This is a genomic window from Paenibacillus sp. R14(2021), assembly GCF_019431355.1.
In the GTDB taxonomy this organism is placed as follows: domain Bacteria; phylum Bacillota; class Bacilli; order Paenibacillales; family Paenibacillaceae; genus Paenibacillus_Z.
In genome coordinates this window covers 1610488-1841173 of record NZ_CP080269.1, presented here as the reverse complement: position 1 = coordinate 1841173, position 230686 = coordinate 1610488, and the positions used below count along the sequence as shown (strand labels likewise).

The window sequence follows — 230686 nt, the reverse complement described above, 5'->3', positions numbered from 1 at the left end:
AGCGGGATTTCCAGCTGTACAATCAATGAATCGGCCCCGGCAATGGTCTCCGAATGCCGGTCAATCATCTCAGGCGTACAGCGTCCGTTAGCGCCAGGGACGATGACGATACAGTTGTCGCCGGCGGTATGAAGAATGGCCGCCGTTCCGGTGGAAGCGTCAGGCAGCACGTCGATGGTTTCCGTGCCGACGCCAAAATGGCGCATCCGCTCCATGATTTGCTGCCCGAATCCGTCGCCGCCTACGGCACCGATCATCTGCACGGCTGCCCCGAGTCTAGCGCAGCCCACGGCTTGATTCGCGCCTTTGCCGCCGGAGATGTAGTGGATGTCATCCCCTTGCAGCGTTTCTCCCATGCGCGGCAATCGAGGCATGGTAAGAACAAGATCCATATTTAAACTGCCGGCTGCAACGATGTTCGGCTTCTTCGTCAATGCAATCATCCTTTTCCATATGTAGTGGTTAGCGTAAACACAACAAAAAAAGCTTGAGCAGCGCTCAAGCTTACGAGTTATCGCGTAATTGTCATTCCCCGAAAGGCATCAAAATGGTCGGGACGACACGATTTGAACATGCGACCCCCTGGTCCCAAACCAGGTGCTCTACCAAGCTGAGCTACGTCCCGAGAAAGAAATGGTGCCGGCGAGAGGATTCGAACCCCCGACCTACTGATTACAAGTCAGTTGCTCTACCAACTGAGCTACACCGGCATGTGTTCTGAACACAAGAAGTATCTTATCACAACCTTCAAAACCGACGCAAGTCCTTTTTTATTTTTTTCTTGCATGCGGGAACGGGGTTCGGTGCAATGCTAGTGCATTAACGTGAGATTGCGGTATTACTTATCCTTGGCTGGCTCGAATTAGAGCTCTCCCAGCGTAAATTGCGCTGCGCGTCGACCGTAAAGCCGAATTTGGCATAGAAGTGGAGCAGCCTATCGCGGTGCTCCTTATTCTCCGTCAGCTGCATGCTTCCTTCGATCCTGTCAACGCCGCAATCCACGGCTCGCTGGATCAACTGCATCATCATGATGGAGCCGTAGCCGCGGTTTATTTTGTCGCCGAGGATACGAATGTATTGAAGCTGCCATACCTTCTCCGCTTGCGCGGCGTTTTCCGAGACGAACATGCTGAGGTCATTGACATGGCGTTTCGTTGCAATTCCGCAGGCATAGACGATCCGGGCATGGAGATCGCAGCGGCCAACAGGGGAATAGAGAATTAATGCGTCGCCCGACATGGACGCCTTTACGCTGTGCACCACGCAATGATCACGCTGGATAAGCTCGATTTGGGCTGCTATCATGGCTGCTTCCATGGCTGCTGAACCTCCTTTAATCGTAAAGGACATCCGTATGTTCAGCTTATTACGTCCAGCAGGGTTCCATGCCAACAGTGCCGATCAAAAACAAATCCGCCGTTTCCCGCATAGTGAGAGCTTTTTTTGTTGTGCGCGAATCGTGCTTGGTGCATGCGTTGCCGCAGGTATTTGAATACTTCATCGATAACGCCGCAGCCAGCAGACCGTGGGACTTTCTTGGTTCGCCTGCATGTGGTAAATTAAGGGTAGCCTTTTTTTGAAACGTAAAATAATGGCGTGCCGTATAAGGTAACATGAACGCTGACGAACAGCACAATTTCGAGGAGGAAATGAATTATGTCTGTATTTAAACGCCTGCGCGACCTTACAATGTCGAATGTGTATTCCATGATTGAGAAAGCCGAAGATCCGATCAAATTGACTGACCAATACATTCGCGACATGCAGGATGATCTCGAGGATGCCGAGAAAGCGGTAGCGGCTCAAATCGCGATCGAGAAACGCTTCAAGCAGCTGTACGAGGAACAGGATGCGCTCGTAGTGAAGCGCAACGAACAAGCGCATACGGCAGCTTCACTGCAAAACATGGATTTGGCAAAACGCGCGCTGGAAGAGAAGAAAGCCGCCGAGCAGAAGCGCGACGAATACAAAGTCAGCTACGATTCCAACAAAGCATCTGCTGATAATCTCCGCGCGAAGCTGAGCGAGATGCGCGACCAGCTGACGGAAATGAAAAACAAACGAGAAACGCTCGTTGCCCGTTATAAAGCGGCAAAAGCGCAAGCGGATATCAATAAATCGATGGCGGGCTTCAGCTCCGATTCGGCTACTTCCGGCTTGAAACGCATGGAAGAGAAAATGCTGCAGATGGAAGCGCAGGCGGAAGCCAGCAACGAAATGAACAGCAAGGCCAAATCGCTTGACGACGAGTTCGAATCGCTCGGCAAGAACAAAGCCGTCGACGACGAGCTTGCGGCTCTTATGAAACAATACGAGAAAAAAGAATAATCTCGTAGTATACTACGATTATCTGCGAGCAGCCAGCAACTGGAAAGAACGTCCCGCATGCGGACGTTTTTTCTTTGCAATCTGCGCCGCGGCAATTTAGATGATGGAGGCTTCCTCGAATGACGTTAAACGAAATGCTCGGAATACTGGTATGGACCGGTGCAGGTGCGGTGCTGCTGATCGTCCTGATGGCCATCGATTCCTTCTTTACCCGGTACAAGGATTTGGAAGAAATCAAGAAAGGCAACGTGGCGGTGACGAGCCGCTTCGTCATGAAGCTGATGGCGCAGGCATATATTTTGTCGCAGTCGATATCGACCTCGAACCACCTTGGCGAAGCGCTGCTGGTATCGGTTATTTCGTTCGTCATTTTGCTGCTTATTGAAAGCATTATCGAAGCCGTGCTTCGTTCTACGGCAGGGCTCGATCTCAGCGAAGGCACGAAGGACGGGAAGATCGCGCACGCGCTGTTCGCGGGTTCGCTGCATCTTGCGGGCGCGCTGATTATCGGTGCTTGTCTGTAAACTTGAACGGTAGGAGCTGATGGCATGGGCATATTCTCTAGAATCAAAAATATTATGGCGAAACCAGAGCCGCCGAAAGTGGAAAAAAGCATCATGACGATTGGTCCCGGCGATGTCTGCGAAGTGTCGCTCGTCACCTATCAGGTCGTCGGACGGCTGCAGAACCGCAACCGCAACATCATCGTGCTGACGCTCCAGGACGGCTCGGCGATTCGATATTTGACGATCGAGGAACGCGAACGAACGATTTATGCGCTGTACGAAGCCATCGACGGCCGTTTGGACTCCGTGGAAGAGGTGCCGACAGAGCTTGAATTGGACGACCGTGTCTACCACATGGAAGAGCAATACTCCGGATTAGCGGTTGTAGCGGGCAAGACGCCGTTTGTTCAAGGCGGGGAACAGTATGTATGGCAGTATCAATCCGATGATCAGAAGCTGCTGCGGATTGAATGGCAGGATGGACGATTCATGCTGTACGAGGGCGATGATGTTCTTCCGGCCGATGTTCGCGTTCTCCGCGGAAATTAGGAGAGGATGACAAGTATGCGTAGCAAAGGCTCTTATTTACTTAAACTCCTGCTGGTCTTCACACTTGTCCTTCCTCTGCTCGCGGCATGCGGCATCACGCAGAAGATCGAGGAGAAATACCCGCTGGAATCGGTGAGCGGCAGCGGATCGAGTACGTCATATGTGTACCGCGCTGCTGAAGTCAGCGTTCCGGAAGTCGCCAAGGCATTGGTCGACATGTCGAAGCCGGAGCAGATATCGCCCGAGAAGCCGGACCATATGTTCCTCGTCTATTCCGACCGGGTCATCCATGTGCAGCAGGATAAGGACAAACCCGCAGATACGCTGATTGAAGTGGATTCCAAGGAGTATGTTCGCAGCAATTACAGCTCCAGCTTCCTCCAAGGCTATCTGCTTGCGAGCCTGCTGAACGATCTGTTCGATCATGGCCGCTACGGCAAAGGCTCTTACCGCGGCTATGACGACCGGCAGACGTACAAGCCAAGCGGCGGCAGCTATCATGCGCCGACGGCGCAGGAGAAGAAAGCAATTCCGCCAATGACGGTCAACCGGACGGGTTCGATCTTCAAACGATCGAAGAATGCGGATTCCGGAAAAGTCGGCGAAGGCGGCATCTTCAACAAATCGCCTTCCAGAGGAACGATAACGAGAGACTCGGACAGCGGTAAGAAATCAGGAAGCTGGCTTACGCCGCGGAAATCCAGCAGGCCGAAGACAAGAGTCGGCTTCGGCAGGGTTTCAAGGCGGCGATAGCCTCGCTGCAAGAGGACGACAAGCAACGAGAACGGCCGAGGGCGGCGCTAGAGCGCCCCTTCTGCCGTTCTTTTGTCTGTGTACGGCGAGACCGCTCTTTCGGTCATCGCCCTCGTTGCGTTATGATGGAAAGGGCTTTATGGATTCCGTTTATAATAGAAGAAAGGGAGAACAAGGAATGAAACGTTGGCTGTCGCCGCTGAATACAGTCGTATTCACGCAATTTTTAAGCGCATTTGCGGACAATTTGAATTTTTTCTTAATCGTGGGCATGGTGAAGCGCCAAGGCGTGGACAACCCGGATATCGCGGTGAACTACATCCAAATCGCTTTCCTGGCTGCTTATGTTGTTTTGGCTCCGATCGTAGGCGCATTTGCGGATAAGAAGGCAAAGTCGAACGTGCTGCTGCTCGGCAATGCGCTGAAAGCCGTCGGGATTGCACTCTTATTGTTTGGGCTGCCGCCGGCGCTTTGTTATGTGTTTGTCGGCATCGGAGCAGTTGTCTATTCGCCTGGCAAATACGGCATTCTGACCGAGCTGACGACCACGGAGGACGAGCTGCTGCGGGCGAACGCGAAGGTGGAGGGATCTACCATATTAGCGATTTTGCTGGGGACGGTTGCGGGAGGCTTCTTGGCAGAAAACTCGGATTTGCCGGCCATTCTTGCCTGTCTAGGCGTCTATTTTCTCTCTTTGTTGATGACGTTACTCATTCCAGCGCGGGCAGGCAACCATACGCTGCGCTACGGCGCGGAAGCCATGCAGTTTCTGCGTGATGTCAGCTTGCTGTTCCGCAATCCGAGAGCGAGATTCTCGCTGATCGGCACAGGATCCTTCTGGCTGACGGCCGCCGTGCTGAGAATTGCGCTAATCGCATGGCTGCCGCTGAATCTCGGCATTGAGGATACGGATCAGCAGTCCATGATGATCGGCATTACCGCGATCGGCGTCGTATGCAGCGCGTTTCTGACCCCGCGACTGGTCCCGGCTGGCAAGCTGCACCGCGCCTTTTATTACGGTCTGTTCATGGTGGCGTCGGTCATGGTCGCTTCCTTTACTTATGTGCTTTGGCTGACGGTGATTCTGCTGTTCCTAATTGGCGTGTTCGGCGGTATATTCGTCATTCCGCTAAACACGATGCTGCAGGAGGAAGGCAAGCACTCCATCGGCTCGGGGAAAACAATCGCCGTTCAAAATTTCAGTGAAAATATATTAACGGTAAGCGGCCTGCTCATTTATTTGACGCTGAGTCAAATGAACGTGTCCGTCAACGGTTCTGTCATTGGAATCGGCCTTGTGCTGCTGGTGTTTATCTTGTTTCTAGCGACGCAGCTGCCCGGCATTACGGGGACAGGCCGGCGCAATCGCAGTGCCGGGCGCAAGCAGGCGTCCTAGGAAAGCAACAATTATTATAGAAGGAACACGTTTGCATGAGTGCCCCGAGAAGGAAATCCATGCGGGAAAAGCCTCATTATAAGGAAGGGATGAGAAGACGGAGCCAGCATTTGCCTAGATGTTGAGACTGCAGGGGCGACCCGTACATTGCCTTTTCGTAAACGGATTATAAAATTTCACTAAATATTCGCTCATGAAGCCTCTCATTTTTGTCGCGGCTGCGGCAGGATGAAAGGCTTTTTTGCGACTTTACGAAAATTATAGCCAAGTAGTGTTTCGTAACGGTACCGGAACGGGTAAGTGATTGCCGAATCTCAAACTGAGAGCGAGTGACGATCGGAGACGACGTCAAAATCGGCCCCCGCACGAGCATCCTGGACAGTACATATCATCCATTGGATCCGGCGAGATGGATCAGGAAGCAGCCCCCTAGGTTTGGAAGAAAAAGCCGATTCTCGTTTGCGCGGGAACCGGCTTTTTTTCTCTCATAAATCTCATTGTACTCCCTATTTGTTACACGAAAGGAATAGAAGATACCGCTTTCAGAGTAGAGACTGGTTCGTTGAGGTAAATATGGAATAATTTTAAATTACAATATAAGGGTTAAATGCGTACTGATTCCAAAATAAGTGTCCAAATTGTGAATGGAACGATTTGCTGGGATCCACCGCCCACTTTTAAAGCCGCTTCCTGCTCCCACTAAATCGGGATTCGGCATGGGTAATGAGGCCTGCGGTCGTGACACACGCTGTTGCACCCAAAAAATGCATAAATGAAACGCTTTCAAACCTTACAAATATCTTTCAAATCCAGCACTGCAGCAATTTTTGGCTTCGAGTTCGCGAAAGGATCATTTCTATGAAAAAAAGAGATAAGTCGACAGATTCCACTTGAGCGAATTGAGTCCAAGGTCACTGTTAAAGCGATGATGGACAAGGAATAAATTCAGTACTCCTGTAGTATGTCCATGTTAATTTCAACAAGGTATGTTGGGAGTATAAAGCCTTGTCCAATTTTGAGGATATATGGCGAAAACATTAAGGCTTTCTCATTCTTTCCGCAGAGCGACGGATCATTTCTGGCAAGGACGAGGTCACTGGTGTGCTGATACTTCAACTGGCATTTGTGTTCAATGAGCGGCAAGAAAGGTGATGATAGCGATGGCAATTCAGATCGAATCAAAACGGCTTGTTATTGAGGAGCGTAACCGGATCGCCGAGGAGCTTCATGATCGCGTATCCCAGCATTTGTTCGGTATCATTTACGCCATCCACTCGATGAAATACGGCTGGAGGGATTTGACCGAGGAGCAGAAGCTGGAGCAGATGAAGGAAATCCAGGAAGCGGCTTCGACGGCCTCATGCGAGCTGCGGGCCACGATCAACAACCTCAGTACATCCATGAGCGGCAGCGAATCCTGGACCGGGATCGTTAAATCGCATTTGGCCAATCAAGCCAAGCTCAATGGCATTAGGATCGATTTTCATGCCTCCAAGTCCTGCAGTCTCTTGTCCATTAACCATCAGAAAGCCTTGTATCGAACCATACTGGAAGGCGTTGGAAACGCGATTCGCCATGGAGCGAGCAGCTGCGTGAGCGTCGAATTGACCATGAAGCAAGGTGCCGTTAAGCTCTCGATCGAGGACAACGGGTCCGGTTTTGACGTTCGTTCCAAGATGAAAAAGACCAATTCGGGCTTCGGGCTTTGCAATATGCATGCGTTAGCCGTCTCGCTTGGAGGCACTTTTGATATCGAAAGCAAGGAAGGAAGCGGTACACGGATCATTCTATGGCTGCCGCAGGCCGACGTTGAAGGCGCTAACGAAGGAACTGCTCAAAATACGAAAAGCGGGTGATAAGCATGAAGGTCGTTATTGTGGACGATCATCCATTGGTCCGTAAGGGGTTAATTGCCGTCCTTGCAAGCGAAGAAGAAATCGAAATCGTCGGGGAATCGGAAGCGGTAGAAGATGCGAAACGCTTGATCGAGAAGACGGAGCCTGATATGGTGATCGTCGATATTAGGCTCGGAGACCGTTCCGGCTTTGAATTGGTGGAAAACTTCAGTCATCTCGCCTGCCGTTTCATCATGCTCACGTCGTCGGCGGCGGAATTCGACGTTCGCAGAGCCGAGGAGAGCGGTGCCTTCGGGTACGTTCTGAAGGATTCGATGCCCGAGGAGCTGCTGCTTGCCATCAAAATGGTAGACCGCGGCCGTAAATACTTCGACCAGGGTCTGATGGAAGTATTGATCCGGAAGGAAGCGGACGATCCGCTCGAGAAGCTGACGCCGAAGGAGAGGGAAGTGTTGATTTCGCTCGGCGAAGGATTATCGAACGGGGCCATGGCAAAGAAGCTGATGATCAGCGAGTTCACGGTCAAGAAGCATGTCAGCCGCATCTTTCAGAAATTAAATCTGAACGATCGTACTCAGGCTGCCCTATATGCACAGTCGCGGGGTATGACGGCTTATTCGCCGCCCGAGGATCGAGGGGAAGAGAGATTAGACGCAACTGGTACGAAAGTGTAACAAACCTCAGCTCGAAAGTAGTAGTCGGATATACGACCGGAGTAGAAATAAAATCATCCTGCCGTGTAATAGTCTTGTAAGGCTTGGTCGCTATAGAATTAAGGTGAGGCAAGAAAGCGGCCGGTTTTCGAAAAGAGAATACGAGTCCGAAAGCGGAAAATATGGCAATCGAACCGTCAATATAAGTCTGAATATTCAGAAAAAAATATTTTGTTCAGCTTTAACGTGAACGAAATCGGTATCGGAGGAAACAGCTTGGAATTGCTACGCTACTGGAGTGTTATCCGAAAAAGGCTATGGATGATTGCGCTCATCACTGTTGTCAGCTGCACGGCTATCGGCTTCTACTCGGCCCATTTCCTGCAATCGCAATATGAGGCCTCCGCCGAACTGATCGTCAACAATCAGCAAGCGGATCCGGCAAAGACGGTCACGAGCATCGATGTCGGTTCCATCAGCTCCAGCACCCTGCTCATCAAAACGTATAAGGAAATCATCCGAACCCCTCGCATTATGACGAAAGTCGCGACTCAATATCCGGACTTGCACGCAACCGCCGAAGAGCTTATTGCCAAAGTCAGCGTGAGCTCGGTCAATGAAACCCAGGTGATGTCCATATCCGCCAGAGACGGTTCATACAAGCGGGCGGCCAATATGGCGAATGCCGTTTCGAAAGTATTTCAGCAGGAAATCAAGACGTTGATGAAACTGGACAACGTGTCCGTGCTGAACTGGGCCGACACGACGAAGCACGGGGTGGCGGTATCGCCTCATCCGACGACGAACGTCGTCGTCGCGTTCATCCTCTCGACGATGGTCGGAGTCGGAATCGCGTTCGTGCTCGATCAGCTGAACAACACGGTCAAGAGCGAAGAGGAGATCCGGGAGCTGCTCGGGGTTCCCGCGCTTGCGGCCATTCCCAAGGTGAAGCGGCGCGATTTGGCCAACAAGGGCACGCAGCCGAAGATGACGAGTATGGGAGGTGGGGGAACCAATGTCACGCTCGATTCTTAAAAGGAATCTTATTGCCGAGACGCACCCAACTTCGACGGTCTCGGAAGCGTATCGCAGCCTGCGGGCCAATCTTGAATTCTCGAACCGGGGTGAGGCCGTAAAATCGATCGCGTTCACTTCCGCCTTGCCCGGCGAAGGAAAAAGCACGATCGCTGCCAATATAGCGGTCGCTTACGCCCAGGCGAACAGGCGGGTATTGGTTATCGACGCGAATCTGCGGAAGCCCGCCCAGCATGAATTATTCGGCCTCTCCAACGTACAAGGGTTAAGCACGGCGTTAACGAAGCCAGGCGAGCTAAGCGATGTGATTCAGCGGACGAGCATCGGCAATCTCAAGGTGATTACGGCCGGTCCCGTCCCCTCGAATCCATCCGAGCTTCTAGAATCGATTCCGATGACGAATTTATTGGAATCGGCGAAGGGGAGCTTCGACATCGTCATTATCGATACGCCTTCGATCATGTCCGTCTCGGACGGGCTGGTCGTGGCAAGCAAGAGCGACGGCGTCGTTCTGGTCATGCAAGCGGGAAAAGTGAAAAACCAAATCGCGTTACAAGCAAAGGCTTCGCTCGAATACGGCAATGCAAAGCTTATCGGCGCTGTATTAAACAACGTCAACCGCTAAGCTCTGACGTCCTATCCTGCTGGTTATTAGGAAATGTCTCCTGCTCCTCTATCACCGGAGGCACTCGGTCATGCTGTGGGTCAGCCGACCTTAGACGTTCATCGTCAAGGGTATGACGTGAGGATGGGTTGAATGCCCGCTGCTCCATGATTTATCTAAAAATACGAGCTATGTTTACTCGTTAAGGAGAAAACATAGCTCGTATTTTTAGCATCATGATCAAACAGACAAACAGATCAAAACGGATAGGGTGAGAATCAGATGAAAAAAGTGAGAAAAGCGATTATCCCAGCGGCTGGACTCGGTACACGATTTCTGCCCGCGACCAAAGCAATGCCGAAAGAAATGCTTCCGATCCTGGATAAACCTACGATTCAGTACATTGTGGAAGAAGCGATCGCTTCCGGCATCGAGGACATTATCGTCGTTACGGGCAAAGGGAAACGAGCCATTGAGGATCACTTTGACATTGCCTTCGAGCTCGAGCAGTCGTTGGCGGAGAAAGGGAAGCTTGAACTTCTGAAGAAGGTCCAGCAGTCCTCGAACGTTGAACTCCACTATATCCGTCAGAAAGAACCAAAAGGACTGGGACATGCCGTATGGTGCGCGCGGAATTTTATCGGCGACGAACCGTTCGCGGTGCTGCTCGGCGACGACATCGTTCAGTCCGACATGCCTTGCACCAGGCAGCTGATCGAGCAATACGAGCAAACGGGTAAATCGGTCATCGGCGTTCAGACCGTCGGCTCCGGACAGACGGATCGCTACGGCATCGTGGATCCGCTCGAGAAATTCGAACGCCTGTACAAAGTCAACCGTTTCGTGGAGAAGCCCCCTAAAGGGCAGGAGCCGTCGAATCTGGCGATTATGGGCCGCTACGTGCTGACCCCGGAGATTTTCGATTATTTGGGCCAACACGAGACCGGTTCGGGCGGCGAAATTCAGCTGACCGACGCGATTCAAAAATTGAACGAGGATCAAGGCGTCTATGCCTACGATTTCGAAGGCATTCGCTACGATGTCGGCGAGAAGCTAGGCTTCATCATGACGACGGTCGAATTCGCGCTGCGCAACAGCGAGCTCCGCTATACCCTCATGGAAGAGCTGGAGGGAATACTTGAACGCGAGAAAGTGAGTGAGAACAATGGCTCAACGGTATGAACGGGATGCGGTGATGGAGATTTCGGACTACAATTCGATCCGTAACGCGCTGGCGAAGGACGGCGATCTGGTTTCCTATACCGTTGTCAAGCGGTTGATCGATATTACGGGCGCTTTGCTTGGGCTCCTGTTCTTTCTGCCGCTGTTCATGCTCGTCGCGTTCCTCATCAAGCTGGAAGATCCGAAAGGCTCGGTATTCTTCTACCAGGTCAGAATCGGCAAGGGCGAGAAGCCGTTTCGCATGTTCAAGTTCCGCTCCATGGTTTCGAATGCCGAGGAGAAGCTGAAGGATCTGCTCGCCCAGAACGAAATTCAGGGCGCGATGTTCAAGATGAAGGATGATCCCCGCATCACGAAAGTGGGCAAATTCATCCGGAAAACGAGCATCGACGAGCTGCCGCAGCTGATCAATGTGCTGATCGGCGACATGTCGCTGGTCGGTCCGAGACCGCCGCTGCGCAGGGAAGTCGCGGAGTATACGGAGTACGACAAGCTGCGGTTGACCGTTACGTCGGGCTGCACCGGCCTATGGCAGGTAAGCGGGCGCAATAACCTCAGCTTTGAGCAAATGGTCGAGCTGGATTTGAAGTATATCCAAAATAGAAGCATTGCGGGGGATCTAAAGATCATTTTCAAAACCTTCAAGCTCCTTATCGGGGCGAAGGATGCTTTTTAACGGATGGGACGGGGATTGCGATGAAGAAAATCATGTTTATTACGAACCGGCTACCCTTTCCGAATACGGACGGCCGGAAAAATATGCTGCTGCAGTACATCCGTCAAATGAAGGAGATTTATCCCGATAGCGAGCTCGTCAACTTATCCTTCGTGGACGACGCCAAGTACCTGAAGGACCGACCGGACGAGATCGACCGGCTCGTATGCCTCGAGCTGCCGGGATTGATCGAGAAGCTGTACAATATCGCGGTGTATTCGCTGCTTTTACGGAAATGGCCGCTCCAGGTAGCCGTCTATTACTCCAGGAAGACGCACCGGAAAGTCAAAGAGGCGGTCAAGGCCGAGAAGCCGGAATTCATTTTGTACGATATGGTCCGGGTAGCGGAATACTTGTCGGACGAGAAAGGCAGCAAGGTGCTGAGCTACGACGATCTGCTGTCGCTGCGCTACCGGCGTCAGCTCGAATGGTTCCAATACATTCCGTCGATCTTCGGCGGCTTCACCGGCAAGCTGCCCGGCGGCATGAAGCGGCTCGCGGATCTGAAGTTCATCCAGAAATGGCTGATCAACTTCGAAAGCAGACTACTCGACAAGTACGAGCGAGGCGTAGCCAAGCAGTTTCATCATCTCGTTTTCACGTCGCCCGTCGAGGCGGAGAGCTTTCAGAAGCTCACAAGTCACGAATCGTGTTACGGCATTCCGATGAAATTCGAACCGGATCAGGCCAGAGGCAAAGGACCGCGCCGCTACGATCGTAACAAGCTGGTCTTCGTCGGGAAGATGGATATCCCACATAACAGCTCCGCCGTCGCCTACTTCTGCGAGCGGGTATGGCCGAGCATCAAACGGCTGGCGCCGGAGACGACGTTCTACATCGTCGGGAAGAATCCGACTCCCGCCGTGCTTCGGCTGCAAGAGATGTACCCGGGGGTCGTCGTAACCGGGGAAGTGGACAACGTGAAGCGGGTCGTAGGCGATTCGGCGCTGATGATCGCGCCGATGCTGTTCGGGACGGGCATCAAAACGAAGATCGTCGAGGCGATGTCGTGGGGCGTACCGGTCGTAACCAATCAGATTGGCATCGAAGGGATCGACGCGAACCATGGAGAGGACTTGTTCGTCTGCGATTCGGATGAGGAAATCGTTCGGAACGTGCTGCTATTGCTGAATAACGACGAGTTGAACGATAAAGTCTCGCGCAATTCGGTCCGTTACGTGGCGAGCCATTTCAGCAGCTCCGCAACGCTCAAAAACATGGAGCTGATTCTATCCTAGCGCCGTTTATCGCGAGCCCAGCCAAAGCATCCATGGTTCGCAACCTCATTATTGGGCTGTTTCTTTTCTCGATCGCGGTCCTCTCTTATGATAGCTTGCCGTATTTCCACTTCTCGGTCTATCGTCCGCTTTCGATGTTTTCGATGTTCGCTTCCTCGTTTTTGCTGTTGTTTACAGGCTACCGGTTCAAAACCGGCGATTATTTTCTACTAGCCTTCGCGATGTACAGCATCGGGCATTCCTTGGTCGTATCCATTGGCTACGAGGATGTGGGCAGCAGCTTCAAGCACGTGATTACGGTGCTTTTCGGGATATCTATGTACCGAACGTCGGTTTATATTGCACAGCAGACGAAGGAAGATCCCGCCTTGATCGGCTGGATCGCGAAAAGCGTGTTGGTCGCCTTCGTTCTGCCGATCGCGGCCGGCTTTATACAATTGCTGGACGCGCTGTTCGTCCACAGCGGATTTTCCGGAGCCTTCACCGGGTTGTTCTCGGAGAAGGTATACCGCGGAAGGATTCAGATGCTTTCGGGGGAGCCGTCATGGGCCGCCATCCATATGCTGAGCGGCGGGCTGCTGATGCTGTTCCTTCACAAACGGGGCTACCGCTGGCAATTGCAGCTCTTGATCGGTACCGCGGTGCTCATGGTGCTGTCGTTCTCGGCCTACGCCTATAGCGTTCTGCTGACCGCGCTGCTCATCTACGTACTCATCACGAAGAAGAACCGCGGGAAAATGATGCTCCTGCTCGGCGTATGCGTCGCCGTCGTCGCGATCGGCGTTCCGTTCCTGCTTGAAGCGCTGCATGTCAGCGGCTATTTCACGGATCGCTTTCAATTTAATTTCAGCCATATGGTCAAAGCGGACAATTCGTTTTTCATCCGCGTCTTTTTCCCGGCTATCGGGTTCCTCGAATTCGCCCAACACCCGATATTCGGCGTCGGAGGCGGCTTCTATTACAGGGACTTTGCAGGGCTCCTGCTCAAGCATTTCAGCGATGGGCTGGTATTCACGGAAGTATCCGATCTCGTATTCAACCGTCCGGAAATGGCGACATCGCGGAACTTGCTGGCAAAGGTATTCGCCGAGGAAGGAATGGTCGGCGCTATTCTGCTTATCGGATTCATGGCCTCGGTCTTGCGAAGCGCCGGCGCGAATCCGTACGCGAAATTCGCTTTTGCGCTGTGCGTTTCGCTCGTCATGAATTTCGATTCCTATTCCTTCGTGAACTTTTGGCTGTTAATCGGGTTCATCCGCGGCGGTTTCTTTGATGTGGTGCCGGCCGTGCGGGAGGTTGGAATGGAGATTCAGAGCATGAAGGGAATGAAACGGATCGCATGAAAATCGTTATCGTAAACAGTCTTTATACGCCGCATATTATTGGCGGCGCTGAAATTTCAACGCAGATCTTGGCGGAAACGCTCACCGCGGCAGCCGAAGTCCATGTACTGACGGTCGGTCCGCAGAACCGCGCGGCCGGCATCGAGTGCGAGATGATCAACGGAGTGACCGTGCACCGGCTGCCGTACAACAATCTGTACTGGATCGGCGAGGGGAAGGATGCCGGGACGCTGAAGAAAACGGGCCGCAGACTCATTGATCTGTACAATCCCGCGCAGATTCGGACCGTTCGCAAGCTTCTCGACCGGATCGATCCGGATTTGATACATACCCAAAATTTATCCGGGTTCGGCGCTGCGATCTGGACGGCGGCGAAAGCGAGCGTGCCGATCGTGCATACGCTTCGGGACTATTCGCTCCTCTCGCCGGTCAGCTCGCCGATCGCGAACCCGATGCTGTCGCGCATGTACCAATGGAGTTCACTTGGCGTCAGTAAGAGGGTATCGGCGGTCGTCGGGATCTCCTCGCATATCCTGAACCGCCATACGAGCGTCGGGTTGTTCCCGAGCGCGGCCAGGCTGGTCATTCCGAACGTCGTGGACGGCGATATCGTCGGCGCGCCGAAGGAATTCGACCGCAAGCCGCTTCGCATCGGCTATTTCGGAAGAATTGAGCCCGAGAAAGGCGTCCGCGAGCTAGTCGAAGCGGTACGCTCCCTCCCTCGCGAGATGGTGGAGCAAGTCGTCGTCTGCGGAGAAGGGGGCATGCGGCAAAAGCTGGTGGAGCTTTGCGGCAAGGACGACCGCTTCCAGTTTACCGGCAAGGTCACGCCGAAGGAAGCGCGGAGCTTCATGGCGAAGGCCGACGTCACGTTTGTTCCTTCCATCTGGGAGGAGCCGTTCGGCCGGGTCATCATCGAATCGTATCAAGTCGGCACGCCGGTCTACGCATCGGCCGTCGGAGGCATACCGGACGCCGTATGGAACCCGGCCGACTTCTTGTTCAAGCCGGGGAGCGCGGACGCGATCAAGGAGAAAATAACGGCGTTCCACGGCTTGCCCGGCGAAGAGAAGAGGCGCATCCAAGCGCAGTGCCTGAAGCATTGCAGCGGGTTTACGAAGGGATCGCTGCTGGATAAGCACCTCGATCTCTATGCGAGCATCACGAAATCGGGCAGCCCCGCATACGCCTTAGCCGCCGTGAACGGGAGGTCGTGAAGATGGGCAATCCGACCGTATACATGTGGCCCAAGCAGAGCCCCCATAACAAATACAGCGAGCTGTTGACACGGTCGATCGAGCGGAACGGACTGCGGGTCGAGCATTACGACCAGAAGGCGGCCCTTAAGCCCCGAAGGGGTGACATCGTGCATCTGCACTGGCCGAGCAATTCCTATACGGCGTCCGCCTTTCCGCTGACGATCGTGAAATCGCTGTTCTTCGCCCTGTTGCTGCTGTTTTACAGAACGAGGGGCGTTCGGCTGTTCTGGACGGTACACAACGTCTGGCCGCATGACGGCAAGACGCGCTGGGACCTGTTGATGCGGAAATATATCTTGACCGTCTGCCACCAGGCCTTCGTCCTGAGCGAATCGGTCAAGGGGGAGGTCGCCGCCACGTTCGGCGTGCCGGCAAGCAAGCTCGTGGTTACGCCGCACGGCCATTATGTGGATGCCTACGCCCGCAAGGGCACGGATATCCGCAAGCGCTTCGGCATCGCCCCGGACCGATTCCTGTTCCTTTTCATCGGCCGGATCAACCCGTACAAAGGGGTCGATAAGCTCGTCGAAGCGTTCTCGTCCCTGGGGCACGACGGCTGCGAGCTGCTCATCGCGGGTCAGGTCGATGCGGGGTATAGCCTCGATTTCGTCGAGCGGACGGGCGACGGCAGGATCCGGATCTATCCGCAGTTTGTGGACGACCACGAGCTTGCCGATTTCCTGGAAGCGGCGAACGTGATCGTGCTTCCTTACAAACAAATCACGACTTCCGGGAGCGCGATTCTCGCGCTGTCCCACAAGAAGCCGGTCGTTGCGCCAAGGCTGGGCGCGCTCGGCGAATACGTATCCGACGGCTGCGGTATCTTGTACGATCCGGAAGATCCGAACGGCTTGCGCAATGCACTCCGCGCGTCCATGGACATGGACGCGAAGGAAACAGAGATGCACATCACGGCAAAGCTCCGGGAATTGGATTGGGGCCGGATAGCCGGCAGAATGATCCAGGTCTATACCGGTACGAAGAGGTACGAGGTGAACGCATGAAAGCAAGCATAGCGATTTGTACGCATAACCGGGCGGCGGATTTGAAAGAAGCGCTCGTCAGCTTGATGAAGCAAAACTGCAGCGATTCCTACGAGGTGATCGTGGTCGACAACCGGTCCACCGATCATACCCGGGCGGTCGTGGAAGAGTTCCAGATGATGGTCGATATCCCGATCGTCTACATTTACGAAGAGCGGCTCGGCCTCTCCGTCGCGCGGAACCGTGCGATTCGCGAAGCCGCCGGCGAATACGTGCTGTTCCTGGACGACGATGCGGTCGCGTCGGAAGAATGGATCCGCGGCATCGTCGCCTTGTTCGACCGCGATCCGCGCATCGGCTGCGTCGGCGGCAAGATCGAGCCGGCGTGGGAGGGAAGCGCCCCGCAGTGGCTGCCCCAGGAGAACCGGACGCTGTACACGATTCTCGACTACGCGGACGAAATCGTGCAAATGCAAAAGCCGGACCTGCCGTTCGGCGCCAACGTGTCCTTCCGCAAGTCGGTCTTCGATACGATGGAACCGTTCCGGGAGGATCTCGGCCGGGTCGGCAGCAATTTGCTTTCCAGTGAGGAGTCCGAGCTCATTGGGCGGATCCGTACCCGCTATTCGGTTTATTACACGCCTTACGCTTCGGTGCTGCACAAGATTCCCCGTAGCCGGATGAGCCGGAAGTGGCTGCTGCGGCGCATCCATTGGCAGGGCGTCAGCAGCGCGGTGTCTTCGAAGAAGAAGGCGGGCATCTTACTGAAGTCGCTCGTGAAGATGCCGTTGTTCGCGCTGCTCATGGTCGTGTTCGCTTACGATAAACGGAAAATTTTCCGCAACGTCAGCAAAATCTGGTATAGCAACGGCGAGCTTCGCGGCGTGCTGAAGATGTACGAATGAAGAGAATCTACGGTCTAAGGAAGTCGAGCGCATGATGAAGCTGCATGACATCAAGAAGAAGCTAACCGGGCGCGGAGCCTTCCAGGCCATCCTGCATACCAGCGCCGCCAATCTGTTAATCATGGTCCTGAGCACGCTGACCTCCATCGTGACGGCGCGCATGTTCGGGGTTGTGGGAAAGGGCGAACTTTCGGCGATTCTGTTCTGGCCGACCTTGCTGTCGGGTCTCGTCAGCTTCGGGCTTCCGACCTCCCTCATTTTCAATATGAGGACGAATGCGGGCCATGCGACCGAATACGTCCGGGCTGGATTTCTGTTCCAAATTCCCGTCAGTTTGATCGTCGGGATCGTCACTTGGATCTATCTCCCCTTGTGGCTTGGGCAATATTCGGACGCCGTTGTCGAGGTCGCCAGGTGGTATACCGTGATGACGCTGCCGATGCTGCTTGCCGTCAATTTGCTCGCGGCGCTGACGCAGAGCATGGATAAGTTCAGCCTGTACAACGGCCTGCGGCTGTACGTTCCGCTGAGCAACCTGGCCGGCTTGCTGGTCCTTTGGGGAATCGGCAAATTGACGATCTCCTACGCGTCGTTCGCGTATTGCGCGACCAGCCTGATGGTCATCGTCTGGACGCTGTACAAACTGCGCCGCGAATTGAGCTTCAACTGGATCAAGCGTATGGACGGTCTGGTGTACAAGGCGCTGTTCGGTTACGGCGGTAGGGTGTTCGGCGTCGAGCTGCTCGGCACGTTGTACGGGCAGTGTGACAAATTGATCATCCTATCGCTGCTGCGGCCGAAGGATTTCGGGCTGTACACGGTCGTCTATGCGCTGTCCCGCGTGTTCAACGTCGTGCAAATGGCGATCTCGAACGTGATTTTCCCGAAGGTAACGGGCATGGACAAGGACAAAATTATCGCGACGGTCGGCAGGGCGTTCCGGCTCTCGTTCCTGCTGATGACCGCTGCGGTCATTCCGGGCATGATCATCGGCCGGTTCCTCCTGGGCCTCCTGTTCGGCGCGCAGTTCCTGGAAGCCGGCAACGCGTTCTACCTGCTCTCCCTCGAATGCATTCTCGGCGGGGGGTCGTGGATTCTCGCCTCGTCCTTCAACGCCATGGGCCGTCCCGGACTCGTGGTCATCCGGCAGGCCGTCGCGCTTTCGATCACGGTCGGATTGTTCTTCGTCTTCACGCCGCTGTACGGGCTGAACGGTATCGCGTTTGCCCTGCTGCTCGGCGCAGTCATTCGGATCGTCATTACGATCGCGGCCATGCGGGTGATCTTCAAGGTAAGAATCGCCGACATTCTGTTCGACAAAGACGACTTCCGCTTTCTGTTCAAGCGGTTAACGCGCAGTATGCCATCTTAGCGAACGAAAGGAAACGATGTGAATAACATGCTTGCAGCCGAAAGGCCCGGAATGAATAAACGAAAGCGACGCTTCAGGGATTATGCAAAGTACGGCTACCGTATTCTGCTCGGCCTGCTGTTCAGGCGCAAGGTCGACCAATGCGGAAAGCTGCTGCGCGTCGCCGGCGGCGTGACGGTCTCGAAGGCCAAGCATGCCAAGCTGATTATCGGCGACAACGTGCTGCTGTTTCGGAATACCGGCTTTTACCTCGATTCCAATGAAGCGGTCATCGAAATCGGCGACCATACCTTCATTAATCGAAGAACCGAGATTATCTGCAAAAAACACGTGAAAATCGGGAGCCACTGCGCCATTTCATGGGACGTCGCCATCATGGACACCGACACGCACCGCATCGAAGGGATGACGGAAACGAAGCCGACCATTATCGGCGACCATGTGTGGATTGGCAGCAAGGCGATTATCCTGAAAGGCGTAACGATCGGCAAAGGCGCCGTCATAGCGGCCGGATCGGTCGTTTCGAAGGACGTGCCCGCCTACGCGCTTGTCGCCGGGGTCCCGGCAAAGCCGATCAAAGAGAACGTAAGCTGGCAAATTTGACGGGCCCGTTCCCGGAAGAGAGAAGAAACGCCCACAGGAGAAGGAGACGGATTGATGGAAACCGCACAGTTCGCTCATCCGATGGATGAGCTCAAAAACCGGCTTCGGCACATTTTGAACGTGATCCCGCCCCATTCCAAAATTTATTACATCGATTATCCGGTGCACGGCAACGGCGGGGATCTGCTCATCATGAAAGGAACCGAAGTGTTTTTCAAGGATCATCGCATCCACGTTCAGGCACGTTACAGTGTATTGGATTTTCCGGACGGCCTGGCCATTCCGAAGGACCATATCATCGTGCTGCATGGCGGCGGCAACTTCGGCGACTTGTATCCGGCGCATCAGAAGCTGCGCGAGAAGATCGTGGCCGAATATCCCGGACATCGCGTGGTGATCCTGCCGCAGACGATCTTCTACAAGAACGAGAGCGAGTTCGACCGGACGGCGGCGGTGTTCAACCGGCATTCGGACCTGCACCTCTACGTCCGCGACACGCTGTCGCAGGAAATGGCAAACGTCAGGTTCACGACGTGCAACGTCTATCTGTCTCCGGACATGGCGCACCAGCTCTGGCCGATTCACAGCAAGAACATGCCAGGCAAGGAGCTCCTCTGCTTCCTCCGGACCGACATCGAGAAGACGGCGGAGCAGGAGCGGCTGGAAGCCTCCGGCCAAGGCGATTACTTGGACTGGGCGACGCTCTTCAACGGCGTCGAGCATAAGTCGATCCGCGTGTTTAACAAAATGCTGCAAAAGGGCAGCGGCAAGCTCCCCCTAAGCAAGTTCTGGGGGAAATACACCGACTATCTCGTGAACAAGGCGGTCAGCCGGTTCAGCAACTATAAGACGGTACAGACGTCAAGGCTTCACGGCCATATTCTTTCCTGCCTCATGGACAAGCCGAACATTCTAATGGACAACTCTTACGGCAAGAACGCCAGCTACTACCGTACCTGGACCGGAGGCATAACGTCAGCGACATTGATGGCGGATCCGATAGGCAAATAGAATGGAGGAATCGTATGAAAATCGTACTTCTATCGGGCGGCTCGGGCAAAAGGTTATGGCCGCTGTCGAACGACTCCCGTTCCAAACAGTTTCTGAAAATCCTTAAGAACGGCGACGGAAAGCTGGAGTCCATGATTCAACGGGTTTGGGGGCAGCTGGGTGAAGCCGATTTGCAAAATCATGCCTATGTGGCCACCAGCAAACCGCAGGTCGAAATGATCTACAGCCAGCTGGGCAGCGACATCAACCTGATCGTCGAACCGGAGCGAAGGGATACGTTCCCCGCCATCGCGCTCGCGGCCACGTACCTGTATTCGATCGAAAGCGTGAATTTGAACGAAACGATCGTCGTCATGCCTGTCGATCCGTACGTCGAGAACTCGTTCTTCCAATCGCTAAAGCGGCTGGAGCACGTGCTGGATCATTCCGATGCCGACCTCGCGCTCATGGGCGTGAAGCCGACATATCCGTCGGAGAAGTACGGTTACATCATTCCGAAGGAGGAAGCCGGAGCCGATCGGCCTTTCGTCGACGTGCACAGCTTCCGCGAGAAGCCCGTCAAGGAAGAAGCGGAAGCGATGATCCGCCAATCCGCGCTATGGAACTGCGGCGTGTTCGCGTTCAAGCTTGATTTCCTCATCACGATCCTGATCGCGAACGAGCTGCCGATACAGTACGAGGAAATGCTGAAGCGGTACGACAAACTACCTAAAATCAGCTTCGATTACGAAGTGGTGGAACGGGCGAACCGCGTCGCGGCCGTCCAATACGACGGGCCATGGAAGGATTTGGGCACGTGGAACACGCTGACCGAGGAAATCGAAACCCCCGTGATCGGCAAAGGCATCATCACGGAAGGCTCGCTGAATACGCATGTCATCAACGAGCTGGACGTTCCGATCACGCTGATGGGCCTGTCCGACGTCATCGTAGCGGCGAGCCCCGACGGTATTCTGGTCGCGGACAAAGCGGCGAGCCCGCAGATCAAGGAAGTCATGAAGCATTCGGATCAGCGTCCGATGTATGAGGAGCGGCGATGGGGCCGGTATCGCGTGCTGGATTACATCCGCTACCCGGACGGCCGGGAAGTGCTTACGAAACGGATCTTCATCGCAGGCGGCAAAAACCTGAGCTACCAGTACCACAGCCTGCGCGACGAGGTCTGGACGGTCGTCTCCGGCAGCGGGGACATGATCCTGAACGAGTACCGCTTCTCCGTCAAGGAAGGCGACGTCATTTCGATTCCGAAGGATAACAAGCACAGTCTGCGGGCGGAAACGGACATCGAGATCATCGAGGTCCAAACCGGGTCGCAGCTCATCGAAGAGGATATCGTCCGGCTCGAGCTGGATTGGAGCGAAATCGTTCAACTTTGCCGCGTTTAGAGAATAAGGCTTACCGCGTTTTCGGATGACGCAAAGCTTATGCTTACGATGCTGCATTTTGCAAACAAAACGCCAAGCTTATGCTTACGATGCCGCGTTTTGCAAACAAACGCCAAGCTTATGCCTACGATGCCGCATTTTGCAAACAAAACGCTTTAGGAGCTGAAGAAAATGAATATCACAGTCATCGGCACCGGTTATGTCGGGCTCGTGTCGGGAATCTGCTACGCGGAGCTCGGCCATCGGGTCGTCTGCGTCGACAAGGACCGGGCGAAAGTCGAAACCTTGCAGAACGGGGGCATTCCGATTTACGAGCCCGGCCTGCAGGAGCTCTCGGTTAAGAATTCGGCTGCCGGAAGGCTGAGCTACACGGTCGACCTGCGCGAAGCGGTCGAGCAGTCGGAGATCGTCATCATCGCGGTCGGCACGCCTTCGCTCCCGAACGGCGAAGCGAACCTGGCCTATATCGACCAGGCGGCCATCGAAATCGCGCAGGCGATGAACGGCTATAAAATCATCGCCGTGAAAAGCACCGTGCCCGTCGGCACGAACGAACGCGTGGGCAATCTGATCCGAAGCCGGACGAGCGAGCGGTTCGACAGCATTTCGCTTCCGGAGTTTCTGCGGGAAGGCTCCGCCGTGCAGGATACGATGCATCCCGACCGGATCGTGATCGGCGCCGATTCCGAGAGCGCCGCCGATATCATCGTGCAGCTGCACCGGAAGCTGACGGAGCACATCGTCGTGACGGACATCCGGAGCGCGGAGATGCTGAAATACGCATCCAACGCGTTCCTGGCGACGAAAATCTCGTTCATCAACGAAATCGCGAACATTTGCGAGAAGGTCGGCGCCGACGTGACCCGCGTCGCTGAAGGTATGGGTTACGACAAACGGATCGGCCATGCGTTTCTGAAAGCGGGGATCGGTTACGGCGGGTCCTGCTTCCCGAAAGATACGCGGGCGTTGATCCAAATCGCGGGCCACGTCGATTACGAGTTCAAGCTGCTGCGTGCGGTCGTCGAAGTGAACCAGGATCAGCGGATGAGCGTCATCCGGAAGCTGGAAACGATTTTCGACGAGGAACTGCAGGGGAAGACGATCGCCGTCTGGGGACTGGCCTTCAAGCCGAATACTGACGACGTCCGGGAATCGCCGGCGTTGGAAATCATCCAATATTTGATCCGGAGCGGCGCGCATGTGAAAGCGTACGATCCGATCGCGATGCGAAACTTCCGGAGCATGTACGGGGACAACGGCGTGATGTGGTGCGACGATGCCTTGGAAGCCGCGACCGGCGCGGACGCGTTGTGCCTGCTGACGGAATGGGACGAATTCGTGCATGCGGACCTTAAACTGCTGCAATCGATTCTGAGAAAGCCGATTCTGATCGACGGACGGAACGTATTCAAGGAACGCGATTTGGCGGAAACATCCTTCATCTATTATTCCATCGGCCGTCCACGTCTGAACCAGGAAGTCAAGGAGGAAGTGTCAGCCTTGGTCGACTAGAAGGCAAAAAGGAGAACAAAAGTGAAAAAGAAATTGGTGTGCTTGGCGGCACTCGGCATCTGCGCCGTTTTGGTTCCGGCGCCCGTGCTTGGAGACGCCGTTCCGCCCGCCTACGAAATCGAAGTCGATTCGCTCGTTAATTGGAACCAGGTGTATCGGCATTCCGATTCGCTCAAGTTGCAAAATCTTTCGGGCGATAAGCTCGATCCGACGCGCGTGAAGCCAAGCGGCGTTTCTGGGGAATACATGGTCTACCGGACGCAGGAAAAAAGCTTCCTCCGCTCGTTTTCGATTTACGCTTATTCTGCTTCGGGGCAGCAGCACAGCCATCCGACCCTATCGATCTCAAGGGACGGCAAGACGTACAAGGAGATCACGCCGGATATTCACGAGAGCGGCGAGAATACCCTCGAATACGAGTCGAGGGGCTTTCCGGGAGACACAAGATATTTGAAAATCACCTTCCAGGGCGGGGGAGCGAACCCATCCCCGTCGATCGGGAAGGTTGTGCTGAACGGACCTGCGATCGTAGACGCGAGCGTTCCTTCGGGGACGGTGCCTTACGGCCGCATGATCATGCTGAACCGGGGCGAAGCGGGCGAAACGGTCTATTACACGACCGACGGCAGCGATCCGCGAAGCTCGCTGACCCGAAAGCATTACAGCACTCCGATTCCGGTGCTCGGCAAGCTGACGCTGAAGACCACTGCCGTCAACCATTCGGGAACGGGCAAGTCGGCGGCCAGCCAGGTGTCGACCTACCAGTATGAGACGGCTTCCTCGGACGCCGCGCCAACCGGACTAATCGACAACCTAGACAGCTTTAAGCTAAGCGACGGCCGTTCCAACCTGTACATCGCGAAGAACGACCCCGGATTTTTCAACAACGACGGAAGCCGGGCGACGCGCACCTCGAGCGGGTCGGGTTATATCGTATACCGGACGGAGTACGATATCCATTCCTTCACGGTTTACAGCAGCTTCTTCACGGGCGTTGCGATCGAGAACCAGCGGTTCTTCGCTTCGGCAGACGGCAAGCAGTATACCGAAATTGCCGCGCGGGCGGATACCACTGGTTATTCGCAAAGCGATTGGCAAGCGTATTCCTACGAGGCTTTGGCTCTGCCCGCCCACACGCGGTATTTGAAAATCATGCTGGCCGGGGCGGCGAATTCCTGGTCGCCGCAAATGTCCAAGGTCGTCATCAATCAGAACACGGCTTCCGTCAAGCTGTCTTCGTCGAAGACCGGCGCTGCGGCCAAAGCCGAGCTATCGACCGAAACGCTTGGGGCGCGCATCTATTACCGGTTAAACAAGGGACCTGATTTCCTCCCGTACACTGCGCCTCTGGAGCTGACCGGCTATAACGTCTTGGAGGCGTATGCGGTCAAGGACGGTTTGGTCCCGAGCCCGATCCGCAACTTCTCGCTCAACGCCGGCAGCGAAATCGAAGTCGACAAATATGGCCAGATGAAGAAAGCGAGCTTCACCGAGAAGGTGTCGAGCGACAAGCAATTGGCCGATGACGCAAGTAAGGACGAAGCGTATTACGACAGCCTCAAGACGCCCTCCGACCGCGACGGTTACGGCGGACTCGCCGGCAGCGCGTCGACATACGGCCTGAAGGAAAGCGGATATTTCGCGATTCAGCAGATGGACGGCCGCAAAGTCATGACGACGCCGAACGGGGACCTGTATTTCAGCTTGGCGGTAAACGGCGTGACGGCCAACGAAACGTATACGATGGTGAAGGGACGGGAGCTTAAGTTCGAATCCGTTCCGCCGTACGAGGGCGAATACAAGCGCGCGTACATCGGGAAGGACAACTACTCCTTCTATATGGCTAACGTCTACCGCAAGACCGGCGTCTTTCCCACCGAGCATTCCGTCTATTCGGCAGCGGTCTCCCGGCTGCAAAAATGGGGCTTTAACGGCGTAGGCAACTATTCGACCGAGAAATACGGCGAAGAAGGCAAAATGCCTTATGTGCGAATGCTCCCGCTGAACCGCATGGGCTGGGCAAAGCTGGACGGCATCTCGATCTTCGACATCTTCGCGCCGAACGCCGAAGCGAAGATCGACGCCACGTTCCAGAAGGCGCTGACGCCGCATAAGGACGACCGGATGCTGATCGGGTACTTCATCGACAACGAATACGATTTTCATAAGTTCTATTCCAACGTGCCGAAGCTGAAGGCGAGCTCGGCCGCCATCAAAGGGAAGCTGGTAGAGCGGATGCTCGACAAGTATGAAACCATCGCCGCGTTCAACGCCGCTTGGGGCACGAAGTTCGAGTCGTTCGACGACTTGGGGGAGGCCGATATGCCGGTCAAAACGTCGGCATCCTGGCGCGACATGGACGACTTCTACGCGTACTACCTGGATACGTTCTTCGGGACCGTTTCGCGCATCTACCGCAAATACGATCCCAATCATTTGCTGCTCGGCGACCGGTGGATCACGACGACCTTCCACAACAAGAAATTCCGGGATCCGCTTGCCGAGACGGAAGGCAAATACGTGGACGTCATCAGCATCAACTATTACAGCTACAAGATCGAGACGGATCTCCTGCAGGATGTCTACGAAAAGTCGGGCGGCAAACCGATCCTGCTCAGCGAATTCGGCTACGGCACCGGCGAGCAGGGGCTGAAGCCGCTGCTTCCGAATTCGGCGTCGAATCAATTCCAGCGAGGGATGCGTTACCGGAATTACGTGGAAGGCGTCGCCACACTGCCTTACATCGTGGGCGCGCACCTGTTCAATTACGTCGATCAAGCCGGGCTCGGCAGGTACTGGCAGGGCGAATGGGGCGAGCATTATAACTCCGGGCTCGTCAATGTCGCGGACCGGCCTTATAAGGATTACTTGAAGGGCATCAAGGATACGAACGACGATATTTACAAGCTGGTGCTCAAGGAACGGCCTAAATTCTACTACGATTTCAACAAAGGGTGAACTGCTTTGGTCGATTCGAACGGCAACAATCTTGCCTTCCTGCTCTGCACGCCCAGAAGCGGAAGCTCCTTGGCTACGGTGATGCTGCAAAATCACAGCAAGATGTTCGCCACGCAGGAAATGTGGTTTCTGATGAGTCTCTACGATCTCCGGTCGCCGCAGCGCAGGGCATACGGCGGAACCGGCATTCTCAGCCAGTTTTATAACGGCATCCTGCCGCAGGAAACCTTCGAGGACGCGAGCCGCGCGTTCGCGCTTCAGGCGTACAACGGCTTGCTGCAGAGCAGCGCAGGAGCGGAGCTGGTCATCGACAAGTCGCCCCGATATTATTATTTGCTTGAATTCCTGGATGCGCTGTTTCCGCAATCCAAACGGATCTGGCTCATCCGGAATCCGTTCGCGGTCCTCGCCTCGAACAAGAAAGTGAACAAGCAGAGGGGCGCGGGCTTCGATCTCGCGGGAAGCCTCCGCCATCCGGATTTCGACATGAAAATCGCGGACCTGACCGTCGGGCTGTTCCGGTATTACCATTACTTTGCCGGAGACAACCCGTACGCGCATCGGCTGCATTACGAGAAACTGGTGGCGGAACCGAGGACGCAATTAACCGAGGTTTGCCGGTTTCTCGGCACCGCGTACGAAGAGGGCATGGAAACGTACGGCAATTACATGAATTCCGCCAAGTCCGACTTGTACTTCAGCATGGGCGTAGGCGACCCGTTCGTGGCGAACCATAAGGAGCCCAATCAGGAATCCGTCCATATCTGGAAAGACGTGCTGGACAAGCGCGAGATCGAGCTGTACGGCCGTACGCTCGGGGCGCGGATATTCCGCGAGCTCGGCTATGCCGGGGAGTTGGAGGAAGCCGAGAAGCTGACGGGCGTGCGTTTCGAGCATGAGCCTGACACGGAGCTGATCGCGCTGCGGACCAAACAATTGGCCGAGGCGACCGGCTGCAGATGGGAAGAAGGCTACACGCTGAAATCCGCAGCTGATCCGGGAAGAGGCAGCGCGCCGGCGGAGACGGCCGAAGCGTCTAACGGGCGGCACGCGGAGACGCTTCGGCTGCAGATGACTGCGCGCGCGCTCGAGAAACGCCTGGAGCTCGGCGCCATGGAGCAGCAGCGGCTGAAAGCGCAGCTTGACGCCACGAGCCGAAAGATCAACCGTTTGAAGTCGCTCGTTCCCTTCGGCAGCAGGCTATCGTCCTTGGCATCGGCCTACTTGACCGGCGGCGGGGGGAAGAAATGAGCGCCATCGCGGGTTTGCTCCGGTTCGATGGGCAGCCTGCCGGGTCCGTGGAAGGAGGCGGCATGATGGACGCGATGGAACGCTATGACGCGGACGACGTCCGGACATGGTCAGACGGCCCCGTGTTTCTCGGCTGCCGTTCCAAATGGATCACGCCCGAATCCGTGCACGAACGGCTGCCCTATTACGATCCGGAGCATCGGCTCGCGATCGCTTCGGACGCGATGCTCGACAACCGCGGGGAATTGTTCGACCTGCTGCAGGTTCGGTCCGCCCGCCGCGCCGGCATGACCGACAGCGAGCTCATTCTGCTTGCGTACCGGAAATGGGGGCGCGGTGTGCCAGAACACCTGATCGGCGATTTCGCCTTCGTCATCTGGGACGAAGCGAAGCGGAAGCTCTTCGGCGCAAGGGACCTGTTCGGCCATCGGTGCCTGTATTATCATCGCGACGCCCGGCGGTTCTCCTTCGGCACGACGATGGCGCCCCTGTTCGCGCTGCCTGGCGTGGCGAAGGAGCTGAACGAATCCTGGCTCGCGGAATTCATGGCGATCCCGGAAATGTACGAGTCGACGGACGCCGGCGCCACGCCGTACCGGAACATTCACCAAGTGCCGCCGGCTCACGCGATCGCCGTCTCGGACGGCCAAGTATCGCTCTTCGGCTACGGCTCGCTCGAGCCGAAGGAGATGCTGCGGCTGAAGTCGGACGGCGAGTACGAGGAGGCGTTCCGGGACGTGTTCGGAGAAGCGGTGAAGTCGCGGCTTCGGACGCACCGCCAGGTGGCGGCGACGTTGAGCGGAGGCCTCGACTCGGGAGCCGTAGCCAGCTTCGCGGCCCGCACGCTGCGGGAAGAAGGGAAGACGCTGCACACGTACAGCTACGTCCCGACCGGCGATTTTACCGATTGGACACCCGCGAGCGCGACCGCCGACGAGACCCGGTTCATGAAAGCAACAGCCCGTTATGCGGGAAACATCTCGGATCGGTACATGGACTTCGCGGGCATCAGCCCGATGTCCCAGGTGGACGAGTGGCTGGACATCCTCGAGACGCCGTATAAGTTTTTCGAGAATTCGTTCTGGCTGAAGGGCATGCACGAGCAGGCCGGTCGGCAGGGTGCGGGCGTCCTGCTCACCGGAGCGCGGGGGAACTTCACAGTCTCGTGGGGACCGGCCGTCTACTATTATGCGCTGCTGCTCCGAAAGATGAAATGGCTGCAGTTTATGCGAGAGTTCCGGCAATACAGGGCCAACAAAGGAATTGCAGGCTCAAGGCTGCTGTCCATCATCTGCAAAGAAGCGTTCCCCGTCCTTACGAAGCGGTCGAGCGCGGCCGCGGACAACGCGCCGGACATTCCGACGATGTTGATCCATCCCGATTTTGCCAAGCGGACCGAGGTGTTCGCTAAGCTTCGGGACAGCCGGATCGGCACGAACGGCACCCTGATCCACGATCCGCTGGAGATCCGGAAGGAGAAGCTGCAAAGCTTGGCGGTCGCGAACAAGAACGGCGCCTCGGCGACGAAACTGTCCCTGCGCTACGGCGTATGGGAACGCGATCCGACCTGCGACCCCAGGGTCGTCCGATTCTGCTTCTCGGTACCGGTGGAGCAATATGTGAAGGGCGGCCTCGACCGAGCGCTGATCCGCAGGGCGACAAAGCATTATCTGCCCGACGAGGTCCGGCTGAACCAACGCGTGCGGGGCATTCAGGGGGCCGATTGGGTACACCGCGTCATCCCGGCCTGGAAATCGCTCGAGTGCGAGCTGCTGCAGCTTTGCGCGGACCCCGTCGCGGGACATTATCTCCATGTCGGACGGATCAAGGAAGCCGTGGCGCAGCTCGGCAGGGAACCGCGTCCGGAGCATGCATTCCGGCCGGAGATGCGGATGCTGATGCGGAGCCTGATCATCTACCGGTTCCTGAAGCGGACACTATGATACGTAAATTACTGAAGGGAGGTGAAAACCACATGACAAACCAAGTGAAAAAGGAATGGGCGGTTCCGACTCTGGAATCCCTTGAAGTAAGTGAAACGATGTATGGCAAAGGCAACACGACGATCGACTTCGTTACGACGGACGATATGGACATATACAACCCAAGCTAGTTCTTCTCCTTACTTAATTCCTATCAAGTGTCCTTATATGATCGATAAGGATCATATAAGGACACTTCTTCATTTTGGCGAAAGGAGTGAACGGCATGATTTCTGCGGTACGGCAAACGGTGTATCAAGCATTCGGTCTCAGGATTTCGAGCGAAATTCCGCTGCCCGAGCTGCCTTTATCCGCCGGCGGCGAAGATCGCGCAGGCGCGGATGTCGTCATTGCGACTCGCGTCACGGACCGGTTGGGAGACGAGCTGGAAGCCGTCGGCAGCAATTTCGCGCGCATCGGGAACCGGTTTCTGTTTCTGATCCCGGAAACGGCTTTCTACTGCATCGAAGATGGACAACGCATTACGGTATCGCCTCTAGCGGGAGCGGATCCGGAGAAAGTGCGCGTTTACCTGCTCGGCACCTGCATGGGAGCGCTGCTGATGCTCCGGGGCGTGCTGCCGCTGCATGGAAGCGCGGTCGAGATCGACGGCAAGGCGTATGCCTTCGTTGGCGATTCGGGAGCCGGAAAATCGACGCTCGCGGCGGCTTTCGTCGGCGAGGGGTACCGGCTGGTAAGCGACGACGTCATTGCTGCTTCCTGGGCGGACGGCGGCGGACTGCCCATCGTTTCGCCAGCCTATCCGCAGCAGAAGCTGTGGCGGGAAAGCATTGAGCAGCTTGGCCTAAGCAAGGAGAACGGGAGCTATCGCACGATTTACCGGGAAACGGCGAAATTCGCCGTGCCGGCGACAGAGGGGTTTTGCGATGGACCTGTTCCGCTGGCGGGCGTCTTCGAGCTGGCGAGGCCGCAGGGGGAGGCGACCATCGTCAGACCTTTGCCGAATCTCGAACGGCTGCGCGTCATGCTGCTTCATACGTACCGGAATCGGCTGATTCATCGGCTGGGACTGGAGAAGTGGCATTTCAAGGCGGCGGCGGGCATCGCCGAACAAGCGAAGATCTACCAATTAAGCAGGCCGCAGGCAGGCTTCACGGCCCATCGGCTAGTATCCGAAATCATTCAAACCATCAGAGAAGGAGAGAAAGACAGATGACGAATTTATCCCTAGTGGAACAAACGGTCGTACAATCGACAGGCAGCGTTGTCAGCGATATGAGCGGAGAGAAGGTCATGTTCGTCGTAAGCTCGGGCAAATATTACAATCTTGGCGCGATCGGAGGCAGGGTGTGGGAGCTGATCGCTTCGCCGATTCCTGTCAAACAACTGGTCGACGCGCTTATGGCCGAATACGACGTCGAGCTCTCGGCTTGCGAGAAACAGGTGGAGGCGTTTCTGAAGAACCTGCATGCGGAAGCGTTGATCGAGGTCCGGAAAGGTGAAGCGTAACCTAGCCAAATTTCTGTCGCTACCCACTGAAAAAAAACGGATTATGCTGGAAGCGCTCGCTTATTTGGCCCTGGCACGCGTCATGAAAGCGCTGCCGTTCTCCAGGATCGCGCCTTCTCTTGGGGGACGCGCGCTGGAAACGCCGCTGGTTCACGATCCGTCGGACGAGACGGCGATCCGCCGCGTCGCGCAGGCGGTCCGGGTCATGAGCCGCCACACGGTTTGGGAAAGCCAGTGCCTGGTGAGGGCGATCGCCGCCAAAAAAATGCTGGAACGGCGGAGGATCGAGAGCACGCTTTATTTGGGAACGGCGAGGAACGGCGAAGGGAAGATGATCGCACACGCTTGGCTTCGAAGCGGGCCCTTCTACGTGACCGGAGCCGAGGAAATGCGGATGTTCACGACGGTAGCCGCATTCGGATCGAACAAACGCGCGGAGAGGATGGAAGGTGCCTGAATATGGATCACGATTACACGCTTGATATAAGCGCTTTTCCGGAGGAATTAAACATCATGCTGGCGTTCTTGCGGTCGGATGCCGATTTACAAGCGGATCAATCGGTTATGCCATCGCTGCCGCACATCGATTGGAATCAATTTCTGGAGCTTGTCCAGCATCACCGGGTTTATCCGCAGCTGTACGCCCGGATGAAATCCAGCCAATTGATTCCTGCCGATGTTCTGCAAGCCCTTCATCGCGATTTCACGCAAAATACGTTTCAAATGCTGCGATTGAGCGGTGAAATGGAACGGGTTTGCGTATCCCTTCAGGAGAACGGGATATCGCCGTTAGTCTTGAAAGGGCCGGTGCTCGCCAAGGATTTGTACGGCGATCTCTCGCTCCGCACATCCAAGGATCTCGACATTCTCATTCCGATGGAGAGCGTGGAAGCCGCCGAGAAACAGCTGCTGGGCCTTGGCTACCAGAGCGACGGCCATGGTCCGCGCCTCTTCAATTGGAAGTGGAAGATGCATCATATTTCCTTTACGCACCCGCAGACGGGAATCCAGGTGGAGATCCATTGGCGGCTCAATTCCGACATGGGCAAGGAGCCGCCATTCGATGATCTCTGGAGCCGGAGAAGGCGCAGCCCGCTTTCCAAGCGGGACATCTATCTGCTGGGGAGCGAGGACCTTTTCATGTACCTCGTCTCGCACGGCGCCCGTCACGGCTGGTTTCGGCTGCGCTGGCTGGCGGACATCGACAGGATGGCGCGCCGAAGCCTGGATTGGGGCGCCCTCATTTCGCTCATGCGCCGCTACCAATGCCTGCAGCTGGGCGGGCAGGCGCTCACGCTGGCCGCCGGCTTGTTCCGGACGCCGATTCCGCCTGATGCAGGGCCGATGCTCTCGGGCGCCCATCGGCGGGAACTGGCGGAACGTTCGCTTTATTTCATCCGGGACATCGTCTCGTTCTCTCCGGGCGACAAGGAGCTGGACAGGATGTACAAACGCTACTTGTTCGCCTTGAAGACGAAGCGGCAAAAATCGGTCTACATGTTCAGTCAGCTGTACCCCAGCTTCAGGGATACGGAGGCGCTCCCACTCCCGAAATCGCTGCATTTTCTATATTTCCCTTTACGGCCGTTCGTCTGGATCTGGCGGCAGATGAAGCAGGAAGCGTGAGGCGAGCGGTGCCTGAAAAGCTCGGACGACCCCCTGAAAATTAAATGAATATTCGAATAATTTATGAAGGAATGCAAGGTCTTGGCTGCCGGACCGAATATCCGGACTCCGCGATAGCGAGATCAGCACCATAGGAGGAAATCATGAGCGCAATTGCCGGCATTCTATGCTACGACGATGAATCCGTATCGACTAAGGACGGCGCGAAGCTGATGCAAGCCTTGCAGCGGTACCCGGCCGACGACGCGCAAACCTGGCATGGCGGGTCGGTCTTTCTGGGCTGCCACGCCCAATGGATTACGCCGGAATCGGTTCATGAGCGTTTGCCTTACTATGACGGTCACAGCCGGCTGGCCATTACCGCGGACGCGATCATCGACAACCGGGCGGAATTGTTCGACCGGCTGCAGATCGATTACGGCCGGCGGAAAGGGATGACGGACAGCGAGCTGATTGCCGCTGCCTATCTGAAGTGGGGCAGGGAAGCCCCCCGTTTCTTGATCGGGGACTACGCCTTCGTCATTTGGGACGAGCAGAAGCGGCTCCTGTTCGGCGCCCGCGATTTATTGGGCAACCGGACGCTGTATTATCAGCGGCAGGAACGGCGTTTCGCCTTTTGTACGGTGATCAATCCGTTGTTCGAGCTGTCCGGCGCCAAGAAGGCGGTGAACGAGTCCTGGTTTGCGGAGTTTCTCGCGATTCCCATCATTCTGGATTCCGTCGAAGTGAACGCCACCGTGTATCGCGATATTGAGCAGCTCCCTCCCGCGCACTGGCTTGCGGTGGAAGACGGGAAGCTGACGCTTGGGCAGTACGATAAGATCGAAGCGCCCCGGGAGTCGCTGCGGCTGAAGTCGAACGGTGAATACGAGGAAGCGTTTCGCGACGTGTTTCGGGAAGCCGTCTCATCGAAGCTCCGGACGTTCCGCCGGGTCGGCGCGAGCTTGAGCGGCGGATTGGACTCCGGCGCGGTCATCGGCTTCGCCGCGGACCCGCTGCGCAAGGAAGGGAAAACCTTACATACATACAGTTACGTGCCATCGAACGATTTCGTGGATTGGACGCCGAGAAGGATGGTGGCCGACGAAAGTCCATACATTCAAGCTACCGTCCGGCATGTCGGGAATATCGCGCACAACGGTCTGGATTTTGGAGACCGGGACTCGTTCGGGGAGATCGACGATTTGATCGGCCTCCTGGAAGCACCCTATAAGTTCTTCGAGAACTCGTTCTGGATCAAAGGTATTCTTGAACGGGCGCAGCAGGACGGCGTTTCCGTGCTGCTGACGGGCGCGCGCGGGAATTACAGCATTTCCTGGGGACCGGCGATGGACTATTACGCCCAGCTGCTAAGGAAGCTGCGTTGGTTCCGTTTCTACCGCGAGCTCAAGCACTATGGGCGGCGCATGAATATCGGCCGTTCGCGGTTGCTGCCCATTCTCGGCAAACAAGCCTTTCCCTTTGCGGCTAGATCCGTTAACGCTACAGGCTCGGCGGGCGAAACGCCGCAGGTCATCCATCCGGATTTCGCGGCAAGAACAGGCGTGTTCGAGAAGCTGAAACGGCATGACGTCGGCTTGGACGGCTGCGTCTTCGACGAGTTCGAGGCCAGGGACTATCAGTTCGGAAATTTGGCGACCTCGAACCACCAAGGGACGTCCGTCACCAAGTTTTCCTTGCGCTACGGCGTGTGGGAACGGGATCCGACCGCCGATCCGCGGGTGGTCCGCTTCTGCCTGTCCGTGCCGATCGAGCAGTACGTCCAGAACGGCATGGACCGCTCGCTCGTCCGCAGGGCGACCGCCTCGTATTTGCCGGACGACGTGCGGCTGAATCAGCGCGTCCGCGGCGTCCAAGGGGCGGATTGGATCCACCGCATGCTGCCCGCATGGCGCTATTTTACCGAGGAGCTGCGGAAGCTATGCCGCGACCCCGTCGCCGCGCATTATTTGAACGTGGATCAGATCAAGGCTTCGCTCGAGAAAATCGGCCCGGCCCCCAAGCCGGAATTCGCTTACGACGCGGATGCCAGGCTCTTGATGCGGGCTCTGATCGCCTGGCGGTTCTTGCGGCAATTGGCGTGAGAAGCCGCACCTGAAAGGAGGTGAACAACAATGGAAAAGCAAACTCTGAAAGCTTGGCAACAGCCGATGCTGGAAGTACTCGACGTCAACGAGACGATGGGCGGACCGAACGGGGTAATCCCGGACAAGAACGGTAAAGGCGGCCATAACAATCATCCCCACGAATCGTAAATGCCTGCATTAAACGACGGAACGACGGCCCTTATGCGGAATCTTGCGTATAAGGGCCGTTTCATCATTTGTATCGACTCTTACTTGAAGAAAAGGTGAGCAAAATGAACCCTAACCCTGCTGCGTCGCGAACGGTTTATAAGGCATTCGGGCTGACGATTGCAAGCGAAATCGTCATGCCGGAGCTGCTCCGGGAGTCCGAACAAACCGGCGAGGCGGATGTATATATCGAGTTGGAAGACTTGTCTCACGCGTGGAACGAGCGAAGCGGCAGCGACGACCATTATGCGTTCGGCGACGGCGAATTCATGCTGAACATCGAAGGCGCGGGCATCTACCGCGTGCGCGGAGGAAGCCGGATCAGCGTTTCGCCTGCGGCCGGAGCCGAAGCGACCACCGTTCGGTTGTACCTGCTCGGCACCTGCATGGGCGCCCTGCTGTTTCAGCGCCAGCTGCTGCCGCTGCATGGAAGCGCCGTCGTCATCGGCGGCAAAGCCTATGCATTCGTGGGCGATTCCGGCGCGGGCAAATCGACGCTGGCCGCCGCTTTTTTGAAGCTCGGCTACCCGCTTCTGACCGACGACGTCATTGCCGTCACGCTCTCCCGCGACCGCGTCCCCTTCGTCATTCCCGCCTACCCGCAGCAAAAGCTGTGGCAGGAAAGCATCGATAAGCTCGGCATGCAATCCGGCCGCTATCTTCCACTGTACCAGACCAAATTCGCGATACCCGTGGCGTCCCAGTTCTGCAAGGAGCCCGTTCCGCTTGCCGGCATCTTCGAACTCGTGAAATCGGACGGGGAGGAAACGGAAATTCGTCGTCTGCGGGGATTGGAGCGGCTGCCGACCGTGCGTTACCATACCTACCGGCAATTTCTGATTTCCGATCTGGGCTTGGACCATCGGCATTTCTCGACCTCCGTATCGCTCGTCGAGCGCATCGGCATGTACCAATTGCGCAGGCCGGCCGCGGGATTTACCGTTGACGAGCTGGTCAACCGCATTCTGGCCGCGGTGGATGAAGGCGCGAAGATTTCGCACGGATAAGGAGAGATCGAAGTGAAGCATCTGCTGAGATACATCAACAAACTGCGCGAATATGCCGGGATCAAGCTCTATGTCAATCTGATCGGCATGACGGTCATCAGCTTCCTAGAGGGCATCGGGATCTTCCTGCTCATTCCCGCGCTTGGCCTGATTGGCATCTTCCACATGGACACGGGCGGCATCCCGTTCGTGTCCGGATTGGTCGAACCGCTGAAGGCAATTCCAGAAGGGGCGCGTCTCGCCGTGCTGCTTGGCGGGTTCACGCTGCTCATTACGGGTCAGGCGCTGATGCAGCGCAAGCAAACGAATTTGAATTTGGAGATTCAGCACGGATTCATCCGGTACCTTCGGGAGGATATCTATCGGGGCTTGCTGCAGGCCAATTGGGCGTTTTTCCTGAAAAACCGCAGTTCTGATTTCACGCATATCATGACGAACGAGCTGCTGCGCGTCAGCATGAGCACGTATCTCGCGCTGCGATTATCGACGACGCTGCTCTTTACCGCCGTTCAAATCGGCTTCGCGTTGTGGCTCTCGGTCAAGCTGACGGCCATGGTCCTGATCTGCGGCCTGGCGGTCGCGGTCTATTCCAGCAAGTTCATCAAGCAGTCGAAGAACATCGGGGATCAGACCTCGGAGCTGGCGCAGCAGTACATCGGCGGGATGACCGATCACTTCGGCGGCATGAAGGACATCAAGAGCAACATGACCGAAGCGCATCATCTATCGTGGTTCCGGGCGCTGTGCGGCCAGATGGAGCATAATCTGGTCCATTTCGGGAGAACGCAGTCCGCCTCCCAGTTCGTCTATAAGGTCGCTTCCGTCGTGCTCATCTCGCTGTTCGTTTATCTATCCTTGGAAGCGTTCCGCGTGCCAGCCGAAAATCTCGTCCTGATCATCGTCATCTTCTCCCGCCTATGGCCGAAATTTTCGACGCTGCAGGCCAACTGGGAGCAGATCGCCCAATCGCTGCCGGCGTTCAAGAGCCTGACGGATCTGGAACGGGAATGCGCGGCGGCCAAGGAGCTGGATTCCTTTAACGACGCCGTATCCAAGGGCAAGCCTTTGCGCATGGCGGAAGGCATCGAATGCCGCGGCATTTCTTACCGGTATGACAACAGCGGATCGTCCTACGCCCTGCATAATGTCAGCCTGTCGGTCCCGGTGAACAGCATGACGGCGATCGTCGGCAAATCCGGCGCCGGCAAGAGCACCCTGATCGATATTCTGATTGGACTCATCAAGCCGGAAGAAGGAGAAGTCCTGGTAGACGGAGTGCGTCTCGCGAACGACGATGGCTTCTCGCTGCGACGGTCCGTGAGCTACGTTTCGCAGGATCCGTTCCTGTTCCATGCCAGCATCAGGGAAAACCTGCTCATTGCCGCTCCGGAAGCCGACGAGGATCAAATGTGGGAAGCGCTGCGTTTCTCGGCTTCAGATGAATTCGTGCGAATTCTGCCCCAAGGGCTGGATACGGTCCTCGGAGACCGCGGGGTACGGCTTTCGGGAGGGGAACGGCAGCGGATCGTGTTGGCGCGGGCGATTCTGAGGAAGCCTTCGATTCTGATATTGGACGAGGCCACCAGCGCGCTGGACAGCGAGAATGAAGCGAAAATCCAGCACGCGCTCGACCGGTTGAAGGGGAAAACGACCATCATCGTCATTGCCCACCGGCTGTCGACGATTCGAAACGCGGATCAAGTCCTCGTCTTGGATAACGGAAAGGTGATCCAGCGGGGCGGCTATCAGCAGCTCTCCGCGGATACCAAGGGGACGTTCAGCAAACTGCTGGAGTTTCAAGCCGGGGTACACGCATAATCCGATCCGCAGCATGGCGGCAGCGACCCGCAAGCTGGGGCGGAAGGGAGCTCAACAGCTTGCGAGGTAGTTCCGTTCCTCGAGATAAGCGAGCAAAGCGGCCAGCGACTGGTCGATCGTCATCTTCTCCGTATCGATAATCAGGTCAGGATTGCCGGGGACGTCGTATTTGCCGTCGATTCCCGTAAAATTGCTGATCTGTCCGCTTCTTGCCTTCTTATACAATCCTTTCGGATCCCTCTTCTCGCATTCCATGAGCGAGCATTTCACGTAAATTTCGATAAAATCCCCAGGCGGAAACATTGCTTTAACCATCTGGCGGTCCTTTTCGTCCGGCGAGATGAATGCCGACAGAACGAACAGGCCGGCATCTGCGAACAGCTTCGAAACTTCCCCGATCCGGCGGATGTTTTCTTTCCTATCCTCGCTCGAGAATCCGAGATCACGATTGAGGCCGTGCCGGATATTGTCCCCGTCCAAGACGTAGGAGGCGATATTCCTGGCATGAAGCGTCTGCTCGAGCGCGAAGGCGAGCGTCGATTTGCCCGATCCGGACAAGCCCGTGAACCAGAGCGCGCAGTTATTATGGTTGTTTCGCTCGCGTCGGTCCTCTCTCGTAACCATGGAATGCTGCCATGAAATATTGCTGCTCTTGTGCTGCATGGTTTCATCTCCTCTGTGATGCCTCGATGTCTCTTTCTTCTACTATCTATTCTATCATAGAGTACCTGCGATATTATCGCCGCTCGCCATAATGAGGCTTTCGTACCGGTTCGAAATGCCGTTCCAAGGCCGCGCCGGAAATTTTACGGAAGTTGCTCTTTTTTGGTTTTGAGTATTCCTCGCGCCGGATATGTCTGATAAAATAAACGGACGTAATCCTATACAGGGAGGCTTTATTCTTGTCGTCCGAACCGCTTCTTACCTTTCTGTCGCCGCCGCTGCCTTATTTTATCGAATCCAACCGCGGAACGTATCCGAAAGGCGGCGAGCATCCGAATCGCCGGAATATTGGCGTGTTTGATCTCTTGTTTGTTCACAGCGGCACCTTGTACGTAGGCGAAGAATCCAGCACATGGGAAGTCGGGCCGGGACAGATGTTAATCTTGAGGCCGGATCGATGGCATTACCCAACCAAGCCCTGCACGGAAGAGACGGTATTCGACTGGGTTCATTTCCAGACGGCCGGTCCATGGGAAGAGCTCGGCAGCGCCAACTGCGGCACGCTTCGAGGCGATTATTATTCTTATGCGATCCGACTTCCGCGCACGATGACGTTCTCGTATCCGGAAGAAGCCATTTCCTTATTCGGCAAGCTGCATGATGCGGCAATCGGCACCTCCCATGCGGCGTTCTGGCAGCGGCAGCAGTGGTTTCTCCATCTCCTTCAGCTCTTCGACGAAGGCTGGCGAAGCGATGCGGCCAAAGCTCCGATCGCCGTAGCTGAAGAGGCGGCTGCGTATTTAAAAATGAACTTCCGCACGACCGTCACGAACGGCAAGCTGGGCGAGGTCATGGGACTGCACCCCAACTATATTGCCAGATGTATGGGCGAAGTGTTCGACTGCACGCCGCAGCAGTATTTGCTGTCGTACCGGATGGACCAGGCGAAGCTGATGCTGATGAAGACGAACTGGCCGATTTCGCGGATCGCGGACGAGACCGGCTTTAAGCAGACCCCGCATTTCTCGCGCTCCTTCGCCGAGCATGTCGGCATCACGCCGCTGTCTTATCGTAAGCGCTTCACCGGCAGTGCGCTGTCGAGGCCGGTTGTTTCCGATAACGACGACGATATCGAGTAACCACGATTAGGAAGCAGATTAGGGCTGTCCCATCGGTCATACGAGATGACCGGGGGACGGCTTTTTTGTTCAAAGCTTGCATGCGCCTAAATCTATTGCCAATTCTATCAAATCCTCATATACTTGAATGGATTTACAAAAATTAGGCGGTATTGGCGGGTGAGCGTGTGCTGCATGCGTATTGGTATATGACGAAGATGCGTTTACTTACGAATTTAACGTATCGATTCGAAGTGTTCGCGTCCGTCGGAACGAACCTGATTATGATGATTGCTGTCGTATATTTGTGGAAAGCCGCATACGGCAACGGAATCGTGCAGCCCGATTCGGCTGCGCTGCATGAGTTGATCGTCTATACGATCATTTCGGTGTTAATGGGGAGCATGTTCATCTGCGACGTGCAGGATACGATTTTTTACCGTATTCGAGAGGGACAAATTGTAACCGATTTCTATCGTCCCGTCCCGCTGCTCGCCAGCTACCTTGCAGATGATTTGGGCAGTATGTTAAGCGCTTTCTTAAATCAAGTACTGCCTTTGTTCGTGTTTGCCTCATTGTTCTTCGGGGTTCCATGGCCTGCGTCGGCCGAAGCTTTCCTCTTATTCATACCGAGCTGTATTTTGAGCTATGCGATCTTGTGGCTGCTGAGCGCATTGGTCGGTTTGATTGCTTTCTGGGTCATGGAGCTTGGCAATATCGGCATCGTGAAGAACGCGATCGTGCGTATTTTGTCCGGAAGCTTGGTGCCGCTCTGGTTCTTCCCGGGCAAGGTGCAGACGATATCGAATTACTTGCCTTTTAAGTATACGTATCAGACGCCGATCAGCATCTATATCGGGCAGACAAATGCGGCAGCGGCTGCGGAATCCATGCTGATTCAACTGGCATGGATCGCCGTATTGCTGCTCGCCGCAGCGCGCTTCTGGAAGCTGACCAAGAAGAAAACACTCATACAAGGAGGATGATGATTCGACTATGGCAGCTGCATTCAAGCATTACGGATCGGTCGCGGCTTGTTTTATGCGGCTTACGATTCAGCGCCAGCTGGAGTATCCGCTCTTTTTGGTCAGCTGGCTGGTGATGATTCCGATCCAATATTTCTCGGGCATATGGGTACTGCAGATGATTTTAAGCCGGTTCCATACGCTCGGCGGGTGGGAGTTTCCCGAATTAACGTTTATTTTTGGACTGTCCCTGCTCAGCCACGGGCTGCTCGTCGTCTTCTTCATCAACACCTGGCATATGGATAATATGGTCATCAACGGCGGGTTTGACCGGCTGCTGCTCAGACCGCTCAACGTGTTCTTTCAGCTCATCTCCAGCTATTTTAATTTTATCGGGCTGATTGATTTGATCCCGGGCACGATTATATTCTTGTACGGCTGCAGTCAGATTGGCTTCGAATGGTCGCTGGTCAACATCTGCAAGCTTATCCTCGTTGTGATTGGCGGCGTGCTGATTCGCGCGTCGTTGTTCATCTGCCTTGGCACCATCGCTTTCTGGACCAAACGCAGCGCATCCTTAGTGGGCTTCGCGCTCTCCATGCTGGAACGCGGAGCGATGTATCCGCTCACGATTTATCCGTATGCGATCCAAGTGTTGTTTACGTTTCTGATTCCGATCGGCTTTATCAGCTTCTATCCAGCCGTTGAGTTTACAGGTAAAACAAGCGGATTTCATATTCCGTTCGATCTTGCGTTATGGACGCCGGTAATCGGAATCGTATGTTTTGTACTATCGCAGCAATTGTTCAAGCTCGGTCTCAAAAACTATGAAAGCGCGGGCTCATAAGCCGCTGGGAGGATTGCGATGAGCGCTGTCATCGAAGTGAAGGACGTCGTCAAGGAGTTTAAAGTGGTGAAGAAAGAAACCGGCCTGCGCGGAGCGCTGAAGGGACTGCTGTTTCCGGACAAGCGAACGGTTCGCGGCGTGGACGGCATCAGCTTCGAGATCGGACAAGGAGAAATCGTCGGCTATATCGGCCCGAACGGTGCCGGCAAGAGTACGACAATCAAAATGCTGACCGGCATTCTGCATCCGACCCGCGGCTCGATCCGCATTAACGGTATTTCGCCGCAATCAGATCGCAAGGCGGTCGTGCGCCAGCTTGGTGTCGTCTTCGGCCAGCGGACGCAGTTGTACTGGGATCTGCGGCTCGGCGAATCATTCGAGCTGCTTCGGCGGATCTATCAAATCGAACAGGCACAATTCGAGGCCAACATGAAGGAATTGTCGGAAGTGCTGAAACTTCACGAATTTATCGATACGCCCGTTCGGCAGCTGTCGCTGGGTCAGCGAATGAGAGGCGATCTTGCGGCAGCGATGCTCCATAGTCCCTCGGTGCTGTTCCTAGACGAGCCGACGATCGGCCTCGATGCGGACGCCAAGCATGCCATTCGAAAGTTCATCAAGGAGATGAACCGAACGAAAGGTACGACCATTATCTTGACGACGCATGATCTTGACGACGTAGAGCAGCTCTGCAGCCGGCTCGTTATCGTCAATAACGGCAAGGTGGTCGAGGATGGGCCGATGGATGTGCTGGTTAATAAGTTAACCCCCCGCAGACGGCTAGTCGTAGAATTGCATGAGCACCAAGAGGATGTTGGTCATGAAGCCGCCGAGATTGTGCAGCGGGAAGGGCTGACGGTATGGTATCAATTCGAGAAAAGCCGTATCTCGGCAGCGGAGCTCATCGCGGATCTGTCGCGTAAACTGCCGATCAGGGATTTAAGCGTGAAGGAACCGAGCATTGAAGATGCAATCCGAGAAGTGTACAAGGTGACTTCGTAATTCGGCATCGAAGCATTAGCCGGGCTGCGCCGCTTCCACCGCAAACAAAGAGGTCTCCAAGGCGCGGATCAGCGCTTGCTGGAGACCTCTTTGCGTTATACTTGCAGCTGCTTCAGGTTGTAGAACTCGCCTTTGCGTGCAATCAGCTCGTCGAACGTGCCGATTTCCGCAATCCGGCCCTGTTTCATGACGACGATGCGGTCGGCATCGCGGATCGTAGACAGCCGATGGGCGACGATGAAGGTAGTACGGCCCTTGATCAGCTCCTGCATGGCTTTCTGCACATGATATTCCGACGCGTTGTCGAGGGCGGAGGTCGCTTCATCGAGGATGATGATTTTGGGATTTCGAATGAGCGCGCGGGCAATCGCAATCCGTTGACGCTGGCCGCCCGAGAGCTTGCCGCCGTGCTCGCCGACCTTGGTGTTTATGCCTAGCGGCAAACGGTCGATAAGCTCCGCAAGGTTGGCCATTTCGATCGCTTTGCGAATCTGGTCATCCGTAATATTCGGCAGGCCGTAGACGATATTGTCGCGAATCGTTCCCGAGAACAAAATGTTTGTTTGCGGCACGACAGATAGAAACTTGCGATATTCCCTCAAATCGATCGCGTCATAATTGACGCCGTCGATGGTCATTTTGCCGCCCGTCGGCTGGAGGAATCCCGTAACCAAATTCAAGATCGTCGATTTACCTGCGCCGGATTCCCCGACGAACGCGACGCATTCGCCGGCTTGAACCGTTAAAGTCACTTCTTCTAGCACGTGATGCTCGGAGCCGGGATAGACGAGCTGGACGTTCTCAAATGTAATATGGCCGTTCGTATCGGTAAGCTTAAGCTTGCCGTGATTTTGTTCGATTTCCTGCGAGTTCAAAATTTCTGTAATGGAATGGATGGACTCGAATCCTTTGGCCAAATTGGGATACGTTGTAATGAGTGAAGAGACGGAGCCGAGAATCATGCCGAAGAAGCCCTGATACATAACGATATTGCCGACTTGAATTTGGCCGCTGTACGCCAAGTAAGCTGTAAACATCAAGCAAAGCACTTGAAAGAGCTGAAACGCAACCCAATTGGAGGCGCCGAAATACGCTTCGACGATATCGAGCCGCTGCCCTTTGCCCTGAAGCTTGCGGAGTGAATGATCGATTCGTTCGATCTCTACATTCTCAAGTCCATGGGCACGCGTGACCGGAATCATTTCCACCATCTCAGACATTTTGGACGACATTTTCTCGATTTCCTTGCGGAATTCGCTGTTCGTGGAGCTGATTTTCTGTTTGAAGACGCGAACCGAAGAATGGCGGCGGGAATCGTGAGGATGAAGAAAAGCGATACCGACCAGCTGTGCACGACCGTAATTACAATGGCGATGACGATATTGATGCAAGCGGGGAGCAGCGTGAGCATAACCTGTTTCGACATCTGCTCGACCGCCTCGACGTCGCGGAGTACCTTCGATTGGAGGCGTCCTGCCTGAAGATCGCGATGGTAGGTGATCGACAGCTGCTGCAGCTTGCGGACGAGTGCACTTCGGATGCCGGCTTCAACATGTCTGATCGCGCGGCTCATATAGGAGACATACCACGTGTGCGTGGGGATATTCTGCAAAATAATAACGGCGATAACAGCGAAATTAATCCACAGACTGCGCATGGCGTGCGCGGATGGGTGACTGACGATGTTGATGATATTGGCCGTGACGACCGGCAGTACGTACACGGGCAGGCTCTTGATTAAGAAAAACAACAAGGATAAAAACAAATTCAGAAAATTCCCCCGATAAAGCGCAACGAGAAACCTGACGGCGCTTTTCTGTTCCAGCGAAGCTGCGTCTTGAAACGTCTGTTCATAGTTGTAAGCGGAAGCCTTACTTCTCTCTGCACTCTCCATGGCGGCTAATCCCATCCTTTAGTCAGCAAAAGCATTTTAATAGTCAATCGCTATCTTAAGCGATATCAGAAGCTTTGTAAACGCGTGTTCACATAAATCCAGTGAGCTTCTTCCTGCGATAAGTAATATTTATATGAATTATAGAAATTGTGAAATTCTTTTTATCTGGGGTTGGAGCTATACTACTAGATATGAAATAGGGGGAGGTGTGACACATGCATGCGCTGGCGGCGTCTTTCAAACGGTTTGCTTCATTAGAATGTCGCGATTCTTCATCCTTGTATGAGCAGCTTTCATTGCGTATTGCCGAGGATGAGCAGCTGCTTACGATTGCCGCAAATGCCGGAAGCGGCCAGCCTGTACCGAATTTATTTCTCGGTGCGGTGCATTATTTGCTGATGAAGGGAAATGCGCATCCGCTTCGATCCTATTATGCAAGCTTGGTAGACGATCCCCAGAGCCTTGAGACGGCGTTTGCTGCCTTTCGCTCCTTCTGTTTGTCGCACGAGCAAGAGCTCATACATCTGCTGAGAACCAAGCTCGTTCAGACAAACGAGGTCAGGCGCTGTGCATACCTGTATCCAGCATTTTGCCTCGTGTACCGGCAGTCCCCCAAGCCGCTGGTATTGGTTGAAATCGGCACAAGTGCAGGCCTGCAGTTGCTCTGGGACCAATACGGCTATTCCTATGAGAAGGATGGCCGCATTTACGGAAACAAGTTGTCTGAGCTTCAGCTTTCATCGTTCATCCGGTCGGGGAATCCGATGCTGCTTGAACACAGTCCGCCGGTGGCGGCTAGAATTGGGATCGATTTGCATGTGAACGATATGAATTGTACGGAAGATTACGTATGGCTGAAGGCGCTCATATGGCCGGAGCACCGAGAACGGGCAGCGAATTTCGACAAGGCGGTATCTGAGCTGCTGCGACATCGTTTGTCGCTTCATGAAGGGGACGGTATAGAGACGCTTGTCGAAATAGCGAGGGCAATACCGGTCGATCAGACGCTATGCATCTTCCATACGCATGCTGCCAATCAATTCTCTCAAGAAGCAAAGCTGATGTTGACGCGTCATCTCCGGGAGATTGGACGAAGCAGGGAAGTTTATCATCTGTACAACAATATGCAGGATCGCCTCCTTCATCTGGATTCCTACGCATTCGGTACCGAGCATGAATTGACATTAGCCGAAACCGATGGCCACGGACGCTGGTTCTCATGGCTTCTATAATTCGCCGCGATTGCGCATGGAATAAAAAAAGGTCTTCACGGCGCCAAGCGGCGCGGCGAAGACCTTTTTGTGCAGCTGCTTATAGCGACAGCGTCAAGATTTCTCTTACGTCCTGTTGATTCAGCTTCTTGAAGTTTCCGATCGGACCAAACAATACGGCTGATCTCGCCATGACATCCAAGTTCTCTTCGCCGATGTCATAGAAGGACAAGGTTGCTGGCGCGCCGATACGGGTGAAGAAGGCGCGTGTAGCCGATATGCCAGCAAGCGCCAGCTCCTCGTCGGACTTAGAGCCGCGTTCTATGCCCCAGACGCGTTCAGCATACTGGGTGAACCGGTCCAGCCGCTCGCGGTAAACGTATTTCATCCAGTTAGGAAACACAATGGAGAGACCTGCGCCGTGCGGAATATCATAGATCGCGCTGATTTCATGCTCGATGCCGTGAGAAGCCCAGTCGTCCAAGGTTCCGACGCTGATGAGTCCGCCGTTCAGGGCAAGCGTTCCGCACAGCATCAGGTTGGAGCGGGCTTCAAAATCATGCGGATACTCAAGCGCCTTCTCGGCATTCTCAATGACCGTGAGCAGGATGGATTCGCAGAGACGTTCTTGCAGCGGTGCATTCGTCGTCAGCGTGAAGTACTGCTCGAAGACATGCGACATGATGTCAACGATGCCGTTCACCGTCTGATCGCGCGGTACCGAGAACGTCAGGGCAGGGTCTAGAATGGAGAATCGCGGAAAGGTATGCTTGCTGCCGAAGGCGCGTTTCTGTTTGGTCTCCCAATCCGAGATGACCGCATTGCCATTCATTTCGGAACCGGTTGCGGATAACGTCAGGATGGAGCCCATCGGCAGTGCATCCTGAATCGTTGCTTTCTGCACCATGAAATCCCAGACGTCTCCGTCGTAACGCGCGCCTGCCGCGATGGCTTTGGCGGCGTCCAGCACGCTTCCGCCCCCAACGGCAAGAATGAACTCGACATGTTCACTTCTGCAAAGCTCAATCCCGCGTCGAACGGAAGTGAGGCGGGGGTTCGGTTCGATTCCCGCCAATTCGACAATTGTCGCGTCTATGGATTGAAGCTGGCTGATCACTTCGTCATATAAGCCGGTTCTTTTTATGCTGCCTGACCCATATACAAGTAAAATCGTCTTCCCGTAAGCTTGGGTAAGCGTGCCCAATCTGCTAACGGTCCCCTTGCCAAATACAAGATTTGTAGGGTTATAATAAGAAAAAGCTTCCATCCCGCACCTCCAAAATTTTCTATTGCCGCTTATTATTTTATCGATAATCGATTGTTAGAGTCAAGAAAACGGCATGGCGGGGCCTCGCGAATATTTGATTGACGCTTCATTTACCATTTTGTATCATGATTCGTGAATGAAACGTTCGTATTGAACGATATAGAGGTGGCAATCGTTGCAGCGCGGCGAATTGCTGTCTGCGAAATTGGTCAAGCAGCGTAATCGTATCGGGCTATGGCGCATGCCCTTGAAGCGATGAACAAAACCAAATTGAATAACTAGATTTGTAGATTCCTGCTTCAACAGCAATCAAAATTTTCTGAAAATAGGATGCCAACATGCATACAGGAGTGTATAATGAAGTAAAAATCGCGCCTGCGTCAGTATTCATAACAACACCTTAACAAGAAGCTACACTCGGGAGGTGCATGCCACGCTATGGCGAATGCGGCTGCAATCGGGATCTCTATGCGCGATTTGTATCTGTTTAACAAAGGCAATTTATTTCATAGTTACCGCACATTTGGTGCGCATCCCATCCGGCTGGGCGACGAAGCCGGCGTTCGATTTACGGTCTGGGCGCCGAATGCCAGTCAAGTCTGCGTCGTCGGCGAATTCAACGGCTGGGACGGCAGGCAGCACCGCATGGAGCTGATCGGCGAGACAGGCGCATGGAGCTTGTTTGTACCGAATCTTGGCCCAGGCACGGTGTACAAATATGAAATACTTACTTCAGACGGCAAGCGGCTGCTTAAATCCGATCCGTACGCATTTCAATCCGAGCTTCGTCCGAACACGGCATCCATTGTATCCGAAGTATTCAATTATAACTGGCATGACAGGGACTGGTTGCAGCGTAAGCTAGAAGACAGCCCTTATCATGAGGGTATGCTTACGTACGAGGTTCATCTGGGATCCTGGCGCAACAGAGGCAAGGAACTCTTCTGGACGTACGAAGAGATGGCGGGCGCACTCGTCGACTATGTCGTCGAGATGGGGTATACCCATATCGAGCTGCTTCCCATTACGGAACATCCTCTGGATCAATCCTGGGGCTATCAGGTGACGGGATATTACGCGCCTACGAGCAGATACGGCACGCCCAAGCAGCTGATGCAGCTCATCGACCGCTGTCATCAACACGGAATCGGCGTCATTCTGGACTGGGTGCCGGGTCACTTTTGCAAGGATGATCACGGGCTCCGGCTGTTCGACGGTTCCCCGATTTACGAGGGGAAGGACTTGAAACGGGCCGAGAAGCCGAATTGGGGAACGCTCGCTTTCGACTTCAGCTGTACGGAAGTGCAAAGCTTTCTCATTTCAAACGCCATCTACTGGATGGACGTCTTTCATATCGATGGACTGCGCGTCGACGCGGTCGCCAGCATGATCGATCTTCATTTTGATAAACCCCCTGAATTATTCACGTTCAATTCCTTCGGCGGCACGGAAAATACCGACGCCATTCGCTTCTTAAAACGACTCAACGAAACGGTGTTCCACTATTACCCGGATGCGCTTATGATTGCAGAGGATTCCTCGGCATGGCCGGCGGTTACTTCTCCTACTTACATGGGCGGTCTTGGCTTCAATTTCAAATGGAACATGGGCTGGATGAACGACATGCTTCGTTACATGGCGCTGGATCCCAATGACCGAATGCACCATCACAATCTCATCACGTTCTCTCTCATCTACGCATTCTCCGAAAATTTCGTTTTGCCGCTCTCACATGATGAAGTTGTGCACGGCAAGCTCTCCCTCCTTAACAAAATGTCAGGCACCTACGAACAGAAATTCGCGCAGCTGCGCTTATTCTACGGCTATTGGATGACCCATCCCGGCAAGAAACTGCTCTTCATGGGCGGGGAGTGGGGTCAATTCGCCGAATGGAAGGATGGCGATGTGCTGGATTGGCAGCTCATTGACTATCCGATGCACGGCAGCATGCATCAATACGTCAAATCGCTCAATCATGTTTACGGCGAGCAGTCGTCGCTCTGGGAACGGGATTGCGATCCCGGCGGTTTCGAATGGATCGACGTGCACAATGCAGCCCAAAGCGTTATCGTTTTCATGCGAAGAGGTCATGGACACAGCGATTATTCCATCGTCATTTGCAATTTCTCCTATCACCATTATTCCGATTATCGAATCGGGGTGCCCGAGACCGGGCAGTACAGAACGGTTATCCACAGTGAGGCGGCAGCTTTCGGCGGTGCGTTGGCGCACACGCAGAAAGTTCTATATAGCAATAAAACACCATGGCATGGAAGACCGTGCAGCTTGACGCTGGATCTTCCGCCGCTTTCTTTCCAATTGCTCGTTTTTGAAGAAGGGGAACAGAGCCGCAGCAATCGATTTGACGTGTTGCACTGATTGACGAGGAATCATAACTTTGTGCTGCAGCAAGCCGTTGCAGTAGAGAAGGAGAGTGTGTCCATGGGCAGAAAACGAATGATGGCCATGCTTCTTGCCGGAGGAGAAGGGAAACGTCTGGGTGTATTAACGAAGGATGTAGCGAAACCGGCTGTCCATTTCGGCGGGAAGTACCGTATTATCGATTTTACTTTAAGTAACTGCGCTCATTCGGGCATCGACACGATCGGCGTGCTGACGCAGTATCAGCCGCTTGTCCTGAACACTTATCTGGGTATCGGCAGTCCTTGGGGACTTGACCGGCGCGACGGCGGCATGGCGATTCTTCCTCCTTATGTGAAACAGAAAGGCGGCATGTGGTACAAAGGCACAGCGAATGCCATTTACCAAAACATGGGTTTCATAGACCGGTATGAACCAGACTATGTGCTCATTATTTCGGGCGATCATATTTACAAGATGGATTATGAGCTCATGCTGAAAGAGCATGAAGAGAATGGCGCGGACGTAACGATTGCGTGCATCGAAGTGGATTGGAAGGAAGCCAGCCGGTTCGGTATCATGCATGTGGACGAAGCGGGTACAATCACCTCATTCGAAGAGAAGCCGAAGGTGCCGACAAGCAACATGGCGTCCATGGGTGTATATATTTTCTCTTGGCCGGTGCTGCAGCAGTACCTCATCCGGGATGAGGCGAACCGGCTCTCCGGCAACGATTTCGGCAAAGATATCATTCCGGCAATGCTGCAGGACGGAATCAAGCTGCAGTCGTACACGTTCAATGGGTATTGGAAGGATGTCGGCACGCTCGAAAGCCTATGGGAAGCAAACATGGATCTGCTCTCCCAGAAGCCGGCGCTGGATCTCAACGACCGGAATTGGCGGATATTCTCCGTTAACCCGAATCGCCCCGCGCACTATTCGGCGGCAACCGCGGATATTGCAGATTCCCTCATTACGGAGGGCTGCATGATTGAAGGACTCGTCCATCGATCGGTGCTCTTTCACGGCGTGCAATCAGGTGTGGACAGCGAAGTGCACGAGTCCGTCATTATGCCGAACGTCAAAATCGGCAAAGGGGCTCGTATCTATAAAGCCATTATCGGAGAAGGCGCCATCATCAAGGAAGGCGTCACGATCGGCAGTCTAAACAGCGAGACCGTTACCGTCATCGGGAGCGATGAACTCGTATCCGTCAATCAATCGCTGCAGGAGGTAGAGCAGTCATGAACTCCAGTATTCTAGGCGTCATTAATCTCATCCACGAAGCAGACGAAATGGAGACCTTGACCGCAAGCCGATGCCTGGCCACGGTGCCGTTTGGTGCCCGTTTTCGACTCATCGATTTTACGCTGTCCAGCATGGTGAACTCGGGAATCGGCAAAGTCGGCGTATTCGCGCAGACCAAGTACCGCTCTTTGATGGATCATCTGGGCTCCGGCAAGCATTGGGATTTAAACCACCGCCAGAGCGGTCTGTTCATCATGCCTCCGGTGACGGATGACGTGAATGAAGTGCGCCGCGGCGATCTCTATCACTTCTACCAGCATCGGGATTATTTCTCCCGCAGTGCGCAGGAATATGTGCTGGTTACGCGCAGCCATATGATCTGCAATATCGATTTCGAAGGTGTACTCGCCTCGCACAAAGCGAGCGGCGCTGATATTACGGTCATCTGCAAGGAGCAGGCAGAGCTCTTCGGGGGCAGAGCCCGGAAGGTGAAGGTCGATGCACGAGGCCGCGTCACGGAGATGCAGGATCATTTTGGCCGAATACAAAGCGACCTGATTTCCATGGAAATGTACTTGATGCGCAAGGATTTGCTGCTTGAGCTTGTCGATACGTCGCTCGCGCAAGGGCAGGATCATCTTGTCCGCCATGCCATCATGTCCCGCGTCGACAAGCTGCACATTCAGAGCTATATGTTCGAAGGCTACCTCGGCGTCGTCAATACGCTGAACAGCTATTATCAGAACAGCATGCAGCTGCTCAAGCCGGATGTTTGGAGAAGCCTGTTCTTCGAGCCGGGACCGATCTTCACGAAAGTCAAGGATGAACCGCCCGCCCGTTATGCGGAAGGGGCGAAGACGAGCAATTCGTTGATCGCAAACGGCTGCATCATCGAAGGGACGGTCATCAACAGCATATTGTTCCGAGGCGTCCATGTCCGCAAAGGAGCAGTCGTGCGCAACAGCATCGTTATGCAGAACGGCTTGATCGGGGAAAATAGTTCGGTAGACCATGTGATATTGGATAAAGATGTTACGATAGAGCGCGGCCGTGAGCTGCGCGGCGCAGAAGTGTCGCCCTTCCTTGCGATGAAGCGGAAGGTTATCTAAGACGTTGGCGATAGATTGATCATCATTCCAGGTAGAGAGATAAGAGTCGAGGTGAAACCATACCATGAACATTTTATTCGCAGCTTCTGAGGCGGTGCCGCTCGTTAAGACGGGCGGTCTCGCCGACGTGGCGGGGGCGCTTCCGAAGGCGCTCCTTGCCAAAGGAGCAGATGTCCGTGTCATTCTCCCTAAGTATGGATCGATACCAGCTGCACTGGCAGAACAGTTCGAGACCATTGCTACGTTCACGCTTCGGATGGGCTGGAGAGATCTTTACTGCGGTCTAATGAAAGCGGAAATCGATGGCGTCATCTATTACGTGATCGACAATGAGTACTATTTCAAGCGCAGCGGGCTGTATGGCTATGACGACGATGCGGAACGGTTCGTCTTCTTCTGCTATGCCGTTCTGGAGTCGCTGCTCTATGCTGATTTCAAACCGGATATCATCCACTGTCACGACTGGCAGACGGGGCTGATTCCGTTTCTGCTGAAGACCCGCTATCGGAATGATCCGGGCTACCGGGATATGGCTGCGGTGTATACGATCCATAATCTCAAATACCAAGGCGTATTTGGACGGGAGCTGCTCAAGGATTTGATGGGCTCCGGCGACGAGCTGTTCGGCTCGGAGGGCATCGATTTCTACGGAGCCGGCAACTGCATGAAGGGCGGCCTTCAATATGCGGACAAGCTTACGACCGTTAGTCCGACGTATGCGGAGGAAATTCAGACCGAATATTACGGCGAGAAGCTGGATGGCTTGCTGCGTTACCGCGCAGGAGATCTCATCGGAATCGTCAACGGCATCGATACGGAGCTGTTCGATCCGATGAACGATGCGGCGCTGCGTCATCCATACCGCGGCTCACTTGCGCGCAAGCGGAAGAACAAAATCGCGCTTCAGCAGGAGTTGGGGCTGACCGAGTCGGAAGAAACGCCGCTCATCGGCATCGTGTCGCGGCTTGTCGGTCAGAAGGGATTTGATTTGATCGAGGCCGTGCTGGAGCAAATTTTGTCGGAAAATGTCCAAATCGCGGTGCTCGGCTCCGGCGATTGGCATTATGAGCAGATGTTCCGCCGCGCGGAAATCAAACGACCCGGGCAGGTCGCGACGTGGTTCGGTTTCAATGACGGGCTGGCGCGCCGGATCTACGCGGGAAGCGACATGTACCTGATGCCGTCGCAATTCGAGCCTTGCGGGCTGAGCCAGCTGCTGGCCCTGCGTTACCGGTCGGTTCCGATCGTCAGAGAAACGGGCGGACTCAAAGACACAGTGCAGGCATACAATGAATTTATGGGCACAGGCAACGGCTTTAGTTTTACGAATTACAATGCGCATGATTTGCTGCATACCGTACAGCGCGCCATTCAATTCTATGGCAATCAGGACGAATGGCAGAAGATCGTTGCCAACGGCGCGAAAGAAGACTACAGCTGGACGCGCTCGGCAAAGGCGTACTTGTCGCTCTACCATGACATTGTGCCGCAACGAAAGGAGATTCCCTCATGGCCCGTCATCTCGTAATCGGCAACGGCAAAATTCTGATGAATTTGGACCGAAATTGTTATATTCGAGATATTTACTATCCGTTCGTCGGGCAGTTGAATCACGTCGGCGGACAATACTGCCGGTTCGGACTGTGGGTTGATGGTCAATTCTCCTGGCTGGAGGATCCGGAGTGGAAGTTCGAGCTTTCGTACATTGCAGATTCCCTCGTGACGAACGTGATCGCGCGTAACGAGCGGCTTGCGGTCGAGCTGCATATCAATGACGGCATCCATCAGCGTGAAAGCATCTATATCAAGCGGGTTGTGATTCGCAATAGGGGCGCGGAACCGCGCGAGTTCCGGTTATTCTTCCATCATGACCTGATGATCGACGGGTCCGAGGTTGGGGATACGGCGGCGTATTATCCCGAGAATCATACGCTCTATCACTACAAGCGTTCCTCGTACTTCATGTTCAACGGGTTCTCGGACGAAGGCGGCATGATGCAGTACACGACAGGGATCAAGCGGTTCCAATCCGCCGAGGGAACGTGGCGGGATGCGGAAGACGGGACATTGATGGGCAATTCCATCGCGCAAGGCTCCGTTGACAGCACGATCAGCTTCCGGACGGTCGTTCCGCCGGAAGGCGAGAAGTCGGTCTACTACTGGATGTCGATCGGCAAAAATTTAGAGGAAGTCAAGGAACTGAACCAATACGTGCAAGAGAGCCATCCGGAGAAGCTGCTGAGCCGAATCGTTATATACTGGAAGCATTGGCTGCACCGTGCCGAGCAGAATTTGGGCGACCTGTCGCCGGAATCCGTCAATATGTTCCGCCTCAGCCTGCTTATCGTAAGGACGCAGACGGATGAGCGCGGCGCGATCATTGCTGCGAACGATACCGATATTTTGCAGTACAATCGGGATCATTACAGCTATATGTGGCCGCGGGACGGCGCCTTGATCGCCGACGCGATGTCAGGCGCCGGCTTTCAGAGCGTCATCTCGCCTTTCTTCCAGTTTTGCGCGAATGTCTTGTCGCCGGACGGCTACTTGTTCCACAAGTACAATCCGGACGGCACGGTCGGCTCCAGCTGGCATCCGTATATCGTGCAGGGCAGCAGGCGTCTACCGATCCAAGAGGACGAGACGGCGCTCGTGCTGTTCGCACTCTGGAAGGACTACACGCGGCATCAAGTCATCGAACTTCCGCAGTCGCTCTACAATAATTTGATACGCAAAGGCGCGGCCTTCCTCAGTACATATATGGAGCACAGTCTTTCGCTGCCGAAGCCGAGCTATGACTTGTGGGAGGAGCGTTATGGCATCTGGACCTATACCGTTGCTTCCGTATACGGAGGTCTGATGTCGGCGGCCTTCTTCACCGAACTGTTCGGGGATTACGAGCGAAGCGATCATCTCCGCAACACGGCGCAATCCATCAAGCACGGTATGCTGACGCATCTCTGGGATGAGGAATCCGGTCGCTTCGCCCGCGGTCTCATTCAGAAGGATAACCGCTGGGTGAAGGATATGACGCTCGAGAGCAGCATGTTCGGCATTTGGGAATTCGGCGTGCTGCCGGTAGACGACGAACGCGTTATCCGCACGATGAACGCGATCAAGAGCGGCCTGACGATCAAGACGGGCGTGGGCGGCGTTGCCAGGTATACCAACGATTATTACTTCCAGCAGTCCGGCGATATCGATAACGTGCCGGGCAATCCTTGGATCATATGTACATTATGGGTGGCGAATTTCGAAATTGCTTCCGCCGCGACTCTGAAGGATCTGACCAAACCGCGCGAAACGCTGCAATGGGTCGTAGAGCACGCGCTCTCAAGCGGGGTGCTGCCGGAGCAGCTGCATCCGGGAGACGGCACTCCGTTATCCGTTGCTCCGCTGACCTGGTCGCATGCGACGTATGTGCAGACCGTAACGCGCTATGCCGCGAAGTACGCGGAGCTTGCGAAAGTACCCGCAGTGTCCGAATAACGAAGAACAGCAGCTGAAGCGGCGATGCTTTAACTGCTGTTTTTCGCTGCCTTTGTTTCATTTTTCTGATTTTTCCGCAAATTCCCCTTGATCTTTCCGCGCAAGCTCCTTATAATATGGAACACAGATCCATACTTGGCGATAACCGGAGACACGGTTTCCATAGGCAGGCTGCACAGAGAGAGGGATGATTGCTGCGAATCCCTTCTGTCCTGCGATGAGGAATTACCACTTCGCAGCCGTAACGTTGAACCCGCCGATTATGTGTCGCGGTTGTAAACGGAACCGATTCATCCCCGTTACCGGATTCCAATAAGGGCCTTGTCCGTATTCCTGCTTCGGCGGAAACGGAAGGTCGAATGAGGGTGGAACCACGAGCTGAACGCACTCGTCCCTTCTGGGCGAGCAGCGTTTTTTTTGCGTTCACAACCAATTTCGGGCGAATGGAGGAAGGCTCATGGTTAACGAGGTAAAGGTAAGATTGGCGGACGGATCGGAACGAAGCTGCGGTATAGGTGTTTCCGTTGCGACGCTTGCGGAAGCGATTAGTCCCGTGCTGCGCAAGAACGCGGTCGCGGGCAGAGTGAACGGCCGGCTGGTGGATTTGGACCACGCCATTATGGAGGACGGCTCGGTAGAAATCATACCATTCGACAGCGAAGCGGGGCTTGAGGTGTACCGGCATAGTACGGCGCATCTATTGGCGCAGGCGGTCAAACGAATTTACGGCGAATCCGAGGTGCAGCTGGGCATCGGGCCTGTCATTCAAGATGGATTCTATTATGACTTTGCCATCGAGAAGCCGCTGACACCTGCCGATCTGCGCGTCATCGAGAAAGAAATGGAAGCTGCTGCGAAGGAGAATATGCCGATCGTTCGGCGCGTAGTGAGTCGGGAAGAGGCAATTGCTTTCTTCGCGCAACGGGGTGAAGCGCTCAAGCTTGAGCTGATTCGCGATTTGCCTCCAGGGGAAGAAATTTCAATCTATGAGCAGGGGGAATTTGCTGATTTGTGCCGAGGACCGCATCTGCCGTCCACAGGACGGATTAAGGCATTCAAGCTGCTGAGCTCAGCCGGCACATACTGGCGGGGCAGCTCGAACAATGCGGTGCTGCAGCGGATCTATGGTACGGCATTCTTGAAGAAGTCGCAGCTGGAGCGGCATCTTGAGCTGTTGGAGGAGGCGAAGAAGCGGGATCATCGGAAGCTTGGCAAGGATTTGGAGCTGTTCATGTTCTCGGAGGAAGCGCCCGGCATGCCCTTCTACTTGCCCAAGGGAATGGCAGTCAGAACACTGCTGGAGAACTTCTCTCGGGAGCTGGGCAATCGGCGGGGGTATGACGAAGTGCGCACGCCGATCATGCTGAACCGGCGGCTGTGGGAGCAGTCCGGACACTGGGCGCATTACCAGGAGAATATGTATTTCACGAAGGTTGACGAGACGGATTATGCGCTCAAGCCTATGAACTGTCCCGGCCATATGCTGATCTATAAGCATGAATTGCATTCCTATCGGGAGCTGCCGATTCGGCTCGCCGAGTTCGGCCAGGTGCATCGGCATGAATACTCAGGCGCGCTGAACGGCATGATGCGCGTGCGGACCTTCTGCCAGGATGACGCGCATCTGTTCGTGCGCCCGGATCAGATTGAGGAAGAAATCAGCCGTATCATCGCGCTCATCGACGAGATGTACGCCGTGTTCGGATTCGCGTACCGGATCGAGCTGTCGACAAAGCCTGATGATGCCATGGGTGCGCAGGAGCTGTGGGACGAGGCCGAGCATTCACTCCGGCGGGTGCTCCAGAGCCAAGGCGTCGAATACCGGATTAATCCCGGCGACGGAGCGTTCTACGGACCGAAGATCGATTTTCATATCCGGGACGCGATCGGCCGAAGCTGGCAGTGCGCAACCGTGCAGCTGGATTTTCAAATGCCGGAGAAATTCGACCTCTCCTACATCGGCGAGGACGGCCGGAAGCATCGTCCCGTCGTTATCCATCGCGCCGTCTATGGCTCGATCGACCGGTTTATCGGCATTCTGACCGAGCATTACGCCGGCGCATTTCCGTTCTGGCTCGCCCCGGTTCAGGTGAAGCTGATCCCTGTCTCGGAGGGGGATTGGGCTTATGCGCTGGAAGTCCAAGCGGCGCTCAAGGCGGATGATTACCGGGTAGAGCTGGATCTTCGGCCGGAGAAGCTGGGCTACAAAATCCGCGGCGCGCAGCTGGAAAAGGTGCCCTATATGCTGGTGATCGGCGAAGCGGAAAGGAGCTCGGGAAACGTTTCGGTCAGAAGCCGGAACGGCAGCATCGAGACTCTGCCCGTGTCCGAATGGATCAGACGATTAGGGGCGGAGCGGGCGGCTAGAAGCTATTAAGCACATTGAAACGTACTCACGACTTCATAGCGGCTGTTCGTATTGACGCCAAGCGCGCAGAAGGATAGTCTAGGGCTAGACAACGCAGATGGGGAAGTTCTGGTGCACGGGCCATACGATTATCATAAGGAGGTTTCTCGTCATGAGTGCTCTCGAGGATGTGAAGGAAGTGACGCTGCCGGAACGTAAATTTATCGGCATGGCGCTCACCTCGGCGTTTGAGGCGCATGAGCCAAAGCGCGTGGAACAGCTGCAGAAGCTGTTTATCAGCCGCAGGTTTGAAATCAAGGGGATGTTGAATGCAGAGAGCTACGTCTGTCCTTCTTTCGTCTGCGAGCAGCTCTTCACGTACTTGTTCTGCATGGAGGTCAATCAGCTGTCCGTTATTCCCGATGGCATGATCGGCTTCACGATCCCGGAGCAGCGCTATATTACGGTACGCACGCTGGATGAAGACCCCTACGATGTGCTGCATGCCTACTTGAACGCGAGAGGGCTGCAGAACAACAAGCGCGGCATGTCACTTGAGGTGTACCAGGTTCATAAGCCGCAATGGCCGAATGAAGTCGATGTGTATGTACCTTTGGCGCCATAGGACTTACGCTCATGTTTCTCGGACTAGAGCTGACCGCATTCATCGGCCGCTCGTTCGTCAGCCATCCATCGTCGGCTTCAACGTCGTTTCGATTTTCTATTTATCTGATCTGCCCACGGGATGCACGGTCTGCCGTTAACAAAAACAGGTCCTGCCCGAAGGCAGGACCTGTTTTTGATTGTGGGGGCAAAGGATTAACAGAAGCCGCCGCGAAGAACGATTACGAGCAAAATATAAAGGACGAGAATTACGCCTGCACTAGTCCAGATAAGGTTTGGTCCGCAACCTGTTCCTGCTCCGCCTACACCATTCATGTATCCCACTGTACATACCTCCCGAGTGGTTGATTTGTGATTGTTTCATATCACATTGGTAATATATGATGCTGGCGCTGAATCGTTTGGACGTTTGTACGGGGTACAGCTATAATTACACATTCGCCTAGATGAAGCCTCAGGAACGGCAAGCGCCATAAGCCTTGCTGGACATTCGCCCATCTCGAGGGGTCAGAAGGCCGGGCGGGCAAACTGGCGAATGTTCTTGATACGCGATTCGCTCTTGATGTTAGCGCCGTTGCCGACGAGCATCAGCGCGGCGCCGCTGATCGCGATGATATCGACGCAGCCCACGCTGATGCGCGGATTGCAGTTGAACGTGGACATGGTGACGGGAGCTGCCTTCGCCGCGGCTTGGAGCCAAGGCGTAGCCGGCGGTACTTGACGGTTATAAATATTATAGGACTCGAAATAGACCTCCTTCGAGATCAGATGGTCCGATTCCCGCTGTACGGCTAACCCGCGAAGCTTAGGAGTGCTGTCCGCTCTGTCCCCAAACTGGACGACGGACGCGCTGCCGATGCTGGTGAGGTACGCGCCGCCAACCTCCGATACGCGTACAGGGTAGTCCGATTTTTCGGCAGGAAGCAGTTCGATCGAGAGCGGCTCATCCATTGTTCAGCTCTCCTGGCAGCACCGATGCTGCTGGTTTGGCCACATCTTCCTCGGCTTCGGAGTTTACTGCTCCTTCTGGTTCTTCAAGCGGCGCGAAAGGTCCCACGATGACCGATTCCGGCGGGGTGTCGAACATGGACACGAGCGATATGGATTGCGTGTCGCCGATTTGAAGGACGGAAGCACTCGCGACGGCTGTTAATTGGATGCTCCCAACGGCGAGGACGTGATTAACGACGTAAAGCTGCATTCGAATATGCCTCCTTATTGTTTCTGGTTTAGGGCTTGCTTTGCAATCGATTTAGGTAGCTCTGCAGCGCAGTATCGATGTCGCGCGTCGTTTTACGGATGACCTCGTCCTGTAAGCTGACCGGCTGCTGATCGGTTACTTCGTCTTTAGTGGATTCTGTCTTCTTGGAAAGGGACTGCATGTAAAATTGGATGCGCGCGCTCATCTGTTTGCGGATATCAGCGATGACTAGTCGTTCGTGGTAGGGATCCAATTGCACGCCGGTTTCGGCCTCCAGCTGACGAAGGCGCATCGGAGCATTTTGCTCCAAGTAACAATCGACTGCGCGAAGAATATCAGGATAGGGAGCGGGCGGCATGACTGCGGACGGCATGCCCATTGAAGCGGGCGAAGGAAACTGGTTCGGCTTCTGACTGGACTGCGGATCGGTATCCATCTCGGCCGGCTGTTTCGCTTCGTTCACGACAGTGTAATCGCCTTTGCCTGGCATGACGAGCTGGCCGATTTCCTTTACTTGCTCTTCGCTCGGTGCGGACATTCCGATGTTGAGCGTCCCGTCTAGCTTCTCTACCTTCAATTGGTCAAAATGATATTGGATGGTATCAACGTGATAATAGGGCTTCTTCTCCGCGGCGTTCAATCGTTCGTTCATTGCATCAAGCTGCCGGCAAAGTTTTTGGATGACCGCCTGCTGGTCATTCAATTGACATTGCATGCGCTGCACATATTGGTTGAGTGCCGCAATCATCTGCCAGGGGGTTGGCGGTGTGTTGGATTCATTCTGCATAATCGCGCAAGCCTCCCTTAGCTAATTCGGATTCGGCAGCGGAACGAAGTTCAAAGGATTCTCATCACCTAGCTGCGGGGCTGGACTTGTAAATCCACCCGTATTGTAAAGCTGCGCGTTGGAGGCGATCGAACCCGCCGTCCCGACTTGCAGGACGGAGGAATTCGTTACGTTGTTCACGCGAAGCTGATGAATGGTAATGGTTTGGTGAACCGTGAGATTCATCAAACGTTCACCCCGGTCGCCACGTTGTTCTCCGTATTGTCCTGCAAATCCGGATCGCTGGTGTTCGTGGCACTGACGGCATTATTGGAATTCGTTAAGCCACCGGTCAGAAAGGAACCCGATCCTGCGTAGGTTTTAGAGGAGCTTGACGGAGAAATTTGGACGGAATCGCCGAATTGCACGACAGCGCTCGAGCCGACGCTGATTACTTTAACAAAGCCGACAATTGCAGGCATAATGCGTCACTCCTTAACAGAAATACAGTTGAGCAGATGCTATATCTTATGCGGCAATCGCCCATGACGTGACTTGCAGGGGGAGGGGCGCATACTGCCGGATCCTCGCAGAGCTGCAGCTGAACCTGGCCGGATGGAATGAGAGGGCGAGTGTCAGGGCTCTAGGCGCATGCATATATTGGCTAATATAGGCATGGATCGGGGGTAATCGCATTGGCTTCCAATTGGGAGGAATTAGAGAAATGGATGGAGGAACAGCAGCTCCCCAAAGGTTTTGATATCTTCCGTCAATCGGAATGGATCGAGAATTACGTTCGCGGCATGATGAACAAAGCGATACCGGCCGCGTCCTCCGCCTTCCAGACGTCGAATGCCAACGTACTGGAAACGAAACGATTCGTCGTGGTCACTTATCCGCTCGGCGAAGCGGCGGATCTGACCGCCGTTCGATTGCTCGCCAAGGAAGACCGAATCAAAATCAGCGGACTTCCAAGCGGCGACAGCGAGGTCATTCGTCTACCGAAACTGGTGCTTCCCAGAACCTGTTTGGCGGAATACGACGGCGCCGTGCTCAAAATCAAGCTGCGCAAGCGGCCGCCAAGCAAACGGTCGCATGTTGCAAAGATCCAAGGCTTGTAAGCCGGAAAGCGATGCCAAATTGTCACCAATTTGTCCGATATTCTAGGAAGGTCGGCTGGCGCAGGAAGAGCTCATTCGCTATAATGCAAGTAAGATCTTGCATAGGGAGTGTTTTCCTTGACACTGGTGGATGTTAGTCAAATATCGGCAGCTCTATTCATCACGGGCGCGATTTTTATCATGCTGTTCTTCTCGCTGCTGAGCCTCGGCGTGCTACGAATGTTTCAGCAGCGATTCCGTTCAGGCGCGTACAGCTTCATCGGCGCAGTCGTCAGCGGTGTCGTGTTCGGCTTCATTCTGAATCAATGGTTCGTCTGACGAAACTCTTTACGCAGCTTTCCAGCCGTTTCCTGCATCTGCGATCGAGATGCGGAGACGGCTTTTTTCGTGTTTAAAACTTTGTTTGTCCAAATCGGCAGGTTGGTTTAAAAATAGTCAATAATCCAAGTTGCCAGAACATAAGATGGAGTATAAGATATTGATATGAGAGAATATTCAGAACATTTCGTCATCAATTGCACACGAGGGGAGGGCTTGCCGATGAACAAGAGTTATGAGGTGGAGTATTGCAATTTGGAGCTGCGTTTCGACCGCCGGCAAATCCAGAATCTCATTCGGGATTTGATTCAGGAAGGGTATTCGTTGTACTGGAGCGAAACCGATGTCTATTTTCTCATCTCCGTTCGAAGCGGCCGAAAGCTGGTTAAGCTTCGGTTCCAACGGGTGCGCAATCGTTACAAAATCATCGGCGACTATTTAATTAAAGATGAGAAGCTGTCGGATTTGCTGGAGAAGCTGATTAATGATTCACGCGGCCATGCCGTGGTCAAACGGTTCAAGGACAGGCAAATCGTAATTGAAAGCATTATGTTTGGCGAAATTATACGACTTGTGGAGGTGTCCGGCATGGAACATCGCATCATCTATCAGAAGAAACCATTTGTCACCGTCGAAGAAGTGATTCAGGCGTTTCAGTCGAAACGGGCTGAGGAAAGAGCGTCTGTGCTCCGGTATGAGCTGGATTACGAATTGTCCGTCCTCCACGAAGCGATCACCGAAGGCCGAGAAGCAGACATGGCGCAGTCCAAAGAGAGGCTGCAATCCCTAAGAACTGAGATGATACAGCTTGAGCTTTGAAATACCCGCGCTTGAAGTCATGAAATAAACTCCCGGATGCTTGCGAGCCGGGAGTTTATTTTGTTTTTGCCGAAATTTCGGCTTTCAATAGAGGCCGGCCGATATGCCGGGAATGAACCTGATTCTTTAATGGAAGGCTAGCACTATGCCAAGCTTTTCCCGAGGGCTTACTGCGTTCTGGGCAATTTTCTCACGAACAAGGTTTTCATTGCGCGTCAAAAGGAGTAAAATAGGAGTATTGTTTGCGCACGGAGCCTATTGGCACGACGCGCGTTGCTGCATCACTACATTAGAGAAAAGGTGTGGAAGAGATCAATGTCTAAACAACAAATCGGTGTTATCGGACTTGCCGTCATGGGTAAGAACCTTGCGCTTAACATTGAGAGCAGAGGGTTTACGGTATCCGTATTCAACCGCTCCCGCGAGAAAACGGACGACTTCATGAAAGAAGAAGCGGCTGGCAAAAACCTAGTCGGTACATACACAATCGAAGAATTCGTGGCATCGCTGGAATCGCCGCGCAAAATCCTGATCATGGTGCAAGCCGGCGCGGGTACGGACGCGACGATCGATGCGCTCGTGCCGCTGCTGGACGAAGGCGATATCATCATCGACGGCGGCAACGCCTACTTCCCTGACACGCAGCGCCGCAGCAAAGACCTTGAAGGACGCGGCATCCGCTTCATCGGAACCGGCGTATCCGGCGGTGAAGAAGGCGCGCTGAAAGGACCGTCCATCATGCCGGGCGGTCAAGAGTCCGCATATAAGCTGGTTGAGCCGATCCTTACGGCAATCTCCGCCAAAGTCGGCGGAGATCCTTGCTGCACATACATCGGACCGGACGGCGCGGGTCACTATGTGAAGATGGTTCACAACGGTATTGAGTATGGCGACATGCAGCTGATCTGCGAAGCTTACGACCTGCTGAGCCGCGTGCTGGGCGTCAGCACGGAAGAGCTGCAATCGATTTTCACGGAATGGAACAAAGGCGAGCTAGACAGCTACCTGATCGAAATTACGGCTGACATTTTCTCCAAATACGATCCGGACACGAACAAACCGATGGTCGACGTCATTTTGGATTCCGCCGGCCAGAAGGGTACGGGCAAGTGGACAAGCCAAAGCGCGCTTGATCTCGGCGTACCGCTGTCCATCATTACCGAATCCGTCTTCTCCCGTTTCTTGTCCGCACTGAAACAAGAGCGCGTCGAAGCGAGCAAGCTGCTCAAAGGACCGAAAGCGGCTCCGTACCAAGGCGACAAAGCGGCGTTCGTCGAATCCGTCCGCAAAGCGCTGTTCGCAAGCAAAATTTGCTCTTACGCGCAAGGCTTCGCGCAAATGCGCGCAGCATCCGATGAGTACGGCTGGAATCTGCGTTACGGCGATATCGCGATGATCTTCCGCGGCGGCTGCATCATCCGCGCAGGCTTCCTGCAAAACATCAAGGATGCCTACGACCGCAATGCAGGCCTATCCAACCTGCTGCTTGACAGCTACTTCCAAGAAATCGTGGAATCGTACCAAGGTGCATGGCGCGAAGTCATCGCGACTGCTGTGACGCAAGGAATCCCGGTTCCTGCCTTCGCAAGCGCGCTGTCCTACTACGACAGCTACCGTACGGAGCGCCTGCCGGCTAACCTGCTGCAAGCGCAGCGCGACTACTTCGGCGCACATACGTTCAAGCGTGTGGACAAAGAAGGCACGTTCCACTTCAATTGGATTCAATCGTAAGACCCGACATGACTTCCTGCAGACAGTGACGCAGCCGGTCGGCTTCCGGGCCGCAGCCGCTGCGCTGCTTGAGGAGCAGCAGGGAAGCTTCGGCGAAGCATTGAAATTTTCGTAACAGGAATGGCTGGGGGAGACCGAGTAAATCGGGTGCTTCGTCAGCCATTTTCTTTTTTACATATTCCAGCGTCCAAATCACGTCTTCGCGCGACAACGGGTAATCGGGGTTATTGATCCGGTCCATGCGGTACTGGACGGAGAAGGGCTCGGGCAGTGGAGCCATGGGGAGTCACTCCTCTATTCGAATGTTTGCAGCCGTACTATCAACTCTACGGTAGAAACAAGTTTTTTATACCCGTTAAAACTTAAAAATGGTATAATCATGGGACATGTTTATCGTGTTAGATCGCAGGTGGGAAGGTGTTCGTGAATGAGCAATAGGAAGCCGCGGCAGCATGTCGTGCTCATCGGTTTTATGGGAACGGGTAAATCTACGGTCGGCAAACAGCTGGCAGAGCAGCTCGGATGTACGACTTGCGACGTGGATGCCGAGATCGTAAGACGAGAGGGAGAGACGATCGCATCTATCTTCGCTAGCCGCGGGGAACAGCATTTTCGTGCTGCCGAGACCGCTGCGCTTGCCGAAGTGCTCCAATCGGAAGGGCCGCTGATTATTGCCACCGGCGGAGGCGCAGTGCTGGCTCCGGCCAACCGCGAGCTGATGCTTCAAGGCAGCTTTGTCGTTGCGTTGACGGCAGATCCGGAGCAGGTAATCGCGCGCGTCAGCCAGGATCCTGACCGGCCGCTTCTGCAAGGCGATGTTCGCGAACGCGTATATAAGCTGCTCGAGGACCGCAAGGGTGCATACGATTTTGCCCATTTGACCATCGATACGACGCAGCTCAGCGTGAAAGAGGTTGTGGAACAGATTCAGCAAGCCATGGAACAGAGCAAAGTCTGACATTCTACTAACGAAGGAGTTTTACGGACACTATGGACGTTATTGTAACCCCTACGCCCAAATTGCAAGGCGAACTTCAAGCACTATCTTCCAAGAATTATACGACGCGCTACCTGCTGGTGGCGGCGCTAGCGGAAGGTACGAGCACAATCTATTACCCTGCGCACAGCGAAGACAGCGACGCGATGCGCCGATGCATCCGCGATCTCGGCGCCGTGATCGAGGAAGACGAAGAGAAGATAACCATCAAGGGCTTCGGTTCCCGTCCGCACGACGTGAAAGAGCTGGATGTCGGCAATGCCGGTGCGGTTCTGCGCTTCCTAATGGCGATCGCGGCGCTTGCTCCTGACGTGACGTTCATTAACCGCTACCCGGATTCCCTCGGCAAACGGCCGCATGACGATCTAATTAATGCGCTCCGCCAGATCGGCGTTGACGTGCAGCATAACGACGGCAAGCTGCCGATTACCATCCGCGGCGGCGCAGCCAAGGGCGGTAAAATCCAAGTATCCGGCAGCGTAAGCTCTCAATTCTTGAGCGCGCTGCTGTTCTTAACGCCGCTTCTTGCGGAAGACAGCGAGATCGAAGTGCTGCATGACCTGAAATCCAAAGTCGTCGTCGGCCAAACGCTCGAGGTGCTGGAGCAGGCGGGAATCGTCATCGAAGCTAGCGACGATCTAATGCACTACCGCGTGAAGGGCGGCCAGCGGTACGAGGCCAAGCAGTATATTGTTCAAGGTGACTACCCTGGCTCCGCAGCTGTACTCGCTGCAGCGGCCGTGACACAGTCTGACGTAAAGCTGCACCGCTTGATGGAGAACAGCAAGCAAGGTGAGCGCGCGATCGTCGATGTGCTTCGCATGATGGAAGTACCTCTGACGCATGAGAATGGCACCGTGCACGTCCAAGGTAATGGCAAGCTCAAGGCACTGGAATTCGACGGCGACAAAGCGACGGATGCCGTGCTGGCTATGGTGGCCGCGGCTGTATTCGCCGAGGGCACATCCCGGTTCTACGATGTCGAGAATCTCCGCTACAAGGAATGCGACCGGATCACGGATTATTTGAACGAGCTTCGTAAAGCAGGCGCCAACGTGGAAGAACGCCGCAGCGAGATCATCGTGCATGGTCGTCCGGAAGGCGTCGAGGGCGGCGTGGACATTAACGCGCATTACGATCACCGCGTCATTATGGCCTTGACCGTCGTTGGTCTTCGCGCGAAGAAGCCAATCCGTATTCATGACGCGCATCATGTTGCGAAGTCGTATCCGATCTTCTTCGATCACATGAAATCGCTTGGCGCGAACGTGGAATGGGTTGACTAGAAATAAGACACGGGTATCAGCGACAAGGCTCGTGCTCTAAGCCGAAATAGGGAAAGGACTGTGCCGTATGACATTCACAAATCCTTCGCGAGACGAAATCAAACAACTGCTGGAAGCCACGCATACAATCGCGGTCGTAGGCTTGTCGGACAATCCGGAGCGGACGTCGCACATGGTTGCGGCAGCGATGCAGGCCAAGGGCTACCGAATCATTCCCGTCAATCCGAACGCCGATGTCATCTTAGGCGAACGCAGCTATCCGTCCCTTCGCGACATTCCGGAGCCGGTCGATCTCGTCAACGTCTTCCGGCGCAGCGAGCATACACCGCCGATCGCAGCTGATGCCGCAGCGATCGGCGCTAAGGCGCTCTGGTTGCAGCTTGGCGTCGAGAGCGGGGAAGCAGCGGACATTGCCGCCAAGGCCGGCTTGACTGTAATTATGGACCGATGCATTAAAGTAGAAGACTCCATTTTGCTGCCGCACGGGAATTCCAAATCCTAACGGTTATAATTTTGTGTTGTCTCTCCAACAATAAAGGAGGCTTTCGAGAACCGAGGCATTGAAGCCGTCGAGCTCGGGGCCAAATCCCAGGATTTCTAGGAGGACAACACGACGATGAATCAATACGGGCAGCAGGGCTTTGGCATGAACGCATCGGGAATGAAGCAGCAGAACCAATATCAACCATCGGGCTATGTACAATCCAACTACCAAGGCATTCCGAAGCAGCAACCCGGCAGCATTTCCGCCCAATCGAACACGGGACCGGTCATCTCTCATCTGGGTTATTCGGCGAACAGCGGTTACGGCCAACAAGCCTCTATGAATTCGTTCTCCAGCCAAAACTTCTCGAACAACTCGCAGCCTGTGCTGTCGCACTTCGGCGGCAGCTCCATTCAAGCGAACTCGCAGCCGGTAATTTCGCACGTAGGCGGCTATCAAGCGCAAAACACGCAGCAGGCCCAGCCTTACCAATCGTCCGGTATGCAGTATCAATCCGGATTCGGTCAAAGCTCCTATAACGCGAGCTCGCAGCCGGTGATTTCGCACTTCGGCGGCTACCAAGCGCAGCAAGCTCAGCCGCAGCAAACGACTCAATACGTAAACCAATCCCAATCGCAGCCGGTGATCTCGCACTTTGGCGGCTATCAAGCGCAAAGTCAAGGCATGAACGCAGGGTACGGTGCGACGAACTTTACGAGCCAAGCTGGCAACACCCCGGTTCTGCAGAGCTTCGGGTATGCCAACCAAGGTCCGGTCATATCCCGCACGGGTTATACCGCTAGTGGAAGCCAAATGGGCATGGGCAACAACCAACAACGTTTCTAAGCCGCAGCATCCGGGCTGAACGTTGTGACGGGACGGCGGACTTCGGGTCCGCCGTTTTCTTTTTGACAATGGGGGAGGAAACCCTTACGATCAAATAAGAATCCGTGACCGATTTCGATAGCGAAGCCGCGATCCCATAGATAGAAAGGGGGAAACTTATGAACATCATGGGTCATTTGCAGCAACTCGGCCGATCCTTGATGCTTCCAACCATCGTGCTGCCAGGGGCAGCGGTATTTATCGCTCTCAGTTCGCTGCCTTGGGACTCGATGGGTATGCCGAGTATCCATACACATCTGCTAATGGCAGGCGAAGCACTGTTTCGTTATTTGCCGTATTTATTTGCGTTCGGCGTTGCGATGGGGATGACGAGCAATGCGGGTACGGCTGGACTCGCCGCGATCGCAGGGATGTTCATCTATACAAGCATTATTAATGCGAGCCATTACGAGCTGGAGCCGACGGTTTTTACCGGCGTCATTATCGGCATCGTCACCAGTATTTTGAACGAACGATTCAAATCAATCAAGCTGCCGGAATACATTCAGTTTTTCGGAGGACCCCGCTTTATTCCGTTGATCGTCAGCGTCTTCTCCACGCTTTGGGCGATCGTGATGGTACAGATCGCGCCGATCATACATAACGCGCTCATTGAGCTCGGGGATATCGTCAACTCGGGCGGGGGCTTCGGTGTGTTTCTGTTCGGGTTCGTGCTGCGCATCCTGGTCGTATTCGGGCTGCACCACTTGGTCAGCCATGTATTCTGGTTTCAGGTGGGCGGTTATCAGGCGCCGGACGGCATGATGATTTTCGGCGATTTGCCGCGTTTCTTCGCCGGCGACCCGTCGGCCGGCGCATTCATGGCGGGGCTGTATCCCACGATGATGTTCGCACTGCCGGCGATTGCATTTGCTATCATTCATGAGGCGAGAGAGGACTTGAAGCCGAAGATTCGCAAAACATTCTTGACTGCGGCTCTCGCTTCTTTCTTAACGGGTGTCACAGAACCAATTGAATTCGCGTTTTTATTTGTGGCGCCATATCTATTCGTCGTCCACGCGCTGCTCTCGGGTATGATGATGTGGATTACGTACGAGCTTGGCATTCGCGCGGGCTTCTCGTTCTCGGCGGGGGCTATCGATTATCTGATCAACGAGCATCTGTCGACTCGCGGCTGGCTGCTTATACCAATCGGCATCTTGTTCGGATTGTTGTATTACGTCATGTTCCGGTGGGCGATTCGGAGATTCCGGATTCCAACGCCGGGCCGCGAGGAAGGTTCGCAGCTGGATGAATGGGCAGGCGATATTCCGTACCGCGCGCCGCTTATCTTGCAGGCGATCGGCGGCAAGGAGAACATCATTCAGATGGAAGCCTGTATAACCCGTCTGCGTCTGAAGGTCGGAAGCGACAAGCAGATAGACAACAACGCGCTGAAGCATCTCGGCGCCGCGGGTGTCATCCGGCTCGGGGGCGGCAACGTGCAGATCGTGTTCGGCACGTATTCCGAGCTCATACGGGAGGAAATGGACAAGGCGATTCGAAGAGATATATCGAGGGTGTTGTTCTGCTCGCCGGTGCAAGGGCGTATGATGCCTTTGAGTGAGGTGCCAGACCCGATCTTCGCCGGCAAGCTCGTCGGTGACGGCGTTGCGTTCATGCCGGATAAAGGGGAACTCGTGTCGCCCGTATTCGGCAAGGTCATTCATGTTTATCCGTCGATGCATGCCATCGGCATTCGGACCCCAGAAGGGCTTGAAGTGCTGCTGCACATCGGCATCGATACATCACAGCTGAAGGGCCACGGGTTTCACGCGGTCGTCAAGGAAGGCGACCAGGTGAAACCGGGACAGATGCTCATTACGTTCGATATGCAGAAAATCCGCAAAGGAAGCAAATCGCTGGCAACACCGATGGTCATTACCAATTCGGACCGGGTCAGCTCCTGGAGCTTCGCGCCGTTCAAGGGCGTCAAGCGCGGGCAAGCTTCCGTCATGTCGGTCGTTCTAAAAGAGAGAAGCGGTGGAGGGGAAACAGCGTGATTCAAGGAATAGGGGCTTCATCAGGTATCGCCATCGGCAAAGCGTTTGTCCTTCCCAACTGGGAGTGGGATTTGCCGGAGCAGAAAATAGACGTCGGCGACTTGGCACGAGAGTTTGACCGCCTCTACGAAGGCATCCGCACATCTAAGGTCGAGATCGAACAGATGAAGGACGAGCTGCGCGAGGTGGTCGGCGCCGAGGAAAGCTATATATTCGACGCACATTTGGCGATATTGGACGATCCGGTCTTCATGAACGAAATCCAAGGCATCATCCAGCGCCAATACAAAGCGGCCGAGGTAGCGGTCAAGGAAGCGATCGACCATTTCGTTACGATGTTTGACCTGCTGGATGATGAATACATGAAGGAGCGGGCGCTCGACATCAAAGATGTCGGCAACCGTCTGCTGAAGCATTTGCTGGGGGCTCCTGAGATTACACTGCCATCTGATACGCAGCCTTTCATACTGATTGCCAAGGAGCTGTCTCCCTCGCAGCTGGCGCATCTGAATCCGAGTCATGTGCTCGGTATTGCGACGCTTGCGGGCAGCACGACTTCGCATTCCTCTATCATGGCCAGAGCGCTCGGCGTTCCGCTCGTGGTCGGCATTGAGTCCAAGCTGGAAGAAGCGATCCAGACAGGCGATATGCTGATTATAGATGGAGAGCTCGGCGTGGTTCATCTGCATCCGGAGCAGTCCTTAGTAGATTTGTACACCAGCAAGCAGATTATGTACGGCGAGAAGAAGCAGCGGCTAAAGGGCATTGTCAGCGTCAAGCCGGTTACGCAGGACGGCAAGGAAATGGAGCTCAGCGCCAATATCAGCTCGCTGAAAGAGCTCGACGTCGCGTTATCCAGCGGAACGAACGGCGTAGGCTTGTTCCGTACCGAATTTCTATATATGGATCGCAGCCGGCTGCCGCAAGAAGAAGAACAATTCGAGGTATACCGGACCGTAGCGGAGAAGCTTGGCAGCAAGCCACTCATTATTCGCACGCTGGATATCGGCGGGGATAAGCATTTGGATTACTTCGAATTACCTGAAGAGGATAATCCGTTTCTTGGGTACCGGGCGATCCGGATTTGTCTCGACAAAACGGATTTGTTCAAAACGCAGCTGCGGGCGATTCTGCGCGCCAGCCATTACGGCAACGTGAAAATCATGTATCCGCTCATATCATCCGTGGATGAGGTACAAGCTGCGAACGCGCTGCTGGAGCAGTGCAAGCAGGAGCTGCGCACCGAAGGGCTTCCCTTCGCGGACAAAGTGGAAGTAGGCATCATGATCGAGCTGCCGGCTGCCGTGCTCATCGCGGATTTGCTCGCCGATGAGGTGGATTTCTTCAGTATTGGCACAAATGACTTGATTCAATTCACTCTTGCCGTCGATCGGATGAACGAGCAGATTTCGCATATGTATGAGCCGTATCACCCGTCCGTGCTGCGGATGATCAAGCTGACGGTGGAAGCGGCCAAGCACAAGGGCATTCACGTGGGCGTATGCGGCGAGATGGCCGGCGACCTTAAGGCGCTTCCGATTTGGCTGGCGCTGGACATCGATGAGCTGAGTATGTCGGCGCATTCTATATTGCCCGTTAAAGAGCGGCTGCTAACGCTGAAGCAGCAGGAGAGCCGGGATTTGTTCAACAGCTTGCTGAGCTGCAGAACGAGCAGTCAAATTCATGAGAAGCTTCGCGCCGTACAGGGAGAACAGCCTGCGGCTGACTTCCCAGCGGTATCCAAAAGCTCCTAATCGCAGCAAAGAGGCGGCAAACGATAGTTTGCCGCCTCTTTATTCCTAAAGGCTTGTTACCTGGTTAGCTTAGCCTGCTCAGCTGCCGCGAAGCGCGTCCACGAATGCTTTCGCATAAGGCGGCAGATCCGGCGGTCGACGGGCAGAGATGAGATTTCCGTCTACGACGACCGCCTCATCGTACCAGATCGCTCCTGCATTCTCCATATCATCACGAATGCCCGGGGTGGAGGTTACTTTGCGGCCAGCTAAAATTTTGGCGGAAATCAGCACCCAGCCGGCGTGGCAAATCTGCCCGATTGGTTTGGCTGCCGCATCCAATTCGCGTACAAGCTCCAGCACCTTGGGGTAGCGGCGGATTTTGTCGGGCGCCCAGCCGCCGGGGACGAGCAGGCCGTCGATCCGGCTGCCGTCCATTTCATCGTAGGCGATATCGGTTGTAGCAGGCACGCCGTATTTTCCAATATGAGTGCGATTCTTCTCCGGTCCTGCGAACAGAACCGTTGCGCCTTCCTCGCGGACGCGGTAGACGGGATACCATAATTCGAGATCCTCGAATTCGTCGTCAAGCAGGCAAATAATCGTTTTTCCTTGCAAGGACATGTCCAAGCCTCCTTCTATGGAACGCGTTAACGTCATTCCTAATCCTATTCATTGTAACGAAGGTGATTCTATGAAGCAAACCGCTAAGAGATGGCTGGCATGCGCGCCAAGCATCTTCATTATGGCAGCCATTTATCTGCTCTCATCCAGAACGGGTGATGAATTGAATACGTTTCTTCCCTGGTTTCAGAAGCTGTTCCCTGCAATGGCGAGTTTTGATTGGGGTCATTTCCTCGCGTATTTCGTACTTTCGCTTACGTTCGCTTACGCGTTCGGACGCAGAGGCGAGAGCTGGCTTGCGAAGCTGCTCATCATCGTCATGTGCGTTGCTTACGGGGTAACCGATGAGTATCACCAGTCCTTCGTCGCAGGGCGAACGCCTGATCCTGATGATCTCCTGCATGACGGAATCGGCGCTGCTTTGGCCGTGCTTTTGCTGGCTGTGCCAAGGGTTCGAACGCTGTGGAGACGTCTGGTTCTAAGACCCGAATGATGCAAAAATTACAACTTTTTCGGAAGCAGGACTTTTCTTAGGTGGGTCGAATACCTTTAACGTCTAGCTGTGCTTTCTAGCACTCGAAAGTCTAGAAGCCGTGCTGCTAAATGGAGAAGGAGTGGGGTAGTTTGCATAAGCGCTGTTCTTGCGGCGATGTGATGCCGATGAAGCTGCGTACCGTCATCTATTCGAACAAAGTTGAAATCGACAACGTTCCGATTTACTCATGCACGTCATGCAACCGCAGCGAGGTGTTCCCGGAAGTGAAGCCGGACTTGACTGGATTGATCAGCACGCTGGGTGCATTCCCCGTAAAACAAACTTATTTGTTTAACGAATGGAATGAATGGGCAAAGCTGTTGGTAGAAGCGTATCACGATCAGAAGCATTCCGATCCTGCCATGATGAGAAGGCTGACTGAGGAACGAATCGATATGCTTCTGGATTTGTTTGCAGTAGCGCAGGCTTCAGGCGACGAGGACTGGACGGCTGATATACATAAGCGTCTTGCTCAATTAAGCAGAAGTTTGCTTCAGTACGGATAGTAGAGGGGTGTCGATGTCGAAGTGAAACTGCCGAATCCAATGAGAACGATTGCAAATTGGGAAGAGGCCTTCGAGCACTCTTATCGACAACCTGTTCTTGTGTTCAAGCACAGCACAAACTGCTCGATTAGCAGCGGCGCTTACGAGGAACTGTCCAATTGGCTCGAGGACGCGGCTTCACTGGCTGTCAGGCTCGAAATGGTACTTGTTCCGGAGGATCGGTTCGTATCGAACGCCATCGCGGATAAACTGCATCTCAAGCATGAATCGCCGCAATTGATTTTAGTAACGGACGGCAACGTGTCCTGGTATGCTTCCCACTGGCGGATTACCTACTCGACATTAGACGAGCATCTCGGTACGCATTGCGAAAAGTAATATTTTGTCGTATCATTAACGATAAAGTATTGCGGGCGAGATAAAAATTTGAACTAATGGAGAGAAGGACTGTGACGGTAACCATTTATGATGTAGCAAGAGAAGCAGGCGTGTCGATGGCGACAGTATCGCGGGTTGTCAATAACAATCCGAACGTGAAGCCTCAGACGCGCAAGAAAGTGTTCGAAGCCATTGAACGACTCGGCTATCGTCCAAATGCCGTTGCACGCGGTCTTGCTAGCAAAAAAACGACAACAGTCGGTGTTGTGATTCCCGATATCTCCAATGCGATCTTCGCGGAAGTTGCGCGGGGCATTGAAGATATTGCAAATATGTATCACTACAATATTATTTTGTGCAACGCGGATAAGAAGAAAGATAAAGAGATTCGCGTTATTAACACGCTGCTTGAGAAGCAGGTTGACGGTCTTCTGTTCATGGGCGGAGCCGTAACGGAGGAGCATTTGCAAGCGTTCAAAACCGCCAACGTGCCGATCGTCCTCTGTGCGACGACGGACGAGCATGGCACCATTCCTTCCGTCGATATCGATCACGAAAGTGCGGCGTTCGACGCTGTCCAAACATTGATTAAACAAGGTCATCGTTCGATCGCGATGATCGGCGGCACGCTGCAGGATCCTGCAAATGGTTATGCCCGTTTTCAAGGCTACAAGCGTGCGCTGGAATCAGCTGGTTTACCGTATGACGAGAACCTGGTTCGAATCGGCAATTACCGCTATGAATCCGGCGTGGACGCGATGAAATATTTCCTGGAGCTGCCTAGCCGTCCAACGGCTGTTTTTTCGGCTACGGACGAGATGGCGATCGGCGCCATTCACTGCATTCAAGATGCCGGCTTGAAAGTGCCGGATAACATCTCCGTCATCAGCGTGGACAACAGCCGGATGGCCTCCATGGTCAGACCGCAGCTGACGGCCGTCGCGCAGCCGATGTACGACATCGGAGCTGTGTCGATGCGTCTGCTGACGAAGCTGATGAAGAAGGAATCGGTCGAGAACGCCAAAGTTATTCTACCGCATGAAATTGTGACCCGTCAGTCAGTAGGGAGTTTATAGATGACAGCTTCGTACACCAAAATCGGCATTATCGGTGCCATGGTTGAAGAGATTGAGCTGCTTCATAAGCATGTCGAGAAGACAGGTTCTTTCGTGAAGGCAGGCATTGAATATGTAGAAGGCATGCTTCACGGGCGTCAAGTCGTGTTCTGCAAATCCGGTGTCGGCAAAGTGAATGCAGCGGTGTGCACGCAATTGCTCATCGATGCAGGCGTGGACTGCGTGTTATTCACAGGTGTCGCCGGCGCGGTTGATCCAAGCCTGAACATCGGCGATCTTGTGGTGTCGACAACCTGCTTGCAGCATGACATGGACTGCACGCCGCTTGGATTTGCGCGCGGGCAGATTCCGTTCCAGGACACCTGGGAGTTTCAGGCAGCTCCGGATCTCGTAGCCTTGGCAAGCCAAGCCTGCGAGCGTCTATTCCCAGGCCGCTGCATGCAAGGCAAAGTGCTCTCCGGCGATCAGTTCATCGCATCTCGAGATGCGGTACTCGCGCTTTACGACGATCTCGGCGGCGCATGTACGGAGATGGAAGGCGCTTCGCTTGCCCAAGTGTGTGTCATGAACGATATTCCGTTCGTCGTCATCCGCTCGATGTCGGACAAGGCTGACGGTTCGGCGGATGTGAACTTTACGGAATTTACGATTCAAGCGTCCGTGAACTCCCATGCGATCATTGACGAAATGCTTCAGCATATCTAAGTTCGTAATTTAAGTAGCTTTGACGCCATTCAATAAAGGCATCCCCCGTTCATTCTTCTATGAAGAAATTGCGGGGGATGCCTTTTTGGTTTTTAGATCTGTTCCAGCACTTGAGCCGTGATCTCGCGGTTGCGCTGTACAATTTGCGCTCTGCGAGGCATAGGCTGCCAAGTGCTCAAATCATCGAGCCATTGGTCGGGCAGGGGCTCTGTGCTCATGTCCGACCAGCGCTCCCGCCAAGCATGCGGCAGAGGTGCATTGCCGCCCCCTTCTGCGTTCAGGCGGGCGGAAATGGGGTGATCGGACATCTCGAGCCACACGAGCGCCCAAGCGCGCGGTACGACGCGCCATATGTCGTAGCCGCCGCCGCCGACGGCAATCCAGCGTCCGTCTGTGTACGTATGCGCAAGCTGATGGATAATGGACGGCATCGCTTGGTAGATGCGCATGCTGCACTGAATATGCGACAGCGGATCGAAGGCATGCGCATCGCAGCCATGCTGACTGATGATGACGTCCGGCTTGAACATGGCCGCTGTCTTCTCCAAGGTTAAGCGAAAGCTGTCAAGCCACGATTCGTCCTCCGTATACGGCTCCATCGGAACATTGACGCTCATTCCGAAGCCAGCGTCCATACCGCGCTCCGAAATAAAGCCGGTTCCGGGAAACAGAAACTTGCCCGTTTCATGGATGGAATATGTGCAAACGTCGGGATCGGCGTAGAAAACCCACTGCACGCCGTCGCCATGATGAACGTCCGTATCGATGTAGAGCACGCGGGCGCCGTACTGCTTGCGGATATGCGCAATGGCGACTGCCGCATCGTTATAGACGCAGAAGCCCGATGCGCGGTCCGGAAAAGCATGGTGAAGTCCGCCTGCCATATGATACGCGTGTTTGGCCGAGCCCGACATGACCAGATCGGCGGCATGTACAGAGCCGCCGACGATGGCCGCCGCTGCCTCGTTCATGCCTGCAAAATAAGGTGTATCCTCTGTGCCTAACCCGTACCGTTCGGCTTGTGCGGCCGCTTCCGCAAGCGGTTGACTGGTGCTGAGACGGTTCACGGCTTGCACGTAATCCGCCCTGTGCACAAGCTGCAGCAGTTCATCGCCTGCTGGCGCGGGCATGACGATCGATGAAGGCTCAAGCGCCCCGGCGGTTTCGAGCAAGTGCCGCGCCGCCGTCAGCCGAATCGGATTAAAGGGATGCTCCGAAGCTAATTCATACCGCTCCGCGGCGGGGTGATGAATGAATACGGCATTTGCCGCCATGCTGCTTCAACTGCCTTTCTACTAATGCTGCATGTCTGCTTCTAATACATGAACCGCTGCCTGAAGCGGACGCGGTCGAATTGTTCAACGGAGCTGAGCGGCACTTCTCTGCCGATTCGAACCATGAGGCAATTGGCGGGATGTGCGCATATCTCGGGATCGTCGGTGGCGAACCATACCATGCCTGCCGTTTTCATTAAATTCTCCATCATGCTTCTGTAATCCCAGACGCTGAGTCCGGTGCCCTCAAGATCCCAATGCCAATAATACTCCGTCGTATAGACGATGACATTCTCCAGCTGCTGCTGTGCGAATGCAAGCTGTATCATTCGTTTGGCCAGACCGAGTCCGCGGTAATCATCGGAGACTTCAACGGCGCCGAGCTCGATCAAATCCATCATCCCGCCCTCCGACCACCGCTCCAATTCATCGGGATAATGGAAGGTAACGTAACCGACGATGGTATCGCCGTCCCTTGCCGCGATAATCCGGCCCTCGGGAAGCTCTGCAATCTCAATCAGCGCCTTGAACTGTTCGGCGGGTCTGCGGAAGGCATCCAGCTGCGCGTGCAATTCAAGCCCATGCAGCGCTTCGGCGGGGAGGGGGCCTTCTATTCTAATTTCCCGATTTTGAAAGGGTAGAAATTCCGTTTGCGTTACTTTGCGATGCTCCAAAGCGGGTGGCTCCCTTCGCGTTCTAACCTACTTATAGCAAAAAAAAGTTGGAATGAAAAGCATGGTCCAACAACATCTGGCATGCTATAATTGTAAGCGTATTCGTATGGACATAGAAAACATGGTCGTACAATGGGTAGGAGGATGATGGACAATGTTGAATATGCATCAAGAACGGGTACCGGCAGCGGCATCCGGCTCCAACATGACGAACTACGAAGAAACCTATGAACAATTCAGTTTTGAACAGCTTGAACAGCAGTTTTCCTGGCACGAAACAGGTAAGGTCAACATGGCCTTTGAAGCAATCGACCGTCATGTTGCAGAAGGACGGGGCGACAAAATTGCACTCTATTATAGCGATGCCGTCAGAGACGAGTCCTACACGTTCCAAGAGCTCTCCAAGCAATCCAATCGCTTTGCGAACGTGCTTCGCGGCTTGGGTATCGGGAAAGGCGAACGCGTGTTTATTTTTATGCCGCGCACACCTGAGCTTTACTTTGCTTTGCTGGGCGCATTGAAGGTAGGCGCTGTCGTCGGCCCGCTGTTCGAAGCGTTTATGGAAACAGCCGTAAGAGACCGCTTGCAGGATAGCGGCGCAGTCGCAATTGTCACGACGCCGGCGCTGCTCTCGCGTATTCCGCGCAGCGAGCTTCCGAACCTGAAGCATATCATCGTCTACGGAGATGACGTTCAGCCGGGCGAGGGCATCGTCGATTTCAAAGCCGAAATGGCAGCAGCCTCGGAGCAGGCCGATATCGAGTGGCTGGGCCGCGAAGACGGACTGCTGATTCACTATACATCCGGTTCCACCGGCAAGCCGAAAGGCGTCTTTCACGTGCAGAATGCCATGATTCAGCATTATTTTACGGGCCGGGTCGTCCTGGACCTGCAGCCGAATGATGTCTACTGGTGTACGGCCGACCCAGGTTGGGTGACGGGCACCTCTTACGGAATATTCGCGCCGTGGCTGAATGGAGCGACGAACGTTATTCGCGGCGGCCGCTTCAGTCCGCAGGACTGGTATAAGACGATTGAGCGCTATGGCGTTACCGTATGGTACAGTGCGCCGACGGCCTTCCGCATGCTGATGGGCGCAGGCGACGATGTGGTGCAGCAGTTCAACCTCTCCAGTCTTCGCCATGTGCTCAGTGTCGGCGAGCCGCTTAATCCCGAGGTTGTTCGCTGGGGACTTAAAGTTTATGACCAGCGGATTCATGATACCTGGTGGATGACGGAAACCGGCGCCCAGCTCATCTGCAACTACCCGAGCATGGATATTAAGCCGGGTTCGATGGGTAAGCCAATCCCAGGCGTGCAAGCGGCCATTATCGACGACAACGGCAATGAGCTGGCACCTTACCAAATGGGCAATCTGGCCATTAAAGCGCCTTGGCCGTCCATGATGCGCAAAGTGTGGAATAATCCGGCGAAATACGATGAATATTTCCGTATTCCAGGCTGGTACATCTCAGGAGATTCCGCATATCTCGATGAGGACGGATACTTCTGGTTCCAAGGCCGTATTGACGATGTAATCAATACAGCAGGGGAGCGCGTAGGTCCTTTCGAAGTCGAGAGCAAGCTGGTCGAGCATCCGGCTGTCGCCGAAGCGGGCGTCATCGGCAAGCCAGACCCGATGCGCGGTGAAATCATCAAAGCGTTTGTAGCGCTCCGTGAAGGCTATACGCCGTCGGAAGAGCTGAAGACCGATATTGCGAAGTTTGTAAAAGAAGGCCTCTCCGCGCATGCTGCGCCGCGAGAAATCGAATTTAAAGATAAGCTGCCGAAGACGCGCAGCGGCAAGATTATGCGCCGCGTGCTGAAGGCATGGGAACTGAACTTGCCGACAGGCGATTTGTCGACAATCGAAGACTAGCGCAAGCGGCAAGCGGCAAGCGGCAAGCAAAGAACCGTCCGGTATCCATCATTGCGATGGGCCGGACGGTTCTTTGCCGTGCTTATTGAATGCTGACTGGCTCGGAAGCTGCCGATTCACCGGTATCGTTGACCGCGGTAACTTGGAAGTAGCCGCTGGTCAGCGGGGATACGTACTCAAACCGCGCTTCGTTCGTTGACCCGATTTTTTTGAACTTCCCGTTGCTTGTCGTACTGTAATAAACGTTATATTGCGTGACTTGTTCGGAGGTTGCATTATCCGACCAAGTCAGTTTAATTCCGATTTCTGTTCCCGACACGGAGATATTCATCGGTGCGGAGGGGGCGGCAAGGCCTGTATCCGTTCCCTGCGGTGCTCCCGTATCCGGCAGCGTCGTAATGTCGTCTGCGTCGCTGCCTTTCCCCGGCTTGGTATCCGGCAATTGCTGCGTATAGCTGCCGCTCGAGGAAACGATTATACTCGGCGCTGATTCTTTGCCGGCGACGTCTACGGCTGTGACATAGTAGCTGTAAATTCCAGCTCCGGCATAGTTGATAAACTTGGTCTCTTGTCCTGTCATAACCGGGCTGCCAGCGTTCGTGAACGGCCCGTCATTAACGGCGCGGTATAACCGGTACCCGACGACATCCTTCTGCGGTGCAGCCGAGAAGGAAATTCGATAGGCGCTGGCGGAGGATACCGCTTCAATCCTAACGTTTGCCGGTGCAGACGGGGCGCTGCCGTCGTCGACTCGCGGATCGACGATCGAAGGCGCATCCCGATCCGCATCCTCCGGCAAATACACGCTCATTGGCTTGCGGCTGTCTTGCGGAAGCTTGGCCTGTGCGGCTTCGATTTCCTGCATAAGCTCATCCAGCGGTTTCTCCCGTTTAACAACGGTCTGCTCCTTGACCATATCTGAAGGCGTTGTCGGCTGCGGAATATAGTTTACGCCGTTATAGGAAATGACGGCCATTTTGACCAGTGCGTCGTCAGAATCCTTCGGCAGGAATTTACGGTTGAACCAATCCGTTACCAGCTTGCCCTCGCTGCGGGTAAGACTTGTTGGCAGCTTGCCGCTCACACTGGATACGGTTGATTTTACGATACCTGATGGCATCGTAAAATGTTTGGTCTTGAATAACTCCGGCCGCTCGGCTGTAACCTCGTTCATGATTTGAGACCAGACGATCCGGGCGCGGTTTCTTCCTTCCTTGGAGAGGGAGTAAATCTGTTTCTCGTAACCAACCCATACGCCAAGCGTAATGTCCGGCGAGAAGCCCATGAACCAGACATCGCCGTAGCTTTGCGTGGAACCTGTTTTGCCGACGACTGGAACTTTGCCGTAATTCTTGAACAGCGACATAATGCTGTGACCGGATCCACGCGGATCCGAAATGACGGTGCGCAGCATATCCGTCATCAGGAATGCGGTTTGCTCCGAGAACGCGCGAAGCGGCTTGGCTTCGTGCTCGTAGACGACATTTCCGTCGGCATCGGTAATTTTGCTGATCATATAGGCGTCGTTGAATACGCCGTTATTTGCAATTGCGCCGTATGCGTTCGTGAGCTCTTCGACGGAAACGCCGATGCTGAGGCCCCCGATTACGCCGGTTTGCGCATATTCGTCTTCCGGCTTGATGGACGTAATGCCGAGCTTGCGGGCGAATTTCCATGCTTCCGGAATCGTGACCTTCTGATTGAAGATTTTGAGTGCCGGAATGTTCAGAGAACGATTGAGCGCGTCGCGGGCTGTTACCAGACCGTAGAACTTCTTCGTAACGTTCATCGGAATATGGAAGCCCTTCTGACCATCTTTCATGACAATTGGCGAATCATCGATGACGCTTGCCGGTTGAATGAGTCCTTTGTCGATGGCCGGCAAATACGCGGCGATCGGCTTCATCGTGGACCCGGGCTGACGCGTCATCTGCGTGGCGTGGTTGAGCTGCTCCGTATAGAAATCGCGGCCTTCCAGCATGCCTAGAATAGCGCCTGTCTTATGATCCAACATGATGGCTCCGGTCTGCTCCATCCCTTTCTCTTTGCTGTCCGAATCGAAGTTGTTAGGATCGGCGCCGACTTTATGCATGGAATTGTATACCTTTTTATCAATGGTCGTGTAAATATGATAGCCGCCCCGCAGCAGATGCTCGCGCGCATCTTCAAGCAGCGGTGCATTCTCTTTCTTCCTTACGTCTTCTTGGCTTAGATTTGGATCCTTCTGCATGAGCAGAATTTCTGCCGCTTGCCGCTCTGATTCAAGCATGAGGAAGGGGAATGTCGAGTATGCCTTCTCGGTTGGCTTTGCAAGTGAATTCTTAATATCGAAGCTCATGGCTTCGTTATACTGCTCGGGGCTGATACGGGCTGTCTGCAGCATGCGCATAAGCACGATATGCTGCCGGTCGACGGCCAGCTTGAAGCCGGACGGATTAAACTTGCCTTTGCTGGTAAATGCGGTATACGCAGATGGGCGCTGAGGCAAGCCGGCCAGATAGGCGGATTGCGCAATATTGAGCTGGCTCAAATCCGTAATGTTGAAAATCCCTTTGGCTGCGGCTTTAATGCCATACAGGTTGTAACCGCTGTTGCCTGTCCCGAACTGTACTTTATTAAGGTAGGCTGTCAGAATCTCGTCCTTCGTCATGAAGCGCTCGAGACGCAGCGAGAGGAAGATTTCCTTAGCTTTACGGCTGTCCGTCTTGTCCAGCGTGAGAAATACTTGACGGGCCAGCTGCTGGGTAAGCGTGCTTCCGCCGGTTTGCGTATCTTCGTTCAGCAGCTTCTGCTTGACGGCACGCGCAAGACCGTTGAAATCGACGCCGATATGTTTATAGAAATTATTGTCCTCCGTCGCGAGAACGGCATTGACGACCTGTTGCGGAATGTCGTTCCGCTTGATCAATCGGCGGTCTTCTTCGGTCCGCAGCTGACCGACTGGCGTTTGTCCATCATTAAAGTAGACAAAGCCCGTAATCGCATTCTCGTTGATCTTGGCTTCGATCTCTGTGCGCGGGCGAATAGGATCGTCTTTGACGAAGGATGCCACGTAGCCAGCAACGGCTGCTCCGGCAAACAATCCGATCAATATCCCGAAAATAAATAGCCATTTGAACGTTACGAGCGTCACGATACCAAAAGTCCGCCATTTGCTGTATCCTTTTGTTTTCTGTTGACGGTCTTGATCCATACGATGATTAGCCTCCTCCGAATTAACAGAGTTATTATAGCATAAATCACCAGAGAATTTGGAGTAGGTGACCGACGAATATACCCAACCATCTCCATAATCTCCTAATTCTCCAATCTTGGTTCCTGTGCCCGTTGACTACAAACCGTCTCTTGTGTTATAAGTGGTAACAAGAAAAGTGAATATGTGAACGCATTGACAGGCTTCAGTAGAGCTGCGGAGGGGCGATTTCAGAGAGCCGGTGGTGGTGCAAACCGGTACGTGCCGCAATTCGAATTACCGCCTTGAGCTGATCGGACGAACCGCGCTTCCTCTGTAACGGGAAAGCACGCAAGTAGTCTGTTTCCGGATGATATCCGTTATCTAATGAAGTGAGAGCCGTATTGGCGGTCATGCTGTGTACATCGTGCGCAGCGCCGGCGGCTCTAACGAGGGTGGTACCGCGAGCAAATCCTTCTCGTCCCTTGAGGACGAGAGGGATTTTTTTATTTTCCGGACAGGAGTGGTGCCAGTATGGTGAAATGGGAGCAGTTAAGTGCCGCGCAGCAGCGGGAAGTTGAACGCCAAATGGAAGTCATCCGCCGCGGCGTCGTTGAAATCGTGCCTGAAGAAGAACTGAAAGCAAAGGTTGTTCAATCCGTGGCTGCAGGCAAGCCGCTAAAAGTAAAGCTGGGGCTTGATCCTTCGGCACCGGACATTCATGTTGGACATACGGTCGTCCTTCATAAGCTGAGACAATTCCAGCAGCTCGGACATGAGGTGCAGCTCATTATCGGTGATTTTACGGGCCGGATCGGCGATCCGACAGGGAAATCGGAGACGCGCAGACAGCTGACCGAGGAAGACGTGAAACGCAATGCGGAGACGTACAAGAAGCAAATTTACAAACTGCTCGATCCGGCGAAGACGACGGTTTATTACAATTCCGAATGGCTTAGCCCGCTCAACTTCGCGGATGTGGTAGCACTCTCTGCCAAAGTCACGGTTGCGCGTATGCTGGAGCGGGATGATTTTACGAAGCGGTATCAGACGGGACAGCCGATCAGCATCCATGAATTCTTCTACCCGCTGATGCAGGGCTATGATTCCGTAGCGCTGGAGAGCGACGTAGAGCTTGGCGGAACAGACCAGAAGTTCAATCTGCTCATGGGCCGCACGCTGCAGAAGGAGTACGGCAAATCCGCACAAGCCGCAATCATGACACCGCTCATCGAAGGCTTGGACGGCGTCAGCAAAATGAGCAAGAGCCTCGGCAATTATATCGGCATCGACGAAGAAGCGAACCAAATTTACGGCAAATCGATGTCCATTCCAGACGGGCTGATGTTCAAATACTACGAGCTTGCGACGGATCTCGGTGACGACGAGCTGCTGGCGCTGCGGACCGGAATCGAAGACGGAAGTCTGCATCCGCGCGATGTGAAGATGGAGCTTGCCCGCACGTTCGTTCGCATGTACCACGGCGAAGAGGCCGCGGCGGCTGCAGAGCAGCATTTTATTACCGTGTTCCAGAAGCGTGCGCTGCCAGGCGACATCCAGGAGGTCGTTCTGTCTCCGGCGGATTTGGACGGCGGGTCAATCGGCATTCTGAGGCTTCTTACGACGCTCGCTCTTCAGGCATCCAGCAGCGAAGCGAAACGCAGCGTCGAGCAGGGGGCCGTTCGCATCAACGAAGAGAAGGTAGAAGATTGGACGGCCGAGATTGCACCCGCGGACGGCGACATTATTCAAGTCGGCAAACGTAAATTCGCGAGAATCGTGCTCCGTTAACAATAGCCGCCGAGAAGCTTGCTGTGCGCACCGCTGCGCCGGCAGGCTTCTTTCTGTTGGCGGTGAAACCGGTCGTCCGATTATGCCGCATGGTACCGCGTTTATGAGCTTACACCAAATAAGGTGTTGTCTCGTAAGTCATCGCAGATGATTTGCGTTCGGAATGAATCGTCGATACGGCAGGTTCAGTTACGATTTTCGCTAGCGAAACTTTAGTGCAGGAGCGGCGTAATAAATACCGGATGCGCTTCAAATTATTGGAATTTGATACAGGAGAGGAGGGAGGGTTCTGGAAGGCGTATTTTTAGGCTGTCTGATCGGTGGAATTTTATTTGCGGTCGTAAGTGTTGTTTTGGGGGATTGGCTCAGCTTGGCGCTGGATGGAATGCTGGATTTCCTGTCACTGGATGGTCATCCCATCCTGCAGCCGATGGCAATCGTAGGCGGTATTACCGTCTTCGGCGGAGCAGGGCTGCTGTTGGAACATCATACCTCGCTTGGGAACGCAATCGTTATCTTGCTTGCGATTCTGTGCGGCTGCATGGCGGCGGCCGGCATCTACATCCTCTATGTTAGGCCGATGGAGAGAAGCGAGAATTCGACGGGTTACTCTATGCAGGAGTTGAACGGCGCAATCGGCGAAGTTACTGTCCCCATCCCTGCTGCAGGCTTCGGCGAAGTATCCGTTAAAGTCTTAGCCGGTCTCACCTATCACATTGCGGCAAGCTTTGATGGCGTCTTGATTCCATTGGGCACCCGTGTTGTCGTAGTTCGAATCGACGCACATACGCTCCTCGTATCCAAGCTGGAGCTCGAATTGTAAAAACGAGAGGAGAACGTGTACATGATGCCAGATTATCTTGTTATTCCTGCTGCGGTTGTCGGCGTATTGGTCGTGCTTGGCTTGGCCTTCTGGGCTAGATATCGGACGGTGGGACCGGACAAAGCGATGATCGTCACGGGCTCGTTCCTGGGAAGCCGGAACATCACGTCCGACGATTCCGGACGCAAGAACAAAATCGTCCGAGGCGGAGGTGCTTTCATACTTCCGATATTTCAGAAAGCGGACTTTCTGTCGCTGTTATCGCATAAGCTGGATGTCTCAACGCCCGAAGTGTACACGGAACAAGGTGTTCCTGTCATTTGCGATGGCGTTGCCATCATTAAAATCGGCGGTGCGGTTGAAGACGTAGCAACGGCTGCAGAGCAGTTCCTCGGCAAACCGACGGAATCGCTGAAGATGGAAGCGCAAGAGGTACTAGAAGGTCATCTGCGCGCTATATTAGGTTCCATGACCGTGGAGGAAGTGTACCGCAACAGGGATAAATTCGCACAGGAAGTGCAGGGCGTCGCGGCGCGGGATCTGAAGAAAATGGGCTTGCAGATCGTGTCGTTCACGATCAAGGACCTGCGCGACAAGCATGGATATCTCGACGCGCTCGGCAAGCCGAGAATCGCAGCCGTCAAGCGGGACGCAGACATTGCCGAGGCGGAAGCCGTACGGGATTCCCGGATTCAGAAGGCTAGAGCCGAAGAGGAAGGGCAGAAGGCCGAACTGCTCCGGGATACGAACCTCGCTGAAGCTTCGAAGGATAAGGAACTGAAGGTCGCTTCCTTCAAGAAGGAACAGGATTCGGCGAAAGCAGAAGCGGACCAAGCGTACGCAATTCAGGAGGCCCGCGCGAAGCAAAGGGTGGTTGAAGAGCAGATGCAGGTCGAACTCGTCCGCAAGGAGCGGGAGATCGACCTCGAGGGCAGAGAAATTCTGCGACGCGAGAAGCAGTATGACGCGGAAGTAAAGAAGAAAGCGGATGCGGACCGCTATGCGGTCGAGCAGGCGGCGGAAGCGGATAAAGCAAAGCGGATGCGTGAAGCCGACGCCGCACAGTACCAGATCGAAGCGGAAGCGAAAGCAAATGCAGAGCAGAAACGGCTGGACGGCTTGGCAATCGCGGATGCCGAACGCGCCAAAGGAACGGCGGAGGCCGATGTCATCCGACTGCGCGGTCTTGCAGAGGCCGAGGCAAAAGAAAAGCTTGCCCGCGCGTTCGAGTTGTTCGGCGAAGCGGCGGTTCTCGACATCATCGTGAAGATGCTTCCCGAGCTTGCCGGCAAAGTGGCAGCGCCGATTGGAGCAATAGATAAACTGACGGTCGTGGATACCGGCCATGGCGAAGGGGCGGCACGCCTCAGCAATTATGTCACGTCGCTTATGGCGACGGCTCCAGAGATGCTGAAGAGCGTTTCCGGCATTGACCTGAACGCTTTCGTAAGAGGACTTACTTCAAAATCAACAGCTGCATCGGCAATTGAAGGAGCGATTGGCGCGTCTGAAGCGGCTGCCGCAGCGTCTGCATCGGCGGCTGACATGACGAAGCGTCTGCTGACTGATACGCAATCCTAGTAGAACGCAAAAAGAGATGCAAAGCATATGCTTTGCACCTCTTGCTTATTAACGGCTGTAGAACTCGACGATTTGTTTTTCGTCGATCTCTTGCGGAAGCTCAGCGCGCTCAGGAAGACGAAGGAACTTACCTTCAAGCGATGCGTCGTTGAATTCCAGGTAGTTTGGAAGGAAGTTGCGGCCTTCCAAAGCTTCTTTGATCGATTTTTGTGTACGGCTGCGCTCGCGCAGGCCGATTACATCACCGATGGAAACCGTGTACGAAGCGATGTCGACTTTTTTGCCGTTCACAGTAACGTGACCGTGCGAAACCAGTTGACGTGCGCCTGCACGGGAGTTAGCGAAACCAAGACGGTATACCAAGTTGTCCAGACGGCTCTCAAGAAGGGCCATGAAGTTTTCACCGGCGATACCTTTTTGTTTCGATGCTTTATCAAACAGGTTGCGGAATTGTTTTTCGTTCATTCCGTACATATGACGAAGCTTTTGTTTTTCTTGCAATTGAATACCGTAACCACTCATTTTTTTGCGTTGGCCCGGGCCGTGTTGACCAGGAGGGAAAGCGCGTTTCAATTCTTTGCCTGTTCCGCTAAGGGAGATGCCGAGGCGACGGCTCAATTTAAACTTAGGACCTGTATATCTTGACATGTGTCGTAAAACTCCTTCTTCAAATGGGATGTTTGAAAATGGGTGTTTCGCCGAGTGCTGTCTCCGCTTCATTGCCAAGCAACGAAAGCCTAACCGGAATGTTCAGCCGCAGTCCGTTAGCGACAGTCTCTTGAGGGTGACACAAAACCGCTCCCATGTATTCAACTATAAATATTATATAAATTCAACGGGTAATGTCAAGTGAAATAGCGATAAGATCGAGGTCTCGAATTCTCTTGATATAAAATGATACTAAAGTCCTATTTATTTCTATTGGAGTTAGTGCAATAAATCTAGATTTCAAGTATAGTAGAGTGACAGATTCAGGCTTTCGACAAAGAATACAACTGCGAAGAAAGGCGGTGCTGCGTAGGATGAAAAGAACGGACTCCGATTTGACGAACCTCGCCGGCCAAATCGTTGGCAACTCCCATGAAACGCAGCAGCCCGTCAATTGGTTAAAGCATAAGGAGCTTCCGGTGGCCGACGAAGCGGTGGAAGCCTTATTGAAGGCGTCTTTTCAAGAATGGTACCTGGGGGCCGCGAAGATTTCGTCCCCGCTGCTATGTCATAGAATCATGCTTCTAAACTCGGATGGCACGGTATTGTCGGAATATACGCATGAAGGCGATCTTCCCGGCAAACAGGAGATAAGCGTTCCGATTAAAACAAGATGGAATGATCAAACGAATCTTGCGCTGCTCGGCTTGGTGTTCGACGGCAGCGAATGCCGAGCACTCTATGCCCTGCTTCAGGCAGCCGCTCAAGCGCTGGCCGGGATCTTCTATTACAAATTCGATTTGAGCGCTGTAAGCCAAATCATGAAACAGCAGCAAATCAGTGATAAAGAAGCGCAGGGCAGAGATATTTTGTTCCAAGTGGCGAAGCGTCTCCATGATCAGAACGATGTTCATTCCGTTCTCAACGTCCTCTTAGACGATGTGGAGAAATTATATCCGCATGCCGATGTTAATTTGTATTTATCCCAGGATTTCGTAAATGGAGATGCCAGGGTCAAACCGCTGCAGCTCCGTCATTCCACGGATGATCGCAACGCGCAAGCCTTTCTGTCGGGAAGGCCCGTTGTAAATGCAGATGAAGCTGGAATAACGAAGCTGTCGATTCCGATGAGCGGTAAACAAGCGGTATATGGCGTGCTCAGCATGACGATCAACAACGAGCATTGGGAGGATTCCGAGCTGCGGTCGCTCGGGATGCTGTCAGATACGGCAGGCTCCGCCTTCGAGAATGCGAAGCTGTTCGAGCAGTCCAATTTGCTGATTACCGAGCTGCAGCTCATTAACGAGCTGACGAAGCGGCTGAATCAATCGCTGCGTTTGAATGAAGTGTTCGAATTTGCGATGAGCGAGCTGCTCAATATTTTTAAAGCTGATTACTGCAATCTGCTGCAGCTCAGCAAGGATAACAGCAATTTTCAGATCGTGGCGAGCAACGTGCCGGCCGCGGCGAATGAGATTTATTCGACGGAATACGGGTTCTGCGGCATGGTCTACAGTTCGAAGGAGCCCTTGATTATATCGGATTACTGGGCCACCCGCGCGGTGGATTCCAGCCTGATGGACGGTACAGGCGCGAGGTCGCTGATCGCCGCGCCGGTGATGTCGGGAACGTCAGTAATCGGCGTCATTATGGTATCGCACAGAAGCCCGAATTTCTTCTCCTACGAGAATTTCAAGCTGCTCCAGGTGCTGTCCACGCATATCGGACTTGCCATATCCAATGCATCGCTGCATGCCGAAGTACGCCGGATGGTCATTACTGACAATCTAACCGGACTGCATGCCCGCCATTACCTTAACGAGCAAATTCAGTCGCGTCAGCGGAAGGATCCGTGCGGCTCGCTTGTCTTGGTGGATATCGATCACTTCAAGCGCATTAATGATACGTACGGGCATTTGATCGGCGACAGCATTTTAATCATTGTGAGCGACGTGATCCGTTCCAGTATTCGGGATTCCGATATTGCGGCCAGATGGGGCGGCGAGGAGCTGGCGATTTATTTGCCTCATATTCGTTCTGCACAAGCGTATCGGATTGCGGAACGGATACGAAGCATGGTTGAAGAACTTACCGATCCGGCGGTAACGGTCTCCTGCGGACTGTCGGAATGGACGTTTGAAGAAGAAAAAATCAGCGTCGAGTCGTTATTTTACAGGGCAGATATGGCTTTGTACGAGGCGAAGAAGAATGGACGCAACCGTATATTTATCGGATAGAAGACATGCGGGAACGACGGCACGAACGTGCTGTCGTTTTTTTTGTTGCCGCTGGTACATAAAGGGCGGCGCTCTAACAGACGCTAGCTGAATGGGGAGAAGAACAGGAGGATGATACGAATATGAAATCAAGGGGAGTCATCATGATCTGCTGTCTAGGCGTACTGTCTGCAAGCTGCGGCTCGGCATCGGACAATAGGTCGCCGCATGAGCTGCTTGCGCTCAGCGTATCGGGTCTCTCTAGCGTGGACCGGTATACCTTCACAGGTGAGACAGGCATTGGGATGGGTGCAGGCGGCGAGGGCATAGCGACTACGTTTCAAGGGACGGTCGAGAATCACGATGATGTACAGCTTAGAGCGAGTGATGCAGGGGTGTTGGCGCAAGGGCTTCATCCGCTTAAGCTGCTGAGCCAGGTAGAATCGACAGCATTGAAAACAGAGCTGGAGGCTGATAAGTCAGGCGGTCGTACGGCTGTGCTGCGAATCACCGCCGACCCGAAGCAAGCTGCAAACATGTGGGCGAATAAGCTTCGCGGCGAATTTGACCGACTGGAGAACACGACGCCGGGTCAATTAAACGTCAAGCTGCAGAGCAAACAAGCCGTCAAAGCAGAGACGCAGGGCTCGTCATCGCTCGATAAAGCGTGGCGGCAAGAACTCGCGAAATCCAAGGAGGAGCTGAATGCGATGCTATCGACCTTGACCGTACAAACGACCTATCGGCTTGTGATCGACCGTAAGAAGCTGCTGCCGCTTGCTATGGAGGAGTACACGCTGCTTCACTTTACGTCAAGAGGACAGCGCGCCGAGGAATCACACCGGACGAAGCTGTCCTTCAAACGGACGGACGGCGGCAATTTATAGCCGTCGTGCAGCAGCGCGTGAAACATGATAGGATGGACGAGAACGAAACGAATTTTTTTTGGAGGTATGACTATGCGCGATCCACGCATGCAGAAGCTTGCAGCGAATTTAGTGAGTTATTCCATCAACGTACAACCCGGGGAAAATGTTCTTATCGATATGATCGGCTCGGAGCGGGAGCTTGCGAAATGCCTGGTTGAAGAGGTTGCCAAGGCCGGCGGACGCCCTTTCGTGGAAACAAGCGATCGTTCTGTGCTGCGCGCCATGCTGATGAATGCGACCGAGGAGCAAATCGAGCTGTGGGCCTCATTTGATTTGAAGAGGATGCAGGCAATGCAGGGCTACATAGCGATTCGTTCGGGAGAAAACATCAATGCGCTTGCGGATGTCCCGAGTGACAAGATGAAGCTATATGACAAGCTGTACCGCCATCCGATCCATTCCGAACAGCGAGTCAAGCATACCAAATGGGTCGTCCTTCGCTATCCGAACGATTCCATGGCACAGCTTGCGAGTATGAGCACGGAGGCGTTCGAAGATTTCTACTTCGACGTATGCAATTTGGATTATGCCAAGATGGATAAAGCGATGGATCCCCTCGAAGCGCTCATGAAGCGAACGGACCGCGTACGCATCACCGCTCCGGGTACGGATTTGACGTTCTCGATCAGGGGAATCGGGGCAAGCAAATGCTCAGGCGAGCGAAATATTCCTGACGGCGAGGTGTACACCTGCCCGATCCGGAATTCCGTTCAGGGCACGATCGCTTACAACACGCCTTCCGTGTACTCCGGCGTCACATTCGAGAATATTACGTTCACGTTCCAAGACGGCAAGATCGTTGAGGCAACCAGCAGCAACACCGAGAAGCTGAACGAAATTTTGGATACGGACGAAGGCGCTCGTTATATCGGTGAATTCAGCCTGGGCTTCAACCCGTACATCCTTCATCCGATGAAAGATACGTTATTCGATGAGAAGATCGCGGGCAGTCTCCACTTTACGCCCGGGCAGGCTTACGAGATAACGGATAACGGCAATAGATCGGCGGTTCACTGGGATCTCGTGCTCATTCAACGACCGGAATACGGCGGCGGCGAGGTATATTTTGACGACGTATTGATCCGAAAAGACGGTCGGTTCGTCATTCCCGAATTAGAAGGGTTAAATCCCGAAAATTTGAAATAAAAGACACTTGTATGAATAAGAAAATCGGGTTATGATGATGACAGCTAGCACAAACTAAATAATGGAGGGATTCCCATGTCCAATAATGCGGCAATCGTAGATATTTCCCAAACGGCCAACAAATTCCGGTCGTCCATCGTTCTTCAAGCCGAGAATAAATATATTGACGTCAAAAGCATACTCGGCCTTTTCACAACATTGGTCGGCGGACATTCCTACGAGCTTCACGTACACGGTCCGGATGCAGATGAAGCGAAAACAGCCATGGCTGACGTATTCGCTAAACACAATCTAAACGTCCAAGTGGTCGAATAGTTTTTTTTAATTGATTTAGGAAGCGCTTCACCGAACATTCGGTGAGGCGCTTCTTGTTTAAGCCTTGTACATTCGGTTGATTTCGTCTAATATAAAGAATATAAAGACGAACTGCTTATGTACAAGGAGGAGTACGATGTCTTCATCCGATGTTCTTATTCATTTGCATCAAAAAGCGCTCAATCTCCTTCACGAGGATGCTAATAAAATCGAGAAGTTAATCGAAGTACAAATGGAAAACTTGACGACGAGACAATGTCCGCTCTACGAAGAAGTGCTGGATACTCAAATATATGGCTTTTCCAGAGAAATCGATTTTGCGATTCGTGCAGGACTTGTATCGGAGCTTGCTGGAAAAGAAATTATCAGCAAATTGGAACGCAATTTGGCTCAGCTGTACGAAGCTTTGGAGAAGTAGCATGTAGTGGCAGCCGATCACGCAGCTGCTTTTTTTTTGGATTCTTACATAACGAAGAAGACGCTCCAGGTGGGAGCGTCTTCTTCGTTATGCGGTGTAACCATTATACGAGGTAGAACGAAATGCCGAGAATAATGTACACGATGATGAGCAATGCGCCCTCGTACCAGTTCGTCGATCCGTCTTTGGAGATGGACTTGGCGATGAAGACAGAAACCGCAATGGCTGCCAGCTCGATCGGCGTGAAGATAATATCCATGGTTTCACCGAAGAGCGTACTGATGAGAATCAGGACCGGAGCTACGAACAGCGCGATCTGCAGGCTGCTTCCGACTGCGATTTCCACAGCTGCGCCGATTTTGTTCTTCATCGCGAGAATGACGGCTGCGCTGTGCTCGGCGGCGTTACCGACGATGGCAATCAGGAAGGCGCCGATAAAGACTTCGGAGAAGCCGAATTTCGCTGTGAACGTATGTAAAGTGCTGACCAGCCATTCGCTGACGAATGCGGTCATGACAGTCGCAAGCAGCAGGAACAAGATGGATGTTGATTTGGTCCAGGAAGCTTCTTCACCATGATCAGGCGTTGTTTCTTCTACGTCCGCGAGCATGTCCTTGTGCGTAATCATGGAGAACACAAGCCATAGTATATAAGCGATGATTAGGATAACGGCGATCGTCAAGCTAAGCAGCTCCGACTTATGCGGTGAGAAATGCTGGGTAGAAATGAAGATTGCCGGAATGCCGAGTGCGATAACGGCTAGAATCATTAGTGACGAATTGTGGCTCGCCAGCTGTACGTTGAACCGCTGTTCCTTGAATTTCAGCCCGCCGAGAAATACGCTTGCTCCAAGGACGAGAAGCAGGTTGCCGATAATAGAGCCTGTGATGCTTGCTTTTACCATATCGAAGAGACCTTCACGCACAAGGAAAATTGCGATGATCAGCTCGGCAGCGTTGCCGAAGGTCGCGTTCAGAAACCCGCCAAGGCGCTGTCCGGCATAATGGGAGACGCTCTCGGTTGCTTTTCCGAGAAAGCCGGCTACGAAGAGGATTGCGGCAGCCGAAACAATGAATTCGATCATCGTCCCGAAATGAGCATAATGGCTAATCCCGCTGAGTACGAATAAAGCGATGAGCAAGGTGAAAAACAATTTCTGATTCAATGGTAAAGGCACCTCATTTACGGATTATGGGAATTGGAAATCTGTTAACACTATAGCTGAAATTGGCGAATGTGTAAACGCTGGAAGGAAGCATTTCGTTATATTATCACCGGGATCTGATCAAATATGCCAGTGTTCCAGGTCGGAATACAGCACGTACCAAGCATGGAAAGTTATTAGAACCTTTAGGTGAATACCTTGCTTCGAAAGTACGCTTCCATTACAATGGAAACATAAGGTGAATAAGGAGTGAGTGGCATGACAGAAGAACTTCAAACCGGCATTATTCGTATTTCAGACGACGTAGTCGCCACGATCGCAGGGCTGGCTGCGCTTGAAACTCCAGGCATTGCTGCAATGTCCGGGGGGATTTCCGAAGGTCTTGCCAAACGTCTCAGCGGCAAAAACGCACAAAAGGGTGTATCGGTCGAAGTGGGGCAGCTCGAAGCGGCGATCGATTTGCGGATTATCGTGAAGTACGGCATTCCCATTCAAGAGGTTTGCCGCCAATTGCAGGAGAACGTGCGGGAAACGGTTGCCAACATGACAGGGCTGCACGTCGTCGAAGTGAATATCAAAGTAGAAGGCGTTGCCTTCAAGGAAGACGAGGCTATCGCAGAAGAGGCTGCTCGTCTGAAATAGTAAGGATCGACATAACAAAGGCATGTCCTCCCGGGACATGCCTTTGTTATGTTTATTTGCGCAAATTCGAATTCGGTTTAGCGGCTGGCCGTACGTGTCCGTCAGGACGATTATATTCGCGTGAAATACTGAGCAGGACGCCCATGCCCATTAAGCAGACGATGAGCGATGATCCTCCATGGCTGATGAAGGGAAGCGTAACCCCCGTAAGAGGCATCGCACCTGTCACGCCGCCGATATTGACGATGGCCTGCACGGCAATCAGCGCAACGACGCCGACGCCGACGATCGTGCCATAGCTGTCTGGACATCGAAGCGCGACGAGCAGCCCTCGCCATAAGTAAAACAAATAAAAAAGCAAGAAGAGCAGGCTGCCGATAAATCCGAATTCTTCGGCTATGACAGAGAAGATAAAATCGCTGTACGGATAAGGCATATACTTGAGCTTCTGCACGCTGTGACCGAAGCCGGCGCCTGTTATGCCCCCGTGGCCAAGCGCTTCCAAGGAACGCGAGAGATGGAAGGTCGTATTCTGCATATCGGACAAGGGATCCATGAAGGCTGTAAACCGATTGAACCGGTAATCCCATTTGTCGGGATTGATCATGACCGAGATACTGACCAATGATGCGACAATGGAAGCAATAATGATACCGGATAGAAACAACTGCTTTAAATTTGCGCCGCCGGCAACGATTATAATCAGGGACGCAATTGAAATGACGATGCAGGCACCAAGATCCGGCTGAAGCATAATCAGTCCGCAGATTACGGCAATAATCGTGAAGACGGGAATAAGGCCTTTCTTAAAGTCCCTAAACTTCTCGCCTTTCTTGGCAATCAGCGAGCCTAGATAGAGCACGAGGCCGAGCTTCGCGAACTCGGTAGGCTGGATACCAAGCGACCCGACGCCGAACCAGCTTCGGGCACCGTTAATATCTTTGCCGATAAACGGGACGAGGATGAGCATAAACAAGACAGGAACAAAGTAGAAGACAAAGCCCTTCTTGAATACCGTGTACGGGATGTTCATGATGGCAAACATGCTGAAGGTGCCGAGAACGGCGAACAACAGCTGACGCTTCGTGAAATACAGGGCGTCAAAGTTGTTGCTCTTCGAAATGACTGCCGTGTTGGAACTAGCGCTGAAAACCATAATAAGCCCAAAACCTACGAGCAGGAGTGTGAGCACGAGAAGTAAGAAATCCGGCCTGCCGCGCAGGCCGTTCGTCTTTGTTTTCATTTGTGGAGACATAGCGGGTTAGGCAAGCAATTTCTTCAATTCTTGCAGGCGCTGCGTCGCTGCATTCAGAATCGGCTGAGGTACAGGCGATTCGTAGTCGAGTCCATGCGGAAACGTAGCTCGTCCGATGTAGACGGATTCGACTTGCAGTACAGCATGGGAGGACTCCAGCTTGCCCTCAATTGCGCGGACATTAAAGCGCAGGAAGTAGTCCTCACGGTTGGTGCGGTCTTCCAGCTTCAGATCGTACGTTGCGCGGTAATATTCCCATTGCCAGCGAACGAAACCAAGCTTCTCCGAGGACTCGTCAAGATGCGCAAGTTCGCTTGTCATGCCGTTCAGGCCTGTATTCTCAATAATCATCGATGATCCTCCTTCAAGCTTCAGGAAAGGTTTTCTTCTTATACATGATAGTATTTTTCAAGGGTCAGCGCAAGCCTCAGCCAATCTGACATTCTACTTCAAAAGTGACATTTTTACGAAAAATATCCCCTTTATTTGGCTGAAAACTTTCGAAGACTACCATCCTTCTGCTACAATAGAGGGATAAAGTGATTTAAATAAATAGGGGGTTTGTAAGCGTGAATATAAAATCAATGTTGGAAGCACGGCTGCAAACTGCTTATCCGGATATGGTGAATTGGCGCAGATATTTGCACCAGCACCCTGAGTTGTCTTTTCATGAGAAGGAAACGTCCACCTGGATCGCGGAACGGCTCCGGGAAATGGGCTGCGAGGTACGCGAAGGCGTAGGCGGGTACGGACTTATCGTGACGATCCGCGGAGCGCTGCCAGGGCCGGTCATTGCGCTTCGGACAGATATCGATGCGCTGCCGATTCAAGACGAGAAATCGACGCCATATACTTCTAAGGTGCCAGGCGTCATGCATGCATGCGGTCACGACGCGCATACGTCAACGATGCTTGCGATCGCGCGCTTCTATCAAGAGAACAGGGAGCAGGTTGCCGGCGAACGCAGGCTGCTGTTTCAGCCAGCGGAAGAAGTATCCCCGGGTGGAGCAATCGGGATGATCGCGGACGGCGCGCTTGATGGTGTGGATGCCGTATATGGCGTGCATCTTTGGACGCCGCTGCCGTACGGCAAGGTTTCTTCTCGGCCGGGACCTTTCATGGCGGCTCCGGATGAAATATACATCGATATAACGGGAAAAGGCGGGCATGGCGGCCTGCCGCATGAAACGGTAGATGTCATTGTGGTTGCTTCCGCGATGATACAAGCGCTGCAATCGATTGTCAGCCGCAATGTAAACCCGCTGGAGCCGGCGGTTGTATCCATCGGTTCGATACAAGCCGGCGCAACGGCGAATGTCATTGCGGAGCGCTGCCGGATGACAGGAACGGTCCGCACATTCTCGGATGACATCCGCAGCCTGATTAAAGGCCGTCTTGAAGCGCTGGTTCACCAGACGGCTGCGATGTACGGAGCAAGCGCTGCGTTTGAATACAGAAACGGTTATCCGACAGTCGTTAACGATGCCAAGGAAACGGAACGCTTCTTTAAAGTAGCTGCGGAAGCTTTCGGTCCGGAGGGAGTTCAGGAGTCGCCTTTAATTATGGCCGGAGAAGACTTTACGTATTACTTACGGAAAGCGCAGGGCTGCTTCATGTTCGTTGGGGCGGGGAATCCGGAATGCGGCGCGACGTTTCCGCATCATCACCCGAGGTTTGATTTGGATGAACGGGCAATGCTGAAATCGGCGAAGCTTATGATTTCCATGGCGGAGGATTTTGCCGCGGAGGCAGCCTTGAACTAATCGCAGCGTACCGCGAAGGGCATGAAGATACTGGAAAAGGCCGTTCGCACGCTCCTGTGTATGACGTGCCGCAAGCGGGGCTATTCTAAGAGACGAAAGCATGCATCTCAAGGAGGGAGCCAACCAACTGTGGAACGACTAGTCAAGGATTTGATGTCGAAAGACTGCGTCACTGCGACACTGCAGGATAATGTATTTGAGCTTGCCGTATTAATGAGGGATCACGATATCGGCTTCGTGCCGATCGTGGACGGGAAGAAGCTGATTGGCACCGTTACGGACAGGGACCTGGTCGTTCGAGGCTATGCCGAGAAGCATTCCGGCTCGACTGCGGTATCGGAAGTCATGACAACAGATGTTTGGTCCATCACAACAAACACTTCGGTGGATGAGGCTGCCAGACTGATGGCTGATCATCAAATCCGCCGCTTGCCTGTCGTCGAGAACGGCAGCCTTGTCGGTATTGTTGCGATCGGCGATCTGGCCGTGAGGGATATCTTCGTTAATGAAGCCGGTGATGCGCTTAGCAGAATCTCCGAGCAGAACGGGGAAAAGGGACAGGCCGCCTATCATTAAGCATTGAGTTAAGCAGCGATAAAGAACGCAGCCACTGGCCGATAAGCCGGGGCTGCGTTTCTTTGTGTATGCATAAAATCAGACCGAATTCTTCATACTGACATATTATCGCGAATTCGGGAGATGATGAGATGTTGAAACGAGAGAATCGGGCGCTGTGCTTGCAGGCGGATCTGACGGTACTGCTGGACGACAGGCACGAGCTTGCCGATGCCGCGAGGGAACTGATTAGCCGCTTTGCGGATTTGACGAAACGTCCGGGTCATATCCACACGTACCGAATGACGCCGATGTCGCTCTGGAATGCTGCCTCGGCGGGTATGACGCCGGATGAAATGATTCGCGCGTTGACGGAGCACAGCTGTTATGAAGTTCCCCTGCAGGTTATCAGCACGATCCGCAAGCTAGGGGACCGTTACGGAAAACTGCTGCTTCAGCAAACGGCGGATAAGCAGCTGCTGCTTCTTGGCGAAGAATCACTTTTGTTGGAGCTTTGCGGGAGGCCGTCAATCATGGAGTTGCTGCTGCTAGTTCCGTACAAGGCAGGGAGCCGATTCGTGCGGCCCGAAGCACGAGGGATGTTGAAGCAGGAGTTAATCCGGCTAGGCTATCCGGTGCTGGACTTGGCCGGCTACCGCCATGGCGAAGCGCTGGACGTGGAGCTGCGGTCGAAGACGCTCAAGGAAAAATCATTTCAGCTGCGGGATTATCAGGAGCGGGCAGTCAATTTATTTTATCGCGAGGGGCAAGCCGACGGGGGAAGCGGCGTGCTTGTTTTGCCTTGCGGTGCAGGCAAGACGATTATCGGCATTGCTGCACTGGCGAGACTGCAGTGCGATACTTTGATTCTGACGTCCAATGTGACCTCGGTCCAGCAATGGAAAGCCGAACTGATGGATAAGACGACCCTAACGGATAGCGAAATCGGCACATACGCGGCAGCCTCCAAGGAAGTAAGGCCCGTTACGATCGCGACCTACCAAATTCTTACGAGCCGCAGGCAGAAGAGCGATGAATACGGGCACATGCATATTTTCGGCGAGCGGAACTGGGGATTGATCATCTATGACGAGGTGCATCTGCTGCCTGCGCCGGTCTTTCGCATGACGGCTGATCTGCAGGCGACGCGAAGGCTTGGATTGACGGCGACGCTTGTTAGAGAAGACGGCCGGGAAGAGGATGTCTTCTCCCTGATCGGGCCGAAACGGTTTGATCTGCCGTGGAAAACACTGGAATCGCGCAATTGGATTGCAGCACTGACTTGCACGGAGATCAGGCTTCCGCTCGCTCATGAGGCACTTGAGCGTTACGTTGCGGCTGACGAGAAGATGAAAATTCGCATAGCTGGCGAAAATAGCGATAAGATCGAGGTCGTCCGCGAGCTGCTGCGCATCCATGCCGGCAAGCTGGTGCTCATTATCGGTCAATATTTAACCCAGCTGCATCTACTTTCCGAGACGCTGGGCGTACCTGTATTGACGGGCGAGCTCCCGCATGAAGAGCGGGCCGAGCTCTATGAGCGGTTCAAATCAGGCGAGCTTCGGACGCTGATCGTATCGAAGGTCGCGAATTTCGCCGTGGACTTACCTGATGCTGCCGTTGCCATCCAGGTGTCCGGCAGCTACGGCTCACGGCAGGAGGAGGCGCAGCGGATCGGACGGATCTTGCGGCCCAAGCCGGGTGACAATGAAGCCTTTTTCTATACGGTCGTTACGCAGGGGACCAAAGAAACTGATTTTGCGGGAAAACGTCAGCTGTTTCTGCTGGAGCAGGGTTATCGATATGCGCTGACAGACTGGGAACAGCTGCAGGAATCGCTGGCTGCGCTTGAGGCGGAGAATCGGGAGGCGGCGCAGTGACCATAGACGAAATCCTCTCCCAGCTGTCAGAAATCGAAAAGGAACACTATAAGAATGGAAAGGTATGGGCTTCGTGCGCACCGACAGCGTGGCCGGAAGTCTTGCGAGATCGGAGGTGCACGAGCGAAGGATGGAGGAACTTGCCGATCGAAGCAGCCTGCGTGCTGGAGATCATCCTATGCGGATTCGGCATGTCCCCGTTTAAGGAAGAACAGCTGCTGCAGGCTGTGCGCCCGGGAAGGGCAGGGGCGGACCTTCGCGTCGGCCTGCTTCAGCTTGCCGAAGCAGGCATCGTGTTTGCCGTCCGCAGAGGCTGGGGAGAGAAGCTGTTCGTGCTGCCCGCCGACAGCTTCTTTGTTTGGCATGCAGCGATGGTTAACGAACGTCAGCAGCCGATTAGCGTTGCTGGGACGGATACAACCGTTGATCCGCTGACAGTCTGCGCTATAGATCATGGCGGGTATGTCCCCCTGTTCAGCTTGCAGCTTGTGCATGCGATGGCTCAACTGGCGCAATCGGGCTTCAAACGCACGCGCGGCGGTACGCTCACGAAGCGGGCTCAGCTAAAGGCCTTAGAACAGCTGTCTGTTTCGGAGGAAGCTCTGCGTGAGCTAGGCGGAATCGAAGCGTCTGCGGACGAAGAAAACGAAGGAACACCACTTCCCCTTCTTCTTCTTCTGTATACAGCTTACCGAGAGAGATGGCTGATTGATCGGCAGCCGGCAGCGTACGAGCTGAACCCGGAGACTTGGCTGTCTTGGCTTGATCAGTATCCCGCTGCCAGGGAGAATCAGCTGCTGAAAGAGCTGCTTGGGCTCGTATGCTCGCACAATTCTTCTGCCGCAGTAGGGGCTGCAGTTCTGCTTCACTTTCCTTATGGACAGTGGCATCGTTGTCTAACGATCGAGCACTTGTTTATCGGCACGCAAGAGGTGCTTGTCAAGCCGCAGCGATCGACGATTCGAGCTTGGTGCGTGCTGCTTAAACAGTTGGGCTGGCTGGAGCTTGCTGCCGACGACCGGGGAAATACCGTCATGAGATGGCTGATTGATCCGCTGCAGCCCGATCAGGCGCCGGAAGCTGTGGATGAGGATTGCTGGCCGGGAGCCGCGCAGATGACGCCTGACGGGGATATATACGTGCATCACTTCTGCCCGTACCGGATTAGGTGGCAGCTCGAATCGATTGCGGACCGCCGCAGAACCGATCATATCTCGGTTTACCATATGGATGCCGGCAGCTTTAAGCGAGCGGCGAAAATGTATGATTCAGCCGGTCAAATCACAGCCTTGCTGGAAGCATTCATTGAAGAGCCGCTGCCTGAAACAATGGCGCGCATGATTGAATCGAGTATGAAGCCTTATCTCCATTCAGCCGAGGCAGCATTCACGATAACATTGGAGGGTACTGATCCGCTGCAGCAGCCAGTCCTTCCGATGACGCCTGCTCGGGGGCGTTTAAGCCAGGCATCATATGAGCTGCTTCAGGAGCGAGTATCCGTCAAGCAGCTGTTTACCGGACTCGAGGAGGTTCCGGTCATGTGGTTGAAACAGTTTAGGGCGTATCATCATTCCACGCGCAGGGAGCTGCTGGAACAGGCACTAATTTGGCGAACGTCGGTTAAACTAAACTGTGAAGGCGGCGTAACGGCATTCGTGCCGGAACGGATCGTTGACGATCAAGGCAGGTGGGCGGTTATTGGATACCGAGAAGTGCATTCAAACAGGCAGACGCCCGAACCGGTGATGCTCTTTCCCGAAATGTGGCAGGAAATGATGATCCTTCTTCCTAGCCATATCGGCACTATTTAGTCCAAATTGGAAGCCGGCTCTACCTTTTTGCAAGCAGGGTATGGTATTATACAAGTGAGGCCTACAGCCTATTGATCATAGAGGGGGCAGATAGAATGGAGACTATGCCGTTATCGGACCCCAAAGCGCTTGAATTGGATTTGCCGACTTACGAAGCTTTTGACATGTATGAAGGCAACGGCCAATCATCGCTGGATATGGGGCAGCTCTTATTGCGAGCCTACGAAATTGGCGATCTCGTTAACCTATCGGCGGAAGTTGCCGAATACGCATATTGGAAATCTGTAGTCGATGCGAACCCGCAGGTGCGGCAGCTTGTGAAGCAGTTTGCGAAAGCAAAGGAGCAATTCGAGGACTGCGAGCGCTTCGGCCGGTTTCATCCCGACTTCCACGCCGCGAAAGATAAAGTCATGGACGCTGAGCGCCAGCTCAATGAAATCGAATGCGTCAGCAAGTTTAAAGCCGCCGAACAGGCTGTCGATGATCTGCTGCATGAAATTGCGCTCCAGATCGCAAATTCAGTATCGGATACCATCAAGGTGCCAAGCAATGATCCATTACCTAAAGGCGGAGGCTGCGGAAGCGGCGGATCCTGCAGCTGCGGAAGCGGCGGCTGCGGATAAGAGAGGAGAACAGAGGCATTCATGTTTTCGGAACGTATCGGATATATCGTTTGGGTCAGCGATCTTAAAGCGGCCCGGACGTTAGAGAAATATGGAACCGTTCATTACATGTCACGCAAAATGCATTACGTGGTGATGTACATGAATGCTGATCGAGCAGAAGACGTCGTACGAAACATGGGGCGGCTGCCCTTTGTCAAACGAATCGAGCGTTCGTATCGTAATGAAATCAAGACGGAGTATACGCAGGGCGTGCCTGATAAAACCCGTTTTTACAGCTTGTAATGGTTAGTAAAATGCCCCCGGCCTACAGTAACTTGGAACGGGGGCATTTTTCTATCAACTCATCATCCAATAAGTACCATATTTGGTGCGACTTTATTTTATTGTTGAAATCTTGGACAGGCATGCTACAATTAAATGGAAAGTACATATAGATAATAAGGCCTAATACCGGAGGAGGGGTGGATCGCGATGAAAGACAAGACGACGGAGAGATGGAATACGTACGAGTCGTTTCACGTCGCACTCGGCGACAAGAAAGTAGCGGATATTGTCATCACGAACCACGCCAAGAGCCGCTGGTCTGACCGTGTTGAAAGCGAGAAAACAGGCTTTGAGGACATAGCTGGTTTCATGTGGCAGTGCTTGAAACAAGGTCGTATCGAGTCTTATTACCGAAATGAGCAGGATGTGTACCTTATCGACGATGATTTGGTGTTTGTGGCCGAATTCGCCGTATTGGAGAGGGAAACGGACTTGGCGGGCAATCCGCTGCACAAGATGATTGTTGTCACATTTCTTGGAAGAATGTCTGAGACTATTGAACTACGCGATCTCAAATCTTACTATTCATGGCTGCGGCATTCCAGAAGAATGACGTTGATTAAAAATAGCAGGAAACGAAAATAATCCGAAATAATACCTTACAATCAAGCATGGGCATTGCAATTGCCCATGCTTTTTATTATGCTCACGTCTTGTCAAGGGTTTGTTGTATAATAGTTGCTAAGATTACGAAGAGAAAGGGAGGGTTGCCCTTCATGGCACTTAATTTTCATCAGCTCCATATTTTCTATACGGTTGCGGAACGCGGGAGCTTCTCCGCGGCAGCCCAAGCGCTTCATATGACGCAACCGGCCGTAACGATGCAGGTCCAGTCGCTTGAAGATTATTTCGGCACGAAGCTGCTTCAGCGCTCGACCAAACGGATCGAGCTGACTGAAGCGGGCAGGGCGCTCATGCCTTACGCCCAGCGGAGCATTGATCTCATACGGGATACTGACGTGCAAATGTCCAAGTTCACGAAACAGTTGAAGGGACGTCTGCAGCTCGGAGCAAGCCTCACGATCGGCGAATATATTCTTCCGCGGCTGCTGGGACCGTTCGGCCAGGAGTTTCCTCACATCGCCATCAGCATGAAAGTGATGAATACCGCACAAATTATGGACGAGATCTTGAATCATCAGCTTAATTTCGGTTTAATCGAAGCGCCCGTCAATCACCCGGATATGCACATGGAAGCGGTCATGAGCGATGAGCTGAAGCTGATCGTTGGCAAGGGACATCCGCTTGCCGGATCGAAGGAAGTGGAGCTTGAAGAGGTGATGAAGTATCCGATCGTCCTCCGAGAGCAGGGCTCTGGTACCCGGCTGGTCATGGAAGAGCAGCTAAAGGCAAAGCAAATGGACATCTCAGAGATGAAAATCGTGATGGAGCTCGGAAGCACGGGAGCGGTGAAATCCGCGGTAGAAGCAGGTCTTGGTATTTCGTTCGTGTCAGGCTCGTCGGTTAAACATGAAGTTGCGCTTGGCTTGATCCATACGATTCCGATTCGCGACGTGCGGTTTAAACGGCAATTTTATTCCATTTTCTTGAAATCCGCGCTGCTGCCGATCTCGGCCGTAACGTTCCTAACCTTCCTGAGAGAGAGGGATTTACAGCAATGGCTATAAAGGGACGGGCAGATCTGCATACGCACACAACGGCTTCCGACGGATTACAGCGTCCAGCGGATAACGTGGCAATGGCAAAGTTGCGTGGCCTTGCCGCGATAGCGATTACTGACCACGACACGGTGGACGGCATTAAGGAAGCAATGGAAGCGGGAGAGCGCCTAGGTATTACAGTGGTGCCGGGCGTCGAGATCAGTACGGTCGCAGATGGGATAGATATCCATATTCTAGGATATTACATCAACTGGGAAAATGCTGCTTGGCGCGAGAAGCTTAAACAGCTGCTTACGCTGCGGGACCAACGCAACGATATGATTATTCATAAGCTGAATGCATTGGGAATGGCGATCACCAAGGAAGAAGTCATCGAAGAAGCCGCAAGGCAGGGGAAGGAAAGCGGATCCATCGGGCGGCCTCATATAGCGGCTGTGCTGCTCGCGAAGGCCTACGTCGGTTCCATGCAAGAAGCCTTTGATCGATATCTTGGGCAGGATGGCCTCGCCTATGCAAATCCGCCGCGGCTGCATCCCTTCGAAGCGCTGGAATGGATTCGTGAAGCCGGAGGTACGAGCGTCATTGCTCATCCCGGCATCTATCATAATGATGAGCTCGTGAGAACAATTATTGAACGCGGAGCGCAAGGCATTGAAGTGCATCATTCCGATCACAGTGAAGCAGATAAAGAGCGTTACCTTAAGCTCGCGGAAGGTTACGGACTTATCGTGACAGGCGGCTCCGATTTCCACGGCGAACGGCAGGGCATCGTCTTCCATGGCGAGATCGGTTCAAGTACGGTCGATGCGGTGGTGCTTGATCGGCTTGATCCTGCTCGCAGAACCGGCGTATAAGTCAAGAAAGGCACGCAGCTCCTAACAGCTGCGTGCCTTTCTGTAAAACGGTTATGCTTTGATTTGGGAAGTCAAGGACTTGAGACGCTGCTCATCCGGAGTGATGAACAGCGTCTTTTGCTGTTCGTAAATGACGAAGCCCGGCTTAGCTCCGCTTGGCTTCTTCACATGGCGGACGAGCGTATAGTCGACAGGCACCGAGGAGGACGAGCGTGCTTGGCTGAAGGAAGCGGCAAGCATGGCGGCCTCTTCCAGCGTGCTGTCGTTAAATTCGGTGCCGCGAATGACGACATGCGATCCTGGAATATCCTTCGTGTGCAGCCAGGTATCATTCGGCGCGGCAAGCTTATTCGTCAGATAATCATTCTGGGTGTTATTCTTGCCGACGAAAATTTGTTTGCCCTCCGATGATGTATAGCAGAGAAGCGCAGGCTGCTTCAGTTTCTTCTTCTTAGCGCCTCGCTTCACGCGCTGGCGCATGTAGCCCTGCTCTGCAAGCTCGTCGCGAATCTCGTCGATGTCCGAAAGCGAAGCGCTGTCGAGCTGCTGCAGCAGCGTTGACAAATAGTCGATTTCTTTATATGTCTGCTCCATTTGCTCCGCCACGACAGCTAGGCTGTTCCTGAACTTCGTATATTTCTTGAACAGCCGCTGCGCATTCTGTGAGGGCGTAAGCTGAGGATCGAGCGGAATCGAGATGACCGGCATGGTCTCATCGTAGTAATCGATCGTTTCCACGGCCGTATCTCCGCGCTGGATTAGATGAAGATTGCTTGTGAGCAGCTCGCCGAGCACGCGGAACTTGTCGGCATCCTTCGCTTCCTGCAGCGTGTCCTCCAACTTGTCCAGCTTCTTCTCGTTCTTGTTCCGCTCGTTCTGAAGGAAACGAATGAGATCCGAGACGCGCTGCTTGACGGTGTCCCGTTGTGCTTTGTCGCCGTAGAAAGCTTCCAGACAGGCACTGACTGTAACGAATCCAGTACGCTCGCCGGCAAGATGGGTCAGCGATGTGACCGAGAATGCTGCTTTGCCGCTGCTGCTGTTCAGCATAACCAGCTGAGGTTCATAGCGCTGCGCACGAAATTGCTCCATCATCTCGTTAAAAGCCGGCCACAGCGTTCGGCCGGTTTGCTCCAGTTCGTCGATTCCGTTAGGCAGTCCGCCGGCCAAATTAGCCGTGGCCCGATGGACAATTTCCTTCGCCAGGAGCGGACTCATGCCGCTGTAGGCCGCAACGATCAGCTTATCCGGCGTTAAAGACTCGGCAGCGGCCGGTTTAGGTGCCATTCCGAAGTGGACGCTGTCCTCGTCCGGAACCGGAGGATGCAGCAATGTATCGCCGGCGATTCGAAGGGCAGCTATGAATGCCGCCGAATCTGATTGTTCCAGCGGGTCGTGTTTCCCTTGCTCGGGCGGCGCCGTATAGACATTGCCCGGCATGACGATGCGGTAGCTGCTGATTGAAGGCGTTACATGATGAATACCGTCATGGATCATCTCGGAGGCGGCATCCAGTAGGATAATATTGCTGTGACGACCCATCAACTCGATGACGACCCGTTTCAGGAACGTATCGCCGAGCTCATCGCGCTGCCGGATCTCCATATGGATGATTCGCTCGTTGCCGACCTGCCGAACAGATTCGATGACGCCGCCTTCACAGTATTTGCGCATGAGCATGCAGAACATCGGTGCTTCCATAGGGTTAATATAAGTCTGCTCCGTCCAGTGAACGCGCGGGTACGTCGGATTTGCCGACAGAAGCAGCTTTCCTTGTACGCCGTTGCCCCGAATTTGCAGCACAAGGTCGTGCGGGGAAGGCTGATGTATTTTATAAATGCGTGCGCCGGTGCAAGCCTGAAGCTCGTTCACGACGGCACGGGTAACGATTCCATCTAAGGCCATGATGCGTAATTCTCCTTTACTTGTCATTCATCTTACCTATCATGCCATATCTGGGACAAAAACTTAAGTCCCAGGCTGGGATATTTTCAGGATTGTCCGAATACATTTAGCCCATAGAGGCTGTCCGTCAGGCGGCGAGTAATGGAAGGGAGACGGAGCAATGGAACAAGGTACGTGGCATGGCATGGAAACCGCTGAGCTGGCAGAAGCGCTTAATGCTTCTTTGGATACCGGCTTATCGCCGGAAATGGCGGCGGATCGGCTGGTCCAGAACGGCCGTAATGAGCTGGCGGAGGGGAAGAAGGTTTCTCCGGTCAAGCTGTTTCTCGGTCAATTCAAAGACTTCATGGTGCTGGTGCTCATAGGAGCGACATTAATTTCAGGGCTGCTCGGCGAATATTTGGATGCGATTACGATCGTCGCGATTATTGTCATCAACGCCATCTTGGGGTTCGTGCAGGAATTCAGGGCGGAAAAATCGCTTCGCGCGTTGAAGGCATTGTCGGCGCCGCTTGCGAAGGTGCTGCGCGCCGGGGAAACCGTCATCCTACCCGCTAGCGAGCTCGTGCCAGGGGATATCGTCGAACTGGAGAGCGGCGACCGCATACCAGCGGATATCCGCTTCATTGATGCGAACAGCTGCTACGCGGAGGAGTCCGCGCTAACGGGGGAGTCTGTTCCGGTGAGCAAGCATTGCAACCCGATCGGTACGAAGGATCTCCCACTCGGAGATATGCGCAACATCGGATTCATGGGTACGATGATTACCCGCGGAACCGCCAAGGGTATCGTCATTCGGACAGGCATGAACACGGAGATGGGCAAAATTGCCAACCTCATCCAGCAGACGGAATCCATGGAAACGCCGCTGCAGCATCGATTAGAGCAGCTTGGCAAAATTCTGATCATCGTTGCCCTCGCGCTTACCGTCATGGTTGTTGCCGCGGGAATTCTCCATGGGCAGCCTGCGTATGAAATGTTCCTTGCAGGCGTCAGCTTGGCGGTCGCCGCCATTCCAGAGGGGCTTCCGGCCATTGTAACGATCGCTCTGGCGCTCGGCGTGCAGCGGATGATCAAGCGGCGCGCCATTGTGCGCAAGCTGCCTTCCGTCGAGACGCTCGGCTGCGCATCCGTTATCTGTTCTGACAAGACGGGAACGCTGACTCAAAATAAAATGACGGTTACGAAGCTGTGGATCGGCGGACGCGGGATGGATGTGACCGGCGAAGGGTACGAGCCGTCCGGCGCTTGCTTCGAAGGCGGCAAGGCCGTCGACGTTAAGCATGACCAGTCCTTGCGCCGGCTGCTGCAGATCGCGGCACTTTGCAACAATGCGACGGTATCCAAGCTGGATGGGGACGTTGATGCAAAGCGTAAGAAGGGGAAAGGAACGTTCATCCAAGACGAGTGGATTTTGAAGGGCGATCCGACGGAAGGCGCGCTGACCGTGCTGGCGTCCAAGCTGGGCGTTTCGGCCAAATCGATAGAAGGGCTCTACCAGCGGATCAAAGAGTATCCATTCGACTCCGAGCGCAAGCGGATGTCCGTCCTTGTCCACCATCAAGGCGGCCGCTTGGTCTGCACGAAAGGCGCGCCGGATGTGCTGATGAGCCAGTGCAGCTATGTGCTATGGGATGGCAAAGTCGTGCCGTTCACCGCAACGCTGAAGCAGAAGGTAAGCAATGCCGGGGAGGAAATGGCAGCCAGTGCGCTTCGCGTACTCGGCTTCGCTTACCGGGAACTGCGTCCGCAGGATGCAACCGAAGTGGAAGCGGATGTAGAGAACCAGCTGATCTTCGTCGGGTTATCGGGCATGATCGACCCGCCGCGCCGCGAAGTGAAGGAAGCCATCGCGAACTGCCGCCGCGCCGGTATCAAGACAATCATGATTACTGGCGATCACCAGCTGACGGCTGAAGCGATCGCAGGCCAGCTCGGCATTATGCCGCGCGGCGGGTTATCCGTAAGCGGCCAGCAGCTGAACGAAATGTCCGAGGAGCAGCTGGACCGGCTGATCGACAACATATTCGTATATGCCCGCGTATCTCCGGAGCATAAGCTTCGTATTGTCAAGGCGCTGCAGCGCAAAGGGCATGTTGTCGCAATGACAGGCGACGGAGTTAACGATGCGCCGGCAATCAAAGCAGCGGATATCGGAATTGCGATGGGCATTACGGGAACGGACGTGTCCAAGGAAGCCTCCTCGCTCGTACTGAGCGACGACAATTTCTCCAGCATTGTAGCAGCGATCGAAGAAGGCCGCGGCATCTATGAGAACATCCGCAAATTTATCCGTTATCTTCTCGCATCCAACGTCGGCGAGATTCTGACGATGTTCCTGGCTATGATGGCGGGACTGCCGCTGCCGCTCGTTCCGATTCAAATATTGTGGGTCAACCTCGTGACGGACGGACTGCCAGCCATGGCGCTCGGCGTCGATCAAGCGGAGAAGGACCTCATGCAGCAGAAGCCGCGTTCCGCGAAGGAGAACATTTTCGCTCGCAGGCTGGGATGGAAGATCATCAGCCGCGGCATTCTGATCGGCGTATGTACGCTGGCGGCGTTCTGGATCACGCTGCGAATCAAGCCGGGCGACCCGCTGAATCTGATACATGCGCAAACAGTGGCATTCGCGACGCTTGTCATGGCGCAGTTGATTCATGTGTTCGACTGCCGCAGCTCGCGCTCGATTTTTCACCGCAACATGCTGCAAAACAAATATTTGCTCCTTGCCGTACTTTCCTCGGTCGTGCTCATGGCGGCTGTGCTGTACGTGCCTGCACTGCAGCCGATTTTCAAAACCGTTCCGCTCGGCGTACGCGACTGGTGCCTCGTACTCGTTGCCGCCGGCATCCCGACCTTCTTCATGGGCATCGGAAGCGTGCTTGGGACAACGGAAAAGAAGAAGAAATCCAACTGGCCGCTCAGCGGACCCAAAACGGCAACAAGGTAATGCTCGAGAAGGCTGCACGGGACACGTTCCCGGCAGCCTTCTTTGTTTTGCGTTCGGGAAGGGTCTGTACCTTCACCCTGCGTCATGGTTTATACTGAACCCATGCATAGGAGGCGTACGGATGAGGATCAACGATATTGCGATACGGCTAGGCGTAACCCCGCGAGCCATTCGGCTGTATGAAAGCAAGGGGCTGCTGAAGCCGCAGAGAGTGGAAGAGAACGGTTATCGGGTCTTCTCCGACGAAGATGCATGGCGTCTCCAGACGATTTCCTCCCTGCGCGGCATAGGGCTGGGACTGGGCGCAATCAAAGCCATGATCGAGAAGCTCGATCATGGCGATGCTGACAGTGTTCATCATCATCTTGAATTGCAGCGGATGGCGCTCGTGTCGAAATGGGTAGAGTGGGGCAGCACGATCGAGGTGCTCGATCAGCTCATTGCGCGGGCAGAAGCCAAAGGAAAACTAGATGCAGGGGATTTGTTTGAATTGACGGAGCGATTAAACGAGGTCCGGCTTCAACAAGGGTCATGGCTGGATGCATGGCGATTCGACGAGCTGGCCGATCGGTTTGACCGATCCTCTGCCATGCTGTCCACCGGCTCGGTGCTATCGCAAGCCGACTATGATCGTGTGCTCGACTTCATCGCCCAATGGACGGCTCCGCAGCGGGGCGAGCACGGATTGGACGTCGGGGCGGGAACCGGCAATTTGTCCGGATTGCTCGTCGCAAGAGGCGCTCGGTTATCCGCAGTAGACCAATCCAAGGAAATGCTGGCCAGATGCCGGGATAAGCTTCCAGACATCGAAGCCAAGCTGGGCAACGCGATGGCGCTTCCCTATTTGAATAATCGATTCGCCTTTGTCGTATCTGCATTTGCGTTTCATTATATGAACGAGGCGCAGCAGCTTCTTGCGTTAGGTGAAATGGACCGCGTCCTGAAGCCGAATGGCAGAATTTGCATCGCTGGGCTAATGACCGACGACGGAGCGGGCGAAGAGGCAAGCGAGCCGGCCAAATACCCTAGCGACCGGCGGCAGCTGATTGCGTGGTTTCAGGTTCACGGATACATAACCGTGCATCATGCCGTCAATCCATGGATCGGAATTCTATACGCGGTCCGTAAATATTGACTTGACCTTCACCCCGCGTCACGCATCAAGCTGAAGACGAATATTCATTCAGGAGGGGTTGCCATGATGCAGCACGACATGATTTATCAAAGCGAAGCAGAGCGCTACGAGCTTCTCGTATCCAAAGAAGACGTGGACCGCAATCTGCTTCGTGCCATTCAATCCATTATGCCGGCCTTATCAGGAATTCGGGCAGCCGACATCGGCGCAGGAACAGGCAAGCTGACGAAACTACTGGCTCCGCATGTGCAATCCATCTTAGCGACAGATGCATCGACGGCAATGCTGGAGGTAGCAGCGAGAAACCTGAAGGCAGCTCGCTTAACGAACTGGCAAATCGAACAAGCAAGCCACGACAGCCTGCCGCTGGCCAACCATTCTATCGATCTTCTAACGGCAGGCTGGACCATCTGTTATTCGGCGAGCACGAACGTACCGAATTGGCAGTCGAACCTGCAGGTGATCCTTCAAGAAATTGCTAGAGTCGTGAGGCCCGGAGGTACGGCGATCATCTTCGAAAATTTCGGAACAGGCACAACGGAAGCCAACCCGCCTGCGTTCTTAACCAGCTACTACAGTGAGCTTGAGCAAACTTACGGCTTTGAGCATACGTATATTCGAACAGATTTTGAATTCGATACGGTAGACGACGCGATCGCCCTCACCGATTTCTTCTTTGGTACCTGGCTCAGCGAACAAGTCACCAACAGCCAAAGCCCAAGAGTACCAGGCTCCACCGGCATCTGGTGGAAAAGGTATTGACTTAGCCAGTCATGCCGCCAAGGTGAAGCAGCGGCCCAAGATTGTCGGGCGGCAAAGCAGCCCCAGGCAATCCCACCCAACTAACTTCCCGCCGAGGGGAACCCGGCGGCCCAAGATTGCCGGGCGGCAAAGCAGCCCCAGGCAATCCCACGCAACTAACTTCCCGCCGAGGGGAACCCGGCGGCCCAAGATTGCCGGGCGGCGAAGCAGCCCCAGGCAATCCCACCCAACTAACTTCCCGCCGAGGGGAACCCGGCGGCCCAAGATTGCCGGGCGGCGAAGCAGCCCCAGGCAATCCCACGCAACTAACTTCCCGCCGAGAGGAACCCGGCGGCCCAAGATTGCCGGGCGGCGAAGCAGCCCCAGGCAATCCCCGAACTCCCGCGCCGTATGAAAAGCGTGTCCCGATAGGGGACGAAAGCGACCCCGCACGAACTAAGCTCATCATGCGTCACTAAGGCGCGTCACGTTCCGATGGTCCCGGAAGGGACTGCAGGCCGATCACAACGACCAAAAGTAAAGGCGTGTCCCGAATGGGACGAAAGCGAGCCGAGCACGAAGCAGCCCGGGTGCGCTGCTCTGCGGCACAAACGTTATCCGTCCGGGTGTCCAGAGGGCCGGAGGCCCTTGGGGTCCCCCTTGGCAAGGGGGATTTAGGGGGATTGCCCCATATCGGCTATAGCGAAAATCCCACACATCATGTAAACTATCTGTTAATCAATAAAAAAATTACAGATTCGCGGAATCGCCGAATTCAAGGGAGAGAGTCAAATGAACTTTACCAAAATGCATGGACTTGGCAATGACTTTATCGTCGTCGCCGGCGAAACTCAATTGCCAGACAACGCAGCAGAGCTTGCGGAACAGCTGTGTAACCGATTTTTCGGCATTGGGGCGGACGGCCTCGTTTATATTTTGCCTTCGGAAATTGCGGATTTCCGGATGCGCATCATCAATTCCGATGGTTCCGAGGCGGAGCAATGCGGCAACGCGATCCGCTGCGTAGCCAAGTACGTATATGATAACGGTTTGACGAACAAAGAAGTGCTGACGATCGAGACGTTGGGCGCAGGCGCGCAGGAAGTGCAGCTGACCGTAGACAACGGCAAAGTGCAGCTGGTTCGCGTCAACATGGGCCAGCCGATTCTCGAAGGCTTGAAAGTACCGACGACGATCGATGCAAACCCGGTCATCAATCAAGCGATCGAAGTGGACGGCCGCGAATTCAAATTCACCGCAGTATCGATGGGTAACCCGCACTGCGTCATTTACGTGGACGATGCGGTCAATTTTGATCTGGCGACTTGGGGGCCGAAGCTTGAGGTGCATCCGCTGTTCCCGCGCAAAATCAACGTGGAATTCGTAACGGTGAAGTCTAAAGATTTTACGGACATGCGCGTTTGGGAACGCGGCGCAGGCCCGACGCTGGCTTGCGGTACAGGCGCTTGCGCAACGGTTGTTGCTTCCGTGCTGAACGGCTACACGGATCGGACGGCAACGGTATCGCTCAAGGGCGGCGATCTGCTCATCGAGTGGAACGAAGAGAACAACTTTGTGTATATGTCGGGACCGGCTGCTGAAGTATACCGCGGAACAGTTTAAGCGACGGATGAAGGAGTTTTGACGATGAAACCGGATTTAAGAGAAGCGCTGCGAACGCGCATCTTGACCGGCGACGGTGCGATGGGAACCTATCTCTACGGGATGGGGTTCCCTGTCGGCGTTTCCTATGAAGAATTCAACTTGCTGCGCCCGGATGTCATTGCGGACGTACACCGCCGCTACTATGAAGCAGGAGCACGGGTCATCGAAACGAATACGTTCTCGGCGAACTTGATGAGCTTGACTCATTATGGACTGGACGGCGAAGTAGAAGCGATTAACCGGGCGGGCGTGCAAATCGCGCGCGACGCGGTAGGCAGCGATGCCTACGTGGTCGGCGCCGTCGGATCGATTCGTGCCGGTAAACGCAAGAACATGTCCCCGCAGCAGCTGGACGGGCTGTTTCAACAGCAAATCGATGCGCTGCTGGGAGCGGGAGCCGACGGAATTCTGCTGGAAACCTTTTACGATCTCGAAGAGGCGCTGCTGGCGCTGCGAATCGTTCGCAAGCAGTCTAAGCTGCCGGTGCTTTGCCAGTTTGCCGTAGAGAAGGAAGCGGTGACGCTTGATGGTCAGCCGATCGCGGTCGCTTTCGATCGATTGATGGAAGAGGGAGCGGACGTCGTCGGCTTTAACTGCCGAAGCGGCCCGAACGGGATACTGAGAGCCATCGATTCCATTTCCGGCGAAATCAAGCTTCCGCTGTCCGTGTTTCCAAACGCAGGGATTCCGGATTATGTCGACGGTAAATACCAGTACACGTCGACACCGGAATATTTTGCGGAGTCGGCGCTTAAATTCGCCGACCGCGGCGCACGCATTATCGGAGGCTGCTGCGGGACGACGCCTGAGCATATCGCGGCGATCGCGGCAGCGCTGAACGGTTACGAGCCGAAGCCGGTAGATCCATCGGAGCTGCTTTACACGGTACAGCCTGAGCGCGTCGTTATCCGGGACACGGAGCGCGCGAAGCATGCCGAACCGACGATCGTGGATCTGGTCAAAGAACGCCATACGGTCATCGTTGAATTGGACCCGCCCCGCGACCTGGACATCAACAAGTTCATGGAAGGCGCCCGCGCGCTGAAGTCGATCAAGGCGGACGCGGTCACCATGGCGGATAATTCACTGGCCGTAACGCGGATGAGCAATATTGCGCTGGCTTCGCTAGTGCAGCATCAAGTGGGCATCCGTCCGCTCGTGCACATCGCGTGCCGCGACCGCAATCTCATCGGGACGCAGTCCCACATGATGGGACTCGATGCGCTCGGAATCGATCATGTGCTGGCAGTTACGGGGGATCCGGCCAGATTCGGCGATTTGCCGGATTCCAGCTCGGTTTATGACTTAACCTCATTTGAGATGATCCGCATGATCAAGCAGCTGAACGAGGGGGTTGCCTTCTCAGGCAAAACGCTCAAGCAGAAAGCGAATTTCATCACCGGCGCCGCCTTTAATCCGAACGTCAAATATTTAGATAAAGCGATCACCCGCCTGGAACGCAAGATCGAAACCGGTTCGGATTACATCATGACGCAGCCGGTGTACGACAAAGAGCTCATCGTCCGCATAGCGGAAGCGACGAAGCATCTGTCGGTCCCGATCTTTATCGGAATTATGCCGCTCGCGAGCGGAAGGAACGCCGAGTATTTACACAACGAAGTGCCCGGTATCCAATTGTCGGACGAGGTTCGCAGACGGATGGCCGGCCTGGAGGGTGAAGCGGGGAGAGCGGAGGGAGTCCGCATTGCGGAAGAGCTGCTGGATACGGCACTGGAATATTTCAAGGGCATTTATCTCATAACCCCGTTCATGTTCTATGATATGACCGTGAAGCTGACGGATTATGTATGGCGAAAAACAGGCAGTTTGACAAGCTAAACTCGTTATTTCTTCCGTTTGCGCTTTAACACTTGTTCATCCGCGTGAAATGAATTATTATATAACTTGGATGCACTTGCCATGCAGCCTCTGATGCGTTAAAATAAAGGGCCTGAATGCCCTCGATTCGCATGGAGGCAATGTGCTGGCCGAACGTATGCTCCGGACTTTTTTCGTCAAGAATAGTGCAATATTCTGTCCTAGAAGACATCATCATTCTTGCGCTTATCTATACATCGTGTTTCAATGCATGATCATGCACGAGAGATACCGGAGGGGAACAAAATGGCCATTAAGCTCATTAATATCGGTTTTGGAAATATCGTTTCCGCGAATCGGATCATATCGATCGTTAGTCCGGAATCGGCGCCGATCAAACGGATCATTCAAGAAGCGCGCGACCGCCATATGCTGATTGACGCTACGTATGGACGCCGCACACGCGCGGTAATTATCACAGACAGCGATCATGTTATTTTATCTGCTGTACAGCCGGAAACGGTTGCGCATCGTCTATCGACCAAGGATGACGATCACGACGAATAGTGACGGGGAGTATTATGAAAAGAGGATTGTTGATTGTTTTGTCCGGACCTTCCGGCGTAGGCAAGGGGACAGTATGTTCCGAGCTTCGGCATAAGCAGAGCGAGTTGGTTTATTCCGTATCGGCGACGACGCGTTTGCCTCGTCAAGGAGAGATTGACGGAATCAATTATTTTTTCAAAACAAGAGAACAGTTTCAGGATATGATTGCCCGGGATGCACTTCTCGAGCATGCGGAGTATGTCGGCAATTATTACGGAACACCGCGCGACTTCGTTGAGCGGACGCTGGCTTCCGGCAAAGATATCATTCTTGAAATTGAAGTGCAAGGCGCACTTAAAGTGAAAGAGAAGTTTCCTCAAGGTGTGTTTATTTTCTTGGTGCCGCCGTCTCTTGATGTGCTGAAGCAGCGCATTACGGGCCGTGGTACGGAGAATGCCGATATTATCGACCACCGAATGACGGTAGCGGTGGAAGAGATGAATTTGATTCATTATTACGATTACGCCGTCGTGAATGATCAGATTGACGCGGCTTGTCATCGGATTCTAAGCATTATCACTGCGGAACATTGCCGCAGGGACCGGTTTATCGCAGAGCTCGAAGAAGTGAAAGAAGCTTCCGAGAAAGCATGAGTGAGGTGAGAGAGCTTTGTTGTATCCATCGATTGACGAAATGATGAAGAAAGTTGACAGCAAGTATTCCCTTGTTGTCGCGGCTTCCCGCCGTGCAAGAATGCTCCGTGACGGCAGCAAGACGGAAATTCGGTCTCCGAAGTCCCATAAGTACGTAGGCGTGGCGCTTGAAGAAATTTATCAGGATATCCTGGTTGTCGAAAGCACGCTGAACAAGAAAGACTAAGACGGATGCATGGCGAGAATAACAACCTTAGGGTTGTTATTTTTTTAACGTTTGAAAGAATATATGTTCGGCATATTTGAGATAAGGCGAGAGGAGAGGCTTTCCATGCTGCAGGGTAAAACCATTGTGCTTGGTATTTCAGGGGGAATCGCGGCGTATAAAGCAGCGACGATTTGCAGCAGGCTGGTGCAGGCAGGCGCGCAGGTGCGCGTTGTCATGACGGCATCCGCAACCAAATTCATATCGCCGCTGACGCTGCAAACGCTGTCCCGCCATCCCGTATATCTCGATACCTTTGATGAATTCGACCCCTCTGTCGTTGCACATATCGATTTGGCCGATAGTGCTGATCTCATGCTAATTGCGCCGGCGACGGCGAACATATTGGGGAAAATGGCGAATGGGCTTGCAGACGATATGCTAAGCACTACGCTGCTTGCGGCGACGGCGCCTGTAATCGTGGCACCGGCGATGAACGTGCATATGTACGCTCATCCTGCTGTGGAGCGGAATATGGCTGTGCTCGCTGAACGGGGCGTGCGTTTCGTGGAACCAGGGACGGGTCTGCTTGCATGCGGATATGTTGGCAAAGGGCGATTGTCGGAGCCGGAAGAGATTGTACTTGCTGTACAGCAATGGTTCGCTTCCAAGACGGAGCTGGAAGGCAAGTCCGTAGTGGTTACTGCTGGAGGTACGGTGGAACGGCTTGATCCTGTTCGTTTTTTAACCAATGATTCCTCGGGCAAAATGGGCTTTGCCATCGCGGAAGCCGCAGCTAATCGGGGGGCGAACGTCACGCTGATCGCAGCACGGACAACGGCGCCGCAGGTTGAAGGCTTTAACGTCGTTCATGTGGAATCCGCTGAACAAATGCTGGAGGCGGTATTGGAACGCTACGATTCGGCTGATATCGTAATTAAAGCGGCTGCGGTTGCCGACTACAGGCCTGTCGTGCAGGCAAGCAGCAAGATCAAGAAAAATGAAGAACGGCTGACGATCGAATTGGAGCGGACGACGGATATTCTGAAAACGCTGGGCGAGCGCAAGTCGCATCAGTTTCTGGTCGGATTCGCTGCGGAAACGGAACAAGTCGAGCGGTATGCCATGGACAAGCTTGTTCGCAAGAACGCGGATCTAATCGTCGCAAACGATGTTTCGAAGGACGGAGCGGGGTTTAACGTAGATACGAATGTCGTGCAGGTCTTCGGTGCGGAGGGTCTCGTTGAATCACTGCCGATGCTTCATAAACGGGAAGTAGCAGACCGTCTCATGTCTCGAATTGTGCAGCGGATGCAGGCGAGAGCGGCCGGGGAGGCCGCAAAATGATTGCAAAGGTCATCGTAGATGTGCCGAGCCGTGCGACGGATCGGCCTTTTGACTATGCAATTCCGGAGGATCTCATCGGCTGGGTGGAGGTCGGCAGCCGGGTCGGCGTGCCGTTCGGCGGCCGGGTACTCCAAGGCTTCGTGATCGGGATAGCCGAATTTGCCGATATCGAAGTGAAGAAGCTGAAGCCGATCGCGGAGCTCTTGGACCATCTTCCTCCGCTGTCATCCGATCTTGTGGAGCTGGCGCAGTGGATCAGCGATAAATACTGCTGCACGTTGACCGCAGCGCTTCAAGCCATGATTCCTTCTGCGCTGAAAGGCAAGGCGGATTCGATCGTGAGCTTGACTGAAGATTCGGAGGTGGACGGACTTAATGTCGTTCAGGACGATTCTGAGCCGTGGCTTGCTTTCATCAGGCAGAACGGCGGATCTGTCCGACTTGCGGCTTTGCAGGAACGGTTTCCCGGCTCCGCGGCTTCAATTAAAGCTGCGATTCAGCGCGGGACGCTGTCCGAGCAGGTGAAGATTCGCGATCGTCTTGCCGTTCGCAAGGTACTGACGGTATTTCCCCCGGAAGATAAACAGGCGGCTTCCGAGGCGCTTTCGGCTTCATCTACAAGGGCTGCGAAGCAGCAGGAAGTGCTTCGGTACATGCTGGCGAATCCGGTGCCGATTACGCTTGCCGCGCTTGCACTAGAGCTATCGACGACGTCTGGCACCATTAAGGCAGCGGCCGAGAAGGGCTGGGTTGCCATTCGCGAAACGGAGCAGCAGCGCGACCCGTATGCCGGACGCGATTTTAAACAGACGGAGCCGCTCCATCTAACGGAGGGGCAGCAGGCCGTTTACGAAGAGATTGCGGACGCGCTGGATCAGGAAATTTCCCGCGTGTTTCTGCTGCACGGCGTGACGGGCAGCGGTAAAACGGAAGTGTACCTGCAAACGATCGAGCGATGTCTCAATTATGAACGGCAGGCGATCGTCCTCGTACCGGAGATCGCGCTTACGCCGCAGATGGTGGAGCGCTTTAAAGGACGGTTCGGCGATGCAGTTGCCGTCATGCACAGTCGATTGTCGAGCGGAGAGCGTTACGATGAATGGCGCAAAATCCGCGAAGGCAGGGCGGAAGTCGTGGTCGGCGCGCGCTCGGCGATTTTTTCGCCATTCAAGCGCATCGGCTTGATTATCATCGATGAGGAGCATGAATCCTCCTATAAGCAAGAGGAGAGTCCCAAATATCACGCGAGGGATGTCGCGGTTTGGCGTGCAAGGCAGCACGGAGCTGCCGTGGTGCTCGGATCTGCTACTCCTTCTCTCGAAACATATGCGGCGGCTTCTGCGGCCAGAGCTTCTGAGCCGCAGTCAAATGCGAATGCAGCCGTCAAGCGAGGCGCTGCGCTTCTGCCTATGCCGACAAGGGTAGGCGGACGGCCGCTGCCGAAGGTTCATCTTGTGGATATGCGTGATGAGCTGAAGGGCGGCAATCGTTCCATGTTCAGCCGCCAGCTGCACGAGGCGCTGCTTCAGCGTCTGGAACGGGGGGAGCAATCCGTCCTGCTGCTCAACCGCAGAGGCTATTCGACGTTCGTCATGTGCCGCTCCTGCGGCTATACCGCGCAATGTCCGCATTGTGACATTTCGCTTACGTATCATCAGAAGTCGAAGGCGCTTCGCTGTCACTACTGCGGTCATGCCGAGCAGGCGCCGTCAGCATGCCCTTCGTGCGAGAGTGAGCATATCCGGTTCTTTGGAACGGGCACGCAGCGCGTGGAAGAAGAGCTGGCGAAGCTGTTCCCCGGTATTCGCGTCATTCGGATGGATGTCGACACGACGACGGAGAAGGGCTCTCATGAGAAATGGCTGACGATGTTCGGAGAGCGGCAGGCGGACGTGCTACTCGGCACGCAAATGGTGGCGAAAGGACTGGATTTTCCTTACGTTACGCTGGTCGGTGTCATTGCGGCGGATACGTCGCTCCATCTGCCGGATTTCCGGGCAGCCGAGAAGACGTTCCAGCTGCTTACGCAGGTGGCTGGGCGCGCTGGCAGGCATGAGCTGCCAGGAGAAGTAATCGTGCAAACCTACAATCCGGAGCATTATGCGGTCATAACCGCGAAGCATCATGATTATGATGCTTTCGTGCAGGAGGAGCTGAAGCATCGCCGCTTCATGTCCTATCCGCCTTACTGCCGGCTGATTCTGGTCACGCTGTCTCATGAACAGCTGGCACTTCTCATTACGACGGGAGAGAAGCTGGCTTCATCGCTTCGGGAGCTAGCGCAAGCCTCCGGCGTGGGAAGCTCCGACGACGGCGACGGCAGCCGGTTCATTGATATTTTGGGACCTGTTGCCTCGCCGATTCCCCGTATGAAAGATCGCTATCGATTTCAATGTATGATAAAATATCGGGGAAACGTTGGTGCCATTGACATTTTGAAGCAGGCGGTCGCCCATCTCTCGGGACCTCAAGGGCAGCCTCCGGTCCAATTGAGCATTGATGTCGACCCGCAAATGATTTTATAAGAAGCTGGCAGCTATTTCTGGGAGGTATATCCATGGCTATTCGATTGATTGTGCAAGATCCGGATCCGGTCCTTCGCGAGAAGGCGGTTGAAGTAACGAAATTTAATGCTAATTTGCATAAATTGCTTAACGATATGGCTCAAACGATGTACGATGCGGAAGGCGTAGGACTTGCCGCGCCGCAGGTCGGCATCTCCAAGAGAGTCATTGTCGTCGATGTGGGCGATGACCGTGGCTTGATCGAAATGGTGAACCCGGAGATCGTTGAATCCTCGGGCGAGCAGCTGGGGCCTGAAGGCTGCCTCAGCATTGCGAAGCTGAACGGAGACGTTCGCCGCGCACAGCATATCAAACTTAAGGGCTTCGACCGCAACGGCGCTCCATTTGAGATGGAAGCGGAGGATTTCCTTGCCCGCGCCTTCCAGCATGAGATCGATCATTTGAACGGGATTCTGTTCACAGATATCGCTGTGTCGATCTACGACATCAGCAATCGTCCCCATAAGGACGGAGAGTGACTGCATGCGCATTGTATTTATGGGAACGCCTGAATTTGCCGTACCGTCGCTCGAAGCCGTTCTGAATGGCGGCCACAGCGTCGAGCTGGTCATTACCCAGCCGGACCGCCCGAAGGGCCGCAAAAAAACGCTGACGCCGCCTCCTGTCAAGGAAGCGGCGCTTCTTCGCGGCTTGAAGGTCGAACAGCCGGAACGCCTGCGCGGATCAGAGACGGCAGCTAGAATTACGGAGCTGAAGCCCGATTTGATCGTAACCGCGGCTTATGGGCAGATTTTGCCGAAAGCCGTTCTGGATGTGCCGCGTCTAGGCTGTATCAATGTCCACGGCTCGCTGCTGCCGCATTACAGGGGCGGTGCGCCGATTCAGCGCGCCATTATCAATGGCGAGACGAAGACGGGCGTCACGATCATGTATATGGCAGAAGGGTTGGATACCGGAGACATGATCAGCGTCGTCGAAGTGCCGATTGCGGATGAGGATACGTCCGGCACCCTCTTCGAGAAGCTGACGGATGCGGGAGCAAAGCTGCTTGCTGAGACGCTGCCGGCCATCGAAGCTGAAACTGTAAGGGCGGTGCCGCAAAATAACGAAGAAGCGACGTACGCGCCGAATTTGACCCGCGAGGATGAGCGTATTGACTGGAGCCGTCCGGCACGCGCCATCTACAATCAGGTGCGCGGATTGTCACCGATGGCTGGCGGCTTCACGATCTGGAACGGGGAGCCGTTTAAAGTCTGGGGCTGCACGCCAAGTAAAGACAACAGCTATTCGGCTGCACCAGGAGAAGTGGTGGCGGCTTCCGATGAAGGCATCGTCGTTCAAACCGGAACGGGCACGCTCCTGCTGACGGTCATTCAGCCTGCCGGCAAGAAGGCGATGAATGCCGCTGAGTGGCTAAAGGGCGCGCGGCTTGCGCCTGGAACCGTCTTTGGCGGCGGAGGTGAAGCATGAGCACAGATACGAAAGGGCAGGGAGCCGGAACGAAAGGAGCGGTGCGCGGTTCGAAGCCGGGCAACGACAGACCTTTCGCGAAGAAGGGGCATAAGCCGAGCTATAACACGAGTAAAAAGCCGGGCGGCGCTGCCTCGAAATCCGGCGGCAAGCCAGGAGTCAAGCCCCAGCCGAGACGCAAGACTGCCCGCGAGGTTGCGCTGGATACACTTGTCAAGGTTGCGGAAGCAGGGGCATATAGCAATCTGCAGCTTAACCGCGCGCTGCAGGATGCGGAGCTGTCCAGGCAGGATGCGGGACTCGTGACGGAACTCGTATACGGCACGATTCAGCATCAACGGCTGCTCGATGAGCGGCTTAATGGGCTGATTACGAAAGGCTTTCACAAATTAACGCCTTGGGTGCTAGCGCTGCTTCGGATGAGCGCGTATCAGCTGCTGCTGCTGGACCGCATTCCTCCTCATGCGGCCGTTAATGAAGCGGTGGTCATCGCCAAGCGGCGAGGCCACAGCGGAATTTCGGGCATGGTCAACGGCGTTCTTCGTAATATGGAACGCAGCCTTGCGGAGCTGAAGCAGCCCATCGAGCTGGCGGATCCCGTGAAGCGGATCGGAATTAATTATTCCTATCCCGATTGGCTGGTCAAGCGCTGGATCGACAGCTACGGCGAAGAAGCCGCGGAGCAAATCTGCGCAGCCGGCAACGAGCCTCCGCACAGCAGCCTGCGAGTGAATCCGCTGAAGCTGTCCCGTGACAGCGCGCTGAGGCTCCTCGCCGAGGAAGGCTATGATGCATCGCCCTCTGCGTTTGTCGCCGAGGCCGTCGTCGTGAGCGGAGGCGGTAACCTTGCACAGTCCAGCGGTTACGGCAAAGGTTTATGGACGCTTCAAGACGAAAGCTCCATGCTGGTCGCCGATGTCTGCGCGCCGGCACCCGGCATGCGCGTGCTAGATTGCTGTGCAGCACCCGGCGGAAAAACAACTCATCTGGCTGAGCTGATGGGTGACAAGGGCGAGGTAATCGCAAACGATGTTCATCCGCATAAGAAGCAATTAATCGACGCGCAAGCGGAACGACTCGGACTACGAATCGTTCAGGCGGTAACAGGCGATGCCATGGATCTTCCGCAGCGATACGCGCCGGAGAGCTTCGATGTCGTGCTGCTGGATGCGCCATGCTCGGGCTTTGGCGTCATTCGCCGCAAGCCGGAGATCAAGTGGACGAAGTCGGAAATCGACGTTGCCGCGATCGCGGAAATGCAGGCTGAGCTGCTGAATGAAGCGGCGAAGCTCGTTCGTCCCGGTGGAACGCTCGTGTACAGCACGTGCACAATCGAACGGGAAGAGAACGAGGAGCAGGTAATGAAATTTCTGCAGCGCCACGAATCCTTTAGTCTGGATGTGCAGTGGCCGGAGCAGGTCATACAGCCGCTGAGCGCAAAAGGCGCTGTCGGCGAAGACTTTGGCGGCATGGTGCAGCTGCTGCCGCAGCAATTCGGCAGCGACGGATTCTTCATTGCCCGAATGAGGAGGCAGTCCTAGTAACTAATATGTGATCCAAACGCGCCCGTATCAGGTCCAAAGTGGCCTGTTATGGGCGTTTGTGGTAAAGTAAAAGATGGCGGTCTGTATGCGTAAGACGCCATAAAACTAATTTCCAAGAAACAGGTGTTTAAAACGATGAAACCGTTCATCTACGACTATACGCTGGAACAGCTTCAAGATTGGATGAAAGAAAACGGCGAATCCGCGTTTCGCGGCACGCAAGTATTTGAATGGATCTATGTGAAACGCGTGAAGAGCTTCGAAGACATGAGCAACTTGTCCAAGCCGCTTCGCCAGAAGCTGGAAGAGCATTTTTCTTTTGTTACGCTTAGCGAAATTACGCGGTTCGAATCCAAGGACGGTACTGTGAAATTTCTGTTTGGCCTGCATGATAACCATGCGATCGAAACGGTCATCATGCGTCATAATTACGGCAACAGCGTCTGCGTCACCACACAGGTTGGCTGCAGAATCGGTTGCACCTTCTGCGCCTCTACGCTTGGCGGGCTCAAACGCAATTTGACGGCAGGCGAGATCGTCGCTCAAGTCGTTGTTGCGCAGCAAATGCTGGATGAGACGAACGAACGCGTCTCCAGCATCGTCATCATGGGCTCAGGCGAACCATTCGAGAACTACGATGCGACAATGACCTTCCTTCGACTGATGATCCATGAGAAGGGCCTCAATATCGGTCAGCGTCACATTACCGTCTCTACAAGCGGAATCGTGCCGAGCATGTACAAATTCGCGGAGGAGAACACGCAGATCAATCTGGCGATTTCCATCCATGCGCCGAATGATAAGCTGCGTTCTAAGCTGATGCCCGTTAACCGTCGTTTTCCATTCGAGGAAGTGATCGAAGCCTGCCGTAATTACATTGCGAAGACGGGACGGCGCATTACGTTCGAGTACGCTTTAATTGGCGGCGTCAACGACCAAAGCGAGCATGCGGAAGAGCTTGCTCAAGTACTGCAAGGGATGCTCTGCCACGTTAATTTGATTCCGGTCAATCACGTGCCGGAGCGGGATTACGTGCGGACGCCGCGTGAGCAAATTTTTGAGTTCCATCGTATTTTGGAGAAGAACAAAATTAATGCAACGATCCGCAGAGAACAAGGACATGACATCGCAGCGGCTTGCGGACAACTACGCGCTAAACATATGGAGTCTACGGCGGGGTGATCAGTTGTGAAAATAGCTTTGCGAAGTGATATCGGAAAAGTTCGACTCGTTAATGAAGACCGGGTCTGGTCCGAAGTACTGGAACCCGGTCTAGTCGTTGCTATCGTGGCCGACGGCATGGGCGGCCACCAGGCAGGGGAAGTGGCAAGCCAGCTTGCCGTCGACACGTTTCGTGAAGCGCTGAATGGCTCGACGGCGGCGTTGCCGTTCGAAGAGCGCAAGACGCTGATCAGCCAGGCTATTTTGCAGGCCAACGAAATCGTGTTTGACATGGCATCCAACAATGAACAGTACTATAATATGGGAACGACGGTCGTTGCGGCGCTGCTGTCCGAGGATAATGCCATCATCGGCCATATCGGGGACAGCCGCGCTTACCAATGGCGGGATGGCAAACTGATGCTGAGGACGGAAGATCACACGCTAGTGAACGAACTGGTGAAATCCGGTCAAATTACGCCGGAAGAAGCGCAGAATCATCCACGCCGCAATGTGCTGACACGGGCGCTGGGCACGGATGAGCAGGTAGAGGTCGACGTCAAGGGCATTTCCTGGATGAAGGACGATCTGCTGTTACTTTGCAGCGATGGGCTGTCCGATATGATCAGCACGGCTGCGATCGTCGAAACGCTGCAGCAGGATGAATTGGATTTGGATCAAAAAGCGGATAGACTCGTACAGCTTGCGCTGCAGGCCGGAGGAGACGACAATATTACGGTCATTCTGCTGCATCATGCCGAAGACACAGAGCTTGAGGGGTGATCGACATGATTGGACATGAATTAAGCGGAAGGTACGAAATTATTACGCGTATTGGCGGAGGCGGGATGGCGCTTGTCTATAAAGCGCATGATGTCCTGCTGAACCGAAAAGTCGCGGTGAAAGTGCTGCGGCAGCAGTTTGTGCATGACGAGGAGTTTATTCGCCGTTTCAGACGCGAAGCGCAGTCGGCAGCAGCTTTATCGCATCCCAATGTCGTAAGCATTTACGATGTCGGTCAGGAAGACGATACGCATTATATCGTCATGGAATACATCGAAGGTAACAATCTCAATGAAATCATCAAGGAGCGTGCTCCTCTGCAGGCGGAGGAAGCGATTAGGGTCGCAATCCAAATCTGCGATGCTTTGGAGCATGCCCATCATAACCAAATTATCCATCGCGATATTAAGCCTCATAATATTCTTATCGGCAAGAACGGGCGCGTGAAGGTGACGGATTTCGGGATTGCCCGTGCCGTGACTTCTTCGACGATTACGCAAACCGGATCCATGGTCGGCTCGGTGCATTATTTCTCGCCGGAGCATGCCAAGGGGAGCGCTACAGGCGAGAAATCGGATCTTTACTCGCTGGGCATCGTACTCTATCAGATGGTGACGGGGAAGCTGCCGTTTCTCGGCGAAAGTCCGATCAGCATTGCGCTGAAGCATTTGCAGGAGCATTTCGCTGAACCGAAGGAGCTTAACCCGTACATACCTCAGAGCGTGGAGAATGTCATTCTGAAGGCGATGCGCAAAAATCAGAACGAACGTTACGCCTCTGCTTCCGAGATGCTGCTCGATCTGGAAACCTGCCTCCAGCCTGAACGCTTGAAGGAGCCTAAGATTGAATTCAGCAATCCGGATCTTGACGAAACCCGGGTCATGCCTGCCATACGCGGCAGCATCGCAGACACGCTGGCAGGTACGGTCGTGAGTTCCAAGCCGGAGAAGCTTCAAACCGCCGGCGCAGACGAGAAGGACAAAGAGCCTGATGACCGCTGGGACTCCAGTAAATTGGAGGAAAGCCCTGGCAAGCGCAAATGGGTTAAGCCCGTCGTCACGGTCGCTTCGACGCTGGTTATAATCGCGCTCGTGTATTGGGGAGCTATGACGGTGCTGGGCTGGTTCGATATCGAAGAGGTGGACGTGCCTTATGTCGTCAACATGACGGAGACTGAGGCTCGAACGACGCTTGTCCAGGCGGGATTGAAAGTTGAAGAACCCACGATGTACACCGATAAGGAAGGCATTCCAAAGGATACGGTGTACGAACAGTCCAAGGCCAATCAACGCGTCAAAGTCGGCTCGTTTATCAAGCTGTACGTAAGTACGGGGCCCAAGCTTTCACAGGCTGCTGATTACACCGGCAAATCGTACGAGGACACGGTATCAGCGCTTGTTGCGCTGGGCGTGGACGAAGACAATATTGATAAAACGCCCGCTTTCAGCGATGAAGCGCCTGGGACGATCCTGGATCAGACGCCCAAAGCCGGAGAGGACTACGATCCCAAGAAAGCGAAGTTCAACTTCACGGTCAGCCAGGGTAAAGAAACCTTCCCGATGCCGAGTCTAATCGACAAGTCGGAAGCGGAAGCCGTCGCGCTGTTGCAATCCAAGGGACTCGTTATCAACGAGACGGATATTGTACGCGAGGCGAGCTATAAGGAGAAGGGCACGGTAATCGCCCAGTATCCGTATGAACCGAACGCGGAGGTAACCAAAGGAGCGGCAATAACGCTGACCGTCAGTTCCGGCTTGCCGGAAGATGCGCTGGAATACACGTTCAATATCGTGATCTCGCCTGCGAAGGCGGGCAAGTCGAGCGAGATTCGCATCGTATACAGCGATGCCCGCGGCCAGAACATTGAAGCCGTCAAGCGGAAAATCAAAGACACGCAAACCTTCCCTGTTAAGGTTGTTCTGGATCCGAATACCGAAGCGATGGTCACGATTTATCGGGATAATGAATTTACCGACACATTCTCTAAGACGTACGATGAAGTGAAATCAGGCGCCGAATCAACGCCGGAAACAATACCCGGCGACGAAGAGCCGCCGCCTGATCAACCGGCACTAACTGAGGAGAATCCAACGGATGGCAATACAACCACAAACAATCAGCAATAAGGGAATAAAGTCCGGACGTATTATTAAAGCGTTGAGCGGCTACTATTATGTACGTCCGCTTGATGCGGCTGCGGATTCAGTGCCCTTGCAATGCAGGGCGCGCGGGATATTCAAGAAACGCGGCGAATCTCCGCTTGTCGGTGACGTCGTGGATTTTGAAGAAACGGAGAATGGCGAGGGTGCCGTTAACGTCATCATGCCGCGCAGCTCGGAGCTGATCCGGCCGCCTGTTGCGAACGTGGATTTGGCTGTTTTGGTCTTCTCCGTTACGGAGCCGGTACTCAACTTGCAGCTGCTCGACAAGTTCTTGGTTCATATCGAACATGCCGGAATCGATGCTGTGCTCTGTTTAAGCAAACAAGACTTGGCAGAAAATGGCGAAGAGACCGAGGAAGCGAAGCGGGCGATGAGCGACGTGCTCCGCATCTACGAGCCGATCGGCTACGAGGTTCTTGTCACCAGTTCGAAGCAAGGCGAGGGCACCTCGGCGCTCAAGGAACGGCTGCAGGGTCATTTGGCCGTATTTGCCGGTCAATCCGGCGTTGGGAAATCCTCGCTGCTAAATGCACTCGTTCCGGGGCTTACGCTTGAAACGAATGCGATCAGCAACCGGCTCGGCCGAGGCAAGCATACGACAAGGCATGTTGAGCTGATCGATATCGGCGGCGGCTTCGTTGCGGATACGCCCGGCTTCAGCCAATTGGATTTCGCGGAACTCGGCATCGAAGAATTAGGCAGCTGTTTCCGTGAGATGCGGGAATTATCGTCTTCCTGCAAATTCAGAGGCTGTACCCATATTCATGAACCCGAATGCGCCGTTCTTGCTGCATTAGAGAAGGGTGAAATCGCACAAAGCCGTCACGCCAACTACATGCTGTTCATGGCGGAAATGAAAGAAAAAAAGCGGAGGTACTGAAATGTCGATTATAGCACCATCGATCCTGTCCGCGAATTTTGCGGCATTAGCAGAAGATATTAAAGACGTTGAACGTTCCGGGGCAGATTGGATTCATATCGATGTCATGGACGGCCATTTTGTGCCGGTACTTACGTTCGGCCCAATGGTCATTCAAGCGGTAAGAGCGACAACTGAGCTGCCATTTGATGTGCATCTCATGATTGAGCAGCCAGAGCTGCATATTCCAGCCTACGTTGCGGCGGGTGCTGACCGCATCACGGTCCATGCGGAAGCGTGCGTGCATCTTCACCGTGTCATTCACCAAATCAAAGAAGCAGGGCTTCCAGCAGGAGTCGCGCTCAACCCGGCGACACCGATTCATGTGCTGGAAAACGTCATTGATGACATCGATATGATTCTCATCATGACGGTAAATCCGGGCTTCGGCGGTCAGAAATTCATTACGCAGTCACTGAACAAGATCCGTCAGCTTCGCGAGCTTCTCACTTCTCGCGGACGAGGCGATATGCTTATTCAAGTTGACGGAGGCATTAATTCGACAACCGCGCCGCTTGTGCGCGAGGCAGGTGCAGATGTGTTTGTTGCCGGCAACGCGGTATTCACCGAGCAAGATCGTGCCGCAGCAATCGCTGCACTGCGTTAGGAAACCGTAAGTATGGGGGAACAGTTAAAGAAGGCGATTCTCGTCATTTTTTACAGTGCAGGGAGCGGCATAATGCTGTTTCTCTTCACAGTCGTGAAGAACGTGTCCAACCTGCTCTTCTCGCTGCTGGCCATCGTGATTGCGGTGCACTTCTTCAAGAGGTCCTCATCGACGCGTTCGCGGGTGGTATTTATCGTGTTGGCCGTACTCTATTTCTTGATCTGCGTGCTCATACACGCCATGATTACGGCCGCTAAGACAGCTTCACATTGAGGACCGGGGTATCTGCCGCGTCCGAGGGGTTTGGAATAGGACAGTCCATATGCGCATAGGATGGTTACATGAACGAACGTTCCTGTAGCCATTTTTTTATGGGCGAAAATGCGGCGCGGGAGCTGTTACGGATGTTTATGGATTGCTTCCGAAGAGAGTTCTCTGCCTGCAGAAGCTCCTTCAAAGAAGTAACAGCAAACTCTTAGGAGGGGTGGAGCATGAAATTTTATACGATCAAGCTGCCGAAGTTTTTGGGTGGCTTTGTGAAGGCGATTCTGAATACGTTCCAGAAGAGCTAGCGGCCCGTGCGGGGCAGCAAGCGAAGGAAAGCTTCACCCACTTATGCAGCATCCTGAGCACAGAACGCAGCCTGACGTCCCGCTGTATTCTGTGCTTAGACATGCAAAAAAGCACCTGATTTCATCAGGTGCTTTTTGTCCATGGCTGTATGCCCTTATACACGAGTTACTTTGCCGGATTTAAGAGCACGCGTGCTGACATAAACGCGTTTAGGTTTGCCGTTAACAAGAATTCTAACCTTCTGAACGTTAACGCCCCAAGAGCGGCGGGTTTTGTTGTTGGCGTGCGAAACATTGTTCCCAACACCTGGGCCTTTGCCCGTGATGAAACATTTGCGAGACATGGAATACACCTCCCTTGAAGAATCACTGCAAACAAACAGACTTCAATATTGTAGCATATGTATCAGCTTTCATCAAGCGTATGTCAATGAACGATAAAGATACCTAGGGCTACGATAATGGTGAAAATGGTCGAGAAAGGGGTGCTGGACTTCTAAATCGTCCAATTTTATAGTACAATGTGGATTAGTCCATAATAATAACGGTGAAGGAGTGGTATTCCATGCCCCTGCAGATTCAATCCGCACTCGGAAACGTATATATAACCGACCATGTGATTTCTGTCCTAGCCGGCTCAGCGGCAATGGATTGTTATGGACTGGTAGGTATGGCATCGAGAAAGCAGCTCAAAGACGGAATTACCGAACTGCTTGGGCGAGATAATCTGTCGCGCGGTGTTGAAGTCCACCGAGAGAACGATTACTTACACATAGATTTATACATCATCGTGAGCTACGGCACAAAAATTTCCGAGGTCGCACATAACATTCAGTCAAAAGTGAAATATGTGATGAACGAGGTTGTCGGCGTCAAGGTAGACGTTGTCAATATTTTTGTCCAAGGCGTGCGGGTATCTCGGTAGGAAGGGGTAATCATGTTTGACTAAACGCTTGATTGACGGTTCGGAATTTACGGCAATGGTATTGAGCGGAGCCGACAGCTTGCTCCGAAACGAAGAACGTATTAACGCGTTGAATGTATTCCCTGTTCCAGATGGAGATACGGGATCTAATATGAATTTAACGATGGCCTCCGGAAAAAGGGAGCTGCAAAAAAATCCGCATCCAGCAGTGGGCAAAGTCGCGGAAGCGCTTTCTAAAGGGCTTCTGATGGGTGCGCGCGGCAATTCCGGCGTCATTTTGTCCCAATTGTTTAGAGGATTCGCAAAAAGTATCGCTGGCTGCGAGCATATCGACGCCCAGCAATTCGCCGCGGCGCTGCAGAATGGTGTCGATATGGCTTACAAAGCCGTCGTCAAGCCGGTGGAAGGAACGATTCTCACGGTTGCAAAAGACACGGCAAAGCATGCGGTAGCGATCGCCAAGCGAAACACGGATATGACGGAGCTTGTCCGGGAAGTTTGTTTGCGTGCGAATGAATCACTGGCGAGAACGCCTGACCTGCTGCCGGTACTAAAGCAAGTCGGCGTCGTCGATTCCGGCGGTCAGGGATTGGTTTGCCTATATGAGGGGTTTCTTAGCAGCCTCATCTCAGAACGAAACGGGTTCGAACAAATGCAGGGACACACGCAACCGTCAATCCCGGTTGCTTTCCCGAAAGCCCCTGCACTTAGACCGGCGGCAGTTCAACCGCCGCAGAGACATACGAATGCCCCGCACGGGAGTGCGCAATCCAAGCTTGCAACGGAGCATATCGAGTTTTTGTACGATATGGAGTTCTTCATTAATCGCAAGCAGGCAGGACGTACTGGACTGCGCTTCGACGAAGCCTTGTTTAAGGGCATGCTGAGCCGTGACGGAGATTCCATACTCGTCATCGTTGATGACGAGATAATCAAGGTGCATGTGCATACGCGCAAGCCGGGCGATGTACTTAACTATGCGCTGCCATACGGCGAATTGACAGAGATTCATATTCTGAACATGCGCGAGCAGCATCGTGACCTGCTGCACGAGGAAGAGCAGGCGGCAAGTACGAGCGGTGTTCAAGCTCTCGCGGCGGAAGTGCTTCCCGAAACGGCTGTTGTGGAGGAAGCGGCGCTTGGCTTGGCGGTATCTGAAGTGCTTACCGGTGCGCCGGCCGATGCCATATCGGCTGAGCAGGCTCATGAATGGGCGCCGTTTGGTCTCATTGCAGTCGGCATGGGGGAAGGCATTCAATCCATATTCCTCGACAATAATGTTGACATCATGCTGTCCGGTGGACAAACGATGAATCCGTCAACAGAGGATTTCGTGACTGCGATCGAATCACTTGCAGCGGAGCATATCTATTTGCTGCCGAATAACAGTAACATTATTTTGGCGGCTCAGCAGGCGGCTGAGCTCAGCGAACGCCACGTCACGGTGATTGGAACGAAGAATATCCCGCAAGGACTCGCAGCAGTTCTGGCCTTTAAGGAAGAAGAACCGGCGGAAGTGAATACGCAGGCGATGAACGAAGCCATTGGGCGCGTGCGTTCCGGTCAAGTCACGACCGCGGTTCGCAATACGGCGATCGATGATATTACCATTCAAGAAGGCGATTATATCGGAATTCTGGAGAAGACGATCGTGACAGCCTCGCCGAGTTTGCAGGACGCCTGTCGCGAGCTTCTGGCCCGGATGCTTGAAGACGGCGGAGAATTAGTGACCGTGCTGACGGGCGACCAAGCGAAACCGTCCGATACGGATGAGTTTACGGCATGGGCGAAAGCGCAGTTCCCGGATGCGGAATTCGAGGTTCATGCAGGCGGCCAGCCTTTATATCCTTACTTGATTGCAGTTGAATAGGAGGTGTACGGGTGAGCGCAGTTAAAATCGTAACAGACAGTACGGCAGACGTTCCGAAACGGGTTAAAGAGCAATATGGAATCGAAGTCGTGCCGCTTAAAGTCATATTCGGCGATGAAGATTTTTTGGACGGCGTTACGATTACGAACAGCCAATTTTACGATCGGCTTACGTCCTCCGCCGCGCTTCCTACGACGTCGCAGCCTTCGCCGATCGAATTTACCGAAATGTACGAGCGCATGAACAAGCAATATGCGGATTCGCCGATCATATCGGTTCATCTCTCCTCGGCGCTGAGCGGCACCTACCAATCCGCGCTGCTCGGCTCGACGTTGATGGAAGAGTCGGGGGACATTACCGTCATTGATTCGAAATCTGCTTCGTACGGCATAGGCATGCTGGCGGTTAAAGCGGCGGAAATGGCTGCTGTAGGAGCATCCAAAGCGGACATTATCGCCAAGCTTGAATTCATGATCGAGGATTCCCGTGTGTACTTTCTTGTGGACACGCTGGAATACCTGCAGAAGGGCGGACGAATCGGCAAAGCTGCGGCACTGCTCGGTTCCATTCTTAATATAAAGCCGATTCTAACCATTGATAAGGATGGCGAGGTTTCCGCGATCGATAAGGTTCGCGGCACCAAGAAAGCGATGCAGCGCATGATCGATCTGCTGAAACAGGACTTTGGCAGCGATCCCGTCGATATGACGATCGGTTGGACGCAGAAGAAGGAGCTTGCGCTGGAGCTAGGTGTGCTTGCGCAAGGGCAGCTGAACATACGCAGCATCGGACAGACAGAGATCGGAGCCGTGATCGGCACGCATGCCGGCCCCGGAGCCGCGGCCTTATTTATAACGCGAGTGTGAGGTAATGGGTATGAAGCTGGATGAAATCGCGGTCCGGCAAATGAAAGGCGTGAGTGCTCAGAAGGAACAGGAGCTTCACGCCTTTGGCGTTCATACGATCGCAGATTTGCTGGACTATTTTCCGTTTCGGTACGAAGATTACCGGATACGGAATTTGGGGGAATTGAAGGACGGCGAGAAAGCAACCGTCGAAGGTAAAATCATGGGCAATCCGATCCTGCAGCGCTTCGGGCGCGCTAAAACACGCTTGACCTGCAAAATCGCAATCGAGAACGTGCTGATCACTGCCGTTTGGTTCAATCGGCATTTTCTGCAGGAGCAGCTTGTACCCGGGCGGGATATCGTTTTGACGGGCAAGTGGGAGCAGCACCGGCTGCAGATGACGGTCTCGGAATCGGAATTTCCCGATAAAGGCAAAGCGCGTTCAGGCACGCTGCAGTCCGTGTACTCCGTTGGGGGCAGTGTAACGCAGCCTTGGATGCGCAAGACGATCGCTCAGGCACTGCTGCAGTACGGTCCCATGGTGGAGGAAATTCTGCCGGTGGAGCTGATGGACAAGTACGGCTTCATGCTGCGCCGGGAAGCGGTGATGCATATTCACCAGCCGGATGACATCATGCAGGGGCAAGCTGCCCGGAGGAGACTCGTATACGAGGAGCTCTTCTTGTTTCAGCTGAAGCTGCAGGCTTACCGCTCACTGAACCGCAAACGGTTGGACGGCATTGCGCATGTCGTCGATGCGGAGTCGATCCGCGTCTTCTCGCGTACGCTGCCCTTCGAGCTGACGGATTCGCAGAAGAAGGTCGTCAATGAAATTCTGATCGATATGCGCTATCCTTCCTGCATGAATCGGCTGCTGCAGGGCGATGTCGGCTCAGGCAAGACGGTCGTTGCCGCAATCGCTTTGTTTGCGGCCGTTAAAGCGGGCCACCAGGGTGCGCTGATGGTGCCGACGGAGATACTTGCGGAGCAGCATCACCGCTCCCTACAGAAGCTTCTGGGGGGCGTAGGGCTTGAAGTCGCTCTGTTAACAGGGAGCTTGACCGAGAAGAAGCGGCGCGAGGTGCTTGCCGGCCTGCAGATGGGGCTTATCGATGTCATCGTCGGCACGCAGGCAATCATTCAAGACGGGGTTCATTTCCGCAGCTTGGGTCTTGTCGTTACGGATGAGCAGCATCGCTTCGGCGTCAATCAGCGCAGCGTCCTGCGGCGCAAGGGTTTGAACCCGGACGTGCTTACCATGACGGCTACGCCGATTCCGCGCACGCTGGCGATTACTGCCTTCGGTGACCTGGATGTATCTACGCTGAAGGAGCGGCCGAACGGGCGCAAACCGATTCAGACCAATTGGGTGAAGCACAATATGCTGGACCGTGTGCTCGGCTTCATACGACGAGAAGTGGAAGCTGGGCGGCAGTGCTACTTTATTTGCCCGTTAATCGAAGAGTCGGACAAGCTGGATGTGCAGAATGCGATTGATCTGCATATTCAGATCCAGCAGGCGTTCCCGGATCTGCGCGTTGGCCTTCTGCACGGCCGGTTATCGACCGCGGATAAGGATGACGTGATGCGGGCGTTCAGCGATAATGAAGCGCAGGTGCTTGTGGCGACGACGGTCGTGGAGGTTGGCGTCGACGTACCGAATGCGACGCTTATGGTCATCATGGATGCGGAACGGTTCGGTCTGTCCCAGCTGCATCAGCTGCGGGGCCGGGTAGGCCGCGGCGAGCACCAGTCCTATTGCGTCTTGATCGCGGATCCCAAATCGGAGACCGGCCGGGAGCGAATGAAAATCATGACAGAAACAGATGACGGCTTTGAGGTATCGCGACGGGACTTGGAGCTCCGCGGACCCGGGGACTTCTTCGGGACGAAGCAGAGCGGGGTGCCGGATTTCAAGCTGGCGGATATGGCAGCTGATTTCGGCACGCTGGAGGATGCGCGCGACGACGCGGCGGACCTTACGGGCAGAGCGGATTTCTGGACGGGAGCGCCTTATGCGCGACTGCGGGACGTGCTTCGCAAAGAGCAACTTTTTCAAGGGGAACTTCTGGACTAGTTTTGAAAGCTGGATTGCCGGCATATAGTACAATTATAAGAGACCAGCGGGAGCTGCTGCCTGAAACGTATGGCTTCTTGAAGCTGGACGGAGGTGCTATAACCGGAGATGAGCTACACAAAATTCGGCATTCGGCCTGAGCTGGTCGAGCGCGTTAAAGTGAAGATGAAGAACCCTGTCACGAAGGACCGTCTCAAGATGCTGCTTAATGGCGTCACCAAATATGATCTGCAGGATCGCACGAAGGTACGTAAGCTGGTTCGCATGTCGGCCGGCATTATGCAGGAGTCCTTGACGGAGCAGCAGGAAGAACAATTGATTGCCTTTGTAATCGCGCAGAAGATTGATCCATCGAATACGCTGCATTTAATCAAATTATGGGCGATGTTCCGCTGATCCTTTGGGATCGGCTTTTTTTTTTGCTTGCTTAAATTCGCGATTGCAAGGGTGCTATGCAAGTTGGGTCATTAATAGAGACATTGCCAACCCGGATACATCCTACATGTCGGGCACTAAGTTTCCAATTATTATTATGGGTACCTTAGTGTTTTTTATATTTTGTGACATACGACACTTTATCATACAACAGCCATTATAGATTAGGCTAAAAATCGCCGCTCCGTTTTGTCTTTACCGCTAAAGTAAACGATATCAACTCTGTATTACAATAAATATATCAGATAAGTTAATACCAATCTGAAGCCAAGGGATGTAGGCTTGGGAGGAATTATTGTGGATGTTGAGCGTCTGGAAAAGACATTAATAGAAATCAATGAATTTGGTAATACGGACAAAGGAGTAACCCGGTTGGCCTATTCCTTGATTGAGCGGCAAGCAGTTGAGCGGTTTTCCAGTCTTTGCGAACAAGCGGGAATGACGGTCCGGATGGATCCATGTGGGAATTTGATAGCCCGGCGCGAAGGCATTCATCCGGATTGGCCGGCTGTAGCAATCGGTTCGCATCTGGATACGGTAATTCAGGGCGGCAAATATGACGGCGCTTTAGGAGTTGTGGCAGCTCTTGAGGTTATACGCAGTTTGAATGATCACGGTGTCGAAACGGAGTATCCTATTGAGATCATAGCGTTCGCCTGTGAAGAATCGTCCAGATTCGGCGTTTCTACGGTCGGAAGCAAAGCAATGGCAGGTGTTTTAAATAAAGAGCTCATCAGTGGATTAAAGGATAAAGAAGGCCTGTCTGTGGCGGAAGCATTCTCAAAATGCGGTCTGCATTTCGAAGTTGTCGAGCAAAGCACCCGTTCAAAAAAGGAATTGAAAGCGTTTTTTGAACTGCACATAGAGCAAGGACCCGTATTGGAAAACGAAGGAAAGCAAATTGGTATTGCAACGGGAATTGCAGCCCCGTCACGCTATGAAATCAACGTGCAAGGTCATGCCTCCCACTCGGGTACAACGCCGATGAACAGCCGCAAGGATGCATTTTTGGGCGCTGCTGAAATTGCGCTGGAGCTTGAGAAGGCGGCAAATATGGAAAACGCTTACGGAACCGTGGCGACTGTTGGCATGTGTGAAGTAAAGCCAGGCGCAATGAATGTGGTTCCCGATGCTGCGGAATTGAAGCTGGATATACGTGGTACGTCCATCGAATCTAAAAACAGAGTGATAAATAGATTATTTGATGCTATACACGAAACGAAGAAAACAAGGGGACTCCAAATATCGATAAATGAGTTAAGCAATGAGATTCCAGTCATTCTGAGCGACGAATTGATTGAATCTCTGGGCAAGATTTGTGAGCAAGAGAGGTTCTCCTATAAGCGAATGCCAAGCGGCGCAGGGCATGATGCGATGAATATGGCTTTGCTGTGTCCCACTGGGTTGATTTTCGTTCCTTCCAAGAACGGGATCAGCCATCACCGTGATGAGTATACGCCGTTAGATCAAATCGTTGCGGGCGTTACTCTATTAGAAAAAGCAATATTGAAATGGGCTGGCGCTTCTAGAAAAAATATGGAAGGAAATAGAAGGGAGAGAGTTTTATGATCGCAGCTAATGTACGGGTTTTATCGAACGTACAGGTAAGCAAGCGTTATTGGCATATGGTAGTTGATTCATCCGGGATTCAAGAGGACATAAAACCTGGACAGTTTTTTAATCTGAAGTGCGGCAGTGAGTTGGATCCCTTTTTACGGCGTCCGTTTAGCATTTATCGGATTAACAAAGAGGAGCAAACGATCGAGTTTTTGTATCTTGTCAAGGGGGAAGGCACGCAAAGAATGACCCGAATTCCCGCGGGAGATCAAGTCGATGTGTTTGGTCCCCTCGGGGAAGGTTTCACGATCAAGAAGGAATGGGATACGATCTTGCTAGTTGCCAGAGGTGTTGGAATCGCCACACTGGCTGCATTGGTACAGGAAGCTGCCCAAAAACAGGTGAAATGCATTGCCATTTTAAGTGCCAGAAGTCAGAATGATCTGCTCGCAACAGAAGCATTGGAGCAACTGGGTGCGAAAATATACAAGGTTACAGAAGAAGAAAAAACAAGCGGTGTGGAGTATGTAGGCAGCCTGATGAATCAGATGATAAGCGAACAGGATGTTAAGGCGCTATTTACGTGCGGCTCTAAACGACTCTCCATATTAACACAACAGCTTGCTGAAGAGCATAAGCTTCCGGGCCAAATTGCAATGGAAGAGCATATGGCATGCGCAATGGGTGTTTGTTTTGCCTGTGTATGTGACATTAGGGAAGAAGGTACGATACGGTCGGTGCGGGTTTGTAAAGAAGGACCAGTATTTGATTTAGATAAGGTGGTGCTCGTATGACAAATGTGAATCTGGGCGTTAGAATTGGCAGTCTTTATTTGAACAACCCGATCATGCCGGCCTCCGGTGCTTTCGGGGAAGAAATGGAACAATTGTTTGACTTTAACCTACTTGGAGCAGTAGTTCCCAAAAGTATCACGAAATATCCGAGGGGTGGAAATGCCACGCCGCGGGTATGTGAAGTTACAGGCGGGATGATTAATTCAATTGGCATACAAAGTAAAGGGATTGATTATTACCTTAAACATACCATACCCTACTACCGGAAATATCATACGCCTTTGATCTCTAGTATTTCAGCGGATTCCGTTGAAGAATATGTTGAAATGACGGAGATTATCGGAAGGGCCGAAGGGGTGGCGGCGATTGAATTGAATATCTCTTGTCCGAATTTAAAAGGAAACGGACATGCCTTTGGCATGGACCCGGAGTTGTCTTACCAGTTGGTTAAAAAGTCCAAAGCTGTTACGGATAAGCCGATTATTGCCAAACTGACACCCAACGTGACAAGTATTCAGGAGATTGCACTAGCCTGTGATAAAGCAGGGGCTGACGGCCTGAATGTAGCCAATACGATACTGGCTATGGCTATTGATATTCATTCACGGACTCCAAAAATCGGCAATGTCATGGGCGGAATATCCGGACCTGCCATTAAACCGATTATTGTGCGCATGATCTATCAGGTTCGCCAAGTTACCAATCTCCCGATCATCGGATGCGGGGGTGTTATGAAGTGGGAAGACGCAGTAGAAATGATCTTGGCAGGTGCGACGGCCATACAGGTCGGAACGGCCAGCTTCATTAACCCCCTTGCCATGGTGGATATTTTGGAAGGGATCCAAAGCTATATGAAGGCTTACGGAGTCGAAGATATTAATGATCTTATCGGAAAAGTTATCATTCCCAACCATGAAGTAGAAGTTTATCAGCTTTGATCATGCTTGCCGTGCGTTTATATCGGGAAGGAGTAGTGAGTCATGCACTGGGATCACATTATTAGGAACGGAAAAATAGTCACGCCGCATGAAATATATGAAGCCGATATTTATATCCAGAATGGAAAGATTGCAGCGATTTCTCAAGCCATGCTGGAAGGAACCGCTGAAGTCGAGACCGATGCCTCCGGGCGTTACGTATTGCCGGGCCTAATGGACACGCACGTTCACTCTAGAGATCCAGGCGCGACGCATAAAGAAGACTTTTATCATTCAACAAGAGCCGCCGCAGCTGGTGGCATAACAACGATATTTGAAATGCCTAATACCTCGCCTCCCCTTAACAATGTGGAGAATTTTCATAAGCAGGCAGCCAATCTTCAGGAAAAAGCACATGTGAATTTTGGCTTATGGGGAATATGTCTGGGAAGCTTGAATCTGAATGATCTTCAGGGCCTGAATGAAGCTGGCGTCATAGGTTTTAAATATTTCTGGGGCTATGCCATTAACAAAAAAACGTTTCAACTCGTGTACAACTATACGCCTGATATGAATGATGTTATCCCTCCCTGTCACGATGGAGAAGTCTATGAAATGTTTGAAGAAGTATCGAAAACCGGTAAAGTTTTTGCTATTCATGCGGAAAATAATAATTTGATCAATCTACTGACTGAACGAGTAAAACAAAGCGGCCGAACGGATTATGACGCTTTGGTTGAGGGAAGACCTAATTTGGCCGAAGAATTAACGGTACAGACAGGCATTTCCTTTGCCAAAACAACAGGCGCGCGCCTTCACATTCTTCATGTCAGTACGGCCGAAGCCGTGGAACTGATTGGCTGCGCCCAACGGGAAGGGCTTCCGATTACAGCGGAGACCTGTCCGCAGTATTTATTTTTAACAAATCAGGATTACGAGAAGATCGGCACTGCGATGAAAATATATCCGCTTGTCAAGTTTCAAAAAGACCAGGACCGGATATGGAATGGTATTTCAGAAGGTGTAATTACGGTCGTGTGTTCAGATCATGCACCGCACACGGAAGAAGAAAAGAATGGGGATTTGTGGTCTGTTCCCGCTGGTTCGTGCGGTGTGGAAACGCTTGTTCCGTTAATGCTGGATGCGGTTTCTAAGAACAAATTGTCCTTACAACAGGCAGCAGCATTGCTGTCTGAAAATCCAGCAAAGCAGTACGGAATCTATCCGCAAAAAGGGGCATTGCAGGTCGGCTCCGATGCAGATATTACCATTGTAGATATGGAAAAGGAAGCAGAAATCAAAAAGGAACATTTGCACAGTAAGACAAAGGTGTCGGCTTTTGACGGCTTCAAAGTAAAAGGTATGCCAGTAGCAACGATTGTCGGTGGAAAAGTCGTCATGAAAGATGGTCATATTGTAAGCGGACCAGTCGGAACCTTGGTAACACCCAATAAATAGTGTTCTAGACAACCTATGTAGGAGGAAATAGAGATGTTGCAATTACGCAGTGAGGCCTTGAAAGTTCATAGGGAGAACAAGGGAAAATTGGGCGTATGTTCGAAGGTGGGGCTTAAGGACGTGCGTGATTTGAGTCTGGCCTATTCTCCTGGTGTAGCTGAGCCCTGTAAAGAAATTTTTGAGAACGAAAAGGAAGTGTATACGTACACGATCAAAGGGAATCTGGTAGCAGTCGTAACGGATGGAACAGCCGTGCTTGGCTTGGGTAACATTGGTCCGCAGGCGGCCATGCCGGTCATGGAGGGGAAAGCACTGCTGTTCAAGGCTTTTGCCGACGTTGATGCTTTTCCTATTTGCCTGAACACCACAGATGTGGATGAAATCGTAGCTGCTGTTAAATGGCTTGAGCCTACGTTTGGGGGCATAAACCTAGAGGATATTTCGGCCCCGCGCTGTTTTGAGATCGAACAAAGATTGCGAGCAGAACTTACTATTCCTGTGTTTCACGATGACCAGCACGGGACAGCGATTGTAACAGCCGCAGGATTAGTAAACGCTCTGAAGCTCGTGAATAAATCCTTGGGTCAGATCCGTGTGGTCGTTAACGGAGCTGGAGCTGCTGGTATTGCCATCGTTAAGCTGCTTCATACGATGGGCGTAGAAGACATTATTCTTTGCGATACGAAGGGAACTATCTATAAAGATCGCCCCGCTGGAATGAACAAAATTAAAGATGAAGTGGCTCAATTTACAAATAAAGAGCAAAAAAAAGGAACGCTGGCAGATGTAATGCGAGGCTCCGATGTATTTATAGGCGTGTCGGTCGAAGGAGCTATTGACACCGAAATGGTGAAATCTATGAACACGGATTCGATTATATTTGCCATGGCCAATCCCATGCCGGAAATTATGCCGGAAGAAGCCATAGCAGCCGGTGCAAAAGTGATCGGAACAGGCCGCTCGGATTTTCCGAATCAGATCAACAACGTCCTCGCTTTTCCGGGAATATTTCGAGGAACGCTGGATGTCCGCGCATCGGAGATCAATGAAGAGATGAAAATAGCAGCTGTGTATGCCATAGCATCCTTGATCTCCGAAAGCGAGCTGAAGCCGGAATTTATTATTCCAAATCCATTTGATCCTAGAGTGGCAGCGGTAGTCTCCGAGAGCGTCAAGAAAGCAGCTATCGAAAGCGGTGTTGCTCGTATTGAATTGTCTAGCCTTATGATTAGGGGAGATGAATCGTGACAAACGCTAACGCTGAATTTCGCATAGAAAAAGATTTTCTGGGGACGAAAGAAGTCGCCATCGATGCCTATTACGGCATTCAAACCCTTCGTGCTGTTGAAAATTTTCCGATTACAGGCTACAGGATCCATGAAGAGTTGATCAAATCTATGGCGATCGTTAAGAAGGCAGCAGCTCTAGCCAATATGGAAGTAAAAAGCTTGTATCACGGCCTAGGCGATGTTATTGTCAAAGCCGCTGACGAAATCATTAACGGCAAATGGCATGAGCAGTTTATTGTTGATCCCATTCAAGGAGGGGCTGGCACCTCTGTTAATATGAATACGAACGAGGTCATCGCTAACCGGGCGCTGGAATTGCTCGGTAAAGAAAAAGGTGACTATACGCAATTAAGCCCGAATTCGCATGTAAACATGGCACAATCGACCAATGATGCGTTTCCAACGGCCATTCATATTGCCGTTCTGTCTCTGATGGAGAAGCTGCTGGAGACGATGAAAACCATGCACAGCGTTTTTGTGCAAAAAGCGGAAGAGTTTGACCCCGTTATCAAAATGGGCAGAACTCACCTCCAGGATGCAGTGCCCATTCGTCTAGGACAGGAGTTTGAAGCTTACAGCCGCGTATTGCAACGGGATATTGAGCGAATTGCGCGTTCGCGTCAGCATCTATATGAAGTCAATATGGGAGCAACGGCAGTCGGAACAGGATTAAATGCTGACCCGCGTTATATTAAGCTTGTCGTCAAACATTTGGCGGAGATCAGCGGTTTACCGTTAAAAACTGCGAGTCATCTTGTCGATGCCACTCAGAATACGGATGCTTATACCGAAGTGTCGGCAGCTCTAAAGGTATGTATGATGAATATGTCCAAAATTGCGAATGATTTACGATTGATGGCCTCTGGTCCACGTACAGGTTTCAATGAGATCATGCTGCCGGCCAGACAGCCAGGCTCATCCATCATGCCAGGCAAAGTCAACCCAGTCATGCCTGAGGTTATTAATCAGGTTGCTTTTCAAGTGTTTGGGAATGACCATACGATATCTTTGGCTTCTGAAGCAGGACAATTGGAGTTAAATGTCATGGAGCCGGTATTATTTTTTAACTTGATCCAATCCATCAGCATAATGAATAACGTTTTTCGGGTATTCACGGAATTTTGCTTGCGGGGAATTGAAGCGAACAAGGACAAACTAGCGCGCGATGTGGAAAACAGCGTTGGCATTATAACTGCCATCAATCCGCATCTTGGCTATGAAACGGTATCGCGTATTGCGCGGGAGGCAATACTAACTGGTGAGTCCGTAAGAACATTGTGTCTTAAATATAATGTACTAACGGAGGAAGAACTGGATCTAATTCTAAATCCATTTGAAATGACCCATCCGGGTATTGCTGGATCAGATAAAAGGAGCCGGATTAATTTTTGATTATAAGTTATGATGTATAATTATTAATAAATAATTTATTGGTGGAAGGGGTATTCTAATGGATAAGAATGAACGAGTGATAGTTCTTTTAAACATGTATAAGTTGGTTAATTTATATTATGAAGAACGTGACTTACCTAACGACATTGATATATTCAAAGAGTTGGATCAGTATTGCAGCCTGCTTGAGGTAGATTTCACTGAGTTTAGAAAGCAGTTCGGTATCAAAAAATTTGATGATTCATTCTAATTAACATAAACGAGACTGCCGAGAAGTTTCGGCAGTCTGTTTATTATCTATCAAGGGGGAACAGATGTCCATCACAGTTCAAGAGGCAATGAAAATTGGCGGTCTGACGCAATGTAAAGTGGTTGCGGGGGAAAAAGGTTTAAATCGTCTTATTGAATATATTGCTGTAATGGAAGTTCCTGATGTGATTCAATGGTTAAAAGGGAACGAGTTTCTGCTGACAAGCCTTTTCTCGATTAAAGATGATCCCCAAGCTATGGAGCAGCTGGTCAATCAATTATATCTCAAAGGAAGTTCGGCATTAGCAATCAAAACAAGCCGTTATATCGAGCAAATTCCAACGTGTATTTTGAAAGAAGCCGATAGATTGTCATTCCCCGTAATCGAAGTGATGAATGATATCTCTTATCTGGATATCATGACCCCCTTAATGAGTAAAGTTTTCGCGGATTCCAATGATAACCATGACGATCTGGAAAACTTTTTTCGCTGGCTTACGGAACTGGCCATGGGTGGAAAGGGAATACAGTCTATTTTATCCGCTATCGAGAAGTTTACGGGTAATGTGATCACGATAGAATCCGAAATTAGATCCTTTGAAGCCGTGAGGATGGCCGAAGGGATGCAGCCCTTAACAAATATCCAAAAAAGGGAAATCAATTTATCTAAACGATCGATTAGGCTTGACCGAGTTTGGAACGGTAACCCGATTTCCTGTCTAGTTACACCGCTTATTTTGAATGAAGTCGTTTACGGTTATGTCTCGTACTGGAATAACAATAATGAATTCCGTGAAACCGACTTCCTCATCCTTGAAAGATCAATTCCTTTGATGGCGTTAGAGTTTTTGAAAGTAAAAACAAGCTTAGATATTGAACAAGATTACAAGGATGATTTTTTGGTCGATATTTTGCAAGACAACATGGAGGAATTGGATAAGATCAAGGAAAAAGCCAAACGTTTCGATTGGAATCTGGATCAAGATTTTCAAATCTTCATTATTCAATTGGACGGAGCGGGAGTTAAAGGTGAAGGCACATCAGAACAAGTTCTCACTTCCCAGGAGCTGCTAAGGCGGGTCGTTAACAAACTAAAGCTGATATTCTCGCTACAAAACAAAAAGGTTATTTTAGGCTTAGCATGGGATCATATTGCCGTTTTGTACCCTTCTGCCCAATTTGAATCTAAGCAGGAGGATGAATATCGGAAACAATTGTTAGCGATAGGGCAGAGCCTGCAGAAGGAGCTTAACCAATATTTCGAATATCATTTTTCAATTGGATTTGGCCGTCGTTATCCTGGTCTCCAAGGCATATCACGGGGGTACAAGGAAGCTGTAAAGGCTATGCATCTTGGAAAAATCATTTATGGAAATCAATTTTCCTGCCATTTTAACGATTTGCGCATTTACCGAATACTGACCCAGTTCCATGATAAAGAAGAGCTAAAATCAATTTATTATGAAACTGTCGGAAAATTAATGCAACACGACAAAGAAAATCAAACGAATTTGACAGATACACTTCAAATATTTTTTGCGTGCAATGCCAGACTTGTGGAGACAGCACAGAGCATGTTTGTTCATGTGAATACGATAAAATATCGGCTGCAAAGAATTGAGCAGATTACGAATTGCAGCATGAATAACTCAGAAGAACGGATGTGGCTGCAAATCGGTTTGAAAATTAAAGCGATTCTATTCTGAAAAATATACAATAACTTCGTGTAGAACCAGTTGGAAACTTTCTCGCAATTACTGCGGAATCTGGTCGCTCTGTATATAAGACAGTGGGAACGACTGAACTATTCTTCTTGAATGATTCCTCCTCGAATTAACCACAATCACTCCCCTAAGATAGCGGTAATATCAATATGTTCGTCTTGCTCAAACCTCCTTCTAAATTTATATTTCAACTCACATCTGTTTACATGTCCCAGCCTACCATTTGCGACTGTTTCCGTCGTCAGTTCCATGACGGCGCGACATTCTGTTTTACTGGGATCGGTGACTAAACTTCGCGTTTATATAATGAATAAAAATGTAATATTTTCCAATAATAATACTGAAAAGCGCCTCAAATCATGAGATTAATCATTCTGTGAAACATCTACCTCAAACCTTTATTAGTAAAAATAGTGGTTTATCTAAACCGACAATTCACGGCTTGCCTATTTGTCTTAAACGATATATGTTGCATGCATTTTTACTGATAATATCTAGGTAACGTGATGCAAAGGGGGTCAATATAGGTCCATTACATCTAGCTTTCATCCCATTATTGCATGCGCTTACAAGATTAAAAAAGTAGTCTAATCAGGAATTATTCCAGGAATTATTTGGAATTAAGTTATCATTTTAAGGAGGGGTCGAATTGAACCGTAAAACTACAATTGAAACTGTAGTGCCAATAACTGAAGGTGAAGAGAAAATATCAAATTATCAATGGAAAACATTATGGGCATCTGCAGTCGGTTATGCAATGGATGGGTTGGACTTATTAATCATCTCGTTTGTACTCCCATTAATCATCGTAGGCTTTAACTTGACCCCTGCAGAGGCAGGAAGCATTGCCACTACTACATTGATTGGAGCAGTTATCGGAGGAATTGTTTTCGGCATACTGGCAGATATATATGGAAGAGTCAGAGTTTTCGCATGGACGATATTATTATTTTCCGTATTTACGGGCCTGTCAGCGCTAACCTATGACCTTACAACGTTAAATATTTCCAGGTTTATATCAGGTCTCGGTCTTGGTGGAGAATTCGGAATCGGAATGACGTTAGTTACCGAAACCTGGCCCAAAAAGTATCGTTCCCGGGCTACGGCTGGAGTTGCGATTGGATTTCAGTTGGGCATCGTATTGGCCATACTAGTATCCATGTTAATCATTCCATACTTTGGTTGGAGGGGAGCTTTTGTTGTAGGCGCTCTGCCAGCATTATTCGCCTGGTGGTCCCGCCGGTCATTGGAAGAACCTCAAATATGGAAGGATTTAAATAATAAACGAGTGAAAAAGGGAGTATCGGTATCGCTTTTGTTCAACACTCCAAGAAAAGCTGCCACAACAATTGGTCTCATCGTTGCTGCAACGGTACAAAATGCGGGTTATTACGGCATCATGACTTGGCTGCCTACTATGATGGCTAAAGAACTAGGTTTTTCTTTTAATAAAACCGGGATGTGGACATTAGCGACGATTTTGGGAATGATAATTGGCATTATTGCTTTTGGGTTCTTGATGGAAAAATGGGGGCGAAGACCGTCATTTATAACCTTTCAACTGTTATCTGCTGTGATGGTATGGGTCTTCTTTCAGAACTCGAATTCAGCGTTGCTTCTTGTATTTGGTGCAATTATGGGGTTCTTTGTAAACGGCATGATGGGTGGATACGGGACGCTTCTTGCAGAACATTACCCAACAGAAGTAAGGGCGACCGCTAAGAATTTCGTATTCAATATTGGCAGAGGCATAGCCGGGTTCGCCCCTTTAATCATTGGTTATCTCGCTACGACGCATTCCTTAAGCTGGGCGATGAGCTTGATATCTTTCCTCTATGTCTTTGCAGCTGTATGTTTCTTTCTATTAGTTCCTGAGACTAAGGGCAAGGAACTGGAATAATTTTGCATTTATCTGTAACAAAGGCCCACAAGATTAACTTGATTTTTTTATGCTTTCTTATCAACTTTGATATCAGTCGAATTTCGACATTAAATTACAAATTGTTAAGGAAAGAGAAGGGAATTGATTAGTATGGAAGGCAAGTTACAACCGCTGAAAATAGGTAGGATATGGAATAATGTGCCCGTATCCCAGCTGGTCGAATCAGCATTAGAACGGAAGGAAGGGGTTCTTGCTTCCTCAGGAGCCTTACAAGTATATACAGGAAAATATACCGGACGTTCTCCAAAAGACAAGTTCATTGTGAAAGAACCATCCGTCATGGATCACATCGATTGGGGGACTGTGAATCAACCAATATCTGAGTTACAGTTCGAGCGGCTATACCAAAAAGCGCAAGCGTATATGTCGGATAAGGATTTGTTCGTATTTAACGGCTATGCCGGGGCGGATTCGGAGTATCGGTTACCTATTCGCATCGTGAATGAATATGCTTGGCATAATTTATTTGTCCGGCAGCTTTTTGTTCGTCCGACACAGGAAGAATTACAAACCCATATAGCAGAGTTTACAATAATTGCACTGCCAGGCCTAAAAGCCGATCCGGAAGTGGATGGTACGCGCTCTGAAACCTTTATCTGCCTTTCCTTTGAAAAGAAATTGGTTCTCATTGGGGGAACCGAGTATGCAGGAGAGATGAAAAAATCGATTTTTAGCGTTCTGAATTATTTACTTCCTTTCCAAGACATTTTACCGATGCATTGCTCAGCCAATGTAGGCGAGAAAGACGATGTAGCTTTATTCTTCGGATTATCCGGTACGGGAAAAACGACGCTTTCCGCTGATCCAAACCGCAGGTTGATTGGGGACGATGAGCATGGATGGACCGATCATGGCGTATTTAACTTTGAAGGCGGTTGTTATGCCAAGTGTGCCAATCTATCGGAAGAAAAGGAACCGCAAATTTGGAATGCTATTCGTTATGGTTCGGTTTTAGAGAATGTTGTTCTGGATCCAGAGACAGGCCTAGCGGATTATAACGATACTCTGACGACAGAAAATACACGAGCCGCGTATCCAATCGATGCCATTCCTGGAGCGCTCATCCCAGGGAAGGCAGGCCATCCGAAAGTCATTATTTTCTTAACAGCTGACGCTTTCGGCGTGTTGCCTCCTATTTCGAAGTTGACGAAGGAACAAGCGATGTATCATTTCTTGTCAGGGTATACTTCGAAACTGGCAGGCACCGAGAGAGGAATAACGGAACCGGAGGCGACGTTTTCCGCTTGCTTTGGTGCTCCTTTCCTACCCCTCCATCCTACCGTCTACGCAAGGTTATTAGGAAAGAAAATTGAAGAGCACCAAGTCAGAGTGTATTTGGTTAACACGGGATGGTCCGGCGGTCCATATGGGGTAGGGAGAAGGATGAATTTAACTTATACCCGTGCGATGATAACCGCTGCATTAAATGGAAGTATCGAGCAAACGACGTTTACGGCTGATCCGATCTTTGGCGTACTCTGTCCCGATTTCGTGGAGGGGGTTCCAAGCAATATTCTTGTTCCCCGCCATACTTGGCAGAATCAAGAGGCTTATGAGAAAGCCGCTTGGGAGTTGGTTGAACGATTTACTCAAAATTATAAAAAATTTTCCAGTTAAGAGGATGGAATTATTCCCGATGGTCCAAAAGGTATGAACGGTTCGCGGACTCTCTCGATCGGCTTAAAAAAACAAATGCTTCCCGGTTTTAATGGGAAGCATTTGTGCATCAAAAGCAATTAAACGAGTTCTTTGATACAACGTTTAGAATCATTTTTTACATTTCCCACTTCAGTTGATACTGCATAACACTTCATCTGATCAGCTGAATAAGGCTGCAAAAGTGGCATTAACACTGATGGATCTTGCACAGTGCGATCCAACCAAATTTTTTCATCTTCTGGTTTTAAAATAAGTGGCATTCTATTATGAATTTCCGATACCGTTTGATTTGGTTCTGTTGTTATAACTGCGACCCCACTTACTTTTGTCCCGTCAGATCCAGTCCAAGTTTCGTAAATTCCTGCAAAGCTGAATATCTCCTCGGAATTCATCATAATCCTCATGGGTTGTTTCCCATTTGCTGTAGGTTTCCATTCAAAAAAGCTATCCGCAGGTATCAAACATCTTTTCTTTAGAAAAGGAATCTTGAATGATGACTTTTGAAGCAGCGTTTCAGCTCGTGCATTAATTGTACTGGTCTTGAGATCTTTTGCCCATGGGGGGGTCAAACCCCATTTTAGTTTACCAATGCGATTATTTTGCCCATCGTTTAACACAGTGATAACCATCTGTGATGGACTTATATTGTAACGTGGTTCATGAAACGGTGCATTAACTGAATCTACACTGTACCTAAGTAACAGTTCTTCTAACGTAACGGTTAAAGTATACCGTCCGCACATATGGCCCCCTCCTCCATAGTAAAACTTTCCGTATATCAACAATAATAATAATCTGCTCTAAATGGTACATCATCGTTCCCTGTCTGCCAGTCTCGTTTTTCATCTGTTTTTCATTCCCTGAAAATCGGTAAACTGTTTCGGGCTGCTGGGATTCATAAGTCTTTTGGGCTCTCTGCGCTCACTGTTTTTCAGTTGCTTTTCTCGCTTGTTTTTGAGGGGAAGAATTGGTTTCGACTGTTAGAAAGCAGCCGCGGCAACTTGTTGCCAGGCAAGGATGTGGTTTACTGGGAATATGATAATAGTATACTACAACGGCTAATCGTTGGTTGAGCGGCTCATACTAATTGTAACCGATAACGCAGGAGGGGCGGAAGGATGGCGGAGAGGACAGAGGGTCGGGACCAGCCGAAACGTTCCATTTTGGTAAGAATGCTGCAGAAGCTGAGTTCCGTAATCGAATATTTTCGAATGAAAAAACACGCCCGACGCGTATCCCGTAAGCTCGCGCTTCATGCCGACCCGATTACCCTTCGCCCAGAAGCTGTATACGCTCTGTTTACTGCTGCTGAAGATGGCAAGGGAAAAGATCATCTGCGGCAATCGGTGCCGCTGAATCCCGAAGCATTAACGCAGCATGACAGGGCAATCATTCACCGAATCCTGCATGCGACCGAGACGGCCAACCGCAATAATGTAACGCGGACAGAAGCATATCGTGCCTTCTATTTTCGTTACCCGGAGCTTCATTGGGCACTGCTTGCGCATCTGGTATCGCGCAACGGAGGCTGGAATATGACGGATCTCAAAGGCAGTTTGCTCCCGATGCTGCTTGGCGAAGATAACCGACTCCACACCTTCACGCTGCTGGAGCGGGCGAATGCCGCGATCTTTGGAGATGCTTATCCGCAATTGCTGCTCTATGAGGCTTCCCGAAAGGAAGAGACCGACCTGTCGCATCTGCTGCCTTACTTCGGCGTATCCCGTTTCATGGGTCCGGTCTGGCAGCAGTTTTGGCGCAGTGAGGATTCCGTCCTATTGACGACGGCATTGATCGTAAATGAACAGCATGTGATTGAAGCGCCGCTTGTGCAGAGCGACTATTTTAAAGCGCTTGTGTTGAAAAAACCTGTATTTCTGCTGCAAGCACCATTCCAAACGAATGCGGTCTTCATGCCATACGGGTCACCTCACTATGCCGGAGGCGAGATGAAGCTGGCCGGCCTCGTGCTGGAAAACTTCAGCCAGCTGGAGGAGCGCATCGAATTCGGCAAACGGCTGTATGCGATTCTGTTCGGCCTGCCCGAGGTCCATGCCGGCGTGCTTGCATTCGTTCGTGCTATTCCGCATACTGGTTCGCGTGCGGATTATGCCCCGCATTTGTTTGCGAAGGAAGGCGTCCCGGTCAATGAGGAGGAGGTATCGTCTCCCTTCGAGGAGCGGTTGAAAGGCTGCAAGCTGCGGCCGGGCGCAGAGAAGCTCTATAGCCCTGAGCTTTCGGCTGCATGGCCGGACGTGCCGATCACACAGCTAGACGGCGATGATTGGTTCGACATGGCGGGGAGCGCAGCCATTCGGCTTTATTTCGAGGAGATGCCGCTGCCAAAGCTATTCGAAATTACGTTCGAGCATTGCATGGCGCTGAACAAGCTCGAGCTGGCTGTGCAGGCAAAGCAGGGCATCGAAGCCGCGGGCAAGCTCAAAAGGCGATAAGGTCGGCTGACAGATCAGCTGTCCTTATCGCCTTCTTAGGCTGCGGATGGCTAGGAGCAAAAGGGAGATTAACGCTTCAGCAGCTCCCAGCGGTACACGTATTCGAATATAAACTCGAAGGCTTCCAGATGCCGCTTCGCTTCGAATGCATTCGCGCCCCATGCGTAGATGCCATGCTTGCGCAGCATAATGCCGGGAATCCGTTTGTCGAGACGCTCTGTTACTTCCGGCACGATGCTAGGAATATGAGCAAAGTTCGAGACAATCGGTATTTCGATATGCGCTTCCTCGTCCCAAATGTTGAACGCCTTGATCAGCTCCACACCGTCGACCGGAATGGATTTCCGTTCCCAGAAGAGTTCCGATACGAGGTTATTGAATACGGTATGCACATGGAAGATCGCGCCGCAGCCGGTTTGCCGATAAATTTCGCAATGGATCAACGTCTCCGCCGATGGCTTAAGCTTCGTTCCTTCACTCGGCTTGCCGTCCTGGTCCACGAATAGGAAGTCCTCCGGCGTCGACAACGACTTATCTTTGCCGCTTGCGGTGATGGCAAAATGGAAGTCCTCCGGCGTAAACTCGCCTGCGCGGATCGACAGGTTGCCGCTCGTACCGGGGAACCAGCCGCGGGAAGCGAAGAGGCTCTTGACCTCGGTCAGCTCCGAAAGCGCCCGCTGCTTATCTTCTAACGTGATTTGATCGTAGGACATCGTTATGAGGTCGCCTCCTGCAGCTTTAATTCATGAATCACATCGTAAAAGGTCTCGTACGCGTGGAATGCCAATCCGAGCTCCGCGCATTTCTGAATCAGATGAGAGCGAGCGAAGACGACGTCGGCCAGTTTGGCGCCTTCAAAGTCTGTGACGCTGTCACCAATCAATATGCGCTCGCAGCTCTCGGGCGGGAAACGGCGGATGATGGTCGTCTTGCACATGCCGCAGTCGTTGCTGCAGTGGCTGTCACAGGAATGCGGCCAAGTGATTTCGATCGCTTCGCCGGAAAAATCGCTTCCGTTACAGTAGATGTGATTCTCCGGAATGCCAAAAGGCGCAAGGATCGGGTAGACGAAGAAATCAATGCCGCCGCTCGTTACATAGAACGGGATTTCGTTATCCTTGCAATATTGCAGCAAGTCGGCAAAGCCTTCGCGTATCCGCGCATTAGAGATCGCATAGTCGATCACTTCGGCTTTCTTGGCGGTTGGGAGCAGGCGGAACAGCTCGCCGACGCCTTGCTTGATGCTCTTCTTCTGGCCTACGATATCGCTCACGATCGCCTCCCACCCGGGCGGGTTGAAATGGCGGATTGTGGCGACGATATTGTCGTTCATCGTGATTGTGCCGTCGAAATCGCAAAAAATGACACGCTGCTTCTTCGTCGTTGGGGCGTTCACTTGTGCCATTATTGCTTGTACCCCCAGCTGTCGATTGCGGCTTGCAGCGCTTCGTGTCCCGGCTTAGCAGCTGCTTCGGGAAGCGATACGCCCTCAAGCGCAGCCTCGATGGCTTGACGGAACGCATGGCCGCCGGCTGCGGTTCCCAAGGGATGTCCATGAATGCCGCCACCTGCATTCACGACCACATCCGTACCGAAATCGCGCAGGATTAGCGGCACGAGTCCCGGATGGATGCCAGCCGAAGGCACGGGAAAGCTCGCACGTACAGGCAGAGCAGGATCGATCAGCGCCGCCTGAACGGCAAGATTCTCTTCACGAGGCATAACGACCGAGCCGTATGGAGACGGGAAGAGGACTAGGTCTGCGCCTGCTAGACGCATCAGTTTGCCCAGAAGCAGCGGGGCGGCAATGCCGTAATGCGGCGAGGGATAGAAGGCGCCGGCCATTGCTGGATGAGCGGCGATGGGCACCGAGATATCCGGGTCGCTGCTCAGCTCATGCAGCACGTCGAAGCCGTAAGCGAGCACGTTGAACAGCAGCGCATTGGCACCTGCGGCAATCGCAAGCTTCGCCTGTGCGGCCAGCTTGGAGGTTGGACCGGTCAAGTTGACCGCGTACAGCAGCTTTTGGCCGGTCTCGGTTTCCGCTTGGCGCGCCGCTTCCATGCAAGCCTCGACGCGCTTCTGAAGCGGCGTCAGCGGATTCTCGAACAAGATCTCATCATCCTTGATGAGATCGACACCGCCAAGCGCCTGCTTATAGAATTGCTCCCGCAAATTCGGCAGATCGTGGCCGATGACGGATTTGAAGATGCTCATGAGCAGCGGACGATCCTGGATGCCAAGAAGGCCGCGGATGCCTTGCATCCCGAACTTTGGCCCAGGGAACGCGGATAGGAAGTCGGAGGAGAAGTCGAGATCCAGCAGCTTGATGCGGCCGTCCATCGACAGCTTGCCGAATACGGTCACGAGCAGGGCAGGGAGATCCCGGCTGAAGTTGACGTCCGGATAAGCGATCACGATGTCCGCGTAGCGCGTACCCGGTTCAGTGCCTTCGTGCACGTTAACGGAAACAACGCGGCCCAAATGCTTCTCCATCTCCGCCTTGCGGGCTTCGGGCAGGTCCGTCCAGCTGCCGACGGTCAACCCGACGGCGATGCCTTGGGCTTTCTTCTGGAAATCGGCTTTATCATCATAGCAGCGATAAGCTGCGGTACATACCGCTTGAGTCATGACGTTGCATTCCTTTCGATTTCAGCTCCCATTTCGACAGCCCGTTCCGCGGAACGGCTGATCGCACTAAGGATGCCTTGCATGAATTGGTGGGCATCAAGCTTTTCGATGGCAGCTTGAGTAGCGCCGTTAGGCGAAGTCACTTTGCGGCGAAGCTCGGCGGGATCTTCACCCGTAGCTTTTACCATATGTGCGGCTCCTAGTACCGTTTGAATCGTCAGATCGCGCGCAGCTTCTTCCGTAAGTCCAAGCTTGCTGCCTGCGGCGATCATGGCTTCCATGAGGTAGTAGACGTATGCCGGACCGCTTCCGGATAATCCCGTCACAACCTCAAGCATCGGCTCTTCGACGATTGCGGTAAGACCGACGGCTTGCAGGATCGAGTCCGCAAGCTTGCGCTGCTCTTCCGTGACGCTTGGAGAGAAGCTGATGCCGGTTGCGCCGAGACCAATGGTGCTTGACGTGTTCGGCATCGTCCGAACAATCGGCATCGGTTTGCCGAGCAGGGTTTCGAGCGTGGACGTCGTCATGCCGGCGATGACCGAGACGATTAATTGACCGGGATGAAATAGCTCGCGCACATTCTTCATCGCTTCGGCAGCATCTTTCGGCTTCATGGCGAGAAATACGATATCCGCATCGCGCAGGCAAGCGTCCTTCTCGATATCTGTAAGTGCGGCGTTAATTCCATAACGGGTAGTGAGCTCTTGCATGCGGTCCGCATTGGAGCGGTTCATCATCGTGATTTTGCCGGGCTCCGTCAAACCGCGGTCGAGAAGTCCGCGCACGAGTGCTTCCGCCATAGAACCTGCGCCATAGAAGCACATTTGAAGCGTATTAATTTCCGGCGTTACGCCGGAAGATGAAAGTGTAGTCATGATTGCTTGTTCCTCCTAATCCGTCTTACCCGCGAATCTGACCTTGGCCGTATACGCGGAATTTTGTTGTTGTTAAGGCCGGTAGTCCCATAGGACCTCGGGCGTGGAGCTTTTGGGTGCTGATGCCGATTTCAGCGCCGAAGCCGAATTCGAAGCCGTCCGTGAAGCGGGTAGAGGCATTGTGGTAGACGGCTGCCGCGTCGACGCGCTGCAGGAAAGCTTCTGCGTTCTCTGCGTTTTCCGTTACGATGCATTCGGAATGCATCGTGCCGTAGGCAGCGATATGCGCCAGCGCCTGCTCTAGTCCCGAGACGATTCTGATGTTCATAATATAATCGTTATATTCCGTTGCATAGTCTGCTTCTGTTACCAGTTTGGCATCGGGTACGAGCGCGCGTGTCGCGTCGCAGCCGCGGAGCTCTACATTCGCGGCGAGGAAGCGATCCGCCAAGGCGCGCAGGTGATTGGCTGCGAAGCCTTCATGAACGAGCAGCGTCTCCATGGAATTGCAAACGGAAGGCCGCTGAACTTTGGCGTTGAAGGCAATGTCGGCCGCCATGTCGAACATGGCGCTCTCATCGAGGTAAGTATGGCAGACGCCTGCGCCTGTCTCGATGACAGGCACCGTCGCATTCTCTACGACATTGCGGATCAGCGAAGCGCCGCCGCGCGGTATGACAACGTCGAGCAGTCCGTTCAGCTTCAGCATCTCGTCGACGGAAGCACGGGAAGGGTCTTCCACGAGCTGCAAGGCATCGGCGGGGAGGTCGGTTCCGCTAAGCGCTGAGCAAAGTACTTCCACGATGCGCCGATTGGATTCCAAGGCAGCCGAACCGCCGCGAAGGACGACGGCATTGCCCGTCTTGAGGCATAAACCGGCTGCATCGACGGTCACGTTCGGGCGCGCTTCATAAATCATGCCGATTACGCCGAGCGGCACGGAAATTTTCTCGACGCGCAGACCGTTCGGACGCTCGAAGCTCTCCAGCAGCAAACCGGCCGGGTCTGGAAGCTCGACAACCTGGCGCAGCCCTTCGGCAATGCCTATAATGCGCGCCGGCGTAAGCTTGAGCCGGTCGAGCAGCGATTCGCTTGTGCCGTTTGCGCGTCCGCGTTCAATATCCAATTCATTCGCGGCGATGATGGAAGCCTGCTGCTCCTCCAGCGCGTGAGCCATCTCAAGCAGGGCTACGTTCTTCTGTTCCGTCGACATGCGGTTCATTAATTGCGCGGCTTTCTTGGCCAGCGCGGCTTTCTCGCGTACTTCACTCATGGGAATACCTCGTTTCACGAATATGATTTAAGCCTTAAGCGTGACCCATTCGTCACGGTGAATGACTTCCATGCGAACGACCTCGACCCGCCTGCGGACTTCCTCGGAGCTCAGTCCGGCAACCGCCTGAACCTGCCAAGCGGCGTAGTTGACGACGCCGCGGCCGAGCGTGTGGCCTTTCAAATTGCATACTTCGACGACATCACCGGGGTGGAATTCGCCTTCGATTTCGCGAATACCTGCGGGCAGCAAGCTCTTGCCGCCCTGCAGCAGCGCCGATTCCGCGCCATCATCGACAACGATACGTCCCTGCGGCATGGAGTGAAATCCGAGCCACTGCTTCTTCACCGGCAGATTATGCAGGCTCGTATCGAAATATGTGCCTCTGCCATGACCGCTGACAGCCAGGCTCAAGTCGCCGGGCTCCAGAACACGGCCGATGAAAGCAGGCACGCCGCCGCGCATGGCAATGCGGGCCGCTTCGATTTTGGAACGCATGCCGCCGGTACCGACGGAGGAGCCGGCTCCTCCGGCAATGCTGAGAATGTCGTCGGAGATCTGATCGACGCGCTCGATGCGGATGGCTGCCGGATTTTTCCTTGGATCTTCGGAATACAAGCCGTCCATATCGGTCAAAATAACGAGCCGCTTCGCTTTGACAAGGTTGCCTACGAGCGCGGACAGTGTGTCATTGTCTCCGAACTTCAGCTCATCAGTGGCAACCGTGTCGTTCTCGTTAATAATCGGTACGATGCGCTGTCGCAGCAGCTCTTCGATCGTCATTTGAGCGTTTTGAATCCGTTTCCTGTTCGAGAAATCGGCGCGGGTCAGCAGAATCTGAGCAACGCCGACACCGCCATGGTCGCCGTAAGCGGCGAACGCTTCTTGATAGGCTTGCATGAGAAGGGCTTGCCCGACGGCAGCCGCGGCTTGTTTCTCGTGCACGATTTTGGGGCGGCTGCTGTAGCCGATTTTCCTGAAGCCGGCGGCCACGGCTCCGGAGGTTACGAGCAGTACCTGATGCCCGTCTTCATGGAGCGAAGCCAACTCGCCGGCGAAGAAAGCGATGCGTTCGCGATTTAATCCGCCTTCTTCAGATGTGAGGGAGCTGCTTCCGATTTTCACAACAATGGTAGCTGTCATCGATCGCCTTCATCCTTTCCTACGAATGGACCAACATTCAAGTACGTAGTAAACAGAACGACAAAAAAACTTCCGCCTTTGTATATAGACAAAGGACGAAAGTTTGGACTTCCGCGGTACCACCTTTATTAACGGCTATGATAGACTCCACTGCTGGAGAATCATGCCGTTCCGCTTCAAGGCCTGATAACAGCAGGCCGCTGTCCGACTCATCGCCGGCCGTTCCGGGGTGGGTTTCTGCAGCATATGCGGTAAATTCTCACAGCTAATGAATTTACTCTCTGGTCGCATTGCGATTTGCGTACTTAGCCCCATCAAGACGTTGCTCGTGTTTAATTAAACGTAAGCATACCATGTTTGGCGATGCCCTGTAAAGCAATCTAAAGCCTGCAAAGACAGGTCTTCGCAGGCTTAACGATCGCTAATCTTAGGTTAGAACAAATTGAGCTTTCCGATTCTGCGGATGGCTTCTTGCAGCCGTTCTTCCGGAGCAAGCAGGCCGAGTCTTACATAGCCTTCACCATGCGTCCCGAAGCCGATTCCGGGTGCAAGAACGACGTCGGCATGCTCGAGTACGTAATCCGCGAACGAGGCTGATGTATAGCCCTCAGGTACAGGGAGCCAGCAGAAGAACGAACCGCTTGGCTTGTCCGCATGCCATCCGATCTCATCCATCGCGGCGAATAGCGCGTTGCGGCGGCTTTCATATGCGGCGGTCAGCTCCGTCACGCATTGCTGCGGTCCAGTCAGCGCTGCTGCTGCGGCGGCTTGAATGCCGCCGAATAGGCTGCAGTAATAATGATCCTGAATCAAGTTAATAAGCGAGACGATTTGCGAATTGCCTAGTGCGAAGCCGACGCGCCAGCCCGCCATATTGTAAGTCTTGGACAAGGTGTAGAATTCCACGCCGACTTCCTTCGCTCCCGGCGTTTGAAGGAAGCTGATTGGTGCTTGGCCGTCAAAGCCGATAGCCCCATAAGCAAAGTCACTGGCAACGACAATGTTATGCTTCGCAGCGAATTCAACAGTTTTGGCATAAAACGCCGAATCGGCCGTCGCGCCAGTCGGGTTGTTCGGGTAGTTAATGAACATCAGCTTCGCTTTGTCCGCTGCTTCGACGGGAATCGCATCATAATCGGGCAGGAAAGCATGATTGGCTGTCAGGGGCATATACTCCATCGTGCCTCCTGCAAGCGAAACCCCAGACCAGTAGTCTGGGTAACCGGGATCGGGAACGAGACAGACATCGCCCGGATTAAGCAGGCATTGACTGATTTCAACCAAGCCGGTTTTGCCGCCGAACAAGATGGCTACTTCGGTGTCCGGGTTCAGTTCTACCCCGTAATCCTTCATGTAGCGTTCTGCAACCGCTTCTTTCAGAAACCGGTAGCCGCTGAAGGGCGGATAGCGGTGATATTGCGGGTTTGGTGCAGCTTCCTGTAAGGCTTCAACAATATGAGAAGGCGTCGGTTGATCCGGATTTCCTTGCCCCAAGTTGATGATATCGCGTCCTTTGGCCGTTTGGGCATTTGCTTTATGTACCAAACTCGCAAAAAACTGTTCCGGCAAGCCGGTCATGCGGCTTGCCGGTTGAACCTTGACTGCTTTGTTTCCACTCATTCTGATCACTCCACCATTATTCTAAGCCTTTATTCACAGCCTTAATGTAGCATAATGTTGGATGAAGCGCGAGTTCTATTCAGCGGTTCCTTAGAGATCGATCGCCTTCAGAAACGGTTTTATATTGGCTTTGAATTTCAGCAGGTAAGGTTTACGGTTCTCGTCGAAGATCAGCAGCAGCTGCGGTTTCTTCGGACAGTAGAACAGGAATACGTCTTGCGTCATCACCTGAATGGAGTCTGCTTTGACTGCAGTCGGCGCATCGAGCGGAACACGGAACACGTAGCCGCATTTGTCCTCGGCCTGAAGCTTCGGCGACAGACCGGTCACGGCATTCAGCCATGATTTGGCGTAACCTTGGAATTCCGCGTTATTCGGGACGGTTTTGACAACTTTGCCTGCAACGACGTCGAAGGCCTGTACAGGCCGCAGTCCGTGTTCATGCTCATCCTGCGAAGCGGCGCTCAAGGACAGCGGATGTAATAAACAAAGCAGAAGTGCTAATGCGGCAAGGACGTTCGTTCTCCATATTCTCATGGCTTTGTCTCCTTTAATGGTTATGGGATGGTTTCGTAGTTACGGTACCCATCTTGACAGCGAAGCATGAGACGTTATTATTAGGTAAAACTGAGCAATCGAGGCCGCTCTTTGCGAGTAAGCGCAAGAATTGTCAGTACAGCGGGAGGCGAGAACTATGAGTGGGAGAAAAATACAGCTTGCACTTATACAAATGCATGTAGATGCCGGCAATCCGGACGCGAACTTTGAACGACTGCAGGGAAAATTGATCGAAGCGGTACAGGGGACGCAGAAACCGGATCTGATCATGCTGCCTGAAATGTGGAATACGGGTTATGCGCTTGAACAAATCCATGAGATTGCGGACCCCGAAGGGGAGCGGACCAAGGCGCTGCTTTCCGAATTTGCTCGAAGCCATGCCGTTCAAATTATAGGCGGCTCAATTGCAGAGAAGCGCGGGGATGCCGTCTATAATACGAGCTATACGTTCAATGAGCAGGGGGAGCTGACAAGCGAATATTCAAAAATCCACTTGTTCCGGCTTATGGACGAAGAGAAGTATCTGGGAGCAGGGGTAAATCTCGGCAAGTTTGAGGTAGCCGGCGCCGAAGCGGGAACGATGATCTGTTACGATATTCGTTTCCCTGAGCTTGCGCGCAAGCTTGCACTCGAAGGCGCGGAGGTGCTGTTCGTACCTGCAGAATGGCCGAATCCGCGGATGCACCACTGGCGTACGCTTCTGAATGCAAGGGCAATCGAGAATCAAATGTTTGTCATCGCATGCAACCGCTGCGGCACGAGCGGCACGACATCGTTCTTCGGCCACTCCATGATCATTGATCCCTGGGGCGAAATTATCGCCGAAGCCGGCGAAGAAGAAACCATACTCAGGGCGGAAATCGATTTAAGTCTTGTCCAAGCCGTTCGTTCGAAAATTCCGGTCTTTGAAGACCGCAGGCCTTCTGTTTATTAAGCAAGCAAACACATTCAAGAGCCAAAATGCTGCTCGGCAACTTCCTTCATCGTGTCAATAAATGCTTCGGCCGCTCTCGACAGATAGCGGCCTTTACGGCTTGCAATGACAAGCGTGCGCGTCGGCTTCGGCGCTGCGAGCGGTAAATACGCGGGAGCAAGCTCGCTGGACTCGCTCCGCTGCAGCATTTTCGGCACGAACGTAATGCCCATCCCTGCAGCGACGAGTGATTGAACGGTTTCGATATTGGTGCTCTCGAAGACGATCCGGGGCTCGAACCCGGCATTTTCGCAGATTTCCATAACGATTTGACGAAAGCCTTGGCCTTTCTTCAGCACGATGAACGGCTCTGAGCGCAGCTCGTCCACATGAATGGCCTTGGAACGGTTTGCAAGATGGTGGCCCGGGGGAACCGCCAGAACGATTTCTTCTTCTATTATATCCACCCATTCCAAGGAGGGCTCGTGGAGAGGCAGCGCGAGCAGGCTGAGATCGGTTTGGCCGCTTGCCGTCAACTGTTCAAGCTTCGAAGGCGTATCTTCCGTAAGCACGACTTCAATCTCTGGATATCGTTTATTGAAGATCGGCAGCACAATCGGGAGGACATGCGAGCCGGTAATGGACAAACTGCCGACAACGAGCTTGCCTTTGCGCATATGCGCGAGATCATCCAGCTCTTGCTTGAGCTGTTCGATATTGTCGAGAATGCCCTGCGCTTTCGCAACGAATACCGAGCCTGCATGGGTCAATTCTACCGAGTTGGTCGTACGCCGAAACAAGAGTACACCGATTTCCTTTTCCAGCTTTGAGAGCTGCTGGCTGAGCGAGGGCTGGGCGATATGCAGCTTCTCCGCGGCTCGGGAGAAATTCTTCTCTTTGGCGATCTGAATGACGTATTGCAGTTGGCGAAATTCCATGTATCCACACTTCCAATCGGATTAGTTTGCGATTATACTATCATAGGCCGTACCTATTGATGTTATAGATATTATATCTTGGATCAATGAAGAAAGAAATGCTATGCTAGCTTCATCGAAGTAAACAGATTCGCGTAAATGAACTTATGAACCTATGAGGTGAATTCAATGACAAGAACGATGTTTGAGAAAATTTGGGATAATCACGTCATTCATGCCGAAACCGGCAAACCTAGCATTATTTATATCGACCTGCAGCTCGTGCATGAAGTAACTTCTCCACAAGCCTTCGAAGGTCTTCGCATGACGGGCCGCAAAGTGCGCCGCCCTGACCGCACATTCGCAACGATGGATCATAACGTGCCGACTAAAGACCGTTATAACATCTCTGACCCAATCTCCAAGCAGCAAATCGACACGCTTACGCAGAACTGTAAGGATTTCGCCGTTACCCTGTTCGACCTCGACAGCCTTGATCAAGGCGTTGTTCACGTTATGGGCCCTGAGCTTGGCCTGACGCTTCCTGGTAAAACGATCGTTTGCGGAGACAGCCACACATCGACGCACGGTGCGTTCGGCGCGCTGGCGTTCGGTATCGGTACTTCCGAAGTAGAGCACGTGCTTGCGACGCAATGTTTGCAGCAATCCAAAGCTAAAACAATGGAAGTCCGCTTCATCGGCAGCCGCAAGCCCGGTGTAACGGCGAAAGACATGATTCTCGGCGTTATCGCGAAATACGGCACGGATTTCGGTACCGGATATGTTATGGAGTATACAGGCGATGCCATCCGCACATTGTCGATGGAGGAGCGCATGACCGTCTGCAACATGTCGATTGAAGCCGGCGCGCGCGCGGGTCTGATTGCACCCGACGAGACGACATTCAACTACCTGCGCGGCCGGGAATACTCACCGCAAGGCGAGGCGTTCGAGCGCGCGATTGCGGTATGGAAAGAGCTTTCGACAGACGAAGGCGCAGCATTCGATACGGTCGTTGAGTTTGACGTCGATTCCTTGATTCCGCAAGTAACCTGGGGCACAAGCCCGGGCATGGGTACGGATATTACCAAAAACGTCCCTGTTCCGGCTGAGCTTCCGACAGAGAATGAACGCAAAGCTGCTGAGAAAGCACTAGAATATATGGGTCTGACACCAGGCACGCCGATGAGCGAAATCGAAATAGACTATGTGTTTATCGGTTCCTGCACGAATGGCCGGATCGAGGATCTGCGCGCAGCGGCGGAAATCGCCAAAGGCTACAAAGTCAGCGACCGCGTAACGGCAATCGTCGTTCCAGGCTCTGGCCGCGTTAAGATCCAAGCGGAAAAAGAAGGTCTTGACCAAATCTTCACCGAAGCCGGTTTCGAGTGGCGCGATGCGGGCTGCTCCATGTGTCTTGCGATGAATCCGGACGTGCTTGAGCCGGGCCAACGCTGCGCATCGACTTCCAACCGTAACTTCGAAGGCCGTCAAGGCCGCGGCGGACGTACGCATCTGGTTTCCCCGGCGATGGCCGCAGCTGCTGCGATCATGGGTAAATTTACAGATGTGCGCGACTGGAAAATCAAGGCCGAAGTATTGAATTAGGAAGAGAAACGAGAGGAGTTCACCAACATGGAAGCTTTCAAACAACTAACGGGTGTTGTTGCCCCGGTAGATCGTGTAAACGTAGATACAGATGCGATTATTCCTAAGCAATTTCTGAAGCGTATCGAGCGCAGCGGTTTCGGCCAATTCCTGTTCTTCGAATGGCGCTGGGACGAGAAGGGCAACGTCATCGATTCCTTCAGTTTGAACCAGCCGCGTTATCAAGGCTCCGAGGTGCTGCTTTCCCGTGCGAATTTCGGCTGCGGATCTTCCCGCGAGCATGCGCCTTGGGCGATTCTGGATTACGGGTTTAAAGTCGTAATCGCGCCGTCTTTCGCAGATATCTTCTACAACAACTGCTTCAAGAACGGCATTCTGCCGATTCGTCTCAGCGAAGAGCAAGTGGAAGAATTGTTCCAGCGTACGGCGAAGACAGAAGGCTACAAGCTCAGTGTCGATCTGGAAAACAAAACGTTGTCCGACAATGCTGGCTTGAGTATCTCGTTCGACCTGGACGAACACCGTCGTCAATTCCTGCTTCAAGGCTTGGATGATATCGGCTTGACACTGCAGCACGAAGAAAAAATCTCCGCGTATGAAGCTAAACAGGCCGCTTACTAATTGTTCATTCAATTCCTGTTGACTGAAAACTCCGGTACTGGCGTACCGGGGTTTTCTTTTGCATTTTTATAAGTTACAAATTTCCTAAATACGCAACTTTTTCTGACAAGCTGCGTCTAAATATTCGTCTGTAAGCGTCGTCTTGTACGAGCTGCTTCAAGGCGAAAAAACAGTCATCGAGGTGAAAGATGAAGAAGTTTGTAACCGTTGTTTTTCTTTTGTCGCTCCTCATCTCTATGTTCCCGGGTATCGCAGGGGCAGCGGAAGCACCCAAGCTTTACCTCAACGGTAAGCAACTCGCGAGCAATGCAGAGCCCAAGATTGTAGGTGCATCAACGTTAGTCCCGATTCGGACGATTACCGAAGGGCTCGGGTACGACGTGAATTGGACCTCGCCGAACGTAACGATCTCAAACGGAGACACGAATGTCATCCTGACGATCGGCGGAAAAACGGCTGTCGTAAATGACCATGAAGTAAAGCTGGAGGCGCCAGCGCTCAATAATGACGGCGCTACGCTTGTACCGCTTCGTTTCGTAGGTGAACAGTTTGGTTTAGATGTATATTGGGACGCGGACACCCGCACTGTCCATATGTATCAGCAAAATGTCAGCAATCCACCTGTTACTGAGCCTGGCGACGGCGGTAATCCTGCTCCCCCTGTGGACGGAGGAACTGATCCGGGCACGGGAACGCCAGGGAACGGGGATGGCGGCACAACGACGCCGGCCGGCGATGAAACGGCCTTTCTCAAATCGATCGTATTTGACGGGCTTGGAAGCATCTATTTGCCCTATACGGGCGAGATCGGCGATGTTAAGCAGCAAGTGTTACATAGTCCTGAACGCGTTGTAGTTGATCTGCCTTATATGAATTTTGCTGCTGATTTCTCCACCGGGTTCACGGAGACAAGCAACGGCGGGAAGCTGGGCGAGGTCGTCGTGGATTCGCATCCGACCTTGAAGAAAATCCGTTATTCGTATTTCTCGGACAAGCCTTCGACGGTTCGCGTCGTTCTCGATTTGAACGCGCCGACGAATTATCAGGTTTCTAAAGAAGATCATGTCATCCGGATCGACGTGCTTGAGCAAACAGGGCCAGTTACGACGGACCCGGGAACGCCGGTAGATCCTCCCACTGGCAAAGACGTATTCAATGTCGTGCTGGATGCCGGACATGGCGCGAAAGACCCTGGCGCGTTAAGCATTAACGGACACCAGGAGAAGGAATACAATCTGGCGATCACGCTGAAAGTGAAGGCGCTGCTGGATAAAGAATCGCGAATTAAACCGTACCTAACCCGGTCGAATGATACATTCGTTGAGCTTGACGACCGTGCGAAATTCGCAAACGATCTGCATGCGAATTTATTTGTTTCCTTTCATGCCAATAAAACGGAAAACGCAACCGTTTCCGGATCGGAAACGTATTATTACCGGTCGGACAGCATACCGTTTGCCAAAGTGATGCACAAGCATCTCGTGGCCGGTACAGGCTTCCGTGACCGTGGAGTAAGACAAGCTGCTTACGTTGTTGTCAAGAAGACGACGATGCCGGCTGTTCTGTTGGAAGCGGGATACTTGTCCAATGCCAGCGACAGCTCCGTATTGTTCAGCGACGTGAAGCAAAACAAAATTGCAGCGGAAATCGTTGCCGGAATTAAAGAGTACTTAAAACTCAGCTAGGAGGATGCCGATGAAACGTCATATGACGACTTCACTGCTGCTGGTTTTCATTGCCGCCGCCTCTATCGTGCCATTAAGCGCTTGCGGTAATAAGGAACTGACAACTCAAGGAACTGGAACGCAAACCGGCAGCACAGCAGGAAACGTATCTGATAATGCCTCAGGGAACGCCGCGGGGAATGTACAGGCAGGCAATGCAGGAACCGGAACTGACGAAGCAAGCGCAGGCGGAGCGGCGACCGATCCCGTCAAAGCAGAGCCGGAGAAAAAAACGGAGCAAATATCCGTTTTCTATACCGATGACCAAATGATGGATCTTCACGAAGAGAAAGCGGATATCGCGTATACTGACGAAACGGACAAGTTGAAAGCGGCATTCGCGGCGCTTCAGAAGGACAGCTCCAAAGGCGAGGCTTCGCTATGGAAGCACGCTGAACTGCTGAGCGCGAAGCAGGACGGAGCAGCCGTTACGCTTGACGTGCATCTTCCGGAAGAAGCAAGACTGGGAGCACCGGGTGAAGATCTGGCACTTCAAGCGATCACTAAGACTTATTTTCAATTTCAAGACGTCGAATCGCTTGATTTGCTGATTGACGGCAAATCCGAGGAAAGCCTGATGGGCCATGACGAGTTGGATCATCCGATTAAAAAACAATAAAAAGGAGCCCGCAGACATGCCGCATCATAAAAAATGGGTTAAAGTTGTCTCATCGTTCATGGTATTTTCACTGCTAACAGGCTTCTCCGCGGTCGGCGCTAATTCTGCGCATGCAGATGCGGTCATTTCGTCGAGATTCAGCGACGTACCGTCGGGCCATTGGGCGGAGAAACATATTGCGAAGCTTGCGACGCAAGGTATCATCAAAGGCACGAACGGTGCGTTCAAGCCTGCAGACAACGTGTCGCAGCAGGAGGCTGTTGCACTCGCGATTCGTTTCATCGGCAAGGAGAACGAGGTGAAAGTCGATGACGCAATTGTTTTTCCGGAAAGCTTTGATGTGAGCACTTATTTCAAACCTTATATCATTCTTGCATTCGAACAAGGGCTGCTTAACCGTAACGAGGAATTTAAGCTTGCGGAAGCCGATACCGGCAAATCATGGGGATCCAAGAAAGCTTCCCGCGAATGGATAACGAAGCTGATCGTGAAAGCAATCGGCAAGCAGAAAACGGCGGATGACATGCAATCGGCTCCGCTTGCGTTCAAGGACGGTAATCAAGTCGGTACCGGTTACGCCGGCTATGTGAATGCTGCGGTAACACTTCAGCTCATCAAAGGAATTACGGCCGATAAGTTTGATCCGAAAGGCAATATTACGCGTGCGGCCATCGCTACGATGTTGAGCAGAGCGGAAAGCCAGTATCCTGTCACGTACCCAGGACAGCTAACAGGCGTACTGACAAGCAAGGACAGCAAGTCTCTGCAAATTTTCCAAGGCGACAAAGAAACGGCTGTCCAGTTCAGCCCGGATACATACGTGTATCGATTTGATTCCGAGAAGCCAGCGACGCTGGATCAGCTCGTTTCGAACACAAAGCTGCTCGTCATTGCGAGCGGCAGCAAGGCGCTTTACGTGGAGCAATTGGATGACGTGCAGCAAGTAGAGAAGGTAACCGGAACGGTAGACCGCGTCATTGCTAATGACAGCAAGCTTTGGATTTGGGTCAACGATGAACCGGTTGCAATTACGTATTCCGCTGCAACGAAAATAACGGATGGTTCAGGAAACGTAATTCCGGTGAGCAGCTTGGCGAAAGACAGCAAGGTCGAAATTACGCGTGACACCTATCGAACGAAACCGGTCGCAATCTCAATCAGCGTACAATCGGCTCCGGTAAACAAGGTGGGTCAAGGAACCGTAGATTCCGTTCAGGCATCCTCGGCAGCAATCCAAATCACGGACAGCAAGACTAGCGTGTCTGCCTTGTATAACGTCTCGGCTCAGGTGGATGTCATCTGGCAAGGACAAATCTTGGATGGAGGCTTGTCCCAACTTCGCGTAGGCGACGTGGTCTCTTATGAAGTGAAGGATTCGCTCGTTACCAAAATCACGATTCTTCAAACGTCTTCTAAGGTGGTCCGCGGTGAGTTTAATTCCGCCAGCAGCGACGGAAAAACGATCCAATATTTGAGAAACAGCGGGACGGCGCAACAGGTGCTGGAAGCCAAATTTGTCATTGATGCCGTTGACGTGACGATCGATGGTCTAAGCGGTACGACCGTTTCAGATCTCGTAAAGGGCGACATGCTCGAAATTACGCTGAACGACAACGATCAAGTTGCTGCCATCAAAGTCATAAACCGAAAGGTTGAGGTGCTGACAGGTGCAACGATTGTAAGCTATGACAATGACCTGAAGGCGCTTTTGGTGAAAAGCGCGGCTAACAAGCTCGTTTCCGTCTATCTGAGCGACAAGACGAAGATCGATATGAATGGAACGCCCATTACGCTGAGCTCCGTAGCGACGTTCTTAATTAAAAACAAAAAGATAACTGTCGGTTACACGGATGACAAAGCGGTGTTCATCCAATTCGTATACAAGTATACTGGAACGATTACCAGCATTAATAGCGGTGCTGGCCAAATCACGATGCTGCAAACCAATGGCGCATCGGTTACCGTACCGCTCGATACGCCTTATTACATCGAGGTCGCCGGCAAAGCATCAGCTTTGCTCAGCGATGTCAAGTCTGGCGATACCGTTACTGCGTTATTGAATGCCAACCAAGATAAAGTGGTCGGCCTGCAGGTTCACTCGGCGAAGCAAGTCGAGGTCTATTCCGTTGATTTGCTCGGCAAGAAAGTGAAGCTCAAATCGAGCGACGGCACAATCATAGAATACGCAGCATCGGCGCTAGATTTGACGAATGAGAAGGGTGACAAGCTTACCGTCGCTAATATTACGGCTGGTCAAGTCGGTAATTTATATTACGTAGGTCTCAGTCCGGTTTCATTTAAGGTCGTTACCGTTACGACGGGCCGGATTACATCCGTGTCTACCGATAAGGTAACCATAGTAGACTATAGCGGGAACGCCGTGAACGTGCCGCTTGGGTTGAACTATAGTGTCGTTAAGAACGGCGTAACCGGAACATCGGCGTCAGTTCTGGCTCCGGGCGATCGTGTGGAAGCCAAATTGGATGCCAAGGATAAGTTTCTCATTACCGTGAACAGCGGGGTAGCGAAGACGTTCTGGAAATACGATGCAGCGGCACATGTATTATCGGTGAAACGAGTATCGTTGTCGGATGCCAACACGTATACCGTTACGTCTGCTACCAAGGTCACACAAGGCAATGCGTCTATCTCTATCAATCAATTGGCTGATGGGGACAACATCGTGCTCTATTTCTCCCAGAATACGTTAATCGAAATCGTGAAGCTGTAACAGCTTGTCCAAGCGTGCATGTGTCCCGGCGTTTTTGCCGGGGCATTTTTTTTTTCAATTCTGTGAAATACAGCTGAAAAGGAGCATTTTCCTTCCCTTTTACGGTTGATAAATGCGACAATTTTCGCTACACTTTGAAGCGATGGTTCAAATAGGAGTGAGCGTGCATTGAAGGCGAAAGAGAAAATGGCACAGGCATTGAGCGTAATCGGGGATATGTTTCCAGATGCGCATTGTGAACTCAATCACCGCAATCCGTTTGAGCTTACAATCGCTGTATTGCTGTCCGCCCAATGTACGGACGAGACTGTCAATAAAGTGACGGCGGATTTGTTTCAGAAATATCAAACCCCTGCTGATTATTTGAACGTCCCTCTGGATGAATTGGAGAATGATATAAAGCGGATCGGATTATTTCGCAACAAAGCGTTGTTTATTCAGAAGCTCTGCCGTATTCTCATTGACGAGTACGGCGGCGAAGTGCCGAAGCAGCATGAAGCGCTGACGAAGCTGCCCGGTGTCGGACGCAAGACAGCGAATGTCGTCGTGTCCAATGCATTCGGCGTACCGGCTATCGCGGTGGATACGCATGTTGAACGTGTATCCAAGCGGCTTGGTTTCGCCAAAACGGACGACAGCGTGCTGGAAGTCGAGAAGAAGCTGATGAAGCTGGTCCCTCGGGAGCTATGGACGGAAACGCATCACAGGCTCATTTTCTTCGGCCGCTATCATTGCAAGGCGCAAAACCCGCAGTGTCCCGTCTGCCCGTTGGTAGATTTATGTAAAGTAGGAAAAGAACGTATGAAACCGGCTATAAACCGAAAGGCTAAGAAGTAAACGCAGGGCCCTAAACTTAAAATGAGAAGGATGATTGAATCATGAAATGCATTTCCGTATACACGAAAGATTTTGCTTTGTTTTCCGATATCTATGAGCAAATTATGGAGGCTCCGCCAGAAGAGAACGAAGAAATTGTACTTGAAGGCGTAACGGTTAGCGGAGCAGGTGACGTGCCGGATCAATATATTGAACGTATGCGAATGAAACCGGAGTGCGTCGTTATGAAAGAGAAAGAACGCAATATTACGATTCTGCAGCACGGCGAAGTTTTTGAAATTTGCATGCCGTCGGTTCAATTGGTTTAAGACCACGTACGGACATCGTACGATGGATGATCGGGAGTAAGCAGGGAGAGAGAGAGATGAGCCAAACGATTGAAACAACCGTCCATACGCTGGAATCGGCTTTATCGGACATTGCGCCGCTGATGTCGGCTTCCGGAGACGACGGGGATGCGAAGCGGCTGCTAGAGCTGCGATCGAAGCTGAATAACGGTCAATTGACCGTTGCCTTCTGCGGTCACTTCTCGGCGGGGAAATCGACGCTGGTTAATCGGCTGTGCGGCACGGAGTTACTGCCCTCTAGTCCGATTCCAACAAGCGCGAACGTCGTCAGCATCATGAACGGGGAAGCGAAAGCCACGATCAAGAAGCTTGTCCACGGGCAAGAACAGACGCTGGAAGTTCCGATTCAAGACGTAAATGCTTACTGCAAAGACGGGGAAACGGTATTATCCGTTTCGCTGTCTTACCCTATTCCACGGCTTGGCGCTCATACGGTGCTGCTGGATACGCCGGGCATAGATTCGACAGACGACGCGCACCGGATGGCGACCGAATCGGCGCTGCATTTGGCTGACGTCGTTTTTTATGTCATGGATTACAACCATGTGCAGTCGGAGATTAATTTCACGTTTGCCAAGCAATTGAAGGAATGGGGCAAACCGCTTTATCTCATCGTTAATCAAATCGATAAGCACCGTGAAAGCGAGCTGAGCTTTGAGTCGTATCGGCAAAGCGTGGACGAAGCTTTCGGCAACTGGCATTTGGAGCCGAGCGGCATCGTCTATTTGTCGCTGCGCGAGCCGAATCATCCGCATTCGGAATGGTCGGCCTTGCTGTCTTTGTTCGAATCCTTGGCTGCTATTCGCAAGCCGCTTGCTATATGCAGTGTCGATGCCTCTGCTAGACATGTCATTCGCATGCACGGTAAAGCGATGGAAGAAGCGGCTGAGCCGGAACGCGAGCGACTGCTTGGCATTGCCGGCGGTGAGCATGAAGCGGAGCGGGTACGCGCGGAAATCGCGTCGCTGGAGGAACAGCTTCGCGTGAACGCAGCGGAGGTCGACGGACTTCGGACGAGATTGCGGCTCGATGTCCAAAGCTTGCTCGACAATGCGAACGTTACGCCTGCACCTACCCGCGATTTAGCGCAGACGTTCTTGGAGAGCCGCAAGCCTGGTTTTAAAGCAGGGCTGCTATTCGCTGGCGCCAAAACGGCTGCGGAGCAAGAGCGGAGGCTGGAAGCATTCTATGAAGACTTCCTTGCACAGGTGCAGGCAGGCATCGAATGGCATCTCTTGGATTTGCTTCGCCGGGCTGCCGAAGGCATCGGCTGGCGCGGCGAGACGTTGGAAGCCGACCTGTCGCAGTCGCTTCAAGGATTGCTGGACAAAGATCAGCTGATTGCGGCCGTGAACACCGGTGCCGTGTTCGGCAATGAATATACGATTACCTACAGCCGCGAATTAGCCGCGGCTGTGAAGGGGCTCTACCGCAAGCGCGCGCTGGCATGGATCGACGCGCTTGGGGACCGCGCTGCGGCGGCCGGCGAAGCTGCCGGCGCGCCTGTGCGCGCGCGGCTGGGCGAGCTCGCATCGCAGGCTGGCGCGCTCGCCGAGCTTGCCGCGCTTGCGCAGCGCGCGGCCGCGCACTTGGCGCGGCTGGCGGCGCTGCTGCCGCCTGCGCCGCCGCGCCCGGCGCTGCCGCAGCCGGCTGCGCCCGGCAGCGCCGATGGCGCCGTGCCGGCGACGGCAAGCGCCGGCACTGGCGCAGCGCGGCCGCGGGCGATGCCCCCGCGGCCGGCAGCTCCGGCGCGGCGGCACCGCAGCCGCGCATCAGCGCAGACGCGCATGCGCCTGCGGCGCCGACGGCGGCGGATCACCCCGCCGCCGCAGAAGCCCTCGCGCCGCAGCGCCAAGCGGCGGAGCGGCTCGCCAAAGCCGCGGACCTGCTGGCGCCGCATGCTTCGCTGGCCGCGGCCGTTGCAAGCATGCGCGACAAGGCGGAGCGTCTGCGCAGCAGCCGGTTCACCATCGCGCTGTTCGGCGCGTTCAGCGCGGGCAAATCCTCGCTCGCGAATGCGCTGCTCGGCGATGCCGTACTGCCGGTCTCACCGAATCCGACGACCGCGGCGGTCAACCGGATCGTGCCGCCGACAGCGGAGCGTCCGCACGGCACGGCCGCGGTATGGATGAAATCGCGCGAAGCGCTGCTCGGCGATCTGCGTTACTCGCTGGGACTTCTTGGCGAGGATACGGGCAAGCTGAACGATGATGCCCTGCTGCAGGCGATTCATAAATTATCGCCGGATGCCGTGCATGCCGGCGGGCGCCCGCATTACAGCTTCCTGAAGGCAGCGGCCAAGGGCTGGGCGGCACATGAAGCGCATTTGGGCGAGCAGCTTGCCGTCAGCGCCGAGGAGTATCGCCTCTACGTCGCGGAAGAATCGCGTTCATGCTTCGTCAGCGAAATCGAGCTGTATCACAGCAATCCGCTGACCGAGCAGGGCATCGTCCTCGTCGACACACCGGGAGCCGATTCCGTCAATGCCAGACATACGGGCGTGGCGTTCAACTACATCAAGAATGCCGATGCGATCCTGTTTGTCACTTACTATAACCACGCCTTCTCGCAGGCTGACCGTCAGTTTCTGATGCAGCTTGGCCGCGTGAAGGATCAATTCGAGATGGATAAAATGTTCTTTATCGTCAATGCGGCGGATTTGGCTGCTGATGAAGAAGAGCTGCAGGGCGTTCTTGGGCATGTGGAGCGCAATTTACAGCAGCATGGCATTCGTTTTCCGCGGATGTTCCCGGTTTCGAGCCTGCAGGCACTGGACGGTAAGCGAAACGGGAGTCCGCAGCTGCTTGCATCCTCCGGCATCGGCGCATTCGAGAACGCGTTCCTCAGCTTCACGCGTAATGATCTTGGAGCGCTCGCGGTTGAGTCCGCGGCGCAGGAGCTGGAACGCGCGCGGCACACGATCGCGAACTGGCTGGAGGCCGCCTCCGGCGATGAGAAGACCCGGGAGCTGGCCCGCGAAGCCTTGTCCGCAAGCGCAGAACAAGCCGGCAAGCTGGTCAAGGCCATTGCGCTGCCGCAGCAGCATCCGCAATTGCAGCAGGAGCTCAAGGAACTGCTCTTCTATGTGCTGCAGCGGGTTCAGCTCCGCTTCGGCGATCATTATCACTTTGCTTTCAATCCGTCGGCGCTGCAGGATGACGGCCGGGATTTGAAGAAGGCGATCTGGACGTCTTGGCTGGAGCTGCAGCGGCTGCTCCAAATCGAGCTCGCTCAGGAGCTTGAAGCGACTTCGCTTCGATTGGATAATACGCTGAACAAGCTGGCAGCGAAGCTGTACAATCAGGCGGCTGCTGATGCAGCCGAACTGCTGTCAGGTTTTACGCCTTCTCCATACAAGGCATATGCACTTGTTACGCCCGAGGAGCAGCCTGCATGGACGGCGACCACGATCGATACGAAGCTGCTCTGGAGTAAATTTAAGTCGCCAAGGCAATTCTTCGAGGGTGAAGGAAAGTCGGCGCTTCGCAGCGTGCTGGAGACAGAGCTGGCAGCCCCGCTGCAGGCATGGATACAGCAGGCTGAGCGGGATTGGAGCAGCCGCTACGATGCGCTTATGCACCAAGCCTGCGAGACTGCAGCAGAAGCCTTGCAAGCCGACATCACGGCCTTCAGTCAAGGCAAGCTTGCGTCGTTATCCGGCAGCTCCGATCTGGAAGGGCTCCATCATATTCAAGCAGCACTACTTGCTATCTAACCATTCCTTGCGATTCCAACCCAAATAAGCTTAGACGTGCAGAAACAGCGCGTCTAAGCTTATTTTTTGTGCAAATGAGATCTTGCAAAAATGGAGGCAAATGTGCAAAAACGGAGGAATATGGCCCTATTTGCCATGATTTCAGACGATATCGGAGAATACCCCCTTACTTTTAAGTGAGATGGAAGCGGAAGCGAATATTGTCAATTATATGCCCCAGCACTCTGTTTGCCGTACCGGACTCATGCTGTTAATATTCAGTCATATTCAAAAAAAGTTCACAAACACAGGGAGTGGGTTACCCATTGGAAGTCTTCAGGCAGCTTAAACGGTATTACTGGGTCGAACGCAAAAATTTGATCGCTTCGATCACCTTCTTGATTTGCGCAACGGCGCTTGGACTTGTTTATCCGAATCTGCTTCGCGTTCTTATCGACGATATTATCATTCCAAAGTCTTTCAAATGGGTGCCTGCGCTGTCGCTTGCCGTCGTAGGGGTTGTCACGGTAAAAGGAAGCCTGCAGTTTCTGCACGGATTCTTCGGCGGCCGTCTAGGGAACCGCGTTGCCTTCCGGCTGCGCAACGCCTGTTATGAGAAGCTGCAAACCTTATCCTTTCAGTATTACGATACGGCCAAGACAGGCGATCTCATGTCGCGTCTGACAGCAGATTTGGAGGCGGTCCGTAACTTTATCGCCTTCGGCTTTGCGCAAATATTGAACATGCTGCTTATGATTGTTTTTGGTGCCATTATGATGTTCTCCATTCACTGGCAGCTGACCTTGATTACGCTCTGCACCATGCCTTTTCTCGTGTTCACCGCAACAAAGTTCGAGAAGCTCATTCACCCGGCATTCCGTGAAATGCGTCAAGCGATGAGTCATCTGACGACATCGGTTCAGGAGAACATTACCGGCGTGCGTACCGTGAAATCGTTCGCGAGGGAATCGTTTGAAATGGAGAAATTCGACAAGCGCAGTGAAGCGTACAAGAGCAATCAGATTGGAGCGGCTACGCTCTGGGGACGTTATTTTCCGATCATGGAGCTGCTCGCCAGCTTGTGCGTGGTCATTCTGCTGGTGGCAGGCGGTACGCTCGTTATCCGTCACTCCATCACGCTCGGGGAAATGGTCGCTTTCTACAGTATGCTCTGGTATATTATCGGCCCAATGTGGAGCATTGGCTTCCAAATCAACAACTATACGCAGTCCAAGGCTTCCGGCGAACGGCTGCTGGAGCTGCTGAACGAATATGTACATGTGAAGGATGTCGGATCGCCGGTCGTTCTTGACGAATCGAACGTGAAAGGCCATGTCGAATTCCATAACGTCACTTTTAACTACGCGGACAAAGCGCCTGCGCTGACGAACGTGGACATCAACGCGAAACCGGGCATGGTCATTGGCCTGCTAGGAAGCACGGGCGCCGGCAAATCAACGATTATTCAGCTGCTCATGCGCGCCTATAACGTGAAGACCGGCAAAATCACGATTGACGGCATCGATATCCGCGATATTTCACTGGAAAGCCTCCGCTCGCAGATTGCGACAGTCTTCCAAGAAACCTTCCTCTTCTCCTGCTCAATTCGGGACAACATCGCCTATGGAATGGACGGCGTGACACAGGAACAGATCATGCAAGCGGCGAAGCTCGCGAAAGCACATGATTTCATCATGGAGCTCCCGGAAGGCTACGATACCATTGTCGGCGAACGCGGCATGGGACTCTCAGGCGGTCAGAAGCAGCGGATCGCCATCGCAAGAGCGCTTATCAAGAACCCGCGCATTCTCATTTTGGATGACGCGACAAGCGCCGTCGATATGGAAACCGAGCACGAGATTCAAGCCGGATTCTCGGAGGTCATGGCAGGCCGAACGACCTTCATTATCGCGCACCGGATCTCGTCGCTCCGTCATGCGGATGAAATCCTCGTGCTGGATAACGGTCATATCGTGCAGCGGGGACGTCACGAGCAGCTAGTGGGCGTACCAGGCCGCTACCAGGACACGTATGAAATTCAATATGCGGATCGTCCGCTGACGGCAGAAGAGATGATAGCCAGATTGGAAAGAGGGGTCGTCAATTGAGCGAGCAAGAAGTGAAGAAGCCCCGCGGCGCGGACGAAAGATTCATCTACAAGGATGACGACGCGATCGAGAAACCGTTTAACTGGGCACAGATCAACCGTTTGTTCTCCTACATGAAGCCTTACCGCAAGCAGCTGCTGCCCGTCATTATCGTGATGATGGTACTGGGTACGCTGACGCGGCTTGCGATACCTGCTTTGTTCATCATGGCGATCGACGAAGCGATTCAGCCGAAGGACGGCGGTGCGCCAAGCCTAAGCAAGCTGTACATGTATGCCGCAGTGATGTTCGTGCTTTATATTATTCAATGGGCGGCTAACACGTACCGGATTAAATTTACGAATGTCATCGGTCAGCAGGTCATTCATGATTTACGACATGATTTGTTCCGGCATATTCAGAAGCTGTCCTTCCGCTTCTTTGATAAACGCCCGGCGGGTTCCGTTCTTGTGCGGGTAACGAACGACGTCAATGCGCTTCAAGACCTGTTTACGAACGGTGTCGTCAACCTGCTGATGGACTGCGTGCAGCTGGTCGGCATCGTGATCATCCTGCTCATCTGGAATTTCAAGCTGGGTATCGCGATAATGATTACCGTACCGCTGATGTTCGTGGTCTCCACGGCGCTTCGCAGGCGGATCCGCTTTGCCTGGCAGGACGTGCGCATGAAGCAGTCGCGGATCAACGCGCATCTGAACGAAAGTATTCAAGGGATGCGGGTGACGCAGTCTTACGCACAGGAGAAAGCAAATTTCAGCTTCTTCACCAACATTAACAAAGTCAATATTAAAGCCTGGAACAAAGCTTCGGCGCTTAACCAAGCCTTTGGACCTATTATTGAAGTCACCTCGGCGGTCGGGACACTTATTCTGTTCTGGTACGGCTCCCACCTTATTCAAGTCGGAGCCATCACGGTAGGGATTCTCGTCGGGTTCGCCAACTACGTGGGCAACTTCTGGGACCCGATCAATCGGCTTGGTCAAATGTACGCGCAGCTGTTGATCGCGATGGCATCGTCGGAGCGAATCTTCGAATTCATCGACGAGGAGCCTACCGTAGGGGAACTGCTTGGTGCACGCGAGCTGCCTCGAATCCAAGGCGATGTGTCCTTTGATTCCATCGTGTTCGAGTATGAGAAGGGGCGTCCAGCGCTGAAGGGCATCGATCTGCACGTCCAGGCAGGGGAAACCATTGCCCTCGTGGGCCATACCGGCTCCGGCAAGAGTACAATCATGAACCTGCTATGCCGATTCTATGATCCTGTTCAAGGTGCTGTACGCATCGACGGCACGGATATCCGCACCGTGAGCATCGAAAGCTTGCGTTCGCAGGTCGGCGTCGTGCTCCAGGATACGTTCATTTTCTCCGGTACGATTCGTGAAAATATCCGTTTCGGGCGGCTTGACGCCACTGATGACGAAATCGTCAAAGCAGCAACGGCGGTGGACGCGCATGATTTCATCATGAATCTGCCTGACGGCTACGATACGGAGGTTCAGGAACGCGGCAACATACTGTCAATGGGACAGCGTCAGCTGCTCTCGTTTGCCCGGGCGCTCCTCGCCGACCCGCGCGTATTGATTCTTGACGAAGCGACGGCGAGCATCGATACCGAAACCGAGCTCAAAATTCAAGAGGCGCTCAAGAAGCTGCTGCAGGGACGGACATCGTTTATCGTCGCGCACCGGTTGTCCACGATTCGCAATGCGGACCGCATTGTCGTCTTGGATCATGGTCAAATCGTCGAGCAGGGCAGCCATGACGAGCTTATTCGACGCAAAGGGACTTACAACGGATTGATCGAAGCGCAGTATCGTTTTTTATCGGCATAATTCTTGATTTTTCGTAAAAGAACCTCCACAATGGAAGAAAACAAGCAGGCTGGCAAAGATTGCGAAGGAAGCTGTTCGCGCCTCTGCCCGCCTGTCATCTTCCGGGAGGTTCTTTTGTTCTATGTATGGATCACCGCTTTCTGCAAATGCCCGAAAAATCATGCTGCTTGGTTCTGGCGAGCTCGGTAAAGAGGTCATTATCGAAGCGCAGCGCCTAGGCGTAGAGACGATTGCCGTTGACCGTTACGAGCATGCGCCTGCCATGCAGGTTGCACACCGCTCCTATGTTATCGATATGCTTGACCCCGCAGCGCTGCGGGCATTAATACTCAAGGAACAGCCGGATCTGCTCGTTCCGGAGATCGAAGCCATTGCGACAAGCGCGCTCGTCGAGCTGGAGCAGGAAGGCTTCCGCGTCATTCCGACCGCCCGCGCGGCACTCTTGACGATGGACCGCGAAGGCATCCGCAGGTTGGCTGCGGAAACGCTGGGTCTGCCTACGGCACCGTATCGCTTCGCGGATACGCTCGATGAGCTGAAGGCAGCCGTCGCCGAGCTCGGGACGCCTTGCGTCATTAAACCGATCATGAGCTCCTCCGGCAAAGGACAAAGCGTCTGCAAAACCGAGGGTGACGCCGAGGCTTGCTGGCAGTATGCCATGGACGGCGGACGCGCGAAGAAGCAGCGCGTGATCGTCGAAGGCTTTGTTCACTTCGATTCCGAAATTACGCTGCTGACGGTTCGCTCGGTCTCCGGCACTTCTTTCTGTGCGCCGATCGGCCATATTCAGAAGGACGGCGACTATATCGAGTCCTGGCAGCCGCATGAAATGTCGCAGCAGCAAATCGAAGAGGCAGAGTCGATCGCGCGCGCCGTTACGGACGAGCTGGGCGGTTACGGCATTTACGGCGTAGAGCTGTTTCTGACGAAGGACGGCGTATTGTTCAGCGAGGTATCACCGCGACCGCACGATACAGGCATGGTTACAATGGCTACACAGGATTTGTCGGAGTTTGCGCTGCACGCACGCGCGATTTTGGGCTTCCCGATACCGACGATCCGGCTGTTGACACCTGGCGCAACCTACACGCTCAAGGCAGATCGCGAAGCAGAATCGTTCCAGATCGACGGCCTGTCCAGTGCGTTGGCCATTCCCAATACGCAGGTTCGCGTATTCGGTAAGCCCGTTACGAAGCCGGGGCGCCGTATGGCTGTAGCGCTCAGCTCGGCTGACCATGTTGCGGAAGCGAGAGAATTGGCTCGCAAAGCCGCGCAGTCCCTAACAATCCGCTATGAATAAGTCAAGCCATTGAATGTCCGAGTATGCCCGTCAAGATGACTCTCCTATGTGAGAGCCTGTTGCGGGCATACCCGGATTTTTTTGATCCGCGAGCCTAAAGAGTTAAATTTGTTTTGGAGTAATTGGTTTAATTTGCAAAATTATGCCGAAAGCATTACTTTAAAAAGAATAAGTAAATTTTTCAGCTGTATTCAGCGGCGGTATGGAGTGTAGAGAGAACGATAACAAGGAAGGGGGTGGCAGCGAAATGCGAAGTGTTCCATCCGGCGTCATGTGGAGAATCATCGGAATTTCGGCGCTCGCGGCAACCTTGCTGCTGCTTGTCGGATTTGGCTATGCCGTGAAAGATATGCTGTATCCGAAGGCACAGGCTTATATGGGGAGTGACAGCAAACCGGAGCTTCCGCCAAGCGGCAGCCTAAGCAGCAGCAAACAAATCACGATTGCGGCAATCGGGGATTCGTTGACGAAAGGAACAGGCGATTCGACGGGCGAAGGGTATGTCAAGCAGCTGGTCGCGCAGTTGAAACTCAAATACCCGAACATTCCTGTCAAGCTCGGCAACAATTTGGCTGTTAATGGGCTGCGAGCGGATCAATTGAGCCGTCTGCTCAAAACGGATAAGGGGTACAGATATGCATTAAAGCAGGCGAATCTTATCGTTTTTTCAATCGGCGGCAACGATTTATTCCAAATCGCATCCGGAACGACGGCAAGCGAATCGACCGGCGATTTAAGCTTGGATAAGCTGAAGAAGGAGCTGCCTCAAGGTTTGAACCGCTTAACGAGCGTGATCAAGCAGCTGCACGAGATCAACCCGAATGCGCAGGTCGTGTATATGGGCCTCTATAATCCGTTTTACGACCTAAAGGATTTTCGGGACGGTTCACTGCAAATCCAGCAGTGGAATGAGCAAGCCTACTCAGTCCTTCATAAGTACCCCAATATGACTATGATTCCAACGTTCGATTTGTTTGAACGTACGATAAATACATACTTGTCTTCCGATCATTTTCACCCGAATCATGACGGCTATAGGCAGATTGCAGCACGAATTGCGCAGTCGTTGGAATAGGAGGGGACTACATTGCACATGACTACAAATCCAGATGTCGTATTGTCTGTCAGAAATGTGAAGAAGCAAATCAGCGGCAAGCCGATCATCAAGAATGTAAGCTTTGACGTGAGAAAGGGCGAGATTTTCGGTTTTCTCGGACCGAACGGCGCCGGGAAAACGACGACGATCCGCATGCTTGTCGATTTGATCAAACCGACCTCGGGCGAAGTCCTGATCTGCGGCTATCATGTCCAGCGCGAGCCCGAAGAAGCACTGCGCCACGTGGGCTGCATTGTGGAAAATCCCGAGGCGTATTCCTACATGTCGGGCTGGGAGAATTTGGAGCACTTCGCACGCATGCAGCGCGGTATTGACCGTGCCCGAATTGAGGAGGTTGTCAGCATTGTCGGCCTCGAAGCCCGGATTCATGACAAGGTAAAGACATATTCGCTTGGTATGCGTCAGCGGCTCGGTATTGCGCAGGCGCTGCTTGGCAAGCCGAAGCTGCTTATCTTAGATGAGCCGACGAACGGTTTGGACCCTAAGGGCATCAAGGAGCTGCGCGAATTCGTCCGCACGTTGGCCGACCAGGGGATGAGCTTATTTATTTCCAGTCATTTGCTGAGCGAAATCCAGCTCATGTGCGACCGAGTCGCCATAATTAGCCGGGGCGAGGTGCTTGCGGTGGGTACCGTTGACGAGCTCGTGAACGGCGCAGGTAATTATGTCGTTTGGCAGTTCGACCAGCCGGAGGCCGGCAGGCGGCTGCTTGCGAAGGAGCATGATATCCATTTCGTCGGGGACGATGAACATCGCATCGACGAGAGCATTCTCGCCGGCTTGAAGGACGCCCAAATCACGACGATGAGCCAGGACCGCATCTCCGCCGTGGTAGAGAAGGCTGTATTTGCAGGTATCGGCATCGTTTCCGTGCAGCGGATTGCGCCGACGCTGGAAGAATTATTTTTGCAGATGACGGAGGGGGAGAGCATTGGATAGATTGCTGCCGCTCATTCAGAACGAAACGCTGAAAATATGGAAAAAGAAACGGTTTTACGTCATTATCTTGGTATTGCTCGTGCTTATTCCGATCTTCACCTATGCTCAGCTTCGCATTTCCGAGACGAACAAGAAAAATTTCAAGGATTGGCGCAATCAGCTGGTGCAGCAAATCAACGAGAATCAGAACATGCTCGCAAGCGACCGAATTCCTGAGGAATGGAAACGCTCGCGCCGGATAGCCGTCCAGCAGCTGCAGTATTATTTGGACCATAACGTTAACCCGAATTCGCCGGACGGCGTGTCGTTCACACGAAGCTTCATGTCGAGCTCCGTGACGCTGTTTTATCCGCTGCTCGTTCTGGCGATCGCATCGGATTTGATCTCGGGCGAGCGTACGGCTGGTACGATCAAAATGCTGCTTACCAGACCTGTTAAACGCTGGAAAATATTGCTGAGCAAGCTGGTAGCACTCATCTTCTACGTTTCTTTAACCGTTGTGGTCAGCGGCGTTCTCTGTTATCTTATATCAGGCGCAGTGTTTGGCTACGGCGGCTGGGGGATGCCGGTGTTTACGGGATTCTTAATCAAAGGCTCCGCGATTGACAGTGCCTATGTCCACGCCGTGCCGCAATGGCTGTATATACTGATGGAATCCGGTCTGATCTGGGTATCGTCCATGACAGTCGCCATCCTCGCGCTGATGGTCTCCGTCCTTATTCGGAGCACGGCTGCAAGCATCGTGACGATGATGGCCGCCGTCATCTCCGGGACGATTCTCTCCAGCATGTCGTCCTCCTGGCAAAGCGCCAAATACGTATTCGCCGTTAATTTGCAATTAACCGATTATTTAGCGGGTTCGCCGCCTCCAATTACAGGCATGACGCTGTCTTTCTCGCTTTTCATTCTCGCCGTTTGGGCGGCAGCCGCACTTATCGTTTCGTTCTCCGTCTTTACGAAACAGGACATCATGAATTAGAATAGCTGAAGCGAGCGACGATGATTTTTTGGAATTCGGTAAGAAGCAAAGCGATTTACGAAGAAGTATCGCGAAAAACAAGCATTTTCTTCCGAAGTCAGTTTTTTACCCACAAGGAAGTTTTACGAAGAAGTAACCGTAAAAAAACTTGGCCTATGCTTCCGAAGCGAGTTAATTGCTTTCATGGAAGCAAGCCAACGAAGTAACGCAATTAACAAGCATATGCTTCCGAAGTCAGTTTTTTTACTCACAAGGAAGTTTTACGAAGAAGTAACCGTAAAAAAACTTGGCCTATGCTTCCGAAGCGAGTTAATTGCTTTCATGGAAGCAAGCCAACGAAGTAACGCAATTAACTTTTAGGAGGCTCTCTATGACTGAGCAGTTGGATTTGCTTGCGGGCGATAAAAGTTCGGCTGCCGGCAATTACGATGCGGATGACATTCAGGTATTGGAAGGGTTGACCGCAGTTCGTAAACGGCCTGGTATGTATATTGGGAGCACAAGCAGTTCAGGCTTGCATCATCTCGTGTGGGAGATCGTGGATAACGCGGTCGATGAGCATCTGGCGAAGTTCTGCTCCGCCATTGACGTGTCGATCAACAGCGACGGCTCCGTGACGGTCCGCGATAACGGACGGGGCATCCCGACAGGCATGCACAAAACCGGCATACCCACCCCCCAGGTCGTTTTCACCATGCTGCATGCAGGCGGCAAGTTTGGCGGCAACGGATACAAGAAATCCGGCGGTCTTCACGGCGTAGGCGCTTCTGTGACGAATGCGCTGTCGGAATGGCTGGAAGTCGAGATTTTCCGGGATGGCAAGATACATAAGCAGCGTTTCGAATACTGGGTCGATCAAGCGGGCAAAGAGCATGTCGGCGAACCGGTAACCGGACTTGAAATCACGGGAAACACGAACCGAACGGGGACGAAAATTACGTTCAAGCCGGATGCCCGCGTTTTCCACGGCGGCACGTCGATCAACTATGAGACGCTGTCCGAACGGCTGCAGGAAATCGCTTTTTTGAACTCCGGCTTGAAAGTAACGGTCAAAGACGACCGCAACGGCAAGCAGGAGCAGTTTTATTACGAGGGCGGCGCGAAGCAGTTCGTCCAGTTTCTAAATGAGGACAAGACCGTACTGCATGAAGTCGTTCATTTCACAGGTGAAAGGGACGACATCGAGGTCGAGGTTGCGCTGCAGTACAACGACGGCTACACGGAAACGATGGCTTCCTTCGTTAACGCGATCCCGACAAGAGGCGGCGGTACGCACGAAACCGGCTTCAAAACAGCGTATACGCGCGTCATGAACGACTATGCCCGCAAAAACGCGCTTTTGAAAGAAAAAGATAAGAATTTGGACGGCAACGACCTGCGCGAAGGCATCATGGCCGTTATTAACATCAAGATGGGCGAGGTAGAATTCGTCGGACAGACGAAAGACCAGCTGGGAAGCTCGTCGGCCAGAAGCGCCGTCGATGCGATTGTTTCCGAGAAGATGCAGGTGTTTCTAGAGGAGAATCCTCAGGTCGCCCAGATGCTTCTGAAAAAGGCCTTGCAAGCATCAAGAGCGCGCGAAGCCGCCCGCAAGGCGCGCGACGAAATTCGCAGCGGCAAGAAGAGCAGCCAAAGCTCCAACTTGAACGGCAAGCTGACGCCCGCGCAATCGAAGGATGTCTCCCGCACGGAGCTGTTCATCGTTGAAGGCGACTCCGCCGGAGGTTCTGCCAAGCAAGGACGTGATTCCAAGTTTCAAGCGATCCTGCCGCTGAAGGGCAAGCCGATGAATCCGGAGAAGGCGAAGCTGCTGGATATTCTAAAAAACGACGAATACAAAGCGGTTATTGCGGCAATCGGTGCCGGGATCGGCCCGGAATTCGACGCAGAATCGTGTAACTATAGCAAAATCATCATTATGACGGATGCCGATACGGACGGCGCGCACATTCAAGTGCTGCTGCTAACCTTCTTTTACCGGTACATGAAGCCGCTGATTGATTTGGGACGTGTCTTCATCGCCCAGCCGCCGCTTTATAAAATCACGCGCAAATCCGGCAAGCTGGAGACGGTGCGTTATGCCTGGTCAGACGAGCAGCTTCAAAATTATTTGAAGGAATTCGGCAAGAATTTCGAGCTCCAGCGCTACAAAGGACTAGGCGAGATGAACCCGGATCAGCTGTGGGAAACGACGATGAACCAAGAGACCCGCACGCTGCTGCAGGTACAGATCGAAGATGCGGCGAAAGCCGAGCGGCGCGTTTCGACGCTGATGGGCGATAAGGTCGACCCGCGCAAACGGTGGATCGTGGAAAATGTCGATTTCACCGAGTATGAGGAATAACCATTGAGGAGAGTATCGGCATGAGTATGCTGGAACAGTTTTTACCGGCGTATCTGGAAGAAGTCGTAGGCGACCGCTTCGGACGCTATTCCAAATACATCATTCAAGACCGTGCCATTCCCGACGTTCGCGACGGGCTGAAGCCGGTGCAGCGGCGTATTCTGTACGCTATGTATGATGCGGGCAACACGCCCGACAAAGGCTACCGCAAATCCGCCAAAACCGTCGGAGACGTGATGGGCAACTACCACCCCCACGGCGATTCTTCCATCTACGAAGGTATGGTGCGTATGGCTCAGCCATGGAAAATGGCCCATATGCTTATTGACGGCCACGGTAACTGGGGCTCGCTCGACGATGATCCGGCAGCGGCAATGCGCTACACGGAAGCGCGCTTATCGCCGATCGCGATGGAGCTGCTTCGCGACATCGAGAAACGCACGGTTTTGTTTAAAGACAATTTCGATAATACGACGAAAGAGCCGGTTGTTTTGCCGGCCCGCTACCCGAATCTGCTCGTCAACGGCGTCAGCGGGATTTCGTCGGGCTTCGCTACTGAAATTCCCCCTCATAACCTGAAGGAGATCATCGATGCTTGCATAGCCGTCATGAATAATCCGGATATCGAGCTGGAGCAGCTGATGACGATCGTGAAAGGTCCTGACTTCCCGACAGGCGGTCTCATTATGGGCGAGGACGGAATCAGAGAAGCCTACCAGAACGGCAAAGGCCGCATCTATCATCGCGCGAAGACGGAAATCGAGGACTTGAAGGGCGGACGCCAGCAGCTTGTCATTACTGAAATTCCGTTTCAGGTCGTCAAATCCCGGCTGGTTACGTCGATGGAGAACATCCGGCTCGAGAAGAAAGTCGAAGGCATTGCCGAGGTGCGGGACGAAAGCGGACGAAACGGGCTTCGTATCGTCGTAGAGCTGAAGAAGGAAGCGGACGCGCAGGGCATACTGGCTTATCTGCTGAAGAAAACCGATCTTCAAGTGGCATACAGCTTCAATATGGTGGCGATTGTCAACAAAACACCGCAGCAGCTTGGTTTGAAAGCAATGCTGACGGCTTATATCGTGCACCAGAAGGAAGTCGTCACGAATCGCTCCCAGTATGAGCTGGAGAAGGCGGAAGACCGGGCGCACGTCTTGGAAGGGCTTGCAAAGGCGCTTAACATATTGGACGAGGTTATTGCTGCGATCAAGGCATCGAAGAACCGCCAGGACGCACAGAACAATCTGGTGGCCAAGTTCGGGTTCTCCGAACGTCAAGCCGATGCCATTCTGACTTTGCAACTGTATCGTCTGACGAATCTCGAGATTACGTCGATCGAGAAAGAGCTGAAGGACATTCAGAAGAAGATCGCATACCTGCGTTCCATTCTGTCAAGCGAGAAGAAGCTGATTGGTGTCATCCAGGAAGAGCTCACCGAAATTCGCGACAAATACGGCATTGACCGCCGTTCCGATATTAAGGGCGAAGTCGAAGAATTGAAGGTAAATCTGGAAGTCATCGTCGCAGCCGAGGATGTCTTCGTCACCCTAAGTAAGGACGGCTACATTAAACGGACTTCGAAGCTCTCTTTCACCCGCTCGGGTGGCGAGCTTGGCAATGCCGGCGTCAAAGACGGCGATGTCATCCGTACCTTGCTGGATGTGAATACGATCGACCAGCTGCTCCTCTTCACGCGCAAAGGCCAATATTATCAGCTTCCGGTTCATCTCATTCCGGAGTTCAAGTGGAAGGATACCGGCACGGCGGTGGTCAACGTAGTGCCGATGCCGAAGGATGACAGCATTATCAGCGTCATTCCAGTGAAGGACTTCGAGATACCGAACCGCTCGCTCGTGTTCGTAACCAAACGCGGACAAGTGAAGCGTACGGAGCTGAAGGATTACAAATCGTCGCGTTCGACCGCCATTGCGGCCGTCAAGCTGGCAGAGGGCGATGATGTGCTGCGCGTCTTGACAAGCGACAACGCAAAAGAATTACTGCTTATTACGAAGAACGGCATGAGCATCCGGTTTGCCGAAAGCGAGGTCAATGCAATGGGACGCGTCGCCGCAGGCGTGCGGGGCATCGTATTGAAGGACGACGATGAAATCGTCGCGGCGGATCTGGTAAGCGGGGATGAGGGCGAAGTGCTTGTCCTGACGGATCTTGGCTTTGGCAAGCGGTCGCTGCTGCTGGACTATCCGATCCAAGGCCGCGGCGGCAAAGGGGTCGCAACATTCGAGTTCAAAGAAGGTAAACGCGTTCGTCCAAATGGAGATCGGCTTATCGGCGGCCTCCATTGCAAGGAAGAACGCGAAATGGTATTGCTGACTTCCTCCGGCGCGTCCATCACGGTGTCTACCGAGAAAGCGCCGATCGAAGATCGTAAGTCGACCGGACGTGCAGTGACTCCGGTTGACAAGAAGGACAGCTTAACAACCGTGTTTATTCGGGCTGACTTGCTGCAGCAGGATTAATCAAACGGTTGATGCGGAGAATCCTTCTGCTCCACTAATTTAACCATGAGTTCAAGTACGACCCACAATGGCGCCGGTTCATCAAGCCGGTCCAGCCATTGCGGGTCTTTTTGTATGCCGAGTTCTGAGAGTCTTCGCATCAGTTCCAGTTTGCGCTCTTCCACCTGCCATCACGCCCCTGTTCTCGATTTCGAGCCGGTACAACAGCCTATGGAATTAATATATGTCTAAACCTGTCAAATGGTTCTCTTTTATAGCGTTTAGGCGGACAAAATATTAACTGCATTAACCTTAAATTCGACATTTGCACATGGTATAATAAGGTATGAGCATAAATCGGACAGAAGGCGGGTGAGAGTCATCGTTTCTACGGAATTTGCCCGATTGTGGATGAAGATGACGAAGGAATGGAAGACGCATTTGGAGGATGAGCTGGCGCCGAATCTAACAGAAGGACAACTTGTCGTACTGGAGCTGCTGCTGCAGCATCAACCGATGAAACCATCGGATTTGCTGGCTTATTTGGAGACCACGCCGGCGGCCATAACGACGCTTCTGGACCGCATGGAGCGCGGAGGACTCGTTGAGCGGAAACGGGACGAAAGCGACCGCCGGATCGTCTGGGTGACGGTGACGGAGAAGGGACTATCGGAAGCTTCACGCGGTGTTGGTATTCGCGACGCCTATATCAGCGAAGCGCTTGACCGTATTTCGTCACACAATCAACAGCTTCTCGTCTACTTGCTCGGCAAGGTCGCGAATTCCTAATCGGCAGCACATGAACATAGAAACCGCCCCTCCTATTGACGCAGGAGGGGCGGTTGTTTGTTGTTTATGGCGCGGCTTGGAGCTGCACGGGCTTCGCTAGCATGGATTCGATCCGCTTAGTCAGCTGGGCGTACGTGCTCTTAATCGCGCTGTAATCCGAAGCCTTGAGGTCTTGAAGAGGCGCGGATGCCAGCAGAGCTTGAACCGGCATCACCGTATAGTGATTGACGCCTTTGACCAGCACGCGGTGCACCCAGGTCGGAATCGCCTTGACGCTGCCGATCGAAGTCAAGCCTGAAGTGTTGTCCTTGTGAATGTGTACCTTATAAATGACGCCGTAATCCTTTGTGCTGCCCCGCTGATTGGAAATGAAATTGCCCATCGAATAAATGATAAGTCCCTTCCGTACGGAGCCGTCCGGCTCTGTAACTTCCGCCAGCTCATAGGGCTGTACCACATGAGGATGCGAGCCCGCGATAATATCGGCACCTGCCGCAATGAGGTTCCTGGCCAGCGTCTTCTGGGCATCGTTAGGCATCGTCTGGTATTCGATACCGAAATGCAGGCATACCGTTATAAAATCCGCGCCGGCCTCGCGGAGGCGACCAATGTCGCGAATGATGGCCGCTTCGTCGATCAACGAAACCGCATAAGGCTGGTTCTTAGGAAGCGGGATTCCGTTCGTTCCGTACGTGTATGCCAGCAAGCCCATGGCGATTCCGTGCTTCTTCACGATTGTGAGCTTATCGGCTTCAGCCTTTGAACGGGCCGTGCCTTTCGTATCGAAGCCGAGCTTCTGCAGCTTCTCGAGCGTCATCGCGATGCCTTTCGCGCCGCGGTCCATCGCATGGTTATTCGCATTCGTCACCGTCGTAAATCCGGCATATTTCAGCGCGTCGCCGAGTTCTGCCGGCGCATTGAAGCGAGGGAATCCGGATAATCCCAGCGCTTTGCCGGCTATGGGCGTCTCGAGGTTTCCGAGCGTCCAGTCACCCTGCTCCAGAATCGGCTTCACATCGGTGAACCAGGGTTTGAAGTCATACCGCTGCGCGGCTTCGTCGAAGGCACCCGGAAGCTGAGGCGTATGCATCATAATGTCGCCGACGGCCACCCATTCGGCATCCGCCGAGCCATGCCCGGCATCCGGGGGCGGTGCTTCGGTGCCGGTATTCGGATCGGCGGGAGCCGGATTGTTATCGGTACCACCGTCAACCGGTTGGTCCATGTCATTCCCCTGTTGGTCAGGGTCATTCCCCGTACTGCCGTTGTTCGCGGAGGGCACGTCTGCAGGAGCGGATTTGACAGGTTCGTCCTGACCTGCCGCCGGTTCAGGCGGGGAAGGATCAAGATGCGGATCCGATGTACAGCCGCCAAGCAGCAGCACCAAGCTGAGGAGCAGCGGCGCGAGCCCTTGCTTGAACAGATGCAGGATTCGTCTCATCGGCGGCCACTTCCTTCATCAGGCAGCAGCGTCCGCGAGCGTTCATAATCCGCTGCGCTGAAGCGAGTCCAAGGCTCAGTCGCCGGCGGCGGGCAAAGGATGGTCAGCCATTCCTTCGTGACGGGATGCGCGACGCCGATAGCGGTCGACCATAGCGCGATGTCCTGCTCGCCTTGAACGGGAGGAGCGCCGTACTTACGGTCATATACGAGCGGGCAGCCGATCGATGCAAGCTGCGCTCGAATTTGATGCGAACGGCCCGTGAGCAGCTTCACGGCAATGAGCGAGAAAGGCCCATGCTTTGCCACAACCGCATAGTCGAGGATCGCCTCCTTGGCATCGGGAACAGGCTTGGGATGGACCGTGACGATATTGCGCGCGGCGTCTTTGCGCAAAAAGTGGCGCAGACGCCCGGAATCGGCTGCCGGAGCGCCGTGAACGACGGCAACATAGGTCTTGCCAAAGGCTCTGCTTCGAACGGACTCCGAGAGACGCGAGGCGGCCTTCGACGTTTTGGCGAACAGCATTGCGCCGCCGACAGGACGGTCCAAACGATGGACAAGCCCGACATAGACATTGCCGGGCTTGTTATATCGTGCTTTCAAGTCTTCCTTCAGCAGGGTGACCATATCGGACTCGCCGGTCTCATCCCCCTGCGAGAGCATGCCCGGCGGCTTGACCACCGCGAGCAGATGATTATCCTCGTAGAGCACGGGAAGGAGCGGGGCTGGAGCCGCCCCGTGATCTCCAGCCATGTTATTTGCCCTCCCAGCGGCCCAGTATGCCGCATGGCAGCGTCAGTCCCGAAGCCGTGATCGGAATACCGATTTCACCGCTGTGGATGGTGCCTCCGAATTTGCGGCCTACCGTCATGTGCAGCATATTGTGAAGGACGGTAGGAGAGAGACCCGTCGTATAGGAATTCACCAGCACGAACAGCGGATTCTCCGACAGAATCGTCGAACAGAATTCAAGGAAAGGGAACAGGTTCTGCTCCAGCTTCCACATTTCCCCGTTTGGTCCGCGTCCGTAGGAAGGCGGATCCATAATAATCGCGTCGTAGCGTTTGCCGCGGCGCTCCTCGCGCTGCACGAATTTGAACACATCGTCCGTTATGTAGCGGATGGGAGCAGTGGCAAGCCCGGACAGCTCGGCATTTTCCTTCGCCCACTGCACCATGCCTTTAGCGGCATCGACGTGGCACACTTCTGCCCCGGCTGCAGCAGCGGCAACGGTAGCTCCGCCGGTATAAGCGAATAGATTCAAGACGCGGACCGGTCTGCCCGCATTTCGGATCTTATCCATCATCCAAGTCCAGTTAACGGCCTGTTCGGGAAACAAGCCAGTGTGCTTAAAGCTGGTCGGCTTTATGTGGAATTTCAGCTCGCCGTAAGAGATGGACCAGCGGTCCGGCATTTTCGTGCGGAATTCCCATTCTCCGCCGCCGGATGAGCTCCGGTGGTAGTGGCCGTCGGCCGTTGTCCAGCGTCCTGTTTCATTGGCGATCGGCCAAATCACCTGCGGGTCTGGCCTACGGAGGACGTAGGAGCCCCAACGTTCTAATTTCTCACCATTTCCGGTGTCGAGCAGTTCGTAATCTTTCCATAAATCAGCGTTGTACATAGGTGTTTCCTTCCTTGATGTTGAATTTGTACCCGACGCCGCGCACCGTTACGATATACATCGGATTGGCAGGGTCAGGTTCGATCTTCTTGCGTAAATTGCTGACATGCACCATAAGCGTGCGGGTGTCGCCCATGCTGTCATGGCCCCATACGACCGTATACAGATCATCCAAGGCGAACGCGCGATTCGGCGTTTTGGCCAGGCGGACGAGCAGCTCGAACTCTTTGGCGGACAGGAAGACTTCTTTGTCCCTGACATGCACGCTTCGCGCCGGCAGATCGATCACGAGGCCGTCGAAGCGAAGCACCTCGTCGAATGCACGGTCGCCGGGTCGCTGCCGATCGTAAACGGATTGCCTGCGGAGATGCGCTTTGACGCGCGCCACCAGCTGACTCGGGCTGAACGGCTTCGTCATATAATCGTCGCCGCCTACCGTGAGACCATGTATAATGTCAGTATCGTCGCTTTTACAGCTGATGAATAAGATGGGAACGTCGGACATGCTCCGAATTTGCTTGCAAACGTCAAATCCGTCCATCTGCTTCAACTGGATATCCAATATGACGAGATCCGGCTTCAGCGCGGCGGTCAGCTCGACAGCATCTTCACCGTTGTCCGTCGTCTCGACGACAAACCCTTCGCGCTCCATATATAAGCGGATTAACTCAGTAATATCGGCTTCATCATCTACGACCAAAATATTACTCCCAGACATCTTCCGTTCCCCCTCTTCCCTCGAACTATTATAGCGAATGGAGGGAGGGGTGAGCAATCCACGTTTTTCAGGAGGGTTCCGTTATTCGCCGCTTATTCGCACTATTCATGCTCATACTCATTCCCATACTTCTCCTGTCCGGCTGCACAGTCCAGGATGGCAAGCCAGATCCCGTCGCGAAAGGGGGCATCATAGATTTACGCAATTGGTCTTTCGCGGGCGATGGACAAATTGACCTGTCGGGGCAGTGGTCCTTCTACGGAGGCCAGCTGCTGGCGCCGGGCGATACGAAGGGTCAGGCAGACGAAAGGCATGTCATGGTGCCGCGCTCGTGGAACAGTTATAATGGAAGCTTTGGCCTAAAGAGCGGCCAAGGCTACGCCACCTATAAGCTGAAGGTGCTGCTGACGCCGTATGACCGTGTACTGGCGCTCCGCGTGCCGAACATATTCAGCAGCTACAAGCTTTGGATCAACGGCCAGCTGGCGGCGGTACAGGGGCAAGTAGGGACAAGCCGCAGCACATCGGTGCCGCAGCAATATCCGCGCATCGTTTCATTCGACGCCAATACGAGCAAGGTGGACATTTTGATACAGGTATCGAATTACCAGCATCGCAAAGGCGGCATCTGGGTACCGATTCAGATGGGCGACAGCGATTCCATCGTCGACGGGCAAATGAAAACGACGGCTCAGGAGATGCTCATCCTCGGCAGTCTCATCATTATCGGCGTCTATCATATCGGGTTGTACGCGTTCCGCAGGCAGGAGCAGTTCACGATGTATTTTGGCCTACTGTGTCTATTCGTTGCGGCGAGGGCAAGCGTTACGGGCGAGAACTATTTGCTGCAGCTGTTTCCCATTCCGTGGGAAGGCGGGCTCAAGATCGAATACATCTCTTTCGCGCTGAGCGCCGTAACGGGCTATTTGTACGTGTACCGGCTCTTTCCGCTCGACGCCTCAAGGAAGGTCATACGCCTAGTCGTCGGGATCGGACTTGCGCTCTGCGTATTTGTTCTCGTCTGCCCGGCTATTGTTTACTCCCGATTGCTGCCGGTCTTTCAACTGTTTGTCGTCTCGGTAAGCCTCTATACGCTGTGTGTGCTCATCATGGCCAAATACCGCCGGAGAATCGGTTCTACTTTCGTGCTGGCGGGGGTAGCCGTATTTGTTGTGACCGTCATGAACGACATGCTGTTCTATAATGAATGGCTCGTCTATGCGCAGCTCGTTCCGCTCGGCTTGTTCTTCTTCATGCTGATGCAGTCTTTTATTATTTCTAAACGGTTTTCCATCGCTTTATACCAGGTAGAGCATGTATCTCACGAGCTTCGTGAGTTGAACACGCATTTGGAGGAACGCATCGAGGAACGCACGGAAGCGCTGAGCGAGGCGAATGAGACCCTTGCGCAGACGAATAGGGATTTGCAGCGGTCGGAAACATCGAGGCGTCATCTGATGACGAACATATCCCATGATTTGCGTACGCCGATAACGCTGCTGCAGGGTTACTTGGAAGCTTTCCAGGACGGGGTCGTCAAATCAGAGGAGCAGCAGCAGCTCTACATACGCATGATGCTTGGGAAGGTTGGCGGGTTGAACAGGCTGATTCACGATCTGTTCGAGCTGACAAAGCTGGAGGCGGGTCAGACGCGGTTTGATTTTGCGGAAGTATCGCTTGCGCAGTGGATTCAGCAGCTGCATGACTTGTATGAGATCGACGTCATCAGCAGCGGTTTGCGGTTCAGCTGCGACTTCCACAGCGAGCATACGCCGCAAGAGGGGCATGCGCATGAAATGGAGCAGCAGAACCGCATCCGGCTGAGCCTGGATTTGCCTCGCATGGACCAAGTGCTGGCAAATGTCATCTACAATGCCATCAAGCATACGCCTAAAGGCGGGGAGATAGCGCTTTCTTTCTTCGTCGAAGCAGCTTCGAAGCGAGTGGTCGTTACCGTCAGCGACACAGGCAGCGGAATCGAAGAAGAGCATCTGCCTTTTATCTTTGACCGGTTTTACAAGAAAGAAGCGTCCCGCAATTCCGCCGAAGGCGGCAGCGGCCTCGGACTTGCAATTGCCAAGGAAATCGTTGAAGCACACGGCGGCTCCATCGGCGTGGTCAGCACGCTGGAGAAAGGCACGATGGTATGGTTCATGCTGCCGGTCATCGTAAAGTAACATCAGTCGACCTGTTTGAGGAACGCCATCATCCGGTCGATGGATTGCTTCCGCCGTTCTTGATCCATGCTGTTGAGAAGGCGGATAATCTCGATCGCTTCAGGGGTCACTGGCGTATCCGGCTTAACAGGCTCTCCGCCGATAATGTAGTCTAGCGAAACGTTGAACAAGACAGCCAGTTTTTTCAACGTTTCATAGACAGGCTGGCGGTTATTGATTTCATAATGGCTGTAGGCGGATCTCGTAATGCCAATTTGTCTTGCGACTTCTTCTTGTGAGATGTTCTTCCGAAGCCGAAGTTCTCTTAAGCGATCTCCCATCGTCATGGTTTCTAGCTCCTTACGTCAATCTAGCCTTTTTCGTACGAGTCCAAACGGGTTTCGTGAGGTCCCTTCTACTAATTTATGATACAAAGTGTATCATTGTCAAGAAAAATGTAGCAATATAGGATAAGCAAGTGACCCGAAATGCCTTGAATGTCGTATATGCCGGAGCTAGATATAACTGTTGAAAGAGAAGCTTCTGTAAGAGAGACGTTCCCGGCTGTATTACTGCCTGGGACGTTTTTTTTATTTTCAGGCCGTTCAATTCCCGCCGAACTTATTCTGGTAATTGGCGAGCGCAAGCAGCGGCCACACCTTGCCATAGCTGTCGTAACGCGAATAGAGGTAGCCGGGCAGTCCGGCTCCAGTTGGATAAGCAGCGGCTTTGCCATCCTGCCCCAGATGGCGAAGGAGGAAATCGCAAGCCTGCTCCATGGCGGGCAGCGGCTGCTCGTGGACCGCCGTCAGCGCATCCAGCGCCCATGCGGTCTGGGCCAGTGTTCCATAAGGAAGCGGGATGAACTGCTTATGGCGGTCGCTGCTGCAGGATTCGCCGAATCCGCCGTCCTGAAGTTGAATGGATAAGAGCCATTCTGCTGCCTTCTGGATTTGCGGATGGCGAGCCGACTCCTGTACGGCGAGCAGGCCGGTAAGCGCGGCCCAAGTGCCGTAGATGTAGCAAACGCCCCAGCGACCATACCAAGATCCGTCCGGCTCTTGATGACGGAACAGCCAATCGGCAGCGCGGCGAACGAACGGCTGCTTGCTCGTCAGTCCGACATGGCGGCCGAGATATTCCAAGGTCCGCCCGGTCAGATCGGGCGTTGACGGGTCGGTTGCGGCATCCTCCGCGCCATCCAAGGGCACCCAGCTGATCAGCGGGTTATTGATGTTGCGTTCGAAAGCCGCCCAGCCGCCGTCTGAATTTTGCATGGACAGCAGCCATTGAAGACCAAGATCACAGGCATGGCGAGCAGTAGGCGTCTCCAGCTGCTGCACGGCTCGAAGAGCGGCGGTCGTATCGTCGACGTCGGGATTCCGCGTGTTGACGTCCGAGAAGCCCCATCCGCCAGCAGTCGGCGTTTTCACATTAAGCTTCCAGTCGCCCAGCTTCTCATGCTGCCGGTCAAGGATGTAGCGTCCGGCACTTTGAAGCGCGGGATGACGGCTAGGCAAGCCGGCAGCCTGGAGCGAGCCGCTGATCAGCGCGGTATCCCATAGGGTAGAGGTCGTGATTTGCATGGTTCGGCCATGCTTGGCGTCCAAGAACAAGAGGGATTCAAGTCCGCGGATGGCATCTGCAATCAACGGATGGTCGTTGGTCAAGCCAAGCGCCCGAAGCGCATGAACCATCAGAATCGTCGTGCTCGCGTAGCTGTAGAGCGTGCCGTCCGGTTCGATTCGTTCCAGCATATAGCGTTCAGCCCGATTCACGGCACGCGCCTGCAGCTCTGAGGGGATGCTGAACAGTTCTTTCCACCGATTGCCGAATTCTTCAGGCTGCAGCGGTCTGAAATGTGCGTCCCAGTTCTGTTGAATCGAGCTCACATTCATCGCTTGCCTAGCCGCCTCGGGGAGCGGGCGGATGGAGGAAAGCTTGAAATCAGGCTTCAGATGGGCAATCAGCAGCATCGGGGCCATATGAACGCGGGCATAGCCCGAGAATTGATAGAAATGAACCGGCGAAGCTTGCGGGAGCAACATGATGGAGATCGGAATCGGAAACCAGCGCGGCCAGTCGTATTGGCCGATCGTCGCCAGCAGGAACTTGGTGAGCAGGCAATTGATGCCAGACAAGCCGCCAAGCGCCGCAAATGCATCCGCCGCGCGCTTCATACGAGGCTCATCCGGCGATACGCCTGCATATTGAAGGGCAATGTAGCATTCCGCCGTTGCTGAAGCGTGGCCAGCCTGCTCATCCGGGTGGATGCGCCATGCGCCGTCAGCGGATTGCTTGGCCCATATTCTGTCCGCTAAGTCGCGGACCAGCTTCGGTCTGCCGATCCCGGCGCTCTGCAGCAGCATGATCGCGGCGGCATCCATGGATGTACCGCCTTCGATGAAGCCCATGCGCCAGCTGCCGTCACTCGCTTGCGTCTGCAGCAAGTGCTGCGTGAGACCATCAATGCCGGATTGGATGCGTTCCCGCATAGTAACGAACACCTGCCTCGAATGGAATAGCCATTTCGCCGTTTGATCGAAATTGGCGTTCACGGTAGTTTATGACCGGCGTCTCGTCATTCATGATGGAATCGGCTGTTCAATCGTTGAAGATTGTGCGGATTTCATGGACATTCTTCTTTGAACTCTATATGATGAAAATGGTTCTCATAGCATGACCCAGGCGTTTCATCAGCTGTTCTCGGACATCGGGGATTTCAATGCCCGCGTCGAAGACAATGTAGGCGGGATGCGGGTCGTGCAGGCGTTCGGCAACGAAGCGTTCGAGAAAGAGCAGTTCCAGGTCAATAACCTGCGCTTCCGCATCTCAAAGCTCATGTCATACAAAATTATGGCGTTTAACTCATCCATTAACTATTTCCTAAAGCGGCTCGTTTCGTTGTTCGTCATGGTATGCGGAACCTGGTTCGTCATCCGGGGCGAGCTGTCCCCGGGCGGATTCGTCGGCTTCCTCTTGCTCGCGAACGTATTCATCGGTCCGATCGAGAAAATCAATGCGGTTATCGAGAGCTATCCCAAAGGCTTTGCTGGCTTTAAGCGTTACGCGGAGCTGATGGATACGGAGCCCGAGGTTGCGGATCGGCCCAATGCCGTGACTGTTGGCAATTTGCGCGGCGATATTGTCTTCCGCGATGTTTCATTTGGCTACGAGAACGAAGCCAAAGTTCTCGAGCGCATCAATCTATCGATTGGCCAAGGGGAGACGATCGCTTTCGTAGGGCCTTCCGGCGCAGGAAAAACGACACTGTGCAGCTTGCTCCCGCGGTTCTATGATGTAACCGGAGGCAGTATCTCCATCGACGGGCACGACATTCGAGACATGAAGCTCGTGTCTCTGCGCAAAGGCATCGGCATCGTTCAGCAGGATGTCTTCTTGTTCTCAGGTACGCTGCGGGATAATATTCTTTATGGCAAGATGAACGCAGGTGACGAGGAGATTTGGTCAGCGGCTCGAAGAGCGCAGCTGGAAGCATTCGTTCACTCGCTTCCTGACGGACTGGACACGATCGTCGGCGAACGGGGCGTGAAGCTCTCCGGCGGTCAGAAGCAGCGCGTCGCCATCGCGCGGATGTTCTTGAAGAATCCGCCCATACTGATTCTTGATGAAGCCACCTCCGCGCTCGATACGGAGACGGAATCGGCGATTCAACAATCGCTCGCCGAGCTGTCGCAAGGTAGGACGACGCTTATCATTGCCCACAGGCTTGCGACGATCAAGAATGCGGATCGCATTATTGTCGTCACAGAGCAAGGCGTAACCGAGCAGGGCAGGCATGAGGAGCTGCTTGCTGCGGGCGGTCATTACAGCAGATTGCATCAAGCACAATTCCAATCCTAAGGAGGGGCTCAGCCCATGAGAACGTTTCAAGAGCGTTTGGCCCAATATGCAGCGCTTGCCGTTGAAGTTGGCGTCAATATTCAACCAGGTCAGAAGCTGTACATCATTGCGCCGATTACGGCGGCTGAATTCGTGCGCGAGGTCGTCAAGCATGCCTACGGGATCGGATCCCCATACGTGCATGTGGATTGGAGCGACGAGCAGGTGACGCGCACGCGTCTTCAGCAGTCGCCGCAGGAAGGTCTGTCGAGCTATCCCGCTTGGCATGCCAATGGGCGGGCCGAGATGGCGGAAGAAGGCGCGGCATTCTTATGGGTCGTTGCCGAGAATCCGGATTTACTAAGCGGCATCGATTCTGAACGCATTGGTCTCATGACCAAGTCGCAGCAGATGGCGATGCAGCCGTTCCGCAAATTCACGCTGAACAATCAGGTAGCCTGGTCAATCGTCGCGGTTCCTATGGATGCTTGGGCGGATAAGGTTTTTCCTACGCTGCCGGAAAGCGAGCGGGTTGACGCATTATGGGAAGCGATCTTTGCCGCAGTACGCGTCGACGACGAGAATCCGGTGGAGGCATGGCGGAGTCATGCCGATAATTTGCGTTCCAAGGCAGGCAGACTCAATGAACGCAAGTACATGGAGCTTCGTTACCGCAACGCGGTCGGCACCGATGTGACGATCGGACTGCCGGAAGGGCATATCTGGGTCAGTGCGGGAACGAAGAACGCACAGGGGAACTTGTTTATTCCGAACATGCCGACTGAGGAAGTGTTCACGTCGCCGCTTCGTACGGCCATTAATGGCAAGGTCGTGAGCAGCAAGCCGCTCAGCTACAACGGGAACTTGATTGACCGTTTCGCCATTACGTTTACGGATGGCCGCATTACGGCGTATGAAGCCGAACAAGGCTATGAAGCGCTGAGAAGCTTGATCGAAACGGACGACGGCTCGCATTATTTGGGCGAAATCGCGCTTGTGCCCTTCAAGTCGCCGATATCCGATACGAATCTCACGTTCTACAATACGCTGTTCGACGAGAACGCAGCCTGCCATCTGGCCATCGGCTTCGCGTTTCCGTTTTGCTTGGAAGGCGGTTTGTCCATGAGCAAGGAAGAGCAGCTCGCGCGGGGATTAAACCACAGTCTGACGCATGTCGACTTCATGATCGGCACTTCGGATTTGGACATTGATGGCATTCGCCAGGATGGCACGGCAGAGCCGTTGTTCCGTTGCGGCAATTGGGCGTTCTAAATCATCGTTCAGGCTCTCCACGCGTCATGCGATTGGAGGTCGTGGAGGACAGGAAGCAGCGGGTGATACCGCCGCACAACTGAAAAAAAGCATGCGGATTAATGAAACGTCCGCATGCTTTTTTTACGTCGTTTAGTTCGCAGCTAGCTGCTTCTCGTACAGGCAGAATCCTGTAGGCGACGTGCCCTTATACGTATAGCCGAGTCCGCTGTAGAAGGCGTTCAGCTTCGGATTGCTGGCAATGCAGTCGAGGCGCATCGTCGACTTGCCTGGAAAGGAGATGCCCGTTTCCGCCCAGTGCACCATATCCGCACCGAGCCCTTGGCCGGCGTATTCGCGGTTAATGGCAAGCCGGTGAAGGTACACGTTAGGCTCATGGCCGTCCGGTCCCCATAGGCCGAGATCCCAATCGCCGGGTGTTTGCATGAGCAGCACGATGCCTGCCAGTTTGGCGCCGTCCTTGAACATGAACAGCTCGCCTTTCTCGATATGGCCCACGACGTTATGATGGTCATCGCCGGATAGAAGTGCGCTCCACTGCGTCGAACCCGTGCTCTGCAGCCATCTGGCTGCGCCGACGAGCAGCTCCATGACGGCTGGCGCGTCATCCGGCTTCGCCTGTGCGGCGGTGATGCGCGCGTTTGCGTGATCGTGATGAAGAATATAATTCAGCATGGTGTCGTCTCCGTTTACGATGGAATAGATGAACAGGCTCCTATTGTACCATCATGCCGTCTGCTGGTTCAAACGGCTCTTTTGCGATTCACGTAATAATACATGCTGAGCGGCCACCATATGATCGCGAAGATCGGATAGATCGCCCAGATCGCGTTCGGCGACGTGACCGCATTGACCGCAATGAACATGGCGCTGGTGAGCAGCGACGCGCATAAGGCAAAGGTGAACCATTCTCTGCTGCGGGAGAAGTAGATAGACATCGGCCACCAAAGCAAGGCGTAGGCAGGGAAGATGATCCATGGAAATTGCGACGACAGCAAGATGTTCAGCATCCCATAGTAAAGGATGATACAGAAGCTGCCCGCGAGCGCCATTGCGAGCGTGCGTGCGAAACGGCCCGCGTACATGAAGATCGGCCACCAGATGACGGCGAAGCCCGCATAGAGGATCCATGGCACATTCGGACTGTGGGCGATGTTTTCGTAGGCGAAATAGAGAAGGATGAGCGCCGTCGAAACCATGGAATAAGCTTTGAACCTGCCGTTATTCGCGAAATAGATCGCGACTGGCCACTGAATCAGGGCGAAAGCCGGATGGATAAACCAAATGATGCCGGGCGAAGTCAATAGGTTCACAAGAATGAGGAAGAAGATGCTCATGAGGCTTCCGGATACGGCAAAGGCAACGCGGTGATTGCGCATAGGAATCGCCTCCTTATTTCCAGCCCAGCCACTTATAGAACATGACAAGCGGCCACCAGGCTACGGCAAAGGTCGGATAGACGAACCAGATGACATCCGGGGTGTAATAGACGTTGATGAACAGAAACAGCGCAATAATTAGGCCGCTGCCCCAGAGCGAGAAGCCGAGATGCAGTCCGAACTGTTTGCGCGAGGAGGCGGGCTTGCCGTCCTTCACGCCGAGCTCCTGCTTGATATCCGAAATATCTCCGAACTCGACGATCGTCTTGTTGATGGCGTCCTCCTCCGATTTGCCGCTCCTTACGAGGTCAAACACTTTCTCCTCCAGGTTCTGGATAATTTCCTCTTGAATAGCCTGTTTCGATTCGCTCTCCGGAATATCCGAGAACCATTCTTCTACATGCGTCTTAATCTTCTTCATCTTAGAGTCCCTCCATGAATATATTGACGATTTCTTTGATTTCGTTCCATTCTTCCACCGTTTCCTTGAGGTAGGCCCTGCCGAGCTTGGTGGTCTTGTAGTAGCGCCGTTTGCCGCCGTGCGAGATGTAACCGACGTACGATTCAATCAGCTCCTTGCGTTCCAACCGTTGAAAAACCGCATAGAGCGTCGCTTCTTTAATTTGGAACCGGTCGTCGGTCCGGACGCTGATTTCTTTGGAAATCTCGTATCCGTAACGGTCTTCCTCATAGATCAACCGCAAAATAATGGCATCGAGATGGCCGCGGATGATATCGCTTCGGATCATGCATACTCCTCCTGTTCCCTGAAAATAAGCTGAAGTAATTGCTCTGTCACATAGTGCTCTATCTGATAGAGTTCTGTCTGATATTGCGGTTGCAGAAAATTGAAAGCGCAGTCACTGCTCCATTGGACCGTCGTAAGATTCGTTGAATGGAATGAGCGCACGCAATAAAGTGAAATAGAAAGCGGTTGAGAAGGATGAACCTATCCTACTCAACCGCTTTTCGATTTATACAGCAATACGATGATTAACCGAGCGAGTTCCGATTGAAGCATTATCGTCTGGCGTTCCGAGCCAATAACCGTACGCCAGGGTAAATTGAAGAAAACGCTGCAACACTTTTGGAGAAGGAGGACCCGGTGGAACGATTTCGGCCGGTCGAGTTTTTTGAAAAATCCTCCTTTTTTGTTTTGATTCATCATCAAAGTGTCGTTCTATGGTATTATTCCAAGCGTGGTTTACGTCTCCAGGGATATCGACCATATCGCCAGCAACGACCGTGTGCCATCGGTATTCAGTGCCCAGAAGAAGTACTTGACTTTTCGGCAAATAATACGTGCTGATTCATTACAATAAAGTATTGTTCTACACCTTACTAACAAGAAAGAGGGCAACCAGAGGATGATATGCTCCCCATACGGTGGACAGGTGAAATAATAAAAACCTGTTACTGTAAGGGGAGCTTTTTATGTCTATAGGAAAATATAGCGCGGTTGAGAAACTCGCGATTCTCGAAGCAGTTTCAAAAGGGGAACTGGGTTTCCTAGCCGCAGCAAAAAAGTACGGAATTAATAAAACATCTTTAATGAAATGGCAGCGTCGGTACAAGCTCTATGGCTATGAAGGGCTCGAGCGTCGTACGCATAATCAAAGTTACAACGCTGAACTGAAGCTTCAAGCGGTGGCGGATCGATAAATATAAGATTGCGAGCACAACCTCAAGCAACATGCTGATGAGTGATTCGGATATTGCAACGGTTCAATTAAAACGCTTCAAAACCATATTGACTCAACTCCGGTTATAAGTAGCATTATTCAAGATCAAAAAAGAGAGTGGAGTTCGGATATGTTTTCTAACAGAGGGTTTCGGTTGGAATTATATAGAGCCCCCCCCGTGGATGAGGCTAGTCATTTGAAAGCTAAATATGATTATATGGGACGGCTACAGCAAGTTGGACAGATAAATAGCTTCCCGCGTCGGGAAATGACGAAGCAGTGTGGCCAACCCGACGTCGGCCCGGCGGGCGATATCTCGCATGGACGCATCGACAGCATGCTCGGCGACGACGTCACGCGCGACTGCAAGTAGATGACTGTAATTTTTTCTGGCGTCGGTTCGCATGATGCCTTGACAAATGGATCACTGATCCATTATATTTGAACCACTGATCCGAATGCGGTATTCGGTAACTGGGTCAGTGAAATCCGTAAGATACAGCAATCTGTGCAAATGGGCCAGAGACGCTGTCCAACACAACGAAAGGGTGAAAATTCATGGGAAAGCTTGAAGGTAAGGTTGCAGTCATCACGGGAGGCGCTACCGGCATCGGCCGCGCTGCAGCAAAGCGGTTCATCGAGGAGGGCGCCTTGGTCTTCATCTTCGGCCGCCGGCAGGAAGCGCTCGACGCCGCTGTGGCCGAACTAGGGCCCAATGCCCGCGCGGTGAAGGGCTCAGTCTCCGATCTGGCCGACCTCGACCGACTCTACGCGTCGGTGAAGTCCGAGTGCGGAACCCTCGACATCGTCTTTGCCAATGCCGGGGCGGGAAGCCAGCTTCCGCTCGGCGAGATCACCGCTGAGCACATTGACGAAATCTTCGACACCAATGTGAAGGGTTCGATCTTCACGGTCCAGAAGGCGCTACCGCTGATGGGCCAGGGAGGTTCGATCATCCTAACGGGATCGAGCGCCGGCACCACGGGCGCCCCGGCAATGAGCGCCTACAGCGCGAGTAAAGCGGCAGTGCGCAACCTCGCGCGCACCTGGGCGGAGGACCTGAAGGGCACCGGCATCCGGGTAAACGTGCTGTCGCCCGGAGCGACGGCAACCGAACTCGCGAAGGAATCGCTAGGCGAGGAGGGCCAAAAAGTCTTCGCCTCGATGACTCCGCTCCAGCGCATGGCTGATCCGGCGGAGATCGGGGCGGTGGCCGCCTTTCTCGCATCATCGGACAGCAGCTTCATGACCGCCAGCGAAGTCGCCGTCGACGGCGGCCTAGCGCAAATCTGACGCGCTACGCCCGGCCGGTCACTCCATTCGATATTCGGAGCCCGTAGGGCGTGGTAAACTGAAGGAGAAGAATATATGAGCTACGCAATTATTGGCTTCGGCAAGATCGGCCAGGCTCTTGCTAAGGCGTTTGCCCGAAGCGGCATCGAAGTATCCGTTGCAACCACTCGCGACCCGGAAAGCTTTGCATCCGCTGCGGCCGCGATCGGACCAGAGATCATTCCCAAAAAATTGGCGGACGCCGTCAAGGCGGACATCATCTTTTTGGCTGTCCGTTTCGAGTCGCACCCGGATGTCGCGAAGGCGCTCTCCACCTGGCAGGGGAAGACCATCGTCGATGTGACCAATGCCTACGGCGTGGCCCCTGAGGAACTGGGAGGACAGCCTTCTTCCAAGTTCGTCGCGCAAGCCTTCACTGGTGGACGACTGGTCAAGGGCTTCAACCATTTGGTCGCTGCCGTCCTTGACCAAGATCCGGCCGTTCATGGTGGCAGGAGAGTCGTGTTCCTGGCGAGCGACGATGACGGCGCAGCAGCGGAGATTGGTGCGCTTGCGGAAAATCTCGGTTTCGCGCCGATCAAACTTGGCGGGCTTTCTGAAGGCGGACTACTTGTGCAGGCGCGCGGAAATAGCTGGGGTCAACTGATCTTTAAGGATTTGGTAAAGTTCGACTGATGAATCGTGATCGCAAATTTCGATGCGATCCTGCCTCGTGGACAAAGAGCAGCCACAGTTTGATTGAAGCGAGGGCGACGCCGGTAGTAGACAGACACTTGCCGATCATCTGGCGTGTGCGCGCTTGTGGGTCTGTCTGACGCCTTCCAGCCTCGGGAAGCTGATGGGCTTGACACTCCTGTTTCCGCACCTGGTCGGGCGTGAGGGTCGGGCGAAGGCGCTCGGCCCTCGCCTCCTTCGCCAGCTGTGCGATGGCGAAGGCGCTACGCAGCTGTTTGAACGCCGAGACGATGAAGCTTCGGTCGTGGCCTGCACCCGTCGCGCTTGCGGCTGCCCGATGGTATGAAATCAAAGAATTCAAGCAGATCGTAGAATCGACGGAAAACCGCAACATACCTAGACGGCCTATTACCAATCTACTTCCAATACTGTTGGTGTATCTTTCGGGGTTTTTAAAACAAATTTACCTGCATCCGACTGGAACACCATCCGTGAACAAGTGCGAAATGATGTAATTGGACAAAAGTTGAAAGGCTATGACGACCAAGGAAGAAATTATGGAGATACTGACGAGGAAGATTGAATTTGATATAATGATTATGTAGCACATTGGAGTTGATATTGGATCATGGCTGGCTGGCTCCTTAGGGAGTCGGCCTGCCCTCGATTCATAATAAAAGCGTGGCTTGTGGTTTACCACATGCTAGCATTCGCTATTTTTAAGGGATAATGTTACGTGGGCAATACTAACGTTTCAATTTCGCTTGGCTGGGAAGAAATGAGAGTTCGCATCCGGCGGGAGGCTAAAAACGATAAATTGTGCATTACAATTTTTCCTAAACTACCCACGCCCAAGAGCGCATACAGTAACGTCTAATTGATCAATACCGATTAGAAGAATAGTTGAGATCCATTCCCTTTGATACTGAAATGACATATTAGCTTTCGATGGAATGTCCCAATAACAAATCTTTTTGTGGTTTTTACAGATCAAGTTATAACATGCCGAGAAAAGTCGCGTATCGGGAACGCAGGGAAAATCAACGCCTAAACGTGACAGTAAGCTTTCGCTATTTGAGTGAGGTGAAAACATATGCGAGCCGACGCCAGAAAAAATTACAGTCATTTACTTGCAGTCGCGCGTGACGTCGTCGCCGAGCATGGTGTCGATGCGTCCATGCGAGATATCGCCCGCCGGGCCGACGTCGGGTTAGCCACACTGCTTCGTCATTTCCCGACGCGGGAAGCCTTGTTCGAAGCGTTGCTGCGTACGAATCTGGAGGCACTGACGCAGAGGGCAGGCGAACTCGAAACGTCGAATCCACCTGACGAAGCGCTCGTGTCCTGGTTTCGCGAAGTGGTGGCTTTCGTCCAAAGCTATAGCGGCGTTGTCGCCTTGATGGCGAGCGCCCACGCGGACCCGGACTCCGCGCTTTACGCTACATGCGTAGCGGTGCACTCAGCGGGCGCGCGACTATTGCTCCGTGCTCAGACCGAGGGAACGGCGCGCGCCGATATGAATGGGGACGACTTGTTCGCCATGATATCGGCGGTCGGCTGGCTTGTCGGCCAACCTTCATTTGCGCCACGGACTGATCATCTTTTCAATGTTATCGCGAGCGCCATCTGGATGAATGATCTATAAGATACAGCAATCTGTGTAAATGGGCCAGAGACGCTGTCCAACACAACGAAAGGGTGAAAAGTCATGGGAAAGGCTGAATAAAACGATGTTGACAGCGTTCATGTAATTCGATTGTTGGCTTATTCACAGGATCTCATAAAGAGATCACGGGGTACCGGATGCGTTGCGCAAAAGGGCACCGATCCGTTCCGTTAGAAAGACCGGCCTCCACCATTTGGATAGGTGTGACGAAGGAATGACAGGGCATATGCCCCGTTGAGAGCGAAAACCTCCAAAGACTGTGTGGAGAAATACGTGCAGTAATATGGAACTATTTAGCGATATTCACCTCGCCTCTGTTCCCGGATACCTTCTAACAGTTGAATCTGAAGGTTCTGGCCTCGTCACATCCTTCATCCTATTGCAAAGGGGATGAAATCCTGCGAATAAGCGAGTATTCGCTAGAAAATCAAAGCGTACTGAGGGAGTGCAATCGATTTTCCAACAAAACCCGATTCTAAAACTGAATCGGGTTTATTTGATATATTCCGCCACGCTAATTGATTACACGTATGTAAACGGTCTTCTCATGATGTTGAATTTCGAAAAGAACCCGGTAGGTTCCACGCAGACGGATTCTCGAGGACTATAAACAACAGATCCAGGAGCAGATCGACCAGCTTACCGTAAACTTAGTGGCCTTAGTACGAGAAAACCGATCATTATAAGGTGTTAGTGAGCGACATTGAAGAACGAACATGGACCAAATCGCTCTGAATTTTCTATTGAATTAACGGGTACTATAGCACAACGACATCAGGCTGCCGGCTAACTGCAGCCTTCGTTCAGTTAAACGGGCAGGATAGTTTAATTTCCTAGCGAATGGTTTAGGGGAACCAGATCATAATTGAGAGGATTGATTTTGCATGAGACCTAGTAGTCAGGTACTGATTGAACAATTAGGAACAGATTATATTGATACTAGGTTAAAGGGCTTCTCATACGATCATGTATCACATTTAGTTCAAATGAGATATGGGGATTTAGAAAATGATGAAAATGATAAGGTCATTTTCTTTAGGGATTGTTTTTCGGTAAGTATCAACACCTGGCTGGAAAGTATGAAGGGTAATGTCCCTGTCAAACCAGGTGAAATGGACTTCTTCTTGCATGAGATAACGATTGAAGATATTGAAATCAATGGTGTTTCACTTTATAAATGTTCAATGGAGATACCCATGATGGATTGTCAGATCGCATGTGTCGCGATTGAATTAAACTAACTGGGAACATGATAGTTCAACGATTCATGCAGCAGTTTGCCGTTGGCAGCTGTTCCATTTTTCATTAAGCTAACTGGCAGAATACTTCCAATATGTGGTACCATATGATTTATAAAATACTATTGCTTAGGAGGGAAAAGGTGTTGGGGATATTTTAGCATCCTTTCATCTTTAGGAACGATAGTGGTATGGCTAATCCTAAACTTCAATAACCCATATAATTCTGCTTCACTAAGTAATGATGTTATGATAAGAACGGGAGCATTTCTTTTAGCCCCCGCATTTGTTGTAGTAATAGGCACGATTATTAAGAAACGTTTCATCCTGTTCATCGCTTTTTTTTGGTCGTTACCTTTAAGTCTCTACCTAGCCATGACGCCTAGTATCTTTAAGTTATTTTTAGCTACTTCATTATGCTATCTTTTGGCGGGAATTCTAATGGGAAAGAGCAACGCGACGCTGACTAATTCCGGCAACAGCCGATTACGCTAATTGGGAACGTTAGTTAAATAAAGCAGCAGCAGTCTAGGACTTTATTTTCTCAGTCCATAGCTGCTGCTGTTTCGTTTTTGGGGTTAGTCTAATACTTAATTTTCGGAATGTGACGGTTTGTATATCGAAAAAACCGCGCGGCTACAATACATCCAGTCTAATACTTTATTTTCTCAATACAGTCGTATAAATACGAAGATGACATGTTCAATTTTGACTGGGTCCATTGATGAGCCGGCTAACACTGGGAGACGGCGGGGGCAGGAATAATAATTAATTGCAACCTTATGGCAAGATACCAGCATTTTCTTACGGTTGTGGTAAGCCAAATAGAGTTGGGCACCCGAAGGCGAATAAGTGCTGAAGCTGATTTTCCTGGACGAAACTTCGATGTAGATTCAGCCGGACACACCCGCACCACCTAACCGCCGGAGGGACGGGTCGCCAGACTTAGCCTCGCATAGGAGTTGTCCGGCTGAATTCACCCTCGGCACTTCTGCATCGGCCTAGACCAAGGGCGTAAGCCCGCAGCGAGTTATATGAAGTCAGCGCCTTCCCCGAGTCACCCACCAAGTCATCATTCAAATGGATCAAGGTTTTCACATAAAAATTCCGATGGTTGGGGCATAAACGGCGACCAGAATCGTCATGCAGAGCCGTCCTTCTTCATCCGCTGATCATTATTTCTCCATTTGGCCACGACGATGAAGAGAACGGGAAAAGCAACAGCGAATAATGAGTAGTACTCGAACAAATATTTTTTTATCCAATCGAGATTTTCGACGATATTCATAAAAAGTAGCGAATACGCAGATATGACCCACACCATCGGATAAATGACGGTGTATCGCCTCTCAATCTTGAACAATTGGCAGACACCCGAAACAGCACAATAGAATAGTATGCAAAGCTTAATACATACTACCAGCACGATATTCACAGACAGAATCGCTTCCAAATGCTCGATGAAACCGGTAAATCTCATTTCGCGGAACATAGAAAAGATTGGGTAAACCAAGTGCTGTCCGCGATACACGCCTAGAACACCAATAGAAATAAAAACGCAAGCGGCCAACATTACGCCGGCGATAGTGATTCCCGTAATAAACGCGAAATTTACTTTCCTCTGCACGAACGGAATGATCATCAAGAACGCAACTGTTTCCATAAAGGGGAATGCTAACACGTATCGAGTTTGAATAACGGCGTTGCTAATCTGGAAAGGGTAGGCAAAGTTAAAATAATGCCAATTCCACTCCCGCAGCATGATGACTACCGGAACCCAGAACGCAAGATAGAGGAATGGCACCAGAAGTTCGTTCATCAGGGCGATTGATTCGATGCCCTTCGACACGGCGTACGCAGCGAAGAGTAGTATCATGAAATGGAACACAGAAATAGGTGTACGTGGCATGAGGTTAATATGCATGAAATCGCCAAGGTTGCGCGTTACCCACGACGCGAGTTGGATGAAAAAAACGATATAGAGTAACGAGACGAGGCCGCCGGCCCACTTGCCGAATGCCTGCAAAGCAATCTCAATAAGCGTCTTTCCTGGATACAGCTTAGCAAGGTACGAGTATCCGAAAGCAAGCACTAGCCCATACAAGGTCGCCCAAATGACAACAATCCAACCATATTGTTTTGCGCTCGCGATGATTGGGCCGGGTAACAAAATAAACGCAGTACCGATGACATAGATTTGCGTCAATAAGTGAAACTGCCACGCGCTGAGCCGGACGGATTCCATAAGCTCATCATCCTTCCTTGTCTTCCTTGGTATAGGGATCACTCTTGTTCCCGGTCATCGTAACGTCAGAAGTGATCGTGAAATTCACAGATGTCCGCCGCCATGAATTCGAAGTAGCCCCTTCATCCTGCAAACCCAATAGATCCCAGTTATTTAGCTTTCCCAACACTACCATCTTCTTCGCGTTATCCTCTACGACACGATTAAACGTCTTTTCGATCTTGTGTACGTTTTCCAACGTTAATTTCGCATTCTGTTGGTTGTTCAATATGCGGAGATCCGCATGAATGAGGATGTTGAGGCGATTGGCGGATCGGTCCCATTTCCGTTTCACTTTGACATTATTCGTCTCGACGTCAACATAGTTTCCGCTTACTTTAAGCGTTTCTGTGAACTTCCGATAATTCGTGTTCAGGATGTGAAAATAGTATTTATTCTGACTGTCCAAGAGTCCTTCCATGCGTCCTTTAAAGAACACCGCGCTGTCCGCAAAAAAGGATGGCGCTTGTTCGCTGGCGTCAATCTGCTCCATTCTCTCTGTAGTTTCTGCCGGTTTGCCGCGGTAATGGATCATCGGTATGAGTGTCGGCAAATGGAATTGCATACCTGTCACGATGTCTTTGACACGGATCGGTTCTACGCCCCCCGCAAAGGCCCCCCGCGAAAAAAGGCGAACAAGCGAGGTGGCATGACGCCCGGGGACCTTTTCGAGTGTCGTAAAACTGTTCATTACGGCCTTTAGAGGGGAATCCGTCACAAACAGATAAACATTCATGCGCCATTCGGGAGTCGTTTCCAAGTAGTTGAGAATATCAATGATTCCCTGTCGGGCCACCGCTTCGGATAATATATAGCACTGCAAATGTGAGGTGAAAAGCAAACGCGGCATCATGGTGCTCGTTTTCTGCATGAACCGGCCCAAGCTATATTCCTTAAATCGATACGTGTAAACCGACGCTTTGGAGCCGCCACTTTGCCTGGAGGAGAGAGCCGGTGGGTTAATTACTTGGTAATAAGCAATATACATGCCAGTCGACGGTTCCCGGTCGATGCCGACTGAGGTGACAATTGCCAGTTCGTTGATTTCTTTTTTGTCCCAGCATCCTGAACAGACAAGTAAGGCGACTAGTAAGATCAAGAGCCAAAATTTTCGCAATGCTCGTCCCCCTATTTTTTCCTAGAAAACATCTGAGGTTTTTGATTCAACCAGAACCGAGGAACACGTAGAATAGTGTCTTTAAAGTCTGACACCAGCAAAGGCGCAAGGGGAGACATATACTTCACACCGAAGGAACTCAATGAAACTAGATGAACCAAAACAAACAATGTTCCGCACAGAATACCGTATAACCCCATAAAGCCCGCAAGGAACATAAATACGAACTGGAGGACCCGCTGAGCATTGCCAAAGCCGTATATTGGAGACACAAAATTGGAGATGGCCGTAATCGAAACGACAATGACCATGGCCGCGGAGACGAGTCCCGCTTCGACTGTGGTCATGCCAAGTACAAGAGCACCGACGATCGAGATCGATTGACCGGCAATTCGAGGCATTCGTAAACTGGCTTCACGTAAAATCTCGAACGTGACCATCATGATCATCGCTTCCAGGAATGCTGGAAAAGGCACAGCTTCCCGCTGCGCGGCCAGGTTGATCAAGAGCAAAGTCGGTAGTAGCTCTTGGTGGAATGTGACCACCGCAATGTATAAAGGAGGGATGAAGATCGAGAGCATGAACGCGAAAAATCGCAACCATCGTGTAAGTGTGGCTATATCCGGCCTCTGGTAGTAATCTTCTGGTGAAGAGAAAAGTTGGAAAAATGTCACTGGACCAATCAATGCAATCGGAGTGCCGTCGGTAAGAAGAGCTACTTGCCCTTCCAACAGTTTGCCTGTCACCGCGTCCGGTCGTTCTGTCCCGATGAGTTGAGGGAATGGTGATAACGTCTTGTCCTGGATCCAATCTTCAAGATAAGAGCTTTCCAGAATGCTGTCGGCTTGAATGGCCTGCAGCCGACGACGAAATTCATATACGACGCCATTGGAGGCTATGTCGGGCAGATAGGTCAAATACACTTTGGTCTTCGTCTTAGTTCCGATGATCATCTGTTCAAAAACTAAATGTTCACTTTTGAGACGTTTACGGATAAGAGCTACGTTCCGACCGATGTCTTCGACGAAACCTTCTCGTGGTCCGCGTACTGTGGCTTCCGATTGAGGCTCAGTTACACTGCGATAGTCACTGCGTTTGACGTCAAAGCTTAAGAAACGGTCAACGGTTGGAATCAGCAAGCACTGGCCCTCCAGCAGCAGACAGATGCCTTCATCGGCATCTGACCATTCCGTGTTTTGGACGAAGGGGATGTGGCGGTGAAACCAGCCCAGGTCGTCCAGATCGTACTCCTCTTGCTTTTCGATTGGTACGGCGGCAAGAATGGGTTTGATTACAAATTCATCTACGAGAGCCGATTCCACAATCGAGGATAGATAGAGGCAGGTGAAAGCCGAAGATCCACGAAGAGGGAACTGCCGAATGACGAAGTCAGGGGCCCCCTTCATACGATTTCGGATTTGCTCCTGCATCGGCTCGGTAACGGAAAGTTTAGGCACTGTTGAACCCTCCATCATTTACGGATTTGCTCCTGCATCGGCTCGGCAACTGAAAATCGAACATGGGTTATTGTGCACAAACCATTAGAAGAATATACCGATAATGCCAGCCATCAGCCTGAGAAAAAGTCGCCGTACCCGCTGGTTTATAAATTTGAATAAAGTGGAATAACTACTCAGGCTTTGTGGAAAATACGATTGAAAGGAGCGTTATAACATTTGAATTTGAAAAGCAGCCAGTTCTGGTTTCGTATGGTTATGTTTATGGCACTTATCCCTGGAATTCACGACGTTTGGCGCGCTGAACAAAACGGTTAATGCGAATTCGAATTCTTATGGAATCCCACAAGAATCAAGTGCAGATTCAACATCGATTCGGCCTTTTCAGGTGCATATTCCCGAGTCAGATCTTACCGATTTACGTGGGCGTATACTTGCTACAAGATGGCCAGACAAAGAAACGGTATCTGATTATCGCAAAGCACGCAGCTTGCAACGATGAAGAACCTAGCCCATTATTGGGCAAACGATTACGACTGGCGTAAATTTGAGGCTAAGTTGAACGCTCTGCCGATGTTCGTCACCAATATCGATGGGGAGGACATTCACTTCATTCATGTCCGATCGAAGCATGAGAACGCGATGCCAATCATCATTATGCACGGATGGCCAGACTCGATTGTCGAAAAGCTGAAGCTTATCGACTCCCACTGACCAATCCCACGGCATATGGCGGGAAGGCGTCGGACGCGTTCAATGTAGTCATTCCATCGATGCCTGGCTATGGGTTTTCAGGAAAACCAACTACGACCGGCTGGGCCCTGATCGGATCGCTCATGCTTATGGAGAGCTGACGAATCGCCTTGGCTACAAGAAGTATGTGGCGTCAGGCGGCGACTGGGGCGCCATTATTGCAGATGTAATGGGTATTCAACAGCCTAGTGGTCTAATCGGCATTCACACCAACTTGCCCTTTGTGGTTCCGTCCGATCTAGAGAAGGCAGTTCAAGCCGGAAAGGGCTACCCGCCGGGACTGTCAGGCGAAGAAAAACGAGCATGCGAGCAGTTGGATTTCTTTTATAAGCATGTTGCATACGCTCTGATGATGGGAACGCGCCCGCAGACGCTTACGGGACTCGCGGATTCGCCGGTGGGTTTGGCCGCCTTTATGCTGGACCATGAAGCGAAGAGCCTGGACTTGATTACTAAGGCATTCAACGGACCACTAGAAGGCCTTTCCAGAGATGATGTTCTCGACAACATCACGCTCTACTGGTTGACGAATACGCCGATTTCAGCTGCTCGCCTCTACTGGGAGAATAAATATCCGTTCTTTGCCCCTAAGGGTATCAAACTTCCTGTTGCCGTGAGCGTGTTTCCCGACGAGGTCTATGAAGCGCCGAAAACCTGGACAGAAAAGGCATATCCAAATCTAATCTTTTCAAAAAACTCAACAAAGGCGGACACTTCGCGTCGTGGGAGCAGCCGAAGCTCTATGTGGATGAACTACGCAATGGCCTCAGGTCGCTACGCTAATTTAGCCTAAGATTATTGGGGTCAACATCGTTATTCCGTGTTTAGAATCATTAGACGTTGCGGATCCACCGATAATATATCTCAGAATATGTAAAAAAATATAATAGATGTAAATCTCTTGGAAAAATACTTCCGTCAAAGCAGCTCAAAGACCATACCTAGAACTGCTTTATTTGTATGTTAAATAGCCCCCACCTCGCGGTGGGAGCGGACCATGGCACGAACAGCCAATTCTTTCACAGGATTACAAATGGCTTGATCAACCGCTCGCTCGATTTGTCAAAATCGCGCTCACTATAATACTGAAGTGATGCTCAGCTCTTGGCGCGGACGAGGGCTGGTCACCGAGCCACGCGAGCGCAGTAGTTAGTGAGATCAAGTCATCACCATTTATGTCAGTACGCGCTAGACCCTCGGCCTGAGTGCGAGCGAGAAGCCGAGCGCCTGCCATTCGTAACGTGACGCACGAGGCATGGAGTGCGGACTCCGTATCCTCGATGGCTGTAATCATAGCTGCTACAACACCTTGATAGCTGCCCGTAAATGTAACGACATCGCGCAGCCACGACACAAGTGCATCATCTGATGAACTCGCAGTTTCGAGTTCACGTGCCGTAGCCGTTAGCTCGTCGAAGCCTGTACGTAGCAATGCTTCAAGTAGCGCCTCTCGGGTCGGGAAATGACGATACAATGTGCCGAGCCCGACGCCAGCTCTGCGGGCAATATCACGCAGCGATGCATCGGTACCGTGCTGTGTTACAACCTCGTTCGCGACTGCCAGTATGTGCTCATAGTTTTTCATTGCATCGGCTCGCATATACTTCCTCCTTGACAATAGGAGCAGTGCTCCGTATAATATAAACGGAACAATGCTCCTTTTAAAGTGGGTCACTGTTCAGGTAAATATAACTCATCTATATGAAAGGAGAAAGCAGGATGTCCACAGGCACAATAAGACGTTTGCATGAATTCGACAGCGGATTTTGAATGCCTGTGAATTGAAAATATATTAGTTACTTTCGTGACAAAAGATGGATGAATCGTTATGCATTTATGACGACAAACTAAATCATAAAAAATTAAGGAGCGATACAATTGAATGCTACGATTTTTGATGAATTAGGCATTATTAGAGCACAAACGTTGCTAGCAATGGAAGGCATGACTGAGGAACTCGTGAATCGTTTTCCCGATGGTTTTCGCAATAATATCCATTGGCAGCTTGGCCATATCTATTTCGTTACAGAGTATATGACGCTCTCGCAACTGAATCTTCCGATGAATCTGCCGGAAGGGTTTGTTGAACGGTTCGGATCCGGTAAGGGTCCGTTGGATTACCCTGCTTCGCTTCCTAACGCGACATTCCCAGAACTAAAATCTCTGCTTACGGAACAACTGGACAGAATCCGCAAACAATATCCATTAGACCGTTTGAACGAAAGTGTAGATCCTATTAATACGTCCACTGGACTCTCTCTGGTAACTCCGGAGCAATCGCTGCGTTACAATATGTACCACGAAGGATTTCATGCCGGTGTTCTCTCCACCTATAAAAGAATATTGTCCTAATACACCTTTGACCAGAAAAAAAGCGCACAATCGCTTTCGCTAATGCCAGATGTCTGGCAGGTGAGAGAATCAATGCTTCCGATGGTATCTTTTGAGGAATACGTGATAAGTTCCCTTGTTCACATGGATAATATAACGATTTATAACTGAAAAACAGAAAAGGTTTAAAACATATTATGAAGGAGTTTATAAATGGCAAATTTAACAGGTAAAGTGGCAATAGTAACGGGTGCTTCGAAGGGGATCGGTGCTGGCATCGCAAAGGGATTGGCGGAGGCTGGTGCGGCCGTCGTTGTCAATTACTCCTCTAGCAGGCAGGGGGCGGAACATGTCGTAACTGAAATTACCAAAGGAGGAGGCCGAGCAATCGCGGTTCAGGGTGATATGTCCAAAGCGGCGGACGTCGAGCGGTTGTTCGAGGAGACTAGAAACACTCTTGGCACGCCGAATATCCTGGTCAACAACGGCGGCATCTTCGAATTCCAGCCATTAGAGGACGTGACGGAGGAGTTGTTCCATCGCCACTTTAACATTAACGTTCTTGGGCCGATACTGACCTCGCAGCAAGCGTTGAAACATTTCCCTACAGAAGGCGGAAGCATTATTAATATCGGCACGATCGCAAGTAAAAATCCTGTTCCAACTACCATGCTTTACGCGTCGAGTAAAGGCGCGGTAGATACGATGACGATGGCACTCGCGAAGGAACTCGGACCGCGTAACATCCGAGTCAATACCGTTGCTCCGGGCTTTACGGATACGGAAGGCAACGCCGGTTTCGTGGCCAGTGAGGCCGGAAGGACACTTGCTGCTGCTACCCCGCTGGGCGGCCGATTCGGAAAACCGGAAGATATAACCCCGACAGTAGTCTTTCTTGCCTCTGATGAAGCTGCATGGCTTACGGGTGAGAGAATCAGCGCATCCGGCGGCATGCATTAAGAAGAGGAGCCATCGATTCTTTAAAATTGAATCAAAAAGGACTTCATTTTAGATCAAATCCAAAAGCAAATAATTGTCGATATCCCGGTGACCCTGAGATAATAGAAAAAGCTATTAATAAGGAGAATTATGATGGAATGGAATGAAATAACCACGCTAAATGAATGGGTAGAAATATTTGACAAATCTACAGAACGTGGACAGCTTATTTTAAAACATAGTACCACATGTCCGGTTAGCGCTAATGCGCTTCGTGAATTTGAAGATTATTTGAAAAGTACACCGAATCAAAAGATAGATTACACACTTGTCAAAGTGCTCGAATCACGTCCGGTGTCAAACAAGATTGCCGATGAATTAAATGTAAAACACGAATCCCCTCAAATGATTTTCATCAAGGATAAGGCCAAATACTGGGCTACTTCCCATTGGGCAATTACAAAAGAGCATATGACAGCAGTCCTAGATTAATATAGAAGAGGGGTTGTCAGGGCGAGCCGGAGATGTGTTAATCCATGGGATTACCGCTAGCTAGCTTATAGGGTATGACACTAAGCGGGTGTATGACACTAAATGCTGTAAACTTAGTAGCAACAATAATGTTGGGTGACAAAAATATAATAACATTGAAAGCCGCATAAGTTGCGGCTTTTTATTTTAATGTCTTAGTTCCCTAAAAAACGAACTTATAAAAAACCAAAATGAAAATAAATATATTTATATGGTGTACAAAATGAATAAGAACATGCAATAAGTCTAATTAATACTGAAATCTCCCCGCATTATACAAATGTTAAAGGGGCTTACTATAATGGTGTGCTGCAAAGTATTAATGTAATTGGATTAAAGCCAAACTCAAGAAAATTAATCGAAAATAAGCTTAGTGACGGGATTTATCCTGTTGTAACAGATTTATATCGAAACGCTGACTTAAATCTTGCAACAGGGAGAAGGAAATTAAAGTACTTTTCAGTTCGTAAAGAAGCTATTATCCCACTAAATACTCTGGAAACCGAAAAGCTGGGAGACTTCTTCCATAACCCTTTTTTTGCTGACACAGGGTCTGTTTTTCTTGCTCCAACAGGTTGGGTTCTTGAGGAAAAATTGCGTGAATCCGTTACTATTCGTACCTTCATTGTTTTTGCACGTTTACTTATTCTTGTAGTTGATTCAAGCGATAATCGTATTGTAGGGATTGATATTTACGCATAGTCAATTAAGCTAACGGGAAACGATAGTGAAATTGATGGAAAAGATGCCGCGGCGACCTGCTCCTGGCCATTGAAGTAACAGACAGTTTACCGCAACAAGGGTGTGAACTACCGATTCGGCAGCCATCATTACGCTAACTGAATTTTATATATTAAGAATTAAAAAGAACCGCCATCGCTGGCGGTTCTTTGACTCATACTAACTAACCATTTCAAGGTAGTTCTTTATTTGTGCTTCGTGATGCCTATCATGACCAATAAACATTTCTTGTAAAAAGGTTTCCAACGTATACGCACTATTATGGAATTGTCTAATGAATGCTGATTCTGAAACCAAATTGAGTTTTAAGATCAATTGTTTGCGTTGCGAAATTGCTCCCTTCAATAAATCATGTGATTTCATTTTTCTACCGAAAGTAACGGATGCTTCATTAAATGCTTGCACATCGTGATGTTCTTCAAGTATTGCTTCCTCATTGTTTATGATCTGATTAATTGTCTTAATGAAGTTCTTGTCCCAACCCATAATATGACTGATAAGGTCTTGAATCGACCATGTACCAACTAGTGGTTTGCTAAGGACATCATCAGAGTAAGGGATTAAATCGGAAATAAACACCGTCATGCTTTCTAAGTCTTTAGAGACATCAGAAATCGTTGCCACGTTATAAACCTCCAATTGATAGTATTTCGAACTATGATATTATTTATATTATAGAACAAATGTTCTTATCAATCAACAAAGTCTGTTTATAAATAGGGTGTTTTATCTAAAATCGAATTATGTATAAGGTGGACCTTAGGCAAGAAAATCGAAAGGCGTCAAATCATTACGCTAACTGGGAACGATAGCATTCCTGTAGAGCGTTAATTAAGAGCTTTGCAAAAAGAAAAGCGCCTCGGTACGATGGGAGTACGCAACGGGTCATAGCCCTTAAAATCCCATCATCCAGGAGGACGCTCTACTATGAAGTTTAAATCGCAGGACAAACAAAATCAACTCATTGAAAAAATTACCGCTCAGCATCTCGTCGTCGGGATCGACATCGCACAACTAACGCACGTTGCACGTGCAGTAAACTTTCGCGGGATCGTAATCGGCAATCCCCTATCTTTCTCAAATGACGAAGAAGGTTTTCAGATTCTTCATCGCTGGATCCAGTCGTTGCAGGCAGCCCATAACTTTAATTCCGCTATCATAGGTATGGAACCAACGGGGCATTACTGGCTAAGCGTCTCCAGATGGCTATCTGAGAAGCAATTTGAAGTTGTTCTTGTTAATCCTCATCTCGTGAAAAAGAATAAGGAAAACCGAGACAATACGCCATCTAAGAGCGATAAAAAAGATGCTCTTGTCATCGCAGACATGGTTAAAAACGGCTACTACTCGTTCATTCGCAAAACGTCTGAAGCCTTTGAAGAGCTTAGGGTCTTTCTCTCAAACCGGGACTCCGTCTTTACAAGACTCGTTAGTGCAAAGAACCAAATTCATCGTTGGGTTGACGTCGTGTTCCCTGAGCTACGTCAAGTTTTTAAGAAGCTGATGTGCAGAGGTTCATTGGCGACACTACGTCTGTTCCCGACACCAGAAGAACTGAGAAATTTAACACCGCAGGATGTTGTGAGGGGGTGGAAATCCATTATGCAACGTCAGCCTGGAAACAAGAAGGCTCAGGCCCTAATTGCTCTTGCTAGTCATTCTGTTGGCTCTACACAGGCAACGCATGCGTACAAGCTGCACTTAAAGCAACTTCTCGCTGAGTATGACTTAGCTTGTGAGCAGCTGCAGGATGTGGAGACAGAGATTATTGCAGTTTTGGATCGCATCCCTTTTGTTAAATCCATGCTTGCTGTCAAAGGGATTAGTGCCATTTCATTGGCTGGTATTCTCGGCGAAGCTGGGGATTTAAGCGGCTTTGTTCATGGCAATGCTTTGTTGCGTCATGCTGGCCTTAACCTCGCAGAGGCAAGCTCGGGCAAATGGACCGGACAGATGAAGATTAGTAAACGCGGACGATCTCGCCTTCGACGTTTCATATTCATGATGACATTGAGCTTGACAGCGAATAATCCGGAATTCAAGGCGATGCATGCATACAATGTTCAGGTGAAGAAGATGAAGAAAATGAGGTCTCTGATGAAGCTCTGTGGTAAACTGGCTCGCATTCTTGTAGGGATGGCTCGTAGTAGTGAAGCCTACAATCCTCACAAAATGATGCCGTTTCGGCTAGCAGCTTAAGTCGATAACTTACCGTTTGTTGTACGAATTTTGGCTTATTCGCGGGATTTCAAAGAAAGCACGGGGTACCGGATGTGATTGAACCAAAGGGACCGACCCGTAACGATAGCAAGACCGGCCTCCACCCCCTGGACAGGCGTAACGAAGGAATGAGAGGGCATCGACCCGCCCCGACATGGGAGTGAAAACCTCCAGGGGCGGCGTGGAGAATGCGTGCAGTATATGGAAGGATATGGGGTTTTAATCTCCCCCTCTATTTCCTCACGCCTTCATGTTGTCCTGGTCTTCAACAGGGTTGCCCAAACAGTCTTTCCGCAAATCTAGCAAGGGTGAAATCCTGCGAATAAGCGAGTATTCGTGAGAAAAATGAATCGTACTGAGGGAGTTGAACAGTCACCAGGTCAAGGCTGCCGGGCACGAACGGCAGCCTTTCGTTCAACTAACGGGCAGTGCGCGCCTAGCTAAGCTAGACACAACTTACTGATGCAAGTTCAGTCGGAGTAGGGACCAAGCCGCCTCGTAGCTAGCAGGCAGACGTCGGCGAAATCCGGCGGCTGAAGCCCTGCGAAAAGTCGCGCTCTATGCGATGAAGCAAATCTGCAGGCCGTAATGAAAATGAATCCTACCGCATCGAGAAAGTGAACCCGAAAGGGACAAGAGGGAGCCGAGCCACGACTGCCCCGGCGAAGGCCATGGAATGCGCGAAGATCTTGGAATGCAGCGCAGAAGAACCCTCCGGTGTAAAGGGATCGGCATGTAGAGACAGTTGTGTCTGGAACTAGGGAGACCCTCCCCCGCACGAAGTTTTTTTTTCGTAACGAGCAAACCTATAAGCCCTAAAGGTGAAGTGGCGAGCTGCGGGAAGGGAGTCGGAGGGGGCCATACTACCAATGATCCGGCGGACAACATAACCCCGGGGAGGGAAGGGCGCCGAGAGGCAATACCCCACTTCGTTCACGGGATATCAAGGAGGTAAGAGCAAGTGAATGCCGAATACACGGCTAACGCCACCAATGAAAACGCTCGACAACTCCAAAATACCCTCTATCTTGCGGCTAAGGTAAACCCCAAGCGTAAGTTTCATGCCCTATACGACAAAGTTTTCCGGAAAGATATCCTACAAGAAGCTTGGGCAAGAGTGAAAACCAATCGCGGTAGTGCCGGCATCGATGGACAAACGATCGCATTTATCGTTCGAGAGATTGGCGAAGCATCCTTCATCGAAGAGATCAGGCACCAGCTGATGAATGGGGAATACCGACCATCTCCAGTCAAGCGGAAAGAGATTCCGAAGCCGGACGGAAAGACACGTCCCTTGGGTATTCCAACCGTCCGTGACCGGACTATTCAGATGGCAACGAAATTAGTGATCGAAGGCATATTCGAAGCAGATTTCAAAGATTGCTCGTACGGATTTCGCCCCAAGCGGTCGGCTCACCAGGCGATTAAGAGCATCCGGGAAAGCATCAATTGGGGTGTCGTCAACTGGGTGGTCGACGTAGATATTACAGGCTACTTCGATAATATCTCCCACAGCAAGCTGATGAAACTGGTCGAAGAACGCATCTGCGACAGGCGCATTCTGAAGTTAATTAGACAGTGGCTTGAAGCAGGTGTAATGAAGGATGGTGTATGGCACAAAACGGCGATTGGCAGCCCGCAAGGCGGCGTAATCTCTCCGCTTCTGGCCAACATCTATCTCAACTACCTCGATACGATATGGGAAAAACGATTTTCTCATCTCGGAAAGCTAGTAAGGTATGCCGACGATCTTGTCATTCTGTGCCGATACAAACCGCAGGCGCTCGAGGCGATTCGTACCCTTAAAGCGATCTTTGGGAAACTGGAATTGACCATGAACACGTCCAAATCAAAGCTAGTGTGTTTGTGGAAGAACCAGGACGGGTTCGACTTCCTTGGCTTTCATCATCGGAAGATGCCTTATCTCCATAAAAACGGGACAAAGTATCGACTGCGAAGCTTTCCATCGAAGAAAGCAATGAAGAAGATGCGCACTCGTGTGAAGGAAGAAACGGCATCCAGAGGGCGGCTGCAATGGCCGCTCAAATTGATGGTCGAGTTGCTCAATCCCATGATTCAAGGATGGCGCAATTACTACGCACATCTGGATGTGGATCGAGGAATGGCAAACCGATTCCTCGCCAAGATCGACTGGTACGTCCTTAGGAGACTTAGACTTTTCTGGAACAACAAACACAGAAAGCGTAAGCAGAATTGGTCAGAGATGCACTTACTGCTTCAACGTACAGGATTGAAAACTTTATGCACATGGAAAAACCGTACTGCCCTTGATGAAGAACGTCGGAAAGCCGTATGCGGGAAAACTGCACGTACGGTTTGATGAGGAGGGGCTGGGATTCTCAGTCCTTTACTCTACTTAACGCAACAAATCCATTGTAATTATGTATAGGATATACTTGGAGAATTTGGAGGTTAATAAAACGGAGTTGGAGGACATATGACAAAATTCAATAAAGACCTTTCATTTGATGAAAAAATGAAGATTGTCCAGAAAGAAGTAAGCGAGGAAAAGGAATATCTGAACAACCTTTCCTTTGATCCAAAGCCTGTCATTGAGATTGTAAAAAGATATATCGATCTTTGGGATCCCGTCCTGCTGTTAGCAATGGAATGCCCCGAGGACGAATATGAATCGGAAATTAGAACAATATCGATTTATATTACAAAACATATGGACGATTTAGATGTAATAAAACTTGAAAGACAAATCAGAGAGGTATTTGAGGATACTTTTGAAGAGGTGATTGTTCAGGACCATAGATCGATTGATACAGCAACTCAAATGCATACTGCCATAAGAGATCTCACTTTACATTTCATGATTTAAGGCATACTCACGCAAGCCTATTGTTAAAACAAGGTGTTCAGCCTGGAACCAATTCCAATTTTAAATTCTGTGATTGTGGAAGCGATCAGATATGAATATGAGGTAAATCAAATTGTCGCCTTCCTTGGAATCCCTTCGCCCAGAGCGTACGATTTAATCGACTTTGAACCTAGGAAAGGTATCGTGTTTGAACGGATCGAGGGCTCGACTATGCTTCGTATGATTGTTCAACATCCTAACGAACTATATCGTTTAACAAAAGAGTTTACTGAACTACATTATCATATTCATAAATATGAACTAGATGTAGAGCGAAATGGAAGATCGCCTGTCCTAAAACAGAAAGTGGAATTAGCCCGTAATATACAGAACGCAGCACAACTCTCGAAAGACGTGAAGTTGTTGCCGATTGCAACGGCTAGACTATCGGAATTCGCATAACGTCATCAGGCTGCCGACATGATCTAACAATTGGCATTATTGAAGATAATGGTGTACTCAACTGGAAGGCTACTAAACCAATCTTAGAAACCCTGGAGATGAAATAATAGAGACAACCCACAAAAAAGCAACTTCTCCACGAAGGAAGTTGCTTTTTTGTTGCTTCGTAGCGAAATTTTTCAGATTCTTCATTCTAAAATTTGTTGGTCAGCCTGATACTTATTTTTCGGAGTGTGACGGTATGTTAATCATTCTAACGTTTCCGTACCCAGCTAGGGAATGGGATGATTTCTTTCTTCCCATTGGAAAATCAATTAAGGTCAACCGGCCGTTCGATTGACTTTGTTTTCGTTATCTATTTCTCAGGCACTATTTGACGTAACGTTGGAATTTTTTTGTACGGCGTACGAACCTGCAGTGCCGCATATACCGGTGCGTGCTTTTTTTCTGCGTATGGCTCTTCCAATTTTTACGGCGGATGCAGACATAGTGTCGTTTGGAGACGGAATAGACGCGGAAGCCTCGCCGAATGCAGCGAGAAAGCCATCTGGCATCCGTGCCGGCTTTCCGGTTAGCGGGAAATTTGACATGTCGCCATACTGATCTGCGAAATACCAGTGTGCCGCCTTTGACTTTACGCTTGTATTTCCACTCGTTGCCGCGCCGGAACACCATCAGCGCTCGCTTAGATTGGAAATAGAGGTAAGCCGTGTGTTTACCGACGATAGATGCTCTACCGTGTTTAATTGCGCGAGCTGCCTCTCGAAGAAATTTAGGGCCATAGTAATCATCGTCATCGAACTTGGCGATGAAGCCGTTGTCCGCGTATTTGATAGCGTAATTCAGGCATTTGCCGAGCCGGTATTTCTGAGGCAGCTGGTAAACAGTCACTTCGCCTTCCGAATAGTGGCCGGCTCGCTCCTTGTAAACCTCGATGTCCATTTTGTCATTGTTCAGGACGATGATCATTTTCTTATTCTTCCAGAGCTGTCGGTCGTAATTTTTGAACACGTTGTCGATGCAGGAGGACCTATTCGTGCATGCGATTACGGTAATCATCTAACCTTCATCTCCATTCGACGTAGGTTGAAGCTTTGCTTGGCGCCGATTCCATAACGTTTTTTGCTTGATTTTGTATAGCTTCTTGTTGATCACCTTCTGGTACAGCCGCAAGAATGCATCCGTCATGTTATGCTCGGAGTACCGGGTTCGAGCGTACCTCCTTAACGCGCGGGCACTGGGTAGCCGCTTGCGGTTGCGGACCTTCGCTGCCATTCCGGTCGTCGTGTCGCATACGAGCCGCGGCACGCCGCGAAGCACTTCAGGAACGGCGCCACGGCGGAAGCCAAGTACGGGCGTGCCGCTCGCCATTGCTTCGACGAGGACGAGCCCAAACGGCTCATCCCAGGTAGAGGTGAACAGGACGCAGTGCGCGTTGGCCAGCAACCTGCGTTTACGGTCGCCGCCGACAGGGCCGATGTAGCGGATTTTTTTACCTAGATGTGGCTTGATCTTGGCGCGGTAGTATTTCTTGTCATTCAGCGTGCCAGCGATGATAAGCTTTCGATTTGCCTTCTTGGCTACCTTGATGGCCAGGTGAACGCCTTTCTCCTTGATTAGCCTTCCGAGGAAGAGCAGGTACTTTTGCTTTTTTTTCCGGAACGTATAGTCGTCCATGCTCATGCCGTTGTGAATGGCGTAACCTTTTCCTTTACCGTACTTCCGCAATATGAATTTACTGACGTAGACCCGGGTCTGCACGTTCGACCTGATCCAATTCGAATGGGATTGGCAAATGGTCGGAATTGGAGGGTTCGCTTTCGCGACGATGCCGTAATGATCATGGATGATGTCAATGTCCTTTGGCATATTCTTGATAATGAAATCCAACTGCTTAGTTCGATCGTTCGAATCGTATTCGAACGTTTGGGTCGCGTGCGACGTCGAGCCCTTCTTGGCGAACAGAAACACCTCATGCCCCCGTTTAACAAGCTCCTCTGTCAAATAATGCACGTCACGCTGGGTACCCCCATATTTCTTTGGCGGGACAGGAATCGTATTCGTCGAGATTTGTACAATTCTCAAGCGCACCTCAGCTCCTTGTGTCTGCCATAGGCATTCACTGTAGAATATGAGCTGACTTTCCTGCGGGACACGGCTCTTGATGGCATATACCGAGTGAAAACAGCTTTAATTGCATATAACGAGCGAAGGAAAGAAGAGTGAGGTTTTAATGCGTTGGCCTGAACGCAATAATTGCAGGTATCTTCCTTCTTCGTTCGTATGTTCTTCCCAACTGGCATAGTTACAGGTGCATTGAATCAATCAAATTCTTGCTTTATCTAACTGGTTTTAGGGGCAAGTCTAGACTATTATGATTAAAATCGTCGAGTAACGGAGAACGATAGCATTCCTGTAGAGCGTTAATTAAGAGCTTTGCAAAAAGAAAAGCGCCTCGGTACGATGGGAGTACGCAACGGGTCATAGCCCTTAAAATCCCATCATCCAGGAGGACGCTCTACTATGAAGTTTAAATCGCAGGACAAACAAAATCAACTCATTGAAAAAATTACCGCTCAGCATCTCGTCGTCGGGATCGACATCGCACAACTAACGCACGTTGCACGTGCAGTAAACTTCGCGGGATCGTAATCGGCAATCCCCTATCTTTCTCAAATGACGAAGAAGGTTTTCAGATTCTTCATCGCTGGATCCAGTCGTTGCAGGCAGCCCATAACTTTAATTCCGCTATCATAGGTATGGAACCAACGGGGCATTACTGACTAAGCGTCTCCAGATGGCTATCTGAGAAGCAATTTGAAGTTGTTCTTGTTAATCCTCATCTCGTGAAAAAGAATAAGGAAAACCGAGACAATACGCCATCTAAGAGCGATAAAAAAGATGCTCTTGTCATCGCAGACATGGTTAAAAACGGCTACTATTCGTTCATTCGCAAAACGTCTGAAGCTTTTGAAGAGCTTCGGGTCTTTCTCTCAAACCGGGACTCCGTCGTTACAAGACTCGTTAGTGCAAAGAACCAAATTCATCGTTGGGTTGACGTCGTGTTCCCTGAGCTACGTCAAGTTTTTAAGAAGCTGATGTGCAGAGGTTCATTGGCGACACTACGTCTGTTCCCGACACCAGAAGAACTGAGAAATTTAACGCCTCAGGACGTGGTGAGAGGGTGGAAATCCATTATGCAACGTCAGTCTGGAAACAAGAAGGCTCAGGCCCTAATTGCTCTTGCTAGACATTCTGTTGGCTCTACTCAAGCAACGCATGCGTACAAGCTTCACTTAAAGCAACTTCTCGCTGAATATGACTTAGCGTGTGAGCAGCTGCAAGATGTGGAGACAGAGATTATTGCAGTTTTGGACCGCATCCCTTTTGCTAGATCCATGCTTGCTGTCAAAGGGATTAGTGCCATTTCATTGGCTGGTATTCTGGGCGAAGCTGGGGATTTAAGCGGCTTTGTTCATGGCAATGCTTTGTTGCGTCATGCTGGTCTTAACCTCGCAGAGGCAAGCTCGGGCAAATGGACTGGACAGATGAAGATTAGTAAACGCGGACGATCTCGCCTTCGACGTTTCATATTCATGATGACATTGAGCTTGACAGCGAATAATCCGGAGTTCAAGGCGATGCATGCATACAATGTTCAGGTGAAGAAGATGAAGAAAATGAGGTCTCTGATGAAGCTCTGTGGTAAACTGGCTCGCATTCTTGTAGCGATGGCTCGTAGTAGTGAAGCCTACAATCCCCACAAAACGATGCCATTTCAGCTAGCAGCTTAAGTCGATAACTTACCGTTCGTCGTACGAATTTTGGCTTATTCGCGGGATTTCAAAGAAAGCACGGGGTACCGGATGTGATTGAATCAAAGGGCACCGACCCGTAACGATAGCAAGACCGGCCTCCACCCCCTGGACAGGCGTAACGAAGGAATGAGAGGGCATCAACCCGCCCCGACATGGGAGTGAAAACCTCCAGGGGCGGCGTGGAGAATGCGTGCAGCATATGGAAGGATATGGGGTTTTAATCTCCCCCTCTATTTCCTCACGCCTTCATGTTGTCCTGGTCTTCAACAGGGTTGCCCAAACAGTCTTTCCGCAAATCTAGCAAGGGTGAAATCCTGCGAATAAGCGAGTATTCGTGAGAAAAATGAATCGTACTGAGGGAGTTCAAAGCATCTTGGAGTAGTTGCCAACGGCAACTGCTCAATTTTTCATTACGCTAACGGCAGGATACTTCGATTTGATTTGGAGAAAATAATACCAAATCAAAAATGGAGGATTGGTAATGAAGAATTTTCAAATTGCACTTACAATTATCTTGTCACTCACAATCCTGACAGCTTGGAAGTCACCATCAAAGCAAATTGTACAGGTCGAAGATGTTGTATCAATGCAGGTTGTCAGGAACTTTCCAGGAGCACCGGATTCTCCATTGTGCGAAATGACTAATGAACAAGAGAGAACAATCATTCTCAATTTAATCGGTAGAATAAACTCTTCAAAACCTGTCCATGGCTCAGCAGAATTTAATAAGTACCCGACAGTAATTAAAATTATTATGAATGATGGAAAGACAATGACAATTTCGAAAGCTTATAATTGGTTACATACAAGAAATGCCGATGGAAGTGGATTTTCATCAAGCTCCGGTATTAAAGATGAAATAGTGATTCGGTATGACTCGAAGACGTTTCAAGCTAAATCTAAAGAGCTATTTAATTATCTTCAATGGTTAGAGAAAGAAAGTAATGACGTTTGTAATTAGTTAAACGAGCAGGCAGTCTACATTCGGCTAGCGTATTAGCAGTTTTCAACTATTGCACTAACTGGGAACAATAGCAGAATTGAGCAGATTGCATTGGCAGTCTGTTTTTTTCATTGAAGTAACGGGAGTTTAACGCAACATCGTTTGTTTTATGCATTCTAATTTATGGAATTCACTGAAGGGATTTGGGTGGGGATACAATTGAAACGCCCTTTATTTTTTTATCATTGATAATTGAGATATTTCAATATTACTTAGAACATTTATTGGAAGATTTTATTAATTTTAAAAATGGATTAAAAAGTATACATAACACTTCATCCATTTTTGATTACTGGCCCGTCCGTCAGCAATGAGCGTTGATTTCTATTCTATTTTTTCCGTTACAAATGCTTCTACCGTTTCCTTTTTCATCTCATCAATGACTTCCATTTTCACGAACAATGAATACCCCATTTTGTTTTTAGACACGGCGACAAGGACCTGATTTTTATCGGTGCCACGTCCGCGCTTGCTATTCTCAGTCGGGGCACCGATATAAAAATCATCAATCTTCACAAGGCCTGACAGCCTGTACTGCGCATCACGATCCGCCATTGCTTTACGAATTTTATGGTGAATTTGCGTGCTCATTCATTGGTGTAACCTTCTCGTTTTTCAAGGGGCTTCGCCACACCTTTCTACCTGCTTAGCAAGTACCTTTTTCTTTTTCGTGCAAAAAAAGAGCGGGCTATCTTTTCGATAACCTGCTCTTGTTCTTGATTTTTAACCTTGCGCCTTAACTTAATGACATTGGCTTAATGGCACGCCTTTTTATGTACCTATTGTCATTGAATAGTCCTTCATGTTGAACGAACAATCGTTAAGCATTATTACATGATACATATTTCGAGTGGTATCCGGCGAGTCTAGCGGCCATGATGCACCCACGCAGAAGCACTAACTGAATCTCGGTCAGATCACCAGCACGCGTTTGGCTATGCGCGTGGCGGCTGTGACTTTGTTTTGACGCGCCGCTATTTGAACTTGACGAAATCCTGGAAGATCAGTTCAGCCCAGGTATTGCCCCTGGCCTGGACGAGCGAGCCGCCATCCTTGAGCGGTCCTAGCGCAATCGGTGCGAAACCGAGTTGTTCGGCCAGAACCGCGACCGGCGCCACCGCATTTTCGTCGTCGCTTGATAAAAACACGACGCGGCTGCCGCCATTCACGCTCGGATCAGCGGCCAGAACGGCAGCGGGCAGATGGTTAAAGCCCTTTACGAACCTGGCGCCGGTAAACGCTTTGGCGACAACTGCGGACGACGGTTGACCATCCAGGTCTTCAACGGGAGCAAATGTATTTGTCGCGTCGATAATCGTCTTGCCCTGCCAGGTTGTGATCTGCTTCGCTACTTCGCGATGTTCCCAAAACGGAACCGCCAGGAAGATCGTGTCGGACGCGATTGCATCCTGCAGCGTCCTAGGGACAACGGTGGGGCCGATCGCTCGTGCCTGCTGCATCAACATCCCGGGAGGGCGACGGCTGGCGACGGTCACATCGATGTTCTTTCTTGCAAATGCTCGGGCGAGTGCTTGGCCTACCTCGCCAAAGCCAATAATCGAATAGCTCATGAACTCTCCATTCAGGGGACGTTTTGATCAACCACGGCCCCATGTTAAAATTGGTAACTAATCAGGATTCCATACTTATCGACACAACTCGGATCATCTTCGTCAAGTTGACAAGCCCCACACACGCTTTTCGGCGTGACCTCAGATGGCCGATAAGCCGCCGTCGACAGGCAAATCCACCCCATTCACGAAGCTCGAATCGTCTGAAGCAAGAAAAAGCGCGGCCGTAGCAATTTCCTCAGGACGGCCCATCTTTCCCCGCGGGATCACGGATTCGAACATCCGCTTCGTCTCCTCGTCGAGAGCTTGGTCCTGCATCGGTGTGGCGATCGGCCCCGGGCTCAGCACGTTCACCCGGATATTCCTGCCCTTCAGTTCGTTGAGCCAAGTGCGTGCGAATGAGCGCAACGCCACCTTGCTCGCCGCATACACGCCGAAACCAGGAAAACCTTTCACCGAAGTAACTGACCCGGTCATGATGATCGATCCGCCATCGTTGAACAGCGGCAACGCCTTCTGGACCGCAAAAAGCGTTCCGCGCGTATTCAGGCCGAAGGTCGCATCGAAGTGCTGCTCGGTAATCTCGCCCAGTGGGCCGGCTTCGCCCGTGCCAGCGCTCGTGAATAGAACATCGATCTTGCCCTTTTCCCGCTTTACTGTATCGAACAGGTGGTCGAGGTCGTCGAGATTGGCCGAGTCGCCGCGCACGCCGGTCACATTCCGGCCAATCAGCTTGACGGCCTCGTCGAGCGCCTCCTGCCTCCGGCCCGTGATGAAAACATAGGCGCCTTCTTCAACGAACCGCTTGGCGCTCGCCAGCGCCAAGCCGCTCGATCCACCCGTGATGACTGCAACCTTACCTTCAAGCTTTCCCATGATGATTTCTCCCTTCGTTTGCACAAATTTGCTGTATATTGTGGATCGCTGATCCAGATACAGGTTCATTTTATATGGATCAGCGATCCATTGTCAAGGAAATTTATGCGAAATCACGCCATAAAACAATTACTTACAACCTGATTGCAGTTCCCTTTCGGAACATTAGTAATAATATTTGCTAGAATGTTTCCAAAAGGAACATTTATAATGTAATATATTAATAGGGGTGATTTAGGTGGCTACATTCGCCGAGAGATTTAAAATGCTTCGTGAAGAGCGAGGATGGACGCAGGAGCAAGCTGCAGAACGATTGAAAATATCTAGACCTACCATAGCTGGATACGAGTCTGACAAAAAAGGCAGAACACCAAGGAAGGAAACGATCGATAAGATTGCCACTCTTTTTGGGGTTTCTATAGACTTTTTATTAGGTCGCATTAACGAAGAATACAGTGGCCAGTACTCAGATTCTAGAAAATATTTCCGAGCGAGCGCTGGCACGGGCGAAGCCGGCCCACTGGGCAAGATTACCGAGCAACCCTTGTCAAGGCGATTTATGCGAGCCGACGCCAGAAAAAATTACAGCCATCTACTTGCAGTCGCGCGTGACGTCGTCACCGAGCATGGTGCCGACGCGTCCATGCGAGATATCGCCCGCCGGGCCGACGTCGGCTTGGCCACACTGCTTCGCCATTTCCCGACGCGAGAAGCCTTGTTCGAAGCGTTGCTGCGTATGAATGTGGACGCACTGACGCAGCAGGCAGCCGAACTCGAAACGTCGTATCCACCTGACAAAGCGCTGGTATCCTGGTTTCGCGAAGGGGTGGCATTCGTTCATAGCTATAGCGGCGTTTGCGCCTTGATGGCGAGCGCCCACGCGGACCCGGACTCCGCGCTTCACGCTTTAAGCACAGCGGTGCGGTCAGCGGGCGCGCGACTACTGCTCCGCGCTCAGGCCGAGGGAACGGCGCGCGCCGATATGGATGGGGTCGACCTGTTCGCCCTGATGTCGTCGCTCGGCTGGCTCGTCGGCCAGCCCGGATTCGCGCCACGGGGGGATCATCTCTTTCACGTTATTACGAGCGCCATCCTGATAAATCGGCCGAGCAACGGTGTCAAGAAGTCAACGTGTTGAATCAGATTTGCCGACGCAATCCTCGTGATTTGGCGAAAGTTGGATTTTACAAGCGCTTGGGAATAAAGCATTTACAAATTATTGAAGATAAAATATAATCATCTTGACCGAAAGCATCGGCGAAAAAGCTCTGGCGGAAGCACCGCTGGAGCTTTTTTATGCTTTTTAGATCTTAAGCGATGGTCCAGAATTTGTATGCAAGGGTCCATATTCAAGTTAATATGAAGAGAAATATATATCGGAGGAGATCCCTTGAAACGCTTAAAAGTCGCGCTTGGACTTATGCTTGCCGCATCCCTTTGCATCGGCTGAATCGTTTATGCGCAATCTGTTTCATCAACAAAATTACAGGGAACGCAGTTGATTGGGCATTTACCCAGGCAGATCAGCACCCAGAAAAGCTTCTGGTTACGCTGGGAACATTTGTTCAATGGACCACCTGGGGCAGCTTGCCGACTCAGCAACTGCTCCTTCTGTCATTAAACTAAAGGGCAGTGCGCGCCTAGCTAAGCTAGACACAACTTACTGATGCAAGTTCAGTCGGGGTAGGGACCAAGCCGCCTCGTAGCTAGCAGGCAGACGTCGGCGAAATCCGGCGGCTGAAGCCCTGCGAAAAGTCGCGCTCTATGCGATGAAGCAAATCTGCAGGCCGTAATGAAAATGAATCCTACCGCATCGAGAAAGTGAACCCGAAAGGGACAAGAGGGAGCCGAGCCACGACTGCCCCGGCGAAGGCCATGGAATGCGCGAAGATCTTGGAATGCAGCGCAGAAGAACCCTCCGGTGTAAAGGGATCGGCATGTAGAGACAGTTGTGTCTGGAACTAGGGAGACCCTCCCCCGCACGAAGTTTTTTTTTTCGTAACGAGCAAACCTATAAGCCCTAAAGGTGAAGTGGCGAGCTGCGGGAAGGGAGTCGGAGGGGGCCATACTACCAATGATCCGGCGGACAACATAACCCCGGGGAGGGAAGGGCGCCGAGAGGCAATACCCCACTTCGTTCACGGGATATCAAGGAGGTAAGAGCAAGTGAATGCCGAATACACGGCTAACGCCACCAATGAAAACGCTCGACAACTCCAAAATAC

Annotated in this window: 207 protein-coding genes, 2 tRNA genes, 4 pseudogenes and 1 other annotated feature (2 of these 214 running past the window's edge); of the genes and pseudogenes, 157 read left to right on the top strand and 56 right to left on the bottom strand. The window is 52.6% G+C overall.

Annotated elements, in window-relative coordinates:
• The 4 genes from KXU80_RS08790 to KXU80_RS08775 form a co-directional block, all read right to left on the bottom strand.
• Positions 1-434 carry the 5' end (the start) of a ribokinase gene (locus KXU80_RS08790; protein ID WP_308858214.1) on the bottom strand. It extends 475 nt beyond the left edge of the window, so only the first 434 of its 909 coding nucleotides appear in the window; its start codon is at positions 432-434; the stop codon falls past the left edge of the window.
• Between the two features lie 114 nt (positions 435-548).
• Positions 549-625, bottom strand: a tRNA-Pro gene (locus KXU80_RS08785).
• Positions 626-634: 9 nt separating this feature from the next.
• Positions 635-710, bottom strand: a tRNA-Thr gene (locus KXU80_RS08780).
• Positions 711-819: 109 nt separating this feature from the next.
• Positions 820-1317: a GNAT family N-acetyltransferase gene (locus tag KXU80_RS08775; RefSeq protein ID WP_219837823.1), complete on the bottom strand. Its 498-nt coding sequence runs from the start codon at positions 1315-1317 to the stop codon at positions 820-822.
• Positions 1318-1656: 339 nt separating this feature from the next.
• Between KXU80_RS08775 and KXU80_RS08770 the strand changes: the two genes are divergently transcribed.
• From KXU80_RS08770 to KXU80_RS08610, 33 genes are all read left to right on the top strand, one after another.
• Positions 1657-2328: a PspA/IM30 family protein gene (locus KXU80_RS08770; protein ID WP_219837822.1), complete on the top strand. Its 672-nt coding sequence runs from the start codon at positions 1657-1659 to the stop codon at positions 2326-2328.
• Positions 2329-2447: 119 nt separating this feature from the next.
• Positions 2448-2852 carry a DUF350 domain-containing protein gene (locus KXU80_RS08765; protein WP_219837821.1) on the top strand — a complete coding sequence of 135 codons (405 nt, stop codon included), beginning with the start codon at positions 2448-2450 and terminating at the stop codon, positions 2850-2852.
• 24 nt (positions 2853-2876) lie between these two features.
• Positions 2877-3383 (top strand): DUF4178 domain-containing protein, encoded by a 507-nt coding sequence (locus KXU80_RS08760; RefSeq protein ID WP_219837820.1) that lies wholly within the window; start codon positions 2877-2879, stop codon positions 3381-3383.
• 15 nt (positions 3384-3398) lie between these two features.
• Positions 3399-4136 (top strand): DUF4247 domain-containing protein, encoded by a 738-nt coding sequence (locus KXU80_RS08755; protein ID WP_219837819.1) that lies wholly within the window; start codon positions 3399-3401, stop codon positions 4134-4136.
• Positions 4137-4314: 178 nt separating this feature from the next.
• Positions 4315-5532: a lysophospholipid transporter LplT gene (lplT, locus tag KXU80_RS08750; protein WP_219837818.1), complete on the top strand. Its 1218-nt coding sequence runs from the start codon at positions 4315-4317 to the stop codon at positions 5530-5532.
• A 1160-nt stretch (positions 5533-6692) separates the two neighbouring features.
• Positions 6693-7388, top strand: coding sequence for a sensor histidine kinase (locus KXU80_RS08745; protein ID WP_219837817.1), 696 nt, complete (start codon positions 6693-6695; stop codon positions 7386-7388).
• A 5-nt stretch (positions 7389-7393) separates the two neighbouring features.
• Positions 7394-8062, top strand: coding sequence for a response regulator (locus tag KXU80_RS08740; RefSeq protein WP_219837816.1), 669 nt, complete (start codon positions 7394-7396; stop codon positions 8060-8062).
• A gap of 255 nt (positions 8063-8317) precedes the next feature.
• Positions 8318-9076 (top strand): YveK family protein, encoded by a 759-nt coding sequence (locus KXU80_RS08735; protein WP_219837815.1) that lies wholly within the window; start codon positions 8318-8320, stop codon positions 9074-9076.
• Positions 9057-9701, top strand: a complete 645-nt coding sequence (locus KXU80_RS08730) for a CpsD/CapB family tyrosine-protein kinase (protein WP_219837814.1) — start codon at positions 9057-9059, stop codon at positions 9699-9701. The genes KXU80_RS08735 and KXU80_RS08730 overlap by 20 nt, the downstream gene beginning before the upstream one ends.
• Before the next feature lie 261 nt (positions 9702-9962).
• Entirely contained in the window at positions 9963-10862 is a 900-nt protein-coding gene (galU, locus tag KXU80_RS08725; protein ID WP_219837813.1) for a UTP--glucose-1-phosphate uridylyltransferase GalU, read from the top strand.
• Between the two features lie 13 nt (positions 10863-10875).
• Complete coding sequence (locus tag KXU80_RS08720) at positions 10876-11538, top strand: sugar transferase (RefSeq protein ID WP_219838945.1); 663 nt, start codon at positions 10876-10878, stop codon at positions 11536-11538.
• Between the two features lie 20 nt (positions 11539-11558).
• Positions 11559-12815, top strand: coding sequence for a glycosyltransferase (locus tag KXU80_RS08715; RefSeq protein ID WP_219837812.1), 1257 nt, complete (start codon positions 11559-11561; stop codon positions 12813-12815).
• Between the two features lie 32 nt (positions 12816-12847).
• Entirely contained in the window at positions 12848-14158 is a 1311-nt protein-coding gene (locus tag KXU80_RS08710) for an O-antigen ligase family protein (RefSeq protein WP_219837811.1), read from the top strand.
• The gene (locus tag KXU80_RS08705; RefSeq protein ID WP_219837810.1) at positions 14155-15375 is read left to right on the top strand and encodes a glycosyltransferase family 4 protein; all 1221 of its coding nucleotides are present in this window, start codon (positions 14155-14157) and stop codon (positions 15373-15375) included. The genes KXU80_RS08710 and KXU80_RS08705 overlap by 4 nt, the downstream gene beginning before the upstream one ends.
• Positions 15376-15377: 2 nt before the next feature.
• Positions 15378-16421 (top strand): glycosyltransferase family 4 protein, encoded by a 1044-nt coding sequence (locus tag KXU80_RS08700; RefSeq protein WP_219837809.1) that lies wholly within the window; start codon positions 15378-15380, stop codon positions 16419-16421.
• A complete protein-coding gene (locus KXU80_RS08695) occupies positions 16418-17305 on the top strand; it encodes a glycosyltransferase (RefSeq protein WP_219837808.1) in 888 nt (295 codons plus the stop codon). Before KXU80_RS08700 ends, KXU80_RS08695 begins: the two co-directional genes overlap by 4 nt.
• A gap of 31 nt (positions 17306-17336) precedes the next feature.
• Positions 17337-18677, top strand: a complete 1341-nt coding sequence (locus KXU80_RS08690; protein ID WP_258171321.1) for a lipopolysaccharide biosynthesis protein — start codon at positions 17337-17339, stop codon at positions 18675-18677.
• 51 nt (positions 18678-18728) lie between these two features.
• Entirely contained in the window at positions 18729-19280 is a 552-nt protein-coding gene (locus KXU80_RS28280) for an acyltransferase (RefSeq protein WP_219837807.1), read from the top strand.
• A 54-nt stretch (positions 19281-19334) separates the two neighbouring features.
• The gene (locus KXU80_RS08680) at positions 19335-20291 is read left to right on the top strand and encodes a polysaccharide pyruvyl transferase family protein (RefSeq protein WP_219837806.1); all 957 of its coding nucleotides are present in this window, start codon (positions 19335-19337) and stop codon (positions 20289-20291) included.
• A gap of 14 nt (positions 20292-20305) precedes the next feature.
• Positions 20306-21676, top strand: coding sequence for a sugar phosphate nucleotidyltransferase (locus tag KXU80_RS08675; RefSeq protein ID WP_219837805.1), 1371 nt, complete (start codon positions 20306-20308; stop codon positions 21674-21676).
• Between the two features lie 171 nt (positions 21677-21847).
• Positions 21848-23188: a UDP-glucose dehydrogenase family protein gene (locus tag KXU80_RS08670; protein WP_219837804.1), complete on the top strand. Its 1341-nt coding sequence runs from the start codon at positions 21848-21850 to the stop codon at positions 23186-23188.
• Positions 23189-23209: 21 nt separating this feature from the next.
• A complete protein-coding gene (locus KXU80_RS08665; RefSeq protein WP_219837803.1) occupies positions 23210-26146 on the top strand; it encodes a chitobiase/beta-hexosaminidase C-terminal domain-containing protein in 2937 nt (978 codons plus the stop codon).
• A gap of 6 nt (positions 26147-26152) precedes the next feature.
• The gene (locus tag KXU80_RS08660; RefSeq protein WP_219837802.1) at positions 26153-27397 is read left to right on the top strand and encodes a sulfotransferase family protein; all 1245 of its coding nucleotides are present in this window, start codon (positions 26153-26155) and stop codon (positions 27395-27397) included.
• Positions 27394-29340 (top strand): asparagine synthase-related protein, encoded by a 1947-nt coding sequence (locus tag KXU80_RS08655; protein WP_219837801.1) that lies wholly within the window; start codon positions 27394-27396, stop codon positions 29338-29340. The genes KXU80_RS08660 and KXU80_RS08655 overlap by 4 nt, the downstream gene beginning before the upstream one ends.
• 32 nt (positions 29341-29372) lie before the next feature.
• Complete coding sequence (locus KXU80_RS08650; RefSeq protein WP_219837800.1) at positions 29373-29510, top strand: paeninodin family lasso peptide; 138 nt, start codon at positions 29373-29375, stop codon at positions 29508-29510.
• Positions 29511-29605: 95 nt separating this feature from the next.
• Positions 29606-30556 carry a phosphoenolpyruvate carboxykinase (ATP) gene (locus tag KXU80_RS08645; RefSeq protein ID WP_219837799.1) on the top strand — a complete coding sequence of 317 codons (951 nt, stop codon included), beginning with the start codon at positions 29606-29608 and terminating at the stop codon, positions 30554-30556.
• On the top strand, positions 30553-30849 hold the full coding sequence (locus KXU80_RS08640; RefSeq protein ID WP_219837798.1) for a lasso peptide biosynthesis PqqD family chaperone: 297 nt from the start codon (positions 30553-30555) through the stop codon (positions 30847-30849). The genes KXU80_RS08645 and KXU80_RS08640 overlap by 4 nt, the downstream gene beginning before the upstream one ends.
• A 43-nt stretch (positions 30850-30892) precedes the next feature.
• Positions 30893-31306 (top strand): lasso peptide biosynthesis B2 protein, encoded by a 414-nt coding sequence (locus KXU80_RS08635; protein WP_219838943.1) that lies wholly within the window; start codon positions 30893-30895, stop codon positions 31304-31306.
• Positions 31307-31308: 2 nt separating this feature from the next.
• Positions 31309-32475 carry a nucleotidyltransferase domain-containing protein gene (locus tag KXU80_RS08630; RefSeq protein WP_219837797.1) on the top strand — a complete coding sequence of 389 codons (1167 nt, stop codon included), beginning with the start codon at positions 31309-31311 and terminating at the stop codon, positions 32473-32475.
• Between the two features lie 143 nt (positions 32476-32618).
• Complete coding sequence (locus tag KXU80_RS08625; protein ID WP_219837796.1) at positions 32619-34559, top strand: asparagine synthase-related protein; 1941 nt, start codon at positions 32619-32621, stop codon at positions 34557-34559.
• Between the two features lie 30 nt (positions 34560-34589).
• Positions 34590-34730, top strand: a complete 141-nt coding sequence (locus tag KXU80_RS08620; protein ID WP_219837795.1) for a paeninodin family lasso peptide — start codon at positions 34590-34592, stop codon at positions 34728-34730.
• 104 nt (positions 34731-34834) lie between these two features.
• Positions 34835-35776 carry a phosphoenolpyruvate carboxykinase (ATP) gene (locus KXU80_RS08615; protein ID WP_219837794.1) on the top strand — a complete coding sequence of 314 codons (942 nt, stop codon included), beginning with the start codon at positions 34835-34837 and terminating at the stop codon, positions 35774-35776.
• Between the two features lie 12 nt (positions 35777-35788).
• A complete protein-coding gene (locus tag KXU80_RS08610; RefSeq protein WP_219837793.1) occupies positions 35789-37594 on the top strand; it encodes an ABC transporter ATP-binding protein in 1806 nt (601 codons plus the stop codon).
• A gap of 51 nt (positions 37595-37645) precedes the next feature.
• Here KXU80_RS08610 and cysC read toward each other — a convergent pair whose 3' ends face one another.
• Positions 37646-38257 (bottom strand): adenylyl-sulfate kinase, encoded by a 612-nt coding sequence (gene cysC, locus KXU80_RS08605; protein WP_219837792.1) that lies wholly within the window; start codon positions 38255-38257, stop codon positions 37646-37648.
• Between the two features lie 239 nt (positions 38258-38496).
• On the opposite strand from cysC, the gene KXU80_RS08600 reads away from it, so the two are divergent.
• The 4 genes from KXU80_RS08600 to KXU80_RS08585 all read left to right on the top strand — a co-directional run bounded on the left by KXU80_RS08600 (position 38497) and on the right by KXU80_RS08585 (position 42189).
• On the top strand, positions 38497-39396 hold the full coding sequence (locus tag KXU80_RS08600) for a helix-turn-helix domain-containing protein (protein ID WP_219837791.1): 900 nt from the start codon (positions 38497-38499) through the stop codon (positions 39394-39396).
• Positions 39397-39548: 152 nt separating this feature from the next.
• Positions 39549-40361, top strand: a complete 813-nt coding sequence (locus KXU80_RS08595) for an ABC transporter permease (RefSeq protein WP_219837790.1) — start codon at positions 39549-39551, stop codon at positions 40359-40361.
• A gap of 10 nt (positions 40362-40371) precedes the next feature.
• Positions 40372-41187: an ABC transporter permease gene (locus KXU80_RS08590; RefSeq protein WP_219837789.1), complete on the top strand. Its 816-nt coding sequence runs from the start codon at positions 40372-40374 to the stop codon at positions 41185-41187.
• A gap of 18 nt (positions 41188-41205) precedes the next feature.
• On the top strand, positions 41206-42189 hold the full coding sequence (locus tag KXU80_RS08585; protein ID WP_219837788.1) for an ABC transporter ATP-binding protein: 984 nt from the start codon (positions 41206-41208) through the stop codon (positions 42187-42189).
• 95 nt (positions 42190-42284) lie between these two features.
• Here KXU80_RS08585 and KXU80_RS27955 read toward each other — a convergent pair whose 3' ends face one another.
• Complete coding sequence (locus KXU80_RS27955) at positions 42285-43151, bottom strand: ABC transporter ATP-binding protein (RefSeq protein ID WP_258171431.1); 867 nt, start codon at positions 43149-43151, stop codon at positions 42285-42287.
• 42 nt (positions 43152-43193) lie between these two features.
• A pseudogene (locus KXU80_RS27950) lies at positions 43194-44083 on the bottom strand (ABC transporter transmembrane domain-containing protein); the annotation flags it as partial.
• A 215-nt stretch (positions 44084-44298) separates the two neighbouring features.
• Here KXU80_RS27950 and KXU80_RS08575 point away from each other — a divergent pair.
• Positions 44299-45315: a DUF2332 domain-containing protein gene (locus KXU80_RS08575; RefSeq protein ID WP_219837787.1), complete on the top strand. Its 1017-nt coding sequence runs from the start codon at positions 44299-44301 to the stop codon at positions 45313-45315.
• 79 nt (positions 45316-45394) lie between these two features.
• Here KXU80_RS08575 and KXU80_RS08570 read toward each other — a convergent pair whose 3' ends face one another.
• Positions 45395-46561, bottom strand: a complete 1167-nt coding sequence (locus KXU80_RS08570) for an iron-containing alcohol dehydrogenase (RefSeq protein WP_219837786.1) — start codon at positions 46559-46561, stop codon at positions 45395-45397.
• A gap of 438 nt (positions 46562-46999) precedes the next feature.
• On the opposite strand from KXU80_RS08570, the gene glgB reads away from it, so the two are divergent.
• The 7 genes from glgB (at position 47000) to KXU80_RS08535 (ending at position 57740) form a co-directional block, all read left to right on the top strand.
• Positions 47000-48940, top strand: coding sequence for a 1,4-alpha-glucan branching protein GlgB (gene glgB / locus KXU80_RS08565; protein ID WP_219837785.1), 1941 nt, complete (start codon positions 47000-47002; stop codon positions 48938-48940).
• Positions 48941-49003: 63 nt separating this feature from the next.
• Complete coding sequence (locus KXU80_RS08560; RefSeq protein WP_219837784.1) at positions 49004-50170, top strand: glucose-1-phosphate adenylyltransferase; 1167 nt, start codon at positions 49004-49006, stop codon at positions 50168-50170.
• Entirely contained in the window at positions 50167-51279 is a 1113-nt protein-coding gene (glgD, locus tag KXU80_RS08555) for a glucose-1-phosphate adenylyltransferase subunit GlgD (RefSeq protein WP_219837783.1), read from the top strand. Before KXU80_RS08560 ends, glgD begins: the two co-directional genes overlap by 4 nt.
• Positions 51280-51343: 64 nt before the next feature.
• On the top strand, positions 51344-52807 hold the full coding sequence (gene glgA / locus KXU80_RS08550; protein WP_219837782.1) for a glycogen synthase GlgA: 1464 nt from the start codon (positions 51344-51346) through the stop codon (positions 52805-52807).
• Positions 52789-54768: a glycoside hydrolase family 15 protein gene (locus KXU80_RS08545; protein WP_219837781.1), complete on the top strand. Its 1980-nt coding sequence runs from the start codon at positions 52789-52791 to the stop codon at positions 54766-54768. The genes glgA and KXU80_RS08545 overlap by 19 nt, the downstream gene beginning before the upstream one ends.
• A 457-nt stretch (positions 54769-55225) precedes the next feature.
• Entirely contained in the window at positions 55226-57145 is a 1920-nt protein-coding gene (thrS, locus tag KXU80_RS08540) for a threonine--tRNA ligase (RefSeq protein WP_219837780.1), read from the top strand.
• Between the two features lie 142 nt (positions 57146-57287).
• Positions 57288-57740: a GyrI-like domain-containing protein gene (locus KXU80_RS08535; RefSeq protein WP_219837779.1), complete on the top strand. Its 453-nt coding sequence runs from the start codon at positions 57288-57290 to the stop codon at positions 57738-57740.
• Between the two features lie 506 nt (positions 57741-58246).
• Here KXU80_RS08535 and KXU80_RS08530 read toward each other — a convergent pair.
• Genes KXU80_RS08530 through KXU80_RS08510 form a run of 5 tightly spaced genes read right to left on the bottom strand, consistent with a single transcriptional unit; the run spans position 58247 to position 60188 of the window.
• Positions 58247-58690, bottom strand: a complete 444-nt coding sequence (locus KXU80_RS08530; RefSeq protein ID WP_219837778.1) for a spore germination protein GerPE — start codon at positions 58688-58690, stop codon at positions 58247-58249.
• Complete coding sequence (locus KXU80_RS08525; RefSeq protein WP_219839289.1) at positions 58683-58940, bottom strand: hypothetical protein; 258 nt, start codon at positions 58938-58940, stop codon at positions 58683-58685. The genes KXU80_RS08530 and KXU80_RS08525 overlap by 8 nt, the downstream gene beginning before the upstream one ends.
• Before the next feature lie 28 nt (positions 58941-58968).
• Positions 58969-59727, bottom strand: a complete 759-nt coding sequence (gene gerPC, locus KXU80_RS08520) for a spore germination protein GerPC (RefSeq protein WP_219837777.1) — start codon at positions 59725-59727, stop codon at positions 58969-58971.
• Between the two features lie 21 nt (positions 59728-59748).
• Positions 59749-59952, bottom strand: a complete 204-nt coding sequence (locus KXU80_RS08515; RefSeq protein ID WP_219837776.1) for a spore germination protein GerPB — start codon at positions 59950-59952, stop codon at positions 59749-59751.
• Entirely contained in the window at positions 59952-60188 is a 237-nt protein-coding gene (locus tag KXU80_RS08510) for a spore germination protein (protein WP_219837775.1), read from the bottom strand. Before KXU80_RS08510 ends, KXU80_RS08515 begins: the two co-directional genes overlap by 1 nt.
• A gap of 213 nt (positions 60189-60401) precedes the next feature.
• Between KXU80_RS08510 and KXU80_RS08505 the strand changes: the two genes are divergently transcribed.
• From KXU80_RS08505 to gndA, 4 genes are all read left to right on the top strand, one after another.
• A complete protein-coding gene (locus KXU80_RS08505; protein WP_219837774.1) occupies positions 60402-60827 on the top strand; it encodes a hypothetical protein in 426 nt (141 codons plus the stop codon).
• Positions 60828-60953: 126 nt separating this feature from the next.
• Positions 60954-61145, top strand: coding sequence for a hypothetical protein (locus tag KXU80_RS08500; protein WP_308858298.1), 192 nt, complete (start codon positions 60954-60956; stop codon positions 61143-61145).
• Positions 61146-61367: 222 nt separating this feature from the next.
• Positions 61368-61964, top strand: coding sequence for a hypothetical protein (locus KXU80_RS08495; RefSeq protein ID WP_219837772.1), 597 nt, complete (start codon positions 61368-61370; stop codon positions 61962-61964).
• Between the two features lie 315 nt (positions 61965-62279).
• Positions 62280-63695, top strand: a complete 1416-nt coding sequence (gndA, locus tag KXU80_RS08490) for an NADP-dependent phosphogluconate dehydrogenase (protein ID WP_219837771.1) — start codon at positions 62280-62282, stop codon at positions 63693-63695.
• On the opposite strand, the gene KXU80_RS08485 is transcribed toward gndA, so the two are convergent.
• The gene (locus KXU80_RS08485) at positions 63676-63975 is read right to left on the bottom strand and encodes a hypothetical protein (RefSeq protein WP_219837770.1); all 300 of its coding nucleotides are present in this window, start codon (positions 63973-63975) and stop codon (positions 63676-63678) included. The genes gndA and KXU80_RS08485 overlap by 20 nt on opposite strands.
• A gap of 147 nt (positions 63976-64122) precedes the next feature.
• Here KXU80_RS08485 and KXU80_RS08480 point away from each other — a divergent pair, with 147 nt between their 5' ends.
• The 6 genes from KXU80_RS08480 to ptsP all read left to right on the top strand — a co-directional run bounded on the left by KXU80_RS08480 (position 64123) and on the right by ptsP (position 71104).
• On the top strand, positions 64123-64653 hold the full coding sequence (locus KXU80_RS08480; RefSeq protein ID WP_219837769.1) for a shikimate kinase: 531 nt from the start codon (positions 64123-64125) through the stop codon (positions 64651-64653).
• Positions 64654-64685: 32 nt separating this feature from the next.
• Entirely contained in the window at positions 64686-65978 is a 1293-nt protein-coding gene (gene aroA / locus KXU80_RS08475; RefSeq protein ID WP_219837768.1) for a 3-phosphoshikimate 1-carboxyvinyltransferase, read from the top strand.
• A 67-nt stretch (positions 65979-66045) separates the two neighbouring features.
• Positions 66046-66480 carry a CoA-binding protein gene (locus KXU80_RS08470; protein WP_219837767.1) on the top strand — a complete coding sequence of 145 codons (435 nt, stop codon included), beginning with the start codon at positions 66046-66048 and terminating at the stop codon, positions 66478-66480.
• A gap of 114 nt (positions 66481-66594) precedes the next feature.
• Complete coding sequence (locus tag KXU80_RS08465; protein ID WP_219837766.1) at positions 66595-67308, top strand: hypothetical protein; 714 nt, start codon at positions 66595-66597, stop codon at positions 67306-67308.
• A 158-nt stretch (positions 67309-67466) separates the two neighbouring features.
• Positions 67467-69350: a glucose PTS transporter subunit IIA gene (locus KXU80_RS08460; RefSeq protein ID WP_219837765.1), complete on the top strand. Its 1884-nt coding sequence runs from the start codon at positions 67467-67469 to the stop codon at positions 69348-69350.
• Positions 69347-71104 (top strand): phosphoenolpyruvate--protein phosphotransferase, encoded by a 1758-nt coding sequence (gene ptsP, locus KXU80_RS08455; RefSeq protein WP_219837764.1) that lies wholly within the window; start codon positions 69347-69349, stop codon positions 71102-71104. The genes KXU80_RS08460 and ptsP overlap by 4 nt, the downstream gene beginning before the upstream one ends.
• 78 nt (positions 71105-71182) lie before the next feature.
• Here ptsP and KXU80_RS08450 read toward each other — a convergent pair whose 3' ends face one another.
• Positions 71183-71707 carry a type 1 glutamine amidotransferase domain-containing protein gene (locus tag KXU80_RS08450; protein WP_219837763.1) on the bottom strand — a complete coding sequence of 175 codons (525 nt, stop codon included), beginning with the start codon at positions 71705-71707 and terminating at the stop codon, positions 71183-71185.
• A 70-nt stretch (positions 71708-71777) separates the two neighbouring features.
• On the opposite strand from KXU80_RS08450, the gene KXU80_RS08445 reads away from it, so the two are divergent.
• The 5 genes from KXU80_RS08445 (at position 71778) to KXU80_RS08425 (ending at position 74907) form a co-directional block, all read left to right on the top strand.
• On the top strand, positions 71778-72200 hold the full coding sequence (locus tag KXU80_RS08445) for a VanZ family protein (protein ID WP_219837762.1): 423 nt from the start codon (positions 71778-71780) through the stop codon (positions 72198-72200).
• Positions 72201-72310: 110 nt separating this feature from the next.
• On the top strand, positions 72311-72748 hold the full coding sequence (locus tag KXU80_RS08440; RefSeq protein WP_308858213.1) for a hypothetical protein: 438 nt from the start codon (positions 72311-72313) through the stop codon (positions 72746-72748).
• Between the two features lie 21 nt (positions 72749-72769).
• Positions 72770-73126, top strand: a complete 357-nt coding sequence (gene ytxJ / locus KXU80_RS08435; RefSeq protein WP_258171320.1) for a bacillithiol system redox-active protein YtxJ — start codon at positions 72770-72772, stop codon at positions 73124-73126.
• 71 nt (positions 73127-73197) lie between these two features.
• Positions 73198-74202 (top strand): catabolite control protein A, encoded by a 1005-nt coding sequence (ccpA, locus tag KXU80_RS08430; RefSeq protein WP_219837761.1) that lies wholly within the window; start codon positions 73198-73200, stop codon positions 74200-74202.
• Positions 74203-74907: a 5'-methylthioadenosine/adenosylhomocysteine nucleosidase gene (locus tag KXU80_RS08425; protein WP_219837760.1), complete on the top strand. Its 705-nt coding sequence runs from the start codon at positions 74203-74205 to the stop codon at positions 74905-74907. It abuts the gene before it with no gap.
• A 92-nt stretch (positions 74908-74999) separates the two neighbouring features.
• Here the strand turns inward: KXU80_RS08425 and KXU80_RS08420 are convergent, their stop codons facing one another.
• Both KXU80_RS08420 and KXU80_RS08415 read right to left on the bottom strand, forming a co-directional pair.
• Positions 75000-76181: an acetoin utilization protein AcuC gene (locus KXU80_RS08420; RefSeq protein ID WP_219837759.1), complete on the bottom strand. Its 1182-nt coding sequence runs from the start codon at positions 76179-76181 to the stop codon at positions 75000-75002.
• Between the two features lie 41 nt (positions 76182-76222).
• Positions 76223-76855 (bottom strand): GNAT family N-acetyltransferase, encoded by a 633-nt coding sequence (locus KXU80_RS08415; RefSeq protein ID WP_219837758.1) that lies wholly within the window; start codon positions 76853-76855, stop codon positions 76223-76225.
• A gap of 154 nt (positions 76856-77009) precedes the next feature.
• On the opposite strand from KXU80_RS08415, the gene acsA reads away from it, so the two are divergent.
• Positions 77010-78734 carry an acetate--CoA ligase gene (acsA, locus tag KXU80_RS08410; RefSeq protein ID WP_219837757.1) on the top strand — a complete coding sequence of 575 codons (1725 nt, stop codon included), beginning with the start codon at positions 77010-77012 and terminating at the stop codon, positions 78732-78734.
• Positions 78735-78816: 82 nt separating this feature from the next.
• On the opposite strand, the gene KXU80_RS08405 is transcribed toward acsA, so the two are convergent.
• Positions 78817-81927 (bottom strand): transglycosylase domain-containing protein, encoded by a 3111-nt coding sequence (locus tag KXU80_RS08405; RefSeq protein WP_219837756.1) that lies wholly within the window; start codon positions 81925-81927, stop codon positions 78817-78819.
• A 186-nt stretch (positions 81928-82113) separates the two neighbouring features.
• Positions 82114-82395, top strand: a binding site (T-box leader).
• A 48-nt stretch (positions 82396-82443) separates the two neighbouring features.
• On the opposite strand from KXU80_RS08405, the gene tyrS reads away from it, so the two are divergent.
• From tyrS to KXU80_RS08390, 3 genes are all read left to right on the top strand, one after another.
• Positions 82444-83697, top strand: a complete 1254-nt coding sequence (gene tyrS, locus KXU80_RS08400; protein ID WP_219838940.1) for a tyrosine--tRNA ligase — start codon at positions 82444-82446, stop codon at positions 83695-83697.
• 289 nt (positions 83698-83986) lie between these two features.
• Complete coding sequence (locus KXU80_RS08395; RefSeq protein WP_219838939.1) at positions 83987-84520, top strand: NfeD family membrane protein; 534 nt, start codon at positions 83987-83989, stop codon at positions 84518-84520.
• A gap of 24 nt (positions 84521-84544) precedes the next feature.
• The gene (locus tag KXU80_RS08390) at positions 84545-86101 is read left to right on the top strand and encodes a flotillin lipid rafts scaffold protein FloT (RefSeq protein ID WP_219838938.1); all 1557 of its coding nucleotides are present in this window, start codon (positions 84545-84547) and stop codon (positions 86099-86101) included.
• A gap of 48 nt (positions 86102-86149) precedes the next feature.
• Here the strand turns inward: KXU80_RS08390 and rpsD are convergent, their stop codons facing one another.
• Positions 86150-86749, bottom strand: coding sequence for a 30S ribosomal protein S4 (rpsD, locus tag KXU80_RS08385; protein WP_219837755.1), 600 nt, complete (start codon positions 86747-86749; stop codon positions 86150-86152).
• 374 nt (positions 86750-87123) lie between these two features.
• Between rpsD and KXU80_RS08380 the strand changes: the two genes are divergently transcribed.
• The 5 genes from KXU80_RS08380 to KXU80_RS08360 all read left to right on the top strand — a co-directional run bounded on the left by KXU80_RS08380 (position 87124) and on the right by KXU80_RS08360 (position 91773).
• Complete coding sequence (locus tag KXU80_RS08380) at positions 87124-88986, top strand: sensor domain-containing diguanylate cyclase (protein ID WP_219837754.1); 1863 nt, start codon at positions 87124-87126, stop codon at positions 88984-88986.
• Positions 88987-89108: 122 nt separating this feature from the next.
• Positions 89109-89852: a hypothetical protein gene (locus KXU80_RS08375; RefSeq protein WP_219837753.1), complete on the top strand. Its 744-nt coding sequence runs from the start codon at positions 89109-89111 to the stop codon at positions 89850-89852.
• A gap of 72 nt (positions 89853-89924) precedes the next feature.
• On the top strand, positions 89925-91040 hold the full coding sequence (locus tag KXU80_RS08370; RefSeq protein WP_219837752.1) for an aminopeptidase: 1116 nt from the start codon (positions 89925-89927) through the stop codon (positions 91038-91040).
• Positions 91041-91115: 75 nt separating this feature from the next.
• Complete coding sequence (locus KXU80_RS08365; protein WP_219837751.1) at positions 91116-91355, top strand: HPr family phosphocarrier protein; 240 nt, start codon at positions 91116-91118, stop codon at positions 91353-91355.
• A 136-nt stretch (positions 91356-91491) separates the two neighbouring features.
• Positions 91492-91773 (top strand): Fpa/YlaN family protein, encoded by a 282-nt coding sequence (locus tag KXU80_RS08360; RefSeq protein WP_219837750.1) that lies wholly within the window; start codon positions 91492-91494, stop codon positions 91771-91773.
• 103 nt (positions 91774-91876) lie between these two features.
• On the opposite strand, the gene cax is transcribed toward KXU80_RS08360, so the two are convergent.
• Positions 91877-92938, bottom strand: coding sequence for a calcium/proton exchanger (gene cax / locus KXU80_RS08355; RefSeq protein WP_219837749.1), 1062 nt, complete (start codon positions 92936-92938; stop codon positions 91877-91879).
• Positions 92939-93196: 258 nt separating this feature from the next.
• On the opposite strand from cax, the gene KXU80_RS08350 reads away from it, so the two are divergent.
• Positions 93197-93580 (top strand): Asp23/Gls24 family envelope stress response protein, encoded by a 384-nt coding sequence (locus KXU80_RS08350; RefSeq protein WP_219837748.1) that lies wholly within the window; start codon positions 93197-93199, stop codon positions 93578-93580.
• A gap of 52 nt (positions 93581-93632) precedes the next feature.
• On the opposite strand, the gene ftsW is transcribed toward KXU80_RS08350, so the two are convergent.
• Together ftsW and KXU80_RS08340 are read right to left on the bottom strand one after the other, a co-directional pair.
• The gene (ftsW, locus tag KXU80_RS08345; RefSeq protein WP_219837747.1) at positions 93633-94823 is read right to left on the bottom strand and encodes a putative lipid II flippase FtsW; all 1191 of its coding nucleotides are present in this window, start codon (positions 94821-94823) and stop codon (positions 93633-93635) included.
• An 18-nt stretch (positions 94824-94841) separates the two neighbouring features.
• The gene (locus KXU80_RS08340; protein ID WP_219837746.1) at positions 94842-95186 is read right to left on the bottom strand and encodes a YugN family protein; all 345 of its coding nucleotides are present in this window, start codon (positions 95184-95186) and stop codon (positions 94842-94844) included.
• A 233-nt stretch (positions 95187-95419) separates the two neighbouring features.
• On the opposite strand from KXU80_RS08340, the gene KXU80_RS08335 reads away from it, so the two are divergent.
• The 9 genes from KXU80_RS08335 (at position 95420) to KXU80_RS08295 (ending at position 104270) form a co-directional block, all read left to right on the top strand.
• Entirely contained in the window at positions 95420-96598 is a 1179-nt protein-coding gene (locus KXU80_RS08335) for a M20 family metallopeptidase (RefSeq protein WP_219838937.1), read from the top strand.
• Positions 96599-96727: 129 nt separating this feature from the next.
• Positions 96728-97174 carry a CBS domain-containing protein gene (locus KXU80_RS08330; RefSeq protein WP_258171319.1) on the top strand — a complete coding sequence of 149 codons (447 nt, stop codon included), beginning with the start codon at positions 96728-96730 and terminating at the stop codon, positions 97172-97174.
• Between the two features lie 131 nt (positions 97175-97305).
• Positions 97306-99033 (top strand): DNA repair helicase XPB, encoded by a 1728-nt coding sequence (locus KXU80_RS08325; protein ID WP_219837745.1) that lies wholly within the window; start codon positions 97306-97308, stop codon positions 99031-99033.
• 140 nt (positions 99034-99173) lie between these two features.
• On the top strand, positions 99174-100844 hold the full coding sequence (locus tag KXU80_RS08320) for a hypothetical protein (protein ID WP_219837744.1): 1671 nt from the start codon (positions 99174-99176) through the stop codon (positions 100842-100844).
• 164 nt (positions 100845-101008) lie between these two features.
• Positions 101009-101467, top strand: a complete 459-nt coding sequence (locus tag KXU80_RS08315) for a YlbF/YmcA family competence regulator (RefSeq protein ID WP_219838935.1) — start codon at positions 101009-101011, stop codon at positions 101465-101467.
• Positions 101468-101488: 21 nt separating this feature from the next.
• Positions 101489-101752 (top strand): YlbG family protein, encoded by a 264-nt coding sequence (locus KXU80_RS08310; RefSeq protein WP_219837743.1) that lies wholly within the window; start codon positions 101489-101491, stop codon positions 101750-101752.
• 189 nt (positions 101753-101941) lie between these two features.
• On the top strand, positions 101942-102379 hold the full coding sequence (locus KXU80_RS08305; protein WP_219837742.1) for a hypothetical protein: 438 nt from the start codon (positions 101942-101944) through the stop codon (positions 102377-102379).
• 131 nt (positions 102380-102510) lie between these two features.
• Entirely contained in the window at positions 102511-103422 is a 912-nt protein-coding gene (locus KXU80_RS08300; RefSeq protein ID WP_219837741.1) for a selenium metabolism-associated LysR family transcriptional regulator, read from the top strand.
• On the top strand, positions 103413-104270 hold the full coding sequence (locus KXU80_RS08295) for a PHP domain-containing protein (RefSeq protein ID WP_219837740.1): 858 nt from the start codon (positions 103413-103415) through the stop codon (positions 104268-104270). Before KXU80_RS08300 ends, KXU80_RS08295 begins: the two co-directional genes overlap by 10 nt.
• 51 nt (positions 104271-104321) lie before the next feature.
• On the opposite strand, the gene KXU80_RS08290 is transcribed toward KXU80_RS08295, so the two are convergent.
• Positions 104322-106175 (bottom strand): Rqc2 family fibronectin-binding protein, encoded by a 1854-nt coding sequence (locus tag KXU80_RS08290; protein WP_219837739.1) that lies wholly within the window; start codon positions 106173-106175, stop codon positions 104322-104324.
• Positions 106176-106335: 160 nt separating this feature from the next.
• Here KXU80_RS08290 and KXU80_RS08285 point away from each other — a divergent pair, with 160 nt between their 5' ends.
• The 20 genes from KXU80_RS08285 to spoVM all read left to right on the top strand — a co-directional run bounded on the left by KXU80_RS08285 (position 106336) and on the right by spoVM (position 128981).
• A complete protein-coding gene (locus KXU80_RS08285; RefSeq protein ID WP_219837738.1) occupies positions 106336-109128 on the top strand; it encodes a calcium-translocating P-type ATPase, SERCA-type in 2793 nt (930 codons plus the stop codon).
• Between the two features lie 121 nt (positions 109129-109249).
• On the top strand, positions 109250-110263 hold the full coding sequence (locus KXU80_RS08280) for a MerR family transcriptional regulator (protein WP_219837737.1): 1014 nt from the start codon (positions 109250-109252) through the stop codon (positions 110261-110263).
• A gap of 63 nt (positions 110264-110326) precedes the next feature.
• Positions 110327-111025, top strand: a complete 699-nt coding sequence (locus KXU80_RS08275; protein ID WP_219837736.1) for a class I SAM-dependent methyltransferase — start codon at positions 110327-110329, stop codon at positions 111023-111025.
• 771 nt (positions 111026-111796) lie between these two features.
• On the top strand, positions 111797-112627 hold the full coding sequence (gene dapF, locus KXU80_RS08270) for a diaminopimelate epimerase (protein WP_219837735.1): 831 nt from the start codon (positions 111797-111799) through the stop codon (positions 112625-112627).
• Between the two features lie 24 nt (positions 112628-112651).
• Positions 112652-114508, top strand: a complete 1857-nt coding sequence (locus KXU80_RS08265) for a bifunctional homocysteine S-methyltransferase/methylenetetrahydrofolate reductase (protein ID WP_219837734.1) — start codon at positions 112652-112654, stop codon at positions 114506-114508.
• Positions 114509-114793: 285 nt separating this feature from the next.
• Complete coding sequence (gene remA / locus KXU80_RS08260) at positions 114794-115054, top strand: extracellular matrix/biofilm regulator RemA (RefSeq protein ID WP_020615370.1); 261 nt, start codon at positions 114794-114796, stop codon at positions 115052-115054.
• A 14-nt stretch (positions 115055-115068) separates the two neighbouring features.
• A complete protein-coding gene (gene gmk / locus KXU80_RS08255; protein ID WP_219837733.1) occupies positions 115069-115686 on the top strand; it encodes a guanylate kinase in 618 nt (205 codons plus the stop codon).
• Between the two features lie 16 nt (positions 115687-115702).
• Positions 115703-115912: a DNA-directed RNA polymerase subunit omega gene (gene rpoZ, locus KXU80_RS08250; RefSeq protein ID WP_219837732.1), complete on the top strand. Its 210-nt coding sequence runs from the start codon at positions 115703-115705 to the stop codon at positions 115910-115912.
• A gap of 105 nt (positions 115913-116017) precedes the next feature.
• Positions 116018-117238 (top strand): bifunctional phosphopantothenoylcysteine decarboxylase/phosphopantothenate--cysteine ligase CoaBC, encoded by a 1221-nt coding sequence (gene coaBC / locus KXU80_RS08245; protein ID WP_219837731.1) that lies wholly within the window; start codon positions 116018-116020, stop codon positions 117236-117238.
• Positions 117235-119763, top strand: coding sequence for a primosomal protein N' (gene priA, locus KXU80_RS08240; protein ID WP_219837730.1), 2529 nt, complete (start codon positions 117235-117237; stop codon positions 119761-119763). The genes coaBC and priA overlap by 4 nt, the downstream gene beginning before the upstream one ends.
• A gap of 32 nt (positions 119764-119795) precedes the next feature.
• Positions 119796-120281 carry a peptide deformylase gene (gene def, locus KXU80_RS08235; RefSeq protein WP_219837729.1) on the top strand — a complete coding sequence of 162 codons (486 nt, stop codon included), beginning with the start codon at positions 119796-119798 and terminating at the stop codon, positions 120279-120281.
• A 4-nt stretch (positions 120282-120285) separates the two neighbouring features.
• Positions 120286-121233 (top strand): methionyl-tRNA formyltransferase, encoded by a 948-nt coding sequence (gene fmt, locus KXU80_RS08230; RefSeq protein ID WP_219837728.1) that lies wholly within the window; start codon positions 120286-120288, stop codon positions 121231-121233.
• The gene (gene rsmB, locus KXU80_RS08225; RefSeq protein ID WP_219837727.1) at positions 121230-122774 is read left to right on the top strand and encodes a 16S rRNA (cytosine(967)-C(5))-methyltransferase RsmB; all 1545 of its coding nucleotides are present in this window, start codon (positions 121230-121232) and stop codon (positions 122772-122774) included. The genes fmt and rsmB overlap by 4 nt, the downstream gene beginning before the upstream one ends.
• 138 nt (positions 122775-122912) lie before the next feature.
• A complete protein-coding gene (rlmN, locus tag KXU80_RS08220; protein ID WP_219837726.1) occupies positions 122913-123959 on the top strand; it encodes a dual-specificity RNA methyltransferase RlmN in 1047 nt (348 codons plus the stop codon).
• A gap of 6 nt (positions 123960-123965) precedes the next feature.
• Positions 123966-124721, top strand: coding sequence for a Stp1/IreP family PP2C-type Ser/Thr phosphatase (locus tag KXU80_RS08215; RefSeq protein ID WP_219837725.1), 756 nt, complete (start codon positions 123966-123968; stop codon positions 124719-124721).
• 5 nt (positions 124722-124726) lie between these two features.
• Positions 124727-126847, top strand: a complete 2121-nt coding sequence (gene pknB / locus KXU80_RS08210; protein ID WP_219837724.1) for a Stk1 family PASTA domain-containing Ser/Thr kinase — start codon at positions 124727-124729, stop codon at positions 126845-126847.
• A 4-nt stretch (positions 126848-126851) separates the two neighbouring features.
• Positions 126852-127763: a ribosome small subunit-dependent GTPase A gene (gene rsgA, locus KXU80_RS08205; RefSeq protein WP_219838934.1), complete on the top strand. Its 912-nt coding sequence runs from the start codon at positions 126852-126854 to the stop codon at positions 127761-127763.
• A gap of 1 nt (position 127764) precedes the next feature.
• Entirely contained in the window at positions 127765-128409 is a 645-nt protein-coding gene (rpe, locus tag KXU80_RS08200; protein WP_219837723.1) for a ribulose-phosphate 3-epimerase, read from the top strand.
• A 12-nt stretch (positions 128410-128421) separates the two neighbouring features.
• A complete protein-coding gene (locus tag KXU80_RS08195) occupies positions 128422-128682 on the top strand; it encodes a hypothetical protein (RefSeq protein ID WP_219837722.1) in 261 nt (86 codons plus the stop codon).
• A 218-nt stretch (positions 128683-128900) separates the two neighbouring features.
• Positions 128901-128981, top strand: coding sequence for a stage V sporulation protein SpoVM (spoVM, locus tag KXU80_RS08190; RefSeq protein WP_040711006.1), 81 nt, complete (start codon positions 128901-128903; stop codon positions 128979-128981).
• A 155-nt stretch (positions 128982-129136) separates the two neighbouring features.
• Here the strand turns inward: spoVM and rpmB are convergent, their stop codons facing one another.
• On the bottom strand, positions 129137-129325 hold the full coding sequence (gene rpmB, locus KXU80_RS08185; protein ID WP_219837721.1) for a 50S ribosomal protein L28: 189 nt from the start codon (positions 129323-129325) through the stop codon (positions 129137-129139).
• Between the two features lie 221 nt (positions 129326-129546).
• Here rpmB and KXU80_RS08180 point away from each other — a divergent pair, with 221 nt between their 5' ends.
• The 15 genes from KXU80_RS08180 (at position 129547) to pckA (ending at position 148075) form a co-directional block, all read left to right on the top strand.
• Positions 129547-129906: an Asp23/Gls24 family envelope stress response protein gene (locus KXU80_RS08180; RefSeq protein WP_219837720.1), complete on the top strand. Its 360-nt coding sequence runs from the start codon at positions 129547-129549 to the stop codon at positions 129904-129906.
• 55 nt (positions 129907-129961) lie between these two features.
• Entirely contained in the window at positions 129962-131776 is a 1815-nt protein-coding gene (locus KXU80_RS08175; protein ID WP_219838933.1) for a DAK2 domain-containing protein, read from the top strand.
• 11 nt (positions 131777-131787) lie between these two features.
• Positions 131788-132642 (top strand): DegV family protein, encoded by an 855-nt coding sequence (locus tag KXU80_RS08170; protein WP_219837719.1) that lies wholly within the window; start codon positions 131788-131790, stop codon positions 132640-132642.
• A 10-nt stretch (positions 132643-132652) separates the two neighbouring features.
• Positions 132653-134701 (top strand): ATP-dependent DNA helicase RecG, encoded by a 2049-nt coding sequence (gene recG / locus KXU80_RS08165; protein ID WP_219837718.1) that lies wholly within the window; start codon positions 132653-132655, stop codon positions 134699-134701.
• Positions 134702-134809: 108 nt separating this feature from the next.
• Entirely contained in the window at positions 134810-135097 is a 288-nt protein-coding gene (locus KXU80_RS08160) for a stage VI sporulation protein F (RefSeq protein ID WP_219837717.1), read from the top strand.
• A gap of 336 nt (positions 135098-135433) precedes the next feature.
• Positions 135434-136705, top strand: coding sequence for a Zn-dependent hydrolase (locus KXU80_RS08155; protein WP_308858209.1), 1272 nt, complete (start codon positions 135434-135436; stop codon positions 136703-136705).
• Positions 136702-137487 (top strand): dihydroorotate dehydrogenase electron transfer subunit, encoded by a 786-nt coding sequence (locus tag KXU80_RS08150; RefSeq protein ID WP_258171318.1) that lies wholly within the window; start codon positions 136702-136704, stop codon positions 137485-137487. Before KXU80_RS08155 ends, KXU80_RS08150 begins: the two co-directional genes overlap by 4 nt.
• Positions 137484-138425, top strand: a complete 942-nt coding sequence (locus tag KXU80_RS08145) for a dihydroorotate dehydrogenase (protein ID WP_219837716.1) — start codon at positions 137484-137486, stop codon at positions 138423-138425. The genes KXU80_RS08150 and KXU80_RS08145 overlap by 4 nt, the downstream gene beginning before the upstream one ends.
• Positions 138426-138467: 42 nt before the next feature.
• Positions 138468-139862, top strand: coding sequence for an allantoinase AllB (gene allB / locus KXU80_RS08140; protein ID WP_219837715.1), 1395 nt, complete (start codon positions 138468-138470; stop codon positions 139860-139862).
• A gap of 36 nt (positions 139863-139898) precedes the next feature.
• A complete protein-coding gene (locus KXU80_RS08135; protein ID WP_219838930.1) occupies positions 139899-141110 on the top strand; it encodes an NADP-dependent malic enzyme in 1212 nt (403 codons plus the stop codon).
• Entirely contained in the window at positions 141107-142543 is a 1437-nt protein-coding gene (gene aspA, locus KXU80_RS08130) for an aspartate ammonia-lyase (RefSeq protein WP_219837714.1), read from the top strand. The genes KXU80_RS08135 and aspA overlap by 4 nt, the downstream gene beginning before the upstream one ends.
• Positions 142544-142601: 58 nt before the next feature.
• Positions 142602-142793, top strand: coding sequence for a hypothetical protein (locus KXU80_RS08125; RefSeq protein WP_219837713.1), 192 nt, complete (start codon positions 142602-142604; stop codon positions 142791-142793).
• Between the two features lie 64 nt (positions 142794-142857).
• Positions 142858-144498, top strand: a complete 1641-nt coding sequence (locus tag KXU80_RS08120) for a PucR family transcriptional regulator (protein ID WP_219837712.1) — start codon at positions 142858-142860, stop codon at positions 144496-144498.
• A gap of 667 nt (positions 144499-145165) precedes the next feature.
• Positions 145166-146416, top strand: coding sequence for an MFS transporter (locus KXU80_RS08115; protein WP_258171317.1), 1251 nt, complete (start codon positions 145166-145168; stop codon positions 146414-146416).
• A 132-nt stretch (positions 146417-146548) separates the two neighbouring features.
• Positions 146549-148075, top strand: a complete 1527-nt coding sequence (gene pckA / locus KXU80_RS08110) for a phosphoenolpyruvate carboxykinase (ATP) (RefSeq protein ID WP_219837711.1) — start codon at positions 146549-146551, stop codon at positions 148073-148075.
• Positions 148076-148194: 119 nt separating this feature from the next.
• Here the strand turns inward: pckA and KXU80_RS08105 are convergent, their stop codons facing one another.
• Entirely contained in the window at positions 148195-148860 is a 666-nt protein-coding gene (locus KXU80_RS08105) for an SOS response-associated peptidase (RefSeq protein ID WP_219837710.1), read from the bottom strand.
• A gap of 105 nt (positions 148861-148965) precedes the next feature.
• Here KXU80_RS08105 and KXU80_RS27945 point away from each other — a divergent pair.
• Together KXU80_RS27945 and KXU80_RS08100 are read left to right on the top strand one after the other, a co-directional pair.
• Positions 148966-149145: pseudogene (locus tag KXU80_RS27945) on the top strand (IS4 family transposase); the annotation flags it as partial.
• Between the two features lie 90 nt (positions 149146-149235).
• Positions 149236-150570: a DUF2515 family protein gene (locus KXU80_RS08100; RefSeq protein ID WP_219837709.1), complete on the top strand. Its 1335-nt coding sequence runs from the start codon at positions 149236-149238 to the stop codon at positions 150568-150570.
• A 68-nt stretch (positions 150571-150638) separates the two neighbouring features.
• On the opposite strand, the gene mtnB is transcribed toward KXU80_RS08100, so the two are convergent.
• The 8 genes from mtnB to KXU80_RS08060 all read right to left on the bottom strand — a co-directional run bounded on the left by mtnB (position 150639) and on the right by KXU80_RS08060 (position 158652).
• Positions 150639-151283 (bottom strand): methylthioribulose 1-phosphate dehydratase, encoded by a 645-nt coding sequence (mtnB, locus tag KXU80_RS08095; RefSeq protein ID WP_219837708.1) that lies wholly within the window; start codon positions 151281-151283, stop codon positions 150639-150641.
• A 2-nt stretch (positions 151284-151285) separates the two neighbouring features.
• A complete protein-coding gene (locus KXU80_RS08090) occupies positions 151286-151975 on the bottom strand; it encodes a 2-hydroxy-3-keto-5-methylthiopentenyl-1-phosphate phosphatase (protein ID WP_219837707.1) in 690 nt (229 codons plus the stop codon).
• Positions 151975-153201 (bottom strand): 2,3-diketo-5-methylthiopentyl-1-phosphate enolase, encoded by a 1227-nt coding sequence (locus tag KXU80_RS08085; RefSeq protein WP_219837706.1) that lies wholly within the window; start codon positions 153199-153201, stop codon positions 151975-151977. The genes KXU80_RS08090 and KXU80_RS08085 overlap by 1 nt, the downstream gene beginning before the upstream one ends.
• Positions 153198-154079, bottom strand: a complete 882-nt coding sequence (gene proC, locus KXU80_RS08080) for a pyrroline-5-carboxylate reductase (protein ID WP_219837705.1) — start codon at positions 154077-154079, stop codon at positions 153198-153200. The genes KXU80_RS08085 and proC overlap by 4 nt, the downstream gene beginning before the upstream one ends.
• A 25-nt stretch (positions 154080-154104) precedes the next feature.
• The gene (locus KXU80_RS08075) at positions 154105-155352 is read right to left on the bottom strand and encodes a glutamate-5-semialdehyde dehydrogenase (protein ID WP_219837704.1); all 1248 of its coding nucleotides are present in this window, start codon (positions 155350-155352) and stop codon (positions 154105-154107) included.
• 27 nt (positions 155353-155379) lie between these two features.
• Positions 155380-156495, bottom strand: coding sequence for a glutamate 5-kinase (gene proB / locus KXU80_RS08070; protein WP_219837703.1), 1116 nt, complete (start codon positions 156493-156495; stop codon positions 155380-155382).
• A 432-nt stretch (positions 156496-156927) separates the two neighbouring features.
• Positions 156928-158115, bottom strand: a complete 1188-nt coding sequence (locus KXU80_RS08065) for a pyridoxal phosphate-dependent aminotransferase (RefSeq protein WP_219837702.1) — start codon at positions 158113-158115, stop codon at positions 156928-156930.
• A gap of 90 nt (positions 158116-158205) precedes the next feature.
• Complete coding sequence (locus KXU80_RS08060) at positions 158206-158652, bottom strand: hypothetical protein (RefSeq protein WP_258171316.1); 447 nt, start codon at positions 158650-158652, stop codon at positions 158206-158208.
• 157 nt (positions 158653-158809) lie between these two features.
• On the opposite strand from KXU80_RS08060, the gene KXU80_RS08055 reads away from it, so the two are divergent.
• A complete protein-coding gene (locus KXU80_RS08055; protein WP_219837701.1) occupies positions 158810-159607 on the top strand; it encodes a carbon-nitrogen family hydrolase in 798 nt (265 codons plus the stop codon).
• Positions 159608-159621: 14 nt separating this feature from the next.
• Here the strand turns inward: KXU80_RS08055 and KXU80_RS08050 are convergent, their stop codons facing one another.
• The gene (locus KXU80_RS08050) at positions 159622-160524 is read right to left on the bottom strand and encodes a LysR family transcriptional regulator (protein ID WP_219837700.1); all 903 of its coding nucleotides are present in this window, start codon (positions 160522-160524) and stop codon (positions 159622-159624) included.
• 168 nt (positions 160525-160692) lie between these two features.
• Here KXU80_RS08050 and leuC point away from each other — a divergent pair, with 168 nt between their 5' ends.
• The 17 genes from leuC to gyrA all read left to right on the top strand — a co-directional run bounded on the left by leuC (position 160693) and on the right by gyrA (position 185777).
• Entirely contained in the window at positions 160693-162111 is a 1419-nt protein-coding gene (gene leuC, locus KXU80_RS08045) for a 3-isopropylmalate dehydratase large subunit (RefSeq protein ID WP_219837699.1), read from the top strand.
• Between the two features lie 27 nt (positions 162112-162138).
• Positions 162139-162732, top strand: coding sequence for a 3-isopropylmalate dehydratase small subunit (gene leuD, locus KXU80_RS08040; RefSeq protein ID WP_219837698.1), 594 nt, complete (start codon positions 162139-162141; stop codon positions 162730-162732).
• Between the two features lie 188 nt (positions 162733-162920).
• Positions 162921-164417: an N-acetylmuramoyl-L-alanine amidase gene (locus tag KXU80_RS08035; RefSeq protein WP_219837697.1), complete on the top strand. Its 1497-nt coding sequence runs from the start codon at positions 162921-162923 to the stop codon at positions 164415-164417.
• 10 nt (positions 164418-164427) lie between these two features.
• A complete protein-coding gene (locus KXU80_RS08030; RefSeq protein ID WP_219837696.1) occupies positions 164428-165075 on the top strand; it encodes a GerMN domain-containing protein in 648 nt (215 codons plus the stop codon).
• Between the two features lie 16 nt (positions 165076-165091).
• Positions 165092-167806, top strand: coding sequence for an S-layer homology domain-containing protein (locus KXU80_RS08025; protein WP_219837695.1), 2715 nt, complete (start codon positions 165092-165094; stop codon positions 167804-167806).
• Between the two features lie 186 nt (positions 167807-167992).
• Positions 167993-168643: an endonuclease III gene (gene nth / locus KXU80_RS08020; RefSeq protein WP_219838927.1), complete on the top strand. Its 651-nt coding sequence runs from the start codon at positions 167993-167995 to the stop codon at positions 168641-168643.
• 41 nt (positions 168644-168684) lie between these two features.
• Complete coding sequence (locus KXU80_RS08015; RefSeq protein WP_219837694.1) at positions 168685-168951, top strand: NAD/NADP transhydrogenase alpha subunit; 267 nt, start codon at positions 168685-168687, stop codon at positions 168949-168951.
• Between the two features lie 56 nt (positions 168952-169007).
• On the top strand, positions 169008-171122 hold the full coding sequence (locus tag KXU80_RS27940; protein WP_258171315.1) for a dynamin family protein: 2115 nt from the start codon (positions 169008-169010) through the stop codon (positions 171120-171122).
• Positions 171011-172705: a dynamin family protein gene (locus tag KXU80_RS08010; protein ID WP_258171429.1), complete on the top strand. Its 1695-nt coding sequence runs from the start codon at positions 171011-171013 to the stop codon at positions 172703-172705. The genes KXU80_RS27940 and KXU80_RS08010 overlap by 112 nt, the downstream gene beginning before the upstream one ends.
• 305 nt (positions 172706-173010) lie before the next feature.
• A complete protein-coding gene (locus tag KXU80_RS08005) occupies positions 173011-174792 on the top strand; it encodes an ABC transporter ATP-binding protein (protein WP_219837692.1) in 1782 nt (593 codons plus the stop codon).
• Positions 174789-176624, top strand: coding sequence for an ABC transporter ATP-binding protein (locus KXU80_RS08000; RefSeq protein WP_258171314.1), 1836 nt, complete (start codon positions 174789-174791; stop codon positions 176622-176624). The genes KXU80_RS08005 and KXU80_RS08000 overlap by 4 nt, the downstream gene beginning before the upstream one ends.
• 121 nt (positions 176625-176745) lie before the next feature.
• Entirely contained in the window at positions 176746-177924 is a 1179-nt protein-coding gene (gene purT / locus KXU80_RS07995; protein WP_219837691.1) for a formate-dependent phosphoribosylglycinamide formyltransferase, read from the top strand.
• 247 nt (positions 177925-178171) lie between these two features.
• Positions 178172-178999 carry a GDSL-type esterase/lipase family protein gene (locus tag KXU80_RS07990; RefSeq protein ID WP_219837690.1) on the top strand — a complete coding sequence of 276 codons (828 nt, stop codon included), beginning with the start codon at positions 178172-178174 and terminating at the stop codon, positions 178997-178999.
• A gap of 18 nt (positions 179000-179017) precedes the next feature.
• The gene (locus tag KXU80_RS07985) at positions 179018-179980 is read left to right on the top strand and encodes an ABC transporter ATP-binding protein (RefSeq protein ID WP_219837689.1); all 963 of its coding nucleotides are present in this window, start codon (positions 179018-179020) and stop codon (positions 179978-179980) included.
• Positions 179973-180959 carry an ABC transporter permease gene (locus tag KXU80_RS07980; protein WP_219837688.1) on the top strand — a complete coding sequence of 329 codons (987 nt, stop codon included), beginning with the start codon at positions 179973-179975 and terminating at the stop codon, positions 180957-180959. Before KXU80_RS07985 ends, KXU80_RS07980 begins: the two co-directional genes overlap by 8 nt.
• Positions 180960-181329: 370 nt before the next feature.
• Positions 181330-183303 carry a DNA topoisomerase IV subunit B gene (gene parE, locus KXU80_RS07975; protein WP_219837687.1) on the top strand — a complete coding sequence of 658 codons (1974 nt, stop codon included), beginning with the start codon at positions 181330-181332 and terminating at the stop codon, positions 183301-183303.
• A gap of 20 nt (positions 183304-183323) precedes the next feature.
• A complete protein-coding gene (gene gyrA, locus KXU80_RS07970; protein ID WP_219837686.1) occupies positions 183324-185777 on the top strand; it encodes a DNA gyrase subunit A in 2454 nt (817 codons plus the stop codon).
• On the opposite strand, the gene KXU80_RS07965 is transcribed toward gyrA, so the two are convergent.
• Entirely contained in the window at positions 185774-185941 is a 168-nt protein-coding gene (locus KXU80_RS07965) for a hypothetical protein (protein WP_219837685.1), read from the bottom strand. The genes gyrA and KXU80_RS07965 overlap by 4 nt on opposite strands.
• Before the next feature lie 196 nt (positions 185942-186137).
• On the opposite strand from KXU80_RS07965, the gene KXU80_RS07960 reads away from it, so the two are divergent.
• Positions 186138-186545: a MarR family winged helix-turn-helix transcriptional regulator gene (locus KXU80_RS07960; RefSeq protein WP_219838925.1), complete on the top strand. Its 408-nt coding sequence runs from the start codon at positions 186138-186140 to the stop codon at positions 186543-186545.
• A gap of 64 nt (positions 186546-186609) precedes the next feature.
• Here the strand turns inward: KXU80_RS07960 and KXU80_RS07955 are convergent, their stop codons facing one another.
• From KXU80_RS07955 to KXU80_RS07940, 4 genes are read right to left on the bottom strand one after another with little or no spacing between them, the layout of a single operon-like run.
• Positions 186610-187986 carry a CapA family protein gene (locus tag KXU80_RS07955; protein ID WP_219837684.1) on the bottom strand — a complete coding sequence of 459 codons (1377 nt, stop codon included), beginning with the start codon at positions 187984-187986 and terminating at the stop codon, positions 186610-186612.
• The gene (locus tag KXU80_RS07950; protein ID WP_219837683.1) at positions 187983-188741 is read right to left on the bottom strand and encodes an RluA family pseudouridine synthase; all 759 of its coding nucleotides are present in this window, start codon (positions 188739-188741) and stop codon (positions 187983-187985) included. The genes KXU80_RS07955 and KXU80_RS07950 overlap by 4 nt, the downstream gene beginning before the upstream one ends.
• Before the next feature lies 1 nt (position 188742).
• On the bottom strand, positions 188743-189609 hold the full coding sequence (locus tag KXU80_RS07945) for a class I SAM-dependent methyltransferase (protein WP_219837682.1): 867 nt from the start codon (positions 189607-189609) through the stop codon (positions 188743-188745).
• The gene (locus tag KXU80_RS07940; RefSeq protein ID WP_219837681.1) at positions 189596-190327 is read right to left on the bottom strand and encodes a response regulator transcription factor; all 732 of its coding nucleotides are present in this window, start codon (positions 190325-190327) and stop codon (positions 189596-189598) included. Before KXU80_RS07940 ends, KXU80_RS07945 begins: the two co-directional genes overlap by 14 nt.
• 107 nt (positions 190328-190434) lie before the next feature.
• On the opposite strand from KXU80_RS07940, the gene KXU80_RS07935 reads away from it, so the two are divergent.
• On the top strand, positions 190435-192504 hold the full coding sequence (locus KXU80_RS07935; protein WP_219837680.1) for a sensor histidine kinase: 2070 nt from the start codon (positions 190435-190437) through the stop codon (positions 192502-192504).
• 2 nt (positions 192505-192506) lie between these two features.
• On the opposite strand, the gene KXU80_RS07930 is transcribed toward KXU80_RS07935, so the two are convergent.
• Together KXU80_RS07930 and KXU80_RS07925 are read right to left on the bottom strand one after the other, a co-directional pair.
• Positions 192507-192830, bottom strand: a complete 324-nt coding sequence (locus KXU80_RS07930) for a helix-turn-helix domain-containing protein (RefSeq protein ID WP_219837679.1) — start codon at positions 192828-192830, stop codon at positions 192507-192509.
• Positions 192831-193088: 258 nt separating this feature from the next.
• Positions 193089-194978, bottom strand: a complete 1890-nt coding sequence (locus tag KXU80_RS07925) for a terpene cyclase/mutase family protein (RefSeq protein WP_219837678.1) — start codon at positions 194976-194978, stop codon at positions 193089-193091.
• A gap of 184 nt (positions 194979-195162) precedes the next feature.
• Here KXU80_RS07925 and KXU80_RS07920 point away from each other — a divergent pair.
• Positions 195163-196347: pseudogene (locus tag KXU80_RS07920) on the top strand (ABC transporter ATP-binding protein); the annotation flags it as partial.
• A gap of 15 nt (positions 196348-196362) precedes the next feature.
• Positions 196363-197598 (top strand): aminopeptidase, encoded by a 1236-nt coding sequence (locus KXU80_RS07915; protein WP_219837676.1) that lies wholly within the window; start codon positions 196363-196365, stop codon positions 197596-197598.
• Positions 197599-197730: 132 nt separating this feature from the next.
• On the opposite strand, the gene KXU80_RS07910 is transcribed toward KXU80_RS07915, so the two are convergent.
• The 4 genes from KXU80_RS07910 to KXU80_RS07895 all read right to left on the bottom strand — a co-directional run bounded on the left by KXU80_RS07910 (position 197731) and on the right by KXU80_RS07895 (position 199726).
• Positions 197731-198273 carry a GNAT family N-acetyltransferase gene (locus tag KXU80_RS07910; protein ID WP_219837675.1) on the bottom strand — a complete coding sequence of 181 codons (543 nt, stop codon included), beginning with the start codon at positions 198271-198273 and terminating at the stop codon, positions 197731-197733.
• A gap of 68 nt (positions 198274-198341) precedes the next feature.
• Positions 198342-198977, bottom strand: a complete 636-nt coding sequence (locus KXU80_RS07905) for a hypothetical protein (protein ID WP_219837674.1) — start codon at positions 198975-198977, stop codon at positions 198342-198344.
• Between the two features lie 13 nt (positions 198978-198990).
• Positions 198991-199398 (bottom strand): permease prefix domain 1-containing protein, encoded by a 408-nt coding sequence (locus tag KXU80_RS07900; protein WP_219837673.1) that lies wholly within the window; start codon positions 199396-199398, stop codon positions 198991-198993.
• A 1-nt stretch (position 199399) separates the two neighbouring features.
• Positions 199400-199726: a PadR family transcriptional regulator gene (locus tag KXU80_RS07895; protein WP_219837672.1), complete on the bottom strand. Its 327-nt coding sequence runs from the start codon at positions 199724-199726 to the stop codon at positions 199400-199402.
• Positions 199727-200411: 685 nt separating this feature from the next.
• Between KXU80_RS07895 and KXU80_RS07890 the strand changes: the two genes are divergently transcribed.
• Positions 200412-200639, top strand: a complete 228-nt coding sequence (locus KXU80_RS07890; RefSeq protein ID WP_219837671.1) for a helix-turn-helix domain-containing protein — start codon at positions 200412-200414, stop codon at positions 200637-200639.
• Positions 200640-200885: 246 nt separating this feature from the next.
• On the opposite strand, the gene KXU80_RS27935 is transcribed toward KXU80_RS07890, so the two are convergent.
• Positions 200886-200981: a TetR family transcriptional regulator gene (locus tag KXU80_RS27935; RefSeq protein WP_258171428.1), complete on the bottom strand. Its 96-nt coding sequence runs from the start codon at positions 200979-200981 to the stop codon at positions 200886-200888.
• A gap of 236 nt (positions 200982-201217) precedes the next feature.
• Here KXU80_RS27935 and KXU80_RS07880 point away from each other — a divergent pair, with 236 nt between their 5' ends.
• From KXU80_RS07880 to KXU80_RS07860, 5 genes are all read left to right on the top strand, one after another.
• Entirely contained in the window at positions 201218-201952 is a 735-nt protein-coding gene (locus KXU80_RS07880; RefSeq protein WP_219837670.1) for an SDR family NAD(P)-dependent oxidoreductase, read from the top strand.
• Between the two features lie 75 nt (positions 201953-202027).
• Positions 202028-202627 carry an NADPH-dependent F420 reductase gene (locus KXU80_RS07875; protein ID WP_219837669.1) on the top strand — a complete coding sequence of 200 codons (600 nt, stop codon included), beginning with the start codon at positions 202028-202030 and terminating at the stop codon, positions 202625-202627.
• Between the two features lie 124 nt (positions 202628-202751).
• The gene (locus KXU80_RS07870) at positions 202752-202973 is read left to right on the top strand and encodes a hypothetical protein (RefSeq protein ID WP_219837668.1); all 222 of its coding nucleotides are present in this window, start codon (positions 202752-202754) and stop codon (positions 202971-202973) included.
• A 747-nt stretch (positions 202974-203720) separates the two neighbouring features.
• On the top strand, positions 203721-204272 hold the full coding sequence (locus KXU80_RS07865) for a TetR/AcrR family transcriptional regulator (protein ID WP_219837667.1): 552 nt from the start codon (positions 203721-203723) through the stop codon (positions 204270-204272).
• 905 nt (positions 204273-205177) lie between these two features.
• Complete coding sequence (locus KXU80_RS07860) at positions 205178-205534, top strand: hypothetical protein (protein WP_219837666.1); 357 nt, start codon at positions 205178-205180, stop codon at positions 205532-205534.
• Positions 205535-206672: 1138 nt separating this feature from the next.
• Here the strand turns inward: KXU80_RS07860 and KXU80_RS07855 are convergent.
• The 3 genes from KXU80_RS07855 to KXU80_RS07845 are packed head-to-tail and all read right to left on the bottom strand — an operon-like array spanning position 206673 to position 210407.
• Positions 206673-207776, bottom strand: coding sequence for a GerAB/ArcD/ProY family transporter (locus KXU80_RS07855; RefSeq protein ID WP_219837665.1), 1104 nt, complete (start codon positions 207774-207776; stop codon positions 206673-206675).
• Positions 207777-207783: 7 nt separating this feature from the next.
• Positions 207784-208932 carry a Ger(x)C family spore germination protein gene (locus KXU80_RS07850; protein ID WP_219837664.1) on the bottom strand — a complete coding sequence of 383 codons (1149 nt, stop codon included), beginning with the start codon at positions 208930-208932 and terminating at the stop codon, positions 207784-207786.
• Between the two features lie 11 nt (positions 208933-208943).
• Entirely contained in the window at positions 208944-210407 is a 1464-nt protein-coding gene (locus tag KXU80_RS07845) for a spore germination protein (RefSeq protein ID WP_219837663.1), read from the bottom strand.
• A gap of 480 nt (positions 210408-210887) precedes the next feature.
• Here KXU80_RS07845 and KXU80_RS07840 point away from each other — a divergent pair, with 480 nt between their 5' ends.
• Positions 210888-211103 carry an epoxide hydrolase N-terminal domain-containing protein gene (locus KXU80_RS07840; protein WP_219837662.1) on the top strand — a complete coding sequence of 72 codons (216 nt, stop codon included), beginning with the start codon at positions 210888-210890 and terminating at the stop codon, positions 211101-211103.
• Between the two features lie 166 nt (positions 211104-211269).
• A complete protein-coding gene (locus KXU80_RS07835) occupies positions 211270-211935 on the top strand; it encodes a hypothetical protein (protein WP_219837661.1) in 666 nt (221 codons plus the stop codon).
• A gap of 249 nt (positions 211936-212184) precedes the next feature.
• Here the strand turns inward: KXU80_RS07835 and KXU80_RS07830 are convergent, their stop codons facing one another.
• Positions 212185-212742, bottom strand: coding sequence for a TetR/AcrR family transcriptional regulator (locus KXU80_RS07830; RefSeq protein ID WP_219837660.1), 558 nt, complete (start codon positions 212740-212742; stop codon positions 212185-212187).
• Positions 212743-213020: 278 nt separating this feature from the next.
• Here KXU80_RS07830 and KXU80_RS07825 point away from each other — a divergent pair, with 278 nt between their 5' ends.
• The 4 genes from KXU80_RS07825 (at position 213021) to KXU80_RS07810 (ending at position 215645) form a co-directional block, all read left to right on the top strand.
• A complete protein-coding gene (locus KXU80_RS07825; protein ID WP_219837659.1) occupies positions 213021-213494 on the top strand; it encodes a DinB family protein in 474 nt (157 codons plus the stop codon).
• A 192-nt stretch (positions 213495-213686) separates the two neighbouring features.
• Positions 213687-214433 (top strand): SDR family NAD(P)-dependent oxidoreductase, encoded by a 747-nt coding sequence (locus KXU80_RS07820; protein ID WP_219837658.1) that lies wholly within the window; start codon positions 213687-213689, stop codon positions 214431-214433.
• Between the two features lie 132 nt (positions 214434-214565).
• A complete protein-coding gene (gene ytxJ, locus KXU80_RS07815) occupies positions 214566-214904 on the top strand; it encodes a bacillithiol system redox-active protein YtxJ (RefSeq protein ID WP_219838924.1) in 339 nt (112 codons plus the stop codon).
• Between the two features lie 345 nt (positions 214905-215249).
• Positions 215250-215645 carry a hypothetical protein gene (locus KXU80_RS07810; protein WP_219837657.1) on the top strand — a complete coding sequence of 132 codons (396 nt, stop codon included), beginning with the start codon at positions 215250-215252 and terminating at the stop codon, positions 215643-215645.
• A gap of 198 nt (positions 215646-215843) precedes the next feature.
• Here KXU80_RS07810 and KXU80_RS07805 read toward each other — a convergent pair whose 3' ends face one another.
• A complete protein-coding gene (locus KXU80_RS07805; protein ID WP_219837656.1) occupies positions 215844-216308 on the bottom strand; it encodes a ClbS/DfsB family four-helix bundle protein in 465 nt (154 codons plus the stop codon).
• 303 nt (positions 216309-216611) lie between these two features.
• On the opposite strand from KXU80_RS07805, the gene KXU80_RS07800 reads away from it, so the two are divergent.
• From KXU80_RS07800 to KXU80_RS07790, 3 genes are all read left to right on the top strand, one after another.
• Entirely contained in the window at positions 216612-217883 is a 1272-nt protein-coding gene (locus tag KXU80_RS07800; protein ID WP_219837655.1) for an IS110 family RNA-guided transposase, read from the top strand.
• A 982-nt stretch (positions 217884-218865) separates the two neighbouring features.
• Entirely contained in the window at positions 218866-220245 is a 1380-nt protein-coding gene (gene ltrA / locus KXU80_RS07795) for a group II intron reverse transcriptase/maturase (protein ID WP_219837646.1), read from the top strand.
• A gap of 117 nt (positions 220246-220362) precedes the next feature.
• Positions 220363-220752 (top strand): hypothetical protein, encoded by a 390-nt coding sequence (locus KXU80_RS07790; RefSeq protein ID WP_219837654.1) that lies wholly within the window; start codon positions 220363-220365, stop codon positions 220750-220752.
• 810 nt (positions 220753-221562) lie between these two features.
• On the opposite strand, the gene KXU80_RS07785 is transcribed toward KXU80_RS07790, so the two are convergent.
• Entirely contained in the window at positions 221563-222252 is a 690-nt protein-coding gene (locus KXU80_RS07785) for a glycosyltransferase family 2 protein (protein ID WP_219837653.1), read from the bottom strand.
• Positions 222253-223278, bottom strand: a complete 1026-nt coding sequence (locus KXU80_RS07780) for a glycosyltransferase family 4 protein (protein WP_219837652.1) — start codon at positions 223276-223278, stop codon at positions 222253-222255.
• Positions 223279-223716: 438 nt separating this feature from the next.
• Here KXU80_RS07780 and KXU80_RS07775 point away from each other — a divergent pair.
• A pseudogene (locus KXU80_RS07775) lies at positions 223717-224987 on the top strand (IS110 family transposase).
• 505 nt (positions 224988-225492) lie between these two features.
• Positions 225493-225972 carry a hypothetical protein gene (locus tag KXU80_RS07770; RefSeq protein ID WP_219837651.1) on the top strand — a complete coding sequence of 160 codons (480 nt, stop codon included), beginning with the start codon at positions 225493-225495 and terminating at the stop codon, positions 225970-225972.
• A 366-nt stretch (positions 225973-226338) separates the two neighbouring features.
• Here the strand turns inward: KXU80_RS07770 and KXU80_RS07765 are convergent, their stop codons facing one another.
• From KXU80_RS07765 to KXU80_RS07755, 3 genes are all read right to left on the bottom strand, one after another.
• Positions 226339-226605 (bottom strand): transposase, encoded by a 267-nt coding sequence (locus KXU80_RS07765; RefSeq protein ID WP_219837650.1) that lies wholly within the window; start codon positions 226603-226605, stop codon positions 226339-226341.
• Positions 226606-226988: 383 nt separating this feature from the next.
• Positions 226989-227585, bottom strand: a complete 597-nt coding sequence (locus KXU80_RS07760) for an NADPH-dependent F420 reductase (protein WP_219837649.1) — start codon at positions 227583-227585, stop codon at positions 226989-226991.
• Between the two features lie 141 nt (positions 227586-227726).
• Entirely contained in the window at positions 227727-228461 is a 735-nt protein-coding gene (locus tag KXU80_RS07755) for an SDR family NAD(P)-dependent oxidoreductase (protein ID WP_219837648.1), read from the bottom strand.
• A 238-nt stretch (positions 228462-228699) separates the two neighbouring features.
• Here KXU80_RS07755 and KXU80_RS07750 point away from each other — a divergent pair, with 238 nt between their 5' ends.
• Together KXU80_RS07750 and ltrA (KXU80_RS07745) are read left to right on the top strand one after the other, a co-directional pair.
• Entirely contained in the window at positions 228700-229599 is a 900-nt protein-coding gene (locus tag KXU80_RS07750) for an SbtR family transcriptional regulator (RefSeq protein WP_219837647.1), read from the top strand.
• Positions 229600-230627: 1028 nt separating this feature from the next.
• Positions 230628-230686, top strand: partial view of a group II intron reverse transcriptase/maturase gene (gene ltrA, locus KXU80_RS07745; RefSeq protein ID WP_219837646.1) — the start only. 1321 nt of this gene lie beyond the right edge of the window; 59 of the gene's 1380 nt are visible here — the first part of the coding sequence; its start codon is at positions 230628-230630; its stop codon lies beyond the right edge, outside the window.

What these genes read in the sequence shown, in the direction of transcription:
- KXU80_RS08775 (WP_219837823.1), bottom strand. Translation starts at nt 1,317, where the DNA reads ATGGAAGCAGCCATGATAGCAGCCCAAATCGAGCTTATCCAGCGTGAT.
- KXU80_RS08770 (WP_219837822.1), top strand. Translation starts at nt 1,657, where the DNA reads ATGTCTGTATTTAAACGCCTGCGCGACCTTACAATGTCGAATGTGTAT.
- KXU80_RS08765 (WP_219837821.1), top strand. Translation starts at nt 2,448, where the DNA reads ATGACGTTAAACGAAATGCTCGGAATACTGGTATGGACCGGTGCAGGT.
- KXU80_RS08760 (WP_219837820.1), top strand. Translation starts at nt 2,877, where the DNA reads ATGGGCATATTCTCTAGAATCAAAAATATTATGGCGAAACCAGAGCCG.
- KXU80_RS08755 (WP_219837819.1), top strand. Translation starts at nt 3,399, where the DNA reads ATGCGTAGCAAAGGCTCTTATTTACTTAAACTCCTGCTGGTCTTCACA.
- lplT (WP_219837818.1), top strand. Translation starts at nt 4,315, where the DNA reads ATGAAACGTTGGCTGTCGCCGCTGAATACAGTCGTATTCACGCAATTT.
- KXU80_RS08745 (WP_219837817.1), top strand. Translation starts at nt 6,693, where the DNA reads ATGGCAATTCAGATCGAATCAAAACGGCTTGTTATTGAGGAGCGTAAC.
- KXU80_RS08740 (WP_219837816.1), top strand. Translation starts at nt 7,394, where the DNA reads ATGAAGGTCGTTATTGTGGACGATCATCCATTGGTCCGTAAGGGGTTA.
- KXU80_RS08730 (WP_219837814.1), top strand. Translation starts at nt 9,057, where the DNA reads ATGTCACGCTCGATTCTTAAAAGGAATCTTATTGCCGAGACGCACCCA.
- galU (WP_219837813.1), top strand. Translation starts at nt 9,963, where the DNA reads ATGAAAAAAGTGAGAAAAGCGATTATCCCAGCGGCTGGACTCGGTACA.
- KXU80_RS08720 (WP_219838945.1), top strand. Translation starts at nt 10,876, where the DNA reads ATGGAGATTTCGGACTACAATTCGATCCGTAACGCGCTGGCGAAGGAC.
- KXU80_RS08715 (WP_219837812.1), top strand. Translation starts at nt 11,559, where the DNA reads ATGAAGAAAATCATGTTTATTACGAACCGGCTACCCTTTCCGAATACG.
- KXU80_RS08710 (WP_219837811.1), top strand. Translation starts at nt 12,848, where the DNA reads ATGGTTCGCAACCTCATTATTGGGCTGTTTCTTTTCTCGATCGCGGTC.
- KXU80_RS08705 (WP_219837810.1), top strand. Translation starts at nt 14,155, where the DNA reads ATGAAAATCGTTATCGTAAACAGTCTTTATACGCCGCATATTATTGGC.
- KXU80_RS08700 (WP_219837809.1), top strand. Translation starts at nt 15,378, where the DNA reads ATGGGCAATCCGACCGTATACATGTGGCCCAAGCAGAGCCCCCATAAC.
- KXU80_RS08695 (WP_219837808.1), top strand. Translation starts at nt 16,418, where the DNA reads ATGAAAGCAAGCATAGCGATTTGTACGCATAACCGGGCGGCGGATTTG.
- KXU80_RS08690 (WP_258171321.1), top strand. Translation starts at nt 17,337, where the DNA reads ATGATGAAGCTGCATGACATCAAGAAGAAGCTAACCGGGCGCGGAGCC.
- KXU80_RS28280 (WP_219837807.1), top strand. Translation starts at nt 18,729, where the DNA reads ATGAATAAACGAAAGCGACGCTTCAGGGATTATGCAAAGTACGGCTAC.
- KXU80_RS08680 (WP_219837806.1), top strand. Translation starts at nt 19,335, where the DNA reads ATGGAAACCGCACAGTTCGCTCATCCGATGGATGAGCTCAAAAACCGG.
- KXU80_RS08675 (WP_219837805.1), top strand. Translation starts at nt 20,306, where the DNA reads ATGAAAATCGTACTTCTATCGGGCGGCTCGGGCAAAAGGTTATGGCCG.
- KXU80_RS08670 (WP_219837804.1), top strand. Translation starts at nt 21,848, where the DNA reads ATGAATATCACAGTCATCGGCACCGGTTATGTCGGGCTCGTGTCGGGA.
- KXU80_RS08655 (WP_219837801.1), top strand. Translation starts at nt 27,394, where the DNA reads ATGAGCGCCATCGCGGGTTTGCTCCGGTTCGATGGGCAGCCTGCCGGG.
- KXU80_RS08650 (WP_219837800.1), top strand. Translation starts at nt 29,373, where the DNA reads ATGACAAACCAAGTGAAAAAGGAATGGGCGGTTCCGACTCTGGAATCC.
- KXU80_RS08645 (WP_219837799.1), top strand. Translation starts at nt 29,606, where the DNA reads ATGATTTCTGCGGTACGGCAAACGGTGTATCAAGCATTCGGTCTCAGG.
- KXU80_RS08640 (WP_219837798.1), top strand. Translation starts at nt 30,553, where the DNA reads ATGACGAATTTATCCCTAGTGGAACAAACGGTCGTACAATCGACAGGC.
- KXU80_RS08635 (WP_219838943.1), top strand. Translation starts at nt 30,893, where the DNA reads ATGCTGGAAGCGCTCGCTTATTTGGCCCTGGCACGCGTCATGAAAGCG.
- KXU80_RS08630 (WP_219837797.1), top strand. Translation starts at nt 31,309, where the DNA reads ATGGATCACGATTACACGCTTGATATAAGCGCTTTTCCGGAGGAATTA.
- KXU80_RS08625 (WP_219837796.1), top strand. Translation starts at nt 32,619, where the DNA reads ATGAGCGCAATTGCCGGCATTCTATGCTACGACGATGAATCCGTATCG.
- KXU80_RS08620 (WP_219837795.1), top strand. Translation starts at nt 34,590, where the DNA reads ATGGAAAAGCAAACTCTGAAAGCTTGGCAACAGCCGATGCTGGAAGTA.
- KXU80_RS08615 (WP_219837794.1), top strand. Translation starts at nt 34,835, where the DNA reads ATGAACCCTAACCCTGCTGCGTCGCGAACGGTTTATAAGGCATTCGGG.
- cysC (WP_219837792.1), bottom strand. Translation starts at nt 38,257, where the DNA reads ATGCAGCACAAGAGCAGCAATATTTCATGGCAGCATTCCATGGTTACG.
- KXU80_RS08590 (WP_219837789.1), top strand. Translation starts at nt 40,372, where the DNA reads ATGGCAGCTGCATTCAAGCATTACGGATCGGTCGCGGCTTGTTTTATG.
- KXU80_RS08585 (WP_219837788.1), top strand. Translation starts at nt 41,206, where the DNA reads ATGAGCGCTGTCATCGAAGTGAAGGACGTCGTCAAGGAGTTTAAAGTG.
- KXU80_RS27955 (WP_258171431.1), bottom strand. Translation starts at nt 43,151, where the DNA reads ATGATTCTCGGCTCCGTCTCTTCACTCATTACAACGTATCCCAATTTG.
- KXU80_RS08575 (WP_219837787.1), top strand. Translation starts at nt 44,299, where the DNA reads ATGCATGCGCTGGCGGCGTCTTTCAAACGGTTTGCTTCATTAGAATGT.
- KXU80_RS08570 (WP_219837786.1), bottom strand. Translation starts at nt 46,561, where the DNA reads ATGGAAGCTTTTTCTTATTATAACCCTACAAATCTTGTATTTGGCAAG.
- glgB (WP_219837785.1), top strand. Translation starts at nt 47,000, where the DNA reads ATGGCGAATGCGGCTGCAATCGGGATCTCTATGCGCGATTTGTATCTG.
- KXU80_RS08560 (WP_219837784.1), top strand. Translation starts at nt 49,004, where the DNA reads ATGGGCAGAAAACGAATGATGGCCATGCTTCTTGCCGGAGGAGAAGGG.
- glgD (WP_219837783.1), top strand. Translation starts at nt 50,167, where the DNA reads ATGAACTCCAGTATTCTAGGCGTCATTAATCTCATCCACGAAGCAGAC.
- glgA (WP_219837782.1), top strand. Translation starts at nt 51,344, where the DNA reads ATGAACATTTTATTCGCAGCTTCTGAGGCGGTGCCGCTCGTTAAGACG.
- KXU80_RS08545 (WP_219837781.1), top strand. Translation starts at nt 52,789, where the DNA reads ATGGCCCGTCATCTCGTAATCGGCAACGGCAAAATTCTGATGAATTTG.
- thrS (WP_219837780.1), top strand. Translation starts at nt 55,226, where the DNA reads ATGGTTAACGAGGTAAAGGTAAGATTGGCGGACGGATCGGAACGAAGC.
- KXU80_RS08535 (WP_219837779.1), top strand. Translation starts at nt 57,288, where the DNA reads ATGAGTGCTCTCGAGGATGTGAAGGAAGTGACGCTGCCGGAACGTAAA.
- KXU80_RS08530 (WP_219837778.1), bottom strand. Translation starts at nt 58,690, where the DNA reads ATGGATGAGCCGCTCTCGATCGAACTGCTTCCTGCCGAAAAATCGGAC.
- KXU80_RS08525 (WP_219839289.1), bottom strand. Translation starts at nt 58,940, where the DNA reads ATGCAGCTTTACGTCGTTAATCACGTCCTCGCCGTTGGGAGCATCCAA.
- gerPC (WP_219837777.1), bottom strand. Translation starts at nt 59,727, where the DNA reads ATGCAGAATGAATCCAACACACCGCCAACCCCCTGGCAGATGATTGCG.
- KXU80_RS08515 (WP_219837776.1), bottom strand. Translation starts at nt 59,952, where the DNA reads ATGAATCTCACGGTTCACCAAACCATTACCATTCATCAGCTTCGCGTG.
- KXU80_RS08510 (WP_219837775.1), bottom strand. Translation starts at nt 60,188, where the DNA reads ATGCCTGCAATTGTCGGCTTTGTTAAAGTAATCAGCGTCGGCTCGAGC.
- KXU80_RS08495 (WP_219837772.1), top strand. Translation starts at nt 61,368, where the DNA reads ATGAACAAGAGTTATGAGGTGGAGTATTGCAATTTGGAGCTGCGTTTC.
- gndA (WP_219837771.1), top strand. Translation starts at nt 62,280, where the DNA reads ATGTCTAAACAACAAATCGGTGTTATCGGACTTGCCGTCATGGGTAAG.
- KXU80_RS08485 (WP_219837770.1), bottom strand. Translation starts at nt 63,975, where the DNA reads ATGGCTCCACTGCCCGAGCCCTTCTCCGTCCAGTACCGCATGGACCGG.
- KXU80_RS08480 (WP_219837769.1), top strand. Translation starts at nt 64,123, where the DNA reads ATGAGCAATAGGAAGCCGCGGCAGCATGTCGTGCTCATCGGTTTTATG.
- aroA (WP_219837768.1), top strand. Translation starts at nt 64,686, where the DNA reads ATGGACGTTATTGTAACCCCTACGCCCAAATTGCAAGGCGAACTTCAA.
- KXU80_RS08470 (WP_219837767.1), top strand. Translation starts at nt 66,046, where the DNA reads ATGACATTCACAAATCCTTCGCGAGACGAAATCAAACAACTGCTGGAA.
- KXU80_RS08465 (WP_219837766.1), top strand. Translation starts at nt 66,595, where the DNA reads ATGAATCAATACGGGCAGCAGGGCTTTGGCATGAACGCATCGGGAATG.
- KXU80_RS08460 (WP_219837765.1), top strand. Translation starts at nt 67,467, where the DNA reads ATGAACATCATGGGTCATTTGCAGCAACTCGGCCGATCCTTGATGCTT.
- KXU80_RS08450 (WP_219837763.1), bottom strand. Translation starts at nt 71,707, where the DNA reads ATGTCCTTGCAAGGAAAAACGATTATTTGCCTGCTTGACGACGAATTC.
- KXU80_RS08445 (WP_219837762.1), top strand. Translation starts at nt 71,778, where the DNA reads ATGAAGCAAACCGCTAAGAGATGGCTGGCATGCGCGCCAAGCATCTTC.
- KXU80_RS08440 (WP_308858213.1), top strand. Translation starts at nt 72,311, where the DNA reads ATGGAGAAGGAGTGGGGTAGTTTGCATAAGCGCTGTTCTTGCGGCGAT.
- KXU80_RS08425 (WP_219837760.1), top strand. Translation starts at nt 74,203, where the DNA reads ATGACAGCTTCGTACACCAAAATCGGCATTATCGGTGCCATGGTTGAA.
- KXU80_RS08420 (WP_219837759.1), bottom strand. Translation starts at nt 76,181, where the DNA reads ATGGCGGCAAATGCCGTATTCATTCATCACCCCGCCGCGGAGCGGTAT.
- acsA (WP_219837757.1), top strand. Translation starts at nt 77,010, where the DNA reads ATGTTGAATATGCATCAAGAACGGGTACCGGCAGCGGCATCCGGCTCC.
- KXU80_RS08405 (WP_219837756.1), bottom strand. Translation starts at nt 81,927, where the DNA reads ATGGATCAAGACCGTCAACAGAAAACAAAAGGATACAGCAAATGGCGG.
- KXU80_RS08390 (WP_219838938.1), top strand. Translation starts at nt 84,545, where the DNA reads ATGCCAGATTATCTTGTTATTCCTGCTGCGGTTGTCGGCGTATTGGTC.
- rpsD (WP_219837755.1), bottom strand. Translation starts at nt 86,749, where the DNA reads ATGTCAAGATATACAGGTCCTAAGTTTAAATTGAGCCGTCGCCTCGGC.
- KXU80_RS08380 (WP_219837754.1), top strand. Translation starts at nt 87,124, where the DNA reads ATGAAAAGAACGGACTCCGATTTGACGAACCTCGCCGGCCAAATCGTT.
- KXU80_RS08375 (WP_219837753.1), top strand. Translation starts at nt 89,109, where the DNA reads ATGAAATCAAGGGGAGTCATCATGATCTGCTGTCTAGGCGTACTGTCT.
- KXU80_RS08370 (WP_219837752.1), top strand. Translation starts at nt 89,925, where the DNA reads ATGCGCGATCCACGCATGCAGAAGCTTGCAGCGAATTTAGTGAGTTAT.
- KXU80_RS08365 (WP_219837751.1), top strand. Translation starts at nt 91,116, where the DNA reads ATGTCCAATAATGCGGCAATCGTAGATATTTCCCAAACGGCCAACAAA.
- KXU80_RS08360 (WP_219837750.1), top strand. Translation starts at nt 91,492, where the DNA reads ATGTCTTCATCCGATGTTCTTATTCATTTGCATCAAAAAGCGCTCAAT.
- KXU80_RS08350 (WP_219837748.1), top strand. Translation starts at nt 93,197, where the DNA reads ATGACAGAAGAACTTCAAACCGGCATTATTCGTATTTCAGACGACGTA.
- ftsW (WP_219837747.1), bottom strand. Translation starts at nt 94,823, where the DNA reads ATGAAAACAAAGACGAACGGCCTGCGCGGCAGGCCGGATTTCTTACTT.
- KXU80_RS08340 (WP_219837746.1), bottom strand. Translation starts at nt 95,186, where the DNA reads ATGATTATTGAGAATACAGGCCTGAACGGCATGACAAGCGAACTTGCG.
- KXU80_RS08335 (WP_219838937.1), top strand. Translation starts at nt 95,420, where the DNA reads ATGTTGGAAGCACGGCTGCAAACTGCTTATCCGGATATGGTGAATTGG.
- KXU80_RS08325 (WP_219837745.1), top strand. Translation starts at nt 97,306, where the DNA reads ATGTTGAAACGAGAGAATCGGGCGCTGTGCTTGCAGGCGGATCTGACG.
- KXU80_RS08315 (WP_219838935.1), top strand. Translation starts at nt 101,009, where the DNA reads ATGTATGAAGGCAACGGCCAATCATCGCTGGATATGGGGCAGCTCTTA.
- KXU80_RS08310 (WP_219837743.1), top strand. Translation starts at nt 101,489, where the DNA reads ATGTTTTCGGAACGTATCGGATATATCGTTTGGGTCAGCGATCTTAAA.
- KXU80_RS08305 (WP_219837742.1), top strand. Translation starts at nt 101,942, where the DNA reads ATGAAAGACAAGACGACGGAGAGATGGAATACGTACGAGTCGTTTCAC.
- KXU80_RS08300 (WP_219837741.1), top strand. Translation starts at nt 102,511, where the DNA reads ATGGCACTTAATTTTCATCAGCTCCATATTTTCTATACGGTTGCGGAA.
- KXU80_RS08295 (WP_219837740.1), top strand. Translation starts at nt 103,413, where the DNA reads ATGGCTATAAAGGGACGGGCAGATCTGCATACGCACACAACGGCTTCC.
- KXU80_RS08290 (WP_219837739.1), bottom strand. Translation starts at nt 106,175, where the DNA reads ATGGCCTTAGATGGAATCGTTACCCGTGCCGTCGTGAACGAGCTTCAG.
- KXU80_RS08285 (WP_219837738.1), top strand. Translation starts at nt 106,336, where the DNA reads ATGGAACAAGGTACGTGGCATGGCATGGAAACCGCTGAGCTGGCAGAA.
- KXU80_RS08280 (WP_219837737.1), top strand. Translation starts at nt 109,250, where the DNA reads ATGAGGATCAACGATATTGCGATACGGCTAGGCGTAACCCCGCGAGCC.
- KXU80_RS08275 (WP_219837736.1), top strand. Translation starts at nt 110,327, where the DNA reads ATGATGCAGCACGACATGATTTATCAAAGCGAAGCAGAGCGCTACGAG.
- dapF (WP_219837735.1), top strand. Translation starts at nt 111,797, where the DNA reads ATGAACTTTACCAAAATGCATGGACTTGGCAATGACTTTATCGTCGTC.
- KXU80_RS08265 (WP_219837734.1), top strand. Translation starts at nt 112,652, where the DNA reads ATGAAACCGGATTTAAGAGAAGCGCTGCGAACGCGCATCTTGACCGGC.
- remA (WP_020615370.1), top strand. Translation starts at nt 114,794, where the DNA reads ATGGCCATTAAGCTCATTAATATCGGTTTTGGAAATATCGTTTCCGCG.
- gmk (WP_219837733.1), top strand. Translation starts at nt 115,069, where the DNA reads ATGAAAAGAGGATTGTTGATTGTTTTGTCCGGACCTTCCGGCGTAGGC.
- coaBC (WP_219837731.1), top strand. Translation starts at nt 116,018, where the DNA reads ATGCTGCAGGGTAAAACCATTGTGCTTGGTATTTCAGGGGGAATCGCG.
- priA (WP_219837730.1), top strand. Translation starts at nt 117,235, where the DNA reads ATGATTGCAAAGGTCATCGTAGATGTGCCGAGCCGTGCGACGGATCGG.
- def (WP_219837729.1), top strand. Translation starts at nt 119,796, where the DNA reads ATGGCTATTCGATTGATTGTGCAAGATCCGGATCCGGTCCTTCGCGAG.
- fmt (WP_219837728.1), top strand. Translation starts at nt 120,286, where the DNA reads ATGCGCATTGTATTTATGGGAACGCCTGAATTTGCCGTACCGTCGCTC.
- rsmB (WP_219837727.1), top strand. Translation starts at nt 121,230, where the DNA reads ATGAGCACAGATACGAAAGGGCAGGGAGCCGGAACGAAAGGAGCGGTG.
- rlmN (WP_219837726.1), top strand. Translation starts at nt 122,913, where the DNA reads ATGAAACCGTTCATCTACGACTATACGCTGGAACAGCTTCAAGATTGG.
- pknB (WP_219837724.1), top strand. Translation starts at nt 124,727, where the DNA reads ATGATTGGACATGAATTAAGCGGAAGGTACGAAATTATTACGCGTATT.
- rpe (WP_219837723.1), top strand. Translation starts at nt 127,765, where the DNA reads ATGTCGATTATAGCACCATCGATCCTGTCCGCGAATTTTGCGGCATTA.
- KXU80_RS08195 (WP_219837722.1), top strand. Translation starts at nt 128,422, where the DNA reads ATGGGGGAACAGTTAAAGAAGGCGATTCTCGTCATTTTTTACAGTGCA.
- spoVM (WP_040711006.1), top strand. Translation starts at nt 128,901, where the DNA reads ATGAAATTTTATACGATCAAGCTGCCGAAGTTTTTGGGTGGCTTTGTG.
- rpmB (WP_219837721.1), bottom strand. Translation starts at nt 129,325, where the DNA reads ATGTCTCGCAAATGTTTCATCACGGGCAAAGGCCCAGGTGTTGGGAAC.
- KXU80_RS08180 (WP_219837720.1), top strand. Translation starts at nt 129,547, where the DNA reads ATGCCCCTGCAGATTCAATCCGCACTCGGAAACGTATATATAACCGAC.
- KXU80_RS08175 (WP_219838933.1), top strand. Translation starts at nt 129,962, where the DNA reads ATGGTATTGAGCGGAGCCGACAGCTTGCTCCGAAACGAAGAACGTATT.
- recG (WP_219837718.1), top strand. Translation starts at nt 132,653, where the DNA reads ATGAAGCTGGATGAAATCGCGGTCCGGCAAATGAAAGGCGTGAGTGCT.
- KXU80_RS08160 (WP_219837717.1), top strand. Translation starts at nt 134,810, where the DNA reads ATGAGCTACACAAAATTCGGCATTCGGCCTGAGCTGGTCGAGCGCGTT.
- KXU80_RS08150 (WP_258171318.1), top strand. Translation starts at nt 136,702, where the DNA reads ATGATCGCAGCTAATGTACGGGTTTTATCGAACGTACAGGTAAGCAAG.
- KXU80_RS08145 (WP_219837716.1), top strand. Translation starts at nt 137,484, where the DNA reads ATGACAAATGTGAATCTGGGCGTTAGAATTGGCAGTCTTTATTTGAAC.
- allB (WP_219837715.1), top strand. Translation starts at nt 138,468, where the DNA reads ATGCACTGGGATCACATTATTAGGAACGGAAAAATAGTCACGCCGCAT.
- KXU80_RS08125 (WP_219837713.1), top strand. Translation starts at nt 142,602, where the DNA reads ATGGATAAGAATGAACGAGTGATAGTTCTTTTAAACATGTATAAGTTG.
- KXU80_RS08120 (WP_219837712.1), top strand. Translation starts at nt 142,858, where the DNA reads ATGTCCATCACAGTTCAAGAGGCAATGAAAATTGGCGGTCTGACGCAA.
- pckA (WP_219837711.1), top strand. Translation starts at nt 146,549, where the DNA reads ATGGAAGGCAAGTTACAACCGCTGAAAATAGGTAGGATATGGAATAAT.
- KXU80_RS08105 (WP_219837710.1), bottom strand. Translation starts at nt 148,860, where the DNA reads ATGTGCGGACGGTATACTTTAACCGTTACGTTAGAAGAACTGTTACTT.
- KXU80_RS08100 (WP_219837709.1), top strand. Translation starts at nt 149,236, where the DNA reads ATGGCGGAGAGGACAGAGGGTCGGGACCAGCCGAAACGTTCCATTTTG.
- mtnB (WP_219837708.1), bottom strand. Translation starts at nt 151,283, where the DNA reads ATGTCCTACGATCAAATCACGTTAGAAGATAAGCAGCGGGCGCTTTCG.
- KXU80_RS08090 (WP_219837707.1), bottom strand. Translation starts at nt 151,975, where the DNA reads ATGGCACAAGTGAACGCCCCAACGACGAAGAAGCAGCGTGTCATTTTT.
- KXU80_RS08085 (WP_219837706.1), bottom strand. Translation starts at nt 153,201, where the DNA reads ATGACTCAAGCGGTATGTACCGCAGCTTATCGCTGCTATGATGATAAA.
- proC (WP_219837705.1), bottom strand. Translation starts at nt 154,079, where the DNA reads ATGACTACACTTTCATCTTCCGGCGTAACGCCGGAAATTAATACGCTT.
- KXU80_RS08075 (WP_219837704.1), bottom strand. Translation starts at nt 155,352, where the DNA reads ATGAGTGAAGTACGCGAGAAAGCCGCGCTGGCCAAGAAAGCCGCGCAA.
- proB (WP_219837703.1), bottom strand. Translation starts at nt 156,495, where the DNA reads ATGACAGCTACCATTGTTGTGAAAATCGGAAGCAGCTCCCTCACATCT.
- KXU80_RS08065 (WP_219837702.1), bottom strand. Translation starts at nt 158,115, where the DNA reads ATGAGTGGAAACAAAGCAGTCAAGGTTCAACCGGCAAGCCGCATGACC.
- KXU80_RS08060 (WP_258171316.1), bottom strand. Translation starts at nt 158,652, where the DNA reads ATGAGAATATGGAGAACGAACGTCCTTGCCGCATTAGCACTTCTGCTT.
- KXU80_RS08055 (WP_219837701.1), top strand. Translation starts at nt 158,810, where the DNA reads ATGAGTGGGAGAAAAATACAGCTTGCACTTATACAAATGCATGTAGAT.
- KXU80_RS08050 (WP_219837700.1), bottom strand. Translation starts at nt 160,524, where the DNA reads ATGGAATTTCGCCAACTGCAATACGTCATTCAGATCGCCAAAGAGAAG.
- leuC (WP_219837699.1), top strand. Translation starts at nt 160,693, where the DNA reads ATGACAAGAACGATGTTTGAGAAAATTTGGGATAATCACGTCATTCAT.
- leuD (WP_219837698.1), top strand. Translation starts at nt 162,139, where the DNA reads ATGGAAGCTTTCAAACAACTAACGGGTGTTGTTGCCCCGGTAGATCGT.
- KXU80_RS08035 (WP_219837697.1), top strand. Translation starts at nt 162,921, where the DNA reads ATGAAGAAGTTTGTAACCGTTGTTTTTCTTTTGTCGCTCCTCATCTCT.
- KXU80_RS08030 (WP_219837696.1), top strand. Translation starts at nt 164,428, where the DNA reads ATGAAACGTCATATGACGACTTCACTGCTGCTGGTTTTCATTGCCGCC.
- KXU80_RS08025 (WP_219837695.1), top strand. Translation starts at nt 165,092, where the DNA reads ATGCCGCATCATAAAAAATGGGTTAAAGTTGTCTCATCGTTCATGGTA.
- nth (WP_219838927.1), top strand. Translation starts at nt 167,993, where the DNA reads ATGGCACAGGCATTGAGCGTAATCGGGGATATGTTTCCAGATGCGCAT.
- KXU80_RS08015 (WP_219837694.1), top strand. Translation starts at nt 168,685, where the DNA reads ATGAAATGCATTTCCGTATACACGAAAGATTTTGCTTTGTTTTCCGAT.
- KXU80_RS27940 (WP_258171315.1), top strand. Translation starts at nt 169,008, where the DNA reads ATGAGCCAAACGATTGAAACAACCGTCCATACGCTGGAATCGGCTTTA.
- purT (WP_219837691.1), top strand. Translation starts at nt 176,746, where the DNA reads ATGTATGGATCACCGCTTTCTGCAAATGCCCGAAAAATCATGCTGCTT.
- KXU80_RS07990 (WP_219837690.1), top strand. Translation starts at nt 178,172, where the DNA reads ATGCGAAGTGTTCCATCCGGCGTCATGTGGAGAATCATCGGAATTTCG.
- KXU80_RS07985 (WP_219837689.1), top strand. Translation starts at nt 179,018, where the DNA reads ATGACTACAAATCCAGATGTCGTATTGTCTGTCAGAAATGTGAAGAAG.
- parE (WP_219837687.1), top strand. Translation starts at nt 181,330, where the DNA reads ATGACTGAGCAGTTGGATTTGCTTGCGGGCGATAAAAGTTCGGCTGCC.
- gyrA (WP_219837686.1), top strand. Translation starts at nt 183,324, where the DNA reads ATGAGTATGCTGGAACAGTTTTTACCGGCGTATCTGGAAGAAGTCGTA.
- KXU80_RS07955 (WP_219837684.1), bottom strand. Translation starts at nt 187,986, where the DNA reads ATGAGACGAATCCTGCATCTGTTCAAGCAAGGGCTCGCGCCGCTGCTC.
- KXU80_RS07950 (WP_219837683.1), bottom strand. Translation starts at nt 188,741, where the DNA reads ATGGCTGGAGATCACGGGGCGGCTCCAGCCCCGCTCCTTCCCGTGCTC.
- KXU80_RS07945 (WP_219837682.1), bottom strand. Translation starts at nt 189,609, where the DNA reads ATGTACAACGCTGATTTATGGAAAGATTACGAACTGCTCGACACCGGA.
- KXU80_RS07940 (WP_219837681.1), bottom strand. Translation starts at nt 190,327, where the DNA reads ATGTCTGGGAGTAATATTTTGGTCGTAGATGATGAAGCCGATATTACT.
- KXU80_RS07935 (WP_219837680.1), top strand. Translation starts at nt 190,435, where the DNA reads ATGCTCATACTCATTCCCATACTTCTCCTGTCCGGCTGCACAGTCCAG.
- KXU80_RS07930 (WP_219837679.1), bottom strand. Translation starts at nt 192,830, where the DNA reads ATGACGATGGGAGATCGCTTAAGAGAACTTCGGCTTCGGAAGAACATC.
- KXU80_RS07925 (WP_219837678.1), bottom strand. Translation starts at nt 194,978, where the DNA reads ATGCGGGAACGCATCCAATCCGGCATTGATGGTCTCACGCAGCACTTG.
- KXU80_RS07915 (WP_219837676.1), top strand. Translation starts at nt 196,363, where the DNA reads ATGAGAACGTTTCAAGAGCGTTTGGCCCAATATGCAGCGCTTGCCGTT.
- KXU80_RS07910 (WP_219837675.1), bottom strand. Translation starts at nt 198,273, where the DNA reads ATGCTGAATTATATTCTTCATCACGATCACGCAAACGCGCGCATCACC.
- KXU80_RS07905 (WP_219837674.1), bottom strand. Translation starts at nt 198,977, where the DNA reads ATGCGCAATCACCGCGTTGCCTTTGCCGTATCCGGAAGCCTCATGAGC.
- KXU80_RS07900 (WP_219837673.1), bottom strand. Translation starts at nt 199,398, where the DNA reads ATGAAGAAGATTAAGACGCATGTAGAAGAATGGTTCTCGGATATTCCG.
- KXU80_RS07895 (WP_219837672.1), bottom strand. Translation starts at nt 199,726, where the DNA reads ATGATCCGAAGCGATATCATCCGCGGCCATCTCGATGCCATTATTTTG.
- KXU80_RS07890 (WP_219837671.1), top strand. Translation starts at nt 200,412, where the DNA reads ATGTCTATAGGAAAATATAGCGCGGTTGAGAAACTCGCGATTCTCGAA.
- KXU80_RS27935 (WP_258171428.1), bottom strand. Translation starts at nt 200,981, where the DNA reads ATGCGAGATATCGCCCGCCGGGCCGACGTCGGGTTGGCCACACTGCTT.
- KXU80_RS07880 (WP_219837670.1), top strand. Translation starts at nt 201,218, where the DNA reads ATGGGAAAGCTTGAAGGTAAGGTTGCAGTCATCACGGGAGGCGCTACC.
- KXU80_RS07875 (WP_219837669.1), top strand. Translation starts at nt 202,028, where the DNA reads ATGAGCTACGCAATTATTGGCTTCGGCAAGATCGGCCAGGCTCTTGCT.
- KXU80_RS07865 (WP_219837667.1), top strand. Translation starts at nt 203,721, where the DNA reads ATGCGAGCCGACGCCAGAAAAAATTACAGTCATTTACTTGCAGTCGCG.
- KXU80_RS07860 (WP_219837666.1), top strand. Translation starts at nt 205,178, where the DNA reads ATGAGACCTAGTAGTCAGGTACTGATTGAACAATTAGGAACAGATTAT.
- KXU80_RS07855 (WP_219837665.1), bottom strand. Translation starts at nt 207,776, where the DNA reads ATGGAATCCGTCCGGCTCAGCGCGTGGCAGTTTCACTTATTGACGCAA.
- KXU80_RS07845 (WP_219837663.1), bottom strand. Translation starts at nt 210,407, where the DNA reads ATGATGGAGGGTTCAACAGTGCCTAAACTTTCCGTTACCGAGCCGATG.
- KXU80_RS07840 (WP_219837662.1), top strand. Translation starts at nt 210,888, where the DNA reads ATGAAGAACCTAGCCCATTATTGGGCAAACGATTACGACTGGCGTAAA.
- KXU80_RS07830 (WP_219837660.1), bottom strand. Translation starts at nt 212,742, where the DNA reads ATGCGAGCCGATGCAATGAAAAACTATGAGCACATACTGGCAGTCGCG.
- KXU80_RS07820 (WP_219837658.1), top strand. Translation starts at nt 213,687, where the DNA reads ATGGCAAATTTAACAGGTAAAGTGGCAATAGTAACGGGTGCTTCGAAG.
- ytxJ (WP_219838924.1), top strand. Translation starts at nt 214,566, where the DNA reads ATGGAATGGAATGAAATAACCACGCTAAATGAATGGGTAGAAATATTT.
- KXU80_RS07800 (WP_219837655.1), top strand. Translation starts at nt 216,612, where the DNA reads ATGAAGTTTAAATCGCAGGACAAACAAAATCAACTCATTGAAAAAATT.
- KXU80_RS07790 (WP_219837654.1), top strand. Translation starts at nt 220,363, where the DNA reads ATGACAAAATTCAATAAAGACCTTTCATTTGATGAAAAAATGAAGATT.
- KXU80_RS07785 (WP_219837653.1), bottom strand. Translation starts at nt 222,252, where the DNA reads ATGATTACCGTAATCGCATGCACGAATAGGTCCTCCTGCATCGACAAC.
- KXU80_RS07770 (WP_219837651.1), top strand. Translation starts at nt 225,493, where the DNA reads ATGAAGAATTTTCAAATTGCACTTACAATTATCTTGTCACTCACAATC.
- KXU80_RS07765 (WP_219837650.1), bottom strand. Translation starts at nt 226,605, where the DNA reads ATGAGCACGCAAATTCACCATAAAATTCGTAAAGCAATGGCGGATCGT.
- KXU80_RS07760 (WP_219837649.1), bottom strand. Translation starts at nt 227,585, where the DNA reads ATGAGCTATTCGATTATTGGCTTTGGCGAGGTAGGCCAAGCACTCGCC.
- KXU80_RS07755 (WP_219837648.1), bottom strand. Translation starts at nt 228,461, where the DNA reads ATGGGAAAGCTTGAAGGTAAGGTTGCAGTCATCACGGGTGGATCGAGC.